This is a genomic window from Flavobacterium humi, assembly GCF_004745595.1.
Classification (GTDB): Bacteria; Bacteroidota; Bacteroidia; order Flavobacteriales; family Flavobacteriaceae; genus Flavobacterium; species Flavobacterium humi.
Genome location: NZ_SRLH01000003.1, coordinates 1 through 230,686, shown reverse-complemented (window position 1 = coordinate 230,686; position 230,686 = coordinate 1). Strand labels below are relative to the sequence as shown.

General features: G+C 41.0%; 202 protein-coding genes and 1 tRNA gene (1 of these 203 cut by a window edge). 129 read left to right on the top strand and 74 right to left on the bottom strand.

The window, feature by feature from the left end:
- The 9 genes from E4635_RS06390 to E4635_RS06350 all read left to right on the top strand — a co-directional run.
- Nucleotides 1–385 carry the final stretch of a DUF4382 domain-containing protein gene (locus E4635_RS06390; protein ID WP_246020711.1) on the top strand. It extends 428 nt beyond the left edge of the window, so the window shows 385 of its 813 coding nt (coding positions 429–813); its start codon lies beyond the left edge, outside the window; the stop codon is at nt 383–385.
- A 366-nt stretch (nt 386–751) separates the two neighbouring features.
- Entirely contained in the window at nt 752–1,756 is a 1,005-nt protein-coding gene (locus E4635_RS06385) for an AAA family ATPase (RefSeq protein WP_135525797.1), read from the top strand.
- Nucleotides 1,757–1,840: 84 nt separating this feature from the next.
- Nucleotides 1,841–2,707, top strand: coding sequence for a DUF58 domain-containing protein (locus E4635_RS06380; protein WP_135525796.1), 867 nt, complete (start codon nt 1,841–1,843; stop codon nt 2,705–2,707).
- A gap of 28 nt (nt 2,708–2,735) precedes the next feature.
- Complete coding sequence (locus E4635_RS06375; RefSeq protein WP_135525795.1) at nt 2,736–4,328, top strand: hypothetical protein; 1,593 nt, start codon at nt 2,736–2,738, stop codon at nt 4,326–4,328.
- Between the two features lies 1 nt (nt 4,329).
- Nucleotides 4,330–5,331: a VWA domain-containing protein gene (locus E4635_RS06370; protein WP_135525794.1), complete on the top strand. Its 1,002-nt coding sequence runs from the start codon at nt 4,330–4,332 to the stop codon at nt 5,329–5,331.
- 6 nt (nt 5,332–5,337) lie between these two features.
- On the top strand, nt 5,338–6,384 hold the full coding sequence (locus E4635_RS06365) for a VWA domain-containing protein (RefSeq protein WP_135525793.1): 1,047 nt from the start codon (nt 5,338–5,340) through the stop codon (nt 6,382–6,384).
- A 3-nt stretch (nt 6,385–6,387) separates the two neighbouring features.
- Nucleotides 6,388–7,101 (top strand): tetratricopeptide repeat protein, encoded by a 714-nt coding sequence (locus E4635_RS06360; RefSeq protein ID WP_135525792.1) that lies wholly within the window; start codon nt 6,388–6,390, stop codon nt 7,099–7,101.
- A gap of 18 nt (nt 7,102–7,119) precedes the next feature.
- Nucleotides 7,120–8,901 (top strand): BatD family protein, encoded by a 1,782-nt coding sequence (locus E4635_RS06355; protein ID WP_169630212.1) that lies wholly within the window; start codon nt 7,120–7,122, stop codon nt 8,899–8,901.
- Between the two features lie 22 nt (nt 8,902–8,923).
- The gene (locus E4635_RS06350; RefSeq protein WP_135525790.1) at nt 8,924–9,667 is read left to right on the top strand and encodes a tetratricopeptide repeat protein; all 744 of its coding nucleotides are present in this window, start codon (nt 8,924–8,926) and stop codon (nt 9,665–9,667) included.
- Nucleotides 9,668–9,674: 7 nt separating this feature from the next.
- On the opposite strand, the gene E4635_RS06345 is transcribed toward E4635_RS06350, so the two are convergent.
- Complete coding sequence (locus E4635_RS06345) at nt 9,675–10,226, bottom strand: CvpA family protein (RefSeq protein WP_135525789.1); 552 nt, start codon at nt 10,224–10,226, stop codon at nt 9,675–9,677.
- A 149-nt stretch (nt 10,227–10,375) separates the two neighbouring features.
- On the opposite strand from E4635_RS06345, the gene E4635_RS06340 reads away from it, so the two are divergent.
- The 3 genes from E4635_RS06340 to E4635_RS06330 all read left to right on the top strand — a co-directional run bounded on the left by E4635_RS06340 (nt 10,376) and on the right by E4635_RS06330 (nt 12,354).
- Nucleotides 10,376–10,732: a hypothetical protein gene (locus tag E4635_RS06340; protein WP_135525788.1), complete on the top strand. Its 357-nt coding sequence runs from the start codon at nt 10,376–10,378 to the stop codon at nt 10,730–10,732.
- Between the two features lie 45 nt (nt 10,733–10,777).
- The gene (gene pheS / locus E4635_RS06335) at nt 10,778–11,797 is read left to right on the top strand and encodes a phenylalanine--tRNA ligase subunit alpha (protein WP_135525787.1); all 1,020 of its coding nucleotides are present in this window, start codon (nt 10,778–10,780) and stop codon (nt 11,795–11,797) included.
- Between the two features lie 149 nt (nt 11,798–11,946).
- Nucleotides 11,947–12,354, top strand: a complete 408-nt coding sequence (locus tag E4635_RS06330; RefSeq protein ID WP_135525786.1) for a hypothetical protein — start codon at nt 11,947–11,949, stop codon at nt 12,352–12,354.
- Between the two features lie 94 nt (nt 12,355–12,448).
- Here the strand turns inward: E4635_RS06330 and E4635_RS06325 are convergent, their stop codons facing one another.
- Entirely contained in the window at nt 12,449–13,444 is a 996-nt protein-coding gene (locus tag E4635_RS06325) for an NAD(P)H-dependent glycerol-3-phosphate dehydrogenase (RefSeq protein WP_135525785.1), read from the bottom strand.
- Nucleotides 13,445–13,686: 242 nt separating this feature from the next.
- On the opposite strand from E4635_RS06325, the gene E4635_RS06320 reads away from it, so the two are divergent.
- The gene (locus E4635_RS06320; RefSeq protein WP_135525784.1) at nt 13,687–14,571 is read left to right on the top strand and encodes a nicotinic acid mononucleotide adenyltransferase; all 885 of its coding nucleotides are present in this window, start codon (nt 13,687–13,689) and stop codon (nt 14,569–14,571) included.
- 123 nt (nt 14,572–14,694) lie between these two features.
- Here E4635_RS06320 and nadD read toward each other — a convergent pair whose 3' ends face one another.
- From nadD to E4635_RS06295, 5 genes are all read right to left on the bottom strand, one after another.
- The gene (gene nadD / locus E4635_RS06315; protein WP_135525783.1) at nt 14,695–15,276 is read right to left on the bottom strand and encodes a nicotinate (nicotinamide) nucleotide adenylyltransferase; all 582 of its coding nucleotides are present in this window, start codon (nt 15,274–15,276) and stop codon (nt 14,695–14,697) included.
- Nucleotides 15,277–15,311: 35 nt separating this feature from the next.
- Nucleotides 15,312–15,881: a guanylate kinase gene (gene gmk / locus E4635_RS06310; protein ID WP_135525782.1), complete on the bottom strand. Its 570-nt coding sequence runs from the start codon at nt 15,879–15,881 to the stop codon at nt 15,312–15,314.
- Between the two features lie 50 nt (nt 15,882–15,931).
- The gene (locus E4635_RS06305; RefSeq protein WP_135525781.1) at nt 15,932–16,792 is read right to left on the bottom strand and encodes a YicC/YloC family endoribonuclease; all 861 of its coding nucleotides are present in this window, start codon (nt 16,790–16,792) and stop codon (nt 15,932–15,934) included.
- Between the two features lie 92 nt (nt 16,793–16,884).
- A complete protein-coding gene (locus E4635_RS06300) occupies nt 16,885–17,796 on the bottom strand; it encodes a DMT family transporter (RefSeq protein ID WP_135525780.1) in 912 nt (303 codons plus the stop codon).
- Nucleotides 17,796–18,146 (bottom strand): arsenate reductase family protein, encoded by a 351-nt coding sequence (locus tag E4635_RS06295; RefSeq protein WP_135525779.1) that lies wholly within the window; start codon nt 18,144–18,146, stop codon nt 17,796–17,798. Before E4635_RS06295 ends, E4635_RS06300 begins: the two co-directional genes overlap by 1 nt.
- A gap of 77 nt (nt 18,147–18,223) precedes the next feature.
- On the opposite strand from E4635_RS06295, the gene E4635_RS06290 reads away from it, so the two are divergent.
- Both E4635_RS06290 and E4635_RS06285 read left to right on the top strand, forming a co-directional pair.
- Nucleotides 18,224–18,679 (top strand): DinB family protein, encoded by a 456-nt coding sequence (locus E4635_RS06290; protein ID WP_135525778.1) that lies wholly within the window; start codon nt 18,224–18,226, stop codon nt 18,677–18,679.
- A gap of 84 nt (nt 18,680–18,763) precedes the next feature.
- Nucleotides 18,764–19,912 (top strand): cystathionine gamma-synthase, encoded by a 1,149-nt coding sequence (locus tag E4635_RS06285; protein WP_135525777.1) that lies wholly within the window; start codon nt 18,764–18,766, stop codon nt 19,910–19,912.
- Between the two features lie 58 nt (nt 19,913–19,970).
- On the opposite strand, the gene E4635_RS06280 is transcribed toward E4635_RS06285, so the two are convergent.
- Nucleotides 19,971–20,783 (bottom strand): THC0290_0291 family protein, encoded by an 813-nt coding sequence (locus tag E4635_RS06280; protein ID WP_135525776.1) that lies wholly within the window; start codon nt 20,781–20,783, stop codon nt 19,971–19,973.
- A gap of 205 nt (nt 20,784–20,988) precedes the next feature.
- Between E4635_RS06280 and gdhA the strand changes: the two genes are divergently transcribed.
- The 6 genes from gdhA to E4635_RS06250 all read left to right on the top strand — a co-directional run bounded on the left by gdhA (nt 20,989) and on the right by E4635_RS06250 (nt 30,019).
- Nucleotides 20,989–22,332, top strand: a complete 1,344-nt coding sequence (gdhA, locus tag E4635_RS06275) for an NADP-specific glutamate dehydrogenase (protein ID WP_135525775.1) — start codon at nt 20,989–20,991, stop codon at nt 22,330–22,332.
- Nucleotides 22,333–22,454: 122 nt separating this feature from the next.
- Nucleotides 22,455–24,734, top strand: a complete 2,280-nt coding sequence (porZ, locus tag E4635_RS06270; protein ID WP_135525774.1) for a type IX secretion system anionic LPS delivery protein PorZ — start codon at nt 22,455–22,457, stop codon at nt 24,732–24,734.
- Nucleotides 24,734–25,447 carry a DNA repair protein RecO gene (recO, locus tag E4635_RS06265; protein WP_135525773.1) on the top strand — a complete coding sequence of 238 codons (714 nt, stop codon included), beginning with the start codon at nt 24,734–24,736 and terminating at the stop codon, nt 25,445–25,447. Before porZ ends, recO begins: the two co-directional genes overlap by 1 nt.
- A 102-nt stretch (nt 25,448–25,549) precedes the next feature.
- On the top strand, nt 25,550–28,951 hold the full coding sequence (ileS, locus tag E4635_RS06260) for an isoleucine--tRNA ligase (RefSeq protein ID WP_135525772.1): 3,402 nt from the start codon (nt 25,550–25,552) through the stop codon (nt 28,949–28,951).
- Nucleotides 28,952–28,957: 6 nt separating this feature from the next.
- A complete protein-coding gene (locus E4635_RS06255; RefSeq protein ID WP_135525771.1) occupies nt 28,958–29,338 on the top strand; it encodes a TraR/DksA family transcriptional regulator in 381 nt (126 codons plus the stop codon).
- 84 nt (nt 29,339–29,422) lie between these two features.
- A complete protein-coding gene (locus tag E4635_RS06250) occupies nt 29,423–30,019 on the top strand; it encodes a lipoprotein signal peptidase (protein WP_135525770.1) in 597 nt (198 codons plus the stop codon).
- Nucleotides 30,020–30,071: 52 nt separating this feature from the next.
- Here E4635_RS06250 and E4635_RS06245 read toward each other — a convergent pair whose 3' ends face one another.
- Genes E4635_RS06245 through E4635_RS06235 form a run of 3 tightly spaced genes read right to left on the bottom strand, consistent with a single transcriptional unit; the run spans nt 30,072 to nt 31,860 of the window.
- A complete protein-coding gene (locus tag E4635_RS06245; protein WP_135525769.1) occupies nt 30,072–30,302 on the bottom strand; it encodes a hypothetical protein in 231 nt (76 codons plus the stop codon).
- A gap of 27 nt (nt 30,303–30,329) precedes the next feature.
- Complete coding sequence (locus tag E4635_RS06240; RefSeq protein WP_135525768.1) at nt 30,330–30,893, bottom strand: 5-formyltetrahydrofolate cyclo-ligase; 564 nt, start codon at nt 30,891–30,893, stop codon at nt 30,330–30,332.
- The gene (locus tag E4635_RS06235; RefSeq protein WP_246020709.1) at nt 30,886–31,860 is read right to left on the bottom strand and encodes a succinylglutamate desuccinylase/aspartoacylase family protein; all 975 of its coding nucleotides are present in this window, start codon (nt 31,858–31,860) and stop codon (nt 30,886–30,888) included. The genes E4635_RS06240 and E4635_RS06235 overlap by 8 nt, the downstream gene beginning before the upstream one ends.
- A 126-nt stretch (nt 31,861–31,986) precedes the next feature.
- Here E4635_RS06235 and uvrC point away from each other — a divergent pair, with 126 nt between their 5' ends.
- The 13 genes from uvrC (at nt 31,987) to E4635_RS06170 (ending at nt 49,847) form a co-directional block, all read left to right on the top strand.
- Entirely contained in the window at nt 31,987–33,792 is a 1,806-nt protein-coding gene (gene uvrC, locus E4635_RS06230) for an excinuclease ABC subunit UvrC (RefSeq protein ID WP_135525767.1), read from the top strand.
- Nucleotide 33,793: 1 nt separating this feature from the next.
- The gene (locus E4635_RS06225; RefSeq protein ID WP_135525766.1) at nt 33,794–35,998 is read left to right on the top strand and encodes a patatin-like phospholipase family protein; all 2,205 of its coding nucleotides are present in this window, start codon (nt 33,794–33,796) and stop codon (nt 35,996–35,998) included.
- Between the two features lie 101 nt (nt 35,999–36,099).
- On the top strand, nt 36,100–37,581 hold the full coding sequence (locus E4635_RS06220; RefSeq protein ID WP_135525765.1) for an amino acid permease: 1,482 nt from the start codon (nt 36,100–36,102) through the stop codon (nt 37,579–37,581).
- Nucleotides 37,582–37,828: 247 nt separating this feature from the next.
- Complete coding sequence (locus E4635_RS06215) at nt 37,829–38,986, top strand: homogentisate 1,2-dioxygenase (RefSeq protein WP_135525764.1); 1,158 nt, start codon at nt 37,829–37,831, stop codon at nt 38,984–38,986.
- A 72-nt stretch (nt 38,987–39,058) separates the two neighbouring features.
- Complete coding sequence (locus E4635_RS06210) at nt 39,059–39,436, top strand: four helix bundle protein (protein WP_135525763.1); 378 nt, start codon at nt 39,059–39,061, stop codon at nt 39,434–39,436.
- Between the two features lie 22 nt (nt 39,437–39,458).
- Nucleotides 39,459–40,622: a 4-hydroxyphenylpyruvate dioxygenase gene (hppD, locus tag E4635_RS06205; protein ID WP_135525762.1), complete on the top strand. Its 1,164-nt coding sequence runs from the start codon at nt 39,459–39,461 to the stop codon at nt 40,620–40,622.
- A gap of 295 nt (nt 40,623–40,917) precedes the next feature.
- Entirely contained in the window at nt 40,918–41,691 is a 774-nt protein-coding gene (locus E4635_RS06200; RefSeq protein ID WP_135525761.1) for a DUF3108 domain-containing protein, read from the top strand.
- Nucleotides 41,692–41,694: 3 nt separating this feature from the next.
- A complete protein-coding gene (locus E4635_RS06195; protein WP_169630211.1) occupies nt 41,695–42,618 on the top strand; it encodes a tryptophan 2,3-dioxygenase family protein in 924 nt (307 codons plus the stop codon).
- Nucleotides 42,619–42,636: 18 nt separating this feature from the next.
- On the top strand, nt 42,637–43,860 hold the full coding sequence (locus E4635_RS06190) for a M23 family metallopeptidase (RefSeq protein ID WP_135525759.1): 1,224 nt from the start codon (nt 42,637–42,639) through the stop codon (nt 43,858–43,860).
- Between the two features lie 169 nt (nt 43,861–44,029).
- Nucleotides 44,030–45,673, top strand: coding sequence for a glucose-6-phosphate isomerase (gene pgi / locus E4635_RS06185; RefSeq protein WP_135525758.1), 1,644 nt, complete (start codon nt 44,030–44,032; stop codon nt 45,671–45,673).
- Between the two features lie 169 nt (nt 45,674–45,842).
- Nucleotides 45,843–48,716 (top strand): TonB-dependent receptor, encoded by a 2,874-nt coding sequence (locus E4635_RS06180; protein ID WP_169630210.1) that lies wholly within the window; start codon nt 45,843–45,845, stop codon nt 48,714–48,716.
- Between the two features lie 89 nt (nt 48,717–48,805).
- Nucleotides 48,806–49,228, top strand: coding sequence for a hypothetical protein (locus E4635_RS06175; protein ID WP_135525757.1), 423 nt, complete (start codon nt 48,806–48,808; stop codon nt 49,226–49,228).
- Between the two features lie 88 nt (nt 49,229–49,316).
- Nucleotides 49,317–49,847, top strand: a complete 531-nt coding sequence (locus tag E4635_RS06170) for a septal ring lytic transglycosylase RlpA family protein (protein WP_135525756.1) — start codon at nt 49,317–49,319, stop codon at nt 49,845–49,847.
- Here the strand turns inward: E4635_RS06170 and E4635_RS06165 are convergent.
- Nucleotides 49,834–50,301: a CYTH domain-containing protein gene (locus tag E4635_RS06165; protein WP_135525755.1), complete on the bottom strand. Its 468-nt coding sequence runs from the start codon at nt 50,299–50,301 to the stop codon at nt 49,834–49,836. The two genes, E4635_RS06170 and E4635_RS06165, sit on opposite strands and share 14 nt — an antisense overlap.
- Nucleotides 50,302–50,339: 38 nt before the next feature.
- Between E4635_RS06165 and dinB the strand changes: the two genes are divergently transcribed.
- Nucleotides 50,340–51,422, top strand: a complete 1,083-nt coding sequence (gene dinB / locus E4635_RS06160; RefSeq protein WP_135525754.1) for a DNA polymerase IV — start codon at nt 50,340–50,342, stop codon at nt 51,420–51,422.
- An 86-nt stretch (nt 51,423–51,508) separates the two neighbouring features.
- On the opposite strand, the gene pyk is transcribed toward dinB, so the two are convergent.
- From pyk to E4635_RS06135, 5 genes are all read right to left on the bottom strand, one after another.
- Complete coding sequence (gene pyk / locus E4635_RS06155) at nt 51,509–52,939, bottom strand: pyruvate kinase (protein ID WP_135525753.1); 1,431 nt, start codon at nt 52,937–52,939, stop codon at nt 51,509–51,511.
- 2 nt (nt 52,940–52,941) lie between these two features.
- A complete protein-coding gene (locus tag E4635_RS06150) occupies nt 52,942–53,421 on the bottom strand; it encodes an IPExxxVDY family protein (protein ID WP_135525752.1) in 480 nt (159 codons plus the stop codon).
- Between the two features lie 116 nt (nt 53,422–53,537).
- Entirely contained in the window at nt 53,538–54,278 is a 741-nt protein-coding gene (gene rnc / locus E4635_RS06145; protein ID WP_135525751.1) for a ribonuclease III, read from the bottom strand.
- 12 nt (nt 54,279–54,290) lie between these two features.
- A complete protein-coding gene (fabF, locus tag E4635_RS06140; protein WP_135525750.1) occupies nt 54,291–55,541 on the bottom strand; it encodes a beta-ketoacyl-ACP synthase II in 1,251 nt (416 codons plus the stop codon).
- A 196-nt stretch (nt 55,542–55,737) separates the two neighbouring features.
- Entirely contained in the window at nt 55,738–55,974 is a 237-nt protein-coding gene (locus E4635_RS06135) for an acyl carrier protein (protein WP_007137004.1), read from the bottom strand.
- A 174-nt stretch (nt 55,975–56,148) separates the two neighbouring features.
- On the opposite strand from E4635_RS06135, the gene purN reads away from it, so the two are divergent.
- The 4 genes from purN to E4635_RS06115 all read left to right on the top strand — a co-directional run bounded on the left by purN (nt 56,149) and on the right by E4635_RS06115 (nt 60,160).
- Nucleotides 56,149–56,712, top strand: a complete 564-nt coding sequence (purN, locus tag E4635_RS06130) for a phosphoribosylglycinamide formyltransferase (protein WP_135525749.1) — start codon at nt 56,149–56,151, stop codon at nt 56,710–56,712.
- Nucleotides 56,713–56,719: 7 nt separating this feature from the next.
- Nucleotides 56,720–57,202 (top strand): ribonuclease HI, encoded by a 483-nt coding sequence (gene rnhA / locus E4635_RS06125; protein ID WP_135525748.1) that lies wholly within the window; start codon nt 56,720–56,722, stop codon nt 57,200–57,202.
- Nucleotides 57,203–57,275: 73 nt separating this feature from the next.
- Nucleotides 57,276–58,202, top strand: coding sequence for a PfkB family carbohydrate kinase (locus E4635_RS06120; RefSeq protein WP_135525747.1), 927 nt, complete (start codon nt 57,276–57,278; stop codon nt 58,200–58,202).
- A gap of 59 nt (nt 58,203–58,261) precedes the next feature.
- Nucleotides 58,262–60,160: an amidophosphoribosyltransferase gene (locus tag E4635_RS06115; protein ID WP_135525746.1), complete on the top strand. Its 1,899-nt coding sequence runs from the start codon at nt 58,262–58,264 to the stop codon at nt 60,158–60,160.
- A gap of 506 nt (nt 60,161–60,666) precedes the next feature.
- Here the strand turns inward: E4635_RS06115 and E4635_RS06110 are convergent.
- The gene (locus tag E4635_RS06110; RefSeq protein ID WP_135525745.1) at nt 60,667–61,272 is read right to left on the bottom strand and encodes a superoxide dismutase; all 606 of its coding nucleotides are present in this window, start codon (nt 61,270–61,272) and stop codon (nt 60,667–60,669) included.
- 116 nt (nt 61,273–61,388) lie between these two features.
- On the opposite strand from E4635_RS06110, the gene E4635_RS06105 reads away from it, so the two are divergent.
- The 6 genes from E4635_RS06105 to E4635_RS06080 all read left to right on the top strand — a co-directional run bounded on the left by E4635_RS06105 (nt 61,389) and on the right by E4635_RS06080 (nt 72,138).
- Complete coding sequence (locus tag E4635_RS06105; RefSeq protein WP_135525744.1) at nt 61,389–64,559, top strand: UvrD-helicase domain-containing protein; 3,171 nt, start codon at nt 61,389–61,391, stop codon at nt 64,557–64,559.
- A gap of 32 nt (nt 64,560–64,591) precedes the next feature.
- Complete coding sequence (gene kbl, locus E4635_RS06100) at nt 64,592–65,791, top strand: glycine C-acetyltransferase (RefSeq protein WP_135525743.1); 1,200 nt, start codon at nt 64,592–64,594, stop codon at nt 65,789–65,791.
- Between the two features lie 105 nt (nt 65,792–65,896).
- Nucleotides 65,897–67,315, top strand: coding sequence for an OmpA family protein (locus E4635_RS06095; RefSeq protein WP_135525742.1), 1,419 nt, complete (start codon nt 65,897–65,899; stop codon nt 67,313–67,315).
- Between the two features lie 63 nt (nt 67,316–67,378).
- Nucleotides 67,379–70,147 carry a PD-(D/E)XK nuclease family protein gene (locus tag E4635_RS06090; RefSeq protein ID WP_135525741.1) on the top strand — a complete coding sequence of 923 codons (2,769 nt, stop codon included), beginning with the start codon at nt 67,379–67,381 and terminating at the stop codon, nt 70,145–70,147.
- A 118-nt stretch (nt 70,148–70,265) separates the two neighbouring features.
- Nucleotides 70,266–71,660 carry an FAD-binding oxidoreductase gene (locus E4635_RS06085; RefSeq protein ID WP_211518737.1) on the top strand — a complete coding sequence of 465 codons (1,395 nt, stop codon included), beginning with the start codon at nt 70,266–70,268 and terminating at the stop codon, nt 71,658–71,660.
- 34 nt (nt 71,661–71,694) lie between these two features.
- On the top strand, nt 71,695–72,138 hold the full coding sequence (locus tag E4635_RS06080; protein WP_135525739.1) for a hypothetical protein: 444 nt from the start codon (nt 71,695–71,697) through the stop codon (nt 72,136–72,138).
- Nucleotides 72,139–72,140: 2 nt separating this feature from the next.
- Here E4635_RS06080 and E4635_RS06075 read toward each other — a convergent pair whose 3' ends face one another.
- From E4635_RS06075 to E4635_RS06055, 5 genes are all read right to left on the bottom strand, one after another.
- Entirely contained in the window at nt 72,141–72,923 is a 783-nt protein-coding gene (locus E4635_RS06075; RefSeq protein WP_135525738.1) for an alpha/beta fold hydrolase, read from the bottom strand.
- A 103-nt stretch (nt 72,924–73,026) separates the two neighbouring features.
- Nucleotides 73,027–73,815: an alpha/beta fold hydrolase gene (locus E4635_RS06070; protein ID WP_135525737.1), complete on the bottom strand. Its 789-nt coding sequence runs from the start codon at nt 73,813–73,815 to the stop codon at nt 73,027–73,029.
- An 11-nt stretch (nt 73,816–73,826) separates the two neighbouring features.
- A complete protein-coding gene (locus E4635_RS06065) occupies nt 73,827–74,891 on the bottom strand; it encodes a DUF2891 domain-containing protein (RefSeq protein WP_135525736.1) in 1,065 nt (354 codons plus the stop codon).
- Between the two features lie 116 nt (nt 74,892–75,007).
- Nucleotides 75,008–75,907, bottom strand: coding sequence for an alpha/beta fold hydrolase (locus E4635_RS06060; RefSeq protein WP_135525735.1), 900 nt, complete (start codon nt 75,905–75,907; stop codon nt 75,008–75,010).
- 7 nt (nt 75,908–75,914) lie between these two features.
- Nucleotides 75,915–77,207: an aminopeptidase P family protein gene (locus E4635_RS06055; RefSeq protein WP_135525734.1), complete on the bottom strand. Its 1,293-nt coding sequence runs from the start codon at nt 77,205–77,207 to the stop codon at nt 75,915–75,917.
- Nucleotides 77,208–77,327: 120 nt separating this feature from the next.
- Between E4635_RS06055 and E4635_RS06050 the strand changes: the two genes are divergently transcribed.
- The 8 genes from E4635_RS06050 to E4635_RS06015 all read left to right on the top strand — a co-directional run bounded on the left by E4635_RS06050 (nt 77,328) and on the right by E4635_RS06015 (nt 87,523).
- The gene (locus tag E4635_RS06050) at nt 77,328–77,948 is read left to right on the top strand and encodes a hypothetical protein (RefSeq protein WP_135525733.1); all 621 of its coding nucleotides are present in this window, start codon (nt 77,328–77,330) and stop codon (nt 77,946–77,948) included.
- On the top strand, nt 77,948–79,141 hold the full coding sequence (locus E4635_RS06045) for a hypothetical protein (RefSeq protein WP_135525732.1): 1,194 nt from the start codon (nt 77,948–77,950) through the stop codon (nt 79,139–79,141). The genes E4635_RS06050 and E4635_RS06045 overlap by 1 nt, the downstream gene beginning before the upstream one ends.
- A gap of 91 nt (nt 79,142–79,232) precedes the next feature.
- Nucleotides 79,233–80,105, top strand: coding sequence for a hypothetical protein (locus E4635_RS06040; protein WP_135525731.1), 873 nt, complete (start codon nt 79,233–79,235; stop codon nt 80,103–80,105).
- A gap of 170 nt (nt 80,106–80,275) precedes the next feature.
- On the top strand, nt 80,276–81,100 hold the full coding sequence (locus E4635_RS06035) for a succinate dehydrogenase cytochrome b subunit (protein ID WP_135525730.1): 825 nt from the start codon (nt 80,276–80,278) through the stop codon (nt 81,098–81,100).
- Between the two features lie 4 nt (nt 81,101–81,104).
- Nucleotides 81,105–83,114 carry a fumarate reductase/succinate dehydrogenase flavoprotein subunit gene (locus E4635_RS06030; protein WP_135525729.1) on the top strand — a complete coding sequence of 670 codons (2,010 nt, stop codon included), beginning with the start codon at nt 81,105–81,107 and terminating at the stop codon, nt 83,112–83,114.
- An 8-nt stretch (nt 83,115–83,122) separates the two neighbouring features.
- On the top strand, nt 83,123–83,884 hold the full coding sequence (locus E4635_RS06025) for a succinate dehydrogenase/fumarate reductase iron-sulfur subunit (RefSeq protein WP_135525728.1): 762 nt from the start codon (nt 83,123–83,125) through the stop codon (nt 83,882–83,884).
- Between the two features lie 86 nt (nt 83,885–83,970).
- Nucleotides 83,971–86,757, top strand: a complete 2,787-nt coding sequence (locus tag E4635_RS06020; RefSeq protein WP_135525727.1) for a GH92 family glycosyl hydrolase — start codon at nt 83,971–83,973, stop codon at nt 86,755–86,757.
- A gap of 1 nt (nt 86,758) precedes the next feature.
- Nucleotides 86,759–87,523: an amidohydrolase gene (locus tag E4635_RS06015; protein WP_135525726.1), complete on the top strand. Its 765-nt coding sequence runs from the start codon at nt 86,759–86,761 to the stop codon at nt 87,521–87,523.
- On the opposite strand, the gene E4635_RS06010 is transcribed toward E4635_RS06015, so the two are convergent.
- Both E4635_RS06010 and E4635_RS06005 read right to left on the bottom strand, forming a co-directional pair.
- Nucleotides 87,520–89,124, bottom strand: a complete 1,605-nt coding sequence (locus E4635_RS06010; protein WP_135525725.1) for an Ig-like domain-containing protein — start codon at nt 89,122–89,124, stop codon at nt 87,520–87,522. The genes E4635_RS06015 and E4635_RS06010 overlap by 4 nt on opposite strands.
- 82 nt (nt 89,125–89,206) lie before the next feature.
- Complete coding sequence (locus tag E4635_RS06005) at nt 89,207–89,767, bottom strand: ComF family protein (RefSeq protein WP_317133522.1); 561 nt, start codon at nt 89,765–89,767, stop codon at nt 89,207–89,209.
- 197 nt (nt 89,768–89,964) lie between these two features.
- On the opposite strand from E4635_RS06005, the gene E4635_RS06000 reads away from it, so the two are divergent.
- The gene (locus tag E4635_RS06000; protein ID WP_135525723.1) at nt 89,965–90,825 is read left to right on the top strand and encodes a hypothetical protein; all 861 of its coding nucleotides are present in this window, start codon (nt 89,965–89,967) and stop codon (nt 90,823–90,825) included.
- 60 nt (nt 90,826–90,885) lie between these two features.
- The gene (locus E4635_RS05995; RefSeq protein ID WP_135525722.1) at nt 90,886–92,427 is read left to right on the top strand and encodes a glycine--tRNA ligase; all 1,542 of its coding nucleotides are present in this window, start codon (nt 90,886–90,888) and stop codon (nt 92,425–92,427) included.
- Nucleotides 92,428–92,488: 61 nt separating this feature from the next.
- Here E4635_RS05995 and E4635_RS05990 read toward each other — a convergent pair whose 3' ends face one another.
- Nucleotides 92,489–93,079, bottom strand: coding sequence for a riboflavin synthase (locus E4635_RS05990; protein WP_135525721.1), 591 nt, complete (start codon nt 93,077–93,079; stop codon nt 92,489–92,491).
- Between the two features lie 57 nt (nt 93,080–93,136).
- On the opposite strand from E4635_RS05990, the gene pdxA reads away from it, so the two are divergent.
- The 6 genes from pdxA (at nt 93,137) to accC (ending at nt 98,119) form a co-directional block, all read left to right on the top strand.
- Entirely contained in the window at nt 93,137–94,186 is a 1,050-nt protein-coding gene (pdxA, locus tag E4635_RS05985; RefSeq protein WP_135525720.1) for a 4-hydroxythreonine-4-phosphate dehydrogenase PdxA, read from the top strand.
- A gap of 84 nt (nt 94,187–94,270) precedes the next feature.
- Nucleotides 94,271–94,807 (top strand): YceD family protein, encoded by a 537-nt coding sequence (locus E4635_RS05980; protein ID WP_135525719.1) that lies wholly within the window; start codon nt 94,271–94,273, stop codon nt 94,805–94,807.
- Between the two features lie 9 nt (nt 94,808–94,816).
- A complete protein-coding gene (gene rpmF / locus E4635_RS05975) occupies nt 94,817–95,011 on the top strand; it encodes a 50S ribosomal protein L32 (protein ID WP_135525718.1) in 195 nt (64 codons plus the stop codon).
- Between the two features lie 163 nt (nt 95,012–95,174).
- Nucleotides 95,175–96,170 (top strand): beta-ketoacyl-ACP synthase III, encoded by a 996-nt coding sequence (locus E4635_RS05970; RefSeq protein WP_135525717.1) that lies wholly within the window; start codon nt 95,175–95,177, stop codon nt 96,168–96,170.
- 25 nt (nt 96,171–96,195) lie between these two features.
- A complete protein-coding gene (accB, locus tag E4635_RS05965) occupies nt 96,196–96,678 on the top strand; it encodes an acetyl-CoA carboxylase biotin carboxyl carrier protein (RefSeq protein ID WP_135525716.1) in 483 nt (160 codons plus the stop codon).
- A 91-nt stretch (nt 96,679–96,769) separates the two neighbouring features.
- Nucleotides 96,770–98,119 (top strand): acetyl-CoA carboxylase biotin carboxylase subunit, encoded by a 1,350-nt coding sequence (gene accC, locus E4635_RS05960; protein ID WP_135525715.1) that lies wholly within the window; start codon nt 96,770–96,772, stop codon nt 98,117–98,119.
- A gap of 112 nt (nt 98,120–98,231) precedes the next feature.
- Here accC and E4635_RS05955 read toward each other — a convergent pair whose 3' ends face one another.
- Both E4635_RS05955 and E4635_RS05950 read right to left on the bottom strand, forming a co-directional pair.
- Entirely contained in the window at nt 98,232–99,416 is a 1,185-nt protein-coding gene (locus E4635_RS05955) for a C1 family peptidase (RefSeq protein ID WP_135525714.1), read from the bottom strand.
- 133 nt (nt 99,417–99,549) lie between these two features.
- Complete coding sequence (locus E4635_RS05950) at nt 99,550–101,454, bottom strand: S9 family peptidase (RefSeq protein WP_135525713.1); 1,905 nt, start codon at nt 101,452–101,454, stop codon at nt 99,550–99,552.
- Nucleotides 101,455–101,873: 419 nt separating this feature from the next.
- On the opposite strand from E4635_RS05950, the gene E4635_RS05945 reads away from it, so the two are divergent.
- Entirely contained in the window at nt 101,874–103,451 is a 1,578-nt protein-coding gene (locus E4635_RS05945; RefSeq protein ID WP_135525712.1) for a T9SS type A sorting domain-containing protein, read from the top strand.
- Between the two features lie 79 nt (nt 103,452–103,530).
- Here E4635_RS05945 and E4635_RS05940 read toward each other — a convergent pair whose 3' ends face one another.
- A complete protein-coding gene (locus tag E4635_RS05940; RefSeq protein WP_135525711.1) occupies nt 103,531–107,229 on the bottom strand; it encodes a GEVED domain-containing protein in 3,699 nt (1,232 codons plus the stop codon).
- A gap of 338 nt (nt 107,230–107,567) precedes the next feature.
- The gene (gene tyrS / locus E4635_RS05935) at nt 107,568–108,872 is read right to left on the bottom strand and encodes a tyrosine--tRNA ligase (RefSeq protein WP_135525710.1); all 1,305 of its coding nucleotides are present in this window, start codon (nt 108,870–108,872) and stop codon (nt 107,568–107,570) included.
- Nucleotides 108,873–108,999: 127 nt separating this feature from the next.
- Here tyrS and E4635_RS05930 point away from each other — a divergent pair, with 127 nt between their 5' ends.
- Nucleotides 109,000–109,983: an NAD-dependent epimerase/dehydratase family protein gene (locus E4635_RS05930; protein ID WP_135525709.1), complete on the top strand. Its 984-nt coding sequence runs from the start codon at nt 109,000–109,002 to the stop codon at nt 109,981–109,983.
- On the opposite strand, the gene E4635_RS05925 is transcribed toward E4635_RS05930, so the two are convergent.
- The 3 genes from E4635_RS05925 to E4635_RS05915 are packed head-to-tail and all read right to left on the bottom strand — an operon-like array spanning nt 109,980 to nt 112,504.
- Nucleotides 109,980–110,432, bottom strand: a complete 453-nt coding sequence (locus E4635_RS05925; protein ID WP_135525708.1) for a DUF4296 domain-containing protein — start codon at nt 110,430–110,432, stop codon at nt 109,980–109,982. The genes E4635_RS05930 and E4635_RS05925 overlap by 4 nt on opposite strands.
- A 3-nt stretch (nt 110,433–110,435) precedes the next feature.
- Complete coding sequence (locus E4635_RS05920; RefSeq protein ID WP_135525707.1) at nt 110,436–111,776, bottom strand: dihydroorotase; 1,341 nt, start codon at nt 111,774–111,776, stop codon at nt 110,436–110,438.
- 2 nt (nt 111,777–111,778) lie between these two features.
- A complete protein-coding gene (locus E4635_RS05915) occupies nt 111,779–112,504 on the bottom strand; it encodes a polyprenol monophosphomannose synthase (RefSeq protein ID WP_135526016.1) in 726 nt (241 codons plus the stop codon).
- 98 nt (nt 112,505–112,602) lie between these two features.
- On the opposite strand from E4635_RS05915, the gene E4635_RS05910 reads away from it, so the two are divergent.
- From E4635_RS05910 to E4635_RS05900, 3 genes are all read left to right on the top strand, one after another.
- Nucleotides 112,603–113,268, top strand: a complete 666-nt coding sequence (locus E4635_RS05910) for a DUF4271 domain-containing protein (protein ID WP_135525706.1) — start codon at nt 112,603–112,605, stop codon at nt 113,266–113,268.
- Between the two features lie 21 nt (nt 113,269–113,289).
- On the top strand, nt 113,290–114,039 hold the full coding sequence (locus tag E4635_RS05905; protein ID WP_135525705.1) for a uroporphyrinogen-III synthase: 750 nt from the start codon (nt 113,290–113,292) through the stop codon (nt 114,037–114,039).
- 71 nt (nt 114,040–114,110) lie between these two features.
- Nucleotides 114,111–114,875, top strand: coding sequence for an enoyl-CoA hydratase/isomerase family protein (locus tag E4635_RS05900; RefSeq protein WP_135525704.1), 765 nt, complete (start codon nt 114,111–114,113; stop codon nt 114,873–114,875).
- Nucleotides 114,876–114,878: 3 nt separating this feature from the next.
- Here E4635_RS05900 and arfB read toward each other — a convergent pair whose 3' ends face one another.
- Genes arfB through E4635_RS05880 form a run of 4 tightly spaced genes read right to left on the bottom strand, consistent with a single transcriptional unit; the run spans nt 114,879 to nt 118,168 of the window.
- Nucleotides 114,879–115,283, bottom strand: a complete 405-nt coding sequence (gene arfB / locus E4635_RS05895; protein WP_135525703.1) for an alternative ribosome rescue aminoacyl-tRNA hydrolase ArfB — start codon at nt 115,281–115,283, stop codon at nt 114,879–114,881.
- A gap of 1 nt (nt 115,284) precedes the next feature.
- Nucleotides 115,285–116,877, bottom strand: coding sequence for a DUF4301 family protein (locus E4635_RS05890; protein ID WP_135525702.1), 1,593 nt, complete (start codon nt 116,875–116,877; stop codon nt 115,285–115,287).
- Nucleotides 116,844–117,461, bottom strand: a complete 618-nt coding sequence (pnuC, locus tag E4635_RS05885; protein ID WP_135525701.1) for a nicotinamide riboside transporter PnuC — start codon at nt 117,459–117,461, stop codon at nt 116,844–116,846. The genes E4635_RS05890 and pnuC overlap by 34 nt, the downstream gene beginning before the upstream one ends.
- The gene (locus E4635_RS05880; RefSeq protein WP_135525700.1) at nt 117,461–118,168 is read right to left on the bottom strand and encodes a geranylgeranylglyceryl/heptaprenylglyceryl phosphate synthase; all 708 of its coding nucleotides are present in this window, start codon (nt 118,166–118,168) and stop codon (nt 117,461–117,463) included. Before E4635_RS05880 ends, pnuC begins: the two co-directional genes overlap by 1 nt.
- A gap of 99 nt (nt 118,169–118,267) precedes the next feature.
- On the opposite strand from E4635_RS05880, the gene E4635_RS05875 reads away from it, so the two are divergent.
- Nucleotides 118,268–118,864, top strand: coding sequence for a Crp/Fnr family transcriptional regulator (locus E4635_RS05875; protein WP_135525699.1), 597 nt, complete (start codon nt 118,268–118,270; stop codon nt 118,862–118,864).
- Nucleotides 118,865–118,938: 74 nt separating this feature from the next.
- Nucleotides 118,939–119,226 carry a hypothetical protein gene (locus E4635_RS05870; protein ID WP_135525698.1) on the top strand — a complete coding sequence of 96 codons (288 nt, stop codon included), beginning with the start codon at nt 118,939–118,941 and terminating at the stop codon, nt 119,224–119,226.
- On the opposite strand, the gene E4635_RS05865 is transcribed toward E4635_RS05870, so the two are convergent.
- Complete coding sequence (locus tag E4635_RS05865; RefSeq protein ID WP_135525697.1) at nt 119,223–119,900, bottom strand: 4'-phosphopantetheinyl transferase family protein; 678 nt, start codon at nt 119,898–119,900, stop codon at nt 119,223–119,225. The genes E4635_RS05870 and E4635_RS05865 overlap by 4 nt on opposite strands.
- A 125-nt stretch (nt 119,901–120,025) precedes the next feature.
- Between E4635_RS05865 and ahcY the strand changes: the two genes are divergently transcribed.
- Nucleotides 120,026–121,342 (top strand): adenosylhomocysteinase, encoded by a 1,317-nt coding sequence (ahcY, locus tag E4635_RS05860; protein WP_135525696.1) that lies wholly within the window; start codon nt 120,026–120,028, stop codon nt 121,340–121,342.
- Nucleotides 121,343–121,396: 54 nt separating this feature from the next.
- Here the strand turns inward: ahcY and E4635_RS05855 are convergent, their stop codons facing one another.
- From E4635_RS05855 to E4635_RS05825, 7 genes are all read right to left on the bottom strand, one after another.
- Complete coding sequence (locus E4635_RS05855; RefSeq protein ID WP_135525695.1) at nt 121,397–122,377, bottom strand: LuxE/PaaK family acyltransferase; 981 nt, start codon at nt 122,375–122,377, stop codon at nt 121,397–121,399.
- Between the two features lie 65 nt (nt 122,378–122,442).
- Nucleotides 122,443–122,835, bottom strand: coding sequence for a T9SS type A sorting domain-containing protein (locus tag E4635_RS05850; protein WP_135525694.1), 393 nt, complete (start codon nt 122,833–122,835; stop codon nt 122,443–122,445).
- A 288-nt stretch (nt 122,836–123,123) separates the two neighbouring features.
- On the bottom strand, nt 123,124–123,933 hold the full coding sequence (locus E4635_RS05845; RefSeq protein WP_135525693.1) for a T9SS type A sorting domain-containing protein: 810 nt from the start codon (nt 123,931–123,933) through the stop codon (nt 123,124–123,126).
- A gap of 86 nt (nt 123,934–124,019) precedes the next feature.
- Nucleotides 124,020–124,994: a T9SS type A sorting domain-containing protein gene (locus E4635_RS05840; protein WP_135525692.1), complete on the bottom strand. Its 975-nt coding sequence runs from the start codon at nt 124,992–124,994 to the stop codon at nt 124,020–124,022.
- Nucleotides 124,995–125,102: 108 nt separating this feature from the next.
- Nucleotides 125,103–125,444: a T9SS type A sorting domain-containing protein gene (locus E4635_RS05835; RefSeq protein WP_135525691.1), complete on the bottom strand. Its 342-nt coding sequence runs from the start codon at nt 125,442–125,444 to the stop codon at nt 125,103–125,105.
- A 107-nt stretch (nt 125,445–125,551) separates the two neighbouring features.
- Nucleotides 125,552–126,733: a hypothetical protein gene (locus E4635_RS05830; protein WP_135525690.1), complete on the bottom strand. Its 1,182-nt coding sequence runs from the start codon at nt 126,731–126,733 to the stop codon at nt 125,552–125,554.
- Between the two features lie 190 nt (nt 126,734–126,923).
- Entirely contained in the window at nt 126,924–129,716 is a 2,793-nt protein-coding gene (locus E4635_RS05825) for a TonB-dependent receptor (RefSeq protein ID WP_135525689.1), read from the bottom strand.
- 181 nt (nt 129,717–129,897) lie between these two features.
- On the opposite strand from E4635_RS05825, the gene E4635_RS05820 reads away from it, so the two are divergent.
- Together E4635_RS05820 and E4635_RS05815 are read left to right on the top strand one after the other, a co-directional pair.
- Nucleotides 129,898–130,581, top strand: coding sequence for a response regulator transcription factor (locus E4635_RS05820; protein ID WP_135525688.1), 684 nt, complete (start codon nt 129,898–129,900; stop codon nt 130,579–130,581).
- Nucleotides 130,582–131,643, top strand: a complete 1,062-nt coding sequence (locus E4635_RS05815) for a sensor histidine kinase (RefSeq protein WP_135525687.1) — start codon at nt 130,582–130,584, stop codon at nt 131,641–131,643.
- Here E4635_RS05815 and E4635_RS05810 read toward each other — a convergent pair.
- Complete coding sequence (locus E4635_RS05810; protein ID WP_135525686.1) at nt 131,606–132,667, bottom strand: glycosyltransferase; 1,062 nt, start codon at nt 132,665–132,667, stop codon at nt 131,606–131,608. The genes E4635_RS05815 and E4635_RS05810 overlap by 38 nt on opposite strands.
- Nucleotides 132,668–132,757: 90 nt before the next feature.
- On the opposite strand from E4635_RS05810, the gene trmB reads away from it, so the two are divergent.
- The 7 genes from trmB to E4635_RS05775 all read left to right on the top strand — a co-directional run bounded on the left by trmB (nt 132,758) and on the right by E4635_RS05775 (nt 139,914).
- Nucleotides 132,758–133,432, top strand: coding sequence for a tRNA (guanosine(46)-N7)-methyltransferase TrmB (gene trmB / locus E4635_RS05805; RefSeq protein ID WP_135525685.1), 675 nt, complete (start codon nt 132,758–132,760; stop codon nt 133,430–133,432).
- Nucleotides 133,433–133,439: 7 nt separating this feature from the next.
- The gene (locus E4635_RS05800; protein WP_135525684.1) at nt 133,440–134,081 is read left to right on the top strand and encodes a lysine transporter LysE; all 642 of its coding nucleotides are present in this window, start codon (nt 133,440–133,442) and stop codon (nt 134,079–134,081) included.
- A gap of 2 nt (nt 134,082–134,083) precedes the next feature.
- Nucleotides 134,084–134,413: an MGMT family protein gene (locus E4635_RS05795; RefSeq protein ID WP_135525683.1), complete on the top strand. Its 330-nt coding sequence runs from the start codon at nt 134,084–134,086 to the stop codon at nt 134,411–134,413.
- A gap of 177 nt (nt 134,414–134,590) precedes the next feature.
- A complete protein-coding gene (locus E4635_RS05790; RefSeq protein ID WP_135525682.1) occupies nt 134,591–135,721 on the top strand; it encodes an Mrp/NBP35 family ATP-binding protein in 1,131 nt (376 codons plus the stop codon).
- 1 nt (nt 135,722) lies between these two features.
- Nucleotides 135,723–135,962 carry a NifU family protein gene (locus E4635_RS05785; RefSeq protein WP_135525681.1) on the top strand — a complete coding sequence of 80 codons (240 nt, stop codon included), beginning with the start codon at nt 135,723–135,725 and terminating at the stop codon, nt 135,960–135,962.
- Nucleotides 135,963–136,112: 150 nt separating this feature from the next.
- Nucleotides 136,113–137,165 (top strand): NAD(P)/FAD-dependent oxidoreductase, encoded by a 1,053-nt coding sequence (locus E4635_RS05780; RefSeq protein ID WP_135525680.1) that lies wholly within the window; start codon nt 136,113–136,115, stop codon nt 137,163–137,165.
- A 274-nt stretch (nt 137,166–137,439) separates the two neighbouring features.
- Nucleotides 137,440–139,914, top strand: a complete 2,475-nt coding sequence (locus E4635_RS05775) for a T9SS type A sorting domain-containing protein (protein ID WP_135525679.1) — start codon at nt 137,440–137,442, stop codon at nt 139,912–139,914.
- A 71-nt stretch (nt 139,915–139,985) separates the two neighbouring features.
- Here the strand turns inward: E4635_RS05775 and E4635_RS05770 are convergent, their stop codons facing one another.
- Entirely contained in the window at nt 139,986–140,852 is an 867-nt protein-coding gene (locus E4635_RS05770; RefSeq protein WP_135525678.1) for a DMT family transporter, read from the bottom strand.
- Nucleotides 140,853–140,956: 104 nt separating this feature from the next.
- On the opposite strand from E4635_RS05770, the gene E4635_RS05765 reads away from it, so the two are divergent.
- A complete protein-coding gene (locus E4635_RS05765; protein ID WP_135525677.1) occupies nt 140,957–141,493 on the top strand; it encodes a heavy-metal-associated domain-containing protein in 537 nt (178 codons plus the stop codon).
- Nucleotides 141,494–141,549: 56 nt separating this feature from the next.
- On the opposite strand, the gene gldD is transcribed toward E4635_RS05765, so the two are convergent.
- From gldD to mutY, 3 genes are read right to left on the bottom strand one after another with little or no spacing between them, the layout of a single operon-like run.
- On the bottom strand, nt 141,550–142,113 hold the full coding sequence (gene gldD, locus E4635_RS05760; protein ID WP_135526015.1) for a gliding motility lipoprotein GldD: 564 nt from the start codon (nt 142,111–142,113) through the stop codon (nt 141,550–141,552).
- 9 nt (nt 142,114–142,122) lie between these two features.
- Entirely contained in the window at nt 142,123–142,545 is a 423-nt protein-coding gene (locus E4635_RS05755; protein ID WP_135525676.1) for a single-stranded DNA-binding protein, read from the bottom strand.
- Between the two features lie 40 nt (nt 142,546–142,585).
- Nucleotides 142,586–143,617 (bottom strand): A/G-specific adenine glycosylase, encoded by a 1,032-nt coding sequence (gene mutY / locus E4635_RS05750; protein WP_135525675.1) that lies wholly within the window; start codon nt 143,615–143,617, stop codon nt 142,586–142,588.
- Nucleotides 143,618–143,747: 130 nt separating this feature from the next.
- Here mutY and E4635_RS05745 point away from each other — a divergent pair, with 130 nt between their 5' ends.
- Nucleotides 143,748–144,038 (top strand): HU family DNA-binding protein, encoded by a 291-nt coding sequence (locus tag E4635_RS05745; protein ID WP_135525674.1) that lies wholly within the window; start codon nt 143,748–143,750, stop codon nt 144,036–144,038.
- A 332-nt stretch (nt 144,039–144,370) separates the two neighbouring features.
- Nucleotides 144,371–145,915: an Rne/Rng family ribonuclease gene (locus E4635_RS05740; protein WP_135525673.1), complete on the top strand. Its 1,545-nt coding sequence runs from the start codon at nt 144,371–144,373 to the stop codon at nt 145,913–145,915.
- 42 nt (nt 145,916–145,957) lie between these two features.
- Here the strand turns inward: E4635_RS05740 and E4635_RS05735 are convergent, their stop codons facing one another.
- The 6 genes from E4635_RS05735 to E4635_RS05710 form a co-directional block, all read right to left on the bottom strand.
- Complete coding sequence (locus E4635_RS05735) at nt 145,958–146,482, bottom strand: helix-turn-helix domain-containing protein (RefSeq protein ID WP_135525672.1); 525 nt, start codon at nt 146,480–146,482, stop codon at nt 145,958–145,960.
- 269 nt (nt 146,483–146,751) lie between these two features.
- Complete coding sequence (locus E4635_RS05730; protein ID WP_135525671.1) at nt 146,752–149,322, bottom strand: LamG-like jellyroll fold domain-containing protein; 2,571 nt, start codon at nt 149,320–149,322, stop codon at nt 146,752–146,754.
- Between the two features lie 94 nt (nt 149,323–149,416).
- Nucleotides 149,417–150,169: a LytR/AlgR family response regulator transcription factor gene (locus tag E4635_RS05725; protein ID WP_135525670.1), complete on the bottom strand. Its 753-nt coding sequence runs from the start codon at nt 150,167–150,169 to the stop codon at nt 149,417–149,419.
- Between the two features lie 3 nt (nt 150,170–150,172).
- Complete coding sequence (locus E4635_RS05720) at nt 150,173–153,046, bottom strand: sensor histidine kinase (protein WP_135525669.1); 2,874 nt, start codon at nt 153,044–153,046, stop codon at nt 150,173–150,175.
- A gap of 207 nt (nt 153,047–153,253) precedes the next feature.
- A complete protein-coding gene (pbpC, locus tag E4635_RS05715) occupies nt 153,254–155,629 on the bottom strand; it encodes a penicillin-binding protein 1C (RefSeq protein WP_135525668.1) in 2,376 nt (791 codons plus the stop codon).
- Nucleotides 155,630–155,688: 59 nt separating this feature from the next.
- Nucleotides 155,689–161,343, bottom strand: coding sequence for an alpha-2-macroglobulin family protein (locus E4635_RS05710; protein WP_135525667.1), 5,655 nt, complete (start codon nt 161,341–161,343; stop codon nt 155,689–155,691).
- 335 nt (nt 161,344–161,678) lie between these two features.
- Here E4635_RS05710 and E4635_RS05705 point away from each other — a divergent pair, with 335 nt between their 5' ends.
- The 14 genes from E4635_RS05705 (at nt 161,679) to E4635_RS05640 (ending at nt 174,652) form a co-directional block, all read left to right on the top strand.
- Nucleotides 161,679–162,044: an NADH-quinone oxidoreductase subunit A gene (locus E4635_RS05705; RefSeq protein WP_135525666.1), complete on the top strand. Its 366-nt coding sequence runs from the start codon at nt 161,679–161,681 to the stop codon at nt 162,042–162,044.
- Between the two features lie 50 nt (nt 162,045–162,094).
- Nucleotides 162,095–162,643: an NADH-quinone oxidoreductase subunit B gene (locus tag E4635_RS05700; RefSeq protein ID WP_135525665.1), complete on the top strand. Its 549-nt coding sequence runs from the start codon at nt 162,095–162,097 to the stop codon at nt 162,641–162,643.
- A 4-nt stretch (nt 162,644–162,647) separates the two neighbouring features.
- On the top strand, nt 162,648–163,169 hold the full coding sequence (locus E4635_RS05695; protein WP_135525664.1) for an NADH-quinone oxidoreductase subunit C: 522 nt from the start codon (nt 162,648–162,650) through the stop codon (nt 163,167–163,169).
- A gap of 61 nt (nt 163,170–163,230) precedes the next feature.
- Nucleotides 163,231–164,469, top strand: a complete 1,239-nt coding sequence (locus E4635_RS05690; protein WP_135525663.1) for an NADH-quinone oxidoreductase subunit D — start codon at nt 163,231–163,233, stop codon at nt 164,467–164,469.
- A gap of 5 nt (nt 164,470–164,474) precedes the next feature.
- Entirely contained in the window at nt 164,475–165,005 is a 531-nt protein-coding gene (locus E4635_RS05685) for a complex I 24 kDa subunit family protein (protein ID WP_135525662.1), read from the top strand.
- A 1-nt stretch (nt 165,006) separates the two neighbouring features.
- A complete protein-coding gene (nuoF, locus tag E4635_RS05680) occupies nt 165,007–166,374 on the top strand; it encodes an NADH-quinone oxidoreductase subunit NuoF (protein WP_135525661.1) in 1,368 nt (455 codons plus the stop codon).
- Nucleotides 166,375–166,428: 54 nt separating this feature from the next.
- Nucleotides 166,429–167,478, top strand: a complete 1,050-nt coding sequence (locus tag E4635_RS05675) for a 2Fe-2S iron-sulfur cluster-binding protein (RefSeq protein WP_135525660.1) — start codon at nt 166,429–166,431, stop codon at nt 167,476–167,478.
- A complete protein-coding gene (gene nuoH, locus E4635_RS05670; RefSeq protein ID WP_135525659.1) occupies nt 167,471–168,502 on the top strand; it encodes an NADH-quinone oxidoreductase subunit NuoH in 1,032 nt (343 codons plus the stop codon). Before E4635_RS05675 ends, nuoH begins: the two co-directional genes overlap by 8 nt.
- Before the next feature lie 6 nt (nt 168,503–168,508).
- Nucleotides 168,509–169,060, top strand: coding sequence for an NADH-quinone oxidoreductase subunit NuoI (gene nuoI / locus E4635_RS05665; RefSeq protein ID WP_135525658.1), 552 nt, complete (start codon nt 168,509–168,511; stop codon nt 169,058–169,060).
- Entirely contained in the window at nt 169,060–169,572 is a 513-nt protein-coding gene (locus tag E4635_RS05660) for an NADH-quinone oxidoreductase subunit J family protein (protein ID WP_135525657.1), read from the top strand. Before nuoI ends, E4635_RS05660 begins: the two co-directional genes overlap by 1 nt.
- On the top strand, nt 169,573–169,893 hold the full coding sequence (gene nuoK, locus E4635_RS05655; RefSeq protein WP_135525656.1) for an NADH-quinone oxidoreductase subunit NuoK: 321 nt from the start codon (nt 169,573–169,575) through the stop codon (nt 169,891–169,893).
- Between the two features lie 6 nt (nt 169,894–169,899).
- Entirely contained in the window at nt 169,900–171,780 is a 1,881-nt protein-coding gene (nuoL, locus tag E4635_RS05650) for an NADH-quinone oxidoreductase subunit L (RefSeq protein ID WP_135525655.1), read from the top strand.
- Nucleotides 171,781–171,793: 13 nt separating this feature from the next.
- Nucleotides 171,794–173,233 (top strand): complex I subunit 4 family protein, encoded by a 1,440-nt coding sequence (locus tag E4635_RS05645; RefSeq protein ID WP_135525654.1) that lies wholly within the window; start codon nt 171,794–171,796, stop codon nt 173,231–173,233.
- A 48-nt stretch (nt 173,234–173,281) separates the two neighbouring features.
- Nucleotides 173,282–174,652, top strand: coding sequence for an NADH-quinone oxidoreductase subunit N (locus E4635_RS05640; protein WP_135525653.1), 1,371 nt, complete (start codon nt 173,282–173,284; stop codon nt 174,650–174,652).
- A 123-nt stretch (nt 174,653–174,775) separates the two neighbouring features.
- Here the strand turns inward: E4635_RS05640 and E4635_RS05635 are convergent, their stop codons facing one another.
- From E4635_RS05635 to rplU, 3 genes are all read right to left on the bottom strand, one after another.
- On the bottom strand, nt 174,776–175,228 hold the full coding sequence (locus tag E4635_RS05635) for a 6-pyruvoyl trahydropterin synthase family protein (protein WP_135525652.1): 453 nt from the start codon (nt 175,226–175,228) through the stop codon (nt 174,776–174,778).
- Nucleotides 175,229–175,347: 119 nt separating this feature from the next.
- Nucleotides 175,348–175,608 carry a 50S ribosomal protein L27 gene (gene rpmA / locus E4635_RS05630; RefSeq protein WP_135525651.1) on the bottom strand — a complete coding sequence of 87 codons (261 nt, stop codon included), beginning with the start codon at nt 175,606–175,608 and terminating at the stop codon, nt 175,348–175,350.
- Between the two features lie 25 nt (nt 175,609–175,633).
- The gene (gene rplU / locus E4635_RS05625; protein ID WP_135525650.1) at nt 175,634–176,071 is read right to left on the bottom strand and encodes a 50S ribosomal protein L21; all 438 of its coding nucleotides are present in this window, start codon (nt 176,069–176,071) and stop codon (nt 175,634–175,636) included.
- Between the two features lie 187 nt (nt 176,072–176,258).
- On the opposite strand from rplU, the gene E4635_RS05620 reads away from it, so the two are divergent.
- Nucleotides 176,259–177,584 (top strand): M16 family metallopeptidase, encoded by a 1,326-nt coding sequence (locus tag E4635_RS05620; protein WP_135525649.1) that lies wholly within the window; start codon nt 176,259–176,261, stop codon nt 177,582–177,584.
- Nucleotides 177,585–177,597: 13 nt separating this feature from the next.
- Nucleotides 177,598–179,652 (top strand): M16 family metallopeptidase, encoded by a 2,055-nt coding sequence (locus E4635_RS05615; RefSeq protein ID WP_135525648.1) that lies wholly within the window; start codon nt 177,598–177,600, stop codon nt 179,650–179,652.
- Between the two features lie 47 nt (nt 179,653–179,699).
- Here E4635_RS05615 and E4635_RS05610 read toward each other — a convergent pair whose 3' ends face one another.
- From E4635_RS05610 to E4635_RS05580, 7 genes are all read right to left on the bottom strand, one after another.
- Complete coding sequence (locus E4635_RS05610; RefSeq protein ID WP_135525647.1) at nt 179,700–180,137, bottom strand: retropepsin-like aspartic protease; 438 nt, start codon at nt 180,135–180,137, stop codon at nt 179,700–179,702.
- Complete coding sequence (locus E4635_RS05605) at nt 180,103–182,727, bottom strand: CHAT domain-containing protein (RefSeq protein ID WP_246020706.1); 2,625 nt, start codon at nt 182,725–182,727, stop codon at nt 180,103–180,105. Before E4635_RS05605 ends, E4635_RS05610 begins: the two co-directional genes overlap by 35 nt.
- A gap of 64 nt (nt 182,728–182,791) precedes the next feature.
- Nucleotides 182,792–185,077 carry a T9SS type A sorting domain-containing protein gene (locus tag E4635_RS05600; RefSeq protein WP_135525646.1) on the bottom strand — a complete coding sequence of 762 codons (2,286 nt, stop codon included), beginning with the start codon at nt 185,075–185,077 and terminating at the stop codon, nt 182,792–182,794.
- Between the two features lie 17 nt (nt 185,078–185,094).
- Complete coding sequence (locus E4635_RS05595; protein ID WP_135525645.1) at nt 185,095–187,044, bottom strand: PKD domain-containing protein; 1,950 nt, start codon at nt 187,042–187,044, stop codon at nt 185,095–185,097.
- A gap of 92 nt (nt 187,045–187,136) precedes the next feature.
- A complete protein-coding gene (locus E4635_RS05590; RefSeq protein WP_135525644.1) occupies nt 187,137–188,132 on the bottom strand; it encodes a hypothetical protein in 996 nt (331 codons plus the stop codon).
- A 105-nt stretch (nt 188,133–188,237) separates the two neighbouring features.
- Entirely contained in the window at nt 188,238–189,095 is an 858-nt protein-coding gene (locus E4635_RS05585; protein WP_246020705.1) for a hypothetical protein, read from the bottom strand.
- A gap of 147 nt (nt 189,096–189,242) precedes the next feature.
- On the bottom strand, nt 189,243–189,845 hold the full coding sequence (locus E4635_RS05580) for a hypothetical protein (protein ID WP_135525643.1): 603 nt from the start codon (nt 189,843–189,845) through the stop codon (nt 189,243–189,245).
- Between the two features lie 113 nt (nt 189,846–189,958).
- On the opposite strand from E4635_RS05580, the gene E4635_RS05575 reads away from it, so the two are divergent.
- The 6 genes from E4635_RS05575 (at nt 189,959) to E4635_RS05550 (ending at nt 194,490) form a co-directional block, all read left to right on the top strand.
- Complete coding sequence (locus tag E4635_RS05575; protein ID WP_135525642.1) at nt 189,959–190,540, top strand: RNA polymerase sigma factor; 582 nt, start codon at nt 189,959–189,961, stop codon at nt 190,538–190,540.
- A gap of 4 nt (nt 190,541–190,544) precedes the next feature.
- Nucleotides 190,545–191,270, top strand: coding sequence for a tetratricopeptide repeat protein (locus E4635_RS05570; protein ID WP_135525641.1), 726 nt, complete (start codon nt 190,545–190,547; stop codon nt 191,268–191,270).
- 92 nt (nt 191,271–191,362) lie between these two features.
- Nucleotides 191,363–192,130 carry a TatD family hydrolase gene (locus E4635_RS05565; RefSeq protein ID WP_135525640.1) on the top strand — a complete coding sequence of 256 codons (768 nt, stop codon included), beginning with the start codon at nt 191,363–191,365 and terminating at the stop codon, nt 192,128–192,130.
- A 60-nt stretch (nt 192,131–192,190) separates the two neighbouring features.
- Complete coding sequence (locus tag E4635_RS05560; RefSeq protein ID WP_135525639.1) at nt 192,191–193,327, top strand: 1-acyl-sn-glycerol-3-phosphate acyltransferase; 1,137 nt, start codon at nt 192,191–192,193, stop codon at nt 193,325–193,327.
- Nucleotides 193,314–194,342 (top strand): asparaginase, encoded by a 1,029-nt coding sequence (locus E4635_RS05555; protein WP_135525638.1) that lies wholly within the window; start codon nt 193,314–193,316, stop codon nt 194,340–194,342. Before E4635_RS05560 ends, E4635_RS05555 begins: the two co-directional genes overlap by 14 nt.
- 61 nt (nt 194,343–194,403) lie before the next feature.
- Nucleotides 194,404–194,490 (top strand) — tRNA-Ser (locus E4635_RS05550).
- Nucleotides 194,491–194,608: 118 nt separating this feature from the next.
- Here the strand turns inward: E4635_RS05550 and E4635_RS05545 are convergent.
- Both E4635_RS05545 and E4635_RS05540 read right to left on the bottom strand, forming a co-directional pair.
- Nucleotides 194,609–196,255 (bottom strand): serine hydrolase domain-containing protein, encoded by a 1,647-nt coding sequence (locus E4635_RS05545; protein ID WP_135525637.1) that lies wholly within the window; start codon nt 196,253–196,255, stop codon nt 194,609–194,611.
- Nucleotides 196,256–196,521: 266 nt separating this feature from the next.
- On the bottom strand, nt 196,522–196,911 hold the full coding sequence (locus E4635_RS05540) for an SPOR domain-containing protein (RefSeq protein WP_135525636.1): 390 nt from the start codon (nt 196,909–196,911) through the stop codon (nt 196,522–196,524).
- A 216-nt stretch (nt 196,912–197,127) separates the two neighbouring features.
- On the opposite strand from E4635_RS05540, the gene E4635_RS05535 reads away from it, so the two are divergent.
- The 9 genes from E4635_RS05535 to E4635_RS05495 all read left to right on the top strand — a co-directional run bounded on the left by E4635_RS05535 (nt 197,128) and on the right by E4635_RS05495 (nt 209,425).
- A complete protein-coding gene (locus E4635_RS05535) occupies nt 197,128–198,456 on the top strand; it encodes a c-type cytochrome (protein ID WP_135525635.1) in 1,329 nt (442 codons plus the stop codon).
- Between the two features lie 33 nt (nt 198,457–198,489).
- On the top strand, nt 198,490–201,549 hold the full coding sequence (locus E4635_RS05530; protein WP_135525634.1) for a TAT-variant-translocated molybdopterin oxidoreductase: 3,060 nt from the start codon (nt 198,490–198,492) through the stop codon (nt 201,547–201,549).
- 27 nt (nt 201,550–201,576) lie between these two features.
- Complete coding sequence (nrfD, locus tag E4635_RS05525; protein ID WP_135525633.1) at nt 201,577–202,983, top strand: NrfD/PsrC family molybdoenzyme membrane anchor subunit; 1,407 nt, start codon at nt 201,577–201,579, stop codon at nt 202,981–202,983.
- A 6-nt stretch (nt 202,984–202,989) separates the two neighbouring features.
- Nucleotides 202,990–203,514 (top strand): DUF3341 domain-containing protein, encoded by a 525-nt coding sequence (locus tag E4635_RS05520; protein ID WP_135525632.1) that lies wholly within the window; start codon nt 202,990–202,992, stop codon nt 203,512–203,514.
- A gap of 8 nt (nt 203,515–203,522) precedes the next feature.
- Nucleotides 203,523–204,068, top strand: coding sequence for a c-type cytochrome (locus E4635_RS05515; RefSeq protein WP_135525631.1), 546 nt, complete (start codon nt 203,523–203,525; stop codon nt 204,066–204,068).
- 25 nt (nt 204,069–204,093) lie between these two features.
- Complete coding sequence (locus E4635_RS05510; RefSeq protein WP_135525630.1) at nt 204,094–205,614, top strand: quinol:cytochrome C oxidoreductase; 1,521 nt, start codon at nt 204,094–204,096, stop codon at nt 205,612–205,614.
- Nucleotides 205,615–205,633: 19 nt separating this feature from the next.
- Nucleotides 205,634–206,806, top strand: coding sequence for a cytochrome c oxidase subunit II (locus E4635_RS05505; protein ID WP_135525629.1), 1,173 nt, complete (start codon nt 205,634–205,636; stop codon nt 206,804–206,806).
- 35 nt (nt 206,807–206,841) lie between these two features.
- On the top strand, nt 206,842–208,647 hold the full coding sequence (locus E4635_RS05500; protein ID WP_135525628.1) for a cytochrome c oxidase subunit I: 1,806 nt from the start codon (nt 206,842–206,844) through the stop codon (nt 208,645–208,647).
- An 88-nt stretch (nt 208,648–208,735) separates the two neighbouring features.
- A complete protein-coding gene (locus tag E4635_RS05495; protein WP_135525627.1) occupies nt 208,736–209,425 on the top strand; it encodes a porin family protein in 690 nt (229 codons plus the stop codon).
- Here the strand turns inward: E4635_RS05495 and E4635_RS05490 are convergent.
- Nucleotides 209,420–210,025, bottom strand: a complete 606-nt coding sequence (locus E4635_RS05490) for a hypothetical protein (protein ID WP_135525626.1) — start codon at nt 210,023–210,025, stop codon at nt 209,420–209,422. The genes E4635_RS05495 and E4635_RS05490 overlap by 6 nt on opposite strands.
- Before the next feature lie 139 nt (nt 210,026–210,164).
- The gene (locus E4635_RS05485) at nt 210,165–210,959 is read right to left on the bottom strand and encodes a hypothetical protein (protein WP_135525625.1); all 795 of its coding nucleotides are present in this window, start codon (nt 210,957–210,959) and stop codon (nt 210,165–210,167) included.
- 246 nt (nt 210,960–211,205) lie between these two features.
- Here E4635_RS05485 and deoC point away from each other — a divergent pair, with 246 nt between their 5' ends.
- The 12 genes from deoC to E4635_RS05425 all read left to right on the top strand — a co-directional run bounded on the left by deoC (nt 211,206) and on the right by E4635_RS05425 (nt 221,800).
- On the top strand, nt 211,206–211,949 hold the full coding sequence (gene deoC, locus E4635_RS05480; RefSeq protein WP_135525624.1) for a deoxyribose-phosphate aldolase: 744 nt from the start codon (nt 211,206–211,208) through the stop codon (nt 211,947–211,949).
- A 10-nt stretch (nt 211,950–211,959) separates the two neighbouring features.
- On the top strand, nt 211,960–214,077 hold the full coding sequence (locus E4635_RS05475) for a gliding motility protein RemB (RefSeq protein ID WP_135525623.1): 2,118 nt from the start codon (nt 211,960–211,962) through the stop codon (nt 214,075–214,077).
- Between the two features lie 16 nt (nt 214,078–214,093).
- On the top strand, nt 214,094–215,530 hold the full coding sequence (locus E4635_RS05470; RefSeq protein ID WP_135525622.1) for an MBOAT family O-acyltransferase: 1,437 nt from the start codon (nt 214,094–214,096) through the stop codon (nt 215,528–215,530).
- 3 nt (nt 215,531–215,533) lie between these two features.
- Complete coding sequence (locus E4635_RS05465) at nt 215,534–216,571, top strand: hypothetical protein (protein ID WP_135525621.1); 1,038 nt, start codon at nt 215,534–215,536, stop codon at nt 216,569–216,571.
- 84 nt (nt 216,572–216,655) lie between these two features.
- Nucleotides 216,656–217,558, top strand: a complete 903-nt coding sequence (cyoE, locus tag E4635_RS05460) for a heme o synthase (protein WP_135525620.1) — start codon at nt 216,656–216,658, stop codon at nt 217,556–217,558.
- A gap of 4 nt (nt 217,559–217,562) precedes the next feature.
- Nucleotides 217,563–218,150 (top strand): cytochrome c oxidase subunit 3, encoded by a 588-nt coding sequence (locus E4635_RS05455; protein WP_135525619.1) that lies wholly within the window; start codon nt 217,563–217,565, stop codon nt 218,148–218,150.
- A gap of 40 nt (nt 218,151–218,190) precedes the next feature.
- Nucleotides 218,191–219,174, top strand: a complete 984-nt coding sequence (locus tag E4635_RS05450; protein WP_135525618.1) for a cytochrome c oxidase subunit 3 — start codon at nt 218,191–218,193, stop codon at nt 219,172–219,174.
- 27 nt (nt 219,175–219,201) lie between these two features.
- Nucleotides 219,202–219,558 (top strand): cytochrome C oxidase subunit IV family protein, encoded by a 357-nt coding sequence (locus E4635_RS05445; protein ID WP_135525617.1) that lies wholly within the window; start codon nt 219,202–219,204, stop codon nt 219,556–219,558.
- Nucleotides 219,559–219,634: 76 nt separating this feature from the next.
- The gene (locus E4635_RS05440) at nt 219,635–220,309 is read left to right on the top strand and encodes a hypothetical protein (RefSeq protein WP_135525616.1); all 675 of its coding nucleotides are present in this window, start codon (nt 219,635–219,637) and stop codon (nt 220,307–220,309) included.
- Nucleotides 220,310–220,312: 3 nt separating this feature from the next.
- Nucleotides 220,313–220,996 (top strand): SCO family protein, encoded by a 684-nt coding sequence (locus E4635_RS05435; protein WP_135525615.1) that lies wholly within the window; start codon nt 220,313–220,315, stop codon nt 220,994–220,996.
- Entirely contained in the window at nt 220,996–221,538 is a 543-nt protein-coding gene (locus tag E4635_RS05430) for a DUF420 domain-containing protein (RefSeq protein ID WP_135525614.1), read from the top strand. Before E4635_RS05435 ends, E4635_RS05430 begins: the two co-directional genes overlap by 1 nt.
- Nucleotides 221,528–221,800, top strand: a complete 273-nt coding sequence (locus E4635_RS05425) for a hypothetical protein (protein WP_135525613.1) — start codon at nt 221,528–221,530, stop codon at nt 221,798–221,800. The genes E4635_RS05430 and E4635_RS05425 overlap by 11 nt, the downstream gene beginning before the upstream one ends.
- Nucleotides 221,801–221,811: 11 nt before the next feature.
- Here E4635_RS05425 and E4635_RS05420 read toward each other — a convergent pair whose 3' ends face one another.
- On the bottom strand, nt 221,812–223,206 hold the full coding sequence (locus E4635_RS05420; RefSeq protein WP_135525612.1) for a DUF4403 family protein: 1,395 nt from the start codon (nt 223,204–223,206) through the stop codon (nt 221,812–221,814).
- A gap of 171 nt (nt 223,207–223,377) precedes the next feature.
- Here E4635_RS05420 and E4635_RS05415 point away from each other — a divergent pair, with 171 nt between their 5' ends.
- The 4 genes from E4635_RS05415 to tsaB all read left to right on the top strand — a co-directional run bounded on the left by E4635_RS05415 (nt 223,378) and on the right by tsaB (nt 227,374).
- On the top strand, nt 223,378–224,733 hold the full coding sequence (locus E4635_RS05415) for a TolC family protein (protein WP_135525611.1): 1,356 nt from the start codon (nt 223,378–223,380) through the stop codon (nt 224,731–224,733).
- A complete protein-coding gene (locus E4635_RS05410) occupies nt 224,734–225,261 on the top strand; it encodes a hypothetical protein (RefSeq protein WP_135525610.1) in 528 nt (175 codons plus the stop codon). It abuts the gene before it with no gap.
- A 10-nt stretch (nt 225,262–225,271) separates the two neighbouring features.
- Nucleotides 225,272–226,603 carry an efflux RND transporter periplasmic adaptor subunit gene (locus E4635_RS05405; RefSeq protein WP_135525609.1) on the top strand — a complete coding sequence of 444 codons (1,332 nt, stop codon included), beginning with the start codon at nt 225,272–225,274 and terminating at the stop codon, nt 226,601–226,603.
- 102 nt (nt 226,604–226,705) lie between these two features.
- Nucleotides 226,706–227,374 carry a tRNA (adenosine(37)-N6)-threonylcarbamoyltransferase complex dimerization subunit type 1 TsaB gene (gene tsaB, locus E4635_RS05400; protein WP_135525608.1) on the top strand — a complete coding sequence of 223 codons (669 nt, stop codon included), beginning with the start codon at nt 226,706–226,708 and terminating at the stop codon, nt 227,372–227,374.
- On the opposite strand, the gene E4635_RS05395 is transcribed toward tsaB, so the two are convergent.
- The 3 genes from E4635_RS05395 to E4635_RS05385 form a co-directional block, all read right to left on the bottom strand.
- Nucleotides 227,375–227,731, bottom strand: a complete 357-nt coding sequence (locus E4635_RS05395) for a YtxH domain-containing protein (protein ID WP_135525607.1) — start codon at nt 227,729–227,731, stop codon at nt 227,375–227,377.
- Between the two features lie 105 nt (nt 227,732–227,836).
- A complete protein-coding gene (locus tag E4635_RS05390; RefSeq protein WP_135525606.1) occupies nt 227,837–228,037 on the bottom strand; it encodes a dodecin family protein in 201 nt (66 codons plus the stop codon).
- A gap of 64 nt (nt 228,038–228,101) precedes the next feature.
- Complete coding sequence (locus E4635_RS05385) at nt 228,102–228,998, bottom strand: NifU family protein (RefSeq protein ID WP_135525605.1); 897 nt, start codon at nt 228,996–228,998, stop codon at nt 228,102–228,104.
- Nucleotides 228,999–229,100: 102 nt separating this feature from the next.
- On the opposite strand from E4635_RS05385, the gene E4635_RS05380 reads away from it, so the two are divergent.
- The coding region (locus tag E4635_RS05380; protein ID WP_211518735.1) for a choice-of-anchor L domain-containing protein at nt 229,101–230,686 on the top strand (1,586 nt) is incomplete at its 3' end.

The window sequence follows — 230,686 nt, the reverse complement described above, 5'->3', positions numbered from 1 at the left end:
AACATTGCAGCCAGATACAGCGTATGATTTTATGTTGGATTTTGATGTTGAAAAATCAATTGTCGTCCAGGCAGGCGGATCGGGCAATTATAATTTAAATCCGGTTATCAGAGTGGTAACAACCGCAAATACCGGATCTATAAAAGGAACGGTCGTTACGGTTCCTGCAAATCTCCAGGTCCTGGCTTCTGTTGATGTAAACGGAACTGTCGTTTCGGCTTATGCCAATGCCGAAGGCAAATTCCAATTAAACGCGATCCCGGCCGGGACATATACCGTGACGCTTACTCCGGATATAGCCTCGGAATTACCCATGGTTACTGTAGAAAATGTCGTCGTCGTTAACGGGCAGGCCACAGATATCGGCAGCCATACTATTGAATAATTTGAAGTTAGTTATATTCCACTTTACCAACCAATGAAGATTTTCGATTTGGTTGGTATTTTTTTTATACTATAATCAAAGAAAAAATACTCCAAAGATTCGTCAGAAACAATTCCAGCCCTTTTCGAAACCTGTTTTATCCTAAATTGCTAAATTCAGGAGACCGTTGCCCAAGCCTTGAAATTCAGGGATTAAAACAAAAGGATTATGAGTTCTTAAAAATAGCAAAACGATTTCACAAACTATCCTTAAAAATAATGCATTACGAGAATTTTTAACGCATTATTAACATCGATAAACTAATTTAATTTTCAATTTGCGTCATATTAATTAAGATGTTAATTTCACGGCTTTAAAAAAAGAATAATGGAAGAAAATACAACGACTTTAGATATTAGGGCAATTAATGAGAAAATTGAAAGGGAAAGCGCTTTTATCGATCTTCTCACAATGGAAATGAACAAAGTGATTGTGGGGCAGAAACACATGATCGAACGATTGCTGATCGGGCTTTTGGGGCAAGGGCATATCTTACTCGAAGGAGTTCCGGGACTGGCAAAAACCCTGGCGATAAATACTTTGGCCCAGGCGGTTCACGGAAGTTTTAGCCGTATCCAGTTTACTCCGGACCTGTTGCCTGCCGATGTAGTCGGAACCATGATCTATAATATCAAACAAAATGAATTTTCTATCAAAAAAGGGCCTGTTTTTGCAAATTTCGTCCTTGCCGATGAGATAAACCGTGCACCTGCCAAAGTACAATCGGCACTTTTGGAAGCCATGCAGGAGAAACAAGTGACCATTGGCGATACTTCTTTCAAGCTTGATAAGCCGTTCCTGGTATTAGCTACTCAAAACCCGGTGGAACAAGAAGGTACTTACCCGCTTCCGGAAGCACAGGTTGACCGTTTCATGCTGAAAACCGTTATCGATTACCCTAAAATGGAGGATGAAAGAACTATCGTCCGCCAGAACCTTAACGGAGGATTCGAAAAAGTGAACGCAGTGGTTTCCATTGACCAGATCCTACGGGCACAACAGTCTGTACGTGAGGTTTACATGGATGAAAAAATCGAAAAATATATTTTGGATATTATTTTCGCAACCCGTTACCCTGAAAAATACAAACTGGAAAACCTTAAGCCACTTATCAGTTTCGGGGCTTCACCACGTGGAAGCATCAACCTGGCAAATGCCGCAAAATGTTACGCTTTCATCAAACGCCGCGGTTACGTAATCCCGGAAGATGTACGTGCGGTAGTACACGACGTGCTGCGCCACCGTATCGGGATCACTTACGAAGCCGAAGCCGAAAATATCACTTCGGTTGAAATCATCAACAAGATTGTAAACGAAATAGAAGTACCTTAAAAATTTAGTTTACGGTTTGTAGTCAGAGTTTACAGAGCCATACTCTTTTACTGCGACTGAAAACTGCGACTGAAAACTAAAGTCATGGATACCAAGGAATTACTTAAAAAAGTCCGAAAAATAGAAATCAAGACCCGAAGATTGAGCGATCATATTTTCTCGGGGGAATACCACACGTCTTTCAAAGGCCGCGGGATGACATTTTCCGAAGTCCGCCAATACCAGTACGGAGACGATGTCCGGGCTATCGACTGGAATGTGACGGCACGCTATAACGAGCCTTATATCAAGGTGTTCGAAGAGGAACGGGAATTGACGATGATGCTCATGGTCGATATTTCCGGTTCGGAAAGTTTCGGGACCAAAAGCCAGACCAAAAGCGAAATTGTTACCGAAATTGCAGCAACAATGGCTTTTTCGGCAACACAGAACAACGACAAGATCGGATTGATTTTATTTTCAGATGAAATAGAATTATACATTCCACCGAAAAAAGGGAAATCGCACGTGTTGAGGATTATCAGGGAGTTGATCGAATTTTCACCCAAAAGCAATAAAACCAATATCTCACAAGCTTTAAAATTTTTATCGGGGACACAAAAGAAAAAAGCGATCGTATTCATGATCTCTGATTTCATTGCAGACGACGATTATGAAAAAACCTTAAAAATAGCCGGAAAAAAACACGATATTACCGGAGTGCGTGTCTATGATGCGAGGGAAGAAAAAATGCCAAATGTAGGGCTGGTTCCCATGCAGGATGCCGAAACAGGAGAAACGCAATGGGTGAATACCAATTCGAAAAGTGTCCGCTTGGCTTATGAGAAATATTACAGCAGCAAAGTGGATTATTTTAAGGATATTTTTTCCAAATGCGGCTCAGGTACCGTAAGTACAAGGGTTGATGAAAGCTATGTCAAAAAATTATTGGGTTATTTTAAATCAAGATAATGATTTAAGAAAAAAGAGTTACAATCAAATGAATTTAAAGTTTTATTTCCTGTTGCTGATTGCTTCTGCTGGCCTGGCGCAAACAAAGCCATTGGAAACCTCTGTAGATACTACAAAAAATAAAATAGGCGCACAATTTACCCTGACACTCAAGGCAAAGGTAAACGCGTCCTCCAAAGTGCTTTTCCCAAATGCTAAAAATTTCGGCAGTCTTGAAGTGATCGAATCGTATCCTGTGGATACCGTCAAAGAAAATTCGCGTTATGAACTGATCAAGAAATACGGATTGACCCAATTTGATTCCGGAAAGTACGTTATTCCGAGAATCCCGGTCCTGATAGACAGGATACCCGTGTTTTCGGATAGTATTGCCGTTGAGGTTTCCAATGTAAAAGTAGATACGTTAAAGCAAAAAATGTACGACATCAAACCCATCATCCAGGTGAGGAAACCTATGGGCGACTGGTGGAAATACCTTTTGGGGCTTTTAGGGCTTATCGGACTTGGCTTCCTGGCGTATTTCCTATGGAAAAAATACAGAAAAGAACCGGAAAAAGCAATCGTATACAATTCACCGATTGAAAAAGCAACCAGTTTACTTCAACTATTGGAGAAAAAGGAATTGCTGCAAAAAGGGGAAGTCAAGGAATATTATTCGGAACTGACCGATATTACAAGAGATTACATTGAAGAAGCTATCGAAGTCCCGGCCAAAGAAAGTACGACTTCGGAACTGATTGTAGCCCTTCGGGCGGCTTCTGCCAAAAAGAAAATGAAACTTTCCAAAGAAACGCTGGAAGGTTTGGAAAAAGTATTAAAACAAGCGGACCTTGTAAAATTCGCAAAATCCAAACCACTGGATTTCGAGATTGAAGAAGACCGCAGGAAAATCGAAAATACCATTTCGGTACTCGACAAATCGATTCCGGTAGTAATCGATGAAACCAGCAAGAAATGGGAATTGCTGCAGCAGGAAATCAAACTTAAAAAGGAAAAGCGGAATAAAAAACTGGCTATCGGTGGGATTGTTTTAGGTTCTATAGTGCTTCTCCTGGGTTTCATTGTGGCCACCAAAGGAGTAGATTATGTTAAAAACGGTTTTGTAGGGCATTCCACAAAAGAACTCTTAAACGGGCAATGGATACGCAGCGATTACGGAAATCCGTCAGTCACTATTGAAACTCCGGAAGTCCTCAAAAGGCTTGATGCCAAAAAAACAGCACCAAAAGATGCCATGGCCTTAATCAAAGACATGCAAATGTTTGGTTACGGAAGTTTAATAGAGCGATTTAATATCGTCGTTTCTACGATCCAGTTTAAAAAAGAAACGGATGCCGATCTGACACAGGCCTTAAACGGAACCATCCAGACATTGGAATCGCAAGGTTGCCAGAATATCTTGGCCAAGCAGGAAGAATTCAATACAGAGAAGGGAATTAAAGGAGTCAAAGGGTACGGAACCCTTACTTTTGAAAAGCAAAAAATGTATTACGAGATCTTGCTGTTCAGCCAATCGGGCGGGTTGCAGCAAATCATGGTCATGCATAGGGAAGGCGATGAAAATGCACAGAAAATATCCGAACGCATGTTAAATTCAGTCGAATTACAAATTACGAATTAAAATGACCAATATCACTTTTTTAAATCCGGAGCTTTTTTGGTTGTTTTTGCTGCTGCCATTTGCGGTTGCCTGGTATTTTTTCAAAAGAAAAGAAGAAAAACCGACCTTGAAGATAAGTTCGCTGCAAGGGTTTAAAACATCACAATCTATCCTGCCGAAACTCAAACCGTTGCTGTTTGGTTTACGATTATTGGCTTTGGGCGCGTTAATCGTGGCTATGGCAAGGCCGAGGACTGTTGATGTAAGCAACAAGACAAGTTCGACAAACGGGATTGATATCGTAATTGCTTCAGACGTTTCCGGCAGTATGATGGCCAAAGATTTAAAACCTAACAGGATGGAAGCCTTGAAAAGAGTGGCTTCTGATTTTGTCGAAGCCCGCGTCAACGATAGGATCGGTGTAGTGGTGTATGCCGCCGAAGCCTATACCAAAACACCCGTGACCAGTGACAAAGCGGTGGTGTTGGAAGCTATAAAAAGCATCAGATACGATAATGTACTGCAAGACGGGACCGGAATTGGGATGGGGCTCGCCACAGCGGTTAACCGTTTGAAAGACAGCAAGGCAAAGAGTAAAATAATCATCCTGATGACCGATGGTGTGAACAATGCCGGTTTCCTGGAACCGATTATGGCATCGGAAATTGCCGCCGAATATGGCATCAAAGTATATACGATCGGAATAGGGACAAACGGAAATGCCCTTTTTCCTTATGCACAAGCGCCAAACGGCGGGTTTTTGTACCGAATGATGCCGGTGGAAATCGATCAGGAGCTGATGAAGCAGATTGCGAAAAAAACAGGAGGGAAATATTTTAGGGCCCAGGATAATTCAGGCTTGGAAAGTATTTATAACGAAATCAATAAATTGGAAAAAACAAAAGTGGAAGAGTTGAAATATGTCAATTACGATGAAAAGTTCAGGCCTTTGGTCTGGCTTGCAGGAATATTGCTGCTAATCGAGATTGTTTTGAGGAATACCATTTTTAGAAGTTTTATTTAAGAGAAAATGTACGAGTTAGACGAATCAAAATATTTGTATTTATTGTTACTGCTGCCTACCCTGGCGGTGCTTTTCCTGTATATCGAATTCTGGAAAAGGAAAAAACAGCGCGAGTTCGGGGATTTGGAACTGGTCAAAAAGTTAAGCCCGGAGAAATCAAACTTCAAACCGGCCTTAAAATTTGGGCTTTTGCTGTTTGGATTGTCCATGATGATCATCGGTTTAGTCAATCCGAAAATCGGGACCAAGGTAGAAAAAGTAAAAAGAGAAGGAATCGATATTGTTTTTGCCATTGATGTCTCCAAAAGTATGCTGGCAGAAGATATCGCGCCCAACCGACTGGAAAAAAGCAAACAAGTCGTGTCCCAGATTATCAATAACTTAGGCAGCGACAGGATAGGGATCATCGCCTATGCCGGGAGCGCATTTCCTGTTTTGCCCATCACAACCGATTACAATGTGGCCAAAATGTTCCTGCAAAGCATGAATACGGGAATGGTTTCCTCGCAAGGGAGCAACCTGGATGAAGCCATAAAATTATCGGGGAAATATTTTGAAGGAAGCCCGAACACCAGCAAACTGATGATTATGATTTCCGATGGGGAAGACCACTCGGAAGGTGCCGAAAATGCTGCAGAAGAAGCCCGTAAAATAGGAATGAAGATCATCACGATCGGTATCGGGACAACAGCCGGTGGGCCTATTCCAAACAAGAAAAACGGCGTTATAGAGAGTTTCCACCGCGATAAAAGCACCGGCGAAGTGGTTGTGACCAAATTGCGCCCCGAAGCCCTGGAAGCCATCGCCAAAGCGGCCAAAGGAGGTTACATCAACGGCAATAATACCAAAGAAGTGGTTAGTTTTATCAAAAAATCACTTAATAATATTCAAAAAACGGAATTTGAAGCCACAGAAATGGCTAACTTCCAATCGCAATTCCAATGGTTTTTAGGAATTGGTTTCTTTGTAATACTGCTGGATCTCTTTTTATTGGAAAGAAAAACGAAATGGGTACAAAAATTGAATTTGTTTAACGAGAAAAAGCAAAAATAAGATATGAAAAAGACCATATTGCTATTGGCTTTATTGATTTCTGCAGCAGCATTTTCTCAAAAAAAAGATTTTGACCTGCCGCAGGGAAATGAAGAATACGCTAAAAAACAGTACGCTGAAGCGGAAGCGAATTACAGGATTTCCAAAGCAAATAATGCCAAAAGGCCGGCAGCTGCCTATAATTTAGGGAATGCCATTTATAAGCAAAACCAGTCCAGTGAAGCCAAATATGCGTATGCAAAAGCTATTGAAACCGCCAAAGGCAAAAAACAAAAGCATGCGGCATTCCATAATATCGGGAATGTGTTCATGAATGAAAAAGAATACGGAAAGGCTGTCGAAGCCTATAAAAACGCCCTTCGAAATGATCCTACCGATGAGCAGACGCGCTATAATTATGCTTTAGCCAAAAAGAAACTCAAAGAAAATCCTCCAAAAGACGACAAGAAAAAAGACGACAAGAAGGATAAAAACAAAGACAAGGATAAAAAAGAAGACAAAAAGGACGATAAAAAAGAAGGTGACGACAAAAAAGACAAAGGGAAACCGAAAGAAGACCAGCAAAACCCTAAGCCACAGCCCAAACAAGGCGGAGCGTCACAGGAAAGAATGAAAACATTACTCGATGCCGTAAACAATGAGGAAAAGAAAATCCAGGATAAGGTAAATGGTAAAAAAGTAAAAGGAAAACCGGTTGACAACGAAAAGGACTGGTAATAAATGCAGGATTATAAAATGAAGAAAATACTTTTAATAGTAGCATTAATAGCAAATCTGTCACTATTTGCACAGGTGGAATTTGAAGCCAAAGTGAGTAAAACCGCTTTAGGGATCAACGAACGCCTACGCATTGATTTTATCATGAATGAAGACGGGGATAACTTCAACCCTCCTTCTTTTGAAGGTTTCAAAGTAGTGGGCGGCCCCGGGCAATCTGTAAATTACCTATGGGTCAATGGAAGGAAATCCTTCAACAAAACCTACAGTTATGTCCTGATGCCCCTAAAAAAAGGAGTAATTCTCATTAAACAATCGTCTATTGAAATCAATGGGCAAACCTATAAAACATCTCCCATAAAAATTACCGTGGGAAATGCCGTTGCAGAAGAAAGGGATCCTTACGGCAATCCTTACAACAACCAGCAGCAGCAACCAACATATGCAGGGAAAGACGGAGTGCACCTGGTGGCTGAAATCTCGAATTCGAACCCTTACCTGAACGAACCTATTACGGTCGTGTATAAAATTTACGTAAGCAACCGTTCGGCAGTGGGCGGCTGGCGTGAGGTAGAAAGCCCGAAATATTCTAATTTCTGGAGCCAGAATATAGACGTAAAGCAATTGCAGGTGCAACAGGGCAAATACCAAGGAGAAGATTACCGTTTTGCCGTTTTACGGAAAACAGTTTTATATCCGCAGAAATCCGGAAAGCTCGAAATCGAACCCCTTACCCTCGATGTGGAAGTCGAAGTTCCTTCCAATAAAGTCGATTTCTTCGGCAGGCCGTTAATGACCGTTGCCAATAAAAGGGTTTCGGCCGGAGCCAAAATCATCAACGTAAAACCTTTGCCGGAAGCCGGGAAACCGGAGGATTTTACCGGAGCAGTGGGCAGTTTCAATTTTAATGTCGTTCCCTCGAAAACCAAACTCAAAAATGGGGAATCACTCGATTTAAAAGTCGTGGTGTCCGGAAAAGGAAACCTGAAATTATTCACGTTGCCAAAACCGGTATTGCCAAGCTCGCTGGAAATGTATGATCCCGTTCATAAAGAAAGTGTGGAGACACCATTATCGGGAATGACCGGGAATATTTCGGACACTTACACGGTTATCCCGCAGTTTAAAGGGAATTACCCGATACAGCCATTGGTTTTTTCGTATTTCGATTTAACGACCAAAACATACAAAACGATTTCTTCCAAAGAGATTACCATAGAAGTCCTGGACGGTCCAATCGCTGCCAATAACAATGCTACGCCTGGGAATAATCCGGATAAAACCAAAGTGGCTTCCAACGCGACCTTCGGATTCATAAAGCTTAAAACGGTTTTGGCTGATATCAATCAAACCGATTTCCTGGGCTCGGGGTTGTTTTATAGTTTGCTTTTCCTTCCGTTTTTGCTGATTCCGGTCATTATGGCGATCCGCAAGAAAAAAGAAGCAATTGATGGCGATGTGGTTGGGAACAGGATTAAATTGTCGAATAAATTGGCCAAGAAATATTTATCGGAGGCACAAAAACAGCTCAACAACAAAGAGCCGTTTTACATTGCCCTGGAAAAGGCGCTGCATAATTTCCTAAAAGCCAAGTTGCATATTGAAACATCGGAAATGAGTAAGGACAAAATCAGGGAATACCTGTTGGCTAAAAACGCAAACCCGGAAACAGTGAGCCAATTTATCGCCTTGACGGAAAGCTGTGAGTTTGCCCGTTACGCTCCTTCCACAAGTACCAGTATCCAGAATGATTACGATTTGGCGGTTACGATTATTTCCGAATTGGAAAAACAAATCTAGCGACTGATAATTTTTACCTAAAATGAAAAACATCCTTTATATATTTTTATTGTCGACCCAGGTTTTCTGGGCACAATCCGCCTTTGAAAAAGGGAATGATCTCTATCAGAAAGGGCAATATGAAAAAGCGGCCGAATCCTATGAAACCATTATCAAATCAGGGCAGCAGTCTGCGGAATTGTACTTTAATTTAGGGAATTGCTATTATAAGATGCATAAAGTAGCCCCTTCGGTTTTCAATTTTGAAAAAGCATTGCTGCTCAATCCAAACGATTCGGAAATACAGAACAACCTGGCCTTTGCCCAAAAAATGGCCATCGATGACATTACGGAAGTGCCAACGGTTGGTTTTGCCAAAATCATACAGGACTTCACATCCGGATTCCATTACGATACCTGGGCCTGGGTAGCGGTTGCCTTATCGGTCTTGTTCCTGTTGTGTTTTGTCGGGTATTATTTTTCCAGTAAAACCGGTTTGAAAAGAATATTTTTTACCAGTATGCTTTTCGTGTTGCTGTTTGCGATTGTTAGTGTTTTTGCGGGTTTCCTCCAAAAGAACCATCACGAAAATGACCGCCCGGCTGTTGTTTTCGCAGAAGTGGCCTCGGTTAAAAGCGAACCCAATTCTGCCGCACCGGAAGCTTTTGCCCTGCACGCAGGAACCAAGGTATATGTGTTGGAAAGTTTGAACAATTACAAAAAAATCCGGTTATTGGACCAAAAAGAAGGCTGGATTGAGAAAAGCGCCATCAAGGAATTGAAATAAAGAATAATTAGTCGTTTTTTTCAGAGGCTTCATTTTCGGAAGTTTCATCAGCAATGGCTTTGGCTTTCAAGTCTTCAAACCAATCTGTCAAAACGGGCAACAGGAATTCTGAGGTTTTGATGCAAGGGTTGAAAAGAATGGCATTTTCCTGCGTTTCTTTGGACAAAATCATATTGTTTACGTTTACTTTTTGGAACAAACTCAACATAATCCCTATAAATAAAGCGGTTTTAAGAAGCCCGAAAAAACTACCGGCCAATGCATTTGCCCAACCCAGGAAAGCAAAACTGGCTATTCCTGTAAAAACCTTGGCCAGCAGGTGTATGGCAATGACAACCAACAATAATGTAAGGATAAAAGCCGTAACCTGGACAGTTTTAGGAGACCAATGAACATTCTTTGCTAAAAAATCACTGGCAATATAGGAGAATTTAATAGCGAAATAAATGCCGGCGATAAATGAAACCAAAGACGCCAATTCCACAAACAAGCCATTTTTAAGTCCTTTATAACATCCGAAAGCCAATAACGTGCCTAAAACAAAATCAATAAATTCCATAACATAAGAAAATAGAGTAAAGAACAAAGATAAAAGAATCTTTAAATTTTCGTTTACAATTCTATCTTTGCATAAATTAGTGGATTGTTGATTGCCAAAGGAATCAAATGTTTCCTTTTCTCCACTTTTTTCCTTTAAACCTATAAAAAATGTCAAGAGATATACAACTTAAAGAACGCTGGGAACAGCTTGTCACGATACTTTCCGATCAATTCTCGCAAGGGGAAGACCTGGATTTGGATGCGATCATTTATTTGATCGGAGTGCAGGAACTGGGGAAATTCCATCAGAAATATAAAAAAGATGAAAAACTAAACCTTATGCATATCGCCATTTGCAGGCTGCTCGAGCCTTATGGTTATTACGAATTCGAGTTTTTTGACAACGACGGCTGGCCACATTACAAAGTCCGGGAAGAACTACCGCCGCTGAAAGCAGGAGAGCAATCAGTGCTGATGAAAGAAGCGATTGTGAACTATTTTCTGGAAAAAAAGCTGATTGGCTAAAATCTTCCAACTTTTCCGTAAATTTGTACCTTTATAGTACCCATGATGACTGACAAGATTAAAGAATATATAGAAGAAGCGAAGGCTTTTACGACTCAGAATAAAGAAAAACTGGAAGAATTCCGTATCAAATTCCTGGGAAGCAAGGGTTTGGTTAAGGATATCTTTGCCGAATTCAAAAACGTGCCCAACGATCAGAAAAAAGAGTTCGGGCAGGTAATCAACTTGTTGAAAACCATTGCGGAAGAGAAAGTCAAGGCCATCCAGGACGAACTGGAAAGCAAAGAAGAGGTAAAAGGCATCTACGGTGACTTGTCCCGTCCTGCCGAGCCTTTCAAGATCGGTTCGCGCCATCCGATTTCCTTGGTAAAAAACCAAGTAATCGATATTTTCTCGAATATAGGGTTCAATGTTTCCGAAGGGCCGGAAATTGAAGACGATTGGCATAATTTTACCGCGCTGAACTTACCGGAATACCATCCGGCAAGGGACATGCAGGATACTTTTTTCATCCAGACCAATCCGGATATCCTGTTGCGCACGCACACTTCTTCGGTTCAGGTGCGTTACATGGAAAACAACAAACCGCCCATCCGTACCATTTCACCGGGAAGGGTTTTTAGGAACGAAGCGGTTTCTTCGCGCTCCCACTGTATTTTCCATCAGGTGGAAGGCCTCTACATTGACAAGGATGTTTCCTTCGCCGATTTGAAGCAAACCCTGCTGTATTTTACCAAAGAGATGTTCGGGAAATCCAAGATCCGCCTGCGTCCGTCCTATTTCCCTTTTACAGAACCAAGTGCCGAAGTCGATATCTATTGGGGCTTAAAAACCGAAACCGATTACCGTATCACCAAAGGAACCGGCTGGCTGGAGATCATGGGTTGCGGTATGGTCGATCCTAACGTTTTGAAAAACTGTGATATCAACCCGGAAGAATACAACGGTTTCGCCTTTGGAATGGGAATCGAGCGTATGGCCATGCTATTGTACCAAATTGGGGATATCCGCATGTTCTACGAAAATGACGTGCGTTTCCTGGAACAGTTCAAATCGAGCATCTAGTTTTTAGGAGCTATTTCCTGCTGTACACTCTATCTTTTCCTGGCTAAAGAAGCCAGAAAAAGGATGCCGTTTCCATCAGGGCTATAAATGCCTGCAGTATTTCAACAATCAAATAAACAAAAGACCGTCATGTGTGGCCTGACCGTTATATGAAAAAAGATATTATCATCCCTCAAGTGGAAAACGTATTCCTGGCCGCTGTGCAGGAATGGAACGATGACTTTATGGATAAAGTCTGGAATGTTTACCTGGTTAATGACAGTGACTTCATTTTAGACAGTGTAATGGTCGTTTCCAAAGCGTTTGGCACCATTGATGGCGAAATGAAGAAAACGTCGCTCCTGCGCCATGCTTTTGCGCAAATAGTACCTGTTACCGTCGTCAAGGTCGAAATGATCGAAAAAAGCGTCCTGGAACTCAACAATGAGTTTATGGTGACCTATTTTATCGGGAACACTTTATACGACAAGAAATTTACGTTTGTCAAAGGCAGCATCAGCGAACAAGCTGTGGAAGAAGTACCGATCCTGTTTGTGGACGGGGTTATTGTGCGGTAGACAGACAAGAATCAAGAGACAAGAATCAAGAGCCAAGAAAAAAGACAATCGTATAAGTCTTGTTTCTTGGCTCTTTCTTCTTTTATCTAAATCATCAATCCAGCTTCTCAGTCAGTTTACGGAAGACTTCCTTGGCTTCTTTCCCTTCGTATAAAATAGCATACACTGCATTGATGATAGGCGTTTTGGCGCCATATTCCTGGTTGAGCTTGTAGGCGCTTTTTGTGGCATAATACCCTTCGGCGACCATACTCATTTCCATTTGCGCTGATTTTACCGTATAACCTTTACCGATCATGTTCCCAAACATCCTGTTGCGTGAAAAGACGGAATATCCGGTGACCAGCAAATCGCCCAAATACGCTGAGTTGTTGATGTTCCGTTTCATTTTATGCACTTTTCGGATGAATTTTTTCATTTCCCGGATTCCATTGCTCATCAATACGGACTGGAAATTATCTCCATAACCTAAACCATGCGCGATTCCTGCAGCAATGGCATAAATGTTCTTGAGCATGGCGGCATATTCGGTACCGATAATATCATCCGAGATTTTGGCTTTAATGTAGTTTCCGGACAGGCATTTGGCCACGATTTTGGCTTTGGAGGCATCACCGCAGGCAATGGTCAGGTATGACAAACGTTCCAACGCTACTTCTTCTGCGTGGCAAGGGCCGGTAATAACCCCGATATTATCATAAGGGATGTCATACATTTTATGGAAATGTTCCCCAACAATAAGGCTGCTTTCCGGGACAATACCTTTAATAGCCGAAAAAATCACTTTGCCTTCCAGCGATTCGGTCATTTTTTCCAGTTCGGCACTTAAAAAAGCGGAAGGAATCGCAAATATGATATAATCCGCGTAAGCGACAGCTTCATTGATGTCGGTTGTTAAGCGGAGTTTGTTCAGGTCAAATTCTACCGAACTCAGGTAATTCGGATTGTGTTTATGCGCCTTGATATGATTTACAGCGTCCTGGTTACGCATGTACCACGCTATTTCGCCGAGGTTTACACACAGCATTTTGCTGATGGCCGTTGCCCAGCTTCCGCCGCCTATTACTGCAAATTTTGGTTTTGTAATCATTGTTTCATTTTTTAGCCCCGATAGCAATGGAAATCCTTTTGTTTTTTGGTACAAAACAAAAGATTGCAATGGATAGCGGGAAATAGCTCCGGAAAATAGTGGAAGCCATTTCCAGATAAATTATTAGTCAAAAGTAATCAAAAATGTTAAAAGGCGAAAAATCTAACGACCTTAAAATCCAATAGCCGGATTTTTTGGCACGCATATTGAACAGACTTATTCAAACCTAAAATAAACGAATCATGAAAACGATAAAAATACTTTTAGCAGCGGTGGTTTTGCCCTTTTTATTTTCTTCCTGCGTGACCGATGTGTATGTGGAAGAACCGTATGACGACGGATCTGTTTCTTTGCCGGAACTCATGGAAGGCTATGATTTATGGTATGTTGACTATGACAGGACTATAGGGAATGGCGACGTGCCGTTTTTATCCAGGGCTTTTACCATTTCTTTCCTTAACGGAAGTTTGTATGCCAACAACAATTTAGTGGGAATAGGAACAACCGGCGGCGGTTTCGGGATTAAAGTGGGCTCGTATGGTTATTTCCCTACGACCATTCGGTTTTTCCACGATATTTATGGTGTATACGATCTTGAAGTGTACCAAACATCGGCCAATCAGGTTAAATTATACAGCCGAAGCCAGAACACGACTTATTTTCTTGTAGGGTACCAAAGGAATACTTTTGATTACGATCGTGTTTTTTATGACAACATCCATTATTTCCTTCAGGAGTATAAAGCCTGGGAAAAAGTGTATACGAGCCATGCAGGAGCTTTGAATGATTTTGACAACGAACATTTTATTCAGTTTATGGCTGGAGGAAGCGATGATACGTTCCGTTCTTCCCAAGATGCTCCCGGCACAAACGTAAATAATATCTATTGGGATTTTACCGGACAGTACGGGATTTTCAACACTGGAAGCCCTTATCAGAAAATTTTAACATTAAATTATGATTTCTGGGGCAATGAATCGTTTACACTCAGCGTTATAAATGACAATCGGATTAGATTGTATCATAATGCCTCCGGAACTACTTATGAGCTAGTAGGAAGAGGATTTATACAATATTTGAGACAATCCGTGCAACGTAGTAAAACTACAACTAAAAAAGTGAGTTAGTTATATAAAAATAGTTAAGTTAAATTACGTTTTGTTTTTTGGTGTTTAGAATAAAGGCGTTCAGGAATTTCCTGAACGCCTTTATATTTTGGGGTGTAGTAAAAGTTTTTAAGTACCCAACCCTTATTTTTTGTAAAACAAATTATGGTCTATATAATGCCATACTTTTTCAGGCAAAAGCGGGACCACGTTTTTCTTATTCTTGATGCTTTCCCGGATAAAAGTGGAGGAAATCTCTATAACCGGAGCCCCAATCCGATGGATTTTAGGATGATTGATAAACTGGGCATCGATTTCTCCTGATGCCAAACGGGGATACACATAAATACTGTGGTTTTGGAGGATTACTTCATAGTTTTTCCATTTGTGGAGCGAATTCAGGTTGTCTTCGCCCATAATCAGGGAGAAAGTATGCTGTGGGTATTTTTCCTGTAGGTGAGCCAAAGTGTTTACCGTATAGTTGGGCTGCGGCAGCTTGAATTCTACATCGGAAGGCTGTAATTTGGGAAAATCCTTAGTGGCCAGATGGACCATTTCCAAGCGGTGGTAATCATCCAGGAGCGTGTTTTTTTGCTTGTGCGGATTGTGCGGCGTGACAACCATCCAAACCTGGTCCAGGTCCGAATGTTCGGCCAAGTGGTTCGCAATGATCATATGCCCGGTATGTATGGGATTAAAAGTCCCGAAATACAATCCTATCTTCATGGTTTTTATGATTTAGGGGGAAAAATGAAGTTGTTTTACTTCAAAAAATCTTTTACCAATTCGTACGCATCTACTTTGGCTACGTCCAGATCATAATTTTTGATGATTTTGTCAAATTGTGGTGCTGTTGCCAGTTCTACAGATGCTTTGGCAATACGCATATTGATTTTGTCGTCGCTTTCGGTGGAACGTTTCTTCAGGCGGATTTTCAATTCGTCGATGCTTGGCGGTTTTACGAATACGGCAAGGGTTTCCTGCTGGAATTTTGATTTGATGCGCAACCCGCCGGCCACATCGATATCAAAAATGACATTCTTGCCTTTGGCCCAGATGCGTTCTACTTCGCTTTTGAGCGTACCATAGAAATTATCACGGTACACTTCTTCCCATTCTACAAAATCCTCTGCCTTGATGTGTTTTTTGAATTCTTCAAGGGAAATGAAATAATAATCCTTCCCATGTACTTCCTCTCCTCTGGGAGCCCGTGTTGTGGCCGAAATTGAAAATTCCAGGTTTAATTCTTCCTGTGCCAGCAAATGCCTGACTATTGTTGTTTTGCCCGAACCTGACGGTGCTGAAAATACGAGTAATTTCCCTTCTTTCATTGTAGTTGTGTTTTTGCCTCAAGCCGATGGCTTGTAGCTGTATGCTTTAATTAAAGTACATTGAGTACCTGTTCTTTTATTTTTTCCAGTTCGTCTTTCATCAGTACGACCAGTTTCTGCATTTCGGCATGGTTGGATTTGGAACCCATAGTATTGATTTCCCTGCCCATTTCCTGGGTAATGAAACCTAATTTCCTTCCGTTGGCTTCGGTGCCTTTGATGGTTTCCAGGAAATAATCCAGGTGGTTGCCTAAACGAACTTTTTCTTCGGTAATGTCCAGTTTTTCTAAATAATAGATCAATTCCTGCTCAAAACGATTGGTGTCTACATTTACTTTCAATTCATCGATAGCTGTCTGCAGTCTTTCCTTGATATTCTGCACACGTTCCGGATCCAGTACCAATGCCTGGTTCATGTAGGAACGGATATTATCGATGCGTAATTTGAATTCCTTTTCCAGGGATAGGCCTTCAGAGACACGGAAATCATTAATGTTGGCCAGGGCTTCATCAATTACAGACTGGATTTGCTTCCATTCGTTTTCGTCAATTTCGTCACGCTCTGTTTTTAAGGCATCAGGCATGCGGACTGCCATTTTCATTAATTCGGTATTGTCGGCATCCGGCAAAATATCACGCATTTGCTTAATATACGCTTTTACGATGGGCGCGTTGACTTTGGTCGATGTTTCTTCTCCGGTCACTTCAATGTACAAGGAGAAATCTACTTTCCCACGCTCCAGGCTCTGGGCAATCTGGTTGCGAAGGCTTAATTCCATTTCGCGGTATACAGAAGGCATCCTGGTGTTCAGGTCCAGTCCTTTGCTGTTCAATGATTTTAATTCGACCGTTATTTTTTTGGTAGGCAATTGCAGTGACGCTTTGCCAAAACCTGTCATGGATTGTATCATATTGAAAATTGTAATGGCTACAAATGTAAGAAAAACTATTGAGTGTTCAGTATCCGATCCTACCTGTAACAAACTCTAAAAGATACGGTTGGTTAGGATTGCTGTGAATTCTTTTTTTGGGTAACCAGGTAAACTCCGGTAAAAATCAGTATAGCCGAACCGATTTTTACCATATTCAATTCATCTTTTCCTAATCCGATGGCGAAAACCGAAGCAAACAACGGCTGCAGGTAAATGAAAACCGCTACTGTGGTCGGCTTGAGTTCTTTCATCGAAAGCAAATTCAATAAATAGGTCAGGAAAGTGGAAAAAACCACCACAAAACCTATTTTCCAGAAAATATCCACCGGCACAGCTGTCCAGTGTACCGCCTGGAATTCGTTCCAGCCAAAAGGAAGCACCATCAAAAAACCGAAGAAGTAGATCCATTTTACAAACGAAAGCGCATTGTATTTATCCATCAGTTTTTTTACGATGATCAGGTAAAAACCATAGGAAACGGCATTTACGAAAACCAGTAAATTTCCCAGGCCGGCTTTTGGGGCATTGAGCATCGGTTTTCCGTAAAGGATCAAAAAGGCGGTTCCGGCCAGCCCTAAAACAATCCCGATGACTTTGCGTTTTTCCATCCGTTCCCGGATCAGGACAGCCGATAAAATCAGGACGATCATCGGTGTGGTCACCATAATGATGGCCCCCATGATTGGAGAAGTATAACTCAGCCCCTTGAAAAAAGTAAGCATGTTAAAAGCAACGCCAAAAAAGGAAGCGGCAATAATCCGTGGGAAATCAGCCTTGTCGATCTTTTCGGTTTTTTCCGGCTGGAGCCAAAGCATCAGGGTGGCAATCAGCCAAAACAACAAAGTAGTCCCGCCCACACGCAACAGGATAAACCCGAAGGCATCAATATAGGCTGGCATGACGTCTTTGGCAATGGTAAAGGTCACGCCGTAAATAAGGGAGACCAGTGTGGCGGCAATAAGGGCCAGGTTTCTTTTTGACATTAGCCCAGTACTTTAATCACTTCCAGGATATTTTTTTGGCTGTTGCCAATGTAGATTTTGCCGTCAATGATAAAAACAGGGCGGCTCAGGAACGTATAATGTTCTAAAAGGTATTTTTTATAATCGGCTTCGGTCAGGTTTTTATTTTTCAGGTCCATGGATTTGTACAATTGCGCCTTCTTGCTGAAAAGCGCTTCGTAACTTCCGGAAAGCTGGTGCATTTCTTCTACATCGGCTTCAGAAAGCGGGTTCTGGCGAATGTCAATAAATGTCAGGCGGTCTGCATTGGGCAACGATTTGATTATTTTCCGGCAGGTGTCGCAGGAAGAAAGGTAGTATATTCTGTCCATAATATTTATTTTGTTTCTGCATGCAAAGAAAATCCATTTCACAGTTAAAATTACTATTTTTATAAAAAAATAAACATATGTCAAACACTTTTGAAATCAGTAACTCGAGCAGGAATATACTTTTGAATTTTTTGGAAAACCATACTTTGGAAGAACTAAATAAAGTACCGGATGGTTTTTCCAACAACCTGATTTGGAACATTGCCCATAGTATAGTTGTCCAGCAAATGCTTGTGTATAAATTATCCGGTTTAAGCATGATGGTTCCGGATGAAATGGTAGATAAGTACAAAAGAGGCACCCGGCCTGAAGCCTTTGTGACACAAGTTGAAATAGACGAAATCAAGAAATTTCTTTTTTCGACCCTCGAACAATCAAAAGAAGATTTTGCCAATGATATTTTTGATCAATTTATGCCGTTTACCACATCAACGGGTTTTCATGTTAAAAGTGCCCATTTTGCTATGGAATTTTCCAACTACCATGAAGCTACACATATTGGGGTCATGATGCAGATTAAAAAATTCCTGTAACCGAACCGGGCCGGCCAAAAAATCGTTAAACTTCTCCATTCACGGAATAATAAAATCTAAATTTGTATTTTAAAAACATAAAAAATGAAATTCAATACTAAAGTTATACACGGCGGGCAACATCACGATCCGAGTACAGGAGCTGTAATGCCGCCGGTTTACCAGACTTCTACTTTTGTGCAGACCAGCCCTGGACAGCCGCTTAATCCCGATTACGAATACAGCCGTGCAGCCAATCCGACAAGAACGGCATTGGAAAACGCACTGGCCAGTATCGAAAACGGTACGCGCGGATTGGCTTTTTCTTCAGGATTAGCAGCAACGGACTGTGTCCTGCGTTCTTTTAAGGCCGGAGATGAAGTTATTGCCATGGATGATTTATATGGCGGTACCTATAGGATGTTTACCCGGATTTATAAAGATTCCGGAATCAAATTCCATTTCGTAGACATGAATGACCTTGCCAAATTTGAATCATTGATCAACGCCAATACGAAGATGGTTTGGGTGGAAACGCCAACGAACCCTTTGATGAAATTAGCCGATATCGCCGAAATAGCCAAAATCACTAAAAAACACAACGTGCTTTTCGCGGTAGATAATACTTTTGCTACTCCTTATTTGCAAAAACCTTTGGATTTAGGTGCCGATATCGTAATGCATTCGGCCACGAAATACCTTGGCGGGCATTCTGATGTGATTGCCGGCGCTTTGATCGTAAAAGATGCAGCATTGGGCGATCAACTGCATTTCCAGCAATTTGCAACTGGAGCAACCCTTGGCCCGCAGGATTCCTTTTTGGTATTAAGAGGGATCAAGACATTGCACCTTCGCGTACAAAGACATTGTGAGAATGGTGTGAAAATAGCAGAATTTTTGATGAACCACCCAAAAGTGGAAAGAGTATATTATCCTGGCCTGGCCTCGCATCCGTTTCATGAAATTGCCAAAAAGCAAATGATTGGCGGTTTTGGAGGAATGGTAACCTTTACTTTCAAATCAGGAAAAAAAGAAGATGCCATTGCCTTTTTGGAAAAAGTGAAGGTGTTCACCCTGGCAGAATCATTGGGCGGGGTTGAATCATTGGCCAACCATCCGGCTTTAATGACACATGCGTCCATACCGGAAGACAAACGCAAGGAAATTGGGATTACAGACGACTTGGTCAGATTGAGCGTTGGTGTGGAAGATGCAGAAGACCTGATTGAAGATTTAAAACAGGCTTTGGCCTAATAAATAAAAAACCCGTCAAGTGTAAACAAGACGGGTTTTTTTATGTTTTTATGATATTTTAATTCAAATAGTAGATGTAACCGAAATTCAACCATACCAACCAATCATTGGCTTTGTTTTCAGTATATACATCCGGATTAGGATTCAAACCGTCAACCCAGTTGGAATTGAAATATTGGAATCTCAAGTCTATCATTAAATCCGATAAAGGGGTTAGTTTGTAACGTGTCCCTACACTTGAAACGACAGATAAAGTACTTCCTCTTTCATTAGAAAAACCATGAGCCTGTCCGTCAGAAGGTTCCCAGTATTTCGGGAAGATATTTGGTTGTGTCAATCGGCCGTCACCAAAACTGGTTTCTACTTCCGGTTTGAAAAAACTGTATTGGGCACCTAAACTCACAAAAGGAGCAAAACTTCCGGTGCTTGCAGTAAAATTCCTGATGCTCAAAGGATACCATTCCAACTGCATACCGATATTGGTTACAGCTGTACTTCCGTGCATTGCTTTTAATTGCTGTGCCGGAATGGAAGTGGCTAATTTTTCAGGGGTTACCCATTCTCCGAAATGGTTTAATTTCGTTTTAGTATAAGATAACTCTGTCCTTAATTTGAAATGGTCGTTAAAATAGTTCTCCGGAGTATAACAGTTACAGTCTGCACGGTAGGAAAAATTCAGATAGTGTACCAACCCGATTCCTATTCCTGTGTTTCCTGCATTAGTATCAAAATCATGACGCACTCCATAATCGGACTGGAAGGCAACCGGACCGGCAATTACACCTATTTCGTGAGAAAAACCAAACTGGGCCTGGGCTGAGTTGAGGAGTCCTAATGAGAATAAAACGATTAAGCTAAGTATTCTGGGCATGGGTATAGATTTAGTTCATTATCCGACAAATATATAAAAACAACAAACACATCAAAAATAAATCATAAAAAAAACAAAAGATTTATCAATTTCAACACATTAAGAATCTTTTAAGCTTAAAAATTTGTTGACTATATTTTTATAAAATGTATATTTGTGCCTCAAAACGAAAACGTTTTCATAAAGCGTTCATAATCTATAAATCATGTCACAAAGTATTGATGCTTTTATTGAAGCAGTAGGTAAAAGAAACCCAAATGAGCCTGAGTTTATGCAGGCAGTTAAAGAAGTTGCTGAAACAGTAATTCCTTTTATTGAAAAAAACGCAAAGTACCAAGGCAAAATGCTTTTGGAAAGAATGGTCGAAGCAGAGCGTGTTATCATGTTCCGAGTTGTTTGGGTAGATGATTCAGGCGCTACTCAGGTTAACAGAGGGTACCGTATCCAGATGAATTCAGCCATTGGGCCATACAAGGGAGGAATCCGTTTCCATCCATCAGTAAATTTAAGCATTCTTAAATTCCTAGCTTTCGAGCAAACGTTCAAAAACAGTTTGACTACTTTACCAATGGGTGGAGGAAAAGGTGGAGCTGATTTCGATCCTAAAGGAAAATCGGATAACGAAATCATGAAGTTCTGTCAGGCCTTCATGACTGAATTGTCTAAACACATCGGAGCTGATACTGACGTACCGGCCGGAGATATAGGTGTTGGAGGTAGAGAAGTAGGTTACATGTTTGGACAGTACAAACGTTTAAGAAACGAATTTACAGGAGTCCTTACTGGAAAAGGAATCACTTTCGGAGGATCGTTAATCCGTCCGGAGGCTACCGGTTACGGAGATGTGTATTTCGCGGACAGCATGCTAAAAACCAAAGGACAAAGCTTCAGCGGTAAGATCGTTGTGGTTTCAGGTTCTGGAAACGTAGCGCAATATGCTGCTGAAAAAGCGACTCAATTAGGAGGAAAAGTAGTTACCATGTCAGATTCTGCAGGATATATCTACGATGAGGCTGGTATCGATGCTGAAAAATTGGCTTACGTAATGGAAATCAAAAACGTAAACTACGGTCGTATCAGTGATTATTTGAACAAATACCCAAATGCTAAATATGTAGCGGGAAAACGTCCTTGGGAAGTGAAATGCGACATCGCCCTGCCTTGTGCTACTCAAAACGAGTTGAACGAGGATGAAGCGAAAGTATTGGTAGCAAACGGATGTATCTGTGTGGCTGAAGGAGCTAATATGCCTTCTACACCAGAGGCCGTTACTGTTTTCCAAAACGCAAAAATCTTATTCGCTCCAGGAAAAGCTTCCAATGCAGGAGGTGTGGCAACTTCAGGTCTTGAAATGTCTCAAAACTCATTGCGTTTAAGCTGGTCAACCGAAGAAGTTGATGAGCGCCTAAAAGGAATCATGAAAAATATCCATGAGGCTTGTGTACAATACGGTTCAGACGGTAATGGCTATGTAGATTACGTAAAAGGTGCAAACATCGCCGGTTTCGTAAAAGTAGCTGATGCTATGTTAGGACAAGGAGTTGTATAAACCCTTTCATCATAAAAACAGAAAGCGCTTCAGTAATGAGGCGCTTTTTTTTATGGAAATATATTAAAACTTAAATAAAATCGTTTTTATCCTATATTTGTACGTGAATCTAATTTTTTCAGATGAAAAACGTTTTCTTACACTCTATAGTATTATTGATAACCTTCTTTGGCTATTCGCAGGAAAAGCAAATGTGGGAAGGCTACTTTTCGTATAATACCATAAAAGATATTTCGCAGAGTTCCACGCATCTCTACGCTGCTGCGGAAAACGCATATTTCAAAAAAAACAGCGCCACCAACGAGGTTTCCAAAACGACTACCATTGAAGGGCTTTCGGGAGAAAACATCTCTCAGGTCTACCACAGCGAAGCCTTCAAAAAAACACTTATAGGCCATGAAAACGGCTTGCTCATCGTAGTCAATGATACTGATGGGACAATGTTGAACGTGGTGGATATCGTCAACAAACCATCAGTACCACAGAACAAAAAAAGGATCAACCATTTTATGGAGCACAACGGGAAAGTCTATATCGCTACCGATTTCGGTATTTGCGTATATGATTTGGCCATTTCCGAATTTGGAGACACTTATTTTATCGGTGCGGGCGGTGCCAATGTCGAAATCCTGCAAACTACCCTTTTTAACGGATTCATCTATGCCGTGGCCAGCGGTTATGGCCTTTTGAAAGCATCTGTCACCAATCCGAACTTAATTGATTATAACCAATGGACTATGGTGTATGCCGCCAATTGGGGAAGTGTCCAGGCAGTCGGCACAGAACTTATCGCCATAGGTTTCGGGGCAGCGATGTTTAAATTCGTGGGAGACACGCCACAATATGTAACAACATTCAGCCAGATCCCAACCGATGTAAGATACAGCGAAGGACGCCTGATTATAACCACTCAGGATTTTGTGCATATTTATAACGGGCAGTTGGTTAAAATTTTGCAGATCAACAACATAACGGGAATCACAGCAAAACTCACCTGTGCTACGATGATGGGTGATACCATTTATATTGGGACACAGGAAAACGGCTTGTTTTCTACCACTCTGTCCAATCCTACGGTTTTTGTAGACAATACCCCGAACGGGCCAGTCAAAAATAAAATCTTTGCCATTCAATCGGCTTCGAATATCCTTTGGACTGTGTATGGTGATTATTCCAGGAATTACAACCCGTATCCTCTGGATTCCTACGCCATCAGTAAAATGGATGCCGATAAAAACTGGAAATTATTCCCGTATTCCGATTTGCTCAATGCAAAATCCCTCACTCGTATAGCGGTTAATCCCGCCAATCAAAAACAAGTGTATTTCAGTTCGTATTATTCGGGGCTGCTGAAGTTTGACAACGATGCCGCCGCAAAATTATACAACAGGTCCAATAGCACATTACAGACCATTCCTAACCTGGCACAGGATGATATACGGGTCAATGGTTCGGCTTTTGATAAAAACGGCAATCTTTGGGTAACGAATTCCCTGGTAGCCACAGGGCTCCATGTCTTACGATCAAACGAACAATGGCAAAGTTTTGCCCTTTCGGGCGTGCAAGAGCCGCTTACCAATAGTTACGGAAGGATAGTCATCGATAAAAACAGTACAAAATGGATAGCTACCAATCATGAAGGAGTGGTCGGGTTCAACGAAAACCATAACAACAGGTCGCTAAGTATTAAAGAAGGACAGGACGAAGGAAACCTTCCCGACAACGATGTGCGTTCGATAGCGGTAGACAATAAAAACAAGCTTTGGATTGGGACAACGCACGGTTTGAGGGTCTTGCCAAGCGTCGATTCTTTTCTGACAAACAACGAGCTGAATTCGAATGCTATTATTATTTTGGAAGACGGTTTGGCGCAAGAACTTCTTTACCAGCAATTTATAACCGATATCGTAGTGGATGGTTCCGACAACAAATGGATCGGTACAGCCGGTTCGGGCGTGTTTTTTATCTCTTCCGACGGCCAAAAGACATTCAATATTTTTACCAAGGAAAATTCACCGTTGCCCAGCAACGTCATCACCGATATTGAGATAAACAGCCAGACCGGAGAGGTTTTCATCGCTACCGAAAGCGGTATGGTTTCCTATAAAGGGACGTCTACCAAAGGAGCGGAAAACCTCGAGAACATCATCGCTTTCCCGAATCCCGTGAGGCCTGAATTTAACGGGAGCGTCGCCATTACAGGGTTGATGAATAAATGCAATGTCAAGATCACCGATATTGAAGGGAATCTTGTTTATGAGGAAATTTCCGCCGGAGGGACAGTAATGTGGGATACCAAAGTTTTTGGCAAAAGCAAAGTAGCGTCCGGTGTCTATATGATTTTTGTCTCTTCTGAAGACGGCCTGCTTTCTAAAGTCAAAAAAGTGATGATTGTCCGATAATGCTTGTCAAGACCAAAGCCATTGTTCTAAGTGCACTGAAATACCAGGAAAAAAGCCTGATCGTAAAATGTTTTACCCAATCGGACGGGCTGAAATCGTATTTTGTGCCGAATGCCTTCTCCGGGAAAAAATCAAATCAGAAGATCGCTTATTTTCAGCCGTTAACCCTTTTGGATATTGAGGCGAGCCATAAGAACAAAGGCACTTTGGAACATTTCAGGGAAATAAGGTTGGCGGCTCCTTTCCATTCCATCAATACCGATATTTTCAAAAGCACCATCGTTATTTTCCTGTCGGAAGTCCTGCACCACAGCATCCGGGAAGAGGAAAAAAACGAGACCTTGTTTTCGTTTTTGGAAACGGCACTGCTTTGGCTGGACACACACGACGAAATGGCAAATTTCCATTTGATCTTATTGCTCGAAATCACGAAGTTCCTCGGGTTTTACCCTGATACTTCTGAAGCGGACTTGCCTTTTTTCGAAACAAATGAAGGCGTATTTTCCTCTTCCCAGGGATTGAGCTGCCTCACCGGGCATGAGACCTTTCTGTTCAAGAAACTCATTGGTTTGAAATTCGATTCCGACCAAAAGGTTTTTGCCGGTACCGAGCGCCAATTATTGCTCAAAATACTGCTGGATTACTATTCCGTTCATCTTGACGGGTTTAAAAAACCGAAATCATTGGAAGTCCTCAAGGAGGTTTTTTCGTAAACAGCAGAAAAATCATCGGTTTGCTATGTATTTTGTCATAGTATTAACACAGAATTATTCAAAAATTAGTACTTTCGCGAATTGATTTTAGAAAACGATAAAATGAGTACGAAATTCACTGAATATAAAGGACTTGATTTGCCAACCGTGGCCTCTGAAGTGCTTGATTTCTGGAAAAAACAAAACATCTTTGAGCAAAGTGTAACTTCCCGTGAAGGGAACCAACCGTATGTGTTTTTTGAAGGGCCTCCTTCAGCAAACGGATTGCCTGGCATTCACCACGTAATGGCACGTGCGATTAAAGATATTTTTTGTCGTTACAAAACTCAAAAAGGGTTCCAGGTAAAGCGTAAAGCCGGCTGGGATACCCATGGTTTGCCTGTGGAATTAGGCACCGAAAAAGAATTGGGCATCACCAAGGAAGACATCGGGAAAACCATTTCTATTGATGAATACAACGAAGCCTGCAAGAAAACGGTCATGCGTTATACAGACGTATGGAACGACCTTACCGAGAAAATGGGGTATTGGGTTGATATGGAAGACCCGTATGTGACCTACAAATCCAAATACATGGAATCCGTTTGGTGGCTTTTGAAACAAATCTATGATAAAGGTTTGCTTTACAAAGGCTATACGATCCAGCCGTATTCTCCAAAAGCAGGGACAGGTTTGTCTTCGCACGAAGTGAACCAGCCTGGAAGCTACCGTGATGTAACAGATACGACCATTGTGGCACAGTTTAAAACACTTCCTGAAACCTTGCCTTCATTTTTGCAAGGTTTTGGAGATATCCACATGTTAGCCTGGACAACAACTCCCTGGACGCTTCCGTCAAATACAGCTTTGACCGTTGGCCCGAAGATTGAGTATGTTTTAGTTAAAACCTTCAATCAGTATACTTTTAAGCCGATGAATGTTATCCTGGCTAAAAATTTGGTTGGAAAACAATTCGGGAAAGGTTTCTTTGCCAGTGAAGACGAGGCGGATTTTGACAATTTCAACGCAGGCGATAAAAATATTCCATTCAAGATTTTAGCGGAATGTAAAGGAAAAGATTTAGTCGGGATCCGATACGAGCAGTTATTGCCATATGCCTTGCCATACCAGAATCCGGAAGATGCCTTTAGGGTAATTTCGGGGGATTTCGTTACTACGGAAGACGGTACCGGTATTGTGCACACTGCACCTACTTTTGGTGCCGATGATGCTAAAGTAGCCAAAGAAGCCGTGCCGGAAGTCCCACCGATGTTGGTTCTGGACGAAAACGGAAATCCTGTGCCGCTGGTTGACCTGCAAGGTAAATTCACCTCGCATATGGGAGAACTGGCCGGGAAATATGTCAAAAACGAATATTACAATGCTGGAGAAGCACCTGAAAAATCGGTAGATGTTGAAATCGCGATTCGTTTAAAAGAAGAAAACAAGGCATTCAAAGTAGAAAAATACGTTCACAGTTACCCACACAGCTGGAGAACCGACGAGCCTTTATTATATTATCCTTTGGATTCCTGGTTCATTAAAATGACCGATGTCAAAGAAAGGATGTTTGACCTGAACGAGACCATCAACTGGAAACCGAAAGCAACCGGAGAAGGCCGTTTCGGAAACTGGCTGAAAAACGCAAACGACTGGAACCTTTCAAGATCAAGGTATTGGGGGATTCCATTGCCGATATGGAGAACGGAAGACGGGACAGAAGAAATACTAATCGGTTCGGTGGAAGAATTATACAACGAAATCGAAAAAGCAATCCAAGCCGGCGTAGAATCCGTAAATCCATTTAAAGGTTTCGAGATTGGCAATATGAGCGAATCGAACTATGACCTGGTCGATCTGCATAAAAACGTGGTCGACGGCATCACATTGGTTTCTGCCAGCGGAAAACCGATGAAGCGCGAAAGCGACCTTATAGATGTCTGGTTTGATTCAGGATCGATGCCATATGCACAATGGCATTATCCGTTTGAGAATAAAGATAAAATCGATGGCAATAAAGATTTCCCGGCCGATTTCATCGCAGAAGGAGTAGACCAGACAAGAGGCTGGTTTTATACGCTGCATGCTATCGGAACGTTGGTTTTCGATAAAGTGGCCTATAAAAACGTAGTGTCAAACGGATTGGTTTTGGATAAAAACGGCCAAAAAATGTCCAAACGTTTAGGGAATGCGGTTGACCCGTTTACGACCCTGGCGGAATACGGACCGGATGCCACGCGTTGGTACATGATTGCCAATGCGAACCCTTGGGATAACTTGAAGTTTGATATTGAAGGAGTTGCGGAAGTAAGGCGAAAATTCTTCGGAACCTTGTATAATACCTATTCGTTCTTTGCGTTATATGCAAACATTGACGGGTTCAAATATGCCGAAGCGGAAATTCCCCTGGAAGACAGGCCGGAAATCGACCGCTGGATATTATCGGAACTGCACACGCTCATTAAATTAGTGGATGAGGCCTATGATGATTACGAGCCAACGAAAGCAGCCCGTATGATTTCTGATTTTGTCCAGGAGAATTTAAGCAACTGGTACGTGCGTTTGTGCCGCCGCCGTTTTTGGAAAGGCGAGTATGCACAGGATAAAATCGCGGCCTACCAGACGTTGTATACCTGTTTGATAACCGTGGCAAAATTAAGCGCCCCGATTGCTCCGTTCTTTATGGACAGGCTTTACAGGGATTTGACGCAGGCTACTGAAGGAGAAAGGTTTGAAAGCGTGCATTTGGCAGAATTCCCTAAAAACGTTGAAAACTTTGTTGATAAATCGCTGGAAAGCAAAATGGCCAAGGCGCAGACGGTTTCTTCATTGGTTTTATCGCTCCGTAAAAAGGAAATGATAAAAGTAAGGCAACCGTTGCAAAAGGTAATGATTCCAATACTTGATGAGAATCAACGTGCTGAAATTGAGGCGGTTTCCGACCTTATTAAAGCCGAGGTAAATGTCAAGGAAATTGAACTGTTAGACGATGCTTCTGGGGTGTTGGTGAAACAGATCAAACCGAATTTTAAAACCCTCGGGCCTCGTTTTGGAAAAGATATGGGATTGATTTCCAAAGAGATACAAAATTTTTCTGCGGAACAGATAAATAAATTAGACAGAGAAGGAAGCTTAGGCATTGTTATATCAGGAAAAAGTATAACTTTATCATTAGAAGATGTGGAAATCTCTTCGCAAGATATTGAAGGTTGGTTAGTAGCAAATTCCGGCGGAATTACAGTTGCCCTGGACATCACTATTTCAGAGGAACTCAAAAATGAAGGTATTGCCCGCGAGCTTGTGAACCGAATCCAAAATATCCGTAAAGATTCAGGTTTTGAAGTAACTGATAAAATTAAGGTGGCTATTCAAAAAGAGGATACCCTAAACCAAGCCGTCTTAAACAATCAGGATTATATAAAAGCTGAAACTTTAACTGAAGAACTCGTTCTTCAGGAAAATGTCAATAACGGTACGGTTATTGAGTTTGATGATGTAAAAACAATGATTTTAATTTCAAAATAAGAAATTATGGTAGAAGAACAAATAAGATTCTCAGATGCAGATTTGGCTGAATTCAAAGAATTGATCTTGAAAAAACTAGACAAAGCGAAAAACGATTTAGATTTAATAAGAAGCGCTTACCTAAACGACCTGAATAACGGAACCGATGATACATCGCCAACATTCAAGGCATTCGAAGAAGGAAGCGAAACTATGTCTAAAGAGGCTAACTCACAGCTTGCTATCCGTCAGGAGAAATTCATCCGCGATTTGAAGAATGCATTGGTGCGTATTGAAAACAAAACCTACGGCATTTGCAAAGTAACCGGAAAACTGATCAACAAGGAAAGGTTGAAACTGGTTCCGCACGCGACTATGAGTATTGAAGCGAAAAACCTGCAGCGATAAACTTTCATTAAATAACTAAACGCTCCTTTTTAGGGGCGTTTTTTATGTAAGAATGTTTATTTTTGTGACATCAAATTTTAAAAAATGAATTTAAAAAAAGCCTATTTCATCGTTTTCCTGGTTTTATTGGTAGACCAGGTTTCAAAAATATATGTAAAAACACATTTCCTGCTGCATGAAGAAGTAAAAGTGTTCAATTGGTTTAAAATATTGTTTATTGAAAACGAAGGAATGGCATGGGGTGTGGAATTGCCTGGCATTTACGGCAAACTGATCCTTACCACTTTCAGGATTATTGCCGTTGGGTGTATTGGGTATTGGCTGCACAGTTCCTATAAGAATAAAGCGTCCAACATTCTTTTGGTCGCTATTGCATTGATCCTGGCCGGAGCTTTCGGGAATATCATTGATTCGGTTTTTTACGGAAGGATTTTTAATGACAGTACCTACGAAGTGGCCACATTATTTAGCGATAAGCCTTACGGATCCTGGTTTTACGGAAAAGTAGTCGATATGTTTTATTTCCCGATCATCCAGGACGCACAATTTCCGGATTGGCTGCCTATTTGGGGTGGGAAGCATTTCACGTTCTTTAATGCCATCTTCAATGTGGCAGATGTAGCCATATCAACAGGAGTTGGGATACTGATTGTATTCAATAAAAAAGCATTTTCGAAATAATTAAGGAAACGCAACTATATAAAAAAACCACGCCGGAAAGCGTGGTTTTTTATTACTCGATAATGATAATCTTGTCTTTTTTGCGATGCCCCGGCGCATGGTCCCTGGCACTTCTGTCTCCGTGCCTTTTCTTGGCCTGGCCTGGAGGAATCCTTTTCTCTTTCACGATAACGGTCCTGTGCCTGTGCGGATGATGTTCGTGCACGACACAACTTGTCAATCCTAAGGAAGCCACTAAAAAAGTAACAAGAAAAATGATAAAATGGGGTTTTGAATTTTTCATTGGTATTAAATTTAAGCGAATATAAAATTAAAATTCATAAATCCTATCGGGAGTGACACAAAAATCCAACCGGACGTCCCAATCGAAAATACCGTCTATAGTATTTTCAGGGCCAAAATATGAAAGGCCGACCTTAATCACATCTTCCCTGCATCCGGAGAAAAAAAGATCATAAAAACCCTTGCCATAGCCTACCCGGTGCCCTTGCCTGTCAAAGGCCAAAAGCGGTACGAAAACAACATCGATTTTTGTAGGAGGGACTTCTATGCCATCTACGGGTTCCGGAATATTGTATTGGTTTTTCCTGATTTTGGTAGAATCGGTTAGGAGGAAATGTGTCATGTGCCGGGTTTGGAAATCAGATTTGGAAATAACCGTTTCCTTATCTTTTCCGGACAGTAAATGCAGGATGTATTCGGTATTCACTTCTTTCTGTTCTTCTATGGGAAGGAAAATATGGAAGTAGTTTTTCTCCCAAATATCCAATGACAGGACTTTATTGGCTATGGCCAGGCTCATTTGTTCGGTCTCATCGAATGTGAGTTTTTGCCTTCGGGCCTTATATTCCAGTCTTAATTCTTTCTTATTCATGGGCCAAAACAGTTGAAATATGATAAATGGCATCACCCTGATACACAATCGGGGCATCGTTTACATTGATGACATAGCCGGAATTGGGCGCTTTTACTTTATGCTCGATTTTGCCATATGGATCTGAAATGGTGGCCAATATGCTTCCTTTTTCCACAAAATGGCCTACCAGCGTATGGCCGTGGAACATGCCGGAATATTTGGCCCTGACCCAGCTTGATTTTTCGATGTAAATCGTTTTGGTTTCAGGTGCGGCTGCTTTTTTGCGGTTGTTGAGCATTCCAAAATGCTGTAATACGCGTTTGACCCCTTCTACACCTTGCTTGGTAATATCTTCGTTGATGTCGATGGATTTTCCGCCTTCAAACAACAGCATCTTCACACCTAATTTGTCGCAGGAATTCCGGAACGAGCCGTTGATGTTTTTCGAATATAAGGCAAAAGGCGCGTGGAATACATCGGCAAGTGCTTTGAGTTCAGGGTTGTCCGGGACAATGCGGACCTGTGCCACATTAAAGCGGCTGGCGCCTCCGGCATGGAAATCTATGGCATAATCCACATGCGGGATGATTTCCTTGAGTAGGAAATAGGCAAACCTACTGGCCAGGGATCCTGTTTTGCTTCCCGGGAATACGCGGTTTAGGTCCCTTCCGTCGGGAAATTCCCTGGTTTGGTTGACGAACCCGAAAATATTGATAACCGGGATACATATAATGGTACCGGTTTTGGGTTTATTGATTTTCTGTACAATCAGCTGGCGGACAATTTCAACACCGTTAATCTCATCACCGTGCAACCCGGCCGAAAGCAGGATTGTTGGCCCCGGGATTTTGGAACGTTCCACAATAATTGGGATTTTCAGTTTGGTCATGGTGTGGAGTTTGGCAATTTCCATGTTGATGGTCTTGCTTTCCCCGGGTAAAACGGTTTCCTTGAGGATCGTTAAAATATCATTTTTGTAGGTCATAACAGCGTAAAAGGCTAAAGTAAAAAAATATCGGTTATAACGGGTCATCAAAATGTATTTACAGAAATGCTTTGTGGCACGGGTTTAATTATTTCGTAAATTTGGAACATAACATTCCAGACTTCCATGACCATTTCTGCCTTAGAACTCCAAATCCAATCCTTGCCGGACAATCCGGGCGTGTACCAGTATTATGACAAAGAAGGGAAAATCCTGTATGTGGGCAAGGCCATCAACCTCAGGAAAAGGGTAGGTTCTTATTTTAATAAAATCCATGATAACGCCAAGACCAATGTCCTGGTCAAGAAGATCGTTTCCATAAAACACATTGTCGTTCCCACCGAAACCGATGCGCTCCTGCTGGAGAACAACCTGATCAAGACGCTGCAGCCGCGTTATAACGTACTGTTGCGCGATGACAAGACCTATCCGTGGATTTGCATCAAGAACGAACGCTTCCCAAGGATATTCTCTACCCGCAAAATGATCAAGGACGGTTCGGAATATTTCGGGCCTTATACCAGCTTTAAAACGGTGCATACTATCCTGGATTTGATCAAGGAACTGTATCCGTTGCGTACCTGCAATTATGATTTGAGCAAGGCCAATATTGATTCGGGCAAATTCAAAGTATGCCTGGAATACCATATCGGGAATTGCAAAGGTCCTTGCGAAGGGCTCGAATCTCTGGAAGACTACCAAAAGCAAGTCCAGGCGATCCGGGAAATCCTCAAGGGGAATTTTAAGGAAAGCCTTAAAGATTTCAAAAAGCAGATGACCGTACTGGCCACAGAGATGAAGTTCGAACAGGCCCAGCAAATCAAGGAAAAAATAGAAGTGCTAGAAAATTATCAGTCCAGGTCAACAATCCTCAACCCTAAAATATCGAATATTGATGTGTTTTCGATTATATCGGATGAAAGTGCCGCTTTTGTCAACTTCCTGCAAATATCCCACGGGTCGATTATCCGTTCCCATACCATGGAAATCAAGAAGAAACTTGATGAAACCGATAAAGAACTGTTGGAACTTGCTATTGTGGAGCTTCGGGAGCGTTTCAATCTTTTGTCCAAAGAAATAATAGTGCCTTTTGAGGTGGAAGTAGGGGCTAACCTGAAAATCACAATTCCGCAATTGGGCGATAAAAAGCAAATCCTGGAACTTTCCCAGCGCAATGCGAAATTTTACAGGATGGACCAGCTCAAGCAACTGCAGATTGTGGATCCGGACCGCCATACGAACCGGATTATGGCCCAGATGCAGAAGGATTTGCGCCTTTCGGTCGAGCCGAGGCATATTGAGTGCTTCGATAACTCGAATATCCAGGGTACAAACCCCGTGGCTGCCTGTGTGGTTTTTAAGGATGGGAAACCGAGCAAAAAGGATTACCGCCATTTCAACATCAAAACCGTAGACGGGCCTAATGATTTTGCCTCTATGGAAGAAGTGGTGTACAGAAGGTACAAACGCCTTTTGGACGAAAACCAGCCCTTGCCACAACTCATAATCATTGACGGAGGAAAAGGGCAGCTGTCATCGGCCTTAAAAAGCATGGATGATTTGGGGCTGCGCGGAAAAATAGCCATTGTAGGGATTGCCAAACGGCTGGAGGAACTGTTCTATCCGGGGGATTCGGCGCCGCTGTACCTGGACAAAAAATCGGAAACGCTAAAAGTAATCCAGCAGCTGCGTAATGAAGCACACCGTTTCGGGATTACCTTCCATCGGGACAAACGCAGCAAATCGGCCCTGAATTCTTCCATTGAAAGCATTCCGGGAATTGGCGAAAAAACCATGGAAACATTAATAAAACATTTCAAAAGCGTTAAAAGATTGAAATTAGCTTCGGAAAATGAAATTTCTGCTGTGGTCGGGCTTTCAAAAGCCAAAAAAATTTACGAATTTTACAAGGCAATAAACCAATCTAAATAAAATGAAAAAAACCGTACTGTTTTTTTTATGTTTCATTTTTTTTACGGCTTCCTTTTCCCAGAATACCGAGCATAAACCCAAAATCGGATTGGTTTTAAGCGGAGGCGGTGCGAAAGGACTGGCCCATATAGGCGTGCTCAAGGAAATTGAAAAGGCAGGCATAAAGATCGATTATATCGGCGGGACCAGTATGGGGGCCATAATTGGCGGGTTGTACGCTTCAGGATATACGGCCAAAGAGCTGGATTCTATTTTCAGGGGGACAAATTTTGACGAATTGCTGCAGGATTTTGTGCCCAGGAACAATAAGACATTTTACGAAAAACACAATGATGAGATATATGCCCTGACGCTGCCTTTTCAAAACCTCAGGATTTCGGTACCCAGAGGGATTTCAAAAGGGATGTATAACTATAACCTAATCAGCAGGCTGACGAACAACGTCCGGTACATCCGGGATTTCAACGAACTTAAGATTCCTTTTTTGTGTATTGCCACCAATGTGGAAACGGGTGAGGAAGTGGTGTTCAATAAAGGATCTTTGCCTTTGGCACTTTTGGCCAGCAGCGCTTTCCCGTCGTTGTTTTCCCCGGTGGAGATCAATGGCAAATATTATATAGATGGCGGGGTTACCAATAACTATCCTGTGGAAGAAGTCCGGAAAATGGGAGCAGATATCATTATCGGGGTCGATGTCCAGGATGATTTGAAAACCAGCAGCCAGATTAAAGGAGCCGCGGGAGTTTTGGTACAAATCTCAAACTTCCAGATGCTTCAGAAAATGAAGGAAAAGAAACTCAAAACCGATATTTACATCAAACCGAACATTGACGGATTTACCGTAATTTCATTCGAGCAGGGCGAAGCCATTATAAACAAAGGGGTGGAAGCGGCAAAATTGGTTAAAGGCAGGCTGGATTCCTTAGGGACTAATTATAAAGCCGTGCCCACACATTCAAAACTGGCCGATAGTCTTAATATTAAAGATATTGAGGTTGTAGGTTTGAAGGATTATACGAAATCGTATGTGCTGGGAAAACTAAGGTTCAACCCCAAAAGGAAAACCAGTTATATCGATTTGCATAGCGGGATCAACAACCTGAATGCTACTCAAAATTTCAGTTCCATCAATTACAAACTGGCCAAGGAGAACGAAAACCAAGACAACCTGATCCTGGAAGTCCGTGAAAACCCGGTAAAAACTTTTATCAAGCTAGGGCTGCATTATGATGACCTGTTCAAATCCGGAGGGCTGATCAATATCACGAAAAAGAAATTACTGATCAAGAATGACGTGGCTTCTTTCGATTTTATCCTTGGGGACAATATCCGATATAACTTCGATTATTATATTGACAATGGTTTTCATTGGAGTTTCGGTTTCAAATCCAAATTCCAGCAGTTCAACAAAACCTCTAAAACAGATTTCAACGGCGGGATGACGCTTTCGAACCTGGGATTGAATTCCATCAATGTGGATTACCTCGATTTGTCGAACCAGGCGTACCTGCAGACCATTTTTGCCCAAAAATTCCTGATCGGTGCCGGTGTGGAACATAAATTCATGAAAATTTCCTCTAATTCCATCCAAAACACCACGACGTATTTTGATAACAGCCATTACCTTTCGGTTGTAGGGTTCCTGAAATACGATTCCTTCGATAATAAATATTTCCCGAAGAAAGGCTGGTATTTTTTAGGGGATTTCCAATCGTTCCTCTCTTCGACAGATTACAATAACAATTTTTCGAAATTCTCAACCTTTAAAGGAGATATGGCCATAGTGCACACTTTTTTTAAGAAAATTGCCGTAAAACTGCAATCTGAAGGAGGTTTTAATGTGGAGAAAAACACGAACAGCGTTTTTGATTTCGTTTTGGGAGGCTACGGTTTCAACAAGATAAACAATATCCGTCATTTTTACGGATATGATTTCCTGGAACTTTCGGGGAGTTCTTACATCAAAGGGAGCATGACCCTGGATTATGAGTTCGTTAGGAAAAGCCACTTGAATTTTACGGCGAATTATGCCAATATCGGTAGGGAAATATTCCAGACCAACGCCTGGATTTCGCACCCTAAATATTCGGGATATGGCTTGGGCTACGGCATCGAAACCTTTATCGGGCCAATTGAACTGAAGCACAGCTGGTCGCCGGAAACTAAAAAACACTACACTTGGTTTACCGTCGGTTTTTGGTTTTAAAACAATTTTTTATTAAATAAAAAGCAGAAAAACAATTTTTTTGTGTGAATGTTTTTAAAAAAGCCTATTTTTGGGACACTAAAAACCAAACAATATATTTTATGTCTATTTGGAAGAAAAAATCATTGACACTGTTACTGGCAGAAGCATCGGAATCTGAGAAAGGATTAAAAAGAACTTTAACGGCCTGGTCACTAGTAGCTTTAGGGATAGGAGCGATCATCGGAGCCGGATTATTTGTAAGAACGGCTACCGCAGCTGCACAGAATGCAGGGCCATCGGTAACCATTGGGTTCATCGTAGCGGCTATAGGCTGTGCATTGGCAGGGCTTTGTTACGCCGAACTTTCTTCTTCCATTCCAATTTCAGGAAGTGCTTATACTTATACCTATGCGACAATGGGGGAACTTTTGGCATGGATTATTGGCTGGGATTTGATTTTGGAGTATGCAGTAGGAGCCGCAACCGTAGGGATTGCCTGGAGCGAATACCTCAATAACCTGCTGGTCAATGTATTTCATACGAGCCCCATTCCTTTCGAATGGTCTCATTCACCTTTTCAGACTTCTGCAGACGGAGTGAGCGGTATCATTAATTTGCCTGCGTTGTTTATTGTTGCAGCGATTAGTTTGCTTCTGATAAAAGGAACACAGGAATCCGCTTTCGTAAACGGTATCATTGTAGTAGTTAAAGTGGCTATTGTAGTGATGATTATCGCTTTCGGATGGAATTTTATCAATCCTGCGAACCATACGCCATATATTCCTGAAACTTCTGTTTTTGTGGATGAACATGGTGTCGGGCATAAGTTCGGCGGTATCATGGGGATTCTCGGAGCGGCCGGAACCGTATTTTTTGCCTTTATCGGATTTGATGCAGTAAGTACGGCAGCACAGGAAACCAAAAACCCAAAACGCGATATGCCGATAGGGATTTTAGGATCATTAGCAGTATGTACAGTATTGTATATTCTTTTTGCGCATGTATTGACAGGCCTTGAAAATGTTGAGTTTTTCAGAACCGGTGGTAAAGAAGCTTCGGTTGCCAACGCAATCACATCGGCAATGGGAACAGATTATGCATGGCTGGCCCAATTTGTAACGGTGGCTATCCTTGCTGGTTTCTCTTCTGTAATCCTGGTAATGTTGCTGGGACAGTCAAGAGTATTTTATTCTATGGGTAAAGACGGTTTGTTGCCAAAAGCCTTTGGTGACTTGCATTCAAAATATAAAACACCTTACAAAGCGAATCTTGTTATCCTGGTTATTGTGGGATTATTTGCCGCTTTCGTGCCGGGTGACATTGTTGGTGATATGACCAGTATCGGAACTCTATTCGCATTCATCCTGGTTTGTATTTCTGTAATCGTATTGAGAAAAACCAATCCTGAAATGAAACGTGAATTCAAAACACCTTTCGTTCCATTGGTACCAATCCTTGGTGTAGGGGTTTGCCTTGCCATGATTTACGGATTAGGCTGGACAAACTGGTTAAGGCTGATCGGATGGTTGGTAATCGGACTGGCTATTTATTTCTTATACGGAAAGAAAAACAGCGTCCTGAACAACCCGGATAAAGAATAACGATATACTAAATTATAAAAAACCCAAAAAGAACCTCTTTTTGGGTTTTTTTATTGCATTCATTTTCAATAAAATTCCGATATTTGTTTTATGGTAAAGTCATGGACAGGTTTATTGCCGCATCTTAAATTCCTCATCAAGAGAAATCCTGAATGAGTTGTTACTTAGCGGATTAGTTAATTGACAGATTGGTTAATTAACACATTCGCCTATTCGCTAATGTATTAATCTTCTTAATTGGAAAAAAATGCCACTATATCATAAACTGGGGAATTTCCCCCAAAAAAGACATACGCAATTCGAAAAGCCAAACGGTGGTTTGTACTACGAACAGCTTTTTGGAACAGAAGGTTTCCACGGGCATTCTTCGTTATTGTATCATGTCCACAGGCCTACACAGGTAAAAGAAATCCTCAAATCCTATTCGGTCGAGCCTAAAATCGCGATTGGGAAAAACATAAAATCATTATTGTTCAAAGGTTTCGAACTAAAGCCTGAAGATGATTTCCTGGACAGCCGCAAAGCCATGCTGGTTAACCGGGATTGTACCATTGGACTGGCCGCACCGAAAAAATCGCTTCGGGAGTATTTCTACAAAAATGCCGATGCAGACGAGATGATCTTCATCCATAAAGGAAAAGGCAAACTGCGCACCATGATGGGGAACATCCCTTTCGAATATGGCGATTACCTGATTATTCCGCGTGGGATGATCTATCAGATTGATTTTGAGACTTCGGAAAACCGTTTGTTCTATGTAGAGTCATTTACCCCTTTTTATACGCCGAAACGCTATAAAAACGAATCAGGCCAGCATTTGGAACATTCCCCGTTTTGCGAACGTGATTTTATTTTGCCAAGCGAATTGGAAACACACGACGAAAAAGGTGAATTCCTGATCAAGATCAAAAAAGAAGGCATGATGCATGAAGTACTCTATGCCACGCATCCTTTTGATGTTGTGGGCTGGGACGGCTATAATTTCCCGTATGGTTTCAGCATCCATAATTTTGAACCGATAACCGGGCGTGTCCACCAACCGCCACCGGTGCATCAAACCTTTGAAACCGCGACTTTCGTAGTGTGCTCTTTCTGCCCTCGTTTGTACGATTACCATCCAAAGGCCATTCCGGCGCCTTATAACCACAGCAATATAGACAGTGATGAAGTGCTGTATTATGTTGATGGTGATTTTATGAGCCGTAACAATATCGAACAAGGACATATCACATTGCATCCTAAAGGAATCCCACACGGTCCCGCACCAGGCGCCATGGAGAGAAGCATCGGGCATACCGAAACGCAGGAATTGGCCGTAATGGTCGATACCTTCCGTCCGCTAATGGTTACAGAAGAAGCCATGGGATTGGACGATGGGAAATATTATAAATCCTGGGTGGAATAATTTTTGAATTAGCGTGTATGCGAATGAAATAATTAGCTCATCTTAGATAAATATGATTAACTAAAAAACAGAATGAATTTTACTAATAGTGAGAGGTATAAAACAAATCCAATTTTAAGAGAAACTTTCGAATTTTCGATTTTAATTGTAAAATATTCCGAACTATTAGACGAGTATAAAAAGTATGTAATTTCAAAACAAATAATTCGCTCAGGAATATCAATAGGTGCTAATGTTAAAGAAGCCCAAAATGCTGAAAGTAAAGCAGACTTCATTCATAAACTTAAAATTGCTTTAAAAGAGGCTGATGAAACTGAGTATTGGTTATTTCTTTGTGAAAATTTGGAATCATATCCAAACCCGAAAGAATTAATCGAAAAATTGAATGGAATTATAAAATTATTAAACAAGATAATTAGTACATCCAAAAGCAATTCGCTTATCCGCTAATTATCAAATTAACTAATTAATTATGAGTAACGAAATAAAATCAGTTGAATACGGACTGGAAAAAATATTTGAAGGAGCACAGGATTTCTTACCTTTATTAGGGACAGATTATGTGGAATTTTATGTGGGTAACGCAAAACAAGCTGCCCATTTTTATAAAACAGCATTTGGATTTCAGTCTTTGGCGTATGCCGGATTGGAAACCGGAGTGAAAGACAAAGCTTCTTATGTATTAAAGCAAGATAAAATACGTATCGTATTAACAACGGCTTTAAATAGTAATTCTCCGATTGGAGAACATGTGAAAAAACATGGTGATGGTGTAAAAGTAATCGCCCTTTGGGTAGAAGACGCCCGTTCGGCTTTTGAAGAAACTACAAAACGCGGTGCTAAACCTTACTTTGAACCGGTTGTAGAAAAAGACGAAAATGGAGAAGTAGTACGTGCGGGTATTTATGGTGCTTATGGTGAAACGGTTTTTGTTTTCGTAGAAAGGAAAAATTATAACGGGATCTTCATGCCAGGGTACCAAGAGTGGAAATCTGACTATAATCCGGCTCCTGTCGGATTGAAATATGTTGACCATATGGTTGGGAATACAGGTTGGAACAGGATGAATGAGGCGGTTAAATGGTTTGAAGATGTCATGGGGTTTGTAAACTTCCTTTCGTTTGATGACAAACAGATCACTACGGAATACTCTGCATTGATGTCTAAAGTAATGAGTAACGGAAACGGAAGGATTAAATTCCCAATCAACGAACCGGCCGAGGGAAAAAAACGTTCTCAAATTGAAGAATATTTAGATTTTTACGAAGGCGAAGGAGTACAGCACATCGCTATTGCCACAGACGATATTATCTCAACAGTGGCAGAAATGAGAGCTCGTGGAATCGAATTTTTAAGCACACCGCCACAAGCCTATTACGATGCCATACCGGAGAGATTAAAAGACCATATGGCGAAATTTAAAGAAGATATCAATGAACTTCAAAAATTAGGTATCATGATTGATGCGGATGAAGAAGGCTATTTATTGCAAATCTTCACCAAACCGGTAGAAGACAGGCCAACATTGTTTTTTGAGATCATCCAGAGGATGGGAGCCAAAGGTTTTGGTGCCGGAAACTTCAAAGCTTTGTTCGAATCTATTGAAAGAGAGCAAGCTAAACGAGGAACTTTGTAATAAAAAGACATTTTTCTTAACAATTCACTAACATCTGCCTTTAAAACGATGCTATTTTTGATAAAAAAATGTTAAAGTTGATTTTTCGTTGAATTAAATGAATTTATAGCCTACCTTTGCAGAGCAATTAAGAGGGGTGGTTCCCTCAAATTGTATAAATTTTCATAATTTATAGTTTTTTGGTTGGTTAATAGCATAAAAACTCAGTCATTTTTTGGCTGGGTTTTTTTGTTTTTAGTATTTTTGGAATGAATATTGTATTCTTCTTTCACCAAGGATATAAAAACAACACAAAATGAAAAGGAATCTACTATTATTCGTCCTACTTATCTCTGTTATTGCCAAAGGGCAGGACAGCGCCTTCGAAACTGGTGAATGGTTCAAATTCAGGATCCACTATGGTTTGGTTACTGCAGGTTATGCCACACTGGAGCTAAAGGAATCCACTAAAAACAATAAAAAAGTCCATTATGCGGTAGGTTACGGTTACACGACCGGTATGACCAAAATGTTTTTCAAAGTAGAAGACCATTACCAGAGTTTTTTCGATAAAACTACTACAAAACCCTATCAGTTCCTACGCAAAATCGATGAAGGCGGCTATACGAAGAACCAGGAAGGCATATTCAACCAAGATAAAAATACCGTCTTCGTCAAAGATTACAAGAACAATACCGAAAAAACATTCAATGTCACAGAAGACATCCAGGATATCGTTTCCTCGTTTTACTACCTAAGGAACCATCCCAACATCGATAAAATGAAGGTTGGGGAAGCCATTATGATCGATATGTTTTTCGATGATGAAATTGTGAAATTTAAGCTAAAATTCATTGGAAGGGAAACAATAAAAACTACTTTTGGGAAAGTAAAAACCATGATTTTCAGGCCACTGGTACAGTCCGGCCGCGTTTTTAAAGAAGAAGAAAGTTTAACTGTCTGGATTTCAGACGATGATAATAAAATACCTTTACGGATCAAAGCCAGTTTGGCTGTTGGTTCGCTTAAGGCTGATTTAGAATCCTTCAAAGGGCTCAGACATCCTTTTATGGTAATACCTGATAAATAAATTATGAGTAAATTTTCAAATATCGTCCAGGAAATTGACGATAAATACAAAGCATTAAATCAAAAAACCGAAGCGCATCTTGAAGGCCTTTTATGGTCCAAACCTATTACCTACTGGGATTACATCCAGACGGACGCCCTTTTGAGCCTTCAGGTACAGCGAACCGTCTTGCCCGATGAGAATGTGTTTATCATGTACCATCAGATCAATGAATTGTTGTTTAAAATGATTTTGTGGGAAATAAAGCAATTGTCTTACACGGAAAAACCATCCACAGCATTTTTTACCGAAAGATTGATGCGCATCAGCCGTTATTTCGATATGCTGACCACTTCGTTTACTATTATGGGAGACGGAATGGAAGTGGACCAGTACATGAAATTCCGCCATACCTTAACACCTGCGAGCGGTTTCCAAAGCGCGCAGTACCGTATGATCGAATTTTGTTCCACAGACCTGATCAACCTGATCGATCATCGTTTCAGGGCTACCATAGACAGGAATACGCCTTACGAACATGCTTTTGAGCATTTATACTGGCAGGCTGCCGGAAAAGATTATACCACCGGGGAAAAATCGTATTTCCTGAAGGAATTCGAAAAAAGATATAAAAAGGAATTTTTGGATTGTATGGAAGAATACAACACCATCAACCTTTGGAGGAAATTCAAGGAAATCCCGGAAGGCGACCAGAAAAACCCGGAACTAATTGCTGCCATGCGCCATTACGACCATACGGTAAACATAACTTGGGTCATGGGCCACTTAAATGCCGCACGGAAATATATCGATAACGGAAAAGGTGATGGGGAAGCCACCGGAGGAAGCGATTGGAAAAAATACATGCATCCAAAGTACCAAAGAAGAATATTTTTTCCCGAACTTTGGTCTGAGCAAGAGTTAGCGACTTGGGGTGAAGGTGAATAATCAAAAAAAACAGATCATTTGAAAAAATTTATAACGCTTTTTGTCATTGCGCTAGTAATTATTTCATGCAAAAAAGACAATGAGAAATCCGTTCTGCCTTTAAAAAAGCCGGAACCGATCGTCTATGATTTTGGTTTCCGCCTCAATGATTTTTCGGTTATCAATGATACGATCCGGAAAGACGATACTTTCGGGAGTATTATCGAAAAGCAAAACCTGAACGGGAAACAGGTGTATGATATTATTGCCAAAGTAAAAGATTCCTTCAACGTGAGGCTCGTACGGATAGGAAAACCGTATACGATGCTGCTTTCAAAGGACAAAACGAAAAAGCTCCAATATTTTATCTACCAGCCGGACCAGCTTAATTATTATGTGGTCGATTTCAGGGATTCCATTGCGAAAGTCAATAAGAAAAAGAAACCGATTACTTTCAAAAGAAGGACCATTTCGGGACAATTGGACGGTTCATTATCTGAAACACTCAAAAACGAAGGAGTTGCCGCGTCCTTGTCCAGCGAATTGATCAACGTATACAAATGGTCTATCGATTTTTTCAAATCCAAAAAAGGAGACAGGTTTGCCGTTACTTTTACCGAAAGGTTTATAAACGATACTATTTACGATGGCATTGACAGCCTGCATGCCGCCTTTTTCGAATACAAAGGCAAGAAAATCTATGCCTTCCCGTTCAAGCAGAATCCTTCCGATAGGAAAATGGATTATTATGACGAAGAAGGGAAAGCACTGAAAAACTTCTTTCTTAAAGCACCTCTTAAATCCATCAATATTACCTCCAGGTTTTCCAAAAGCAGGTTCCATCCTGTACAATTGCGCTGGAAAGCCCATAGCGGAACCGATTACGCCGCTCCTACGGGAACACCTATCATGTCAACGGCAAGCGGTGTTGTGGAACAGGCCGGATACACGGCAGGGAATGGGAATTTCGTAAAAGTGAAGCATGACAGGACTTATTCGACACAATACCTGCACATGTCCCGTATTTTGGTACGCCGCGGGCAACATGTCACACAAGGCCAGGTTATCGGGAAAGTGGGTAGTACCGGTTTGGCAACGGGGCCACATGTATGTTATCGTTTCTGGAAAAACGGCAAGCAAGTAGATGCCCTGAAACTCAAATTGCCCAATTCCGCCCCTATGGATAGTAAAAATAAGCCAAGGTTCATTGACTACATGACTCCATTGAAAAGAGAGTTGGACAGCGTTGCGGCGTTGCAATAATTTTCGCAGTTTTGCACCCCGTTTTATTGGAACCATTGCAATCCCGAAAACAAGTGCTGCAGGAGGGAATTTCGGCTTTCTGCCTGCCGGGAAAGAAATTTAAAACTAAAATTGTAATTTCGCATTTAATTCGGGAATAAAAGAATCAAAATACACGAAGCATCAAAAAATGGCATTACCGTCTATAAATCCTACAGGGACACAGGCCTGGAAAAAACTTTCAGAACATTTTAAGGAAATACAAGATGTTTCCATGCAGGAAATGTTCCGGGAAGATGGTTTGCGTGCCCACGAATTCCATATCCAGTGGGAATCTTTTGTAGTGGATTATTCCAAAAACAGGATCAACCGGAAAACCATCGATCTGTTACTCGATTTAGCAGAAGAGGTTAAGCTCAAGGAAGCGGTTTCCGATTATTTTTCGGGAGAAAAAATCAACCGTACCGAAGACAGGGCGGTACTCCATACGGCTTTACGGGCCAATCCAAACGATACGGTCCTGGTAGACGGACAAAATATCGTCCCTGAAATCTTTGAAATCAAGAACAGGATCAAGGCCTTTACCGATCAGGTTCTTTCCGGAACGATACAAGGTTTTACAGGCAAGGCATTTACCGACATTGTCAATATTGGGATTGGCGGTTCCGACTTGGGGCCGGCGATGGCTGTTGAAGCGCTTCAATTCTATAAAAACCACCTGAACATCCATTTTATTTCAAATATCGATGGGGACCATGTGGCGGAAACCCTTTCCAGGTTAAATCCGGAGACCACATTGTTTGTGGTGGTATCCAAAGCTTTCACCACACAGGAAACCCTTTCCAACGCTCAAACGGCCCGAAAATGGTTTCTTGCCGGTGCAAAAGAGCAGGATATTGCCAAACATTTTGTGGCGGTATCTACTAATATAGAAAAAGCTACAGCTTTCGGGATAACCGAAAAAAACATCTTCCCGATCTGGAATTGGGTAGGCGGACGGTTTTCGCTGTGGAGTGCTGTAGGGCTGACTATTAGCTTGGCTGTAGGTTTCGATAATTTCGATAGATTGCTGTCTGGGGCCAATCAGATGGATAAGCATTTTAAAAACACTCCTTTCCGGCAAAATATACCTGTAATCCTGGGGCTTTTAAGTGTTTGGTACACCAATTTTTTCAACGCCGGAAGCGAAGCGATCATCCCGTATACGCAATACCTGAAAAAACTGACGCCTTACCTGCAGCAGGCTGTAATGGAAAGCAACGGCAAGAACATTGACCGAAACGGTAATCTTGTCAATTACCAAACAGGAACGGTGATCTGGGGAGAGCCGGGAACCAATGCCCAGCATGCTTTCTTTCAATTGATACACCAGGGGACAAAACTTATTCCTGCTGATTTTATTGGGTTTGTACAATCCCTTCACGGCGATAAGGAACACCATAACCAATTGATGTCCAACTTTTTTGCCCAGACCGAAGCCTTACTCAACGGCAAGACAGCGGCAGCGGTAAAAACCGAATTCGGACAACAGGGCATTATAGGCGAAAAAGCGGATTTCCTATTGCCTTTTAAAGTTTTTCAAGGAAACAAGCCTACCAATACGATTCTGATCCAATCACTGACCCCTGAAACTTTGGGCTCCCTGATTGCTATTTACGAGCATAAGATTTTTGTCCAGGGCATCATTTGGAATATCCCAAGTTACGATCAATGGGGTGTCGAATTAGGAAAGCAACTGGCAAGCTCAATTTTGGAAGAAATTAACATTTCAGGCGTAAAATCCCACGATTCTTCTACCGAATTTTTATTGAATTATTTTCTGAAAAATGCATAATTCCTGAAAAACGCCGTATTAATTCAATAAAAAATCAACATTTATTAAGAATATTCAATTTTTTAGAGTTTTTGGTTGATATTATGCAAGCATATTATTAACATTAAGTTAACATTAGTGATAATTATTTGTGTCAATTTTGCACAAACAAAAAATTAAACATCACACAATGAGAAACATGAAAAATTGGTTTTTAGTGACTTTCTTTTTCCTTGCCCTTTCCTCAGGATTCGCTCAAGGGAAAATTACAGGTATGATTTTCGACGACAAAGGAGCCTTACCTGGCGCCAATGTAGTTATTGAAGGGACATCTGTAGGGACAACATCAGATTTTGATGGAAGTTTTACATTAAACACAACAGCTGCCAATGGTAAAGTTGTTATTTCATTTTTAGGTTTTAAAACGGCTAAAGTTGAATTTTCAGTAGCCAGCGGCAAAACAGTTGATTTAGGTACAATCGTTTTGAAAAGCGATGATAATGTATTGGGCGAAGTTGTAGTAACTTCTACCGTTATCGACATTGCCAAAGACAGAAAAACTCCGGTAGCTTCTTCAACTATCAAAGCTACAGAAATCAGAGAAAAATTAGGATCTCAGGAGTTTCCTGAAATCTTAGCGAATACACCTTCGGTATATGTAACCAAGCAAGGAGGAGGTTTTGGAGATTCAAGAATCAATATCCGTGGTTTTTCACAGGCTAACGTTGCAGTTATGATTAACGGGGTTCCGGTAAACGATATGGAAAACGGAGCAGTTTTCTGGAGTAACTGGGCCGGTTTGTCAGATGTGACTTCTGCCATGCAGGTACAAAGAGGTTTGGGTTCTTCCAAATTGGCTATTTCATCTGTGGGAGGAACAATCAATGTGATTACAAGAACATCAGATATCAAGCAAGGTGGTTCTATTTCAGCAACTATGGGTAATGACGATTTTATCAAAACAGTTGCTTCTTATTCTACCGGTAAAATGAAAAACGGATTCTCTGCTTCTGTTTTATTGAGTAACACAGCTGGAGATGGTTATGTTAACGGAACGAAATTCCAAGGACAAAATTATTTCATTGGGTTAGGATACCAATTCAATGAAAAACATGATTTGCAATTTACTTTTACAGGAGCGCCTCAATGGCATAATCAGAGATCTTTTGCAAATCACTTAGGTACTTATCTTAAGTTCGGTCAAGGTGGTGAACCAAATATAAAATATAACTCTGATTGGGGTTATTTAAATGGGGAAGAATTTTCATGGGCAAGAAACTACTACCACAAACCGGTAGCTTCGTTAAACTATGATTTTAAAATTAACGATAGAATGAAATTGTCTTCTGTAGTTTACGGTTCATGGGGCCGTGGAGGAGGAACTGCCAGTGGAGGTAAAAGCCCTTTTTCATATAAAACTGCAAGCGGAACTGTTCCGTTTAATGATTTTGTTGATTTTAACAGCGGTACTTATAATTCGGCGACAGGTCAGACAGTTGCCCCTTTTATTACGGGTCCTCAAGTGGCGCCTAATGCAAACGGAGAATATGTTACGAGCAGATCAGTTGGTTTTACAAGAGTTGCCAATGTGAACTCACATGATTGGTATGGAGCGGTAATCAATTTGAATACTAAATTGACAGACAAATTAACACTTGATTTCGGTATTGATGCCAGAACATATACTGGATACCATTTTAGAGTGGTAAGTGACAGATTGGGTGCTGATGCATACAATGCGAATTTAGCAACAGGAACAGGAGGCTCTTATGTGGCAAATGACATTAACAATCCGGTACAGACATTTTATCAGTCGTACGATGCTACTCCAAGCTTCAACCCTTTCTCAAATGTAAAAGACCTTGAAAAAATAGAGTTCAATAATAACGGTTTGGTAAGATGGTACGGTGCTTTCTCTCAGTTGGAATATTCGACAGAAAAATTATCCGCATTCATTCAGGGCGCAATTTCCCAACAAGGATTCAAAAAAGAAGATGCTTATACTTATTTGTTAAGCGATCCTTTACATGAAACAGGTTATGAGAATATCTTAGGAGGAAATGTCAAAGGAGGCGCAAATTATAACATCAACGAACAGCACAATGTTTTTGCTAATGCAGGATATTATTCAAAACAACCTTTCTTTAATGCAGTTTATCCAAACAGAAGATCCATTGTTAACGGAAATCTAGTTAATGAAAAGATTTTAGGCTTCGAAGCCGGTTATGGTTTCCGTTCTGCTAAATTCAATGCTTCGGTTAATGGATACTATACGAACTGGAAGGACAGGTACCAACGTGCCAATGATGCTGCAGCTGATAATGTTGGTGGATATTATGATTTTACAGGAATTACTGAAATCCATTCAGGTGTAGAGGTAGAATTAAATGCGAAACCATTACCCAAATTAGGATTGAACGCGATGGTTTCTGTAGGTGATTGGAAATACAGCGGAAACAGTAAAAGTAACAGATACGATATCAATAACCAGTCTTTAGACGGTGGGACATCTCCAACATTATATTTGAATAACATAAAAGTAGGTGATGTTGCGCAAACTACAGCTTCTATCGGTGCGAACTATGAAGTGGTTAGAAATCTAAAAGTAGATGCTAATTACAGATATTCTGATAAATTGTACGCTTCTATTTCTCCAGATAAATTTGGTACAGAAGTGAATAAAGGAACATTAGAATTGCCAAGTTATGGTTTAATGGATGCTGGAATTTCATTCAAAATCAACACAACCAAAGACAGCAAGGATTATTTCACTATGAGATTCAATGTTAACAACGTTTTGAACGAAGTTTATATGTCTGAATCCAGAACCAATCAGTTTATTGCTACTGAAAATGAATTCAATACAGGAACAGGTGATGGAAAAGGTGTATTGATTAACGGTGCAATTGTTGCAAACACCAACTTAAAAGGTACTGGTAATGGCCAATATCCTACCTATCAGGATTATTTAAACAGAGGTACTTATGATGGTATTGATGTAAGAAACCAGGTATTCTTCGGATTTGGAAGAACATGGAATTTCACATTCTCATACAATTTCTAATCATACGATTTTGATACAATTCAAAGCCACACTTACTAAGTGTGGTTTTGTTTTTTTACTTATATTTGTTTAAACTAAAACAAACAAAAATGTACGATTTTATTCAAAAATTCCACTCCGGTTGGGCATACCTGGTGTTGTTGTTCCTGGTTATTGCTGTAGCCAACAGCGCGATAGGCTTCACTTCCAAAAAAGAATTTACCGCTAAAGACAGGACAATGGCCCTGCTTGGATTGATTGCCACACATTTGCAGCTCGTGATTGGTTTGCTGGTATATTTTGTATCACCGCTTGGTTCTTCCGCTTTTGGGGAAATGAAAAACGCGGCTTTGCGTTTAACATCACTGGAGCATCCGCTGATCAATATTATTGCAATCGTATTGATCACCATCGGTTGGTCAAAACATAAAAGGACACAGGAAAGCACCGCAAAATTCAGGTCTATAGCTGTATTTTACGGATTGGGCCTGCTGCTGATTTTAAGCAGAATCCCATGGGCACTATGGTTTTAAAGTAAGTTAAAAAGTCCTAAAATTATAGGGCTTTTTTGTTTTGGGTATGGTATTTGTAAATAAGTGAGTAATGTTAAATAAAGCAATCATGAGAGATAGATTTCTATTGGTAGTTACCACCACTATAGCCATTGTCTTAATTTCTACTTTTTCATTTAAGAAATTCAGCAGGACCTCTTTCGCGCTTCATAACTATGCACTTCAGGATACGGTCAAGGTAGACTCAACCGCCATACTGGACAGCCTGATTATTGAAAGCGAGGGCCTTTACAATTATAAACTGTTCAAGTCAAATGCACATGCTTCGTATTACGCCAAAAAATTCCATGGCAAAAGAACAGCAAGCGGGGAGCGGTTTGACAATAACAAGTTTACGGCAGCACACCGGAAATTTGCTTTCGGTACAAAACTCCGCGTGACGAACCTGCGTAACGGGAAGTCTGCTATTGTGACAGTAAATGACAGAGGGCCGTATGTACGGGGACGGGAAATTGATTTGTCCCGAAAAGCCTATATGTACCTGGCCGTCAATAAAGGTGGAGGGGAAATGAGGGTTAAAATCGAAGTGGCCCAGTTAAAACCCGAACCGCCTTTGCCTTCGCCTCTTACCAGTCCTTAAAAGGATGGTTGCTTAAGTAGGCATTGTAATACCGGTTATCGCCGGTGACTTCCTGCCCCAGCCAATTTGGTTTTTCAAAGGTTTCGGTTTCTGAATGCAATTCGATTTCAGCCATGACAAGCCCTTGGTTGTCGCCAAAGAAAACATCAACTTCATAGGTGTGAAGGCCAAAAGGGATTTCGTATCTCGTTTTGTCGATTACACCTTTTTCGCATAGTGCCAGTAATTTTTCGGCTTCCGCCAAAGCAATTTCGGTTTCCCATTCCAATCGGGTAGTACCGGATGCGTTCCCTTTCCCTTTGATGGTCAGGAAACCCTTTTCCCCCTTGATCCTGATGCGCACGGTACGTTCCGGGTCCGAATTGAGGTACCCTTGCACAATCCTGTTTTTGGCTGCAGCCAAAGTGATAAAAGCATCACTGGATACTAAAAATTTGCGTTCAATTTCAATCATAAAATAAAAGTTAGGCTAAAGATATATAAATTTGTGTGATGAGTGATCTAACGCCACAGAGAAAAATTATCCATGTTGATATGGATGCTTTTTACGCTTCGGTCGAGCAGATGGACAACCCTGAATTGAAGGGAAAACCATTGGCTGTCGGCGGAAGTGAATCACGTGGTGTGGTTTCGGCAGCAAGCTACGAAGCCCGGAAATTTGGGGTACGCAGTGCCATGAGTGGCTTGCAGGCGAAACGGTTGTGCCCGGAACTTATTTTTGTCAGGCCACGGTTTGAGCGTTATACCGAAATTTCCAAAAAAATACGCAAAATCTTCCGTGACTATACAGATCTGGTTGAGCCTTTGTCGCTCGATGAGGCCTATTTGGATGTTACCCAAAACAAGAAAGGGAATCCCAGTGCCACGCTGATCGCACAGGAAATCCGTAAACGCATTTTTGATGAAGTAGGCCTTACGGCTTCCGCAGGGATTTCGGTTAACAAATTTGTGGCCAAGATAGCATCGGATTACAATAAGCCCAACGGGCAGAAGACCATCAATCCGGAAGAAGTCGAGGCTTTTCTGGAAGGCCTGGATGTCAAGAAATTTTACGGGATCGGCAAAGTAACCACCGAAAGGATGTATTATTTGGGGATTTACACCGGAGCCGACCTGAAATCAAAATCAATCGAATTCCTGGACGAGCATTTCGGGAAAAGCGGAAGGCATTATTATTATTTGGTCCGCGGCATTTCAAACAGCGCCGTTAAACCCAACCGAACCACTAAATCCGTTGCGGCAGAACATACTTTTTATACCAACCTGACTTCGGAAATTTTCATGGAGGAAAAACTCGAGCGCATTGCCGGTGAATTGTCCCGAAGGCTGCAGAAACACAAGATTTCGGGCAAAACGATAACCTTAAAAATCAAGTATTCCGATTTTACACAGCAAACAAGGAGCAAGACATTGCCCTATTTCATATCGGACAAAGGACTCCTTTTTGAAACGGCCAAAGAATTGCTTTATCAGGAGCGGATGAAAGATTCCGTGCGGTTGTTGGGGATTTCGCTCAACAACCTCAATACGGAAATCAAAAAATCGGTAGTGGTCCAGCTGCGTTTTGAGTTTTAGTATGCCTGTACTGGGATTTTCGGATTGCCACTTCAATAAAAAACCCGGCATTTTAGGCCGGGCTTTATTTTTTTATGAAAAGCTACTTATTCGATTTCCGAGATACGCAGCGTATTGACCATTCCTTTATTGGCCACCGGCATCGCAGCCAGGTTTACCAGCATATCGCCTTTTTGGACAAAGCCCTTGTTTTGGGCAATCAGGTTGATGTCATCAATTGTATCGTCTGTACTGACGAATTTATCATATAGAAAGGCATTGACACCCCACAGCAGGTTTAATTGCGTTAAAATGCGCTTATTTGAGGTGAAAACCAGGATATGCGCATGTGGCCGCCAAGCCGAAACCTGAAAAGCGGTATAGCCGCTGTTGGTTAGTGTAGTGATGGCTTTCGCCTGGATGTCATTGGCCATGACCGCACCATGGTAACAGATGTTCTTGGTGATGTAACGGTTGGTTTTGATTTGTGGCTGGTTCTGAGGGACCTGGATTAATGGCGAATCTTCAACAGCTTCGATAATCTGGGTCATTTTTTCAATTACCTGGACCGGATAATTACCCACCGAAGTTTCCCCGGAAAGCATAACCGCATCGGCACCATCCATTACAGAGTTCGCCACATCGTTTACTTCGGCCCTGGTTGGTGTCAAGCTGGTAATCATGGTTTCCATCATTTGGGTAGCCACAATAACAGGGATACGGGCGGTTTTGGCACGGTGGATTAATTTCTTCTGGATAAGCGGTACTTCATGCGCCGGGATTTCAACACCCAAATCGCCGCGGGCCACCATCAAACCATCACAAAAAGCGACGATCTTGTCAATATTGGCTACAGCTTCGGGTTTTTCTATCTTGGCTACAATAGGGATTTTATGGTCGGAATTGGTATTGATCAAATCCCTTAACTCTTCAAGATCTTTAGGAGTCCTTACAAAAGAAAGGGCAATCCAGTCCACATTGTTTTCAATAGCGAACAAGGCATCCTTGATGTCTTTTTGGGTTAGTGCCGGCAAAGATACTTTGGTATTCGGCAGGTTGACTCCTTTTTTTGATTTCAGCGGCCCACCCTGTATTACACGGCAAACGACTTCTGTTTCTTTATTGGTTTCTACGGCTTCAAAAATCAGTTTCCCATCATCGAGAAGGATTCTTTCACCAGGATTGACGTCTTTTGGGAACGCTTTGTAATTCATATAGACCCTTTGTGAAGTTCCCGGTACATCTTCGGCGGTCTGGAAAGTGATCAGGTCCCCGTCGTGTACGACTACATCTTCTTTCATTACGCCTACACGCAGTTTAGGGCCTTGCAAATCAGCAAGGATTGCTGTAGTGTAACCGTTTTCGTCGTTTAGTTCGCGGATGATCTTGATTCTTTCCGAAACATCGGTGTAATCAGCGTGGGAGAAATTGATCCGGAAGACATTCACCCCGGCTTCAATCATATCTTTGATAACTTCTTTTGTGCTGCAGGCCGGGCCTAGCGTAGCGACAATTTTGGTCTTTTTTCTTGTAGGCATTTTTAAAAAATTAAATTGTTTTTTGATTTGATTTCATTGGCATCCACTTCATATACTGTGCTGATGGAATCAATCTTGTTGAGTTTACTGATAATATCTTTTATTTTAATCTGTTTGTCGTGTTCTATCTTTAGGAAATAATCCACTTTTTTTAATTCGGAAACCAAGGCAATCTGCGTCATGAGCGGGCTGCTGTCGAACAGGTTTGCAGCGTTTGTCTGTACGGGCAATTCGATTTCCTGCTTGTTCTGGATCAAATTCCAAAGCATCATTTTTTCTTCGTCATCAAACGTAAATCTTGAAAAGGAAGCTTTTTTTTTGTTGATTTCGATAGGGATCTCGCATTGGTTCTTACTGAGCGAAATGGTTAAATTCTGGTTTATCTTGAACGCCAGGCGGTAATCTTCGAGAGTGGTATGGATTGCAACCAAATTGTAATCTACCTGGTCAAAATCCTCAAGTTGTATTTTATGAATCGCCATAGTATATTCAAAATAAATGTAAATATACTATTTTCTATTGTTTATTAACTACTTTAGGAAGTTAGGTTTATGCTAAATAATTGCCGGAATTTTTATTCGATTTTGCCTTTTGGACATTATTTGCTGTCAATTTCCGCCTGAAAAACAAAATAGGCTCTTTTGGAGGCGATTTCTTCGGCTTTCTTTTTGGAAGTGGCCCTGGCTTTGGCTACGATTTTGCCGTCAATACTTAATTTAACGCCAAAATATTTCAGGTTCCCCGCATCTTCATCATCGTAAATATCATAATGGAATGTTTTTTTCTCTTTTTGGCACCATTCTATGAGCAAGCTTTTGTAGCTGATGACTTTGCCTTCCAGTTTGTCTATGTCTACATACGGCTTGATTACTTTTTTGTGGATGAATTTCTCGCAGAAAGTAAATCCGCGATCCAGGTAAATGGCACCGACAAAAGCCTCAAATAAATTTCCATGGATATTTTCCCCGAAATTATGCAGCGAGACCTTGCTCTCCAGGAACTGGATCAGGTTGAGGTCTTTCCCTAATTCGTTCAGGTGTTCCCGGCTCACGATCTTGGACCGCATTTTGGTCAGGTATCCTTCGTCCCCGGTAGGCACTTTGTTGAACAGGTGCGCCGCAATTACCGACCCCAACATGGCATCACCCAGAAATTCCAGCCTTTCATAATTTAAAGGGTTGCCATGTTCGTCGATGGTATTCATGGACCTGTGGGTAAAAGCCCTGCGGTAATGAAAAAGATTCATAGGCTTGAATCCCAGGATTTGCTCAATTTTTGCAAAAAAAATCCCGTCTTCTGGAGAACGGGAATTTGAAAATATTTTTCTAATAATACTCATAAACAGAGCTTATTAATCTATTTTTTTGAATAATACACAAGCGTTGTGCCCGCCAAACCCGAAAGTGTTGCTCATCGCTACTTTTACATCTCTTTTTTGAGCTACGTTAAGCGTTAAGTTCAATTCAGGATTGATATTTTCATCTACAACCGTATGATTGATAGTAGGAGGAACGATTCCGTGTTTGATTGACAGTACCGAAGCAATGGCTTCAATGGCACCGGCAGCTCCCAAAAGGTGTCCGGTCATCGATTTTGTGGAATTGATATTGATATTTTTGGCATGCTCCCCAAAAACATGGCTGATGGCTTTCAATTCGGCAACATCCCCAAGCGGCGTTGAAGTTCCGTGCGTATTGATGTGGTCAACCTCTTCAGGTCTCATTCCTGCGTCTCTTAGCGTGTTTTCCATTACTGCAATCACACCGATTCCTTCCGGATGAGGTGCAGTCAGGTGGTACGCATCGGAAGACATTCCGCCTCCGCCCAATTCGCAATAGATATTTGCCCCACGTGCTTTGGCATGCTCGTATTCTTCCAATACCAAAGCTCCGGCTCCTTCGCCCAAAACAAATCCGTCGCGTGTAGCGTCAAAAGGCCTTGAAGCTGTTTCCGGGCTTTCGTTTCTGGTTGACAAAGCCTGCATGGAGTTAAAACCGCCCATACCGGCAATGGTTACAGCTGCTTCGGAACCACCAGAGATGATAACATCGCACATTCCCAAACGGATATAGTTGAAAGCATCGATCAAAGCATTCGCAGAAGAAGCACAGGCAGATACCGTAGTATAATTTGGACCCATAAAACCATTTCTCATCGAAATATGGGCAGGTGCAATATCAGCAATCATTTTTGGGATGAAAAAAGGGTTGAAACGAGGTGTCCCATCTCCTTTTGCATAACTTAAGACTTCTTCCTGGAAAGTTTCCAAACCGCCAATTCCGGCACCCCAGATAACACCGACTCTCTGTTTGTTAACGTTGTCGTTGGTAATTCCTGCGTCCTTTATGGCTTCTTCACTTGCAGCAACGGCGTACTGTGCGAATTTATCCATGCGTCGGGCCTCTTTTTTGTCTATATAGTCCTCTACATTGAAGTTTTTTACTTCGCAGGCAAATTTAGTCTTGTGTTTTTCGGTATCATAATACGTAATTGGAGCAGCACCGCTTTTTCCGCTTATTAATGCGTTCCAATATTCCTGAATATTGTTCCCGATAGGTGTTAAGGCGCCTAATCCTGTTACTACTACTCGCTTTAGTTGCATAGTTTAGTTGGTTTTGTTTAATATAAAAAAACCCACAGCACTTTTAATAATTACTAAAAGAAACAATGGGGTATTACATAAATTTTTTATGATTGTAATACAATCAATGTTTGTACAAATCTACAAAAGATTTTGAAAAAGACATTAAAAAATAATAACATCTGTAAGGTGTTTCACTTACAGATGTTCAGTAATATTATTTTTTAGCTTCTTCGATGTAAGAAATAGCTTGACCTACAGTAGCAATGTTTTCAGCCTGGTCGTCTGGAATTTGGATGTCAAATTCTTTTTCGAACTCCATAATTAGCTCAACAGTGTCTAATGAATCAGCTCCTAAATCGTTAGTGAAGCTTGCTTCTGTTACAACTTCGTTTTCGTCAACACCTAATTTGTCTACGATAATCGCTTTTACTCTTGATGCAATGTCTGACATAATCTTTAATTTTAATTTTTATTAGTTGGCAAAAATAAAAAACTTTATTTTAATACAACTTTTTTAGTTAATAAATCTTACCACGAATTTAAAAAATTAATTTCACAAAGACGGTCAATTTTAATTATTTATCATTTATTATCCTTTTTTTTGCATAATAAAATCAAAGGATAAATGAAAAAGATTGTAATATTTGCTTCCGGTTCGGGATCCAATGCCGAAAAAATCATATTACATTTTAAAAACAACAGTCAAGGAAACGTGGTCGCAGTGTTGTCTAACAATCTGCATGCCAAAGTTTTGGAAAAGGCGGAAAATAATGACGTACCTACGGTAATTTTTGATAAAACTGCCCTTTCAGACGGAACGGTTTTAAGTAAAATCAACGAAATCCAGCCTGATTTGATTGTCCTGGCCGGTTTCCTTTTGAAATTCCCCGAATCGATTATTGCGGCCTATCCCAATAAAATTGTAAACATCCATCCGGCACTGTTGCCAAAATACGGTGGCAAAGGAATGTATGGGATGCATGTCCACAAGGCTGTTTTGGAGAATAAAGAAACAGAAACCGGAATCTCCATTCATTATGTAAATGAACATTATGACGAAGGAGGGATCGTTTTCCAGGCCACAGCCAATATCGAAAAATGCCAAACACCCGAAGAAATAGCTGAAATAGTTCACCAGCTCGAGCACTTGCATTATCCTTCCGTTATTGAAAAACTCATCACCAAATAATTCCCGGATGCTGAATTCAAACCACGAAGTACATATCTATACTGATGGAGCTGCTAAAGGGAATCCCGGCCCTGGAGGTTACGGGGTTGTCATGGAGCTTGTCGGGTCGCCTTATAAAAAAGAATTTTACGAAGGATTCCGCCATACTACTAATAATAGGATGGAATTGCTGGCCGTAATTGTCGGTCTGGAGAAGCTGAAAAACCCCAATACGAAGGTTTTAGTAGTTTCCGATTCGAAATATGTAGTGGATTCGGTAGAAAAGAAATGGGTTTTCGGATGGGAAAAGAAAGGCTTTGCCGGAAAGAAAAACCCGGACCTCTGGGCGCGTTTCTTAAAGATATACCGCAGGCACCAGGTAGATTTCAAATGGATAAAAGGCCATAACAACCATCCTCAGAATGAACGTTGCGATGCTTTGGCGGTCATGGCTTCCGCCCAGGAAAAGCTGTCCGTAGATGCTTTTTACGAAAATAACCAGGACGATTAAATTCCCATAAAAATCGGTTAGTAATTCCGAAAACTAAATCGTACATTTGCACCTTTAATTTTCAATTCATTTTATGAACAAATTATTAATTGTTGGAACGGTTGCTTTTGATGCAATCGAGACACCTTTTGGAAAAACCGATAAAATATTAGGAGGCGCAGGAACGTATATTGGTCTTTCAGCTTCAAATTTTAATTTGCAGTCCGCCATTGTTTCCGTTGTTGGGGAAGATTTCCCGCAGGAATACATCAATCTGCTAAAAGACAGAAACATAGATATTTCAGGTCTTGAAGTGGTAAAAGGAGGAAAAACGTTCTTTTGGAGCGGAAAATACCATAATGATTTAAATTCGAGGGATACATTGGCAACAGAACTGAATGTACTGGCCGATTTCCAGCCGAAAGTACCTCAGGATTTCAAAAATGCCGATGTTGTCATGCTTGGGAATTTGCACCCTATCGTGCAGAGCAGTGTCCTGGACCAAATGGAAACCACACCGAAATTAGTGGTGTTGGATACTATGAATTTCTGGATGGACTGTGCTTTGGAAGATCTTCTGAACGTTATCAAACGTGTGGATGTCATTACAATCAATGATGAGGAGGCGCGCCAGCTTTCGGGAGAATACTCTTTAGTGAAAGCAGCAGCAAAAATCCAGGAAATGGGGCCAAAATACGTAGTGATCAAAAAAGGAGAGCACGGCGCATTATTGTTCCATGACAAACAGGTTTTCTTCGCACCGGCATTGCCGTTGGAGGAGGTTTTCGATCCGACCGGAGCAGGAGATACCTTCGCGGGAGGTTTTGCAGGATTTATCACGCAGAGCGAAAACATTTCATTTGAAAACATGAAGAGCGCGATTATCCACGGTTCGAACCTGGCTTCTTTCTGTGTGGAAAAGTTCGGGACAGAAAGAATGATTGCCCTTACAAAAGAAGAAGTGCATGCGAGATTGAAACAATTCAAATCGCTAACACAATTCGACATAGCATTATCATAATACGAAGCCCTGGACAATGTTTGGGGCTTTTTTTATTTACTTAACTACAACACAACAACATGAGTGACGCATTAAAACACGAATGTGGCATTGCCCTTTTAAGATTGAAAAAACCATTGGAGTTTTACAAGGAAAAGTACGGAACAGCTTTTTACGGAGTTGAAAAAATGTACCTCCTTTTGGAAAAACAACACAACAGAGGCCAGGATGGAGCAGGATTGGCCAGCATAAAACTTGATGTAGAAGCAGGCCAAAGGTATATCAGCCGTATCCGTTCCAATCAGGCACAGCCGATCCAGGATATTTTCGGGCAGATTAACCAGCGCATTGCTGATGAACTCGAAGCACACGAAGAATACCGCAATAATGTGGCCCTTCAAAAAGCCAATATCCCGTATGTTGGGGAATTGTTCCTGGGCCATGTCCGTTATGGGACTTTTGGGAAAAACAGCATTGAGAACGTCCATCCTTTCTTGCGCCAGAACAACTGGATGCACCGCAACCTGATTGTGGCTGGTAACTTCAATATGACCAATGTCAAAGAGCTTTTTGAAGATTTGGTCCGATTGGGGCAACACCCGAAACAAATGGCGGATACAGTTACCGTAATGGAAAAAATAGGCCATTTCCTGGATGATGAAGTAACTGATTTGTACCAGGAGTGTAAGAATGAAGGATTGTCCAAGCGTGAAGCTTCTCCGGTCATTGCCGAAAAGCTGGATGTAGCCCGTATTTTAAAACGAGCTTCCAAAAACTGGGATGGTGGTTATGCCATGGCAGGGCTTTTAGGGCATGGAGATGCTTTTGTAACCCGTGATCCGGCAGGAATCCGTCCGGCATATTATTACCAGGATGATGAAATCGTAGTAGTAGCTTCGGAAAGACCGGTAATACAAACGGTTTTCAATGTTCCTTTTGAAAGTATCCAGGAAATTACACCAGGCCATGCGCTTGTCATTAAGAAAGACGGAAGGGTTTTGGACGAAAAAATAAGAGAAGCGCTGCCACTTAAGGCATGTTCTTTTGAAAGGATTTATTTTTCAAGAGGAAGCGATGCGGAAATTTACCAAGAGCGTAAAGACCTTGGAAAATTAATCCTTCCGGCGGTTCTGGAAACCATCAATAACGATACGGACAATACGGTTTTTTCGTATATCCCGAATACGGCCGAAACTTCGTTTTACGGAATGGTCGAAGCAGCCCAGGATTTTCTCAACCAAAGGAAAATCGCCGACATTTTAGCCAATAAGGAAGCCTTAAGTACGGAAAAACTTCAAGAGATACTTTCAGTGAAGCTTCGTACGGAAAAAGTGGCCATAAAAGACGTAAAATTAAGGACTTTCATTACCGAAGACAGTAGCCGTGACGATTTGGTCGCGCATGTATACGATGTAACCTATGGTGTGATAAAGCCTACCGATAATTTAGTCATTATTGATGATAGTATTGTCCGTGGAACGACATTGAAGAAAAGCATTATCAAGATGATGGACAGGCTTCATCCTAAAAAAATCGTTATTGTTTCATCAGCACCGCAAATACGTTATCCGGACTGTTACGGAATCGATATGGCCAAACTGGAAGGTTTGGTTGCCTTCAGGGCTGCATTGGCACTTCTTAAAGAAAGAAACCTGTACCACATTGTTGACGAAGTTTACGTAAAATGCAAAGCACAGGAAAACCTAAGCGACAGCGAAGTGGTCAATTATGTCAACGAAATCTATGCGCCGTTTACCGATCAGGAAATTTCAGATAAAATTGCAGAAATGCTAACGTCTTCATCGGTAAAAGCGGAAGTGAAGATTATTTTCCAAACCGTTGAAAATTTGCACAAGGCCTGTCCTAAAAATTTAGGCGATTGGTACTTTACGGGGAATTATCCTACAGACGGCGGAAACCGTGTAGTGAACAGGGCTTTCATGAATTTTTACGAAGGAAAAGATGCCCGCGCCTATTAAATTTCGGTAATTATGCTTTTCAACGATTATTTGTACAATTCACCGATTTTATTTGGCAACAGCTTAACCGCAATATACATTTGCTTCACCATTACATAAGTAGGTTAAGTTTATGGTAGATTTGGGGCAAAAAAGGTAGAACTAAACTTCTACCTTTTTTATTTTATACCACTTCCTGAAAACCCAAATAAAGAGTACTCTTACAAAAAAAAATTTCTACGGCTTTTTTTAACTAAATTCAGTTAAATGCCCTTCTAACTAAATTTAGTGAGACGCTCAAAATAATATGCCACATATCGACTTTATTGGTTTTTCACCGATTTTATTTGGCAACAAAACAACCACCGTATATCTTTGACTCACCATTACATAAGTAGGTTAAGTTTATGGTAGATTTGGGGCAAAAAAGGTGAAAGCAATTTCACCTTTTTTATTGAAATTAAATTAAATAATACGAAAAAGCCGGAAAGATATCTTTCCGGCTTTTTCAATATACTGAAGGGCGTTTATTTCGCTGCTGCGTAACGTCTGGCTACTTCATCCCAGTTAATTACATTGAAGAATGCTTCAATATAATCCGGTCTGCGGTTTTGGTAGTTTAGGTAATAAGCGTGTTCCCACACGTCCATTCCCAGGATTGGTGTCCCGCCGCAGCCTACTCCAGGCATCAATGTGTTGTCCTGGTTAGGAGTTCCGCAAACTTCCAGTTTCCCGTCTTTTACGCAAAGCCATGCCCAACCGGATCCGAATTGTGTTGCTCCAGCCTTAGAGAATTGCGCTTTGAATTCTTCAAAATTCCCAAAAGCTGCGTCAATAGCAGAAGCCAATTCGCCAGTTGGCAAACCGCCTCCGTTTGGAGACATTACGGTCCAGAAAAGATTATGGTTGAAAAAACCGCCGCCATTGTTACGGACTGCGCCTTTTGTCAAATCGAGGTTCTTTAGGATTTCTTCAATGCTTTTCCCTTCCAAATCTGTTCCGGCAATGGCTGCGTTTAGGTTTGTGGTATAAGCATTATGATGTTTGGAATGGTGGATTTCCATTGTCCTTGCATCAATATGTGGTTCTAATGCATCGTATGCATAGGGTAATTTCGGTAGTTCGAATGCCATGATATAAAATTTTAAATGATTAGTATTTAATTCAAATCAAAATTAAACATTTAACTTTGGAAAAGGAAATAGTATTTTTTTATTTCACTATAAAGTAAAACTCTAATCGCTTTTATTTGAAAACTCCTGCTTTCTCCATATACAATGCTTCAGCCGGCTCAGGGAAAACGTATACCTTGGTCAAGGAATACCTTAAAATCATCTTAACCTCCAGGAAAGATGACGCTTACCGGAATATCCTGGCCATTACCTTTACCAATAAGGCTGTGCATGAAATGAAAAGCAGGATTATAGGCAGCCTGTTTGATTTTACCAAAGAAAACCCTTCCGGGAAGTCCGTCGGCCTGATGCAGGACATTAGCCGTGAAACCGACCTGGACCTCATTCAGATTACTGCCAAAGCCAAAGCGATTATCAAAAACATCATCCATAATTATGCGGCTTTTGATATTTCGACCATAGACAAATTCACGCACAAAGTAATCCGCTCTTTTGCTTTTGACCTGAATTTGCCGGTTACTTTCGATGTTTCGCTCGATACTGAAAACCTGTTGCAGGAAGCGGTTGATGCGATTGTCGCCCAGGCTGGTGAAGATCCGGTCCTGACCAAACTGCTGATTGATTTTGCCATGGAGAAAACCGATGATGACAAATCATGGGATGTTTCCAATGAAATCATGAATACCGGCCGGCTGATCCTCAATGAAAATTACAGGGAAGAAGTCCGGCTGCTGCAAAACAAAACCATTCCAGAGTTTATTCACCTAAAGAAGAAACTGGATGCCTTATGCGATCAGTTGCAAGAGCAGAGCATTGACCTGGCCAAAAGATCGCTTTCAATGATGGAGCAAAACGGGATTGAGCACAATTCCTTTTATTCCAGTTATGTGCCGAAGCATTTTTTAAAACTGGTTTCAGGCGAAATGACCAAGCACACCGGGCATTATAAATACCTTGAAGCATCGGAAGGCAAACGCTATGCGGCCAAAACACCGCAGGATCAGAAAAATGCAGTCGATACTATTGCAGAAGCATTGCTTGAAAACCTCAGGCAAATAAACGCCATTGCCGAAAAATACCTTTTTTACAAAGCTTTCCTGAAAAATATCACGCCTCTTTCGCTGCTCAATACCGTCAGCAACCAATTGGCTAAAATCCAGGAAGAACAGAATATATTGTCTATTTCCGAATTCAACCGGCTAATCAACGAACAGATTCAAAACCAGCCGGCGCCTTTCATTTATGAACGCCTGGGCGAAAAATACAAGCATTTTTTTATCGATGAGTTCCAGGATACTTCCGAAATGCAATGGCAAAACCTGATTCCGTTAATTGACAATGCCTTGTCCAGTGAAGATTTACAGGGAATACAGGGCTCGCTGATGATTGTTGGCGATCCCAAACAGTCCATTTACAGATGGCGCGGCGGGAAAGCGGAGCAGTTCATCCATTTGGCCAAAACCGGCAACCCTTTCAGCAATAAGGACAAGGAAGTTTTTGACCTGGGCTCCAATTACCGGAGCTATGATCAGATCATTGATTTCAACAATGATTTTTTTGCGTTTGTGGCACAAAAATTTTCAAATGAAGATTACAAGGATTTGTACGAAAACCAGAGTTTCCAGCATTCAAATGAAAAAAAAGGAGGCTATGTGAATATTTCCTTTGTTCCAAAACCGGAAAACGATGCGGCATATGAAGATGAGGAAGAGAACACTTCCCAGGAAGACATGTACCTTAAAGCTACTTTGAGAACGATTGAAAAAGTGAGGAAAGAAGGGTTTTCATACGGCGAAATAGTACTCTTGACCCGAAACAATAAATACGGCATTTTGCTGGCTAATTATTTGACAGAAAATGAAATACCGGTTATTTCTTCTGAAAGCTTGCTCATCAATGCTTCGTCGGAAGTAAAATTCATCCTGAACCTGCTGGCTTACCTCAATGACAAAAAAGATATAGAATCCCTGGCAAATGCCTTGTATTATTTGGCCAGGAACATGGCAAACGAAGTGGTGGTCCATGATTTCATCTTTACCGGGATCCAATTCAAAAAAGAAGAGGAGCTGGCACAATGGCTGCTTCATTTCGGGTTGGACCTTCCGTTTCAAAACATCCGCAAAAAATCATTGTATGAAATCGTGGAATTCCTGGTCTCAAAATGCATCCTGCCTAAAAACAATACCGCTTATGTCCAGTATTTCTTGGATATTGTCCTGGAACGGGATGTCAAATACCAGTTGAGTATCCCTGATTTCCTGGAGTATTGGGATAAAAGCGGTTACAAACTGAGTGTACCTTCTTCTGAAAATTCGGATTCGATCCGCATCATGACGATCCATAAATCGAAAGGGCTGGAATTCCCGGTGGTGATTTTTTCCTTTGCGGAAGAAAATTACAGTGCCAACAAAAGAGAGAAAATGTGGCTGGATTCTGAAACCGATGATTTGGATTTCAGTAAATTCCTCATTGACAAATCCAGCAAAGTGAATGATTTTGGCGAAAATGCAGCTGCCGTCTATAGTCAGAAATCCCAGGAAGACCTACTGGATAATAGTAATGTCTTATATGTTGCACTTACCCGGGCAGAGGAGCAATTGTATATCATTTCAGGGATGAATATCGGAAAAAAAGGAGACCTGCCTAATAATTTGTCTTCGCTTTTTATCGAATTCCTGCAAGATCGTGCTGGCTTTGATCCTGCGGTCCTCTCGTATGATTTTGGCCGTCCGGAAAAAATATCCGAGAAGAAAAACGTACAGCAGGAACCGGTCAAAATCAAATCGGTTGCTTCGGTGATTCGTCCGGAGGCGATCAAGATTGCACAAAGAGAGGCGCTTATGTGGGGAACCCATCAATTAAGCGCGATAGAATTCGGGAATGTCCTGCACGAAGTGCTCTCTTATGTCAATACACGACATGATATTTCCCTGGCGGTTAAAAAAGCATTGGAAAACGGATTGATTACCGAAAATCAAAAACAAGAAGTAGAAAAAACGATTGCTGAAATTGTTTCCCATCCGGATTTGAAAGATTTTTTTGACGAAAACGCAGCGATTTTCAACGAGCAGAATATCCTCAAAAAAGGAACCAGGACCATCAAGCCGGACAGGGTGGCAGTTTTGGGGAACAACGCGTACTTGCTGGATTACAAAACAGGAACCCATCAGCCAAAATACGCGAAACAACTCGATGAATATGAAGCTGCCTTACAGGAAATGGGCTTCAGTGTCCTGAAAAAAACATTAATATATATAGGGGAAAATTTAGAAATAGTACATTTGTAAACCTAATTAGTAAAAATCAAATACATATAAAAATGTACGGAAAGATTCAACAACACTTACAAAACGAACTGCAGGCAATTGAAGATAACGGGATTTTCAAAAAAGAAAGAATCATTACCTCGCCGCAGGGAGCGGAAATCACTATTTCTACCGGGGAAACCGTTTTAAATTTCTGCGCTAACAATTACCTGGGATTGTCTTCCCATCCGGAAGTGGTCCAGGCGGCGAAAGATGCTTTGGATTCGCATGGTTTCGGAATGTCATCCGTACGTTTCATCTGCGGGACACAAGACATCCACAAAACCCTGGAAAGGAAAATTGCAGATTTTTACGGAACCGAAGATACTATTTTATATGCTGCTGCTTTTGATGCTAACGGAGGGGTTTTTGAACCTTTGTTGGGAGAGGAAGATTGTATTATTTCGGATAGCCTGAACCACGCGTCCATTATTGACGGTGTCCGTTTGTGCAAGGCAGCCCGTTACCGTTACGAGAATTCCAACATGGAAGACCTCGAACAACAATTAATCAAGGCCAATGCCGAAGGAAGACGTTTTAAGCTAATCGTAACTGACGGTGTTTTCTCTATGGACGGATTGGTGGCGCCATTAGATAAAATCTGCGACCTTGCAGATAAATACGATGCTATGGTTATGGTGGACGAATGCCATGCTGCCGGATTCATCGGAGCGACCGGAAAAGGGACAATGGAAGCCAAAAAAGTTTTAGGGCGCGTTGATATCATTACCGGGACATTAGGAAAAGCACTAGGAGGTGCTATGGGAGGTTATACCACTGCCAAAAAAGAGGTAATCGAGATTTTACGCCAGCGTTCCCGCCCGTATTTGTTCTCGAATTCATTGGCTCCATCTATCGTGGGTGCTTCAATTAAAGTTTTCGAATTGCTCGAGAAAGATACTACTTTAAGAGACAAGCTGGAATGGAACACCAACTACTTCAAGGAAGGCATGAAAAAGGCCGGGCTGGACATTATAGATGGTGATTCTGCAATTGTTCCCGTAATGCTGTACGATGCCAAATTATCTCAGGTCATGGCCGATAAATTACTGCAAAAAGGCATCTATGTTATTGGCTTCTTCTATCCTGTGGTGCCAAAAGACAAAGCAAGGATCAGGGTGCAATTATCTGCGGCTCATACAAAAGAACATTTAGATAAAGCTATTCAGGCTTTTACAGAAGTTGGAATAGAACTTAATGTGATAAAAAAATAATTTTTTTTTGTTTTTTATTGGTTTTTTTTAACAATTCATTTTGTAATTAATTATTTACGACTTACTTTTGTCACAATAACGTATTGTAATCAAATAAAATTAAGTATGAAACATCTTAACAAACTTTTTGTTTCCATGTTGATGATTGCTGGGTTAAGTGCTACTGCACAAGACAGCAACAACCCATGGGCAATATCTTTCGGAGCGAATGCAGTAGACAATAGAACTAGTGCTAGTCCGAGAGATTTTAATTTAAAAGATCACTTTTCACAATTTTTTGACGTAAAAGATCATTGGAACATCCTTCCTTCGGTTTCTTACTTAACTGTTTCAAGAAATGTTGGTGGTAATTTCTCTGTTGGAATTACAGGATCTGTTAACAAAATCACTAAATGGGTTGACTGGGTTCCAGGACAATCAGCTAACACTACTACAGTTTCTAATCCTGGGGATTTAATGTATTACTCAGCAGATGGAAACATCAGATATAGCTTAAAAAACCTTATCGGTTCTAAATGGTTTGACCCTGCTGTTAACGTAGGTGGAGGTTACACTTGGTTAGAGGATAAATCTGCCGGAACAGCTAACATTGGTGGTAGTTTGACTTTTTGGTTTACTGAGCAAGTTGGTTTATCTTTAAGCTCTACTTACAAAAAAGCATTTACAGACAGAAACGGATTCGGTGAGTTCGAAGTTCCTTCTCTTTTCCAACACATGGCTGGTTTAACTTTCCAATTCGGAGGTAAAGATACAGATGGTGACGGAATCTATGACAAAGACGATGCTTGTCCAGATGTAGCTGGTTTACCTGCATTCCAAGGTTGTCCTGATACTGACGGTGACGGAATCGCTGATAAAGACGATGCTTGTCCGGATGCTGCTGGTACAAAAGAATTGAACGGTTGTCCTGATACTGACGGTGACGGAATCGCTGATAAAGACGATGCTTGTCCGGATGTTGCTGGTTTACCTGCATTAAACGGATGTCCAGATGCTGACGGTGACGGTCTTGCTGATAACAAAGACAAATGTCCTACTGTTGCTGGTCCAAGAGAAAACGGAGGTTGCCCATGGCCAGATACTGACGGAGATAGCGTTTTAGATAAAGACGATAAATGTCCAGATGTAAAAGGTACTGTTGCTAACAATGGTTGTCCTGAAGTAAGCGAAGATGTAATCAAAAGATTAAATGACTACGCTAAAACTATCTTGTTCAACTCTGCTAAAGCTACTTTCCAACAACAAACTTACCCAGTATTACAATCAATTGTTGCGATCTTAAAAGAGTACCCAACTTCTAACTTCTCAATTGAAGGTCATACAGATAGCGACGGTAAAGATGCTGCTAACCAAAAATTATCTGAAGACAGAGCTGCTGCTGTTAAAAACTATTTGATCGAAAATGGTATTGACTCTGCAAGATTATCTTCAGCTGGTTTCGGAGAATCTAAACCAATTGCTACCAACAAAACTAAAGCTGGTAAAGCTCAAAACAGAAGAGTAGAAGTGAAATTAGTTAAATAATTTCTTTCTAAAATATATTTCTAAAACGTCCCGGATTCGGGACGTTTTTTTTATTTTTATAGAATGTCAAACCAGTCTTTTCTTGAAATCTTAACTAGGCAATTGCTTTCGGATCCCGCTTTGAGCCTTTCCGAAATGACGATTGTCTTACCCAATAAAAGAGCTAAAATTTTTCTTTTGGAATCGTTCAAATCCAATTTGGACCGATTTACCTTTGCTCCGGAAATAATAAGTATTGAAGATTTTATACAGGAAATAGCCCAGGTCCGATCTATAGATTCGATTGAATTGCTTTTCGAATTTTATGACCTCTATTTGTCGGTTACCCCAAAAGAAAAACAACAATCGTTCGAGCTGTTTTCCAATTGGGCGAAAACCCTGCTTCAGGATTTTAATGAAATTGACCGCTACCTTCTTAAACCCGGCCACGTGTTTTCGTATCTTCAGGATATTGAAGTTATAAAGCGATGGGGTATAACGATGGAAGACCGAACAACGTTAATAGACAATTACCTGGAATTTTGGAAACTGCTCCCGTTGTATTACGAAAACCTTTATAGCCATTTGAAAAATAAAGGGATCGGTTACCAAGGGTTGATTTATCGTGAAGCGGTTAGCAAACTGGACGAATTTTCAGCTTCAATGCCTAAAAAACGATTTGTTTTTGCCGGATTCAATGCCTTGAACCAGGCGGAGGAAAAAATCATCCAATACCTGATATCAGTTGACAAAGCTTCTGTTTATTGGGACGCAGATGCCGCTTTCCTGAATGATCCTTCGCATGACACTGGTCTTTTCCTGAGAAGGTTTAAAAGCAGCTGGCCCCATTACAAAGCGCATCCGTTTGAATGGATTGTCAATGATTTTTCGGCTGAAAAAAATATTCGGGTAATTGGGACTGCAAAATCCATCGGCCAGGCCAAAATTGCAGCCAGCCTTATTGAAGATTTGATTTCCGATGCGTCTTTTTCCTCATTGGATAAAGTGGCCATAGTCCTGGGCGACGAAAACATGTTAATCCCGGTGTTGCATTCTTTGCCCCAAAGCGTAGGAAGCCTGAATATTACTATGGGCTATTCGAGTAAGAACAATCCAATCCAGGTGCTGATTGCCAAACTCTTTAAAATGCACGCCAACGCATTGAACAGAAGCGAATCAAGTTATGTCTTTTACTATAAGGATATTCTGGATGTGTTGACCAATCCTATTGTCGAATCGTATGTGTTTGCCTCTGGTTTGGTCGAAACCATCAAAAAGAACAATTACACCTTCATTACACATCAAAAGGTATTATCACTACAAGAAAGGCAGAACGACCTGTTCCGGCTGATATTCCAGAAATGGCATAGGAAACCTATAGAGATCCTGGAAAGTATTTCGGAAATCTTATTGATGGTAAAGGCCAACCTCAATTCGGATTCTGAAGACGACAAAGTGGTCAAAACCTTTTTGTATTCGATTTATAAAGTCATCAATAAACTCATCACGTATTGTTCCAAAAACGAGCATGTCGATTCTGTACAGACGCTGCAGGCCATTTACAAACAGGTGATCGATGTGGCTGAAGTTTCGTTTGAAGGAGAACCGTTGTCCGGGCTGCAGATTATGGGTGTGCTTGAGAGCCGTGTCCTGGATTTTGAAACGGTCATCATCACTTCATTGAACGAAGGGAAATTCCCGGCCGGAAAAACAGTAAATTCGTTTATACCGTATGATGTGAAACGTGAGCTGGGCCTTCCGACGTATAAAGAAAAGGATGCCATTTATACCTATCATTTTTACCATTTGCTGCAGCGCGCCAAAAATATCTTCCTGCTTTACAATACGGAAAGCGAAGGGTTGGATGGCGGGGAAAAAAGCCGTTTCATCACACAACTGGAAGTCGAAAAACAACCCAAACATACGCTCACACATACCATTATACAGCCAACGGTGCCTACGATTGCTTACGAACCTATGAGTATTTCGAAGTCGGAAGCGGTGGTAAGCCGTTTGAAAGAAATTGCAACGGGAAAAGGATTTTCTCCTTCCGCACTGACTTCCTACGTACGAAACCCGGTACAGTTTTATTTCCAGCGGGTATTGTCTATCCGGGAATCGGAAGAAGTGGAAGAGAATATCGCCTTAAACACTTTGGGGACCATCATCCATGAAACATTGGAAGAATTGTACAAACCAGTGATCGGGAAGTTCCTGTCCGTAGCCGACCTAGATAATATGTTGCTTGTTGCCGATGAGGAAGTACTGAAGCAGTTTAAGGAAATATACAAAGAAGGCGAAGTCAAAAAAGGAAAGAACCTGTTGGCTTTTGAAGTGGCCAAACGAAATGTCTTCAACTTTCTCAATGAGGAGAAAAAAAACATTGAAAACGGAGATGCGGTGCAAGTCCTTGCCCTTGAGGTAGATCTGGAGGAAAATATTGACGATTCCAGGCTTCCTTACGCGGTAAAAATAGCCGGGAAAGTAGACAGGATAGAAATCCGGAACGGCAAGATCCGGATTATCGATTACAAAACCGGAAAAGTAGACAAGAACAGCGTGCAGCTCAAGGAATGGGACGGATTGACACTTGAGATCAAAAACGACAAGATCATCCAGCTGCTGTGTTATGCTTTTATGTTCGGGAAAGAGGCCGGTGAGAGGGAAATGGAAGCTGGAATTATTTCCTTTAAGAATATGAAGGGTGGTTTCCTGCCTTTTGCAGTCAAAGAAGGCAAAGAAACCTTCACCGCTATTAACCCCGGGATATTGGAGCTTTTCAAAACGGAAATCATTTTGTTGATTACTGAAATTTTAGACCCGGGGATTCCTTTTGAGGAAAAACTCCAGTAAAAAAGAACAAGCCAAAAAAATTAAAACTGATTTGATAGTATACATGAAAAAGAAGTATTTTTTATACATTGTTATTGCTGGAATTTTGCTGTTCTTTTCCATACCCGCATTTCATCTTTTGAAAACGTATTGGAATGAGGATGAAATAAGAACGGTTGTTCCCAAAGGATATACAAATGATGCCAGCGGATTGAACTTGACCAAAGTTGATTCTATCATTGATGTTCCGCATTCGAAGGAAGCGATTGAGGAACAATTGAAGGAATTGCTAGCCTTTTCAAAAATGAAGCAAATTCCTCTTTCCATAGCAGGGGCAAAGCACAGCATGGGAGGACATACCATGTATCCGGACGGTATTGTTGTAAACATGCGGCCATACAACCACATGAAACTGGATGGTGATGTACTGACTGTGGGTTCTGGAGCTTTGTGGGAAGAAGTCATCAATTATCTGGATAAATATAAAAAATCGGTGGCCATCATGCAGGCTTTCAGTTCATTTTCTGTTGGAGGTTCAATGAGTGTCAACGGGCATGGATGGCAAAAGAACGCGCCTCCCATGTCTTCGAGTGTGTTGTCTTTTACTTTAATGAAAGCCGATGGAGAGATCGTAACGTGCAGCAGAACCGAAAACAAAGAATTATTCAGCCTGGTTATTGGAGGTTATGGCCTGTTTGGGATTATTTTAGATGTAAAACTGAAGGTTGTTGATAATGAGAACCTGAACTTTAACCGTTTTAAATTTGAATCCACAAAATACCTGAGCTATTTTAGGAGATATGCCCGTGATGATGAGAAAGCCAAGCTGGTTTTTGGAAGATTGAACATCTCGGAAAAGGATTTTCTGGAGTATGCCACCCTAAATGTCTTTACTTCTTCGAAGACACCGTTATCCGATGCGCAAAAACCGGAGCACAGCCAGAAATCGAACGAAATCAAAAGGATTATCTTCAGAAGTACGGTAAACAGTGAATATGGCAAACGGCTTCGTTGGGATTTGGAAACCGAATTAAGCAAATTTTCTTCAGACGAAAATTTTTCAAGGAATGAAGTCCTGAATGACAATGTGGCTTTAATTGAAAATAAAGACAGTACTTCGACTGATATCTTGCAGGAATATTTTATTCCCGAAAGGAATTTCAATGAATATATCCAGGCATTGAAGAAAGACCTCAGAAATACCCAAATAGACTTGCTGAATATTACTATCAGGGATGTGTACCAAGACCATGACAGTTATATGAATTATGCCAGGGAAAATGTTTTCGGGTTTGTATTTCTGTTTAACCAAAAAAAGAACCCTGAGGATGAAGAAGCCATGAAGAAGCTGACCCAAAAACTCGTACAGACCGCAATAAGAATGGAAGGAACCTACTATTTGCCCTACCGTTTGCATGTTGAAAAAGAAGCCATGCGGAAGGCATATCCGCAAAGTGATGCTTTTTTCCAACTGAAACTGAAATACGACCCGGATCAAATATTCAAGAATAAATTCTACGATTACTACAAATAAACGAACGACTGTTTTAAAAACGAATACGATGCATATGAAAGCAATTTTATCAGGATTTTTGTTCCTTATGTTGACCGGTTTTGCGGTCCTTGAAAATAATGTGGAAGGATTGACGGTCACCTTCAGGAAAATTTCGGAAGATTATATTATTTTAGAATCGATACCGAATTCTATGAGGCCTTCTTATGTGTATTCCAACATGATTGAAGCTAATGAAAATATGATGTTTGTTAAAATGAAGCTGATTTTTAAGAATGAGGGAACCAAAGACTGTGTCTTTAATATGGACGATGTTTATATTTCAACGCCGCAAGACAGTTTGTACCGTTTCCACAGTTTTCAGGGGAAATATGATTCTCAAACCGTCATTAAGCCACAAAAACAAATCAAGCGGATTTTATATTTTGAATTTCCGAATGATGTGACGCCGAAAGAATTGTTTATTGAAAACCGAAGATTCCCAATCCGGGTCGAATAATCTTAACAAGTCCTGAAGAAATCCAGTAGTACCGGGCCCAATTCTTCCTTGTTTTCGATAGCGGTCATATGGCCGTCCGGAAAGGATGCGAATTGTACAGATGTGCCTTCGAGCTGTTTTTTGTTTTCGGTATAATTGAGTACAGGATCTTTTTCGCCCAAAACCAATAAGATAGGAAAATCGGCAAGATGCAGCAGTTTTTCACGGTCTTTACGGATTTTCATCCCTTCGAGTGCCGCGACGATTCCTTGGAGTGGCGTTTTCAAGGCTTCGATTTTTACGGCTTCTATGGCTTGGGAGAGTTTTTCCCGATTGCCTTCACTGAATAAATTCGCAATAGACATCCGGATGAAAGCGGTGTAGTCTTTTTTGACTGCAATTACGGCCCTGTCCCGGTTTGCCTTGCGTTCATCGCTGTCTTGGTAAGAAGTGGAGTTTAACAGCACCATGCCCTTGATGTAATCCGGATACAATTCGGCGAAAGCCAAGCTCACATAACCACCCATGGAATGCCCGGTAAAAATAGCCTTCTTGATGTGCAGGTGGTCTAAAACGGCATGGACGGCATCGGCCATATCTTCCATCGTGTGAATGTAACCGAGGCATCCGGTCTGGCCGTGCCCCAATAAATCTATAGTAATAACATGGTATTCCCTGGCAAAGGTTTCCTGGTAATAATCCCACATGGTTGCATTTTCCAGAAAACCGTGCAGTAAGATCAGAGCTGTTCCTTTCCCGGTTTCAGAATAGGCAATTTGGATGTTTTTATAGAGAAGCTGTTTCAAAATAGGATGGTAAGGGTTGCAATAATTTGCAAAAATAAGGTTTTATTTTGGTTTCCATAGGTAAAATGGAGGTGTGGCGGCAAAGGGAACCGCGAGATTATATCTAATGTTGACTATTTACCGGTGCAAGCAATTTTTGGATAAAGGCGGCAGATGCTTCCAAAACAACCTCTGGCGCTTCCTTGTGGGGCGTGTGCTGTATGGCGGGGATAATGAATGCTGATGCATCTCCTTTGGTTTGTGCCGTTATTTTAGCTACTTGCTCCAAGGTACCGTATTCATCGTTTTCTCCTTGCATGATTAGTGATTGGCATTGGATGAAAGGCAGGAAATTTTCAATGTTCCAGCTTTTGAAGGTATTGCTTGTCCAAGTGGATGCCCAGGCCCAAAACATAGCCTCTGTTTTGTCACCATGGTATTTTTCCAATTTGGTTTTCAGGTCTGTGGTCTGGTAGAGCTGGATGGCTTCCCTAATACCGTTGAGGGTAACATCTTCTACTAAAACATGCGCTCCTTCGGTTAGGATGCCTGTTATTTTTGCCGGATATTTTGCTGCGGCGATCAGTGCTATGGAACCACCGTCACTGTGCCCGAAAAGGATGGCTTTTTCAATGGCCCAATAGTCCAGTAGTTCAGCCAGGATATCAGCTTCCCTTTCTATGTAATAATTATCGCGCCCGGCTTGTGTGAACGGACAGGACTTCCCGTACCCCTGCCGGTCGTAGACAAGGACATTGCAGGAGCTCATTTCGCCCAGTTTTTGCGGAAAATCCCGCCATAGCTCTATACAGCCTAAGGAGTCATGCAGGAAAATGATGGTGGGCCTGCCTGGATAATGGTTTGTTCTTGTAACGGCAATATCAACCAGTGAAAAATTGGTGTTAGTTTGCATAACGAAAGGCATCAATTGTTTTCGGTTAAAGCATAAATGGCAAAAGAAGCCAGCCAATGCCCGCCACCGTAACCGCTTTCAAATATGACAGGTAGTGATTTTTCGATAAATAGATTGGCAGTTTTCTCGAAACGGAGCTTTAACGGATGGCTTTTAGGCAAAGCCGAAGCAATACTTTTCATATTCCAGGCTCTACTGAAAGAGAGACCGTCCAGGTGTACAATCTGATAATCGCTGCGGTCACTTACTACCGGGAGTGTACAGATTTGCTTGATCCCAGCTTCTGTAAAATAGGGGTTGATCCATTTTAAGAATTCTTCTTTAGACAAAACACGTTTCATAATATCTGCTTCCTGTAAGCTCGGTGAAAAGAAATCGGTCCCGTCTGGTTCTAAATAAGCGGGGATGGCCGAGTTGGGGTAATAAAAATCGCGGGCTTTTTGGGCTATTAGTTGCACCATGAACATTTCGTTTGTGGCTTTTGCCCAATCATAAGCAAAGCAAAGCCCGAAAGCCGTATTAGGATGGACGCCGGTGCGGTTGGGATAAGTTTGTTTAGTCAGGTAGAGTTTCCAGAGGGAAACAATCTTAGTAGTCAAGGGGAGCAGTGAAGTGTGCCATTTTCGGCCCTGCTCTGTATTCCAGGTGTATAATTCTTGGTCCAGTTTTAATAACCAGGCCCAACCATAGGTTCTTTCGTAGGTTTCAGATGCTGTGTATTTTCCAAAATAAGCAGCTTCGGCTTCCATTTTGTCTTTTTGAAAGGAATGGTCGAGCACGGTAATAATAGAATCTTTATTTTTAAGGTTTGGGAATTCTTTTAAGAGTTTGACCAGCATCCAATGCCCGTGTACGCTGCTATGCCAATCCAGGCAGCCGTAGAAAGCAGGATGCAGTTCGCTTGGCAATAAAGTAGCATCTGTTTTGGAATCGGAAAGATGCGAGGTTTTGTTAGGGAATTCAGTGTTGATGCAATGCAATGCCAGCCGGCTTAACTTGATTGCCGTTTCTTCGGTTAGTTTTTGCTGTGAAAACAAAGAGCAGGAAACAAAGAGGGACAGGATAAGGATTCTCATTGTGGTTGGATTACTGTTAGTACACAAATTTAGCCAAGAATTTTTTGAAATTGCTTTTCTTGCACAATAAAAAAGGCCTACACTGCTGCAGACCTTTATTATGGGACGGATAGGGTTTAATCTTTCAGGAACCCTTCGATTTCTCCAAAATAGTTGTATTCGGCGTCAAGCCATCCGTAATGTTTGCATTTTTCGAGCAAAACCAACCGGGCATTGGGAAATGTGTGCAGTGCCAATTCTCCTATTTCATTGCTGATGATATCCTGTTTCCCCTGGATAATCAGGACCGGCCTTTTGAAGGATTTCAATTCCTCTTTGCAATCGAATTGCATCTTTTGCAAATCATTCCACACCAAACTGTTGATGGTCATGTTGGATTGCGTCAGCCTTTCGGCAATAATAGGGATGAATTTCCGGTCAAAAACATACGCCGGAGCCATAGCACGGCCTCTTCCCAAGCGGGCTTTATGGCTGGTGTCGCCATTTTCGATCTTGTTATTCCAATAGCGTAAGGAGTCTTTTTCGGCTTTGCTTAAATGGGAATCGATAAGATTGGGGCCGTTGAGCAGTTTCAGGTCGACACCTCCGGAAGAAGATAAGATCAATTTATCAATATGTTCCGGATGCAATGTCGCATAATAAGAAGCCAGCATACCTCCAAACGAGTGGCCCAGGACAGACCATTTGTCAATCTTAAGGTGCTTGCGCAATACTTCGATATCCGCAACCATTTTTTTCATATTGATTGTGGAACTATCCAAAACCGACAATGCTGATTTACCTGTTCCTCTCTGATCGTAAATAATCGTCAGGTGGTTTTTGGCCAATTTCCTGGCCATAGCTTCAAATCCGTTACTGTTCATCCCGGGGCCACCATTGATGATGAGTATGGGAGTACCGGAGCCAAATGTCCTGAAATAGGTTTGGCTGGCATCTGCATTGACGGCATACCCTTCAGTTTGAGCAAAGGAATAAGTGGCAAACAGGAAGAAAAATAAGGCGTAGTATCTTTTCATGATTCTTTTACGAATTCATCAGGCTTTCAATCTCTTCCACTTCGATAGGGATATTGCGCATCAGGTTAAAAGCTGGGCCGGAAGACTGGATAACTACATCATCTTCAATACGGATCCCAAAACCTTCAGCAGGAATATAAATCCCTGGCTCTACGGTAAAGACCATGTTGGGCTGCATCGGTTCGTGCAACAAGCCGTAATCGTGCGTGTCAAGCCCCATATGGTGCGACGTGCCGTGCATGAAATATTTTTTGTAGGCTGGCCAGTCCGGGTTTTCGTTTTGGACATCGGCTTTGTCAATTAAGCCCAGGCCTAGCAATTCGGAGGTCATGATTTTGCCCACTTCGATATGGTATTGTTTCCAAAGGGTGCCCGGAGCCAGCATTTTTGTGGCTTCGTTCTTAACGTTCAAAACGGCATTGTATACTGCTTTTTGCCTGTCTGAAAATTTTCCGGAAACGGGAATTGTACGGGTCATGTCGCTGGAATAGTTGGCGTATTCGGCACCAACATCCAAAAGAAGTAAATCACCGGCTTTGCACTGCTGGTTATTTTCGATATAGTGCAGGACGTTCGCATTGTTGCCCGAAGCGATAATTGGCGTATACGCAAATCCTTTGGAACGGTTGCGCAGGAATTCATGGGCGAATTCAGCTTCGATTTCGTATTCCATGACATTCGGTTTCACAAAATCAAGGACACGGCGGAATCCTTTTTCGGTAATCGTACAGGCTTCCTGGATCAAATCAATCTCTTCGCTTTCCTTAATAGAACGGATGCGTTGTAAAATTGGATTGGATTTCTCGACTTTATGGGCAGGATAGTTTTCTTTCCACCATTTGATGAAACGGGCCTCGCGTGTTTCCGTTTCGATAGTCGCACGGTAATGTTCGTTTGTATTGATGTAGATGGTTTCGGAATAGGCCATGATTTCCTTCAGTGTTTTATGGAAATCCTGCAGCCAGATAACGGTTTTTACCCCAGATACGGCAAAAGCACGGTCTTTGGTGAGTTTTTCGCCTTCCCAAACCGCAATATGCTCGTTGGTTTCTTTTAAGAAAAGAATCTCTTTTAAATGCTCATAAGGGGCATCCGGGAAAAGCAACAGGATGCTTTCTTCCTGATCCACGCCGCTTAGGTAAAAAATATCCCTGTGCTGCGCAAAAGGCAAGGTGCTGTCGGCAGAAACAGGATAAATATCGTTGGAATTGAAGATGGCCACACTGTTGGGTTTCATTTGAGCCGTAAATTTCGCACGGTTTTTAATGAATAAATTCCGGTCTATCTGATGGTATTTCATAGTAAGTAAATTTAAGAAGCTCAAATTTAGAAAGATAAAAGCTAATAGTTGTTAAATGATAGGTAAAAAACAGATTGTTATATTGATTTTTTTATCTTTAGCCATTCAACCCCTTTGCAGATGAAGAAGTTAGCGTTGTTATTTGTACACTTGTTTCCACTGGTTTGTTTTTCCCAAACGAAACTGATTTCCCATAAAAGCCACAGCGGAAGCGCTTCCGATTTCAGGATCGCCATGAAAGAAGGCCTTTTTGATATTGGCGATTCCAATTTGGGCGATGTGCCATACCGCACCGTTGTAAATGCAAGCCTGGATACGGTTGTGTATGTTTCCAAAGGAAAATCGGTCATGATTACCAGCGAGTATTGCAAGCGTGTCATGAAAAGGGCAAAGGAAGACGGGACTGGGGAAAGTACTTTATGGAAAGCCGGAAGGGATACGGTTTTTGACCATCCGCTTTTTTCCAAAAACCATTCGCTGGACAGTATCAAAATGGTTTTGAAGAGCGAGTACCATTTTGAAAATGATATGGATAAGGTTGTTTTTATCGGTTTTGACAACAAAATAAAGAAATATAAAAAGGAAAACAGGAAGCGTAAAAAATCGGGGTTTTTTGCTTTTGATGCCGGTTCGGGTTTTCCTCCAAAATTTATTTTTATCGTTGCCCTGTCCTTTATTTCGGGCCTTGTGGTGTATTTTACCCGGAAAGCCAATAGCCTTGAAAAAGCACTTGCACAATAATGAAAGACCATCTCGAAAAAACGGGAGCCCTTTTTTTTGTTTTGGGGATGATTTTTCTTCCGTTGCATTTTTACGGCAGTGATTTTCAGTTCCGGCTGGCACATTTCGTGTTTTCGCGGCCCGCTGGGCTAATGCAACGCCTTTTTACCGGTAACACATATGCCGTAGGTTTTTCTTCAGATACATTTTCGGTTGCGGCTTTGCTGGTTTTGCTTTTGATGACAGCCTTCGTGGGGGTTTTTGTTTTGCGATGGTTGAAAGCAAATCCGGTAAAATACATTTCGGCCTCTAGGCTTACGGCGGTTTATTATTTGTCTTTTGTTCTATTGAAATACGGTTTTGACAAAGTTTTCAAGGCACAATTTTACCTGCCCGAACCAAATATCCTATACACACCATTGGGTGATTTGACTAAAGATATCCTGTTCTGGAGCACTATGGGGACTTCGAGGTCCTATTCTGTAATGACGGGAAGTATTGAGGTGGCAATTGCCGTGCTGCTTTTGATCCGGAAGACCAGGGTTTTGGGATTGCTGATGGCTGTATGCACTTTGGTCAATATTGTGATGGTTAATTTCGGCTTTGGGATTTCTGTAAAAATGTTTTCCTGTTTCCTGCTGCTGATGGCGTTGTTTGTCCTGGCTCCGTTTGTAAGAAAGCTGTATGATTTTTTTATTTCCAGGAAACTAGTGCAGTTGCCACAGGAAGCGCTGCCGGGTTTTTTGCCCCATGGCTATGAAACAGGCCTAAAAACATTCCTCATCGGATTGCTGTTTTTGCAAGTGCTATATCCTTACCTGGCTTCCGGGAATACAAACGATGATCTTTCGGAAAAGATTTTCCTGCATGGTGCTTATACCGTAAAAGAGATGACGGTCAATAAGAAAGTTTTACGGCCTTCGGAATTTCCGGTACGGAAACTATTCGTCCACCGCAACAGTTATTTTATTTTGCAAAAAACAGATGGCCATATGGTCGATTATTTTATGAAAAATGACCTACTGAAACACCGTTTGGAATTGTATGATTACAGCAAAAGAAAAGTACAGGTGCAATATACATACCGGCCGGCAGACAGTCTTCTGGAACTGGATTTCAATGACGGCAAGGCGTGGAAGGTTATCGCGAAAGGCATCAACTGGAGGAGAATGCCTGTTTTGCAGGATGGATTCCACCTGATTGTAGAGGAGTAAAATAAAACGACTTTTATTTCCGTTGTTACCGAGTGCGTTAGTGCAGAATAATAGTTTGTATATATTTGTCGAAACCTAAAATTCGTAAGCTATGAAAATTAAAATCCAGGTATTGTTATGGGTGCTGGTTATGGTTTCTTTTTCCTGTTCGGATAAAGATGATATTGTCGAAGAAGGCCCGCAATTAATCGTTAAGTTTAAATTCGATCCTGCCCAGGCAAGATTGGACAATGTTGGCCAGCCGTCAGCCGTTCCCGCCGGAAATGCAGCACAGACGCCTGTTTTTAATTCCATAAGTTCCCATTACCTGGAGTTTGCCCCAAATGCCAATACGATGCTTGGTGCAGGGGCTGTTTTGTACCACGCACCGGAAACCGGAGCGGGCGGGTCAAACGCGATCGATTTCAGCAAGGCCAAAATTGTGGGTGAAAATGAAGCCTTTCTTTCCATTCCTTTAAAAGATATTGCGGCAGGAAGTTATGAATGGGTGCGATGTTCGCTTTCCTATCAGAATTATGATGTAAATATTTGGAATTCAGGCGCTAATTATGTTGGGACGCTGGCTAGTTTTGTAGGTTTCAGAACGTACATCGGGACACATACTATAGCGAATTATCCTTTTGTAGTAAACGGGAACCGCGATCAGGGCTATTGGGCTTTTGGATTGAAAGGTTTTGCGTATTCTTCTTCAGGCCAGGCGCCGGCAGGCGCTACTACGGTTCCGAACCCTATTGCCGCCACTTCGCCGATTCCGGCCGGATCATGTGTGGTGACCGGTAAATTTGCCAGCAATTTGATCATTACCGGAAATGAAACTACCGATGTTACCGTTACTTTATCATTATCGATCAACAATAGTTTTGAATGGCATGAAGTGACAGCCGATGGCAAATACGAACCGTCTGCAGGTGAGAATGTTGTGGATATGGGCTTAAGAGGGCTTATCCCGAGCTACGTGAGATAGGTTCCAAAGGTTGGAAAAACAATTTTAAAGTGGGTTTGACAGCCCTGGAACAGGAATGGGCCAGGCTCACTTTAAATTCATTATAAATTACTTCTAAAAGGTTGCGGGGACACTCAAATTGCCTTATTTTTGTTTGAATTTTTTAAAAACTATACAATCAAACAAATATTATGGCAAAATCTGCACTTTTAAAGTCGTCTATTGGTAAAAAATACTGGATGGCTCTTACAGGTTTATTTTTATGCTTGTTCTTAGCTGGTCACTTAGCTGGAAATCTTCAGTTAATTTTTGGCGATGCATTAAAATTCAATCAGTATGCATTGTTTATGACTTCTAATCCGGCAGTAAAATTACTATCTTACCTTACTTACCTTTCAATCATATTCCATGCTGTCGATGGGATTTTATTGACCATTCAAAACAAAAAAGCACGCCCTATAGCCTACGCTATGAACAATCCGCAAAAGAACAGCAGTTCCGCTTCAAGGAATATGGCTGTGCTGGGAACGGTAATTTTGGTTTTTATCGTAACGCATATGGTTAATTTTTGGGCCAAAATGCATTTTGACGAAAAAATGCCGTTGCAGACTGTCCGAATTGAAGTACAGCCGGGAATGGCACAGGAGTTTTACATCACAACTGCCGGAGGTTATATGCCAAAAGACGGTGTAGAATTGAAAAATAAGACAGATCTTATCGATATTAACGCCCATGTAAAAGTAGGCGAGGCTTATAAGGATTTGCATAAAATCACGTTCGCGTTTTTCAAAGACGAGAAATACGGATTGATCTTTACGATATTATACGTATTGGCAATGGGAGTTTTAGCATTCCATTTATTGCACGGATTCCAAAGTGCTTTCCAATCATTGGGTGTGAACAATAAATTCACGCCGGCCCTAAAAACGTTCGGAAAATTATTTGCCATCATTGTTCCTTTGTTGTTTGCAATTATTCCGGTTTGTATCCATTTTAATTTTATTCTAAAGCATTAATTATATGAAGTTAGATTCAAAAATTCCAGAAGGTTCTATTTCAGAGAAATGGACTAACCATAAAAATCACCTAAAATTAGTTGCCCCGAACAACAGGCCTAAAATTGATGTTATCGTTGTAGGTACAGGTTTGGCAGGAGCCGCCGCCGCCGCGTCGCTTGGCGAGATGGGTTATAATGTGAAGGCATTCTGTTTTCAGGATTCTCCACGCCGTGCGCACTCGATTGCAGCACAAGGAGGTATCAATGCAGCTAAGAATTACCAAAATGACGGTGACAGTATCTACAGGTTGTTTTATGACACTATTAAAGGAGGAGATTACAGAGCCCGTGAAGCGAACGTACACCGTTTAGCTGAGGTTTCAGGAAATATTATCGACCAGTGCGTGGCGCAGGGAGTTCCTTTTGCCCGTGATTACGGCGGATTGCTTGACAACCGTTCGTTTGGTGGGACGCAGGTACAACGTACATTTTATGCGGCAGGACAGACAGGACAGCAATTGTTGCTGGGCGCTTATTCGGCCATATCAAGACAGATCGGTTTAGGCCGTGTCCAGATGTTCAACCGCCACGAAATGCTTGACCTGGTTAAAGTAGACGGAAAAGCCCGTGGGATTATTGCCCGTAACTTAATTACCGGAGAGATTGAAAGACATTCGGCGCATGCTGTAATTATCGCATCAGGAGGATACGGAAACGTTTATTTCCTTTCTACCAATGCGATGGGAAGCAACGTGACCGCCGGTTGGAAGATCCACAAGCAGGGAGCTGCATTTGCCAATCCTTGTTATGTTCAGATCCACCCAACTTGTATTCCTGTTCATGGAATCAACCAATCCAAACTGACCCTGATGTCCGAATCATTACGAAATTCAGGACGTATCTGGGTTCCGAAGAAAAAAGAAGATGCGGAAGCGATCAGGGCTGGAAAATTAAAACCGACGCAAATTGCGGAAGATGACAGGGATTATTACTTAGAAAGAAAATATCCGGCATTTGGAAATTTAGTACCTCGTGATGTGGCTTCGAGAGCAGCAAAAGAAGTTTGCGATGCAGGCCATGGAATTGAAGGGAATGCTACTAATGAAGGAGTTTATTTAGATTTCTCTACTGAAATCCAAACTAAAGGGAAGCAATCGGCATATGCCAAAGGGAACCACAATCCTACAGCAGAAGAAATTACCGCTTTAGGGAAACAATGGCTGGAGGAAAAATATGGTAACTTGTTTACCATGTACCAAAAAATTACCGACGAGAATCCATATGAGACACCAATGAAAATTTACCCGGCGGTCCACTATACCATGGGTGGTGTTTGGGTAGATTATAACCTGCAGTCTACCATTCCGGGCTGTTTCGTAGCCGGAGAGGCCAATTTCTCTGACCACGGGGCGAACCGTTTGGGAGCTTCTGCCTTGATGCAAGGTCTTGCAGATGGTTATTTCGTATTGCCTTACACCGTTTCGGATTATCTGGCAGATGAAATCAGGACCGGTAAAATTTCTACAGACCTGCCTGAATTTGCAGAAGCTGAGAACAGGGTTAAAGAGCTGATTAATAAGTTCCTGGGTAATAACGGTACAAAATCCGTAGATCATTTCCATAAGGAATTGGGCCACATCATGTGGAATAAAGTAGGTATGGGGCGTAACGAGCAAGGATTGAAAGAAGCAATTGAAGAAATCGCATTATTGAAAAAAGAATTCCACAGTGATGTTTATGTTCCGGGAAGTGCAGACGAATTGAATCCTGAATTGGAAAAAGCACTTCGTGTGGCAGATTTCATCGAATTAGGACAATTGATGGCAATGGATGCCTTACAACGTAAAGAATCTTGCGGAGGCCACTTCCGTGAAGAATACCAGGATTCTGAAGGGGAAACGCTTCGTGATGATGAGAATTTCAAATTCGTTGGCGCCTGGGAATACAAAGGCGACGACATCAGTAAAGAAGAGCTTCACAAAGAAGAATTGAAATACGAGTTTATTAAAATCGCAGCTAGAAATTACAAATAATCAGCATTATGTCTTCAGCAAAAAATATCAATATAAACCTTAAAATCTGGCGTCAGAAAAACGCCAAATCGAAAGGGAGCATGGAAACTTATAAATTAGATAATGTTTCTACTGCGAGTTCGTTTTTGGAAATGTTAGACCAATTGAACGAACAATTAATCAATGAAAAAACCGAGCCGATCGCTTTCGACCATGACTGTCGTGAAGGAATCTGCGGAATGTGTTCCCTTTACATCAACGGAAGGGCGCACGGTCCGGATACCGGTATTACCACATGTCAGTTGCACATGAGGATGTTTAAGGACGGGGATACTATTTTTGTTGAACCATGGAGAAGCAAGGCGTTCCCGGTAATCAAGGATTTGGTGGTAGACAGAAGTTCTTTCGACAGGATCCAGCAGGCAGGAGGTTTCGTTTCGGTAAACACTTCGGGAAATACCATAGATGCGAATGCTACGCCAATCAATAAGAACGATGCGGACAAATCGTTTGAAGCAGCAGCCTGTATCGGTTGCGGGGCTTGTGTGGCCACTTGCAAGAATGGTTCTGCGATGTTGTTTGTTGGGGCAAAAGTATCGCAATATGCTTTATTGCCGCAAGGAAAAGTAGAAGCGGCTACCCGTGTCCTGAACATGGTCCGTCAAATGGATGAAGAAGGATTTGGTAACTGTACCAATACAGGAGCTTGTGAAATCGAATGCCCAAAAGGGATTTCTTTAGAAAACATTGCCCGTATGAACAGGGAATACCTAAAAGCAAGCATGAAATAAAAGCATGGCTTAAATTATATAAAAACGCATTCATTAATTTGAATGCGTTTTTTTTATCTTTGGTTGCAACTAACTAAACTACAACAATGAAAACCAGGTTCTCTTTATTACTACTCTTTTTTACGTCCTTGCTAGTAGGCCAGAATTACAGTCAATATGTCAATCCTATGATTGGGACAGGAGGCCACGGCCACACATATCCGGGTGCTACCGTGCCCTTCGGGATGGTGCAATTGTCGCCCGATACCCGCATAGACGGAAGTTGGGACGGTTGTTCGGGTTATCATTACGATGATTCGGTGATTTATGGTTTTTCACATACGCATTTAAACGGGACCGGATGTACCGATTACGGAGATATTATGCTCATGCCAACAATGGGCGAGCCTACTTTTGATCCCAAAGAATATTCTTCCGCATTCTCCCATAACAACGAGAAATCTTCTGCCGGTTTCTATTCCGTGACTTTGGACAAGCATGCTATCGATGTCAGTCTGACGTCTTCGGCCCGCGTAGGTTTCCATCAATATAGTTTCACCAGAAGCGGCCAGGCTAATATTATCCTGGATTTGAACCATAGGGACAAATTATTGTACGGCGAGGTTAGGGTTATCGATGCCAAAACCATTGAAATCCTGCGCAGGAGCGAAGCTTGGGCTAAAGACCAATATGTTTTTGCCCGTATCGAATTTAATACTCCGATGAAAATCACAAAAGTAAAATCGAATGGAGACCCAAAAGAAGGAACGTATTCCGGTACAGAACTGAAAATCAGTTTTTCCAAAGAAGTGAAAAAAGGCGAAAAAATCCTTGTAAAGGTATCGCTTTCCCCGACAGGTTATGATGGTGCAGCTTTAAACATGTCCGAAATCAAGGGTTGGGATTTCAATACGGTAAAACAAAAAGCAGCGCAGCTTTGGAATACCGAATTGTCAAAAATCGAAATCACTTCGGCTGAAAAAGACAAATTGACCATCTTTTATACGGCTTTATACCACACGATGTCACAGCCTAATATTGCCCAGGATATCGACGGGAAATACCGCGGAAGGGACAACAAGATCCATCAGGCACAAGGGTTTGACTATTATTCCGTATTCTCGCTTTGGGACACGTTCCGCGGAGCACACCCTTTGTATACGCTGATCGAAAAGAAAAGGACTGCTGATTTCATCAATACGTTCCTTAAGCAATACGAGCAGGGCGGAAGGCTTCCGGTTTGGGAATTGGCTTCCAACGAAACAGATTGCATGATCGGATACCATTCTGTTTCCGTAATGGCCGATGCTATGGCGAAAGGCATTCCGGGTTTTGATTACGAGAAAGCATTCGAAGCTGCAAAACACAGTGCAATGCTCGATCATTTGGGTTTGGCTGCCTACAAAAAGAATGGTTTCATTGCCATGGATGACGAGCACGAAAGTGTTTCCAAAACTGTCGAATATGCTTATGATGACTGGTGTATCGCGCAAATGGCACTCATTCTGAACAAAAAGGACGATTACAATTATTTTATGAAACGTTCCCAAAACTGGAAAAATATTTTTGATTGGGATACCAAATTTATGCGCCCGAAGAAAAACGGTGGCTGGGACAAACCTTTTGATGCCCGGGAAATCAACAATAATTTTACCGAAGGGAATTCCTGGCAATACTCTTTTTTCGTGCCTCAGGACATTCCGGGTATGATTGAAGCCTATGGAGGAGTAACAGAATTTGAAGCCAAACTCGACGAAATGTTTAATGGTGAATCCAAAACAACGGGTCGCGAACAAGCGGACGTAACCGGTTTAATTGGCCAATACGCTCATGGGAACGAGCCAAGCCATCATATGGTTTATTTGTATGACTATATTAATAATCCTGGGAAAACGAGAGAAAAAGTGCATTACATCCTAAATAAATTCTATAAAAATGCTCCAGACGGTTTGATTGGCAATGAAGATTGCGGGCAAATGAGCGCCTGGTATGTATTGAGTAGTATGGGTATTTATAATGTGACTCCTGGTCAAAATCAGTGGGCAACGGTAAAGCCTTTTTTTGAGAACATAAAAGTTGATTTTGGGAATGGGAAGTATGGAGAAATAAACAAAACAATCAATGCCAGTTTCTTAAGGGATTTTGGAATTAATAAGGATAAGGAAGCGGTCAAATTCATTCAGAAAGAAAATTATCTTTCAGTTCCGGTTATTAAGGCGGAAAGTAAATCTTTTAAGGATAAATTAAGTGTTTCGTTTGATTCGCATCTTAAAAAAGTAGAATACTTTTATAATACAAATGGCTCAGGATTTAATAAGTTTAATAAAGAATTGATTTTGACCGAGTCGGCTACAATCGAATTCTACTCAAGAGATGCTTTTGGGAATCAAAGCGATACGATTTCTGCCCGATTTTTCAAAAAACCAAACAATTACACGATCACTATCCAATCGAAATACAACCCGCAATACCATGCCGGTGGTGCAGAAGGCCTTATTGACGGTATTTTTGGTTCCGAAAACTGGCGAAAAGGAGATTGGCAGGGTTACCAAAGCCAGGATTTTGAATGTGTGATCAATTTGCAGAAGGAACAAAAAGTTTCCCAACTTTCGGCTAATTTCCTTCAGGACAGCCGTGCCTGGATTGTCATGCCGAAAAAAGTCGAATTCTACACTTCGCCCGACAATGTTACTTTCACCCTGGTCAAAACCATTGAAAATACGCTCGATCCCAAAGAAACAGAAACGAAGATTATTGATTTTAAAACAACCCTTACCCCGGTGGCGGCACATTATATTAAAGTGAAAGCCTATAATTTCGGTAAATTGCCGGAGTGGCATCAGGGCGCGGGAGGGGATGCCTATATATTTATTGACGAAATAACTGTAAAATAACATGAAAATAGCCTTAGTCCAATCACCTTTGGTGTGGGAAACACCGGAAGCAAACCGGAACTATTTTGAAGAAAAGATCCACGGGATGGCTTCCACTGCAGACCTGGTTGTATTGCCGGAAATGTTTGCCACAGGATTTACCATGAATCCTGATGCAGTAGCTGAAACGATGCAGGGAGAAACGGTTTCTTGGATGGTCGCTTTGGCGAAAGCCCAAAACTGTGCCATTACCGGAAGCCTGGTCATTAAGGATGAAGGGCATTTTTACAACCGGCTGCTTTTTGTCTTTCCTTCGGGTGATATAAAAACCTATGACAAAAGGCATTTGTTTTCCCTGGCCGGGGAAGACAAAGTATATGCTTCGGGGAAGGAAAAATTGCTCATCGAGTATAAAGGATTTACGATCTGCCCGCTTATCTGTTATGATTTGCGCTTCCCGGTTTTTTCCCGGAATACGGAAGGGTACGATGTACTGATTTACGTTGCCAACTGGCCAAAACCACGTATGCTCGCCTGGGATTCTTTACTCAAGGCACGTGCCATCGAAAATATGTGCTACACTATTGGAGTCAACAGAGTAGGGAAAGACGACAATAACCTGGACTACATAGGCCATTCGCAAGTTGTAGATTTCCTTGGGAATTACCTGTTGGAACCACAAGAAGACGAAGCTGTTTTTATGGTAGAACTAGACTGGCAAGCCATGTTGGATACCAGGGCAAAACTCAATTTCCTGAACGATAGAGATGCATTTACGCTAGGTTAGTTGCTAAGGTCAACATCCTGATTGACATCCCAATTTGCCCTGACATCAATTTCCGACGGGTAATGGATGACTTCTTCCGGCTGCTGTCTTTTGAGGTAATTCCCGGAATCGCGTTTCCCGTTCTTGTTTTCATCGTAAATAACCCGCAATGAATATTTCTGAGGTTCCAACAGCAGGAATTCGACTGTGGAGGTTTCGGAAGAGGCAGAAGCCAAAACCTTGCCTTTGGCATCCGTCAGCTCAACAATGACAGGATAGGATTTTACTTTTTGCAGATTTAGCTTCAGGTTTCCGTAATCGGCCGGGTTTTTGGTGGAAAACGAAAAAGACAAGCTGTCGTTTTTTTGGCCCAGGTAATCTTCTACAGCATTTGGCAGCAACGAAAAAGTATATTTTTCATCAGGATCTTTGTCAAATAAAACTTCCAGATTCTGATTAAATGCGTCATAATTGGTTTTGAAAGCGACAGCCGAAGAATCTTTTTTAAACAACTTCATTTTTGCAACGTCCCATTTTTCAAGGGGAGTTGCCGATGTGATGGCGAAATGGTCGTTCAGCCTCAAAATGGCATTTTGTTTAAGGGAAAGCCTTAACGTATCCTGTTTCTGGTTTCCTAACCGGACTGAAAATCCTTTTTGGTACTTCCCGTTTTGGACCATAAGTTGCAATGAATCGTTTTTTATAGGCTGGAACCAAACCTGGACCGAATCTTTACCGGCATATTTGGTCAGGATTGTCCTTACAGGGTTATTGCGCTGTTTTACGTCTATTTTTAATTCTTTTGCATCACCTTCATAACCTGCAATTATACGGTTTGCCGAGGCCTGTACAGGTTTTTTGCTGTCAAATTCCGGCGTTTCCTTAAACAGTTCCAGTTCAAAAATAGCCTTGTCCGGAACCGTAATCGTTTTGTCGTAGAAAGCGATTTTGTCTCTTTTGGGATCAAATTTATAATTGTCCGGTTTTTCTTTTAACGCAATCAGGCGGTATTGCCCAGCTTTTACATTATCGATCTTAAATGTTTTTAAACTGTCTGAAGTACTCGTGATATAACGCGGCGTTTCTTTGTAAATAATCGAATCATTGAAATTGGAGTCTACTTCATAAAGCATTACATTGACAAAGGATTCGGTTTCTTTTTCGTAAGAATCCTTGATGGTTCCTTCCACAGAAAGGGAATCGACAAACGCGCCGGTGGAAAACACATATTTCAGCTGCTTGAGTACATTTCCTTCGTTATTGTCTGTGATGCTTTGCCCGAAATTGAAGCTATATGTGGTGTTGGCCCGCAAGGTATCGTTGATTTTTATGATCAGGTTTTTGCTGGCTATCCCTTGAGGCAATACCGTCACAGGGATTTTCATCGGTGGGGAAACGATCAGGTTTTTTTGCAGGTCTTTGACCTTGACATATTCATCAAAGGTTATCTTGATTGTTTTTTTGTCAAAGTTTGTTGAAAAATTCGCAGGAGAACTGGATATGATTTTAGGAGGGGTAGTATCTTTATCGCCACCGGTAATCGTGCCTCTTTTAGCACAGCTCGCCACCAGTAGCAGCAAACAGAAAACAAAGCCGAAACCTGGTATTTTGATTTTTCTCATGAATATTGATTTAACCGCTACAAAATAACAACTATATTTAGTGGAAACGAAATCTTTTTTATTGTGAATGCCGGCTCTGCAATTAAGATTGTGACATGGCCATCGTAACGATGCTTATTTTCGATCCCGGGATTTGCAAAAGAGCTTTGCCACAGGCTTCCAATGTTGCTCCGGTTGTAAGGACATCATCAACCAGCAGGAAATGCTTATCATGGTGGATTTCCGAAAACTGGATCCCAAACGTATTTTCCGACACCGAATTCCTGTTGGCCAGGTTTTTTTTGGACTGCGTTGCCGCATATTCCTTGCGGATCAGGATAAAAGGATCGTATTTTTTGCCCAAACCACTGGAGATTGCTTTGCTAAAAGTGGTGACCTGGTTGTAACCTCTTTCCTTCAGCCTTTTTTTATGCAAAGGGACCGGGACGATGTAATCCACATCTTTTAATGTCAGGTTTGCCTTTAAATCCTCGGCGTACCAATTCCCTAGCAATGTACCAATTTCCTGATGGTTTTTGTATTTAAGATTATGGATCAGCTGCTGGACGATTCCTTTTTTATGATAATACAGCATGGCAGACGAATGCGCTACGGGAATCCGGCCGTAAAACCTTTTAAACCCTTCATTTTCAATATCAAGCAAATGATTTGTTAAGGGTAAATGATGCCTGCAGGCAACACAAATTGACGTTTCATTTTCCAAAAGAATTTCAGAGCAACCGGAACAAATTTCAGGAAAAAATAGTTTTATCAGTTTTTTTAGCATTTCATCGATTTTTTTTTTGAGGAATTGTTTAAAAATATAAATTTATAAAAATTAAAATTTATCTCCCAAAAAGAATGACCTTAAGAACATCATTAAAGATGATAAAACTTTCCGCAGTTGTGTTTGCTTCTGTGGGAATTGTCTTTGCGTCAAAATATTATCAGGGAAAAAGCCAGAATAAAAAGCTACAGCAGGAAATCCAGCTGGAAAAAATTACGCATTCGAACGAACTTACCGAAATCCTATCGCGTTACGATGCCACTCTTAATGAAAACAAGGAATTGCTTAGGCAGCAGAATGCTCCGCAGCAAACTGTCCCGGCAAATATAAAACCTGTGGCTACAGTGGTTGCGCCGACTCCAAAAACACAGGAGATACGACAGGAAATCCATCCCAATGCCAAAAAAATAGATTCGCTTAAGAACCAGTTAAAGGAGCAGTCTGACCAAAATAAATCATTGGCAACAGAATTAGGCGAGCTATCCAGTAAATACCGCGAACTGAAAAAACGGAACGACAGTAATGAAAGCGCCCTTGCCCTGTCAAAAAACCTGACGGCCATCAATGTGTATGCCAACGGTATTAAAATCGTATCCAATAATATCATTGAGACCAAAAGATTCAGCGCCATTGAGCAAATAAAAGTCTGTTTTACCCTTCTTGAAAACAAGGCGGCCATCAAGGGCAATAAGGATATTTACATCCAAATCGTGAACCCGGATAATAAAGTGGTTTCCAAAAACGGTGATTTTGTCGAAGAAGACTCCCGTTTGCTTAGCTACAGCGCTAAAACCAATATTTATTACGACAACGAGGAGCTGGATGTGTGTGTTTTTGTAGATCCGAACAAAAACGATATCCAAAAAGGAGATTATGAAATAAATATCTTCTCGGGCATAAATTTAATAGGAAGTACTGTTTTTTCTTTAAAGTAATCCTTTTTTTGCTTTTTTTCTTCTAAAATTTTAATTCTCTTTTCCTATTTTTGCACCACTATGGCAAAACAAGAAGATTTATTTAAGAATGTAGTTTCGCATGCGAAAGAATATGGTTTTATATTCCAGTCGAGTGAAATTTACGACGGATTGGGTGCAGTATACGATTATGCTCAAAACGGCGTGGAGTTAAAGAAAAATATTAGGGAATATTGGTGGAAATCAATGGTACAGATGCACGAGAATATCGTAGGGATCGATGCTGCGATTTTCATGCATCCGACGACCTGGAAAGCTTCGGGGCACGTAGATGCGTTCAATGACCCGCTGATTGACAACAAAGATTCCAAAAAAAGATACCGGGCCGATGTTTTGGTGGAAGATTATGCAGAAAAAATCAACCTGAAAGCCAAAAAAGAAATCGAGAAGGCCAAAGAGCGTTTCGGCGATGCCTTTAACGAACAGGAATTCATAACAACCAATGCCCGTGTTGTAGAATATTTAGCCAAAGAAAAAGAGATCCGTGAAAGATTAGGGCGTTCTTTAGGTTCTGGTGACCTGGAAGATGTAAAAGCCTTAATCGAGGAATTGGAAATTGCAGACCCGGAAACAGGTTCCAGGAACTGGACCGAAGTCCGTCAGTTTAACCTGATGTTCGGGACTAAATTGGGTGCTTCTGCCGATACTGCCATGGATTTGTACCTGCGTCCTGAAACGGCACAGGGTATTTTCGTGAATTTCCTCAACGTCCAGAAATCCGGCCGTATGAAAATCCCTTTTGGGATCGCTCAAACCGGAAAGGCTTTCCGTAACGAGATTGTAGCGCGCCAGTTTATTTTCCGAATGCGTGAATTCGAACAGATGGAAATGCAGTTTTTCGTGAAGCCGGGAGAAGAAATGAAATATTACGAGTATTGGAAAACAACCCGTTTGAATTGGCACTTATCCCTCGGATTGGGCAAAGAGAACTATCGTTTCCATGACCATGAAAAATTAGCGCATTACGCGAATGCGGCTGCGGATATCGAATTCAACTTCCCGTTCGGATTTAAGGAACTAGAAGGAATCCATTCCCGCACCGACTTCGACCTGAAAGCCCACGAAGAGTTTTCGGGTAAAAAAATGCAGTATTTCGATACCGAGGAAAATAAAAATTACACGCCATACGTAGTGGAAACCTCAGTTGGTTTGGACAGGATGTTTTTGGCGGTTTTCTCCAATTCCTTGAAAGAAGAGACTTTGGAAGACGGATCAACGAGAACCGTATTGCAACTGCCTTCTGTTTTGGCCCCGACCAAAGCGGCCGTTTTGCCATTGGTTAAAAAAGACGGCTTGCCGGATGTGGCCAAAGGTATTATTGAAGAACTGAAATGGGATTTCAATGTGGCATACGATGAAAAGGATGCTGTAGGACGTCGTTACAGAAGACAGGATGCCTTAGGAACGCCTTTCTGTATTACCGTTGACCATCAAACGTTGGAAGACCAGACGGTAACCATCCGTCACAGGGATTCTATGAAGCAGGACAGGGTGAAGATTTCCGAATTGAGAGGAATTATCAATGACGAAGTTTCCATGCGAAACTGGCTGATGAAAATGTAACTTATTTACAATATATAAAAACCCCGGAAAAATTTTCCGGGGTTTTTTTGTTTTTAGGATGTTACAAATGCAGTTCGTGCAATCGTTTTACATATTTTCCGATGACATCGAATTCCAGGTTGATTTTGGTCCCGACCCTGAAATTTTTAAAATTAGTATGCTCGTAAGTATACGGTATGATAGCTACGCTAAACTCATTCGCTTTTGAATTGACAACCGTTAAACTCACTCCATTTACAGTGATTGAGCCTTTTTCAATGGTGATGTTGTTTAGGGTTTTGTCGTATTCGAACGTAAAATACCAGCTTCCGTCGGCCTCTTCGATACTCTTACAAATAGCCGTTTGGTCCACATGTCCCTGTACGATATGCCCGTCCAGGCGGTCTCCTAATTTCATGGCGCGCTCCAGGTTGACAACGTCGTTTACGTTCCAGTGCCCTAAATTGGTCTTGTCGATGGTTTCCTTAATAGCCGTAACCGTGTAAGAGTCTTCCTTGATATTAACTACCGTCAGGCAAATTCCGTTATGTGAAACGCTTTGGTCTATTTTAAGTTCGTTAGTGATATTCGATTGAACGGTGACGTGGATGTTTTCACCTTCTTTTTCCAGTGCTTTGATATTGCCTAGAGTTTCTATGATTCCTGTAAACATTACTGATTTTATTTTAGTAAATTTGCATTCAAAATTAGCAATAAATACATTGAACTGATGACAAAAAGACCAGAAAATATAATTGTAGGCATTTCTATTGGGGATTTAAACGGGATTGGGAGTGAAGTTATCCTGAAATCATTTGAAGATACCCGAATGTTGGAATTATGTACGCCAGTTATTTTTGCTAATGTGAAAATCCTGTCTTTCCTGAAAAAAAGCCTCGAACTAAATGCCCAGTTGCATGGAATCGATAAGCTGGACCAGGCAATAATAGGTAAAATCAATGTGCTTAACGTTTGGCGGGAAGGGGTAAATATCGAATACGGCAAAGTAGATGAAAACGTTGGGAAATACGCAATAAAGTCTTTTATGACTGCGACCCAGGCCTTGAAAGAAGGCAATATCGATGTTTTGGTGACCGCGCCCATCAATAAGGCCAACATCCAGTCGGAAGAATTTTCTTTTCCGGGGCATACGGATTACCTGAACCAGGAACTTGACGGGAATGCCCTTATGCTTATGATCCAGGATAGTTTGCGAGTAGGCCTTTTGACAGATCATGTGCCTTTAAATGAAGTGGCAAAACATCTGACAGAAGAATTGATCCGGACCAAAATAAAAACGATAAAACAATCTTTAATCCAGGATTTTGGGATCAGGAAGCCGAAAATTGCCGTATTGGGATTAAACCCGCATTCGGGCGATAATGGCGTGATTGGTGATGAAGAAGACAAATTGATCAAACCTGCCCTGAAAAAAATATTTGAGGAAGGGACCCTGGTTTTCGGGCCGTTTTCTGCCGATGGTTTCTTTGGCAGCCATCAATATGAGAAATACGACGCGGTGATTGCAACCTACCATGATCAAGGGCTTATTCCTTTTAAGACATTGTCTTTTGGGAAAGGAGTCAATTATACTGCCGGATTGGATAAGGTAAGGACTTCTCCGGACCATGGAACAGCTTATGAAATTGCCGGGAAAGGTTTGGCGGACCATAATTCTTTTTTGGAAGCGATTTATGCGGCAATCGACATTTTTAAAGCCCGGAACGAGTACAAGGAACTGACCGAAAAACCGCTGAAAACAAAAGAAAAGCAGTTATAAACAAAAAAATGTTTATAACGCTTTTAATTTTATAAATAATTTATATCTTTGCACTCCCGAATAAAGGGACAAATTGTTGTTAAGATGAAAGTTACAAATGAATTTTTAATCCCTTTCATAGGATTGAAGCTTGGGAAACATCAGTTTGAATTTCAAATAAATAAAGCGTTCTTTGATCACTTTGAGTATGACGAATTTGAAAGCGCCGACATCAAAGTAAATATAGTATTAGAAAAGAAAAGCACTATGCTTGAACTCAGTTTTAAGCATAAAGGGACAATTCATGTGCCTTGCGACCTGACCAATGAGGAGTTTGACTTGCCTGTAAAAGGGAAATTGAACCTTATCGTGCGGTTTGGTGAAACCTTCAACGATGATAATGAGGAGTTGCTCATATTGCCGTTTTCGGAACATCAGATTGACGTGTCGCAATACATTTATGAAATGATCGTCTTGTCTATACCACTAAAAAAAGTTCATCCGGGGATTAAGGACGGTACATTGCAAACCGATGCATTGTCCAAACTGAATGAAATCAATGTCAAAGAACCTATTGAAGTAAAAGAAGAGAATACAGACCCGCGTTGGGACGAATTAAAAAAACTATTAACGGATAAATAATTTTGTAAAATGGCACATCCTAAGAGAAAGACCTCGAAAACAAGAAGAGACAAAAGAAGAACTCATTATAAAGCAACTGTTGCTCAAATCGCAACTTGTCCTGTAACAGGAGAAGCACATTTATACCACAGAGCTTACTGGCATGAAGGTAAAATGTACTACAGAGGTCAAGTAGTAATTGATAAGCAAGTAGCTGTTGCTTAATACATTTTTGTAAAAAGTATTTAACTCTCACCCAACTGTGAGAGTTTTTTTGTTGGGAATAACTGAAAAATAAAATCCGAAGTTAATTGTCTTTGTTTTAAAGATTTTTTGTAACTTCAACGTCTTTTAAAACGTATGTTTTAGAACGCATTATTTGAACTTTATGAATACAATTACTGCCGCAATCACTGCCGTTGGCGCATATGTTCCAGAGTTTGTTCTTTCTAATCAGGTATTAGAAACCATGATCGATACTAACGATGAATGGATAACAACACGTACGGGAATCAAAGAAAGAAGAATTTTAAAAGAAAAAGGGAAAGGGACCTCTTACCTTGCTATCAAAGCCGCTCAGAATTTAATTGAAAAATCAGGGATAAACCCTGCGGATATCGATTTGATCCTATTGGCAACGGCAACTCCGGATATGCCTGTGGCATCAACAGGGGTTTTCGTGGCAACACAAATTGGTGCGGTAAACGCATTTGCCTACGATTTGCAGGCGGCCTGTTCCAGCTTTTTATTCGGGATGTCTACAGCTGCCGCTTATGTGCAATCCGGACGTTATAAAAAAGTACTGTTGATCGGTGCCGATAAAATGTCATCGATTATTGACTATACAGACAGAGCGACCTGCATTATCTTTGGAGATGGTGCGGGCGCTGTTCTTTTTGAGCCTAACACAGAAGGTTTAGGTTTGCAGGACGAAATCCTCCGCAGCGACGGAATTGGGCGCGAATACCTAAAAATCGATGCCGGCGGTTCCATATTGCCTGCCTCAAAAGAAACAGTGGAAAACGGATTGCATACCGTATTCCAGGACGGGAAAACGGTATTTAAATATGCGGTTTCCGGTATGGCTGATGTGAGCGAAAAAATCATGGAGCGCAATAACCTGACGCATGATGATGTTAACTGGTTAGTGGCGCACCAGGCCAATAAAAGGATTATTGATGCTACGGCACAAAGAATGAATTTGGATGAATCGAAAGTCTTATTGAATATTCAAAGGTACGGAAACACGACTTCGGCAACTTTGCCTCTTTTGTTAAGTGATTTTGAAGACCAGCTCAAGAAAGGAGATAATCTTATATTTGCATCATTTGGAGGAGGATTCACATGGGGATCCATCTATCTGAAATGGGCATACAACAAATAATAAACTATAACTAAAACAAATCATCATGGATTTAAAAGAAATTCAAAATCTAATCAAATTTGTAGCAAACACGGGTGTTGCTGAGGTAAAGTTAGAAACGGGAGATGTTAAAATTACCATCAGAACAACTTTAGAAGGTACTACTGAAACAACATATGTTCAGCAGTTGCCAGCTCAGAATGTTTTACAGCAAGCAGTTCCTCAACAAATCGCTCCTGCAGCAGTTGCACCGGTTGCAGCAACGCCGGCAGCTGAGGACAATTCAAAATATATTACAGTAAAATCACCAATTATCGGTACATTCTACAGAAAACCGGCTCCGGACAAACCAATGTTCGTGGAAGTGGGAAGTTCTATCGGAAAAGGAGATGTTTTGTGCGTTATCGAAGCCATGAAATTATTCAATGAGATTGAATCTGAAGTATCCGGTAGAATCGTAAAAATATTAGTGGATGATTCTTCTCCGGTTGAATTTGACCAGCCTTTATTCTTGGTAGATCCATCATAAGAAATTTTAAAAATTAAATTTTGAATGATGGGTTACTGTCATCATTTGGAATAATTTAAAGTTTAGAATTCAAAATTTAAAATTTCAAAAGATGTTTAAAAAAATACTAATAGCAAACAGGGGAGAAATTGCACTTCGTGTGATCAGAACCTGTAGAGAAATGGGAATTAAGACCGTTGCGGTTTATTCTACAGCGGATGCGGACAGCCTTCACGTAAAATTTGCGGACGAAGCCGTTTGTATCGGCCCTCCTCCAAGTAACCTGTCTTACTTGAAAATGTCTAATATTATTGCTGCTGCAGAAATTACAAATGCAGATGCAATCCATCCTGGATATGGTTTCTTGTCTGAAAATGCCAAATTTTCAAAAATCTGCCAGGAACATAATATCAAGTTTATCGGTGCTTCTCCTGAAATGATTGATCGTATGGGAGACAAGGCTTCCGCCAAAGCGACTATGAAAGCTGCTGGAGTTCCTTGTGTACCGGGATCTGACGGTTTGTTGGAGTCTTACGAACAAACGGAAAAACTAGCCAAAGAATTTGGTTATCCGGTAATGCTTAAAGCAACAGCCGGTGGTGGAGGAAAAGGAATGCGTGCCGTATGGAAAGAAGAAGAGCTTTTGAAAGCATGGGAAAGTGCACGTCAGGAAGCTGCCGCCTCTTTTGGGAATGACGGGATGTACATGGAAAAATTGATCGAAGAGCCACGCCATATCGAAATTCAGGTAGTTGGGGATTCTTACGGGAAAGCATGTCACCTTTCCGAAAGAGACTGTTCGGTACAAAGACGCCACCAAAAATTAACAGAAGAAACACCTTCGCCATTCATGACCGATGAATTGCGTCATAAAATGGGAGAAGCTGCTGTAAAAGCGGCAGAATTCATTAAATACGAAGGAGCTGGAACAGTTGAGTTCTTGGTAGACAAGCACCGTAACTTCTACTTCATGGAAATGAATACCCGTATCCAGGTAGAACACCCGATTACAGAGCAGGTTATTGATTATGATTTGATTCGCGAGCAGATATTGGTAGCTGCAGGTGTGCCGATTTCAGGTAAAAACTATTTACCGCAATTGCACTCTATAGAATGCCGTATCAATGCGGAAGACCCTTATAATGACTTCCGTCCTTCTCCGGGGAAAATAACGGTTTTACATGCGCCGGGAGGCCACGGAGTGCGTTTGGATACCCACGTTTACGCAGGGTATACCATTCCGCCAAATTATGACTCCATGATCGCAAAACTGATCACTACCGCTCAAACGCGTGAGGAAGCCATCAGTAAAATGAAACGCGCCCTGGATGAGTTCGTGATCGAAGGAATCAAAACAACCATTCCTTTCCACAGACAATTAATGGATGAGGCGGATTATGTTGCCGGAAATTATACTACGAAATTTATGGAATCTTTCGTTATGAAAGAACCTCGAGGATAAATAGTAAATTAAAAATCCCAACCGAAAGGTTGGGATTTTTTTATGCCTTTCCTATCTCCAAAAAAAAACCAGCTAAACAATAGCTGGTTTTAATTTTCCTTCTTGTAAAGGATTATACTTTCAGTTTGGAAGCGATGGCTGCCGGAACTGCTTTCTTGTGCAATAATATAGCTGTTGCTTTGTATTTCGCGAATTCTTTAGACATGTAAAGGTATCCTTTATAATCGTTTGTTGCGCCCCAGGAGTTTTTAACGATATAGTATTCCTTACCGTTTTGGTCTTTGGAAATACCTACGATATGCATTCCGTGGTCATCAGTAGTAGTATAGTTGTCAAATGCTTTTTGGCGCATTTCTTCAGTAACTACCGCTTCTTTTTTAGGACCGTTGAATAAATCCGCTTTTTCTTCTGCTGTCATGTCTTCCGGTTTCTTTTCCGGTACAAAAGCCACACCGTTTTTCCATGAGAAGCTTTTTTCGCTTACATCACCTGCCCAAGCCACAGTATAGCCTGTTTTAAGTGCATTGTCTATGATGTCTGTCAATTCGTTCATTTTTACATTATAGACCTGATCGTAAGACCAGTTGTCCGGAACCATCAATACAAATTTTGAATAGTATGGATATTCCTGCAACGATGAGATTTCAACATAATCATCAGCATTAATGCCTACCACTTCTTTTGCAAAAGATTCAGGCGTGTATTTTTTTCCGTTGTAATCGAAAGATTTAGGTGTTTGACCCAAATAAGAATCGATGATGGCAGCGTATGCTTTTTCCCAGTTTGGTGTCAATTCTCCGTTAGGATTGGTTACAACCGCTTTTAGGAAGGCTTCTGTCAAAGCTCCCATTTCGGCAAATTTGTTTTTGTCGGTACCATAGTTCAACCCTGTGTAAACAGATTGCGGAACAGCCCCGTATTTTTTGTACATATTGATAACATCATGGAAAGCACCACCGTCTCCAAGTGTTGTCGCTCCGTGCATGCGTACATAGTTCCTTCCTTTTTCCACATAAGCATTACGGGCAGAGAAAATCTGGGAAAGTTCCACCGGTTTTTTGCCCATACGGATCATTTCCGATTCCAAAAATGAATTGGCAGAATAACTCCAACAGGTTCCTGAAGATCCCTGGTTTTTTATAGAAGTGTTTTCGACATTAACCACATCGGTAAATTGAAAAGCCGCTTTACTGTTTTCGCTGGCATTTATTTTTAAAGAGTTTACTAGATTGTCCTGAGCGAATCCGGTTGCTCCCACAAGCAGCGATGCGATTACAAATGACTTAATTGTGTACATAATACTGTTTTTAATTTGAATAGAGTGTAAAATTATAAATTGTAGTGTGTGAATTTTTTTTTTAACACCAATTTATGCTTTCGTTAAGAAATAAAAAACCCGCGCCGGAGTTGTCGGTGCGGGTTTTGGGTATTTATAATGTTTCTTTTAACCATTTGTAAAATTCTCGTTGCCAAACCTGCGCATTCTGCGGTTTAAGCACCCAGTGGTTTTCATCCGGGAAATATAATAGCCTGCTTTTGATGCCTCGCAACTGAGCCGCCTGGAAAGCTTCCTGGGATTGGCCAATCGGCACCCTGAAATCTATGCCGCCCTGGATGATCAAGATTGGCGTGTTCCATTTGTCTACGAAATTGATCGGGTTGAATTTTGTGTAGGATAATTGTGCTTTCTGGTTGTCTTTTTCCCAATAAGCACCACCAAAATCCCAGTTGTTGAAGAATACTTCTTCAGTTGTACCAAACATACTTTGTGTATTGAAAACACCGTCGTGCGCAATAAAGGTTTTGAACCTGTTGTTGTGAATCCCGGCCAGGTAAAATACCGAGTAGCCGCCGTAGCTGGCACCAACACAACCCAAACGGTTTTTGTCTACATAGCTTTCTTTGGCCACATCATCAATAGCGGAAAGGTAATCGTCCATAACCTGGCCACCCCAATCACCGCTGATTTTTTCATTCCATTCCACTCCATGCCCTTGCATACCGCGACGGTTTGGTGCTACTATAATATAGCCCTGCGATGCCATTAAAGAGAAATTCCAACGGAAAGAATAGCTTTGTGTCAAAGGAGACTGAGGGCCTCCCTGGCAGAATAAAAGCGTAGGGTATTTTTTAGAAGCATTAAAATTAGGAGGAAGGATCACCCACACGGTCATTTTTTTGCCATCAGTAGTGGTCACGAGCCTTTTTACAAATTTTGGCAAAGCCAGTTTGTCGTAGGTTGCTTTGTTTACGGTAGTAAGCTGTTTCCAGGTTTTTTTGGTCACATCATAAGAGAAAATTTCCGCGGCATGGTTCATGTCGGTTCTGGTTACAATGGCATTTGTTCCTGAAAAGCCAATGATATCGGCTACGTCAAAATCTCCATCTGTAATTTGTTTTACCTGCACGGCAATTTTGGTCAGGCCTGGGAAATTCACTTCGAACAATTGTTTCGTTCCGCCTACAGGAGCCACGAAATATACTTTTTTGCCGTCAGGGCTCCAGAAGAAATTGTCAACTGTCCCGTCCCAACCGGCAGTCAGGTTGATGTTTATGCCTTTGAAATGAACAATGATATCGTTTTTATCCGCTTCATAACCGTCGCGTTTCATTTGCAACCAGGTCAAATCCCCGGAAGGAGAAAAAGCAGGATTTGTGTCGTAGCCTACATTGCCTTCGGTCCTGTTTGTGGTTTTTCCTGTAGCCAGGTTGTATTCGTAAATATCTGTATTGGTCGAAATGGCATATTGCGTGCCGGCTTTTTTCTTGCAAACGTATAAAATACTTTTTCCGTCAGGAGACCAGATGTAATCTTCATCGCCACCGAAAGGTTTTTGCGGTGAATCGAAATTTTCCCCGGCCAGGATATCGATGCCAGTTGCTCCTTCTTTGTTTTCCTTATAAAAAACATGGTTGAACTTTCCTTCGTTCCAGGTATCCCAATGCCTGTAATCCAATCCGTTATAAATCTGCGCGGTTGTTTTGTCCAGTTCGGGATAAAAATCTTTTCCAAGGACTTTATCAATTTTCACTTCTTCATTGTACACGGTATATTTTCCGCCTGGAGAAATGTTTTTGTCTTTTAAGATTTCTTTCGTGTCTTTTATTTCGGTGGCTGGGCCTCCAATAACCGGTACGGAATAGGTTTTAGAACTGGATTTGTTTTCCTCTACAGAAGGAGTCGAAACTTTATAGATTACGTTCTTTCCGTCTTTGGAAATACCAAGAGGAGTTACTCTTCCCAGCTTCCATAGTAGTTCCGGAGACAATACGTCTTGTGCAACCAAGGTGTGCATACTCATCATTGTTAAGGTTAAAAGCAATAATTTCTTCATAATTTTTTTGAATTTGTCAAGGCCTAAAAGTACTAATTTTTTCAAAAACAAAGAAGGAGGAAGGTTTGATAATTTGAGTATCAGTGTTCCGGCAAATGAGATGTTCCGAAAGTGTTTTTTGATAGTAGAAAATTAACAAAAGGTAAGGAAAAACCGTATTTCATAAGTCTTTACTGGTTATAGGTTTGTTGTCAGATTACTTATCCCCCACAGAAAATAACAACCAAAACATAGGCCTCAGATCCTTAGGATATTGCGGGCAATTCCGTTATGAAGCACATTTTACACCTGCAAGAAAAGCAAAAGGTCTTTCCGGATTTCCCGGACGGCTTATTGGTAAAGGTTGAGTTGTCCGAAAAAAATACAGCAGCTGGCGAAAAGCCTAGAAGCCGGCGCAAATTCACATTTAAATCATACAAATGAAAAAAACAATAGTAGCATTCAGTATATTATTTTTTGCCCTTTTTACCATTACGGCAAAAGGACAAACCCCGTCTTTGCAGAATATTTCCGTAAACGGAGCGGCCGTTTCAAATTGCGGGACGATCGCTTTTGGGTCAAACAGTTCGGTGAACTTGTCCCTGACATTGAAAATAACCAAATCGTCATCGACAAATGTAGGTGCAGCCATTTTGAAACTGTACATAAAAAAAACCGCAAGCAGCACGCCGCAATTTATCAATGGGATCATGGTAGACAACAGCGCTTTTAGCCAGGGAACTTCTTGGGAAGGGTCTTTCAGTCAAACCTTGCAAGCTTCGGACATTAATGTTTCCGGAAGTACTTTTTATGGTGTTTATGAAGTTTCCACCAATGTGCACCCAAACACTTGTACGTATGCTTTGACCAAAAATCCGTCTCCAACCTTTAATCTAGTTCCAGCCACCCAGGTTGTTTATTGCGAAAATTTGTCCGGTTATACCTTTACAGTTGATAATGTATATGCCACTCCTGGGACTATGACGTATCAATGGAATGTGGGCAATGGATGGAAATACAATAATTCTGGAATAGCCATAACCGGGCCGTTTACCACTACAACCAACAGCATACAAATCAGGCCTATAGATTTTACGGTGTTGCCGTCTAGCATTCAGGTAACTCCGGTTTTGAACGGGGTTTCGCAACCGACTAAAACCTGCCAGATCAGCAGGAGTAATTTTGCTGCAACGCAAGCCACTATTTCGGGCAGGAATTCCATTTGCGGAGCTTCAGAAGTATATACTATTGAGAATTTAAGCACTCCATACTATGTAAATACCGTAACCTGGTCAAGTTCGAATCCTGCTATAGCCACAGTAAGTTCGGCTACAGGTTCATCCATAACCGTTACCAAGGTTTCTGACGGAGCCTGTAACCTGATTGCCAGAATCACCAATGCCTGCGGCCAATCGTTAAACGTTGTGAAACCTCTTAGAGTAGGAGGAGGATTGCCGAGTTTTGATATCGAATTAACGTCGAACAGTAATTATGCTTACGCCGAATTTGTAACTGCCAATGGTGTGCCACTTAACCAACAAGGTATTACTGCTACGACCTGGACCAACATCGGCTCGACAAATGGAGGTATGGGTTCTGGAAGCGGATTTGAAGGTTCTGGAAGAGGTCCGAATTTTAACTGGACTGTGACTTTTTTAATTACGGCAACCAATGATTGCGGAACGACATCGATTACAAGGACCATTACCTGCGCGCCGCCACCATACAACCCTTGTGACAGGCAAGCTTCTTTATCGGTTAGCAAGGATGAACAAGGACATCTTCAATCAAGGATAATATTGGATCCACCTTGTAGCAACAAATCTTCCGATGTTCCGGAAAAGGAAAAAACGGCTGCCGATGAGATTATCGCAACAGAGATTTATGATCTGAGCGGGCTCCGCATCAAAGCATTCAAAACCGGTTCCTACGATATCTCCGACCTGAAAAAAGGAATATATATTGTGAAAGTGGCAACAGCCAAGGATTCCTATACTGCAAAAATAGCTGTCGACTAAAACAAAAACCATTGCCATGATGCAAGAAAAAAGGCTGTCCCTATATGAGACAGCCTTTTTGGTTTTAAATTCAAAAAGATTATTTTTTGATGAAACGTTTGGTGATTACGCCATTGTTGTCAGAAACTTCTAAAATATAGTTTCCGGATTCCATTTTGGCAACATCAATCGATCCGTTTACGATTTTTCCGCTCAATACAGTTTGCCCTATTAAATTAAACACTCTGAATGCCGCATTTTCAGAAACCTCAGTGATGTTTAAGATTCCTTCAGTAGGATTCGGGTATAATTTGATGGAAGACAGGTTGTTTTCAACAGCATCCGGTCTTGCAGTAGTGGAAATGTTTACAGTATAATCTTCTACTTGTCCGTAAGTGAATGCTTCACAAGCCGTTGGAATTCCGTTGTATTTCATCGAAACCCTCATTCTTGTAGCTCCTAAAGTTGCCGCAGCAGGAATCGTGATCGATCCGCTTACCGGAGTTGTAGTAGAAGCGGCAGCGCTCCAGGCTAGTTCGCCGGAATCTGTAAAGTCACCATCCTGGTTGTAGTCGATGAAAACCGCATAGGCTTCAGGATAAGTAGAACCCGTCCAGGTTGGCGTAACGGTAATGGTATAGGTTGCCCCGCGTCCTGCATTGGTAGACTGAGCAGTGAAATTCTCATATCCAGCTGTTCCTGTAGAAGTGTTGTTAATTGTATTGAACACTACTTTACCGATTCTTTCATCATTTGTATTACTTGCCTGAGAAGCACAATACGTTGGTAAGCCTCCACCTTGTAAGTTTACAGTGTAATCTTCCACTTGTCCGTAAGAGAATGTTTCACAAGCTGTTGGGATTCCGTTGTATTTCATGGAAACCCTCATTCTTGTAGGTCCTGTCGTAGCAGAAGAAGATACGGTAAATGTACCTGTTGCAGGAGTGGTAGTCGAAGCGGCTTTAGACCATACCAATTCGCCGGAATCCGTAAAATCACCATCTTGGTTGTAGTCGATGAAAACCGCATACGCTTCTGGATAAGAAGAACCTGTCCAGGTAGGCGTTACTGTAATAGTAGTGGAAGCCCCTTTGGTAAGATTAGTAGAGATAGACGTAAAATCCGTATAACCTGTTCCTCCAGTAGAAGCATTGTTGATGGTTCCGATTTGAACTCTTCCGATCAACTCATCTGCCACGTTGTTTCCTTGAGAAGCACAATAGGTTATCGTTATAGGAGATGTTGTTACGTTTACAGTGTTACTTGCTGTAGAACTGTTTCCTGCTGCATCCCTTGCAATTACATAGAAAGAATACGCTGTAGAAGCAGTTAATCCTGTTACTGTGTAAGAAGTCGTGGCCACATTTGCTTTAAAAACACCTCCTTGGTACACATCATAACCTGTTACTCCAACATTATCAGTAGAAGCTGTCCAAGATAAATTAGTAGAAGAAGAAGTTGTTCCTGAAGCCGCCAATGAAGTTGGAGCAGATGGAGGGGTAGTGTCAATAATAGGTGCAGAAGTTGTTACGTTTACAGTATTACTGGCTGTAGAACTGTTTCCGGCAGCGTCTCTTGCAATTACATAGAAAGAATACGCTGTAGAAGCAGTCAATCCTGTTACGGCGTAAGAAGTTGTGGCTACATTTGCCTTGAATACACCATCTTGATACACATCATATCCGGTTACTCCTACGTTGTCGGTAGAAGCGGTCCATGATAAGTTAGTGGTAGTCTGCGTAGTACCTGAAGCCGCTAAAGATGTAGGGGCAGAAGGTGGCGTGTTGTCTATAGTACCGGTAGTAATGGTAAAGTTCGCATTCGAAATATCGAAGAAAATATGCCCGCTTCCTTTTACCATAATCCTGTTGGTAGTTCCAGGTGTGTTTGGAATAGTTACAGCTTGCGTTCCGTCGTTCGGAGTGCCCGCTAACAATGTTACAGGGAATGTGTTTCCACCATCCGTAGATAATAAAATGTCAACATTGGCACAGTTTACACCATTGGCAGTAGTACCTGCAACGTTCCATGTTATGTTTTGAGATGATCCGCCAACATAAGAAACAGCTGTGTTTGGTGCGCTAACTGAGAAAGGACCCGCCGTAGCATTTACAGTAACCACCATGTCGTCAAAAGCAGTTTGGCCAACTTTTATAGGAGCTACAGAACTGTAAGGAGAATTGTCTCTTACCGTTAACCTGAAGTTCAAAGTCCTGGCAACAGAACTCAAAGCTTCTACATTGATTCCGTCATTTCCTGTTCCGGCTGTTGTCTGGCCGCCGGCAAGAACAGTCTGCAAAATTGGAAAATATCGGGTTGGAGAAGCAGTTGGGCTCCAAGATCTCCAGTTTGGCCCACTAGTTTTACCTACGCTTGCCACACTGTTTGCTCCCGTTTGTGAACCTCCGTCGTCATTTTGCTCCCAAACATATGTCAAGGCGTCTCCAGTATTAGCATCGGTTGCAGAACCGGTAAGCATAAAAGGAGTGCTTTTAGGAATTGTATAATCTGCTCCGGCACTTACAACTGGAGTAGCATTGGTCCCAGCCAAAGAAGTTGTCACAGGACAAGATTTGGTCGCTAAATTAGCCTGGATCTGTGCGATAGTTGTTTCGTGGTAAATATCAATGGAATGAGGAGCGATATCTTGGGAAGTGATACCTGCATAACCCATAATAGTTACACCGGAACCTACTTCTTTGCTTACGCCCGAACCTTCATTACTATTTGAAAAAGTATGATTTCCTCCTAACTGATGCCCTACTTCATGGACTACATAATCAATATCGAAATTGTCTCCCTGAGGAATTCCGTCAGCCGGAGATGTGATACCGGAACCTTTTTGGCCGTTTACGCAAACACATCCGATACAACCTGCATTACCTCCGCCTCCTGAAGCACCGAACATATGGCCGATGTCATAATTGGCTTCACCAATATTATTGGTCAGAGTAGTTTGCAATTGTGCGTTCCATTGGCTCAATGTAGTAGAATACGGATCTGTCGATGCATTATAATAAATAACCGCTGTGGTATTGGCAATAAGGTTTAAGTGTAATGCAAGGTCTTTTTCGTATACCCCGTTGCAACGCGTCAATGTAGCGTTGAAAGCTGCCAAAACTTTACCCTGGTCAGTTGCATTTCCTGCTGTAGACGCTCCAAAATAAGCGGCATACTCCCCGTTGCAGGATTGTGCTAATCTCATGGTTTTCAATTGTCCAGTACTTGATTTGTTAGCTCCCGGAAGTTGGGCATTAATATCAGTTACCATGTTGTGGTCATCGGTAGAACACGTCCAAGGCAGTTTCCCTTTGTCACGGTGTGAACGGAATACGGCATATGTTTTATGATCCTGGGAATACGGCTCGATGAATTCATTTTCCTTATCGGTCCTGAAAACCATCGTCTGGATTCCTTCCTGGGAAATACTCAACTTTAATGTAGCATATTTATCTGTGATTCCTTTTCCCGAATACGCCCTGATCTGCGGGAATTGCGCTTGTAGGGCAGGTTCGAAATTCGAAGCTTCGGACATTTCGAATTGTTCCAAACCGCCGTCTGCGTTTGGTAGGGTAATAATCATTTTGGAAGCCCTGTTCTGTGTAGAAAAAAGAGCCTGTCTCAAAGGATCTATATTCAAATCGAACAGTTTGAACTCTTTCGGGAAAGAAGCCCTTGCAACTCCTTTGTCCGTTACCATTTTACTTGCCTGGTCTTGATGCATTGACCAGAACTTGTCCGTTTGCGCCTGCAGGTAACTACAGGCCAGAATGGATAAGCCTAGGAAAAGTTTTTTCATAAAAAATTGGTTTTTAGTTGTTTATCGATTGCGAATATATTTCTTTTTTTCTGATAAATAAATACGGTATTTCCGTAAAAGATATGAAATCTGTAATTATAAGGCTAAATTTTAAGAATAATTACGGTTTAAGCGTTAATATTGTTAATTTTAATCAATAATCAGTAGTGTTTCCGGACGGCGTATAAAACAGGCCATAAGTTGACCTTATCTTACCCTTAAAAATAAAATGGTTTTTTTCCGACAGATCAGGAAAGTATTTGGGGAAAAGTGAGGATATAAAAAAAAGCCCCGTTGTTTGGGGCTTTCTGTTGCGGATGTTTTTTTAAGAGTATCGCTTACTCGTTAAGTATGTTGATAACGAAATATTTCCTTTTCCCGAATTGGATCAGGATGTATTTCCCAAAGAAAATATCTTCGGTTTTCAATAGGCTTTCCACCTGTATTTTTTGTTTGTTTACCGATACCGCATTCGCAGCCAGCGCTTTTCTGGATTCTCCGCGCGAAGGGAATATTTGGGTCATGTCTGATAAGCCCATAACCGCATCGAGCCCTTCTGCCAGATCGCTTTTCTTTAGGACAGGCTGGGGGAATTCGGAAAAAATATCAAGGAAAAACGATTCTCCTTCAGCTTCCATATCTTCAAGCGTAAAGTTTGAAAATACAAATTCCGATTTTTTAATAGCATCTTCCAATACTGCCTTTCCATGGACAAAAATCGTAACTTCTTCGGCCAATCGCTTTTGAAGGATCCTTAAATGCGCTGCCTGTTTGTGTTCTGCAATCAGTCCATCGATGGTTTCCTTATCTAAAAACGTAAAAATCTTGATGTATTTTTCTGCATCTTCATCGCTGGTATTGAGCCAGAACTGGTAAAACTGGTATCCTGAAGTCTTATCGGCATCCAGCCAGACATTTCCACCTTCGGATTTACCGAATTTAGAGCCATCCGCTTTTGTGATCAAAGGAGTTGTCAGGGCATAAGCTTTTGCCGCGTCACTGTTCATACGTCGCACTAATTCCGTTCCGGTAGTAATGTTGCCCCATTGGTCCGAACCTCCCATCTGAAGTACACAGTTGTAGTTTTTATGCAAATGGTAAAAATCGTACCCTTGTATAAGCTGGTATGTAAATTCGGTAAACGACATGCCTTCGCCCACTTCGCCGTTGAGTCGTTTTTTTACCGAATCCTTCGCCATCATATAATTAACGGTGATTCGTTTTCCTACTTCACGGGCAAAATCAATAAAGGAGAATTCTTTCATCCAATCATAATTGTTAACCATGACCGGAGCATTTTTTTCAGTAGAATTGAAATCAAGGAAACGGGAAAGCACGCGTTTGATCCCGGCAACGTTTTTGGCCAGGGTTTCTTCGTTGAGCAGGTTTCTTTCGTCCGATTTCCCGGAAGGGTCGCCAATCATCCCGGTAGCTCCTCCAACCAGGGCAATAGGCTGGTGGCCGAAATTTTTCAGGTGGACCAAAAGAATAATCTGAACCATGCTCCCGATGTGCAAGGAATCGGCCGTAGGGTCAAATCCTATATATGCCGTCGTTGCCTCTTTTAGCAATTGCTCTTCTGTTCCCGGCATGCTGTCGTGGTACAAGCCTCTCCATTTTAATTCTTCGACTAAATTCTTCATTTTTTGTAAAATAATTTGCGCAAAGATAAAATTTAAAATTGATTTGGTCATTTCGGAATTTTAAGAATCTTTGAACTTTGTTTTCAAGGAACTTTGGAACTCAGCAACTTTAAATTATATTTGAAACATGGTATTAGTTACAGGAGCAACAGGTTTGGTGGGTTCGCATCTGGTTTTGCACTTAATCGGGCAAGGGCAGCAGGTGAAGGCATTATTCAGGAACGAAGAAGGAAAACTGCGGGTAAAATCGGTTTTCGAACAATACGGCAAAGCGGATTTGTTCAAAGAAATCCTGTGGTGCCAGGCAGATATAATCGCCATTCCTTCGCTCGAAGCAGCTTTTGCAGCCGTAGATGTTGTGTATCATTGCGCGGCTTTGGTTTCTTTTGATCCGAAAGACGAGGAAAAATTACGGAAAACAAATATTGAAGGCACGGCCAATATCGTTAACTACTGCATCGATAAAAAAGTCAGGAAAATATGTTTTGTGAGTTCTATTGCCGCATTGGGTGATTTGGGTCCGCATGAGGACAAAATTACCGAAGAAACGGAATGGAACCCCGAGAAAATTCACAGCTACTATGCCATTTCCAAATATGGTGCCGAGATGGAAGTCTGGCGTGCACAACAGGAAGGGCTGGAGGTTGTGGTTGTAAATCCCGGCGTGATCCTTGCTCCGTCTTTTTGGAAGGAAGGCAGCGGTGAGATTTACCAGAAAGTCAAAAAAGGGCTGGTGTTTTATACCAAAGGAACCACTGGTTTTGTATCGGTAAATGATGTTGTGGTGCTCATGGACTTACTAATGAAAGGGGAAGTAAGCGGCGAGCGGTTTGTCTTGGTTTCCGAAAATAAAACCTACCGGGAATTGGTTTCCCTTATGGCAGAAGTTTTAAAAGTAAAAAAACCGGGAATCTATGCCAATTGGTTCCTGACTGGTTTGGCCTGGCGGGCCGATTGGCTTTTGGCTTTTCTCTTTGGTAAAAAAAGGATGTTGACAAGGGATTTAGCCTATTCGCTGCATTCCACCGATAGGTATTCTAACGAAAAAATAAGCACACTGCTTGGGTTTCAATTTCAGGATATTGAGGCATTTATCCGAAAGAACGGCTAATTAACCGGTTTGCGGCTCCGTAATTTCTGAAATATCTTTTTGCTCGAATCGGCGGTTTTGGCATTCGTTTCCTCAACTTTGCCGGCTTTGGACTTTTCTTCTTTTTGTACGATAGCGTCTATTTCGGCTTTCTTTTTTTCCAGGCGGGCGGTTACTTTTTCGAACAGGGCTTTGTATTCTTCGATGTTGAAAGCCAGGTACCGGTTGTTTTCGGCAAACTGGGCACTGTCGATTTTATATTTCTGATAAATATACGTTTTGGTATTGACCTTGTTTTCTTCTAATTTTTCAGGACTGTAACTCTTGAGCGCCTGCAGCAAAGCCAGGTCATACAGGATATTTTCCATAACGGCCGGCTCAATGGGTTTTTCGGGTTTAGGGGCTTCGTTTTTACTGGAACAGCCCAGGCCCATAATCAATACCGAAAGCAATACAAGGATCTTTTTCATGTGTTATCTGTTAAATTCCAGTCTTTTAGCGGGACGGGCGCCGGTGTTTTTAAAATGTTGGTAAACAAGCTCGCCATTTACAAAGGTGTGGGTTATCCGGGATGTAAAAGTAACATCTTCAAAAGGGGACCAGCCGCATTTGTATAGAATATTCTGTTTGTTTACGCGCCACGGCATTCCAGGATTGACAATGGCCAAATCCGCGTAAAAACCTTTTTTGATAAATCCCCTGCGGTCAATTTTAAAGATTTTGGCCGGGTTATGAGCCATTTTCTCCACGATTTTCTCCACTGAAATCTTCCCTTGGTGGAAGGCCTGGAACATCGCAACCACAGCATGTTGTACCAAAGGTCCTCCGGATGGTGCTGAGGTATAAGGATTTTTCTTTTCTTCTAATGTATGTGGGGCATGATCGGTAGCAATCACATCTATCCTGTCGTCAAGGAGCGCTTTCCATAAACCGTCTTTGTCTTTTTGGGTCTTTACGGCCGGATTCCATTTGATCAGCGTGCCTTTTGTGGCATAATCTTCATTGGTAAACCAAAGATGATGTACGCAGACCTCGGCGGTTATCTGTTTGTCTTCCAAAGGGATCTTATTGGTAAAAAGTTCGGTCTCTTTTGCTGTCGAAACGTGGAAAATATGCAGCCTGGCTCCGGTTTTCTTGGCCAGGGCAATCGCTTTTGAGGACGAAAGGTAACAGGCTTCCTCGCTTCTGATCAAATGATGGAACTCCATTGGGATGTTGTCTCCGTATTCCGCTTTGTATTTTTCCAGGTTGCTTTTTATCGTGGCTTCATCTTCACAATGCACGGCAATAAGCATTTTGGTGCTTGAAAAAATCTTTTCCAGGACCGCTTCGTTGTCTACCAGCATGTTTCCGGTAGACGATCCCAGGAAAATTTTGATCCCGGCTACGTTTTTTGGGTTGGTTTTCAGTACTTCTTCCAGGTTGTCGTTGGTAGCGCCCATCATAAACGAGTAGTTCGCAAAGGAAGTCTCGGCAGCAATCTGGTACTTTTGTTCCAATAATTCCTGGGTTACGGCATTTGGGACGGTGTTGGGCTGTTCAATAAACGAAGTGATCCCGCCGGCCACGGCTGCTCTCGATTCTGAGGCAATGTCCCCTTTGTGGGTGAGGCCTGGTTCGCGAAAATGAACCTGATCGTCAATAGCGCCAGGAATCAGATAGTTCCCTTCGGCATCGATGATTTTGCAATCGGATGATTTCGGGCTTATGTTTTGGGCAATTTCAGCAATAAATTCATTTTCAATAAGAACATCGCCTTCAAAAATAGTTCCTTCGTTGACAATTTTGGCATTCTTAATTAAAATGGTTTTCATAGTTATAGTCGGTTGAATATTTTTCTTACTCGGAGCATGATAACACCAAAAATAGCTTCTTTTATAATGGCATTGCTCATTTTAGATTCGCCTTTGGTCCTGTCGGTAAAAATGATGGGCACTTCGGTTATCTTGAAATTATTTATAAAAGTACGGTACTTCATCTCTATTTGGAACGCGTATCCGGTAAATTTTATTTTGTCCAGCTGGATGGTTTCCAGGACTTCCCTTCTGTAGCAGATGAATCCGGCCGTCGCATCATGGATTTTCATCCCAGTAATCATTTTGACGTATATGGACGCGAAATAGGACATCAAGACCCTGTTGAGAGGCCAGTTGACCACATTGACTCCTGTCAGATACCGCGAACCGATGGCAATTCCGGCGCCTTCATTATGGCAGGCGGCGTAAAGTTTTTCCAGGTCTTGCGGGTTGTGTGAGAAATCGGCATCCATTTCAAAGATGTAATCGTAATGGTGCTGCATGGCCCATTTGAAACCATGTACATAGGCAGTTCCCAATCCTGCTTTTCCTTTTCTTTTCTCTAAAAAAAGAGCATCCGGGAATTCTGCTTGCAGTTCCAGGACTTTATCGGACGTCCCGTCGGGTGAATTGTCGTCAACGATCAGGATGTGAAATTTTTTAGGCAACGAAAAAACGGCCCGAATAATGGTTTCGACGTTTTCGATTTCGTTATACGTTGGGATAATGACAATTCCGTCTTGCATAATATGGATTTCTGATGCAAAAGTAAGCTTTTTCACAAATGAGTTTCTTAAATTATTTATAATTAAATATTGCTTTAAAAAATTTGTAATTTTGCACCATGGGAAAAATAGAACTAATTCCGCGGATTGTAGAAAACAGAGATTGGGTAACGATCCTGTTTCTTTTGGCTTTGCTTTTAGTTGCTATTACAAAAACAGCATTCGAGAATCGTTTCAGCGATTTTGTAAATTTGATCATCAATAACAAATACCTGAAGATTTACAAAGACAGCAGCAACCTGATGAGCTGGTTTACCATTTTGTTGTTTGTGGTGCAATTGATCTCGCTGTCGTTTTTTGTGCTGATGGTTTTGAGCTATCTTGGATATACCACAAAAACGAATTGGATATCCTATATACAGATCCTTACTTTTTTAAGTTTTTTTGTCCTTTCTAAGTTTTTAGTGGAAAAGATTATCGCCACTTCATTCAATATAGAAAGTTTCATCGAACAGTTTAATTTGTTCAAAGTCAGCTACAGGACCTATATCGGGCTGTTGCTTTTGCCTGTAAACATAGTGCTTTTTTATACGGATTTGATGAATACTTACCTTATTATGGGAGTTTTGGCTATATTATTGGTAATTAATTCTATAACATATTTGGTTTCATTAAAAAATTATCAAAAATTACTATTAAGTAAGTTGTTTTATTTTATTTTATATATTTGCGCTCTTGAAATTGCGCCCTATTATTTTATGTATTATGTTATTACAAAACGGTAGTGCAGTAAGAAAATGTTTAATATGAAAGTGAAAACAATTTTAGTATCTCAGCCTGAGCCAAAAGTTGAGAACTCCCCCTATTTTGATCTGCAAAATAAGCACAAGGTTAAAGTTGATTTCAGACCATTTATACATGTTGAGGGAGTATCGGCAAAAGATGTCCGTGCTCAAAAAATCGATCTGAATAATTACTCTGCTATTATTTTGACCAGTAAAAATTCGGTAGATCATTTCTTTAGGGTAGCCGAAGAAATGCGATACAAAATCCCGGAGGACCTGAGGTATTTTTGCCAGTCTGAAGCGGTGGCGTTTTATCTTCAGAAGTATGTGGTGTACAGAAAAAGGAAGATTTATGTTGGCCAGAAGGATTTTGTCGACATGTCTACACTTTTCAAAAAATACAAAGACGAGAAATTCCTCCTGCCTTCATCTGACCAGCTCAATGCGGATATTCCTCAGACACTCAATAACCTGAAACTGGATTGGACACCAGGAACGTTCTATAAAACGGTCATGAGCGATTTGTCTGACCTGAAAGATGTGTATTACGATGTGCTGGCTTTTTTCAGCCCGACAGGAATAAAATCATTGTTTAAGAACTTCCCGGATTTCGAACAGAACAATACCCGCATTGCCGTGTTTGGAAGCACAACGCAAAAAGAAGCATTAGAGCATGGTTTAAGGGTTGATATCCTGGCTCCTACGCCGGAAACCCCATCCATGACAATGGCATTGGAAAAATACGTTGCCGAAGCCAACAAAGGAAAATAAATACAGAACCACGTTTTTAACGTGGTTTTTTTATGCTTTTTTCGTAATTTTACAGTACTAAAAATAGTCTCATGGACACCTTACAAAAAGAATTTGTAGAAACGGTTATCGATGCTAGAATCGCGACCATTACTTTCGGTCATCCGGCCGGGAATTCGTTCCCAAGTACCCAATTGAAAAACCTCACTTCGCAAATCAATGACCTGAACGATAACGATGAGGTTTCCGTTATTGTCCTAAAAAGTGCCGGAGAAGGTGCGTTTTGCGCCGGAGCTTCGTTTGACGAACTGCTTTCTGTTTCCAACCTTGCAGAAGGGAAGGAGTTTTTTAGCGGTTTTGCCAATGTGATCAATGCTATGCGTACTTCCAAAAAAATCATTGTGGGACGCGTGCAGGGAAGAGCCGTCGGAGGCGGAGTAGGACTGGCTTCTGCCTGTGATTATGTCTTCGCTACGGAATATGCTGCTGTAAAATTATCAGAACTTGCCATAGGTATCGGCCCTTTTGTGATTGAACCTGCCGTTTCTAAAAAAATAGGAAAAACGGCCATGTTCCAATTGTCGCTTGCCGCCCATGAATGGAAAGAAGCGCATTGGGCTTTTGAAAACGGCTTGTATTCGGAGATTTTCAATTCGATATCGGATATGGATTCTGCGCTGTCCGTATTCGTCCATAAATTAACAAACTATAATCCTGAGGCACTGTATGAAATGAAAAAAGTACTTTGGGAAAACACAGCCCACTGGGATACCCTTTTGTACGAACGTGCTGCTATTTCCGGAAAATTGGTACTGTCCGATTTCACGAAGCAGGCTTTGAACCAGTTTAAGAAATAACGGCTAGTCAAAATCTGGCTTTCGCCTGTTTTTCTTTACTTCAGAAAGTGTTTTCTTGTCTTTTATCCTTTTGCGGATGACTGCTTTGGGGATTTTCGTGGCTTTTCTTTCTTTGGGCTTTACAAGGGCTTTCCGGATGATTTCCAGGAACCTCCGGGTAACGATATCTTTGTTTTTAAGCTGGCTCCTGTCTTCATCACAATTTAAAATCAGTATGTTGTCCGAAGTCAGCCTTGCCGCTAATTTCAGGAAGATCATTTCTTTTTCTTCGGCAGTAAGCGCCTGGGAATCGTTTACACGGAAGGAAAGCACGACTTTGCTCGACACTTTATTGACATTCTGCCCGCCGGCACCGCTGCTTCTTACCGCTTTGAATGATAATTCCGTAAGGATTTTTTCCGCGTCCATTTTATTGTGGCTGATGATTGGGTTTCAATAGGTCGTTAACGGTCTTCACAGGGTTGAAGGTAACCAAAGGTACTTCGATAAAAATGGTGATCCAGTTTGCCATGGCGCCATTCCATAACCCGGGCAGTTCGTATGCCTTGTATTGGGTGCCGTTCTTGCTTTTTTCGACAATGAACCCGCTGTCCGGATCTACAAAATCCTGAAGGTTGAATTTTTCTCCTTTGTGGTTTTTCAGCCCGCAAACAATATCCACCGGATTGAAATGCGTCGCCGATTTGAAAATATGCCATTGGCGCTCGTTCTGCAGGTCTATTTGAGAGCTTTCTACAATTTGCAGGGAAATATTCCCGTTTTTCTCCCGAATCCAGAACGGTCCGCCTCCCGGCTCATTTTCGTTTTTCACCATTCCGCAAACACGTATGGGCTTATCTAGCAGGGATTTGAGGTGCTTGATACGGCTTTCTTTTTTGTATTCTGCAAAATTCGCTGTGGTTTTGATGTGGAGGTCATTTTCAATAAAATGCTGTATTTTCAGGATATCTTCTTTTTTAATATCAGGATTGTTAAGCTGTTTCAGGTTGTCGAATACTTTTTTCTGAAGCGTAATCAAATAACCGCCCAGGACTTTTTTATAAAGCGAAATAGCGTCGATATCGTTATGGCTGACATTGTCTATGTTTTTTATAAAAACGATATCGGAAAGGCTCTGGTTTAAATTATTGATTAGCGCTCCGTGTCCGCCCGGCCTTAAAATCAATTGCCCCGAGTCATTGCGTAAAGGGTTGTTGCCCGAGTTTACGGCAATAGTGTTAGTGCTGCTGTGTTGTTTGGAAAAAGAAGGATGGATGGAAAAACCTGATTTTTTTTCAAAATCGGATTGGGTTTCCCGGATAATCCCCTCAAAAGCCGCCTGGTGTTCTGAAGAAATCGTAAAATGTATTTTTGCCACGCCATTCGATGCCGAATAGTGTACCGCTTCCTTCAGGTGTTCTTCAATAGGAGTCAGGATTTGTCCTGAATAATTGTGGAAAGGCAGGATTCCTTTAGGTTTATTGCAAAAATCAAACTCATCGGCATCCAATAAGGTCTTGATGAAGAAATAGTTTTTTTTGTCTTTTTCCCACGATTGGAAATCTGCATATTTTTCGTTTAACCGTTTGTCGATGCTTTTGAAGAACGGGAATTTGTCCATTCCGATCAAAAAAACAGAAAGCAAAGAGTTTTGCGTCCGGTTGATATAAGCGTTTATCGATTCTGAATCGGGTTTGAATTCTTTCAGGAATTCACTCAAAAATTGGAACATCCTACTGGCTGCCCCGGAAGCCGGAACGAATTTCTCCAACTGGAATTTTTCTTTTTTCCTCTCGAAAATCTCAGCAAAATAAAGGGTTTCGGTTTCAGACAAGGAAAAAATGCCATCGTTGATTATGGCGGGTTTCTCTAAAACGATTTTTGAAATCCCGGACTGGAAAATGAAAAGTTCGTTTGAGATTTTTTCCAATGGAATCCCTTCGGCATGGATCTGTTCAAAATCTGCCTCTGTAAACCCGTATGTTTTTGCTAAACCGCTTTTTGTTGTAATGCTTTCCTCCATTCTAAATAAGCCGAAACGGCCAGGATTGTAAAAATTAAATATTGAATGCTCGTAAACGAATACCCTTTCACAAAATACATTGGCACCGAAATAATATCCCCTATGATCCATAAGATCCAGTTTTCTATTTTCCGTCTTGCCATCAGCCACATGCCCGCAAAGAAAATCCCTGTGACAATGGTATCTACGTAGGATGTCCAGTGTGTAAATTTATTAAAAAATGTATAAACTAATGCTACAAAGGAAACGGTTGCGGCAAAAATGAAGAGGGACCATTTTTTTTCCGAAAGGGTCATCTTCGAGATCGGGAATTCTTCCACATCATCTTTTTTCCTTGTCCAATGGTACCAGCCATAAATGCTCATGATAACGTAATAGGCGTTAATCATCATATCGCCAAGCAGCGACCATTTCCAGAGCAGGTACGTGTAAATTGCAGTGTTGATGATTCCGGTTGGAAAAACCAGGATGTTGTTTTTTTTGGCATACCAAACGCTTAACAGCCCAAAAAGGATTGCCGATACCTCCAGTGCGATTTCGTAAGTTGGGTAGTTTTTATATTGGGAAAAAAGGTATTCAAACATTAGCTGAAGAAATTTATGTCGTTTTCAAAAGCAGTCCCGATAACCACCAGGTCTGCACCGGCCTGATATGCGGCATCAATGGCTTCTTTGGTACGGATGCCACCACCTACGATCAAAGGGACACGGGTGTTTTGTGCGGTTTTTGCTATCATTTCCAACGGGACAGGTTGTTTGGCGCCGCTGCCGGCTTCCAGGTACAGCAGGTCATTGCCTATATATTCGCCGGCTTGTGCCGTTTGCAGGACATAATCGGAATTGTTTCGGTCTAAAGGTTCTGTTTTGCTTACCCGCTCCACTGCAGTCTTCGTGCCGCTTTCTATAAGGATATAACCGGTAGAAATGACTTCCAGGTTGGTTTTTTTAAGGAAAGGGACAGCATTTACCTGATGCTCTATCAGATAATCGGGATTCCTGCCCGATAACAATGTCAGGAACAAAATGGCATCGGCTTCTTTTGAAATCTGGGAAGGGTTTCCCGGGAAAAGGACGATAGGCAGCGTGGTTTCCTGTTTTAGGGTAATAATCAGCCCGTCAATGATGCCGGCATTTACAATGCTTCCGCCCACAAAAATGTGCGTGGCCGGGGATTCGTTGATTTTACGGGCCAGCGCAGGTACGGATCCCATTTCGATTTTATCAGGGTCGAGAAGGATGGCCAGCAGTTTGCGGCTGTTTTTTTTCGCCTCTAAAATTTCAGTATAAAACATTGTTTTTCAATTTGCTTAATTGATTCGGTAAAAGTAGCCCTTTTTTAAAATCAATAAAATTATAATGGTATTTTTGTAGGGATCTTTAGAAAACCACCGATGATAACGGAAAAGTTATTGGAATCTTACCAGGCTGCCAGGAAAAAATACAATAAGGGAGAAACCATTTTTGAAGAAGGCAATTTTCCGGCACATTATTACCAGATTGTTTCAGGTGAGGTAAAAATGTGCAACTTTAATGACGACGGAAAAGAATTCGTGCAGGGATTTTTCCACGATGGCCAAAGTTTTGGCGAGCCGCCGTTGTTCCTGGAACGGGTATATCCGGCCAATGCCATTGCAGTAACCGATTGTGAAATACTGTTGGTGCCAAAAACAGCGTTTTTAAGCCTTATCCGGGAGAATGCACAGGTTTCCCTGGCAATTATCGAAAACCTGGCGCAAAGGCTTCACTATAAATCGGTGATGGCTGCCGAAATCTCTTCACAGGAACCGGAACACCGATTGCTCAAACTGATGGATTATTCGATAACATTTTTTAAAATCGAAAAAGGAAAAGACGGCCACAGGATCGACCTGACCCGCCAGCAAATGGCAGACCTGACCGGTTTGCGGGTAGAAACCGTCATCAGGGCAATAAAATCGATGGAAAAAAAGGGTGAGATCCAAATCATCGGAAGGAAAGTATACCGATAATCCAGGCTTTATGATTTCGGTCATAAACAGGAGCCTTCCACCAGGCATAACTTTGTGTAATAAAATCACAAATTATGACACTGTATCAAAAAACATTCGAAGATTTCAAAAAAGGGTATTTAGGATTTGCAACATTGGCTATCATCGGGCAAAGTTGTTTGGGTTCGGCTGCAGCAATGTATGTGCTTAAAAACGGTACTTCCCTGTTTCAGATGATTCAATTAACACTGGTAGTGTTGGCCTGTATGTTTGTCAATGGCGCTATTTTATCGCAGCAAAAGCCCAAACTGGTTTTTAATCTCATCCTGGCCAGTGTGGTAACGAGCCTTCTCGAAATCTTTTTGAATACAATAATTCTCTAAGCGTCAAGCAACATTTCGTTTTCCAGGGTACACACTATCATATAATTTTCTGCTATTCCAGTGTCCTGGCCTGGTTCTGTTAACAGGCTTTCAAAATGGATCGCAAAAGATTCCACGGTATCGTTAAAGCGGAGTTCGGCTGTGCAGTTTTTGTCGGATAACTGGAAAGGGCTTTCAAAAATATGGTCGATAAAACTAATGCCGGGTTCGTTTTTAAGTTTGAATACAGATTCCTTGATGCCCCAGATAATCGTTGCTTTTTTCATCCGGTCGCTTTCAGGCAATCCGGACAAATGGGAAGTATCCATAAAACGAGGCGAAAGGCGGAGTACTTTTTCCTTAACCAGCTCCAGGTCAATCCCAATGTTCTGGCTGCTCAGGGCAATAGCCGAAAAAGCATGCGAATGGGATATGGAAATGTGCTTGCCGTCTTTTAGGAAAGGCTTTCCGCTTTGGTCGTACACCAGGTCAAAATCGGTATAGCCGCAATGGGCCAATAATTTCCGGACACTCAAAAAACCACGTTGGTGGAGTTCTGATTTCATGGTGTTGAGCCGGATCAGGTTCACGTCGTTTAGTTGTACTTCATCAAACAAATCTTCAAAAGATTCGGTTATTTCCCATAGAAAAATAGACGTTGATGGGTTGATATTGATAACTTTATGTAAAGGCATTTAGTATTTTGTTGTTTTTCAAAAGATTATAAAGATAAACAAATCACAAAAAAAGCAGATCATTCTATAAATAAAAAGTAATTCCGTAATTTTGGCAAAATTTTGATAATACAAATATACAATAGATGAGTACAACGACATTACCATTTGTGGCTTATAAAGTGAAAGATATTTCGCTTGCAGCCTGGGGAAGAAAAGAAATTGAATTGGCAGAAGCCGAAATGCCGGGATTAATGGCGCTTCGTGCTGAATATAAAAACGAGCAGCCTCTTAAAGGTGCGCGTATCGCCGGATGTTTGCACATGACCATCCAGACTGCGGTTTTAATCGAGACTTTAATTGCCCTTGGCGCTGAAGTTACCTGGTCTTCCTGTAACATTTTCTCTACGCAGGATCAGGCTGCTGCTGCTATCGCTGCCGCAGGAATCCAGGTATACGCTTGGAAAGGCCTTGATGAAGAATCTTTCGACTGGTGTATTGAACAGACTTTATTCTTTGGAGAAGACAGAAAGCCGTTGAACATGATTTTGGATGATGGTGGGGATTTAACGAACATGGTTTTTGACCGTTACCCTGAATTGATCCCTGGAATCAAAGGTTTGTCAGAAGAAACAACTACAGGAGTGCACCGTTTGTACGAAAGAATGAAAAACGGGACATTGTTCATGCCGGCAATCAACGTAAACGATTCTGTGACCAAATCCAAATTCGATAACAAATACGGTTGTAAAGAATCAGCTGTAGATGCTATCCGTCGTGCTACAGACATCATGTTGGCTGGAAAAAGAGTAGTAGTTTGCGGTTATGGTGATGTGGGTAAAGGAACTGCAGCTTCTTTCCGTGGCGCCGGTTCTATCGTAACGGTTACCGAAATCGATCCGATCTGTGCTTTACAGGCCGCTATGGACGGTTTTGAAGTGAAAAAACTGAACACTGTTGTTGGCAATGCCGATATTATCATTACCACTACAGGAAACAAAGATATCGTGATGGGAAGTCATTTCGAACAAATGAAAGACAAAACGATCGTATGTAACATCGGGCACTTCGATAACGAAATTGACATGGCCTGGTTAAACAAAAACCACGGTGCTTCAAAAATCGAGATCAAACCTCAGGTAGATAAATATACTATTGCCGGGAAAGATGTTATCATTTTGGCTGAAGGGCGTTTGGTAAATTTAGGCTGTGCTACAGGACATCCAAGTTTTGTGATGAGTAATTCTTTCACCAACCAGACTTTGGCGCAAATCGAATTGTGGAAAAACAGCGCTTCGTACAAAAACGAAGTGTATATGTTGCCGAAACACCTGGATGAAAAAGTTGCCGCGCTTCACCTGGCTAAATTAGGTGTGGAATTGGAAACCCTAAATGCGGAACAAGCAGCTTATATTGGAGTAGAAGTACAAGGGCCATTCAAACCGGAATACTACAGATACTAATAAAGTTTCTTATATGACAGAAAGACCCTTGCTGAAAAGTGAGGGTTTTTTATTTTAAAGCACCATCAGGTTGCATCCCCGGATATCCGAATTGTCAAATCGGCCCAATACTTCAAAGGAATTGTTTGCGGTCTTTTTGCCCAAATCCTGGGTGGCAATAAAAGAGCAGGAATTGATGTTGGCCAGGTCGATGACATTGATGCCGCCGGTTTTTCCTTCATTAACATAAGTCAAGGCATCTTCCGTATCGCGGATCAGGACCTGCATCCAGTTAGGGCACTCGAATATGCCGTCGCCTAAGGAATACGCTTGTGAAAGCAATTCGGTCATGCCGTATTCGGAATGGATTTCGGACACGCCAAAACCTTTGCAAAGGGTTTGGTGGAGTTCTTCCCGTATCATTTCCTTCCGTTTGCCTTTCATGCCTCCTGTTTCCATAATGATGGTGTTCTTGAGGTTGAATTCCCGGTTTTCGATCAAATCCAGCAAGGCGTACGTCACGCCAATTAAAATGACGTTTTGCCCGGCGTTGTCCAACGAAACCAACTTGGTGGTCAACTCGTCATAATTGTTCAGGTAGAAGCCGCTATCGGGCTTATTGGAGCGTTTAATCAGGTCTTCGGCCATATAAATCAGGGAAGAACCTTCGCGTTCCAAATAGGAAGGGAGCAAGGCTAAAATGACATAATCTTCTATGTTGCCGTAAAATTGGGAAAACCCCAAGCGGAAACTTTCTTCATAAAAAGACAAATCGGTTACCATATGCCTGCTGGTGCTCATTCCGGTGGTGCCGCTGCTGGTGAAGGTAATCTGTACCGCTTCGGGCGAGCTCAGGACATCATGGCTTTTGAAAAACTGAATGGGCAAAAACGGAATCTGGGACAAGGTTTTCACGTTTGTCTTGTCCTTTTTTAAGAATTCGCAAAATTGCCGGTATACCGCATTGTTGTCGTATTGGTAACGAAATACCTTGAGCGTGGTTTTTTCAAACTCTTTTTTGGAAGCGATGTGGAATATATCGGAAGTGGAAAACATTCCCCAAAATTAAGTAAATAAAAAAGTCCGGCAAAATACCGGACCCCAAGTTTTAACTGTTGGGATTAATTAATGACAAAATCCTTTGTTTCTGTTTTGTTCCCTTCGGTAACTTTTATTTTGTACGTTCCCTTTTCCATTTTGGACAGGTAAATTGGCGAGCCCACTGTTGAAATGGAATATACTTTTTCTCCTGTTGCATTATAGAAATGGACTTTTTTCCTTACATACATATCGGATATGATATAAATGTGTTTGCCGCTTTTCTGCGAATCACAAGTAACGATTTTCAATCCTGAAATACTGTTGCTTTTTGTTTTTTTGACAGCAACCGCAGCAACCGGGTCTTCCGTTTTTACGATGGCTTCTGCATTTTGAATGTTTCCTTTAACGGAGTCTGTCGAGATATTGGCTAAAGCACTGAAATTTACTAGCAAGAATAAATAAATTATTTTCATATGTTCTGATTATTAACTGTTTAAATTCTTGACGAAAGTAATACGGGATATTGAAACAAAATAATTTAATCGATAACGAAAGGATATTTTCGATAAAATGCATAACTGATTGAAAATAAACTTTTTACAGTGATTAGCTTTCTCACTGTTTTTAGTGATGCCCTTCGCATTGTTTTTAGTGATGCGGGAGGCGAAGGTTTTTCCATACGAAAGGAGCAACCCGGCATTTACCGCCATAAAAAAAGCCCCAACGTGAATTGGGGCATTTCCGGATTAGTGAGAAATGAATTATTGAATCACTATTTTTCTTGCAGCTGTTTTTCCTTCTTCAGTTACTTTTACCATATAAACACCGCTTGAAAGTGCCGATACGTTAACTGGAGCGTTGGTAACGGTTGTAGAAAGTACCATTTTACCCAAAACATTGTAAATATCCACTTGTTTTGCTTCGAAATTGTCCGAAGTTACAAATAAGCTGGATTTAGCCGGGTTAGGGTAAATTTTAAGGCCGCTTATTTCATTGTTTTTGGTAATATTTAATGCGGTGGTACCTGTTAATTTGATGTCATCGATCCTGAATCCAATATTAGAAACCGGATTTTCAAATTTTATCCTTAGGTTGGCAGTTGAGGGGATTGTTCCCGTGGCTGTGACCATTGTCCATACAGATGTTCCTGCTCCTGAAGTTCTTGTGTATGTTAACGGAGTCCAGTTTGTGCCATCAGCGCTTACCTGGACAGTCAATTCATTACTGGCGGCATTTGTGCCTTTTTGATGCCCGAAAGACAAAACCAGGTTAATGTACCCAAGTGTATTGATGCCTTCGATGGTCAGGTTCTTTGCTGGTGATGTACCGCCGAAAAATACACATCCGCTGCCTGAAGCGCCAGGGTATGTATTTCCTGGTGTGTCTGAAGGAGTAGATGTTCTTGCATCGGCATTTCCTGAAAAAAGAATCGGAGCACCATTTTGAAAAGTGTGGGCGCTTACCAAAGGATTAGAGCCAGGAGGTGTGCCCACATTTTCAGAGAAGATAGTCGTTTGTGCATAACCGGTAGTTAAGACCAGCGTCAAGAAAGAAAAGTAAATTTTTTTCATTTTTAATTGTATTTAAGGAGCGCGAAGCTACAAAAAAACCCCAATATAAATTGGGGTCTTTTCTTAGTAATGTAGTGAGAAATGAATTATTCAATCACTATTTTTCTTGTAGCTGTTTTTCCTTCTTCAGTTACTTTTACCATATAAACACCGCTTGAAAGTGTTGATACGTTAACTGGAGCGTTTGTAACAGTTGTAGAAAGTACCATTTTACCTAAAACATTGTAAATTTCAACTTGTTTTGCTTCGAAATTGTCTGAAGTTACAAATAAGCTGGATTTAGCCGGGTTAGGGTATACTTTTAATCCTGAGATGTTGTTTTCAGCAACGCCAAGTGGAACTGGAGTTACTTGTGCCCAAGTTGTACCTACTCTTATTTCGTCAATTACAACACTTGCAGTTTCAGTTGCAGAATCCTGTCTAAGGAATACTCTTTGGATTTGAGTTCTGTCTGTAGTTCCTGTCGTAGTTGTTAAAGTTGAAGCTGGAGCGGATACTGCACCAAGATTCGTTGGGTTTATCCATATAGATGAAGCCTTTGTTGCTCCTAAATCATAAGCAATAACAACAAGATAGTTTGTATTTAAAGCGTATTCAGTTGGAAGGTATTGCGTGTCTCCAGTTGCTGTAGCTTTATTGATTCCAAATTGAAAACCTGCTCCTAATGGTTTAATCCAAACAGTAGAAGCGAAATTTGTTGACGTATCAGCCAATCCGTATGAATAACCTCCGTTAGGATCTGTAACACCTGTAACGCTGACAACTTTTATGATAAATGAAGAATAAACAATTCCGGAAGTTTGAGCGGTAAAAGCTTGTTGCGGGTCGATTCCACCTCCGTCAAATTTAACAGAATTCCCTAAAGACGCCTGTAATCCAGTATAAGATAAGTTACCTGCCTCAACTAAAACTTCATCTCCAGTATTGACATTAACCCATCCGCCCTGAGCTCCAAGGTTGGAAGCGGCAGTGTAATTAAATGGTTCGTAATATGGCAAAGTGGCCTGTCCGAAAGACAATGAGGTAGCCAATAAAGCTCCTATAAAGTAAATTTTTTTCATTTTGATTTTTTTTGTTAAAATGGACAACAAAGATAATAAGTAATTCCTTTAAATTAAAAGGAATCAATGTAAATTAATTATTAAATGTTAATAGTTTAAAAAGAATAATTACCTGATAATCAATTTTCTGGTGGCACGAAGCTCGCCTTCTTTGATTTTGATAATATAAACGCCCGGCAAAAGGGAAGAAACATTTAGCTCTTTGGTCACGATTGTGGTTTGCATGATGCGTTTTCCCAATACGTCGAAAATCTCAATATCTTTAGGGGCTGTGCTTTTTGAAGTGATATAAACATGATCGTTACTGGTAGGGTTCGGATAAATGTTTAGGTTTTCAAAAGGTTGTTCCTGGTTTCTTGAATTCAATGTGGTATCCCTATTCTCTTGAGCGGTAGCGCCCAAGGAAAATAACAAAAGGAATAAAGTAATATAAATGTAATTTTTCTTCATTGATTCAAATAATAAAGTAAAGATATAAAATTATTTCAAATACTGTACCAAAAAAAATGCTCAAAAAATTAATTTTGAGCATTTTATAAAATGTTATTGGAATCTGCTTATTGCAATAAGCTTGTTCCGCCTACTGTAGACCAGTTTCCTGTTGTTAATGTAGCACCTGTCGCTGCTGCATTTGTTGAGAATTGCCCAGCAGGGAAAGTCACCACGATACTGCCTGTTGCTCCGGAGATATCGTGTGATGTAGCACTTATCTTAACGTTTGTTAATTTGATTTTTGAACCATTTACCTGATTGGTGTTGGTTGTAGCGTCCTGGATTTTTACAGCAGCACCTTCATAAGTAGTAGCACCTTCTGTATAATTTCCATAACCTGAGATCACTACATTGCTGAAATCACCGTTTCCTTCTTTTTTGAATTGGAAAGCATCGATTTCGATAGCACCAGCTACTTCAGGAGTACAACCAGCTGCTCTTTTTAGAGTTACGTTAGTTACTTTAGGGAAGAAAGCATTGTTGTTGTTTGAACACTCAATTTCCATTCCGAAGTTTCCTTTGGTAACCTGGTATCCGTACCAGTTTGAATTGTTTTGGCCTTGCCATCCATCTTGCCAGTCGAAAGCGTCATCAAAATTTCCGTAAGAAATAGCATTGGTCATGCTCACAGTTCCTCCGAAGAATTCATATCCGTCATCTGCTCCTTTGTAAGCTACCAAGTGGTCAAGAGTTGTACCTGAACCTACTGAGTAAAAAGTGAATGCATTGTTTTCTTTTGTTCCGTCAGCTAATTTTGCTCCGGCATATTCTACTCTAACATAGTTTAAAGAACCACCGTTATGTGCTGCATTTGTTCCGCCGTAAGACATAGCGTTTCCATCCTCTGAAGTAGAAGTTGTCACACCGCCAATAGCTTTGATTGGAGCATCCCCGTACATGATGATTCCACCCCAAGAACCTGGAACTTGTGATTTCTCTGTGAAAACCACTGGCTGAGAAGCGGTTCCGTTAATAATTAATTTTCCACCGTTTTTAACAACTAAAGCGTTGTCACCAGTCGTTTTGTCGCAAGTGATTGTTGAACCGGCATCAAATGTAAGAGTTACACCAGATTCGATTTTTACAATTCCTTTTAATGTATAAGTTCCTAAAGGATACGTTTTGTTGGCCGTGATTGGGCCTGTTATTTCTCCTGTCACTGTATTCGCTGTGGTTTCATCATCACTGCTTGTACAACTTGTAAAGATTGAAGCTAAAATTGCCAATCCGAAAACGATTTTTTTCATAAGTTTTGTTGTTAATTTTTTGTACTACAAATGTATATGGGCTTGTTTTTTTGTTAGTTATCTAAATATTATAAAAGTGTTATTTTAAACCAATGAAAAAGTAAATTTATCGTTAAGCCTCAGTGGTTTAGGTGTAATGAAAAAAAGCTGCCACCGGCAGCTTTTTTTATATCAATAGGCAAAATGCGTATTAAAAAGTATATCCTAAATTCAAAGAGAACCCAACTCCTTTTTTGTAGCTGTTTACCACATTGGAAGATTCCGAGATAGGAGCGTTTCCATTGGTTCCCAACTCAAGGTTTCTTTCCGGGTTTAAAATGTTGTCGGCAGAGAATTTCAAATCAAAATGGTCTGAAAGTTTGCTGCTCCATACAAAATCCAATTGTTGGAAAGGCAATTCATTGATGTGGTCCAAACCTCCTGTCCCCACAGCATAAATCCTTTTGCCGAAAACAGAATACACGAAAGTTACGGTGTTGCTCCAGTTTTTGTTCAGGTTGAATTGGTATTTCAAATCGGAATTGATCAGCCATTTTGAAGCTCCCTGCAAATCTCTTGATCTGTGGGTTTCTACCGAATATGTTGTGCTGCCGTCCGGTTTTGTGATCTGTTGCGGAACTTCCACTTTGGTTTGCATAAGCGAAGTGTTGAACCCTAACGATAAATCCGATAGATTTTTACTTAATCTTTCAAAATCAAAGATGAATTCCAATTCTGCACCGTAAAGAGTGGCGTTGTCTGAATTTAAATAGGTAATGATTGTACTTGTGGTTGCATTGGACTCAAAAGTTCTTTCGATCGGTTTTTTGATTTTCTTTCCAAAGAAACCTACGGCAAGCATTTCCTTATTGCTTGGGAACAATTCGTATTTTAAGTCAACATTGTAATTGTCGCTGTTTACCACATAAGGATTACCTTTGATGGAAGAACCGTCGGCATTGATATATTCAATCGGATAAGCTTCCATGATGACCGGTTTTGTATAGGTCTGGCTCGCCGCAAAACGGATGTTCGCGTTTTCAGACAATCCGTATTTTACGTTTAACGATGGCAAAACATATAGTTTTTGCTTGTTGATGACCTTAAATTTCTGATCAAACGACCCTTGCTCCCTGTATTTTGTCTCGCGCTCTGCATTTTCGGCTCTCACACCACCGTTAACTTCCCATTTGTCAGCAAATTTGAACAATACGTTTGCATAACCGGCATTGGTAATCTCCTTTAGCTTCGCTTTGTAAGTAGCATTAGAACTTTCCCTGAAACTGAAAGCATTTTGGCTTAAATAATCATTTAACTGAGCATCCAGGCTATTGATGGCAACCGTAAAGTTATTCGGGGCGAAATTATTGATAGGCGAAATGAAACGGTAAGAAGACTGCATTAAGGAAGCACTTCCGTTGTAACCGATATTCAAGGCGTTTTGTTTGTCACCACCAAATTTCAAGCTGTATTCTGCCATTCCTGACAAATACATATCGCTGTCAATATCAAGGTATTGCTTGATGAAGTTGTTCCCGGCGATCGAAGTGATGATGTTGTCACCGTCTTTCGTTCCTGAGAAAAATTTTCTGTCCGGTTGTTGGTAAGATGTTTTGGCAAACGAACCTCCGGCTTTGATCGTATGGTTCTTGTCAGATGTCAGGCTGTATTCCCCAAGCAATTGTGAGTTGAAATAATCCGATTGGTCCAATTGGTTGGTCCTGATGATCGATTTATTGTTGTTAGCCGATAAGTCAGCATAACCAAACTGGTCTTTTATCATGCTCTCAGTTGTTCTCAAATAGAAGTTGTTCCAGGTAAAGCTGGTTCTTTTTGAAGTATAATTCAGGCCAAGAAGCGTTGATAAGGAAGTCTTGTATTTGTATTCCGTGTTGATGAAATCATTTTTGTACACATACCCGGAAGGGTTGTTGCTGAAATTTCGTTCCACACCTTTTTTAACAGAAAAATTGTTGTCAAAGTTCAACGAAAGCAAGTACGAAAACTTATTGTCGTTTTTTAGCTGGAATTTCTCAACATGCAATAAGCCGATGCTTGTGTTCAAAGGGCTTTTTGTTTCCGTTACATCGAAACCACTTTTAAAAGATTCCAATGACTGCTCAGGAGTTAGTGTGTAACTGGAAGGTTTTCCACCCAATAATCCAGGCAATGCTCTGTCTTTTCCGGTTAAACCGAAGAAACCTTTGGTGTTGTCCGCGTCTTTGGAAATATTGAAATCAACCAAATTGTTGTCAGTAGTATAACCAACGCCTATAGTAAGTTTTGTGATGCTTTTTTGTCCTTTTGAAGTTGAAATATTAAAAGTCCCACCTGCAAAATCACCATAAATATTAGGGTTGAATGTTTTGTAAACTTCAATCACACTCACGATATCCGTTGGGAATAAATCCAAAGGGATAATTTTCTTGAAAGGATTGTTGGAAGGAACCGCAAGCCCGTTTACCAATAAGTTGTTGTATCGGTCTTCTAATCCTCGTACAAACAAACCTCTTGAACCTACTTTTGTGATACCTGTTATTTTAGTCAATCCTTCTTCTACATCGCTCACACCTTTTCTGGCCATTTCCTGGGCTCCTATACTTTGTTTGATCTCAACGGCTTTTTTCTGTTCCAATAATAAAGCAGTCTCTTTTTCACGGCTAACTGTAGCTTTAACTACTACATCTTCCATGGTAACGCTTCCCGAACCAATGGTTTCGTTTATGGTTTTTTTCTCGCCGGCTTTGATGGAAAACGGAACCGATTTCGATTCGTATCCAAGAAAACTGAAAACGATTTCATAATTTCCCTCAGGAATTTCGATGGCATATGTACCATTCATATCTGTGGTTGCACCAAAAGCCGTACCTTTGATGGTAACATTTGCAAAAGGAAGGGGTTCTCCTTTTAGATCTTTATCAGAAACAACACCCGTCACAGTTCCGTTTTGCGAAAATGACAGTAATGTGGTGAATAAGAATAGAAATGTTAATTTGAATTTCATTGTTGTTGTGTTTTAATTTGGTGCAAAGGAAATTCCGAAATGTAAAGTTGATGTTACTCAGAAGTTACGATTTGGTTTTCATTATGTTATGTAAATGTTATCAGATTAAATTTGTGTAACTACAATATTTTCTTTCAAAATATGACTACTTTTACGTCACAAAAAACAGATATTACCTTATATGAAAAAGAAAGAGATCAAGATCTTATTAGTGGATGATGAAGCCGATATTTTAGAAATCGTCGGATATAATTTGACTCAGGAAGGATATCAGGTATTTACTGCCGAAAACGGAAAAGAAGCAGTACAGAAAGCCAAAAAGCACATTCCCAATCTTATTATCATGGATGTGATGATGCCCGAAATGGATGGGATGGAAGCCTGCGAGATTATCAGGAAAACACCCGAATTAAGCAATACCATCATTACATTCCTGACCGCCAGAAGCGAAGATTATTCCCTGGTTGCCGGATTTGATGCCGGAGCCGATGATTATATTACAAAACCGATAAAGCCGAAAGTTTTGGTCAGCAAGGTCAAAGCGTTGCTACGCAGGTTAAAAGACGATGAAGCCGTAACCGAAAACCTGAACGTTGGGGATATCCTGATCAACAGGGAAGAATACAAAATCGTCAAAGACGGCATCGAGATCATTTTGCCTAGGAAGGAATTCGAATTGTTTTACTTATTGGCTTCAAAACCGGGAAAAGTATTCAAAAGAGAAGAAATCCTGGACAAGGTTTGGGGCAACGAAGTTGTTGTAGGCGGACGTACCATTGATGTGCATATCCGGAAATTAAGGGAAAAAATAGGCGAAGACCTGTTTAAAACCATCAAAGGGGTTGGTTATAAATTTGAATTGTAAATGAGTATAAACTTTAGGAAAACATATAAGTTTGCTGTAAAATCCTCTTTGTATATTACTCTTTTTGCGACTGGATTCGTATCGATACTGACGTATTTTTTCTTTTATTTCTCCTGGTTGTTTTCGGGGATATTCGCAGTTTCCATCCTAGTTTTTTCTTTTTTCATGCTTCAATACCGGGTTGAAAGGTTTATTTACAGAAGGGTAAAGAAAATCTACGATGACATTTCTTTCCTGGATTCCACTACCTTCAGGAACCAGGCCATCACTACCGATATGGCTACGCTGACCAGGCAGGTTAAGAAATTCGCCACCGACAAAAAACTGGAAATCGAAATGCTGAAAGACCGTGAAGAATACCGCCGCGAGTTTTTAGGCAATGTTTCGCACGAACTCAAAACACCGCTGTTTACCGTTCAGGGTTATATCTCGACCTTGCTCGAAGGTGGCGCTATGAAAGACAAAAACCTTCGCAAAAAATACCTCGAACGTGCCGAGAAAGGGGTAGAACGCCTGGTCTATATTGTAGAAGACCTGGATATGATTGCCAAACTTGAAATGGGCGACGAGAGCCTTGAAATGATCGAATTCGATATCATTGAGCTCACCCAAAACGTTATGGACCTTCTCGAGATGCAGGCCAACAAAAAAGACATCACCCTTAATTTCGATTCCAAATATTACCGGCCGATAATGGTTTTCGGGGATTATGAAAAAATACAGCAGGTGGTCATGAACCTGGTGGTAAACTCCATCAAATACGGGAAACAGGGTGGTTCAACCGAAATCGGGGTTGAAGATTTAACCAACAACAAAGTGATCATCAGGGTAACAGACAACGGTGAAGGAATCGAAAAACAGAATATTTCCCGCCTTTTTGAACGTTTTTACCGCGTTGACAAAAGCGGTGCCCGTACCGAAGGAGGTTCAGGCCTTGGGCTTTCCATTGTAAAGCATATAATAGAAGCCCATGACGAGAAAATATATGTGGAAAGTACCTACGGTGTCGGTTCCGAATTTTCCTTTACTTTAGAAAAAGTTGAAACAACTCCTTCCAGGTAACTGTCGTTTTCAAATCCTTCAAGCCTCTGTACAGGTCGATTTCCAATAATTTGTCCGATTTGAATGTGTCCTGTTTGCAATACGGCACCAAACCTTCCTTCTTTAGTTTTTTGGCCAAATATTCCTGTTCGTATTGTCCTGGCGTAGGAATGAAAAACGCCTTCTTGCCCAACTGCGCCAAATCCATTATGGTGGTGTAACCGGAGCGGCACAGCACGCTTTCACTTTCGTTAAAAGCCGTTTCAAGCTGCTGCGAATTCATATAATTGTAAAAAGTGATGTGGTCCCGCACGGCAACCGTCTGTTCGGGTTCGATCTTTCCTTTTACAAAAACAATCCGGCCTTTGTAGTGTTGCAATTCCTCGTCCAGTTTTTCTTCGAGCATCGTACGCTGAGGTTCCGGGCCCGAAAGGATGACCATCAGGTCGTATTTTTTATCCAGTGGTTTTTTGTGCAGGCGGCTGAGCGGGCCAATGTATTTTATATGCCCGTGCGGTTTGTCCAAATGCCCCAAATCTCCGGTAAGGTTGGGTGCGGTATCTACATCGGGAACCCAGCATTCGTCAAATTTATTGATGATGCACTGATGCATTTTGCTGGTAAGCCAGGTAGTGTTCCCGGTCATCACGTTCAATTGATGCGTGATAAATACAGAAGGGATTTTTTTATTGCGTACGCCCAAACGATTGTCGGAAATGACACCGTCTATAGCATATTCCTTGATGATTTTCTTGACCAGTTTCTTTTCGCTAAGGATGGCATCGATCATTTTCGGGCTGTTGGCCAGGAGTTTCATCTTAAAGAACTTGCCATTTTTAGGGTATTCGATATTGTAAGAAGGCAATTCAACAGATTGCAGATGGGGAAATTCCTTCCGCAGTAAATCGAGCGCCACTCCATCGGAAGCAATGACCGGTATGAAATTGTGGGATTCCAAAGCTTTAATAATCGGGATGCATCGTGTGGCATGTCCCAAACCCCAGTTTAAAGGGGCAATCAATATGGTTTTGTTCTTATTTTCCAAAGGAAGTAAATAAATTAGACTAAATGTAAAGATAAATCTATTTTGGGTGTGGTATATTTCCTTAATTTTACCAAAAATTTAAGTTTAGTTGTGGGAAGTAAAAATAAGTTAAAGAGGTTTAAGGAAAACGAAACGTTCGGGAATGTTTTCCAGCCAACCCGTGAGGAAGTGGTTTCAGGCTCGTTTGCCTTAAAAGGAAAATGGAACCAGGATTTTTTTAAGAACGACAATCCTGTTGTCCTGGAATTGGGCTGCGGTAAAGGCGAATATTCAGTTGGCCTGGCAGAAAACTACCCGGATAAGAATTTCATCGGTATCGATATAAAAGGAGCCCGTTTCTGGAGAGGAGCAAAATCGGCTACGGAACAAGGCCTGCACAATGTGGCTTTTGTGCGTACGCAAATAGAACTGATTGATCATATTTTTGATGAAAACGAAGTAGACGAAATCTGGATTACATTCCCGGATCCGCAAATCAAATACAAAAGGACAAAGCACAGGATGACCAATTCGGAGTTTTTGCAATTGTATAAAAAAATTCTAAAGCCGGACGGCGTGATGAACCTGAAAACCGATTCGGAATTCATGCACGGGTATACGTTGGGATTGCTGCACGGCGAAGGGCACGAAGTCCTGTATGCCAACCACAATGTCTACAAAAACGAAGGAGCTCCGAAAGAAGTGACTGGTATTCAGACGTTTTATGAAAAACAATATTTGGAAATTAACAAAGCAATTACGTATATTCGATTTAAAATAAAATAAACCATTCATGGGCTTCATTTTGCCGCTTTTTTTAGGTTTTATCACAGCAACCATTGGGATTTTCCCGCCTGGTTTGATCAATATGACCGCGGCTAAAATTAGTGTCCAGGACGGAAAGACCAGGGCCATGCTCTTTACTTCGGGCGCTTTGGTCGTTATTTTTTTCCAGACATTGCTTGCGCTTGTTTTTGCGCGCTATATCGATGCCCACCAGGAAGTTGTGATTTTGCTGCGGGAAATTGGTTTCGGGATTTTTTCGGTACTGACGCTGTATTTCTTTTTTTTAGCCAAAGGCCCTAAAAAGCAAGTCAAGGAAGAAATCAAGATCAAGAGCAAAAAAAGCCGTTTTTTCCTCGGAATGCTCATATCGGCCATTAATTTTTTCCCGATACCCTACTATGTTTTTGTTAGTGTGGGCTTGGCTTCGTTCGGTTATTTTTCCTTCCATTCCGCGGCCATTTATACGTTTGTGATTGGAGTGGTTTTTGGATCGTTTGCGGTGTTTTACGCCTATATCGCCTTTTTTAAGAAAATCGAATCCAAGACAGATTTCATCATCCGGAACATGAATACCATTATCGGTTCAATTACCGGATTGGTTTCGGCCCTGACACTATACAATATCATCAAGTATTACTTCAAATTCTAAGGATGGAAAAAGCCGACGATAATTTTTTTGAAAGAGTTTACGAAATAGCACGGCAAATCCCCGAAGGCAGGGTTACCTCCTATGGCGCTATCGCTAAAGCGCTCGGGACTGCCCGTTCAGCCAGGATGGTAGGCTGGGCGATGAATGCGGCCCATTCCAAAGACGACATTCCCGCACACAGGGTTGTGAACCGGATAGGGATGCTCACCGGGAAACATCATTTTGACGGGACCAACCTCATGCAGCAACTCCTGGAAAGCGAAGGAGTCGCAGTCAAAAACAATCAGGTCGTTGATTTCGAAAAGCATTTCTGGCAACCGGCGATACAGTAAAAAAGGCTTTTTCCTATATTTTCAAGTTCCCAAAAAACACCAGCAAGCCTTCGTATAAATTTTATTTATACCACTATCAACTTTGGCTCTAAGTTGCTTTGTGACTTTGCAACTTCTTCACTATCTTTGCAATCTAAAATCAGTTTAAATAAACATAGCTGAAAATAGAACCCAGACATGAAATTAGATAGAAAAGAAATCCTGAAGGCGCTGGAAACCATTTCCATAGCCGGAGAAGGAAAAAATATGGTCGAAAGTGGCGCGGTAGCCAATGTTATCACTTTCGGAGATGAAGTTGTTGTCGATTTGGTACTGCATACCCCGGCAATGCACATCAAGAAAAGAGCCGAAGACGATATCAGGAAAGTCATACATGATACTTTTTCGCCGGAGGCCAAAGTAAAAGTAAACATCAAGGTAGAAACCCCGGAAAAGAATGAGATAAAAGGTAAGGAAATTCCAGGGATCAAAAATATCATTGCCGTAGCTTCAGGAAAAGGCGGCGTGGGCAAATCAACCGTAACAGCAAACTTGGCGGTTACTTTAGCCAGGATGGGATTCAAGGTAGGAGTGCTTGACGCCGATATTTACGGGCCAAGTATGCCAATCATGTTCGATGTCGAAAATGAAAAACCCATTTCGATTGAAGTAGACGGCAAATCCAAAATGAAACCCATCGAAAGTTTCGAAGTGAAATTATTATCCATAGGATTTTTCACGGCACCAAGCCAAGCGGTTATCTGGCGCGGGCCTATGGCTTCAAAAGCATTAAACCAAATGATTTTTGATGCAGCCTGGGGCGAATTGGACTTCATGCTCATCGACCTGCCGCCGGGAACGGGGGACATCCACCTTTCCATCATGCAATCCTTGCCGATCACAGGAGCGGTTGTGGTAAGTACGCCGCAGGCTGTGGCTTTGGCAGATGCCAAAAAAGGAGTGTCTATGTTCCTCTCAGACAGTATCAATGTCCCGGTTTTGGGTATCATAGAAAACATGGCTTACTTCACACCGGAAGAATTGCCGGAAAACAAATATTATATCTTCGGGAAAGAAGGCGCAAAAAACCTGGCTGAAGACCTTCAGGTACCCTTCCTTGGAGAAGTGCCAATTGTACAAAGCATCCGAGAAGCCGGTGATTACGGTCGCCCGGCCGCATTGCAAACGGCATCGGTTGTCGAAACCGTTTTCGAAGAAATAACCAGAAACGTAGTGCAGGAAACCGTAAACAGGAATGAGAACCTGCCGGCCACCGAAGCTATTAAAATTACAACCATGGCAGGCTGTTCTGCTGTAAAAGGAAAATAAAATGACAAAAGAAGAATTAACACTAACTATTGAAAAAGCGCTGGAAGAAATCAGGCCTTTTTTGAATTCTGACGGTGGAGATATTACTTTGGTTTCAATTGAAGATGAAAAGCACGTTAAAGTCCGCCTGGAAGGGGCCTGCAATTCCTGCAGCGTAAGTGGCATGACCATGCGTGCAGGAGTGGAAACCACAATCAAAAAATATGCGCCACAAATAGAAACAGTGGTTAATGTAATGTAAATAACCAGGGCGTGACCCGGTCCCGTTTTTCTGGAACGGGACCGGGTCGGGTCTTCGGCTATATCTTTTTTTCTCCCGGAACCCCCGGAAGAAAAAAAGGATGCCGCCTCAACCCCTCACGCGAAAACCTTGCTGTCCAGCACCTAAATAATGATTGAAACAGATATACTTATAATCGGAGCAGGCCCTACCGGGCTTTTTACTGTATTTGAAGCAGGGCTCTTAAAACTCAAATGCCATATTATCGACGGCCTTCCGCAACCTGGCGGGCAATTAACGGAATTGTATCCTAAAAAACCTATTTTCGATATACCGGGCTATCCTTCGGTACTGGCCGGTGACCTGGTAGACAACCTGATGGAGCAGATCAAGCAGTTCCAGCCGGGTTTCACCTTAAACGAAGTAGCCGATACCATCCGCAAATTAGACGATGGTACTTTTATCGTTACCACAAATAAAGGAACGGAACATCATACCAAAGCAGTTGCCATCGCAGGAGGTTTGGGGAGTTTCGAACCCAGAAAACCAATTATAGAAGACATCGAATTCTACGAAGATAAAGGAGTAGAGTATTTTGTAAAGGATCCGGAATTGTTCCGCGACAAAAAAATAGTAATCGCCGGAGGTGGTGATTCTGCCCTGGATTGGAGCATCTTTTTGGCAGATGTGGCTTCGGAAGTAACACTAATCCACCGCCGGAACGAATTCCGTGGCGCTTTGGATTCTGTCGAAAAAGTACAGGAACTCAAACATGCCGGGAAAATCCACCTGATTACGCCCGCAGAAGTGGTTGGGCTCAACGGTGCCGAGCACCTGGAATCCATCGATATTGAAGAAAACGGTGCGCACAGGAATATCAAAACAGATTATTTTATCCCGCTTTTCGGTTTAACGCCAAAGCTGGGGCCAATTGCACACTGGGGACTGGAAATTGAAAAAAATGCGATCAAGGTAAACAATGCCCTGGATTACCAAACCAATATTGAAGGCATTTATGCCATTGGGGATGTCAATACCTATCCCGGAAAGTTGAAACTGATCCTTTGCGGTTTCCATGAGGCGACTTTAATGTGCCAGAGTGTTTACAATAAACTGAACCCAGGCAAAAAGTACGTGCTAAAATACACAACCGTTTCCGGTATTGACGGTTTCGACGGAACCCGGAAAGAAGCGGAAAAGCAGGTTGTCAAAGCAATAGAGTAACGGTACATAATACGGCTTAAAAGCAGCTTCGCAGATTTAATTGTCTGCGAAGCTGCTTTTTTTCTTTCCTTTTGCCGGTTCTTTTGGTTTTAGTTTAGGAGCAAGATCTTCTTCAGGCTCAATAACAACCGATTCATCTCCCGGATAATAGATTCGGCGGGTATTTCTGCAAAGGCATCGATTATGATTTATTCTTTGAATTCTTTCAATTTAAAATAGTAGCTTGCGGGCCAATTAGAACATTAATCTTCGAAATAAAAAATATATTGGGTTTATGAAAAAAAAATTACTTCTGTTTGTTGTTGTTTTAGCGTCTATTAGTTCTTTTGCTCAGTGCAATTACAGTTTCCTGCTGAAAGATTCTTTTGGTGATGGCTGGAATGGTGCCCGCATGAGTGTAAGGCAAAACGGAGTTACCGTGGCCACTCTGGGAGCTACTTTTACGAATGGTACACAGGTTACGATTCAGGTTCCTTTGCAGGACAATGTTGCTTTTGAACTGTTTTGGGAAACCGGAGGTTCTTTTCCGGGGGAAGTGGGGATTTCTGTAATAAATCCTTTTACCCAAACCCTTTATACAAAGCCTTCAAATTCGGGTACACCAAATACGGTATTGTTTTCTGCTATGGCTAATTGCCAGCAGCCTGTTGTCATATGTACGCCTCCCACTACACTTGGCGTAAATACCGTTGGGACATCAACTGCCAATATAACCTGGGTAAATCCTTCAGATGCAACACAATGGGAAGTAATGGTGTTTCCTGCCGGTTCGCCTTTCCCTACGCAGGCAGGGGTTTTTACTTCAACAAATTCATTCGCTGCCACAGGACTAAATTGTTCAACAAACTATTCTGTTTTTGTAAGGGCCGTTTGCCAGGAATCCAATCCTAGTAATTGGGTTGGGCCAATGGCGTTTCAAACATTAACGTGTATTCCACAAGCCGCTTCCGTATGTACAGGTGCCAATTCTTTATGTAGTGTGATCGGTACCATATTCCCAAATACAGTAGGCTCTCCTACCCAAGGTGCAATGGGTTGTTTGGGCACAACAAAGAATGCTACGTGGTTCAGTTTTTCAGCCAATACTACGGGTACGGTTAATTTGCAAATTACTGAAAATTCAAATTTTGACATCAACGCTAACCCAATCGGAATGGGGCAGGATGCGGATTTTATCCTGTACGGTCCTTATGCTTCTCCGCTAACATCCTGTACTACGCAGCTGACAGCAGACAAAATTGTAGCATGCAGTTACTCCGCAGCAGCAGTTGAGAATGCTTCTTTTACTATTAATCAGACGGGAGGTTATTATTATCTGATGGTAACCAACTTTGGCAATGCACCAGGATTTATTAAAATTAGCCAGACAGGCGGAACGGCATTATTGGATTGCCAAGGTTTCCGATTGAATGCTTTTCTGGATAGTAATGCTAATGGAATAAACGATTTAGGTGATGTTGCTTTTCCGCATGGGCAATTTGTGTATGAGAAAAACAATGATGGGACTATTCATAATATAGCGTCTTCAAACGGGTATTTTAATATAGTTGATGCCAACCCGGCAAATACTTATGATTTCGGGTATCAGATACATTCGGATTACAGTCCTTATTTTACCCTTGCAGCAAGTTCCTTTAATGATGTTTCCACAACAGCTGCAGGAATGACCAACATTAATTTTCCTATTACAGCCCCAACGGCTTATACGGATGTTGCTCTAAATGTTCTTGAAATGGGAGCACCTCGCCCGGGATTTTCGTATAAAAACAAAATCCTCTACACCAATAACGGGAACCAGGTAATTTCTAGCGGATCTTTACTATTTGTAAAAAATCCGTTGGTTGCAATTACAGCTATTTCGCAATCGGGAACTGTGGCCACGCCGACCGGTTTCAGTTATGCGTTTGCAAATTTGCAGCCTTTTGAAACCAGAGCTATTGATGTTACGATGACGGTTCCAACTATTCCGACGGTGCACTTGGGTGATATCCTGACAAATTCAGCGTCTGTTTCTATTTCCTCTACCGATGAAATGCCGGCGAATAACAATGCGTCCATAACACAGGTAATTATTGGGTCGTACGATCCTAATGACATACACGAATCGCACGGAGAAGAAATCCTTTATTCGAGTTTTACTTCGAATGATTATTTATACTATACCATACGATTTGAGAATACGGGATCAGCATCTGCCATCAATGTTAAAGTAAATAACATTTTGGATACTAAACTTGACGAAAATTCTATCAAAATAGTTGGCTCAAGTGCTAATTTAATCATGGATCGTGTAGGGCGTAATATCAACTGGGATTTTAAAAATATCATGTTAGCTGCAGGAGGTAAAGGTTATATCGTGTATCAAATCAAGCCGAAACCAGGTTATGCCTCTGGGGATATTATTCCAAATAATGCTTCGATTTATTTTGATTCCAACCCTGCTATCACAACCAATACATTCAATACGGAGTTTGTGTCACAACTTGGTGTTGAGGAATTTGAAAATACTTCCTTCCTTTTTTATCCTAACCCTGCAAAAGATTTCGTAACGGTTTCGCTAAAAAACGGGCAGGATAGTATCTCTAATATAACAGTTTATGATCTTTTTGGAAAGGTTGTTTTAGACAAGAAACCTTCATCAGCAATGCTGGGAACTATAGATTTATCCCATGTTCCTAAAGGAATGTATTTGATTGAAGTTACCACCCAATCAAATTTAAAAGTGATTAAGAAATTAATTGTAGAATAATAGAAAAGCTCCAGGTAATGGAGCTTTTTTTTTAACTATTTTAGTATTGTAAGAACCTGCAGCCTCAAAACCTATTTCTTACTCGCCATATAAACCCCAACCAGAATAATAAAGGCGCCCAGGAACTGCAATGTGTTTAGTATTTCCCCATCCAACAATCCCCAACTCATCGCAACCAAAGGAATAAAATAAGTGACCGAAGAAGCAAATAATGGAGAAGTAATCTGAATCAGCTTATAATAAATAAGGTTGGCAACACCTGTTCCTATGACTCCTAAAACCACAATAAAGAAAGTCGCGTGGATTACTTCAGGTTTAGTAGCTATACTGCCATAATCACAGCAAAATAAAATCACAAGAGCCGGGATGAATAAAACTACAAAATTGGCGGTAATGATTGCCAGTGGTGTTACATCAGAAAGGTATTTCTTAATCAGGTTAACATTCGTCGCATAACAAAACGTTCCAAGAACCACTAAGATGGCGTAAAAATAATGGGTTTCGCCATGAGAAGTATTTCCATAAAAAACCAGTAAGAAACAACCGCTTAATCCTAGGATTACCCCAATAATCTGGTTTCTTTTAAATGTTAATCCAAAGGCTAAAATGCCTAAAAGCATCGTGTATAAAGGGGTTAAGGAATTTAAGATCCCGCTTACCGAACTGCTGATTCCAGTTTGGGCATAGGCAAACAAATAGACAGGAAGGAAAATGCCAAAAAGTGCTGTTACAATAATATAGCGCCATTTTTGGGCCGGAATTTGGGCTAGGCTTCTAAATCCGATAAGAAGTAAAAAAATCGCCGCAAATACGATTCTGAGCGAACCCAATTGATAAGGATTCAATGCAACTAACCCTCTTTTCATAAGAATAAAAGAGCTTCCCCAAATCAGGGACAGCATTATAAATAAAAACCATTTGTTGTTTTTGGATAGCATGATTCGTTTTTTTGAATTCCCAAAATTCTGTTATTTTTATGAATATTCGAATGTTTTTTATATATTTTTGTCACTATTAATTGTACAACTAAATACATCATAATATGAAAAGTATCAAACTAACTTTAGCGGTTTTGGTTACAGTAGGGACATTGTTCGTAAGCTGTAAAAAAGAAACAAGTGAGGGCCAAACTACAGCAACGGCAACGGCAACAAAAGAAATAGCGAATGCCCAAACGACCAGTTTTACCATTGATGGGATGACCTGCGCGGTAGGCTGTGCCAAAACGATTGAAACAAAATTAGCCGGTTTGGAAGGCGTGCAGAAAGCCACCGTTGATTTTGATAAAAAAACGGCAACGATTGAATACGATGCTACAGTGCAAACCCCGGAAAAATTGGTAGAAACCGTTGAAGCTGTGGCAGACGGTAAAACATACAAAGTATCCAACGTGAAATCATCAGGCGATAAGGCGATGCTTTTCCAGGAAAAACCTAAAAAGAAAGCCAAAAAAGCCAATACTTCTGAAGCTTCGACAACGACAACTCCAGTTGCGCAAAAAGAAGGAGAGAAAAAGGCAGGATGCTGCGCTGGTAAAAAAGCCTGTTCTGCAGACAAGAAAGAAGCTGGCGTGTTATAATACGTAGCGTATCTGTTATAAAAAAGCCGGCAATTTGCCGGCTTTTTTATTGTTTTTTATTTCCATTTTAAGGATTCCATCAGGACACGCAGGTCGTTTTTGACATATTCGGCAGCAGGCAGGACCGAATCAAAGTTGGGCTTGGCATAAAAATAAACCGAACCCACCAGGAAATGTTTGGTGCTGTCTGTTAAGTAAAACTGTGATTGCGAAGCGGCATTCCCACCTACTTCATAAAACATGCCGTACGCTTTTTGGGCCTTGTTGATGTAAGGCTGTTCGAAAATCCCGTCTGCCTTGATTACGTGTTCGTAGGTAAGTTTTTGAGCGTCGCGGAGCAATAGGTCGATATTGCTTTTTACGGGCTTGTAATTAAGGTATACCGTAGCTTTGAGTTTCGGGTATTCGATCTTGAAATTGCAATTGTCTTCCGCCACAACTTTCCCAAGGGTGTTATAATCGAAACTATATCCGCATTTCCCGTCAAATTGCGCATAATTCGGTTCCGGGTAATTGAGGCTCAGGTAACTTTTCGGTTTGGGCAGCACATCATCCTTGCAGCTAACGGTGGCAACGGAAATGGCCATAAACAAGAATGGGATATAATATTTTTTTGACATCATAAAAAATTAAAAGGGCAAATCATTTTCGATTTCGTTGTCAAAAGTAGTGTTTTTTGGCGTTTCCGGCTGAGATTTCAAGCTTTCGGAATCTTTTTTGGTATTCAGGAAAGTGAATTCGGTAGCTTGTATTTCCGTAGTGTATTTTGTAGTGCCGTCTTCGGCTTGCCACTGGCGTGATTTGATCCGGCCTTCCACATATATCTTATCGCCTTTGGATAAATATTTTTCGCAGATTTCAGCCGCTTTGTTCCGTACCACAACATTGTGCCATTCGGTAGAAGTGATTTTTTCGTTTGTCGATTTATTGATATACACTTCATTTGTTGCCAAGGGGAACCGCCCTATGCAGTTTCCGCCTTCAAAATAATGCATTTTAATATCTTCACCCAGATGGCCTATAAGTATAACTTTATTTAACGTTCCGTTCATTGTGGTTTTATTTGTGATTATCAAAGATAAGGCATTTTCTTTAAAACTTATTATTCGCTATAAAATTGTGCAGTACGATAGGGAAGGGCAACTTATTCAGTTCCTCATAATCGAGCCCGCCTTCAAAAACCGTATCCTGTTGCATGCGCCAAAAGGTAATATGCAAATGCTGATGGGATAATTTATGGGTAACTGTTTCAGATTCCAGTAAAGTAATGTGTGAAGCCCCGCTGATTTTCTTTTCGATGGATTCCAAAACCTTTTCTCCTGATACAGGGGTTTCCGTTTCAATGACCGGGAATTCGTATAAATTGTGCCAAATCCCTTTTGAAGTCCGCTGGTTTACCGTTGTTTTGTTTTCGTTGTCCAGGATAAACAAATAATGGAAGAACCGGTCCTTTATTTTCATTTTTTTGATTTTTACGGGAAGTTCGGCTACTTTTTTTAAGGATAAAGCCTGGCAACTCTCGTTTAAAGGACAAAGGCTGCAATCCGGGTTTTTAGGGACGCATTGCAAGGCTCCAAATTCCATAATGGCCTGGTTGAATAAGGCCGGATTTTCGGTATCCAGGACTTCCTGCGCCAGGAGTGTAAATTCTTTTTTGGCTTTTGGCGAGGCAATATCGGTGCTGACATTAAAATATCGGGACAAAACACGGTACACATTTCCATCTACAACGGGCACGGCTTCATTATAGGAGAAAGAAGCGATGGCTGCCGCGGTGTATTCTCCTACACCTTTTAATTGCAGCAAAGATTTGTAATCCGGAGGAAAAATCCCGTTAAGGTTTCCGGCAATATGTTTTGCAGTAGCATGCAGGTTGCGAGCACGGGAATAGTAACCCAATCCCTGCCAGAGTTTAAGGACTTGCTCTTCGCTGGCGTGGGCCAAATCAAAAACGGTTGGGAAAGCCTCTGTAAAAGCCAAATAATAGGGCAATCCCTGCGCCACTCGCGTTTGCTGGAGCATGATTTCCGAGAGCCAAATCGGGTACGGATTGGCCGTTTTTCGCCATGGCAAATCACGTTTGTTTTCTAAATACCACGTTGTTAATATTTTACTAAAATTCATTGTTAAGAATTGGTTAGCAAAAATAAATGTTTATGTGATTAAATTTTAATCGATTATGCTTGAATTTTTGTTTATTTAATTTATATATTTGCAAACTCAAAAAATTATTTAAACTTAATTACGAATAAAAATGACAAAAGCAGATATCGTAGCTAAAATCGCAGAAAAATTAGGACTTGAAAAAGGAGATGTACAGGCTACAGTGGAGTCTTTTATGGACGAAGTGAAAAACTCATTAGAAACGGGTGATAATGTTTACTTAAGAGGTTTTGGAAGTTTCATCATCAAAACCAGAGCAGAAAAAACAGGAAGAAATATTTCCAAGAATACAACAATCAAAATTCCTGCTCACAATATTCCTGCATTTAAACCTGCTAAGGTATTCGTAGAAGGAGTTAAAACGAATAATGACGCAAAATAATTTATTAATAATCAATAAAACTACAAATTATGCCAAGTGGTAAAAAAAGAAAAAGACATAAGGTAGCGACTCACAAACGTAAAAAGAGAGCGAGAGCTAACCGTCACAAAAAGAAAAAGTAGTTTAAAACTACTTTTTTCTTTTTAAACGTTCATTGAAATTGAAACATTCCGGGGGTTATGTAAGAATATCGATTTAAGATTTAAGAGTTTTCTGCCATCTGCGCTATCTGAATTCTGAAATAACGGCAAATCGGTTTGTTTCGTCGGGTAAAATACCTGTAAAATGTTTAATCCATCTGTTCGTTTCGGCGAATGGATAAAAATTTACACATGAATAAAGAATTAATCATTAGATCTGGTTCTGAAGCTGTAGATTTTGCCTTATTAAAAGATGGAAAACTAATTGAATTACACAAGGAAGAAGAAACAAGCAACTTTCAGGTGGGTGATATTTTTATCGCCAAGATCAGAAAACCTGTTGCTGGCCTGAATGCAGCTTTTGTAAATGTCGGCTTCGAAAAAGACGCCTTTTTGCATTACCATGATTTAGGGCCTAACCTGGCTTCCCAACTGAAATTCATAAAACTTGTAAGCGCAGGTAAAATAAAAGATTTCTCCCTTAAAAGTTTCCCTTTTGAAAAAGAGATTGACAAAGACGGTGTGATTACCGATGTAATCAGCGCCAACCAGTCAATTTTGGTACAAGTGGTCAAAGAACCGATATCGACCAAAGGCCCGAGGATAAGCTCAGAGCTTTCCCTGGCAGGAAGATTTATCGTTTTAGTCCCTTTTTCCGACAGGGTTTCTATTTCTCAGAAAATAGATTCAAAAGAAGAAAAAGACAGATTGAAACGCCTTGTGCAATCTATCAAACCAAAAGGATTCGGGGTTATTGTCCGTACAGTAGCCGAAGGCAAAAAAGTCGCAGAAATAGACAAAGACTTGCAAAATTTGATGGACAAATGGACATTAATGTGCAAACGAATTCCAACAGCGCATCATCCGTCAAAAGTGCTGGGAGAGCTCAACAGGGCGTCCTCGATATTACGGGATGTCTTCAATGACACTTTCAGCGGAATAGTAATTGATGATGTGGAACTGTTCCACGAAACAAAGGAGTACATCCAACAGATTGCTCCAAGTAAAGAATCTATGGTGAAGCTTTATCAGTCTAAAGACACGCCGCTTTTTGAGAAATACAGTATTGAAAGACAGATTAAGACTTCTTTTGGTAAAACCGTCTCCATGAGCAAAGGTGCCTATTTAATTATAGAACATACCGAAGCCATGCACGTTATCGATGTTAACAGCGGAAACCGCTCCAATAAAGCGACCAATCAGGAAGATACCGCTCTGGAAGTAAACATGATCGCTGCCGCAGAAGTGGCACGTCAATTACGTTTACGCGATATGGGCGGAATCATTGTCGTCGATTTTATCGATATGTCGAATCCGGATAACCGGAAAGTGCTGTATGATTTCTTGAAAGAAGAAATGAGCGACGATAAAGCCAAACACAAAATATTGCCTCCAAGTAAATTCGGACTGGTACAAATTACCAGGCAAAGGGTTCGTCCGGAGGTCAATATCAAAACACGGGAAGAAGATCCTAACAATGAAAACGGCGAAATTGAAGCGCCTATTCTAATCATTGATAAAATCGCTTCCGATCTAGAACGCATTGTAAAGCTGCAAAACAAAGTGATACTTAACGTACACCCGTTCATCGCAGCCTACCTTACAAAAGGTTTTCCATCAATACGCTCAAAATGGTTTTTTGAGTATAAAAAATGGGTGAAAATCATACCTCGTGACGCTTACACGTATTTAGAATATAAGTTTTTCGATAAAAACGGAAATTCTATAAAAGACTAACAAAGACGCCAATCAACTCTGATTGGCGTTTTTTTTTTGGAATTATTTTAGCCGTTTTAGCTTTTTTCCTATGCTATGCTGCAATAATTCAAAGCTTTCTTTTTTGAGCTGCAGTTCGGTCAACTGATGTAAATTATAAGTATTCAAGTTATGGGTAGCCCGCATCCGGATAAATTCAGCCAAAGATTCCACTGGATGTTTTTCTTCCTGCTTTTCCAAAAAGGAAGCTACCTGTAATGCCGCAAAAGATTCGTTCCTGATATCTTCGGTGACCTTGATCTTTTGAGCCACACGGTGCAGCTTGAGGGTTACGTTGCGATAATCCTGTTCTAATTTCAGATAGGTTTTTTCGGCTTCGGCTTTTTCGAGTTGTTTGCGCTCTTTTGAATGTCCTTTATCTTCTTGCAAATATTGCAGCAACGCGGTTAATTTAGTGGTGGCATCTAGCGGTAAGTTCCTTTTCCCGGATACAAACATGGAGTATTGGCCCCTTGATATACCTAATAGCATACCAGCTTCTTCCTGAGATAAGCCAAAGGTGTTTTTTAACGTTATATTTTGTTTCATTTTTTTAAAAAATAATAATTTGCAACAGTTTTTGTTGCAAATTATAAAAAAAAATTATTTTGAAACAAAAAAATATAAAGCCGTACTGTATTTATTTTCTCAAAATCTCAATTTTCTCCTAATCCCATAACCGGATTCATCAATTACCGTGATGTAATGAAAGCCTTCCGTGAAAGTTTTTGGTCGATCCCTTCTACACATTGTCAAAAAAAAATCATTACTCGGTTAAAGCAATGATTTTCTTTACGTAAAGAGTAAGCGGTAAAATATTATTTTTTTATCAATCTTTTTATTACGGTTTCATTTTGGCTATTGGTTACCTTTATTAAATATAATCCCGATTTCAGATTAGAAACATCGATTTTATTTTCAATCGAAATAAATATTAATTTTCCTTCTAATGAATATACTTCTATTGATTTTATTTCTTTGTTAGATTCTATGTTTACTAGAGAAGAGGTTGGATTTGGGTAAATCGAAAAATCCGGAAAAGAATCGAAGGATTGCAGCCCTAAAACAGTAGATCCAAACTCAAAAGCACCCATATCTACAGTTGAATTGAATACACGTTGATTATTTAACAAATCAGTAGTTCCAATGGCATTTGCATTATTGCCGGTATCAATCGCTGGTGAGCCGGGATTTAAAGTGTAATCGCCACTGGCAGCATTAGTAAATAAAGGATTAGAACCACTAGTGTTTAACGAAGTACCGCTTAGGGTAACCCCGGTAAAATTAGTTTCGTCAATTGAGTTTGTAATCGTAATAGGGTTTACTATGTCATCAATGAGCCCGGAAATTGGCCTTGCAACAGTTCCTCCGGCAGCTTTGTTATTCCATAAGATACAGTTGGAGATAGTTGCAGTATGGTTTGCACTAACGCTATTTCGTTTGCCTATTACTAATGTAGCTCTATTGAAATTATTTATACCGCTAAATGTGCCGGTATCCAGATTATCGGCAAAAGTGCAGTTACTAATATTTGTTGCTATCGTAGAACTTGTCCCATAAGCACGTAACCATAACGAACTCCCTGAATATCCAAGTGCCGCTGCGTTATCTTTTACCTGGTTTTTTTTGAATAAGGAATTAGAAACTGTATACGTTGCTGATGCATTATTGTTTGTGTAGGAATAAATGGCACCGCCGCCTAAGGCTAAGTTTTCGCTAAATTCACAATTGCTGATAATTAATTCTGAAGAGGTATTATTAAACACGGCAAGCAATGCGCCTCCATACTCTGCTGTATTTTTAATCAATTTACAATTGTTTAAAGTCATTTTTGTAACCGTACTGCTTTTGGTAATGCCGGCTCCGGTTTTAAATGGCGCTGCAGCACCATTGGCATGACCTCCGGTTATTGTTAGACGGTCAAGTAACAAATTGTTGCCTTGTATGTTAATTACAGTATAACTGTTGTCATTTCGGGTTGTGTTAACATGAGATAATATGTTGTCATCATTCCCTAATAGATCTCCCGAGAGAATCGTTTCATGAGTTCCAAATATACGTTGTGACAGCTGTGTTTCATTGCCGGCAAATCCTCCATATAATTTCAAATTAAGATCTGAAACTGTAAATGCTATTGTCCTATCAGACGCGTGTGGTTTGTATAGGCCTCCGGCAATCCAGATTTCTTCATTGTCTTGTGCCACGGCAAGGGCATTTTCGAGAGTAGTATAAGCATGTGCCCATGATATGCCATTGTTGTTTCCTGAAGCAGCACTATTTACATAAATACGTCCAAGTGTTCTGGTTGTAGTGAAATTTACCGGCAATGACCATCCTGTTGTATTGTTTGCACAATGCTGTTTTACATATACTTTATAATTTGTAAAAATATCCAATCCAGATAAGTTTGTTGTCCCGGAAGTTATTCCGTAAATAATTACAGCGTTAGAAAATGCTTCTGAATTTTTATGATAAGCAATGTCATACGTGCTATTTCCGGGAATGGTTATGGTTGCCGATGTATGAGTAATGGCAGCAACTGATACAATCGAAGATGGAGGTGTAAAGCAAAAATTATTATAATTTGAAATACCTGCTATTTCTGCGGCAGTTAAATTCCTGTTGTATATCAATATATCGTCTATAATGTCAAAATACCTATTATTAGTAGCAAGAGAATTAGATCGGTTGTTGCCAATGCTTATAGTGCCGGTTGTGTCATGGGAAAGACTTAAGTAAACATTTCCTGCCTGGCCTGTATTAGTTGCCCCTCCGCTACCCATATCGACCCCATCTATATATAACCTGCCTGAGTTTGTTGCAGTATCTGTCAGGCCAGAAGGCGAGGTCGAAAGACTATTGAAAATCGTAAACGCAACATGATGCCAATTCCCATCACTAACAACCGTTGTTCCTAATACTCCACCACCTCTATAACCTAAACTGGCATTATTGTACAAAACACTCAATGCAAAACCAATTTTTCCATTTTGCAGGTAAATATAATAACCTGCCCAATTAGCATTTGCAAAAGTAGCCCTGTTACTGTCGTCAAAAATAATTCTTGCATCAGCATCATTTGTTGTGGTGTTAATCCAAAAACTTATAGTTGCCTGATTTCCCAGATTGAATGCATCGTTAGGGAAATTAATATCAGGTCTTGTTAATCGATCGCCGTTTAAACGCACCGCACTGGTTGGAGCAGTATCAAAGCGATTGTTTATTTCGGTAAGTGCGGTTCCTGTTTGTGTGAGATTAATTCCATTTGCGCCATCTATTAAAAGGCTTCCGTTATCAAAGCCATATTGAGCAACTAAACCGTTGGTAGGGAATTGTGCGGAACTCAATTGGTAAATAAATAGAACTAGGAAAAATAATTTTGTTTTCATGATTTTAGGATTAGAAGAATAGGGTAAATTTCTTCATAAAAAAAAGCCGTAATAAAACGACTTTCTGAAACTGGGTTTTGACTTGCTGAAGGCTTTATCCTATATTTTGAATGATAATCAGGAATTCTTCTTTTTTATCATTGGCAATAGAAACAGTTTTGTTGTTATCCATGACAATGTAACCGCCATCTTTTTTGATATATTCTTTAATGTATTTTAAATTTACAAGATAAGAACGATGAGGCTTGTAAAAGTTAGGTTGGATTTCCAATACTGTAACAAAGTGGCGCAAAGGTTTGCAAACAAGGATTTCTGTTTCTTTTATGGTAGTTACTTTGGTATACATTCCATCGGCTTCAAACAGGATGATGTCGTCAAAATTTACAAATTTAAAACCATCAGAGAAGGGCAGGCCTATTTTATTGAAATTGGTTGTTTTCAGACTTTTCTGCAATTCTTCCAATTTTAGGCCTATATTGGATTTTCCAATTTGATGTATTGCTTTTTCGGTGGCTTCCTTGACGGTTTCCGCACGCAAAGGTTTCAGCAAATAATCGATAGCGGAAAGTTGGAAAGCGTTTATTGCAAATTCACTATATGCTGTAGTAAAGATAATTTCAAAAGTAACGTCTTCCTTGTTCATGAAATTGAGAATTTCCAAACCGGAATGCTCCGGCATTTCAATATCCAGGAAAACGATTTGCGGCTGGCGCTCTTTTATCAATGCCACTCCCGAAAGCAAGTCTTCAGCCTCCATGATACTGCTGATTTTAGGGCAGTTTTCCGCTATTAAAATGCGAAGCAGGCTCCTCGCTTTCCTTTCATCATCAATTATTATTGCCTCCATTGTTTAGTGCATTAAAGGGATTAATAAAGTTACTTTTGTACCAATGGCTTCTTCGGAATCATTGGCTAAATCGTCTATGGTTACGCCTATTTTCCGTTCACGGCCAAAATTCAATAAATCCAATCTGTGCCGGGTGGCTTCCGTGGCAAACGAACGGTGTTTCATGTTCCTCAATTGCGCTGCCTTTTTTCTTCCTATCCCATCATCTGCAATGATGCAACGGAGTATTTTCTCATCGTTCAGTAATTCGAAATCAATGGTCAAGTTCCTGTTTTCTTTTTTGTGAAGCAAGCCATGCTTTATGGCATTCTCTACATAAGGCTGGATAAGCATTGTTGGGATCCTGATATCTTCATTGCCTTTTGGACAGGTGATTTTATAACGGAATTTATCTTCGAACCTGAGTTCTTCTAATTGAAGATACGTTTCCAAACATTCTATTTCTTCCCTTACTGAAATATATCCTTTTGAACTGTGGTCTAAATAGGCCCGTATCAAATCAGCAAATTTTGCCAAATAGGAGCTAGCCAGGTTCTTTTGGTTTAAAATAATATATTCCTGGATAGAATTCAGGGCGTTGAAAATGAAATGGGGATTCATCTGGGATTTTAAATTCTCTAATTTGAGCGTTGCCAATTCGTTTTCAAAATTGGCTCTCTTTATGGCTAATTCCTTTTCTTTTTCTTTGATTTTCAGTTTATTTCTGTAAAATAAGATTGTTAATCCGAACGAAATAAGAATCAGGCCAGATATAAACCACCAGGTTTTCCAATAAGGCTGGTGAATCTTGAAGCTGGTTTTTGCGGTAACATACCCGCTTTTACTGTTGCTTCTGGCACGTATCTCAAAAACATAATCCCTGGAAGGAAGACTGTTAAAATTCACGAAGTCTACATTCTTGTCCAAGGGGACCCAATCTTGATTTAATCCAAGGAGCCTGTACTCAAATCGTAATTCGTCTTTTGGATAGAACCCGTTGGTATGGAAGGTAAATTTGATTCTGTTTTTGTTATATGGGAGAGAATAATTTTCCTGTACGAGAGTATCTTTCTCATTTATCGTAATAGATTTTATGTATATATCCTTCAGACGGTATTCTTTTGGCGGTAATGTCTTGTCAATTTCGAGAATGTCTTCCTGAGTGGCAAAAAGGATGGTTTTCGGATTGGTGATGATGCTTTTAACAGTAACGGCCGGATTGACATTGTTTATGGAGGAAGACCGGAATGTATTTGTGTTTGTATTGAGCAGCTGGACTCCTTTGTCAGTAACAATCCATAATCCATTGCCGTCACTTTTTATTTCCTGGATAATATTCGATTTTAATCCGCGGGTGCTGTCAAAATTCTGTACAAACCGATTGTCTTTATACCCTAAAATGCCATTGTTGAAAGTGGCTATCCAAAGAATGCCATTGTCAGTTTGGCAAATATCTTTTGCAATGATGGGATGGCCTTTGTATTGCAAGGACCTGGAATTGCCGTTAGGACCATAAGCAACCAAGTCATCTACATACGAGATGTAAATTTGCCTGGATTTTTTGTCGTAATAGGCCCTATAAGCCCTGCGGGTATTTAAGTTCCGGAAAACACTGATGTTGTTTTGTTCGTATTTTAAAATCAATGCCCGGTCAAAACTGCAATAAATAATCTGATTCGAACCCGCTATGCTATGCAGGTCTTTAGCATTGAGAAAAAGATCTGTCTCGCTGGTTTTTTTGGTAGCGGTGTTGTAAGTGTAAGAGCTGTTTTCGGTGCTTATAAGAAGTGTATTTTCCTTTTTTAGATACAATAGCCTGGATATTTTCCTTTTTTTAGTCAGATAGATTTTCTCTTTTTTACCAGTTAACAAATCAACAATAAACAGATTTCCTTTTGTCGTTCCCACAGCAATCTTTGCCACATCTATTTTTTCAATTGATGAAATGATATCATTGGCAACAATTTTCATGTAGGCTTTAACCTGTAGCGTCGGTATGATAAATATGCCATTGTTTAAAGTGGAAATCCATAATGATTCATTGCTGTCCCATATAAGCCGTGTAATAAAATCATCTTTTAAGAAAATACCATCCAATTGGAACCGATTGTTTTTTTCTACTGTTTTTATAAGGCCGTTTGAAGTGCAAAACCATAAAAATGGGCCTTGGCTCGATACAGCTATTATTTTGTTGTTTTTTAATTTTTCGGGAAAGAAAACTTCAGAAAGATGGCTGTTGGCTATTTTAAAAAACCGATTTTGGTTTAAAACATTATCATACGAAATTAAAAATAGATTTCCTTTATATTCAAAAAACTTAGGGAAAACAGTGTTCTTAAAACCGGTTATTTTGTTGTTTACTGCCAAACGAATCGTGCTGCCTTCAATGGAAAAAATTTCATCATCAATAGTAAAGTAGGTGGCTCCTTTAAATTGGAACGGAGAACGGACAATATGCGAACCGGTAACAGCCTGTTTCAATAGATTTTCTCTCTTTTTGGTTTTTAAGTCTACTGCTAAAACTAAGGAAGTGCTAAAAATAATCAGTTTGTCTTTGGAAAAAACAAATTCTGCAAGTTCTCCTTTAAGTTCATTTTTTAAATCTAAAAAAAGTTCCAGTTTGTTATTTTTAAGAAAGAAGAACTGCCCCGAAATATTATTGCACCATAATTGTTTCCATGGGTCAGGTTTCAAACCAAAAACAGAGAGCCCTCTTTTGTCTTTATGCGTATATGGCAGGTACTCTTTCCCATCAAAACGATATAGGCCTTTGTCGGCAGCCAGCCAGATAAACCCTTTGTTGTCCTCAGCAATATCATAAAATTCCACATCAGGTAATCCTTCGTTTTCGGTCAGTTTTACAGTAATTGGATCCTGTGCAAAAAGTAAGTTTACCATTGCAAAAAGAAAAAAGATATATAAGTAGTTATTTTTCAAGTAATCAAAAATAGTCTTTTGCTTCCAAAAAAATAAAATCTCTTTCCGAAATCCGGTTTTGACTTTCCAGACAATCACCAGGCAGTAATAAAGCTTCTGTAAAATAAATCAAAAAGCAATGTATTCTAATAAACAAAAATAGGAGCCGCTACAAAACCGGCCTTGCAATCATTCCCTCAAAATCTCAATTTTTTTCCTAATCTCATAACCGGATTCATCGATTACCGTGATGTAATGAAAACCTTCCGTAGGTGTAATGGGCATTTCGTGAAAGGTTTTGGTCGATCCTTTATACACATTGTCAACATACCAGAATACTTCAGTTTCCCGCTGTGAATGGGCTACTTTTAAGATGACAGGCTGTGTTTCACTGTTGAAATTTTTGGTCAGGTAAATCTTGCTGTTCGTTTTCGGGTAAATAAAATCCATGGAAGCAGTTTGTGTCCCCTGGCAATCGCTTCGGAAAGGGGGCAAAGGCAAATAGTCAATATGCTGGTTTTTATAGTACCATTCCATAACCGGGGGCAATACGAACCATTTTCGGGTCACAATGTCTTCCACGTTTTCACAGCTGCTATTTACCCTGTATTTTCCGGTTTTGTCCAAATGCACGGTTTTGTGGTACGGGCAAATGGAAGTGGTTTTTCCTTTAAGCGGAACATATTGTTTTATTTTCGGGCAGTCTTCTTGCGCCAGGTGCCCGCTCAGCTTGCATATTTCTACTGCTGCCAAATCCTGCAATGGAGCATCAAACCATTTTTTCCGGGGCAATAAATTAAACACATCAAATAAGATAGGTGCCGCACTGGTTACTCCGGTGAGCGTTGGCCTTCCTTCCCCGGAGGCATTGCCCACCCAGACACCTACCACATACCTGGAATTGGTACCGATGGCCCAGGCATCACGATTGCCAAAGCTGGTGCCGGTTTTCCAGGCTATTTTCAGGGAACTGTCATAAAACTTCCAGGCTTCGTCCCCTTCGGGGCGGTTTACCTCTTCCATGGCATTGTATGTTTGCCAGATAGCACCGGCGCCCAAAATGGTTTTCTGTTTGCTTTCGTGTCCGAAATCCGGAAGGATCGACTCATCGTAATTCAGTTCGGCATATTCCCCGCTGCGGTATTTTCCATTGCTTTTGTTGAAATAATTTACGGTTGAAGACATTCCGGCATACGTGCGGCACAAATCCCACAAATTGCTTTCGGCACCACCTAAAATCAATGACAAGCCGTAATGATCCGGTGTTTTGGAAATATCCCTGAGTTTGAATTTCTGCAGTTCTTCATAAAATTTGTTTACGCCATATTCCTGGAGCATCAAAACCGCCGGGATATTCAACGAACGCGAGAGCGCCCTATGAGCAGGGACGGCACCGTCAAAAGTCAAATTGAAATTCTGTGGCGTATACCCGGAAATCTGTGTTGGGATATCGGCGACCAAAGTATTGGGCAGGATTTCCCCGTTATCGAGCATAGCTGCATACAGCAAAGGCTTCAAAATACTGCCTGTGCTTCTGGGAGCGCCAATAATATCTACATCTTTCTGATGGTTTTCATCCGATGGGGAATTCCCGACATAACTGATCACATTCCTGTTCTGCACATCAATGACTAAAATCGCCAGGTTGTTTACATCATTTTGTTTGTATTGGCTGTAATAGTATTTCGCGATTTGGTTAACCCTATTCTGCAAGGCAATATCGATTGTTGTTTTCAACCGTGTGCCTTCCTGGTTCCTGGCCACCCGCTGTAACAGGTGCGGAGCCGTCTGGGGCAAATCATAAGGTTTTTGCGGCAGGGGTTCATCAATAGCCAAAGCATAGGTTTGTGCGTCAATGATTCCTTCGTTTTTTAATTTCAGTAAAAGGGTATTGCGTTTTTTGAGCAATCGTTGCTGGTTTTTCCCAGGATAAATCAAACTCGGTGCATTGGGCAAAACGGCAAGGGTAGCGCTTTCCGCCCAGGATAACTGATGCGATTGCACGCCAAAATAACGCCACGAAGCCATTTCCAGCCCCACCACATTACTCCCGAAAGGAGCATGCGCCGCATACAATTCCAGGATGGTTTCTTTAGAATGCCTGAATTCCAATCGTGTGGCCAGGATGAGTTCGATGATTTTTTCAAAATAGGTCCGTTTTTTGCCTTTTCGGGACAAACGGATAACTTGCTGGGTCAGGGTACTTCCACCACGGACTATTTTCCCGGCCTTGCTGTTCTGCCGCATGGCATTGTACATTGCTATAGGATTAAACCCCGGATGGTACCTGAAATGCTCGTCTTCAAAATAAACGATGCATTTTTTGAATTTGTAAGGCACACTGTCCTGCGCCGGGAAACGCCATTGTCCGTCACGGGCTATTTTTGCGCCCAGCAATTCCCCTTCCTTACTTTCAATAACAGTCGAGTAGGGTTCCTGGAATAATGTCCGGGGTAATGAAAAATAATAAGCGGCCAGTACTACAAACAGGAAGGCTGATTTCTTTTTGTTGTTTTGTATCCAATGGAAGATGCGCTGTAGCAACGCTTTGATTTTCGCTTTCAAGGTTTTGGTTGTTTAAACCCTTTCATCCCTAATCCCGGAACGAAAGGGTTTTAATTATTCTATTTTACCACTTCTATCCATTGCCCTTTTGTCCTGGCCAGGAAACTATGGTCATACATGGCTTCGCACTGCAATCCCGGCAGGTAATAATTCCCGAGGTAGGAAGCGTTAAGCAAGATGCGGAACGTTTTGGTCTGGCCTGCGCCCAATGGGAAGTAGAAATTGGTCCTGTCATCCCGAATGTCGATATAATCGGCAACATTATTGGTCGCTTCGCCAAAATCGGTAAAGCGGGTGTTTACAATTTCAAAACCGGAAGGCAGGATTTGCGAAAGGGCTACATTTTCCACCCGTTCGTTTTTCTCGTTTTTAATAGTGACTTCCGCAATAAATTCAGTTCCCTGATTGATTTTGGACACTTTAATAGCCTGTCCTTTCCTGTTTTTGAAAACAATAGTGGCAGAAAGGTTGTTTTGTACGGGCTGTTCTTGCCCCACAGGTAAAATCCCGGAATGCAGCACACGGACATACAACGTATTGTTTTTATTGTTTTTGATGGTGATGCTGTTCGCGCCCGGTTTTACAACCAGGTTTCTTTCTGTCAGGGATTTGTTGGTATTGACCAGGATATTCTTCCCGCTATTGCTAAATTGCACATTCACGCCTTTTCCGCCATTGAACTGGGCAAATTTGGACATCGAATACAAGCAGTAAGCTGTGGTTTGTGTACTCATCCATTGATCCGATGACATATCTTTCGCTAATGCATTGGCCATTGCAAAGGCTTTCTGTTTTTGCCCCAGCAATAATAACGTTTCCAGAGCCATGGCACGGTTTCGGTCCGCGGAGCCATAATAGTAATAACCGTAATGGCTGCTTTCTTCATCAATTTTGCTTTTCAGGAATAAGGACATCCCGGCCTGTTTTTGGCCCGCCAATACATAGGCAGCTGCCAATCTCAATTTGCTTTCGTTTGAAATGCCGCCGGTTTCCCGCAGCCTGTTCATAGAGGACAAATCCGGTGCGCCTGCCAGTGCCAAAGTATAAAGACGGTAAGCCTGTGCAAAATCGTTGCCGTATTTGGCTTCAAAACGCCATTTCTTGGCCTCTTTTTGTTGGTAGGCAATCCATTTGGATTTGAAATTGATAGGCAGGACGTAGCCTTTTTTCTCTGCTTCGATTAAGAAATGCCCGGCATACGAGCTTCCCCAATCATCGGCGGTGCCTTCTCCCTGCCAGTAAGACATTCCGCCATTGGCTAACTGAAACCCGCCCAATCTTGTAATGCCGGCCGTTACGTTTTTCTGGATCAAAGACTTGCGGTTGGCGTCAATATCGGCAATGTCATTCAAATACAATTGTGGGAAAACCGATGAAGTGGTTTGTTCTACACAGCCATGCGGATACTGGATCAGGTATTGCAGCCTTCCGTTGAAATTAATCGATGGCATGGACGAAACTTCAATCCGGGCCTTATTGCTTCCGGCAACGCCAAAGGTTTTCCAGGAAATCGCCTTGGAGCTGTTCGGATCCAAAATAATGTCAGAATAGGTAGTGGTGACAGGATTTGGATTGGTCATGTCAATTTCCACGTCATAAGCGGATCTTTCCTTGCCGGAAGTAGCGATGACTTCGATTTTTCCAATGCCGGTGGCAGCACCGACTTCCAGGTTGAAGTAGGCCATTTTTTCGTCCGGGCTTGTAAAGGCGAGGTTTTGGACCGGTTTTCCTATAATTTTCAATCCTGCGCTGGCCTTGATTTGTACCGAAACATTTTTCACATGGTTTTCCATAGCGAATACAGTAACAGGAACCGTTACTTTTTCGGAAGGGGAAATTTTCCTCGGCAACGAAGCAAGGACCATCAAAGGGCTGCGGACAGGAGTGGCTTTTTCGGCACTTCCGTAAGCGCTGGTATTGGCATCGCCCGCCACAATCATCGTCCGTACCGAACCAATATATTTCGGTAATTTCAACTGATGGGTTTTGGTTTGTCCTTTTTCAAGTTTGAAAGGCCCAAGATAAATCACGACCGGTTTGAAACGATTGGCTTTCTTCGCCTTCCCGCCACCTAAATCCTGGTCTCCTCCGATACTGAAAATCTGGTTTACTTTTCCGCCATAGGCACCGATAACATCATCGTAAACATCCCATGTTTTTACCCCTAAAGCTTCCCGTACGTAGAAACTCTCCCAGGCATTCGGGGTTTTGAAACGGGTCAGGTCCAATAGGCCTTCATCGACAACAGCAATGGTATAGGTCATCGCCTTGCCTGATTTTTCGCTTACATTCACATTAAAAGCCTGTTCGGGTTTTAATACGTCCGGCATGGCCAGTTTAGGTTCCAGGATGGTATTCTTGTCGACCACTTCAATAGGAAGGATCCCGTACATCCGTATTGGCGAATCGTTTTTAGTGGAAGCATGCGGTTGCAATAGCGTAATGTTGAAATACACGTTCGGAGCCATCGCAGCGGTGATCGGAATGCTAACCTTTGTTTCTCCTTTGGTGGTTTTTGCCCAGAGGGACTGTACTACTTTCGCACCGTTTTCAATGGAGATCAAAGCACGGCCGCCTTCGCTGGAAGGGAATGATACCTGCGCTTTTTCGCCTACCGCATATTCTTTTTTATCGGTAGAGAAAACCAGCATATTGGCTGTTGAAGCATCTGTATTTCGGGTTTTTCCAGACCAGACCGGCCAGTCGATGTTAACTGTTTGCGCAGTGGCATGACCATCGTTAGGGTCAGTAACACGGATCATATAACGCCCCCATTCTTCATCGGAAAGTGCAAAACGGACGCTTGCTTTTCCGTTGGCATCGGTATTTACCCTAAAGGTTTTGTAAGAAGTCGTTGCGTCGGAAGAGTTGTAATTGGACACATTATCATTGGAAGCGTCCCACCACCAGCGCCATTCCACTTTGAAGACTTTCACTTCCAGGTTTTTTACCGGCTTCGGGCGGCCGTTTTCATCGACAGTCACAATATCAAAGGTATTGTTGGTCCTGGTTTCGAGCATTCCGTATTTAGTAAGTGCCGGTAATTTTAATCCGACATAGGTTTTATATGGCGAATACGTCGTGGCAATGACATCGGTACTGAAATCACCGCCTTCTTCATAAACTTTTGTGATAAAAGCGGCTTTGAGCATGCCCGGGGCTTGTCCTTGCAATTTTGGGTCAATCACTACGGATGCTTTTCCTGTGCCGTCTACTTTTCCTGAAAACACATTTATTTCTTCGGTACCGAACTGGCGCACCAAATCATCAAAAACATAATTAGGGTAGTTCTTGAAGGTGGTCACCTGTTGTGAAAATTTGGCCTGCATCTCTACCTTTAAATCTTTGGCCACAGCCCCATGAAGCCAATTGACCTGCAAATTGCCGGTATTTGGGTACGAAGCCGAAAGCATGGCATTCTTGAAGACATTCTTGATTTTTAAACGGTTGGGTTTAATGGTTTCGATTTTGATGCTTTTGTAAAATTTGGCACCACCGACACTAACCATTGCTTCCCAGTTTCCGGTCGGGTCATCAGGATTTGTTGGGACGATAAAACTGTAATGGTTCAGTTCATTCGATTTCTGGACGGTTTGATAGGTTATTTTGCCGTTAGGGTCTGAAAGCCTGAATTTGATCGGGTGGCTTTTCGGTAATTTGTTGGCAGCGTCATTGAAAATAAACGACAAATAAAGGTTATCGCCTGGGCGCCATACTCCGCGTTCCCCATAAATAAAGCCTTTGAGCCCTTTTTGCAATGCTTCGCCGGAAACATCGAAATTACTCACGGAAAGTGAATTCCCGTCATCAAGCCTTACATAGGTAGATTGCGTCCCGAGTGTTACAATGGCAAAATAAGCAAATTTATCGAGCTGGAATTCGGCAATTCCTTCACTGTTGGTGGCTTGGGTAGCGAGTTTTTGCTGTTGGAAATTATACAATTCCACCCGTGCATTGGAAACAGGTTCTGTGGTCACGATATTATTGACGGCAAACAAGTATGATTTGTTTTCGCCGCGTTTGGCAATAACACCCAAATCGGAGGCCAGGATGTTGGTCCCGATGGTCGTATTGTAATAATAGGAAGAGGTACAGGCGTCCTGGCTTTCGCGCCAGTCATAATCCTCATAATAGTAATCGTCATAGCTGTTCCCGCTGTAGTTTACATCGTTTTCGTCTGTTTCTTCCTCTTCGGTTTGCTCGTCTGAAGCTTCCGGATTGTCGCATTTGTATAACGAATATTTTTTCTTGAATGAAAATTCAACCCGGTAAATGGCACCCGGTTCCGGAGTAATTATTTTGGATAAGTCCAGGGCAAAAGTATTCCATTGGGCAAAATTGACCAGTTTGTTTTCTTTCAGGTTGATGGTGCTTTTGGCGATGGGCTGCGCTACTTTCTTTAAATTCTGAGCCCCGTTCAATTCGTTATATTGTAAAAACTGAAGGATGTTGTTTTTGTATATCTTATAGATTTTAACATCTACCGCGCTTAAATTTACAGCTTCGAAATTGAGCTTCAAATTATTGGAACTCGGTAATATGGTCCCATTTTTAGTGAACTTCACATTGGGTTTTATCTGGTCGAATGAAATGGAAGTGGTAAAATTCTGCTTCATTTTATAGCCGTTTTCGCTTTCGATTCCCTGGAAAACCTCGACAAGGACATTGCCTCCTGTAATAGGTTCTGAAACCGTTTCTTCTTCCGGTTCTTCATAACTGGCTTCTTCAACAACGGCAGCGGCAGAGTCTATGGCAACGGCGGTCGTATCTACAGCGGCGGCCTGTGCCACTTCAATGGCTTCTTTGGCTACGGTTTCGCTTGGCGGGGCTTCGTTGCTGAAAAATACCTTAAGGACATTGCCTTGCGTGGCGAATTTCAGGTTTTTTGCATTTTGGATGGAAACCAATCCCTTGAAATCCTGGCCTTTTTGCAGCGCATCGGAAAAATTGATCCATAACGTCTGGTTTTCACCTTCCGGGATTGTAACATCGACTACCTTGAAATTATCTTTACCGACAATCGTATATTCCATTTCGCCTTTTTGATCGATATCGTAATCGGTACCGTCATAAGCGATTTCAATTTTTGAATCTTCATCGAAACGCTGTATGCTGTCTATTATGAATTTGAATTCAGTGGCAGTACTCTGGGATTTGATGAATTTTACGGCAAGGTTTTTTCCTTTTTGTTGTGCGGAAACCAGTTTTGAAGCGGTTTCGAAATCAATATTGTCGGCGGTTTTCAAAGTCCCGTTCAGGTATTGGTAATCTTTACTGTAGGATTGTATGTCCTGGGTGGTTACCAGGAAATCCTGTTTTAACGTTTTTACCGTAAAATTAAATTCGGAAAGCTCCTTTTTGACCGTCATTACCTTATCAAGCTTTAACGTAACCTGGTATTCGGTATCCGGGTCCAGCTTTTTTTCAGGGACAAAAGCAATGGTGTTGCTGGAGAGTGCGACAACTTTTCCGCTAACGCTTGGTGAAATGTCGAACAAATCACTGTCCAGGACATCGTTGGCTTTCCATTCTTTTTTATCAAAGGCAAAAACCACCCGGATGTCGGACTGGGCCGGGACTATGCCTCCCGTAAAATTGGTAATTATACCCTTAAACAACGAAAAATCTGAATTGAATTCGGCAGCTGATTTCCTGCCACAAGCCTGAAAAATAAGAACAGCAATACATACGCAAACAAAATTTTTCGTTTTCATTTGATTAAAAAATTTAAGAGTAAATAAATGGTTAAAAGTTCTTTAAAACTACATCAAAACTAATACCAAATTGGTAAAATTTTTCTGCTTTTTACAGATAAATTACAGCGGTTCGAAAAATAAATTTAATTGTCATTTTTCTAAGAGTTTTTGTGTTAATTTTTGCTTTTTTATCAATAAAACTTCGCAAAACGATATTATTATATAAAACCTTATTTAGAAATAATAAAAATAACTCTTTTAAAGGCGTTTTTTTGGTTGAAAATGTCATTTTTAATTGTGATTTAATTCCAGCCATGTATCTTTGTAAGTGATAAAAACTAATTTTTTGCAGCATGCATACAAATCAATTTGATTATATACCTATTTTAATGCAAATGGGGCTTGCGGTCGGGTTTGTGGCGGCGACCATATTTGGTTCCAGCCTTTTAGGTCCTAAAAGATCGTCGGTAAACAAGGATAAGAATTTTGAAAGCGGGATCGAATCCATCGGTAATGCCAGGATTCCGTTCTCTGTAAAATATTTCCTTGTGGCTATCCTGTTTGTGCTTTTTGACGTCGAAGTTATTTTCCTATATCCTTGGGCAATCAATTTTAAAGACCTTGGCGTAGAAGGAATGATCAAAATGGTGATTTTCATGTCGTTATTATTGGTTGGATTTTTCTATATCATCAAAAAGAAAGCCCTTGAATGGGAATAATAATCGGTTTTAAGTAGTGATTTTTCATAACTTAATAAGTAAAAAGTAAAATGAGCGATTCAAATATAAAAATAGTAGAAGCTCCCGAAGGGTTGTCAGGTGAGGGTTTTTTCGCAACAAAACTAAATGATGTTGTAGGCCTTGCCCGAGCCAATTCCATGTGGCCGTTACCTTTTGCAACCTCTTGCTGCGGTATCGAATTCATGGCAACCATGGCGTCGCATTACGATTTGGCGCGTTTCGGGTCCGAACGTGTGAGTTTTTCTCCCCGTCAGGCGGATATGCTGATGGTTATGGGTACCATTTCCAAAAAAATGGCGCCTATCCTTCGCCAGGTTTACGAACAAATGGCGGAACCGCGTTGGGTTATTGCCGTAGGAGCCTGTGCTTCTTCGGGCGGAATATTTGATACCTATTCTGTTTTGCAGGGAATAGACAAAGTGATCCCGGTTGATGTATATGTGCCGGGCTGCCCTCCTAGGCCGGAACAGATTGTGGATGGCGTGATGCGTTTGCAGGAATTGGTTAAATCCGAATCTGTCCGCCGCCGAAGCTCCCCGGAATATCAAGAACTATTAGCATCTTATAACATTAAATAAGAACATGGCTTTAGAAAACACCCAAATTCAAGATAAATTAACGGAAACCTTTGGAGAAAGCGTAATGCATTTCCGCCAGGAAAGAGATATCTTCACTTTCGAAGTTTCATCTGATACAATAACACCCGTAATCCTGTTCCTGAAAAACGAGGAAACCTTAAATTTTCATTTTTTGACTGATTTGTGCGGGATCCATTATCCTGACAGCGATGTGAACGAGCAGTTTGCAGTGGTCTACCATTTGCATAACTGGGTAGAAAACAAACGTATCCGGATAAAAAGTTTTATACACGGGGAAAACCCTGAAATAAAATCAGTTTCAAATATCTTCCTGACCGCCAATTGGATGGAACGTGAAACGTATGATTTCTTCGGGATCAATTTCATCGGGCACCCGCAATTGAAAAGAATCCTCAACATGGACGAAATGATTTCTTTCCCGATGCGGAAGGAATTCCCAATGGAAGATTCCGGAAGGACAGATAAAGACGACAGGTTTTTTGGAAGAACACCATCAAACTGCTAATAATAAAATGCGCCCTGAAATACGGGATTCATTATAAAAATAAATAATTCAACATTATAAAATGTCAGAACTATTATTACCGCCAGAGCATCGCTATGCTAAAATAATTAAGGAGAAACTAAACGAAGACGGGAGCGAGCTCTCGATCCTGAATTTAGGACCAACCCACCCGGCCACCCACGGTATTTTCCAGAATATCCTGCTGATGGACGGAGAGCGCATTTTGGATGCCGAGCCAACCATTGGGTACATTCACAGGGCTTTTGAAAAAATCGCGGAAAACCGTCCTTTTTACCAGATTACCCCATTAACGGACAGGATGAATTACTGTTCTTCGCCAATCAATAATATGGCGTGGTGGATGACTTTGGAAAAATTATTGAATATTGAAGTGCCGAAAAGGGCGCAATATTTAAGGGTTATCGTCATGGAATTGGCCCGTATTACTGACCATATCATCTGTAACTCGATCCTTGGTGTTGATACCGGGGCATATACCGGGTTTTTATATGTATTCCAATTCAGGGAGAAAATCTACGAAATATACGAAGAGATCTGCGGAGCCCGTTTGACAACCAATATGGGGCGTTTGGGCGGTTTCGAAAGAGACTGGTCTGCAGAAGCGTTCCGTAAATTAGACGTTTTCCTGGAAGAATTCCCGCCAGCCTGGAAGGAATTCGAGAATCTTTTCGAACGAAACAGGATCTTTATTGACAGGACTGTCAATGTAGGGGCTATTTCGGCTGAAAGCGCCATGGCTTACGGATTTACCGGGCCAAACTTACGCGCTGCGGGTGTTGATTATGATGTCCGAGTAGCGGAGCCGTATTCTTCTTATGAAGATTTTGAATTCATTATCCCTGTTGGGAAATCAGGTGACACTTACGATCGTTTCTGTGTGCGTAATGCAGAAGTTTGGGAAAGTTTGAGCATCATACGCCAGGCCTTGGCAAAAATGCCCGAAGGAAACGATTACCACGCTGAAGTCCCGGATTATTACCTTCCTCCAAAAGAAGATGTATACAATAATATGGAAGCCCTTATCTACCATTTCAAAATTGTCATGGGAGAAGTTCCTGTTCCTGTTGCCGAAATTTACCACGCTGTGGAAGGTGGAAACGGGGAATTAGGTTTTTACTTAATTACAGACGGAAGCCGTACTCCGTACAGGTTGCATTTCCGCCGCCCTTGTTTTATATACTATCAAGCGTATCCGGAAATGATCAAAGGAGCATTATTATCGGATGCCATCGTAATATTATCAAGTCTTAATGTAATTGCCGGCGAATTGGACGCTTAATAATTATGGAAAAAACACAGATCAAACAAAACATAAATATCACGGAAGCCTTAATGGTTCGTATCGACGAATTGTGCAGCCATTATCCGGATGATAAAAGAAAATCGGCTTTATTGCCTGTTTTGCATGAAGTTCAAGATGCCCATGACAATTGGCTGAGTATCGAATTACAAGACAAAGTTGCCGAAATTTTACGCATCAAACCTGTTGAAGTTTACGAGGTAGTAACATTTTACACCATGTTCAACCAAAGGCCGATTGGAAAATACATGTTCGAATTTTGCCATACTTCGCCTTGTTGTTTGAACGGGACCGAAAACCTAATGGATTACACCTGTACTAAATTAGGGGTGAAAGTAGGAGAGCCTACCGCTGACGGCATGTTCGAAGTCCGTGGGGTGGAATGCCTTGGTGCTTGCGGTTATGCGCCGATGATGCAATTGGGCGATTTCTACCAGGAACACCTGACAGAAGCAAAAATCGATCAGTTGATCGCAGACTGTAGAGACAATAAAATAATATTACACGATAAATAAGATGTCAAAGAAAATATTATTAGACAAAATAAACGTACCGGGTATCAAAACCTACGAAGTATACCGTCGTGAAGGTGGGTATGCCTCTGTAGAGAAAGCCCTGAAAACATTAACGCCAGACGAAGTGGTCGAAGAAGTGAAGACTTCAGGGATCCGTGGCCGTGGAGGAGCAGGTTTCCCTGCCGGTATGAAATGGAGTTTTATCGATAAGAAATCAGGAAAACCACGCCATTTGGTTTGCAATGCCGATGAGTCGGAACCGGGGACTTTCAAAGACCGGTACCTGATGGAATTCATTCCCCATTTGTTAATTGAAGGGATGATTACCTCCAGTTATGCTTTGGGTGCGAACTTGTCCTATATCTACATCCGTGGAGAGTACATGTGGGTATACAAAATCCTGGAAAGAGCCATCGCCGAGGCAAAAGCTGCCGGTTGGTTGGGTAAAAATATATTAGGGACCGGTTACGATTTGGATTTGTATGTTCAAATCGGAGGCGGGGCTTATATTTGTGGTGAAGAGACCGCTTTAATAGAATCACTCGAAGGCAAAAGAGGAAATCCGCGAATCAAACCGCCATTTCCAGCTGTTTCGGGGCTTTGGGGCAACCCAACGGTAGTGAATAACGTGGAAACGATTTCTGCCGTGCCGTGGATTGTCAACAATTCGGGGGCCGAGTATGCAAAAATCGGCATCGAGCGTTCTACCGGGACCAAATTGATTTCAGCTTCTGGAAATATCAAAAATCCTGGCGTTTATGAAATTGAAATGGGAATCAGTGTATACGAATTTATGAATTCTGACGAATACCTGGGAGGAATGAGCACAGACAGGCCTTTAAAAGCCTTGGTGCCAGGAGGTTCTTCCGTGCCTATTTTACCGGCGCATCTAATATACAAAACCGCAGCTGGTGCTGATCGTCTGATGACGTATGAGTCCTTGTCCGATGGCGGGTTTGCTACAGGTTCCATGCTGGGTTCAGGAGGTTTTATCGTATACGACGACACCGCTTGTATCGTAAGGAATACCTGGAATTTTGCCCGTTTTTACCATCACGAATCCTGCGGGCAATGTACTCCATGCCGTGAAGGGACAGGCTGGCTTGAAAAAATCCTGCACCGTATCGAAACCGGTACAGGCCGTGAGGAAGACATTGAATTGTTATGGAGCATCCAAAGCAAAATCGAAGGAAATACGATCTGCCCTCTGGGAGATGCGGCATCCTGGCCGGTAGCGGCGGCAATCCGTCATTTTAGGGAAGAATTCGAATACCATGTCCGTTTCCCGGAAAAAATAAAAAACAGAGACCACTTCGTAGCGGAACCTTTTGAGAAAGTGAAGCACTTAGTGACAAAACAAACAGTATAAATTTAGTCGAAAGTGGTGTGGCGCAAGTCATAGAAACTTTAAACAAAAAGAGTTATGAAAGTAACAATAGACGGTCAAAGTATAGAAGTAGAACCAGGAACAACCATCCTGCAGGCTGCGCGTATGATTGGTGGGGAATTAGTTCCGCCAGCCATGTGTTATTACTCAAAATTGAAAGGAAGCGGCGGAAAATGCCGTTGTTGTTTGGTTGAAGTTTCCAAAGGAAGCGAAGCCGATCCGAGGCCTATGCCAAAATTAATGGCATCCTGTGTAACAGGCTGTATGGATGGAATGGAAGTAAACAGCAAATCCTCTCCAAGAGTGGAAGAAGCGAGAAAATCCGTTACGGAATTCCTGCTGATCAACCACCCGCTGGATTGCCCGGTTTGTGACCAGGCCGGTGAATGCGACCTGCAAAACCTAAGCTTCGAACACGGAAACCCAAAATCCCGTTTCATTGAAGAGAAAAGGACTTTTGAGCCGGAAGATATCGGCCCGAATATCCAACTGCACATGAACCGCTGCATTTTATGCCAAAGATGCGTTCAGGTAGCGGACCAATTGACAGATAACCGTGTACACGGTGTGATGGATCGCGGGGACCATGCGAATATTTCTACTTGTATATCCAAAGCCATTGACAATGAATTTTCAGGGAACATGATCGATGTTTGCCCGGTTGGTGCTTTAACCGATAAGACTTTCCGTTTCAAATCAAGGGTTTGGTTCAACAAGCCGTATAATGCCCACAGGGATTGCGATAAATGCTGCGGAAAAACAACCGTTTGGATGTTCGGTGGAGAGATACAACGTGTTACCGGCCGTAAGGATGTGTACCATGAAGTGGAAGAATTCATTTGTAACGGATGCCGTTTTGACCATAAAAACGTAGAGGACTGGACTATTGAAGGGCCTCGTGAATTTGAGAAGGATTCTGTAATCAACCAAAACAATTACACCCAGAAATTAGAAAAAGTAGAAATCGCTACCGAAAAATTAATTTTGGAAGGAAGGGATAAAGACCATAAGAAAATCAGTATGGCCGAGATAGATTACAATGAAAAAATTGATGGCAACCTTATAGATTCAAAGAAAAATGGATAGTACATTTATTATAGAAAAAAGCGTTGTTATCGTAAGCGTATTTGCCATAACCATGATTTTTGCCATGTATTCCACTTGGGCAGAACGTAAAGTGGCTGCATTCCTTCAGGACAGGGTTGGCCCGAACCGTGCGGGTTGGGGTGGATTATTACAGCCTCTTGCCGATGGTCTGAAATTATTCTCAAAAGAAGAATTCTTCCCTAATACCCCTAATAAATTTTTATTCATCATAGGCCCGGGAATTGCCATGAGTACGGCTTTAATGACAAGTGCCGTAATTCCGTGGGGAGACAAACTGCACCTTTTCGGAAAGGATATCCTTTTGCAGGCTACTGATATTGATGTTGCATTATTGTACATCTTCGGAGTCATTTCGGTAGGTGTGTACGGAATCATGATCGGGGGATGGGCATCGAATAACAAATTCTCGTTAATGGGAGCGGTACGTGCGGCTTCGCAAATGGTATCGTATGAAGTGGCCATGGGATTATCCATGATTGCCCTGTTGATGATGACCGGAACATTAAGTTTAAAAGAAATTTCCGCCCAACAGTCCGGAATGAACTGGAACGTGTTTTACCAGCCGGTTTCGTTTTTGATTTTCCTAATCTGCGCTTTCGCGGAAACCAACAGGACTCCTTTTGACTTGGCGGAGTGCGAATCGGAACTTATTGGAGGGTACCATACCGAATATTCTTCCATGAAAATGGGATTCTACCTTTTTGCCGAATATGCCAATATGTTTATTTCTTCGGCTATTTTGTCTATTTTGTTCTTTGGAGGGTATAATTATCCTGGCATGGAATGGATGGTGGAAAATGCCGGTGTGAATACGGCAAATGTTATAGGAATGCTGGCTTTGTTTACCAAAATATGCGGATTCATATTTTTCTACATGTGGGTACGTTGGACCATACCGCGTTTCCGATACGATCAATTGATGCATTTGGGATGGAGGATTTTAATTCCGTTAGCAATCATAAATATCATGGTAACAGGAGTTTGTATTTTAGCATTTAAATAAAAGAACATGTCAACGACTATACAAAATATATCATTATCAGGCAGGAAAAAAGAAGTTTCCCACAAGGAGATGTCTTTCTTGGAAAGCCTGTATTTAGTAGCAATTGTCAAGGGTTTATGGATTACCATCAGGCACTTCTTCAGAAAAAAAGTAACCATTCATTACCCGGAACAGGTTCGCCAGATGAGCCCTGTTTACCGTGGCCAGCACATGCTAAAGCGTGATGAGCAAGGGCGTGAGAACTGTACGGCCTGCGGATTGTGCGCCCTTTCCTGTCCTGCGGAAGCCATTACGATGAAAGCCGCCGAAAGGAAAGCAGATGAAAAACACCTGTACCGTGAAGAGAAATATGCGGAAATCTACGAAATAAACATGTTGCGTTGTATTTTCTGCGGATTGTGTGAAGAAGCCTGCCCGAAAGACGCTATTTACCTAACCACTTCAAAAGTCCTGGTACCTTCCAATTACGAAAGGGAGGATTTCATTTTCGGGAAAGATAAATTAGTTATGCCACTGGAAATGGCTATGAAAAACGCTCAACTTAAAAACGCTAACTGATGTCAACATTACTCATTATATTTTACTTCCTGTCGGCAATTACCATTGCAACAGCGTTTTTGACTATCATTAGTAAAAACCCGATTCACAGTGCTATTTACCTGGTTATTTGTTTTTTCTCGGTAGCCGGGCATTATCTTTTGTTCAATGCGCAGTTCCTGGCGATTGTCCATATTATTGTCTATTCCGGGGCTATTATGGTCCTGTTCCTGTTTACAATCATGTTGATGAACCTGAACAAGGAAGGCGAACCGCATAAAAAATGGGCTACCAAACTGGCTGCAGTGATTTCCTTCGGGTTGATTTGTTTCGTGATGCTGGCGGTCTTTATCAAGGCGATGCCGGTTATTGCAGCTTACAAACAAACAGGCCAGGATTTCCAGTCTATCAAAGTATTGGGGAAAGTATTGCTAAACGAATATATGGTGCCGTTCGAATTTGCTTCCGTGTTATTGCTGGTAGCCATGATAGGAACGGTGTTATTGTCTAAAAAAGAAAAATCAGTTCAATAAATGGATAATATTTTACAAGAAATAGGGATGGAAAATTACATTTATCTAAGTGTAATTCTTTTCTGTATTGGGGTTTTTGGAGTTTTATACAGAAGAAATGCCATCATCATGTTTATGTCAATCGAAATCATGCTTAATGCGGTAAACCTGCTTTTTGTAGCTTTTTCAACATACCACCAGGATGCGCAGGGACAGGTATTCGTATTTTTCTCTATGGCTGTGGCTGCTGCCGAAGTTGCTGTAGGATTGGCTATATTAGTATCGATTTTCAGGAATTTGAATTCTATTGATATCGATAATTTAAAAAATTTAAAAGGATAAATACTAATGGAAAAAAAATTAGCTTTAGTATTATTGTTAGCTCCGTTCTGCGGATTTTTATTCAATGTTTTTTTAGGGAAAAAGGCCGGGAAATCCATTTCCGGAATTATAGGGACTTTATCTGTCCTGATTTCCTTCTTTGCAACCACTTATTTCTTTGCGTTGCTTCAATCGACAGGGCAACCTGTACAGGTTGATTTATTCCAATGGATTTCTTTGGAAAAATTCAATATTGACTTTTCGTTTCTATTAGATCAGTTGTCTATCCTGTGGTTGCTTTTTGTAACCGGGATCGGGACATTGATCCATATGTATTCCATCAGCTATATGCACGATGATGAGAATATGCATAAGTTTTTTGCCTATTTGAACCTGTTTGTGTTTTTCATGATCACTTTGGTTATGGGAAGCAACCTGCTTATTATGTTCATCGGTTGGGAAGGCGTAGGGCTTTGTTCTTACCTTTTGATCGGTTTCTGGTATAAAAACCAGGAGTATAACGATGCTGCAAAAAAAGCATTCATCATGAACAGGATCGGAGATTTAGGTTTGCTGATCGGTTTGTTTATCTTAGGATACTTATTCCATACTTTGGATTATGCAACACTTAAGACGTCCATTTTGAGCAATAGTGCTGTTTTGTCCAACCCATTGCTTTCTATCGCGGCTTTGTGCCTGTTTATAGGTGCCTGCGGTAAATCTGCGCAAATTCCATTGTATACCTGGTTGCCGGATGCGATGGCCGGACCTACACCGGTTTCTGCATTGATCCACGCGGCTACGATGGTTACGGCAGGTATTTTCATGGTAACAAGAATGCATTTCCTATTTGACCTGACACCTTATGTACAAGATATTATCGCGATAGTTGGAACCATTACTGCCGTAGTGGCTGCCTCTATCGGATTGGTTCAGACCGATATCAAAAAAGTATTGGCTTATTCTACCGTTTCCCAATTAGGGCTGATGTTTTTGGCTTTGGGTCTTGGCGCTTATGAAGTGGCTGTGTTCCACGTAATCACGCACGCTTTCTTCAAGGCCTGCCTGTTCCTGGGATCCGGTTCTGTCATCCATGCTTTGCACGGGGAGCAGGATATGCGAAGAATGGGCGGATTGCGAAAAGCCATGCCGGTTACTTTCTGGACCATGATGATTTCAACATTAGCCATTGCTGGGATTTTCCCTTTTGCAGGGTTCTGGTCCAAAGATGAAATCTTAATGACGGCTTTCCACGGAAACATTGTACTCTGGGTTATTGGCTCCATCGCTTCTATCATGACGGCTTTTTATATGTTCCGATTGATGTACCTTACGTTTTTCCAGGAATTCAGGGGAACGGAAGAGCAGAAACACCATTTGCACGAAAGCCCTTCCTTAATTACAATCCCATTGATTATACTTGCCTTTTTGGCGGCTATCGGAGGATTGATAAGCTTGCCGGGGAACAGCTGGTTGAATCATTACCTGGAGCCTTTCTTCAATAAGGCCCACGAAGCGCATCATTTGGGTGCTACCGAATATACATTGATGGCTATTGCCACCGCCGGAGCTTTATTAGGTATCGGAATCGCTTACTCTAAATATATCAAACAAAATCAATTGCCTGCCGAAGATTCGGAAATAAAAGGAATTGCCAAAGTATTGTACAACAAGTATTATGTTGACGAAGCATATGAGGCCCTTTTTGTGAATCCGTTATACAAAGTGTCCCATTTCTTCAGGAAATATGTGGAAGAGGCGGTTTCAGGATTTGTTTTCGGATTGGGAAAACTGACAAACGAAATCGGGAACCAGGGGAAATCAGTACAGAACGGAAGTATCGGATTGTATCTTTTCGCCTTTGTAATTGGAGTTTCTTCGATTTTAATTTATTTATTTTTAGTTTAATAATCATACATCAATGAACGTATCATTTATACTCATTCTCTTATTATTCGGCGCTATCGCAACTTATTTTGCCGGTGATCAATTAGCTAAAAAAGTAGCCTTGGTTTTTAGTTTGGCTTCAGTGGCGGGTTCGATATACATATTCAATCAGCATATGGCCGGAATTGATACCAATTTTCGCGAGAATTGGATTTCCAACCCTAATTTGTTTATCGCCTTAAAAGTTGACGGATTGTCTGTTGCTATGCTGCTGCTGACAACTGCCTTGACCTCTATCATCTTGTTTTCATCTTTTGGGAACCAATACAACAACAGCAAAAATTTCTATGCTTTGGTGATGTTTATGTCGTTTGCCATGGTGGGGACATTTTTAAGTGCCGATGCTTTCCTGTATTACATATTCTGGGAATTATCATTAATCCCTATTTATTTTATAGCCTTGCTATGGGGCAACGGTGATGCGGAAGAACGCAAAAAAGCCATCATCAAATTCTTTATTTATACATTGGCCGGTTCGTTGTTTATGCTGGTGGCATTCATTTACCTGTTCCAAAAGGCGGGAAGCTTGCTTATTGGTGACTTGTATGCCATCCATTTGTCGGGCCAGGAGCAATTCTGGATTTTCCTGGCTTTGTTTTTAGCGTATGCGATTAAAATCCCGATCGTTCCTTTCCATTCCTGGCAGGCAAATACCTATCAGAAAGCTCCGGCTGCCGGCACGATGCTGCTTTCGGGGATAATGCTGAAAATGGGATTGTATAGCGTTATCCGTTGGCAATTGCCTATTGCACCTGTCGCAGCCAAAATGTACATGGATGTTTTCATCGGATTGAGTGTTGCAGGGGTTATTTATGGTTCTGTTGTGGCTTTAAAGCAAAAGAATATTAAAAAATTATTGGCGTATTCGTCTTTGGCGCACGTAGGATTGATTGCTGCGGGAGCTTATACTTTAACACTTGACGGATTGCGCGGTGCCGTTTTACAGATGATTGCCCACGGTTTTGTGGTAGTAGGCCTGTTTTTTGCAGCCGAAGTCATCGAAAGACGTTTCAATACGCAGGAAATTTCAGAAATGGGAGGTATCAGGATCCAGGATAATAAGTTCGCATCGATGTTTATGATCGTTATGCTGGCTTCGGTGGCATTGCCTTCCACATTCAACTTTATCGGGGAATTCACATTGTTGTATAGTTTGTACAATGCCAACATCTGGTTCGCAATATTGGCCGGAACGACTATTATCCTGGGCGCTGTTTATATGCTCAAAATGTTCCAACATGTCATGTTGGGTGAGGCTGGTGCCAAAGTTTTTAAAGCGGTTACCACCCAGGAAACCATCGTTTTCGTTGTGATCATTGCGGTGTTGCTTTTCTTTGGATTGTACCCAAAACCGATAAACGATTTAATAACGCCTGCTTTACAGGAGATTGTTACTAAAATTAATAGACAATAATAGTTAGAATTTGATTTTCAATCAGGATTCAAAATATACATATCACAAATGAATACATTAATAGCAATATCAGGATTAGGGATTTTAAGTTTGATTGCGGAAATATTTAATGCCAGAAAAGCCATCGTGCCAATGACCATAATTGGGCTTTTGGCTATTTTGGGACTTACCGCTTCCGAATTTGGTCTTGATAAAGGTTACTATAACAATATGGTTGTTGTAGATAAATTCTCTTCTGCATTTTCATGCCTGTTTATCATTATTACTATTTTCCTGGTGGCCATGAGCCATGATTTTTATAAAAACCAAAGCACTAAAATTTCCGATTTTGTCGCGATAAAAGTGTTCTTGCTGGCTGGAGCGGTTGCTATGGTTTCTTTTGGAAACTTGTCTATGTTTTTCTTAGGGATTGAAGTATTGTCTATCGCGCTTTACATCCTTGCGGCCAGTAACAGGCTGAACCTGAAAAGCAACGAGGCAGGAATGAAATACTTCTTAATGGGGTCTTTTGCCTCAGGGATTATCCTTTTCGGGATTTGCCTGGTTTACGGAGCAACCGGAAGTTTTGACCTGAAGGCTATTTACCAGGTTATCCATTACTCGAATTTCCCACAATGGTATTTCATCGGGATTGTATTATTGCTGATTGGGATGTTGTTTAAGATCGCTACTGTGCCATTTCATTTTTGGGCGCCGGACGTATACGAAGGTTCTCCTGCGCTGACTACGGCTACGATGAGCAGTTTGGCTAAAATTGTGGCTATGGCGGCTTTGTTCAGGTTAGTGGTGAAGCTTTTGCCTGTGCAATCGTATTCTTTCCAGGTTATTATTGTTTGTGTGGCCATTGCTTCGATGCTGGTAGGGAATATTATGGCTTTGCGCCAGAATAATGTCAAACGTATGTTTGCTTTTTCAGGGATTTCCCATGCGGGCTTTATGGTAATGACGCTTTTATGCCTTAATAATGCGGCAAGTGTGTTGTTGTATTACGCTGCGGCATATGCTGTGGCTGGTATCGCCTTTTTTGCAGTGGTGATTTATGTAACCCGCGAAAAACAGAACGAAACGATTGATAGTTTTAACGGTTTTGGGAAAACACATCCGTTATTGGCCGGAATACTTACGGCTTCTTTATTGTCTATGGCCGGAATTCCTATCCTGGCCGGTTTCTTTGCCAAATTCTTTTTGCTGAACCAATTGATTCAAACCGGATGGATCGTTCTGGTAATTGTAGCGGTTATCGCTTCAATAATAAGTGTAGGCTATTATTTTAAAATCATTTTAGCTCTGTATACTAAAGATAGCGAACAAAACCTGCCTGCTGTTCCATTGGCGTATCAGATTGTTGCTGTTTTGGCTTTGTTGCTTAATATCCTTATCGGATTATTCCCGGGCTATGTCCTGAACCTTTTAGGATAAAAGAACTAATTTCACAAATTAAGATATATGGGGAGCTCGTTTTGGGCTCCTTTTTTATTTATAAGATTTATGGAAATAAAAAAAGGACAGTTTTTGCTGTCCTTTCTATGTTTTAGGTATACTTTATTCGTTATCCGATGCAAACCATTCTGCGAAAGAGGTTTCGGTTTCCTGGAGCCTTAAGCTGTGGAGTTTTATCGAATCCGGGAGCCTTCGTTTTATTTTTGCGGCAAAATCAATGACCATGTTCTCGCTCGTCGGCTGGTAATCAACCAAAATGACATGATGCCCGCGGGTTTTCAGTTCGTTGGCCAGTTCGATATGAGGCGTTGTGGCATTAAATACTGTAGCGTGGTCAAATATATCTACAATATCTTCCTTAACGATTTTTTTTAAATCTGAGAAATCGATCACCATGCCATATTTTACATTATCCCGGTCTGTAATTGGCGAACCGATCACGGTTACGGAAAGTTTGTAACTGTGGCCATGGACATTTTTGCATTTCCCGTCATAGCCGTAAAGCGCATGGCCGGTTTCAAAATTAAACTGTTTGGTAATTCGTATCTTGCTCATAAAAATCAGATTGTATGCAAAGGTATTAAATAAATTGTTAAGAGGCAGCCGTAATAGCCGGAGCAAAAAAAAACGCTCAATTGCTGAGCGTTTTTAATATTGTATAAGTTCTTATAGACTTAAGCTTCAAATGGAACTACAGAAACATAAGATTTGTTTTCACCTTTTTTCTGGAATTTCACAACACCGGCAACTTTTGCATGTAAAGTATGATCTTTACCCATGTAAACGTTTTCTCCAGGGTTATGTTTAGAACCTCTTTGTCTTACAATGATATTTCCAGCAATTGCAGCTTGACCACCATAAATCTTAACACCTAAGCGTTTCGATTCTGATTCTCTACCATTCTTCGAACTACCGACACCTTTCTTGTGAGCCATGACGTTTTGGTTTTAAATGTTACTATTATTCTTGTGTATCTTCTTTTTTAGCTTTTACAGCCTTCTTTTTAGGAGCTTCTACAGCTTCTTCAGTGGCTACAGCTTCTTTTTTAGGAGCAGCTTCTTTCTTAGGAGCAGCTTTTTTAGCACCGGTAGTTGAAATACCTTCTACTAAAATCTGAGTAAGATATTGTCTGTGACCGTTTCTTTTCTTGTAACCTTTTCTTCTTTTCTTTTTGAAAACGATTACTTTGTCTCCTTTTAAGTGTTGTAACACTTTTGCTTCTACTGAAGCACCTTCTATAGCTGGGGCGCCTAAAGTGATTGTGCCATTGTCGTCTACCAAAAGAACTTTGTCAAAAGAAACTTTTGAACCTTCTTCGTTAGCCAAACGGTGAACATAAACCTTTAAGTCTTTGCTTACTTTAAATTGTTGCCCTGCTATCTCTACGATTGCGTACATAACAATAATGTTTATTAATTTTAAGGTTGCAAATATACAATTATTTCTCTATTGCACAACTCTTCCGTTAAAAATTATTTATAAAAGACTTACAATCAAAATGATTGATAAAAAAAATGACTTGGTTTTGTAACAAAAAAACGAATAGGCAGACTCATCATGTTATATTTATTAACTAATCACTTTTATGAAAAAATCATTGATGACTTTAAGTGCTGCTTTACTGCTTGGAGGTATTGCCTCAGCTCAGAAAGTAGCGTTTGAAGAATACAACCTAGACAACGGTTTGCATGTAATCTTACATCAGGACAAATCGGCACCAGTTGTGGTAACTTCTGTAATGTACCACGTTGGGGCAAAAGACGAACAGCCAAACAGAACCGGTTTTGCGCATTTTTTCGAGCACCTTTTATTTGAAGGGACAGACAACATCGCCCGTGGGGAGTGGTTCAAGATCGTAACGGCAAATGGCGGGAACAATAATGCGAATACTTCTGACGACAGGACGTATTACTATGAGGTTTTCCCTTCCAACAACCTGCAGCTGGCTTTATGGATGGAATCTGAAAGATTGATGCACCCGGTAATCAACCAAATTGGCGTTGATACCCAAAATGAAGTTGTTAAGGAAGAGAAAAGACTTCGTATAGACAATCAACCTTACGGAAATATCTTAAAGGCGGTGAAGCAAAACCTATTCAAAGTACACCCTTACCGTTGGACTACCATCGGGGAAATGGAACATTTGGATGCGGCCAAACTGGAGGAATTCCAGGCGTTCAACAAAAAATTCTACATTCCTAACAATGCAGTTTTAGTAGTAGCCGGTGATTTTGATCCTGCTCAGGCTAAAGAATGGGTTAAAAATTATTTCGGGCCTATCCAGAAAGGGACGCCTGTTGTAAAACAAAAATTCGAAGAGGCTCCAATTACCCAAGCCATTAAGGCAACCTGGGAAGATCCGAACATCCAGATTCCGATGATGGTTTGTACGTACAGGACTCCTTCTATGAAAACACGTGACGCTAAAGTATTGGATATGATTTCTTCTATTTTATCTGACGGAAAAAGTTCAAGATTGTACAAAAAAGTGGTAGACGACAAAAAAATGGCTTTGCAGATCGGGGCTTTCAACTATACTCAGGAAGATTACGGAATGTACATCCTTTACGGTTTGCCAATGGGATCCAATACTACCGAAAGCTTATTGAAAGAAGTAGATGAGGAAATCGTGAAATTGCAAACGGAATTGATCTCCGAGAAAGATTACCAAAAACTGCAAAACAATTTCGAGAGCCAATATGTAAACAGCAATGCAAGTATCGAAGGAATCGCTGAAAACCTGGCGTCATCCTATTTGTTGCATGGCGATGTAAACCTGATCAATACTGAAATTGATATTTACCGTTCCATCACAAGGGAAGAAATCAGAGAAGTGGCAAAAAAATATTTAAACCCAAACCAACGTTTGATTTTAGATTATGTTCCTGCCAAAGACAAAGCACAAAACTAAGTTGAGAATTACTATGAAAAAATATATTTATATAGCTGCGGGTTTGTTGTTGACAATGACTATGCAGGCACAAGACAGAAAACAGCCTAAACCGGGGCCATCTCCTACCATCAACGTAGGGAAACCGTCTTCATTCGTGTTGAAAAACGGCCTTAAGGTATTGGTAGTCGAAAACCATAAATTGCCAAGGGTTTCCTTCAACCTGACCATCGATAATGCACCGTATACTGAAGGTGACAAAAAAGGGGTGGCACAATTGACCGGTTCGTTAATTGGGAATGGGACCAAGAAAATGTCCAAAGACGCTTTCAACGAAGAAGTGGATTTCTTAGGGGCAGATATCAATTTCGCTTCAAACGGGGCATTTGCCAGCGGTTTATCGAAATATTCCGGAAGAATCCTGGAGTTAATGGCTGACGGCGCTTTGAATTCAGTATTCACACAAGAAGAGCTGGATAAGGAAAAAGCCAAGTTAATCGAAGGCCTGAAATCAAATGAAAAAAGCGTAACTTCTGTAGCGGAGCGTGTGGAAGATGTCCTGGCTTTCGGTAAAAACCATCCGTCAGGGGAATATGTAAGCGAAGCGACAATCAATAATGTAACGTTGAACGATGTCCTTTTAAATTACAACACCTATTTCGTTCCGGGTAACGCTTACCTGGTAATTGTAGGAGATGTTACCTTGAAAGATGTTCAGAAAATGGTCGAAAAACAATTTGGCCCTTGGAAAAAAGCAACGGCTCCGGCATTGACATACACAGATCCAAGCAATGTGCAGTACTCACAAATCAACTTTGTGGATATGCCAAACGCGGTACAATCTGAAATTGCCTTGGTCAATACAGTTAAACTGAAAATGACCGATAAGGAATATTTCGCAGGGATCCTGGCCAACCAAATCCTTGGTGGAGGAGGAGAAGGGCGCTTGTTTATGAACTTACGTGAAAAACACGGATGGACTTACGGTGCTTATTCTTCATTAGGATCAGGGAAATATGTAGAAAAATTCCGTTCTGAGGCTTCAGTAAGAAACGTAGTTACCGATAGTGCCGTGGTTCAGTTCTTTAACGAAATCAAAAGGATTAAAACCGAATTGGTTTCTGAAGAAGACCTAAAAGTGGCTAAAGCGAAATACATCGGAAACTTTGTAATGCAGATCCAAAAACCGGCTACCATTGCCCGTTATGCCTTAAACACAGAAACACAAGGGTTGCCTTTGGATTTCTACGAAAATTACATCAAGAACATCAATGCGGTAACCGCAGAAGATATCAAGGCTGCAGCCAACAAATTCTTTATGTCGGATAACACCCGCGTAATCATCGTTGGAAAAGGATCGGATGTTTTGCCTGGTTTGGAAAAAATGAGCGCTAAGGAAAAATTGCCTATTTTCTATTTTGACAAATATGGTAACCCGGTTGAAAAACCGAAAATGAGCGTTGCGATTCCTGCCGGTGTAACAGCCAAAACGGTTTTTGACAATTACATTAAAGCTATTGGTGGGGAAAAAGCGGTTAAAGCGGTTAAATCTGTGGTAACGGTTTCTTCAGGAACAGTTCAGGGAGCACCTCTGGAATTAACGACTAAAATGACTTCGGACAGCAAAATGTTCATGGAAATGAAAATGATGGGTCAGTCTATGATGAAAAGGGTAATCGGCGCTAAATCAGGTTACATGATCCAGCAAGGGCAAAGAAAAGACTTCACTGCTGAAGAATTGAAAGAACAAAAAGAAGGAGCGGTTCCATTTGAAGAATTGACTTTGGCAGCCAACCCGAATGTGAAGCTTCAAGCTATCGAAAACATGAACGGTAATGATGTATATGCGATCAAAAACGACAAGACAACCTATTACTATGATGTTAAAACGGGATTGAAAACCGCTGAAGCCAAAACGGCTGAAAGAGGTGGACAGCAAATGACGCAAACTACTTATTACAGTAATTACAAAGAAGTAAAAGGAGTAAAAATCCCTTATGAGATTGACATGAACGTAGGTGTTGAAATCAAATTGCTTACTTCCGATGTAAAAATCAACGAAGGAGTATCGGATGCTGATTTCCAGTAATCGGAAAACATACTAAACAAAAACGCCTTGGGAAACCAGGGCGTTTTTTATTTTAGGTAAAAGCAGTGGTTGTAATAATCGATGATTGATTTTCCGTTTTGCAGGACATCCGCGCCAATAATGCCATGGATCGGTTTTGTTTTGAATTCCTTCAGTGCCTGGTTTACATGGGACAGGTCAAAAATAACCAAGGTAATATCAGTATGTTTCCACCGGCCGATTTTCACGGTATTTTCTTTGGAGACCAATGTCCTCATGCCAATAGCTCCGGCACCGGCGGCTTTGGTTTTTGAGGCTGAAGTCTGTAGGTTGAAATAATCGACGCTTTCGAAACCGATACAGCTGTTGCTGGCTCCGGTATCCAGTATGAAATCGCCTTTTATACCATTGATTTTTGCTTTGATCAGCAAATGCTGGGTTTTTAGAACCTTGAATTTTATTTTTTTGTATTTATGTTTTTTGAGGACTTTTTCTAATTCTTCCATGTTTTATTTTTTTGAACAGTAAAAATAACGCTAAACCGATTAGTACGGCCAAACCGGCATACCTAAAATAATGGTTTGAGGTTTTAGGTTCTAAAGTACCATAATAAACCATGGCGCCCCAATAATAAGGCGATTTTTTTGCGTTTGAAATGGAAGGATCCTGCAGGTAATCTGATTTTGCCTTATGATTGGCTTCAGGATAGGAATGGTGTTTTTCTACATTCCGATAAAAATAATCCATAAACACAGCGGTCGAATAATCATTTACCTTCCATAAGGAAAACAGTAAATTCCGTGCGCCTCCAAATTGGAAACCCCTGGCCACGCTCATGGCACCTTCCGCTTTGTATAGTTTGCCGATGCCCGTTTCGCAGGCACTCAGGACCACTAAATCCGGATGGATGTCCAGGTGGTACAATTCCGAATATAAGATTTCCTGGTCATAAAACCGGATGCTGGCCGGTGTGAAAATATCTCCAGCAGCAGCGTGGGTGGAAAGATGCAGCATAGAATAATGAGCGGCATTGGCTTTAAAATTGGCAAATGTTGCTTGGCTTTTTTCCAGGTAACGGCCTTTGAAGCGTTTTTTTACATCCCGCATTTCCGCTTTAGAAAAAGGAAGTTCCGCCGCTGAATTTTCAAAAACAGGGAAAACACCCAAAACACTTTCTTCGGTATTGGCAAAAGGCCTGGAATTCAAATAAAACGAAACGGAATTGTTATAAGAAACCGTAAAATCATCCAAAAGGTAATGCCACCGCGAAAAATCATGGCCTGTACTTTGCCTGGTTATCAACGTTTCAAAAGGCAGGAAGCTCAAAATACCGTCAGGAATGAGAATAAGGTTCCTGTTCTTGCCCTTGGGTGGAAACCGAAAGCTGGCATAAAGGCTATTCGACAAGCGGTTAAATCCTTTGGGATCATTTAAAATCGCGTTCGAATCATTGAAATAAGACAAAAAAAGATGTACTCTCGACCGCAGGCCATTTTCCAGGTTCATTTGACTCCAATTGATATTGCCATTTTCCAATGTAAAAGAATAGAGGTTTTTCGTTCCCCAGAAAAAGGCCATCATTTGGGCATTTTCATCCTTTAATTTCTCGAATAACGCCGGAAACTCAATGTCCTTATGGAAGGGATTGTTGTTTTTTACCTGTTTTGATTTGAGCAAAAGCATCAGCTCGTTCTGTTTTTTTATGGCTTGGTTTATTTTTGAAATATCAGCCAGTTCCAGTTTCTGCTGTTCTTTCAGGATACTGTTGGAACAATTTTGAAGTTGTTCGGCAAGCTGTTTTTCTTCTTTGGAAATCACCCGGCTGGCAGAGACTGCTTCTTTGAGCACGCTGGATTTGGTTTGTTCCTGCAATTGAAAAGCCTTTTCGATATAGACAATTTTCTTTTCTTTTTGGTATAACAAATAATAGAGGGAAAGGCATTTTTCGGTCCGGTTCCGTTTCCTGATTTGTGCAATGATTTTTGAGTTTTCATATACCAGTAAAGATTGGAACAAGGCTTCGATATGAAAGGAAAGCGTATAACAGGCCAGCGCTTGTTCCGGTTGCCCCTGTACAGAAAACAATTCGCCCTGCAAGTCCAAAGCATCCATCAGGACGGTTTCAGTGTATAGGTCGTTTTGGTTGGGAAGTAATTTCTTCCGTGCGGCATATCCCGGGATCAGCGTTTTGAAAACCGCAGTAATAGATTGGCCCGCTTTCGCATATTTTCCCTGTTCGAAAAGGAGCTGCGCTTCGTCATAATAGAAACGTGCGGTAATTCTGGGTTCCGGGTTTTTGCTTTCCAAAAATCCTTTTTTGGACATTTCGAAATACAAACCGGCCTTGCTGAAATCCCGCTCCCGGCTATATAGGAACGCCAGGTTCCTGCTGGCATTTGAAACAGTCCCGGCTTCGGTTTTATTGTCTTTTAACAGGCTGATGCAAGTTTGCAGCGTAACTTTGGCTTGACCGGAATGGCCTGAAATCATATAATTTGCGCCAAGGTTATTTAATAAGATCCCTTTTTGGACAACGGTGAGTTTTTCGGTTTGAATGGTTTTTTCGAGCAGTGTTATGGCCAGGTCGTTTTTCCCGGAACTTTGGTACACATTTGATAAATTCAAAATGGCGGCCCATTTCTGCGGTTGGTCTTTTTCTAGGTTCGCTATGAAAAAATATTGCTTTATCGTATTTTCCGCATTGTCATAATCGCCAATGACCGTGTAAAGATTCCCCAAAGGTTTGAGGCAATATTCGGTAATGTCGTACCCTTTGAGCTTGTTTTTTTGGAACAAATGCCAGGCGCTTTCATAACTGGTTATGGCTTCGGTTGCCTGTCCGAACTGATTTTCAAAATAGGCTTTGTTGCATTTTAAAATAACGAAAGCCAGGATTTCGGGTTTTGTTTTGGGGTGGAATGCTTTTTCGGCTTCGGATAACCGACGCAGGCTTTCCGGATTTGGACCGGCCACGAAAACATCCACAGCATTGTAGATTTTGCCTTCCATCCCTGATGGGTTTTGCCCAAAAACCATTGGGGCGGCACACAAAAAGAGCCATAACAGCTTTCGGGACATTTGTTCCCAAAAAACCATGGCCGCTAAAGATTTTGCAATCTTTGCATCGAACCGCTTTTTTTTCCCGCCTTTTGCCAATATGTTATTCTTTAATGATTTTTATGGTTTCCGATGCGTTCCCGGATTGTAAGCTAACAAAATAAACCGCTCCGGGAAGATGCGATACATCAAGCAGCACTTTGTCCGAATTTGTTTTTTCCGATAGTATACACTGTCCTAAAACAGAATATAGGGCAACTGATGAAATAGTTTCTTTTGCACTCAGGCTTAAGCGGTCCTTCACCGGATTAGGGAAATAGCTCAACCCGGAAATTTGATATTCATTCGTAGAAAGCGTGCAAGGCGTCAGGATGGTAATCGTTGTTGTATTGCTCAAAGCTCCGGAAGAAGAAGTATGGCAGCCTTCACCATCATATAAAGTACAGGAATAAACATCGCCGTTATTCGCCGGGATTACGGTTAGCACAGGCCCTGAAGCGCCAGTATTCCCTCCTTGTATCGGATGGCCGTTCAAAGACCATTGGTAATACGGGAAAGCGCTTTGTATGTTTGTTCCCGTTGCAGTCAGGGTAATGCTGTCACCTGCACAGATTGTAGTATTGGAGGCCGAAACGGAAATGGATAAAACAGTTGGCACCGAAACCGCCAGTACAGCCGAAACAGAAGCATAAGGAGAAGCAACACAAGCGGCATTACTGGTGAGTTCACAACTTAAAACATCATTGTCGCTTAAAGCGGAAGTGGTAAAAACCGCCGCATTCGTCCCTACGGGCAATCCGTTTATTTTCCATTGGTAGGAAGGAGATGTCCCGCCGTCTATAGCCGTTACGCTAAATGTGACGGATCTTCCTCCGCAAATCGGTTGGTTTTGTGCGGTTGAATTGAAAACCAAAGCCGGGGCAGTCACATTTTTATTGATTTCGAAAACGGTTTGCTCTGAAATCCCGTTTATCCCGGAACAGACCGGAGTGATTTCGACCCGGTATTTATCCGAACAATGAACCTGCGTAAAAGGATAGGAAATGGTATTGGCCGGATAACTAAATGTACTGTAAGGCGACCAGCTGTTTGTACTATAATTGTAAAGCCGTGTTTTGAAATCTATTCCGGGTTCGGCAAGCCAGCTCACGTCTATCTTGTCATTGACGATATCAGGAGTTACAACTATATCGGCTGCTTTTTTATTGTCGCAGGCTGTTGTGTTGCAGGCTTCAAAACAAATCGAACTTGCCAGCGATGCATTGATGCTCACTATCGATTCCGGCGCCCAGGTATTGCTTCCGCTGACAGTAGCATTCATGATAAAACCCGAAGTGTGCACGCAGCCGAAATTATGGCCTATTTCGTGCGATAATATGCATCGGATCAAATTGGTATTCGATACATAATTCTTTACAACAGCTATGCCGGCACCGTTGGCACTGCTTGAAGTGCTGCAAATGGAATAAGCACCAAGGCCAACCGTGGTCCCGCTGCCTCCCTGGTTCTGCCAGTGTATTTTCATGTCATAGTGATTGATGAACATCCGGTACGCATTGGTTCCGAAACTATTGTAATTGTCATAAATTTCAAGGGTTGGGGGCCAATAATTGCAGGTCGGGCAAGTGACGATAAAATGCTCGTTAACCTTAAACTGCACATCGTCAGACACACCATTGAGAATGGTATAATTGGCCTGTGTAAGATTCAGGACTTCCAAAGTCCGGTTTATGGCATCGTTGATGGAAGCATAAGTGCTGTACATGGTGTAATCTACGGAAAAAGCAAGTTCAACGGTTTTGCAACCGCCAATCCTGGAGGTCTCGGGCCAAGGTTTTTCTTTCGTTTGCGGATTAGGTGTTGTAAAGCCGCAACCCAAATCATCTGGGGTAATGGCATTTTTCGCTTCATAAAAAAGGTAAGTGCTGCTGTTTGCTGCAGGATCGTATTTCCGTAACGGCTCAATGTAAAATTCCCCAACTGGGTTTTTGATATATATTGTATAGGAATTTTCAAAAATGGAAAAGACAAACTGGTTGTTTTCGGAGATGCCTTTATTCCTGAAATATTTCCCGTCAAACCCGGTTTCGGTTATTTTTTTTCGTTCGATGCCCCGTTCATTTTGTATGGATAGGATATGGTTGTCTGAAAGGAGTTTGTTTTCTTCGAGGGTGAAAGTGTAACTTTGGCCATAATCGATACTGATTTGTTCTCCGGAGCCAATCTTTCGCAGCTGGTCGTGTATCGTTAGGACTTTATAGTTTTTGAAATGATCCGATAATCCCGGAACAGACCTCTCTGCAGAAGAGAAGGAAAGCCTGTTCTGTGCTTTTGCATTTACAAGAGCACCAATAAACACCAATAGGAAAAAGAAGTGTCTTTTTTTCATACACCGATAGTATTAGTTTAAAATTTCCAAATCGCATAAAATTGCCAGTAATTAAAATCCTTCTTGAACGGCAGGATATAGCGCACGCCCACACTTGGCCCAATTCGGGAAAACCCGCCCGTAAGGTCGAGCAACATCCCGGAACGGAATTGAGAAAGAGATTCCTCGAAGTTTTCTTCCCTACTGCTTTCCTTCAGGAGGAAATTAGGGTTGGGACCTTCAAAAAGCTGTAGTTTAGTGGACAAGTCCTGTTTTTGGGAAATATTTATCCCGGCCAAAACACCGCCGCCTATGCCGACATAATTATTGATGTTATACCGCACCAAAAGCGGGATTTCCATCGTAACATTGTCAAAGGAAGATTTTGTTATGGTGCGGCGCAGTTGTTGTACGCCATTGGTACCGGTTACAATTTCATCATGGGTAATGGTTTTGGAATCATATTTGTGCAAACTGTTTTGCCACTCGGCCTGCCAATACCAGCGGTAGGATTTGAAAGGGGAAACGGTTACGGCAGCAAAATAACTCCTGGAATTTTCCAGCGCCGGAAAAAGATTGTAACCTGTTTTGGCTCCTATGCTAATCCCCGGTTTAAATCGTGTCACGGCATAATTGGTAATGACCGGTTCGTTTTTGTCAAAAAAGATGGATGTTCTGCTCCTAGTGGTTTGTTTATGGAAATCCTTGGCCAGTTTCAGGGTGTATTTTACGAATCCTTTGGTACTGTCTTTTTCGGTAACGTTTTTTTGGTTGCTGCCGGGAAGGTAAATGTTCTTGAAGGTAAAATGAATCTGCTTCTGTTTGATGATCGTGTCGAGGCAGCTGTAGGTAACTTCTTCGCCTTTAGGGCAAATGGGGCATTTTGGGTAAGAATCTACAATCTGGAGTGTTTTTTTATCGAACATATCCGGAATGTCCGATTCCAAACGGATGGTCCTTGCCGGGCCTTCGCCATTGTTTTGAAAACGGATTTTGAAATTCAGTTTTTTGAGCCTCACCAGCCTGTAATTCATAAAAAGGCCGTTGCTCGACATTTTATTGGGATCATGTGAGGTCACGATTTCCATCTCGAGGGTTTTCTTTTTGTGGTTTTTATAATTCCTGTCCGGGACATACACGCCGCGCATTTTTACAGTGGCACTGGTATCCTTGATCATTTCAGGGGTGGTCTTGAAGGTAAAAAAGGCATTCCGGGTTTCGCTGGGATCCATATTGTCAAACTCCAGGATGTGTACGTCCCTAAATGCTGATTTACATTCCAAAAGTGTCATTTCCAGGTTTTCATCTTCCCTGAAAGAAGTGTTTTTATAATAGGCTTCGTTTGAAGCCGCGGCTATGAACCGGTTTGTATTGTTGAGTTCGTCGGCACAGGCAAAACCATCTTCCGTTACTTTGCGTTCGTTAAAATGGGTCCTGTAGTCCAGCAGTTCGAAATTATCATTTTTAAATTCCCTGTCATTATAAAAAAGGTATAGTTTTCCGTTTGCCACATAATTCAGGCTGTTCTTATAACTAACCACAACGACCATTTCTTCTTCAGGGATAGGTTCCCGGTTGTTGAATATCTTATATCCGACAGAATCTGCCAGGGAAGCAATTTCAGTATAAGCCGGGTCGGTTATTTCTTGTATGGCAACCGTTTTCGGACGTGTCTTCGGAGGTTTCCCGTTGTCGTAATTGTTGGTTACGGTCAAATTTACCTTGTATTCCCCGGGTTTTTTGTATTTGTGCTTGGGATTTGGGTCTTTGCTGTAATTCCCGTCGCCCATTTCCCATAAATAGGAATAATTGGCTTTGGGCGCACCGGCGATCTGGATAAGGGGAGGAGTTTCGGGTTTGAAAGAAACCTGGTTTCCGTTTTTGTCATAACCAATTGTTGCTCTTCTTGTAATGGTATCTTTGACTTTCGTTTGCGAAAACAAGAAAAAAGACGACAGGAAAAAAATAAGTATGTATAATTTTTTCATGATCTTTTGGTTTTTAACGTTTGGTTTAGTGTTATAAAAATATAGAAAAGTGGCGAATTTGTCACCACTTTCCTATGTTTTTTATTTTTGTATTATTGAATGGCATTGATGGCCGCCACGAGCTGGGCTTCTGTCCCAAGGGTTGTTTCGGCCAGGGTAAAGGAGTAGACGGCATTTGCTGTGGTAGTAACCCCTTTTATTCCATATCGGAATTGCCCGTTTTCTTCTGTGACAAAAATGATGTGGCACGCTAATCCTATCGGAATCTGGCCATAATGTTCGCTGAATAAACCTGCTGCGGTATACGTGTCCATTTTTGCTAAGGCGTTTTGGCCTTCTCCGTCGTAAGAAAGGTAAATGGCGCTGTTGTCAAAGTCATATCCTTCGGGAGCATCTACAAGAATGGTAGTTTTAGGCCTTGGATCGCTGTAAAATTTATCTACATTGGTCCATCCGAAGTTTCCGAAACTTACATAATAATTAGAGCCGCCGCCAGTTCCGCCTTGGCCTACATCTACACCACCTCCGCCTGCCGGATTAGCATTGTTAGCCCTCCACTCCAGGTTTCCATTGTCATCGATAAAACCATTGAAAAGTTGCATGCCCAAATCTGCTCCGCCGGTTAAATTCGTTGGGACTTCCAACAGGATATTGCAAGTGGTAGCCAGCTGCTGGCCGTTTTTAGTAGCATTGACATAAAATTCCCCGCCGGAAATCAGCAATTCCAGATTGCCATTGCCCATTCTTCCCGAAGTTGGCTTGTTGGTTGCAAGCATGCTGCCTTTGTCAAAAACTTCAATAAAGGCGATGTCCACATTTCCCGTTACAGGATTCCCGTTAAGGGTAAGGCAGTTTCCGTTGATTGTGATTTTTACGCCTTTAGAAGAGGTAAAAGTCGCGCTTCCGTTTTCGGCTACCATGGTAAAATGCTGGGTACGGTTGTTCAATGCTTCTTCACTTAACGCTTTATACTCTTGAGATGAAGGTGGCATATCTGAAACCTGGTTTCCGTTGTCATCGCTGCTGCATGCTGTCATTGTCATTATTCCGATGAATAAAAGTCCTGTCATTTTGAAATTTGTTTTCATGATTTCTAATTTTTTGTGATTAATAGTTGTGTATAGTGTTATATCAACAGTATACGGTAATTGTTACCCTTGTTTTTGAATTATTTCAGAAGTAACCTGTTGGTATTATTGAATTGCATTTATAGCGGCAATCATCTGGGCTTCTGTTCCTAAATTTGTTTCGGCCAGGGTAAAAGCATATACGGCGTTTGCGGTTGTGGTTACTGCTTTTATCCCATACCTCCATTGGCCGTTGCTTTCGGTGGCAAAAATGATATGGCATTGCAGGCCGATAGGGATTTGCCCATAATGTTCACTAAATTGTTGGGTTGCCGGATTATAGGTGTCGAATTTTGCCAACTGGTTTTGGCCTTCACCATCTACAGACAAATAAATAGAGCTATTGGTGTTGTCATACCCTGAAGGGACTGTAGCCAAAATTTGGGTTTTAGGCCTTGGATCATTGTAAAAACGGTCAATGTTTGTCCATCCGAAGTTTCCAAAAGTCACCGTATAGCTGCTTTGGTTGAATCCGACCGCTCCACCGTGATCGGCAGGTCCGGCAGCGGGTTTTACCCAGGCAAGATTATCGGGATCGGTGTTGTCTCCTGCCCAGAAGGCCATCCCGGCATCGAGCGGGTCTGTAAGGTTAGCAGGTACTTGCAGCTGGATCATAGAATTGATGCCCAGTTGCTGCCCTCCCTGAGTAGCATTGATGTAAAATTCACCGCCTGAAATCAAAATGCTTTTGTCTCCATTTGGCATTACACCCATAGTAGGTTTATTTGTTGCCAGCATCGTCCCTTTGTCAAAAAGCTCAATAAACTTGATGTCGATTGCACCTGTTACAGGATTTCCGTTTTTTGTAAGATCGTTTCCGTTTAGTGAAATCTGGACCCCATGCGCTGAGGTCAAATTGATGGTTCCCGAACCGGCTGTTGCCGTAAATGTTTGTGTTTGGTTTTGTAATGCTTCAGTTCTCAAATTATTCCAGTCCCCGGCATTCGGGATATATTCAGATTCTTGAAAACTATCGTCTTTATTTCAACTCACCAAAGTGATTATTCCGAAGAATAAAAGTCCTGTTATGCTAAAATTTGTTTTCATGATTTTTGCTTTTATGTTGTTATTTTATTGAAAAACGATATCGATGTATGGAATTCCGTAGTTGGGAACCGGCCCGCCCGTGCCATAAAAATTCGAGGCAGTAATGGTTAAAGCTCCTGAAGTTACTGGATAAGGTACCGGCCCGGTGTTAAAGCGTAAAATTCGCCCAATGGTATTTCCAATGTTGCCAAGGTAATTACTCGCTATCCTCTTGATCGTATAGCTGTCCCCGGCAACAAGATTTGTAGGGGTGATGGGTTGGTAGTCGGTCGCAGCCGAATTGAATATGTGGTTTCCTGAATATACTAGTGTACTGGTTGTGTTGTTGTAGATTTCAATAGTGTAGGGAACACTACCGGCGAAAAGGGCAGCATTCCCCTGATAGCCTACCGTGCAAACCGTTTTGTTAGTATTGACCGTAAAAGTATATTCGTGCGTTACCAGATCCATTGTAGTGTAATTGGTATAAAGAGCGTTACTGGCTAATGTTGTTGTGTAAAGCTGTTGGAAATCCGTGCCAACGATATTGCATCCTGTCGGAGGTGCCGGAGCTGGAGAAGGTGTGCATCCAATGATTGCTGTCCCTAAGAACAATGCCATTCCTATTATTTTGAAATTTGCTTTCATGCTTTCTAATTTTTAAGGTTAGTAATTTTTGTATTTACCGATATATCAATTAGAGATTCAATTTGTTACCTATTCTTTTTATTTTTTTAACTTTAGCCAATTAATAGTTTTCCATGACGGGCAAAAATCTACATTCAGACCAAATATATATTGACGGTTTACTGCAAAACAATTCGGATGTGATACAAACCATTTACAAACGGTTTGTCCCCAAAATCAAAAACCACATCAGGAACAACAGCGGCAATGACGACGATGCCCAGGATATTGTCCAGGAAGTCCTGATCGTCATTTACAACCAGGCCAGGACAAATGGTTTGCAGCTGACATGCCCTTTCGATGCTTATTTTTTCCTGCTATGCAAAAGGCGATGGCTTAATGAGCTAAAAAAACGTTCCCACAAAGAGGTAACAATTCCGGAACATCTTGTATCTATAGATGAACCTGTTCAGGGAATGGTTTCGCGCACTGAAATTTTTGATGAAAAACAGTCCTTGTTCGATGAAATGTTCCAGAAATTGGGAGAGAAGTGCCGCGAGCTGCTCCAATTGAGTTTTGTAACTAAAACAATGGAAGAAGTGGCCGAAAAACTCAATGTTAGCTACGGTTACGTGAGAAAGAAAAAATCACTCTGTACAGGTCAGTTAACAGAAATGATCCGGCAATCGGACAGATACAAATCTTTTAAAAACTAGCGTCATGAACGAAGAATTATATATCGGTTTTGAAAATTATCTCAACAACGAGATGCTGCCTGAAGAAAAGCTTGATTTTGAACAAAGGCTTCAAAATGATCCTGAGTTCAGGGAATATTTTCGTTTGTATGCCGAAACGACCCGTTTTTTAGACACTTCATTTTCACCCGAAACGGCCGCTTTTAAGGAAAACCTGAAAGCCATTTCCAGGGAACACTTTGGCGAAAGCCTAAAAAAACAGCCTAAAGTCATTTCCTTCAGGCCGTGGCAATATGCAGTCGCCGCGTCCATTACGATCCTGTTTGGAACTTGGTTTATGATGCAAAGCAACGATCCGGAATACAACGATTTCAACCAGCACGAGAAAGCCTATTTTACAGAAAGGGGTTCGGAAGACAAGAGCCTGAAAGACGCCCAGGATTTTTTCAATAGCAAAGAATACCAAAAAGCCGTTGTTTCTTTTGAGAAAGTGGCGGTTCTGGATACGCCCGAACTGCAGTATTTTTATGCGATTGCTTTAATTGAAACCAATGATTTTAGCAAAGCGGCGGTTGTCCTGAATTCCATCCGGCAAGGAAATTCCATTTACAAGGATAAAGCAACCTGGTACCTGGCACTATCGGAATTAAAACAGCATAAAACCCAAGAATGCCGGTCATTGCTGAAACAAATCCCTCCGGATGCTGAAGATTTTGACAAGGCCCAGGAATTGCTGGAAGACCTCGATTAATGCCTGGTTTTGTATAATTTGATTCATTTCCGTGTGAAACCCGGTGCAATAATTGTATTTTTGCAGTCCTAAATATTGCAGTACAATCAAAGATGAACCTGACCGATACACATACGCATTTATATTCTGAAGAATTCCAGGAAGACCGGGATGAAATAATCCAAAAAGCCATTTCCCTCGGTGTTACCAAATTTTTCATTCCTTCCATCGATTCCAGTTACACCTCAAAAATGTATGAACTCGAAGCCCGTTACCCGGAAAATATTTTCCTGATGATGGGTCTGCATCCCTGCTATGTCAAAGAAAATTACGAAGAAGAACTGGCACATGTCGAGGCGGAATTGTCCAAAAGGAAATTTGCGGCGATCGGTGAAATCGGCATAGACCTGTATTGGGACAAAACAACTTTAGGCATTCAGAAAGTGGCTTTCCAACGCCAGATCCAATGGGCCAAAAAATACAAATTGCCCATAAATATCCATTGCCGTGAGGCTTTCGATGAAATTTTTGAAGTCCTGGAACTCGAGAAATCAGACGATTTATTCGGGATTTTTCATTGCTTTTCCGGAACGTATGCACAAGCGCTTCAGGCCATCTCCTATAATATGAAGTTGGGGATAGGTGGGGTAGTGACTTTCAAAAACGGAAAAATCGACCAATTCCTGCATCAGATTGATATCCGGCACATTGTCCTGGAAACCGACGCTCCTTATTTGGCACCGGCCCCTTTCCGCGGCAAACGGAATGAAAGCGGTTACGTTACGCTTGTAGCCCAAAAACTGGCCGAAATCTATGCTATGCCTCTTGAAGAAGTCGCACGGATCACAACCGAAAATGCCAGGGCGGTATTTGCAATGTAAGGGTTTCTTAACCTAAGATTAAAAAAAAATTCGTTCATTTGTAAGAATAAATTCTCTGAAATGTCAAAATTCGATGCTATTCGGCCCTATTATGATGCCGAAGTAAATCAGGCTTTGCAAAACGCAATTAATCACCCCATCATGAAGGCGATGATGAATTTTACGTTCCCGGACGTGGAAGATGAGGTTTGGAAAACGCAGTTGGGGAAAACTCATTCAATCAGGGATTTTCAATGTAATTTTATATACGAAGCCATTCAGAAGGTGCTCAAGAAAAGCTCTGACGGCCTGAGTACTTCAGGATTCGAAAAGCTGGAACAAAATACCTCTTACCTTTTTATTTCGAACCATAGGGATATTATCCTGGATACGTCATTGCTCAATATTGCACTTTTTGACCACGGGTTGGTGATGACGGCTTCGGCAATAGGGGATAACCTGGTGAAGAAGGATTTCCTGAAATCACTCTCCAGGCTCAATAGGAATTTTGTAGTGCAAAGAGGCTTGCCGCCCCGAGAATTGCTGCAAAGCTCGCAACTGATGTCCGAATATATAGAGCAACTGTTATTGCGCGAAAACCGTTCGGTCTGGATAGCACAGCGTGAAGGAAGGACCAAAGATGGCAATGACGCTACACATTCCGGCGTTTTAAAAATGCTGGCGATGGCTTCCGGGAACAGGAACGCGATTGATTATTTCAAAGAAATCAAGATTGTCCCTATTTCGATTTCCTACGAATACGACCCGACCGACGCGCTTAAAATGCCGCAACTCATGGCTGAAGCCAATCAGGAAACCTACATAAAAGGTTCCAGTGAAGATTTCAATAATATCATCAGCGGGATCATCGGGCAGAAAAAACGCATCCATATCCATGTAGGGGACATCCTGGACAAGGAGCTGGACGAAATCAAAGAAGAAAACACCAATCCAAATAAACAGATACAGGCTTTAACCCAGATTATCGACGAATCCATCCTGAAATCATATAAACTGTGGCCGACCAACTTTATCGCTTACGATGTTTTGCATAAGACCGAACGATTCTCCGACCGTTATACAGAACAGGAAAAATCCCTTTTTGCCCGGCGCCTCGAAATGCGCATAGACGGTAAAAATGACCAGATGAAAGAAAGTTTCCTCGCCATGTATGCCAATCCTGTTGTTAATAAAATGAAATACAATGACGCAGTCTAAACCGAATATTCTCCTTATTTATACCGGAGGAACCATTGGTATGGTCAAAGATTTTGAAACCGGAGTCCTGAAAGCCTTCAACTTCAGTAAACTGCTCAAGAACATACCGGAATTGAAGTTGCTGGATTGCAATATAGCCACCGTTTCTTTCGAAAACCCTATTGATTCTTCGAATATGAATATCCGGGAATGGGTAAAAATGGCTATGATCATCAAAGAAAACTACAACCAATACGACGGATTTGTGGTATTGCACGGATCCGATACAATGTCTTATTCCGCTTCGGCGATGGGCTTCATGCTCGAAAATCTAGACAAACCCGTAGTGTTTACCGGTTCTCAATTGCCTATCGGAGATTTAAGGACAGATGCCAAGGAAAACCTCATTACGGCCATTCAGGTAGCTTCCCTGCAACACAAAGGCAAGCCGGTCATTACTGAAGTCTGTCTTTATTTCGAATACAAATTATACAGGGGGAACCGGACAACAAAAATAAGTGCCGAGCATTTTAATGCATTTGCCTCTCCCAATTTCCCTTGTCTGGCCGAATCGGGTGTGCACCTGAAAGTAAGTGAAGATATTTTGCTCAAACCTTCGTCAAAAAAACTCAACGTACATACGGAGTTTGACGATAATGTCGCCATTGTCAAGATTTTCCCAGGGATGAATGCCAATGTGGTCAAGACTATTCTGGACATGTCAAATCTAAAAGGAATCGTGCTGGAAACCTATGGTTCCGGTAACGCATCTACCGAAAACTGGTTTGTTGAAGCGTTGGAAAAAGCAGTCAATAAAGGGATTTATATCATAAATGTGACACAATGTTCCGGTGGAAGCGTTAATATGGGGCAATATGAGACGAGTTCGCAGCTTAAGAAAATAGGCGTTATTTCCGGGAAAGACATTACTACTGAGGCGGCTATCACCAAGTTAATGTACCTGTTAGGGCAAAATGTGGCCCACAATGTCTTCAAAACGATATTCGAAACTTCACTCCGTGGTGAAATGAATTGAAATTAATTTTAAAAATAGTTTTTATCTGAACTAATTTATTCTTTTATTTGCAAAAATATTCAGAGGGGTGTCCGAGTGGTTGAAGGAGCAAGCCTGGAAAGTTTGTATATGGGTAACTGTATCGTGGGTTCGAATCCCATCCCCTCTGCAAAAAGCCTAGTTATTTGTTAATCAGATAATTAGGCTTTTTTATTTTGGAGTTGTGTCAAATTGATATGAAAAGTGGCTTGAGAGTTGATTAAGGCCGCTGTTAGCAGAAGTTATTTTTATTTAGATATTGCTGGTATCAAATATTCTTGCATAATTTTTTCAATTTGTTTTTCTCCGTATGGTGTATTGTATGCTTTCGAAGTAATTACAATTACAATGGGTTGGTCTTTGAACATAAAAATTCTATTTCCTCCATTTCCACTTGAATAATAAACTTCATAATCTTTGCCATTTATTTTATATATTTTATTCCAAAACAAATAACCATAATATTCATCTTCTGAAATGTTCATCTGATGCGATAAACTTTTAGTTACCCATTCCTGTGATACTATTTGTTTGCCATTCCAAATGCCCTGATTTTTATACAATTGCCCATATTTTGCATAGTCCAACGAACTTAATTGTAAACTTCCTGCTGTATTAGGGACATTTTGTGGTGTGAATTGCCATTTATATTTTTTAATCCCTAATGGTTTAAATAATTTTTCAAGTGAATATTTCTCTAATCCATTCGGAACAGATTTATGAATAATGTCACCCAAAACGATGCAACCTGCTGTAAAATAATCCCACTGTTTATTTATCTGTTTTGTTTTGTCAATTGGTAAATCTAACGTGAAGCGAACCCAATTTTTAGTTGGATACATATTTTCTTCGTTTCCAAGCGATTCAGAATTTATATCGGAACCCTCAAAAGTAGCACTCATTGTAAGTAAACTTTTTAAGGTAATACTATCTTTTGATACAGAATAATTTTGGAAGGATTTTAAATCATAAAACTCTTTTAAAGTTTGCGTTTCACTTTTAATGTATTTGTCCTTTATTGCAATGCCTAAAAGAGTTGATGCAAATGATTTTCCTACAGAGCGTGTATCGTGAAGCGAATTTCTATTTGCTCCATTGAAATATTCCTCAATCAATATTTTTCTGTCTTTTAGTACTACAATACTTGTAACATCTTTATAGATTTTCTTTTCGATTTTTCGATTTAACTCTTCAATTTTAGCAATGTCAATTTTCGCTGTAGAAATCTGCCAATCTTTAATTGGTTTAATTTGTTGAACTTTTACTAATTTTTCGTCAATTTTTATTTCAGGTACAATAATTTTTAGTTGTCCTTCGGCAATTATGTTTCCTGTTAAGACTTCGCTTAGTTTTAAATATGGTCTAATTTCAATTTTAAGAAAATGTTCTCCTTCCGAAAGTGCCTCTTGACCGCCATTACCAAAAAATCTATTCCAAAGAAATGTACCCCAAGAATCTTCATTAATTGAACTTATTAATGGAATTCTAAAAATTGTTTTCTGATTTTTGTTTTCTATACTTCCTGCTCCAACATTTAGATTTTCAACATAAACTTTTTTGTTGTCAACTACAAATGTAAATTGATAATTTCCATTTTTCGTCAATTCTTCGGCAGTTGATTGTGGCGATAATAAATGAAGATAATTTGTTAAAGAGTTGCCCAAAAAGACTCGAATAGTAAGGTCTGTTTTTTCTTTGAGTTCAAATGTTTGTAAAAAGTCTGTTTGTTTAAAATTTTCAACTGCAATGGTTTGTGACATAAATGCAATCTTGCCAATGTTTGATTTATGAATTGGATAAATAATACTATCCGGTTTTACAAATTCGTTTTTTTGCGCTGATACATTTAAGTAAGTCAAAAGACTTAAAGCTAAAGTTATGATTTTTGATTTCATTGATTTTGATTTTGATTGATGATTTCATTTTTTTGCGTTTTTGTGAACAAAAATGGCAGTTAAACGTAAATATAGGAACATCAGTAAGATATTTGTAATAATTTTATGAAGATTTAAAAAACTAAGGCAGCAATAAAACGAAAGTTTTGGCTTTTTTATTTCTTCAAAATTCATAATAAAGCTTATTTCCGTGCATAAAAAAGCCAGTCAAAATGACTGGCTTTTGTGTTGCTATGTGTCATTAAAAAATGACTAATCGTAAAAAACTATTTGTTCGGTTTTATTAAAAATGCGTTCGGGTATTTCTTTTTGAGTGCCAAAAGCTTTTTTTCCGCTTCAATCCGGGTTTTGAAATTCCCAATCCATACTTTATATATTGGGGTATGGAAAACAATTGTGGCATCGACATTCTTATTGGCTTTCCTAAATTCCGTAAGCGCTTTCTTACTTGTTTCGCTATCGCCTGTAAATATTTGGATTTTATACCGGTCATTAACAGTAATTGAGGAATTAATCTTACGTTTTTCATTTAAAAGCTGTTCGAACCTCGGATCTTGTTTTACGATTGCTTTTCCATCCTGCGAAAAACATTGGGAAGCAATAAATAGGGACAAAATCAAACAGGGAAAACCTTTCGGCAGACTTAAAATTCTCATAATGAATATATTTTTTAGCAAAAGTACATTTTAACTGATTAAACAAATCAAAAATATTATTTAGAATAAATATAAATTAATAATTAAGATATATTTAAGGTTTTGAGAATAGTTCATAAGTCGTATTTTTGTCGGAGTTTTTTAAATGGCATACTGTATTTGCTGCAAAAAGAGTAACAAAAACAATGCCGAATTTAGATGATAATCATTTAATATATGAAAAAAGTGGGAAACCATAAATCGATTTCAAGGATAATAACGCTAAGCCTGGCGTTTGTAATATCCGTTTCTTTAAGTTCTTTTGCGCAAGACACAGCAGCGGCACCCGCTGCGACAGCTGTAGCGGCAGCTCCGGCAGCAGGTGGGAATCCTGTTCTGGGTAAAGCGCTTTTTAATGCCAATTGTGCCGCTTGTCATAAGCTGGACTCTAAAATGACTGGACCTGCACTTCGTGGTGTGGTGGAAAGACATGATAAAGCCTGGTTACACAAGTGGATTAAGGACAGTAAGGCACTTATCGCTTCAGGGGATGCGGATGCTGTTAAAGTTTTCAATGAAAACAATAAGATAGCGATGACTGCTTTCCCGCAATTGTCTGATGCGGATATTGATAACATTTTAGCGTTCACTTCCGAGCCAAAACCTGCTGCTGAAAAAATACCGCAGGCTGGTGCTGAAGGTGCTTCAAAAGAAGGTGGTTTGTCGAATAACCTAATATTAGGGTTGTTGGCAGGTATTTTAGCTGTTTTGGTAGCGATGTTGTTTATGGTAAACAACGTGCTGAACAAAATCGCCAAATCAAATGGGGTTGAGGTTGCTGAAAAACCAAAATCACTGCCAATCTGGAAAGCTTTCGCAAGAAATCAATTCCTGGTATTGGTATCGGTAATCCTATTAATGCTTGCAAGTGCTTATTTTATCTACGGATATTTGATGCAGGTAGGTGTTGACCAGAATTATGCGCCGATCCAGCCAATTCATTACTCGCACAAAATCCACGCCGGAGACAACGGTATCGAATGTAAATACTGCCACTCATCTGCAAGGGTAAGTAAAAACGCAGGTATACCTTCCTTAAATGTGTGTATGAACTGTCATAAAAACATTTCTGAATTCCAAGGGGATAAAGATTCAACGTATGTTGATTATACTAAGGAGTACTACACTGCTGAGATTCAAAAATTATACGATGCGGTTGGATGGGATAAGACAGCTCAAAAATACACTGGAAAACAAAAACCGGTTAAATGGGTCAGAATCCATAATTTACCTGATTTCGTATACTTCAACCACTCACAGCACGTATCTGTAGCGGGTGTTGAATGTCAAACATGCCACGGTCCTGTACAGACTTTCGAAGTAATGAAACAATTCTCTCCATTAACTATGGGATGGTGTGTGAACTGTCACCGTCAGACTGATGTTAAGATTGAAGGAAATGATTACTACAAAAAGATTCACGAAGAGCTTTCTAAAAAATACGGTGTAGACAAATTGACTGCAGCGCAAATGGGAGGTTTGGAATGTGGTAAATGTCACTATTAATAGAATACTAAGAAGCTAATTTTTATATACAATATGTCATCAAACAAAAAATACTGGAAAAGTGTTGAGGAGCTAAACGAAAATAGCTCTATTGTTGAGACGCTTAGAAATAACGAATTTGTTGAAGAAATTCCAACAGATGAATTTTTAGGTGATGCGGCTACTTTGGCTACGTCTTCTACAACACGTCGTGATTTTCTTAAGTACGTTGGATTTAGTACAGCAGCTGCTACTTTGGCAGCCTGCGAAGGTCCAGTGCATAAGTCGATTCCTTATGTAGTTCAACCGGAAGAAATTATTCCTGGTGTAGCAGATTATTATGCTACTACTGTGGCTGATGGTTTTGATTTTGCTAATATCTTGGTCAAAACACGCGAAGGTCGTCCTATTAAAATTGAAAATAATAAAATTGCTGGTGCAAATTTCACAGCAAATGCCCGTGTTCACGCGTCTGTGTTGTCATTATACGACAGTACCCGTCTGAAAACTTCTAAAATCGCCAATGACAAGCATGAACTTGCTGTTGCGACTTGGGAAAAGGCAAATGCTAAGATCAAAGCCAGTGTTGCAGACGCAAAAGCAAAAGGAGGGAAAGTAGTTTTGCTTACCAATACTTCTGCCAGCCCGTCAACAGATAAACTGATCGGTCAATTTTTAGCTTCAAACCCAAATGCAAAACATGTGGTGTATGATGCGGTTTCTTCATCAGAAGCTTTGGATGCATTCCAAATGGTATATGGTGAAAGAGCGTTGGCAGATTATGATTTCTCAAAAGCAAACACAATTGTTTCCATTGGTGCGGATTTCCTAGGAGATTGGCAAGGTGGTGGTTTTGATGCAGGATATACGCAGGGAAGGATTCCGCATAACGGAAAAATGTCCCGCCACTTCCAATTCGAAGCTAACATGACAATGTCTGGTGCTGCTGCTGACAAACGTGTGCCAATGACTGTAACCGGTCAAAAATTAGCCCTGGTAAAAATCTACAATATCATCACCGGGTCATCTGTAGGCGTTTCAAAAACGGACAATGACGATGCGGTAACCAAAGCTGCCCAGCAATTGAAAGCTGCCGGAAGCAAAGGAGTTTTGGTATGTGGAATCGAAGATAAAAACGCACAATTGTTAGTTTTGGCTATCAACCGTGTTTTGGGTAGCGAAGCTTTCAATGCTACTAATTCACGTCAGATCCGTAAAGGAAATAACGCTGATGTGAAACAACTTTTGGCAGATATGAAATCAGGGGCTGTCCATACTTTGATTATGAACGGTGTCAACCCTGTTTACTCTTTGCCTAACGGAAAGGAATTTGCTGAAGCTTTGAAGAAAGTTAAGCTTTCCGCTTCTTTTACTATGAAAGAAGATGAAACAGCTTCGATTTCTACTGTTGCTGTTGCTGTTCCTCACTATTTGGAATCCTGGAATGATGTAAGCATTGTAAAAGGCAGTTATGCTATTACACAGCCTACAATCCGTCCTTTATTTGATACTGTCCAGTTTCAGGATGCTTTGTTATCCTGGACCGGAAGCACTCAATCGTACTACGATTATATCCGTACTTCATGGGTAGGTACAAAATCATGGAACCAATTGGTTCATGATGGTGTGGCTGTCAATGAATCTATTTCTGCTGGCGCCGGTGCCGGTGCAGACTTCAACGCGGCTGCGGCTGCTTTGGCGAAAGCTACTCCTGCTGCAAGCGGAATGGAACTGATCCTTTATACCAAAACCGGTTTAGGAGACGGACAACAGGCAAACAACCCTTGGTTACAGGAATTCCCAGACCCAATTACCCGTGCTTCATGGGATAACTACGTAACCGTTTCCAAAGCGGATGCTGAAAAACTAGGTTTGGAAAACTGGAATGTTGCCAATGGTGGTCTTAATGGAAGTTACGCGACTTTAACTGTCAATGGTGTGAAATTGGAAAAAGTTCCGGTTATCATCCAGCCAGGACAAGCTAAAGGTACTGCAGGTATCGCATTAGGTTACGGACGTATGGCTTCCATGAAAGAAGAAATGCAGGTAGGGGTTAATGCATATACTTTGTATAACAACTTCAGTAACGTTCAAAGCGTAACAATTGCTAAAGAAGGCGGAGAGCACGAATTTGCATGTGTTCAATTGCAAAAAACATTAATGGGCCGTGGCGATATCATTAAAGAAACGTCCCTTGAAATATTCAACACCAAAGATTCAAAAGAATGGAATGTTATTCCTGTTGTATCTTTAGACCATAAAGAAGTTGCTGCTACTACGGTTGATTTGTGGGAATCATTTGACCGTACGGTTGGACACCACTTCAACCTTTCTATCGACTTGAACGCCTGTACAGGTTGTGGGGCCTGCGTTATTGCTTGCCACGCTGAAAACAATGTACCGGTAGTTGGAAAAGCGGAAGTAAGACGTAGCCGTGATATGCACTGGTTGCGTATTGACAGGTATTATTCTTCTGCCGATACTTTCGAAGGAGATGATAAAACCAAAGAAAATATCTCCGGATTGGTGGATTCCCTTTCTACATTGCGTGGAATGGAAAATCCTTCAGACAATCCTCAAGTAGCATTCCAGCCGGTAATGTGCCAGCACTGTAACCACGCACCTTGTGAGACTGTTTGTCCTGTTGCTGCAACATCACATAGCCGTCAAGGCCAGAACCATATGGCGTACAACCGTTGTGTGGGTACTCGTTACTGTGCAAACAACTGTCCTTATAAAGTACGTCGTTTCAACTGGTTCTTATACAACAAAAACGAAGAGTTTGACTTCCATATGAATGATGATTTAGGACGTATGGTATTGAATCCTGATGTAAACGTTCGTTCTAGAGGGGTTATGGAAAAATGTTCTATGTGTATCCAAATGACACAGGCCACTATCCTTACTGCCAAAAAAGAAGGAAGGTTGGTAAAAGACGGTGAATTCCAGACAGCTTGTTCAAATGCATGTTCTTCCGGAGCAATGGTTTTCGGTGATGTTAATGATAAAGAAAGCAAAGTAGCCGAATTAGCTGAAGATAAAAGAATGTACCACTTGTTAGAGCACGTAGGAACTAAGCCGAACGTATTCTACCACGTAAAAGTTAGAAATTAATATTAATAAGAAATAAGATAAAGGATTATGTCGTCTCATTACGAAGCACCCATTAGAAAACCTTTAGTTATTGGTGATAAAAGCTATCACGATGTAACAGTTGACGTAGCTAAACCTGTTGAAGGTAAAGCCAATAAACAATGGTGGACAGTTTTTTATATCGCTTTAGCCGCATTTTTGTGGGGAATAAGCTGTATGGTATATACTATTTCCACAGGTATTGGAACATGGGGATTAAATAAAACAGTAGGCTGGGCCTGGGATATCACTAACTTCGTTTGGTGGGTAGGTATTGGTCACGCGGGAACCCTAATCTCGGCAGTATTATTGTTATTCCGTCAAAAATGGAGAATGGCCATTAACCGTTCTGCGGAGGCGATGACAATTTTCTCTGTAGTTCAGGCAGGTTTATTCCCGATTATCCACATGGGTCGCCCATGGTTAGGATACTGGGTATTGCCAATCCCTAACCAATTCGGATCATTATGGGTGAACTTTAACTCTCCATTACTTTGGGACGTATTTGCAATCTCAACGTACCTTTCCGTATCATTGGTTTTCTGGTGGACTGGTTTGTTGCCTGACTTTGCCATGTTAAGAGATAGAGCGGTAACGCCGTTTACCAAAAGAATTTATACTATTTTGAGCTTCGGATGGAGCGGAAGAGCAAAAGACTGGCAACGATTTGAAGAGGTTTCTCTTGTATTGGCCGGTTTGGCAACTCCACTTGTACTTTCGGTACACACGATCGTATCCATGGACTTTGCAACTTCTGTAATCCCTGGATGGCATACGACAATTTTCCCTCCTTACTTCGTTGCAGGAGCGGTTTTCTCAGGATTCGCGATGGTAAATACATTGCTAATCATCATGAGAAAAGTGTCTAACCTGGAAGCTTACATTACTATCCAGCATATCGAATTGATGAATATCGTAATTATGATTACGGGTTCTATCGTAGGATGTGCTTATATCACTGAGCTTTTCGTAGCATGGTATTCAGGAGTTGAGTATGAGCAATATGCTTTCCTTAACAGAGCAACCGGTCCTTACTGGTGGGCTTACTGGGCGATGATGACATGTAACGTTTTCTCTCCGCAATTCATGTGGTTCAAGAAACTAAGAACAAGTATCATGTTCTCATTCGTTATCTCTATTGTAGTAAACATAGGTATGTGGTTTGAGCGTTTTGTAATTATCGTAACTTCGTTACACCGTGATTACCTACCGTCTTCATGGACAATGTTCCAGCCGACATTTGTTGATATAGGTATCTTTATTGGTACTATTGGATTCTTCTTTGTATTGTTTTTATTGTATGCAAGAACATTCCCTGTAATCGCTCAGGCGGAGGTAAAAACAATCTTGAAATCATCAGGAGAGAATTACAAAAGAGAAAGAGAAAAAGAAGGTCATAATCACGATAATCACTAATAAGTCATGAGTAATAAAGTAATACATGCACTATATAATGATGACGATGTTTTGATGGATGCTGTAAAGCAGACTCGAAAAGCACATCACCATATTGAAGAAATTTATACTCCGTTCCCGGTTCACGGACTAGATAAGGCCATGGGATTAGCGCCTACAAGAATAGCCATTTGTGCGTTTTTGTATGGATTGACAGGTCTGTCTTTCGGAACATGGTTGATGAACAATATCATGATTCACGATTGGCCACAGGATATCGGAGGTAAGCCAAGTTTTAGCTATATCCAGAACATGCCTTCTTTTGTGCCGATTATGTTTGAGGAAACCGTGTTTTTTGCGGCACACTTAATGGTAATCACTTTTTATATGAGAAGTAAATTATGGCCGTTTAAAGTTGCTGAGAATCCGGATGTAAGAACAACCGATGATCACTTTTTAATGGAAGTGGCAGTAAACAATAATGAAAGTGAACTAACTTCATTTCTTGAAAGCACTGGTGCTGTTGAAGTTAAAGTAATTGAAAAGCATTAATCAGAACTATGAAAAAAGTATATACACTAGCAGTTTTAATGGGGTTGTCTTCATTACTGTTTTCATGTCAAGATACCAAAAAACCGAATTATCAGTTTTTTCCAAACATGTATGAATCAACAGGATATGAAACATATTCTGAATCTGCAGCTTTTAAAAATGGAAAAGAAGGCCAATTGCCGGCTCCGGGATCAATAAAAAGAGGTTTTGTCCCTTACGAATACCCAAACACGGATGCGGGTTACGAAGCGGCAAAACTAAACTTGAAATCACCTTTGGATTCTTTGTCTGTTAACATGGAAAAAGGGAAAGAGTTGTTCAATATTTATTGCGCGATCTGTCATGGTGAAAAAGGTGATGGTAAAGGGAAATTGGCAGTGAGAGAGAAATTTCTTGGGGTGCCTAATTATGCAGACAGACAAATTACGGAAGGAAGTATTTTTCACGTAATTACCTATGGAAAAAATGCTATGGGTTCTCATGCTAATCAATTATCGCAAAAAGAAAGATGGCAGGTAGCAGGTTATGTTTTAAAACTTAGATCTGAATTATAATTGTAAAACACTCTATTTATAAGTTATGTATACATTTTCAAGCAAATTAAAAAACTTATCTCTTATCCTAATGGTTTTAGGAGCATTGGGTATTGGAGTTGGTTTTTTCACTGCACCAAAAAATACTAAAGATGTAGAAGCAATTCTGGCGGCTGATAGCCATGGCGGACACCACGCTGAAGCTGCTCACGAAGCTGCACCGGCACATGCTGCCGAAGCTGCTCATGAAGCAACGCCTGCTGCACATCAGGAAGCAACACCTGCATCTGACTCAACAGAAGAGCATGTTGCGGAAGTGAGTAAAGATTCAAATGCAGTTGCCGCTGCAAATGTGGATTCAACCGTTGCCAAAACGGAAGAGCACGTTGCGGAAGAATTGGCAAAGCCTTCCCACGAAGCAGAAGCTAAAGGACATGAAGTTGCTGAAGCCGATGAGCATGCTGAGCATTTGACGCATGTTTTGCACCAGTTGCAAAATAAGCCTTGGGCTGCATTTTATGTTGCCGCTTTATTCTTTATGTTAATTTCATTAGGTGTATTGGCTTTTTATGCAATCCAACACGCTGCACAAGCAGGTTGGTCTCCTGTACTTTTCAGGGTAATGGAGGCTATTACTGCCTATTTGGTTCCTGGAGCCATAATAGTATATGTTGTATTGGTATTGTCAGGCTTGCATTTGAACCACTTATTTGTTTGGATGGACCCGGCTGTTGTGGCTGAAGACAAACTGCTTCAAGGAAAACAAGGGTATTTGAACGTACCGTTCTTCCTAATCAGGGCAGCTATATTTATGGGAGGTTGGATCGCTTACCGTCACTTTTCAAGAAAGAACGGTTTGGCTTTGGACCAAACGAACGATCTTAGCTATTACAAGAAAAACTTTAAGTTATCAGCAGGATTCCTGGCATTCTTCCTGGTTTCCGAATCTATGATGTCTTGGGATTGGATTATGTCGGTTGACCCTCACTGGTTCAGTACTTTATTCGGATGGTATGTATTTGCAAGTTTTGTTGTAAGTGCCGTTACCGTTATCGCATTGGTTACTTTGTATTTGAAATCAAGAGGATACCTGGAATATGTAAACAACAGTCATTTCCACGATTTGGCTAAATTCATGTTTGGTTTCTCCGTTTTCTGGACGTATTTATGGTTCTCTCAATTTATGTTGATCTGGTATGCCAATATCCCGGAGGAGGTTGTGTATTTCAAATTTAGGATCGAGCACTATAATTTGCCTTTCTTCGGAATGGTAGTTATGAATTTCGTATTCCCTATCCTTATCCTTATCAACACTGATTTCAAGCGTGTGCCTTGGATTATCAGCATGGCAGGTCTGGTTATTTTAGCAGGACATTATTTAGATTTCCATAACATGATCTACCCGGCAACAGTTGGTGACCAGTGGTTCATTGGACTTTCAGAAATCAGTTCAATAGCATTCTTTGCAGGATTGTTCATATTTGTTGTATTTACAGCACTTACAAAAGCTCCGTTATTGCCGAAAGGGAATCCGCTTGTTGAAGAAAGTAAGCATTTTCATTATTAATATTTAAATACAAAAACAGATGACAAGTTTGTTGGTTATTATAGTTTTAGTCCTATTATCAGTTGCTATTTGGCAAATGACTAAAATCTTCGACTTAACACAAGTTGGCAATAAAAAGGATAATTCTCAAGTTGCTACTGATAATGATAATAATATTCAAGGATATTTGATGTTCGGCTTTCTTGCGTTCCTTTATATCTTTACTATTTTCGGATTGTTGAAATGGGGCCACCTTGTTTTAAGCAACCCGGCTTCTGAACACGGATCGGATTACGACAATTTGATGATGATTTCATTTGCGATCATATTCTTTGTACAGGCTATCACTCAGGCATTGCTTCATTATTTCGCATACAAATACAGAGGCAAACAAGGCAATACGGCTTTATATTTTGCCGATAATGATAAATTGGAATTCATTTGGACCATTATCCCGGTTATCGTTCTTGCAGGTTTGATCCTTTACGGATTGTATACCTGGACAAATATTATGTTTGTTGATGAAGACGAAGATGTTATGGTTGTGGAGTTATATGCGAAACAGTTCAACTGGGAAGCACGTTACTCTGGTGCCGATAATGTTCTTGGTAAAGCCAACGTTCGTTTGATCGAAGGAGTGAACACTATGGGTGTTGACATGACTGATCCTAATGCGCAGGACGATATCTCGACTACGGAATTACACCTTCCTAAAGGAAAAAAAATATTATTTAAATTGCGTTCCCAGGATGTATTGCACTCTGCTTACATGCCTCACTTTAGAGCACAGATGAACTGTGTGCCAGGTATGGTAACCCAGTTTGCATTCAAACCGATTTATACTACAGACGAAATGCGTCAGGATGAAAAAATGGTTGAAAAAGTGTCAACTATCAATAAAATCCGTGCTAAGAAAACGGCTGAATTGGCAGCTCAGGGAAAACCAGGTTTGGATCCTTATACTTTTGATTACCTTTTATTGTGTAATAAAATCTGCGGTGCTTCGCACTACAACATGCAAATGAAAATTGTTGTGGATACTCCTCAGGATTTTCAAAATTGGTTAAAAGGGAAGGGAACTATCGCTAAAGCAGTCAATGATGATAAGGCAGCAAAAGCTGCTCAAAACGCTCCTGTTTCTGTTCCGGCTCCGGCTAAAAAACCGGATACTACTGTGGTGGCTACTGCAGAAGCAACAGTTGTAAGTAAATAATATAATCAGAATTAAAAAAATTAAAATATAAAACTATGGCAGCAGCATCACATGACCACGATCACGCACACGATCAAGATCACGCACACCACCATAAAGATACTTTTATAACAAAATATATTTTCAGTATTGATCATAAAATGATTGCAAAACAATACTTGATTTCAGGTATTATTATGGGAATCATCGGGGTTGTAATGTCAATTCTTTTCAGAATGCAAATTGCCTGGCCAGAGCAATCATTTGGAATCTTCAAATTCCTTTTGGGTGAAAAATTGGCTCCGGGCGGTGTAATGCGTAATGATATATACCTGGCTTTGGTTACCATTCACGGTACGATTATGGTATTCTTCGTATTGACAGCCGGTTTGAGCGGTACCTTCAGTAACTTGCTTATTCCGCTTCAGATTGGTGCCAGGGATATGGCTTCCGGGTTTATGAATATGATTTCATACTGGTTGTTCTTTATCTCAAGTGTTGTCATGCTTTCTTCTTTATTTGTTGAGTCAGGACCGGCTTCTGCAGGATGGACTATTTATCCTCCGTTGAGTGCTTTGCCACAGGCTATTCCAGGTTCAGGAACAGGAATGACATTATGGTTGGTTTCTATGGCTATATTCATCGCTTCTTCATTGATGGGATCCTTGAATTATGTGGTAACGGTAATCAATTTAAGAACTAAAGGGATGTCAATGACAAGATTACCGCTAACGGTTTGGGCTTTCTTTATTACTGCTGTTATCGGTATTGTTTCTTTCCCGGTATTATTGTCTGCAGCCTTATTGTTAATCATGGATAGAAGTTTCGGTACATCGTTCTTCTTGTCAGATATCTTTATTTCAGGCGAAGTATTACACTATCAAGGAGGTTCTCCGGTATTGTTCGAGCATTTGTTCTGGTTCTTGGGACACCCTGAAGTATACATCGTATTGTTGCCTGCATTAGGGATCACATCTGAAATCATCGCAACCAATTCACGTAAACCAATTTTCGGTTACCGTGCGATGATCGCTTCTATTCTAGCTATCGCATTCTTGTCTACCATTGTTTGGGGCCACCATATGTTTATCTCGGGGATGAATCCTTTCTTAGGATCGGTATTTACCTTCACAACATTATTGATTGCTATTCCATCGGCAGTAAAAGCATTTAACTATATCACTACTTTATGGAAAGGTAACCTGCAGTTGAACCCTGCGATGCTTTTCTCTATCGGATTGGTTTCAACTTTCATCTCAGGAGGTTTGACAGGGATTATCCTTGGAGACAGTACACTGGATATCAACGTTCACGATACATATTTCGTTGTAGCGCACTTCCACTTGGTAATGGGTATTTCAGCTCTTTACGGATTCTTTGCAGGGGTATACCACTGGTTCCCTAAAATGTTCGGAAGAATGATGAATAAAAACTTAGGATACATCCACTTCTGGGTAACGGCAATATGTGCTTACGGGGTTTTCTATCCAATGCACTTTATCGGAATGGCTGGTTTGCCACGTCGTTACTACACGAATTCAAACTTCCCATTATTTGATGATTTGGCTGATGTGAATGTTTTGATCACAACTTTTGCCATCATCGGGGCGATCTTCCAATTGGTGTTTATGTGGAACTTCTTTACCAGTATCTTCTACGGTAAAAAAGCAGTACAAAACCCATGGAGATCCAATACTCTTGAATGGACTGCACCGGTGGAGCACATCCACGGTAACTGGCCAGGAGAATTGCCTACAGTACACAGATGGCCTTACGATTACAGTAAGCCAGGGCATGATGAGGATTTTGTGCCGCAAACTACACCTATGAAAGAAGGAGAAGAAGAACTTCACCATTCATAAAAAAATATCAAAATATTAAATGCCTTTCTTAACGGAAGGCATTTTTCATTATAAGTATTTTGTTAACTTTAAGCCTTAAATCCAAATCATGAGAAACCTTCTTAAAATTGTTTTTTTACTTTCGTTTGTTAATGTATTCGCACAACAGGAGATCCCTGATTTTGATGCGGTCGATTCATTGTACAGGGAAGACCAGTTTTATTTTGGCGTTACGTATAATATTTTAAGCACCAAGCCCAAGGATGTTTCTCAAAATTCTTTTTCCACAGGATTGAATGCAGGTTTTTTAAGGGATTTCCCTCTTAACAAAAAAAGGACTTTTGCCATAGCGCCGGGAATAGGGTTTTCATTCAAAAATTACAAGCAGAACCTGGTTATCCAGGAATTAGATGGCGTCATGCAGTATTCAACTATTCCGGCAGGAGAGCCCTTTGATAAAAACAAATTGGCCATGTATTTTGTTGAAGCGCCTATAGAGATCCGCTGGAGGACTTCTACCTTTGAATCTCATAAATTCTGGCGTATTTATACAGGATTCAAGATGAGTTACCTGCTTATGAGCCAATCCCGTTACAAAGCCAGCGGCATTGATTATAAGGTGAGCAACAACCGCGATATAGCAAAGTTCCAATATGGGACATATGTGGCGGCCGGATGGAACCAATGGAATTTCTACGCCTATTACGGATTCGATGATATGTTTAAAAACGGGACTCTAAATGGTGATCCGATCAAAATGCATACGCTTAATTTCGGCTTGATGTTCTATATTTTATAGCCAAAAAAACAACAGGAACAATTGCGGAAGAAGTCCTGTTAAATACCCCAGGATCAGTTCATTTGCAGTATGGGCTTTCATCAGCAACCGGGAGGAAGCTACCAATCCGTTGCAAAATAACAACAATGCAATAAATACGACTTCTTTGGACTGGAAATGCAGGCAACAGCTGATGGAAAAAACAGTCAGCGAGGCCATACCTAACATATGCAAGCTGGCTTTCTTATGGAAAAAGACCAGTAACAAAGCCACTCCGCTGCTTATCATGCTGCCTAAATAAAAGTAAAACAACTCCGGAATTGCATCAAGGGTCGTGCTTTTTAAAATGAGCATCCCCAAAAGGAGGATATGGAGTATCAATGGGATTTTACGTTGGGAAACGGAAGGCACCATGATGGAATCTATCTTCTGGAGCATCAACAACAGATAAAAACAAGCTAAAGGAATCAATACCGTAACCACAAGAATTTGCATGATGTACAGGTAAATGACTTCATACACAAAATATCTGGGTGTCAGGATAAAATACACAAGTGATGCAAATACTGCCGTAAAAATTGGATGGAAGAAGTACGAAAAAAAAGGAAGTATTCTTTTCAAAACGAAATGGATTATACTAACAAATATAGAGATTTGACTTCAAGTACCCTCATAATTGGCTTTTAATTTCTTTCTTGCGGAGTGAATTTCGTAAAAGCAAAACGACAACATTATAGTTGTCGTTTTCTATTCTAAAGCATCAATTGATTTGATACGTATCTAAAAATTCCTTTTGGTTTTGGTCTCCGGAACTTGGTATTGGCAATTGGACCTGAACAGGGAGAGAAGCCAGCTGGTAATGCATGTCCGTGTTCGTGTGGACCACGCCAATGTTTTTGGCATAATACTGCGTCGAAACAATTACATCCTGGGCCGGCAAGATAGTCACAGGAATCGAAATCGGGACACCTTGCGGCTGGTAAATCGTGGATATTTTTACATTTAAGATCGTATTTACCGATTTTACATCCGTATATACATCGTTGTTAGGTGAAGTAAAACTAGCCAAGGATCCAACAGCTTTGGAAGTAAAAGTATATTCTATGGTCAGGGGATATCCTTGCACATTTTGCTGAAACGAGCCGGACACGGTTCCCAATACTTCATTTGGCGAAGCACTTTCCTTAAAGGCCGTAAAATCGGAAATGGAAATTGTCAACGGGAACTGGTCTGTAAAATTCAGCCCAATTGTACCGGAAACCAATAGTTTGTCCTCAGATTTCCTAACGCCGTTTTTATTGAGCGAATTGGAATAAAAACCAACAGGCTGCATCTTGGTTTTGAATCTTTTGTAGGCAACAGAATTGATTAATGTATCTCCCGAAATATAAAGCGAATCTCTTCCTACCGGCGTGCCTTCTACATCATAAACCCAAAAATTGCCTGTGCCGGAAGGGTAATAATTCGTGGCCGAAGGTATGTCTTCGCTAGTATTGTCGGAAGAGCAGGATAGGAACAAGAAGCCCAATAACAGTAATGCATAGTTTGTTTTCATGGTGTGTGTTGTCAGGAAATTTAGTGTTGCGAATATACTAAAAATAATAAATCGTCATTTTTTTTGTTAAAATGATAATAAAAATTAAAGCAAAAGATATTGGAATAAAAAAATGCAAATATTATTAGGAATTGTTTTTCGTTCGCAAAACAGAGAGTAATGAAATAATTAATCCAAAAAAACCACCCATTTCGGCCGGATTTTTCTATTTTTATAGCCTTATTGCTTATTTAAGAAATGCAAATTATGAATATCAGACAGTATCTCGATTCTACCTATCTAAAAACGGCTTCCCAGGCGAATATATCTGAAAAGGAAAATAAAGCAGTGGTAAAAGCATTTATCCAGGAAGCCATTGAGGAAGAATTCAAATTGATTATGATTCGCCCCGAAGAGGTAAAATTGGCTAAAAAAATGATAACCGAGGCTGATTCCAAAGTACTCATCGGGACCGTAATTGATTTTCCCAACGGCACTTCGGAAATTGAAGATAAAGTAAGGGAAGCTCTTCAGGTTATTGAAGACCAAGCGGATGAGCTGGATTTTGTAATTAACTACGAAGCCTTCAAAAGAGGTGAAATAAGCGAAATCAAAAAGGAAATTATTGCTTGTGTCCAATTAGGGCTGGCGCATAAAAAAGTTGTCAAATTCATTATTGAAGTAGCGGCGCTCAGCCACCAGCAGATTATCCAGATCTCGGCGTTGATCAAGAATACCGTCATTGCGAACTTTAAGGAGGAGAATTACCAGAATGTTTTCGTGAAGTCATCCACGGGGTTTTATAAAACGGAAGGCGGCCTGCCAAACGGTGCTACAATCCCAACCATTATCCTGATGCTGGAAAATTCCAATCCGCTTCCAGTTAAGGCTGCCGGCGGTGTAAGGACTCTGGAGGAAGCCCTGGCTATGATCCGTCTTGGCGTAAAAAGAATAGGGACATCAGCAGCCAAAGCCATCGCCCACGGTAAAGTGTCGGGTGATAATTATTAAAAAAACCAAAATGAAGAAATATTTTTCAGCCCTTATCGTTCTGCTTTTTGCCCAATTGGCAATGGCTCAAGTAAGCAACCAGGAAAAACCTCCTGTTTTTGAAGCGTGCCGCAATACCCTAAACCAGGAACTTGAAAATTGTTTTTACAATCAGCTCCAGGATTTTGTGTACCATAATTTCCAATTGCCCGAAGCCGCCAAAAAAGATAATTTCAAAGGGAAGATCATTACGCTGTTCGAAGTAGACACTACCGGGACCTTCAAGGTTTTATATGTGGATGCCATAGATGCTTCGCTTATAGAAGAGACCAAAAGAGTTTTCGCTGCGTTGCCAATAATTGCGCCGGCAACCTATAACGGCAGGCCTACTTATGCCAAATATACGCTGACCATCGCCATCCCTTTGCAAAGCGCTGCCGAATTGGCCGAACTCAAGAAACAGGAAGAAACCCAGGTTGCGAATTCTACAAAAGGGCTGGCCAATGCCGAAAATCCTGAATTCGAATCGGTTTCCAAAAACTATAAAAAGTTTGCCAACCCGCAATATACCAGTAACCTTGGAATTCCTTTTTCCCATAATTTCTACACACAGTTCGATGATGAAATGAACCAGATAGGGGCAAACAGCCATACAGCTTCGAAACCTTTTACCTATGCAGAAGTGAGCAAATATTACAATTTGGAACAGGCTCATGAGAAAATAAAGATAAAAAAAGAAGGTTGGTGGGGAAGGAAGCTGTTCAACGAAAACCTTGTAGCCATTCAAGGTGAGGATTATTGGTTTACCATGAACCCGATCTTTGATTTGAGGGTTGGGAAAAGCAATCCTGGTTCGGAAGATTACACGTATGTGAATACGCGCGGTTTGCAAATCCAGGGAGGATTGGGCAAACAGTTGAATTTTACCACAACAGTCTATGAAAGCCAGGGCTTTTTCGCGGATTATTTCAACAGGTATGCCCAGTCGATCAAACCCGGCGGCGGAAACCCTGCTGTTATTCCCGGGATCGGAATAGCCAAGGATTTCAAAGAAACCCAATTTGATTTCCCTTCTGCCGATGCGAATATTACCTACACACCGAGCAAACATATCAACATACAGTTGGGCTACAGTCGCAATTTCATTGGAGACGGTTACCGATCTTTACTGGAAGCGGACGGAGCCAGTCCTTATCCTTTTTTTAAGATAAACACCACGTTCTGGAAGATAAAATATACCAATACCTATATGTGGCTCAAGGATGTCCGCCCGGAAGTGACGGTAGACAAAACATTTGCTACCAAATATATGGCCAACCATTATTTGAGTTACAATGCCACCAAAAGATGGAATATCGGTTTCTTCGAATCCGTGGTCTGGGCCAATGACAATGACCGTGGATTTGATGTGAATTTTGTCAACCCGATTATCTTTTACCGTTCGGTGGAATTCTCTTCTTCTTCCCGTAGCGGAAATGCCGTTTTAGGTTTGACTTCCAAATACAAATGGAACAATTTCATTAATTTATACGGGCAATTTCTTCTTGATGAATTTTCAATAGGAGATATCAAAGCCGGGGAAAAAAGCTGGAAAAATAAATTCGGGTACCAGCTTGGCGCAAAATATTTCAGGGCTTTTGGCGTACCGGACTTATACCTCCAGGCCGAATACAACCATGTCCGGCCGTATGTGTATGCGCACAGCAACGCCCTTACCAATTACGGGCACAACAACCAGAGCATGGGGCATATTTGGGGATCTAATTTTAAGGAGCTGACAGTTATTGCCCGCTATACCCGGAACCGTTTGTTCGCTGATGCCAAATTAAGCGTAGGGATTAGAGGGTTTGATTATGATACGGCTGCCGACGGATTGAATTACGGGTCGAATATTTATAAGGATTATGAAGAAGACAGGGCGTTCGACAAAGGCGTTGTAGTAGGCCAGGGCAATAAAGCCAATATCCTTATTGCCGATATTCAGGCTGGTTATTTGCTCAACCCAAGCGCCAACCTGAAACTTTTTGCCAACCTGATTTACAGGAACTTTTCGCCAAAAATGGATACTGCAACGGTATTCAAGGAAAACACGACTTGGTTTTCGGTAGGTTTGAGGGCAGATGTCTTCAATTGGTATTATGATTTTTAAAAATCAGCAGTAAAGTATGCTTTTTAATTCCATCAGCTTTGCTGTTTTCCTGCCCATCGTTTTTGTGCTGTATTGGTTTGCAACGAAAGGGAATCAGAAAATACAAAATGTGCTGCTGTTGGTGGCCAGTTATTATTTTTACGCTTGCTGGGATTGGAGGTTTCTTTTCCTTTTGGTTTTTTCCACATTGTTGGATTATTTTACCGGACTGAAAATGGCCGAAGCCAAAACCCGCAGGGTAAAATCTTTTTGGTTTTGGTTGAGTATTGTAGTCAACCTGGGTTTTTTAGGCGTTTTCAAATACTATAATTTTTTTGCGGGCTCTTTAGCCGAAGGGTTGTCGCTTCTTGGTTTCGAGGCTGATTTCCGAACACTTCAGGTTATACTTCCCGTAGGGATTTCATTCTATACTTTCCACGGATTATCCTATGTGATCGATATTTATAAAGAAAAAATCAAACCTGAAAAAAGTTTTATAGACTATTCCGTATTTGTCAGTTTTTTTCCTTTGCTTGTGGCCGGCCCCATAGAAAGGGCGACTCATTTACTGCCGCAAATACAGCAAAGGCGGGATTTTAATTATGCCAAGGCAAAAGACGGGCTCCGGCAGATTTTATGGGGATTGTTCAAGAAAATAGTCATTGCCGATAATTGTGCGGAAGTGGCGAACCTGATCTTCAACAATCATGAGGATTATTCGGGAAGCGCATTGGTAATTGGTGCTATTTTGTTTGCATTCCAGATTTATGGGGATTTTTCAGGGTATTCGGATATTGCGTTAGGCACCGCCAGGCTTTTTGGTATCGATTTGCTGAAGAATTTCGCTTTCCCGTATTTTTCAAGGGACATTGCCGAGTTTTGGAGGCGTTGGCATATTTCGCTCTCTTCCTGGTTCCGGGATTACCTGTATATTCCTTTGGGTGGCAGTAAAGGTGGCGCCTGGAGCAAGGTCCGGAATGTTTTTATCATATTCCTGGTGAGCGGGTTCTGGCATGGGGCCAATTGGACTTTTGTGGCTTGGGGATTCGTAAATGCATTGTTCATCATGCCGTCCATCTTGTTTAATACGAACAGGGACAATGTTGATATCGTGGCGCAAGGGAGGATTTTCCCAACAATACAAGAATTCCTGGCGGTTTGCACTACTTTTTGCATGACTGTTTTTTGCTGGATTTTTTTCCGTTCTGAAGATGTAAGCCATGCTTTGAGTTACATTGGAAGAATATTTTCAAAATCACTTTTTACGGTTCCCAATGTAGTACTAGGACACAAATTATGGTTTTTAGTGCCGTTCCTGATTATTGAATGGTTCGGGCGCGAAAGCGAATATGCAATTTCAAAAATAGAGCTGAAATTCCCGGTTTTTGTGCGATGGGGATTTTATTATACGGTAATTGTCGCGGTATTGTATTTTGCAGGTTCCAAGCAACAGTTTATTTATTTTCAATTTTAGGGTATGAAACAATTCTTACGGAGGCTTTTTTTGTTTGTGACGATCCCTTCTGTTTTGCTGTTGGGCGGATACCTGTATTTTGACCCGTTTAAGGTAATCTATACCTATGATCATTATGACCGGACTCCGGTAATTTCGAGCCGTGACTATATTTCTACCGAACAATACCTCAAAAACAAAGACAAATACCATTATAATTCTTTTATTTTCGGAAGTTCCAGGACAATTGCCTTTAAAACAGATACCTGGAAACAATACCTGGATAAAGATGCCGTGCCGTATAAATTTGACGCTTCCGCAGAATCTATCGCGGGGATTGCTTCCAAATTGAAGTACCTGGACAAGGAAAATGCCCCGATTAAGAATGCCTTGATTATTTTATGCAGGGACTGGAGTTTTACGGCTCAAAAAAACCGAACCGAGCATTTGTTCAAAAAACATCCTGCCGTTTCCGGGAAGTCCTGGTTGGATTTTCATTTTGCGTTTTTGAAAGCGTATCTGAACCCGAGGTTTTTATGGGTGTATTATAATTACCAATGGACAGGCCAATACAAAGACTGGATGGTGTATGTGATTGCTGAAGATGCCTTTACGGTAGATCCCGTTACAAACGAAATGACAGAAACCGGCCTTGACCGGAAAATCGAAAAAAATCCCAAACAATATGTAAAGGATTTGGGTGGCGTTTTCTATGACCGGCCCGAAAAAGCAAAAGAAGATTCCATAAGCCGGATAGACAGCGATTACTTAAAGATGCTCCTGGAGATGAAATCCATCCTGGAAAAACACAAAACAAAATACAAAATCGTTGCCGGGCCGTTGTATGAGCAAGTCAAATGGAACAGGAATGATAAAGCTATTCTGGTTAAAATCTTTGGGAATCATTTTTATGATTACACCGGAAAAAACAAGTTTACGGGCAACGAAGAAAATTATTATGAGAACAGCCATTACAGGCCTGTTGTAGGAACGGTTATTTTTGAGGAGATTTTTAGGGAAGAAAATAAAGAGGCTTCCCGTTTGGTTGGGTTGCCAAAGTAAAATATCAAAAAAATATAGATTCAAGATTTCCATATTCTGCATGGTAATTTATATCTTTGCACCAGTTTTTAAAAAAAATCTGCCTTGAGCGCTACGAATTCATCATATTCATTAAAATCCGTTTTTACTGATTTCAAAGAAATTACTAAAGCTGGCCTTGCCATTAGTGTGGTTTTTTCTTCAATAGCGGGTTATTTGCTCGGCGTTCCCGAATTCTCTACCGAAAACATATATGTGCTTATTATGCTGGCTGTTGGTGGCTATTGCATGGTTGGCGCTTCCAATGCCTACAACCAGATTATCGAAAAAGACCTGGATGCCTTGATGGACAGGACCAAAAACCGTCCAATCCCATCTGGAAGGATGAGCGTAAACACAGCATTCATTATTGCTACAGCTTTAACATTGGCCGGATTGGTGATTTTATATTGGATCAACCCCAAAACAGCTATGTTTGGTGCCATTTCGATATTTTTATACACCTGCGTTTACACACCTCTTAAAACAGTGACACCTTTGTCTGTTTTTGTAGGTGCTTTCCCGGGTGCCATCCCTTTTATGCTGGGCTGGGTTGCGGCGACCAATAATTTCGGCATCGAGGCCGGAACATTATTTTTGATTCAGTTTTTCTGGCAATTCCCTCATTTTTGGGCTATTGGCTGGTTTTTGTTTGAAGATTACAAAAAAGGCGGTTTTTACATGCTGCCAACCGGTAAGCGTGATAAGGGAACAGCCATGCAGGTCATTTTATATACGTTATGGCTGGGAGTGGCTTCGGTACTGCCGAGTTTCGGATACACGGGGCAATTGTACCTGACTACGGTTTCGGCTGTAATAGTCGGCCTGTTAGGTTTCTGGATGCTTTTTTATGCTGTGAAACTCTACAAAAACCAAAATGATAAATCGGCAAGAGCGCTTATGTTAGTGAGTGTTTCGTACATTTCGCTACTGCAGATAGTATATATTTTAGATAAATTTTTACGATAAGGATATGGAAATGACAATGTCGGTGCAAGAGCATAACCAAAGAAAAGCAAGGTCTTATAAACTGATTTTGCTGTTTGCGATGCTGAGTATGTTTATGATGTTTGCGGGTTTGACAAGTGCCTACCTGGTAAGTTCTTCGCGAAAAGACTGGATCCACACGATGATAGTGCCGCCGGCTTTTACCATAAGCACGATTTTGATCGTTTTGTGCAGCATTACGATCCATTTGGCTAAAAAAGCAATCCAAAAAGACAACCGAAAGGATACCACAATGTACCTTCTGGCTACTTTAGTGCTTGGTATTGCTTTTGTGTTTTTTCAATTTAAGGGGTTCAGCCAAGTGGTTCAGATGGGGTATTATTTTACGGGAAGCGGAAGTTCGGTAACGTCTTCTTTCCTATATGTACTGACTATTTTGCACCTGGCGCACCTTTTTGCAGGGATGATTTCACTATTAATCATAATTTATAATCATTTTAAACAAAAATACAATTCCACACAATCCACTGGTATTGAGCTTGGTGCGATGTTTTGGCATTTTTTAGATTTTCTTTGGGTATATTTGTTTTTGTTTTTATATTTCGTGAAATAATAAAAAAACGTAAATTTGACAACTTTTTAAATACAATTCTATGGCAACGACAGTTACTACTAGTACTGATGGTAAAACTTGGGGAGGCGGAAATGAGCCGATGGGTGTAAGCTACGGAAAAATGATGATGTGGTTTTTCATCGTTTCCGATGCTTTAACTTTTTCCGGATTCCTTGCGGCTTACGGTTTTTCAAGATTTAAATTTATTGAAACCTGGCCCGTAGCGGACGAGGTTTTTACACACTTCCCGTTTATGCATGGTGTTTCAGCGCCAATGTATTATGTGGCATTGATGACTTTTATCCTTATCTTTTCTTCTGTGACGATGGTGTTGGCAGTTGATGCGGGTCATCAGATGAATAAGAATAAAGTGATACTTTATATGTTTCTGACTATTATCGGAGGTTTGATTTTCGTGGGCTCTCAGGCTTGGGAGTGGAAAAATTTCATCAAAGGGGAATATGGGGCAATCGAAACCAAAGGAGGTTCCATCCTGCAATTCGTGAAAAACGATGCGAACCACAGTAGGGTCGCTTTGGCGGATTTCGCAGCAAACATCCCTACGGAAAGAGTTCAGGATACCAGAAGTAAAGGGATTTGGTTCTTTGATGAACCTGCAATTCCTACGTACACTGTTGAACAGATAACTGAAGGGTTTAAAGCACATCCTGACGTTTTGGTACGTACAGAGGTAATTGATCCTACTACAAAACACAAAACGATCCTTACGCGTGAAGAATCACTTAAAAGAATGGAGACTGCTCATTATGTAGTGGAAGGAGCTAACCTGACCAGAAATGAGTACGGAAGCAAATTATTTGCAGATTTCTTCTTCTTTATTACAGGATTCCACGGATTCCACGTATTTTCAGGAGTATTGATCAACATACTTATTTTCTTCAATGTTCTTTTAGGGACTTATGAAAGAAGAGGTTCTTACGAAATGGTGGAAAAAGTTGGATTGTACTGGCACTTCGTTGATTTAGTTTGGGTGTTTGTATTTACATTCTTCTACCTAGTTTAATTTTTAATCCAAAAAAGAAAGAGTATCATGTCACACGATCACGCACACGAATCAAATGTAGGTAGAATCTGGAAAGTATTTTTCGTCCTTTCCGCTATCACTATTGTAGAAGTTTTTTTAGGGATTACTAAACCTCACGGACTGCATTTTACTAATGTTTTAGGAATGAATCTGTTGAATTGGATTTTCATCATATTGACAATTGCCAAAGCTTACGGGATTATGTGGGCTTTCATGCACTTGGAAGGTGAAAAGGCAGCATTACGTTGGTCTATTGTTGGGCCATTGGTTTTCCTGATTATATATTTAATATTCATTTTGCTAGTTGAAGCTGATTATATTTTTGGAGTGTTTAAGAATTCTACCATTAAATGGAATTTTTAACAACATATTAATTCAAAAAAAAGCTCCCTTATGCGGAGCTTTTTTTATTTTTGTACTCACAAAATAAATTTTTCAGATGAAAAATAAACTGGTCCTCATAAGTCTCCTTGCACTGCCGATTGTTATTTATTTAATTTTTGCCTCTGCTACCCATAATTCACTTTTCTTACCGACTATTTCAAAGAACAACAAAGAACTGCCTAAATGGTCCAGCCTTGACGGAAAGCCGGTTTTCCTCAAAAATAAGATTACTGTTTTAGGATTTGTCGGAAATGATGTCAAGAACAGCGAAGGCAATATTTTCAACCTGAACCAGAAGATATACGACAACTATGTTGGTTTCAAAGATTTTCAGATGGTAATGATTGCCGCAGACGGTAAACAGGACGAAGTGAAAGCGTTGGTGGAGAAATTATCCAATTTTACCGAAAACATGACGGCCTGGAAATTTGTTTTTGCAAAGCCTGAAGAGATCCAGCAGTATTATGATTCTTTTAGGTTAAAAGGGAAGTTAGATGCAAACCTCAATACTTCTGAAGTGATTATTATTGATAAAGACAGGAACCACCGTGGGCGCAAAGGCAAAAATAAAGCCGGGGTGCAGGAATATAAGGAGAGCTATAATACGGTTTCGGCGGCGGACCTGCATAACGAAATGTCAGACGATGTCAAGATCATGCTTCGCGAATACCGTTTGGCCCTGAAAAGAAACAACAAACGCAAAGATTTCCATTTGCATGAAAGTAAATAAAAGATGAAAAATAAATCATACATAGGAACGGCTTTTATCATCCTTGTTTTCGGGATTTACAGCATTCCCAAAATCGTGGACAGGATCAAGAACAATGATGTTGTCAAGTCCGACCGGCTCAATAAAGTGGCCGAAGGCGAACCGGTGAAAAGCGATTTGTTTACGGTACATCAGGCGCCTCAGTTTTCCCTGACAGACCAGGACAACAAAACCATCACAAACCAATCATATGCCGGGAAAGTCTATGTGGTGGAATTTTTCTTTTCTACCTGCCCAAGTATCTGCCCGATCATGAACAGGAATATGAAAACCATCCAGGAAAGTTTCGGTGCTAACACGAATTTCGGTATTGCATCTATCAGTATTAACCCTGAAAACGATACGCCGCAGGTTTTGAAGAAGCATTCGGAAGATATTGGTGCCAAAGGAGCCAACTGGCATTTCCTCACCGGAGACCGCACGAAAATATTTGACCTGGCGAACAAAGGTTATAATTTATATGCAGGAGAAAACAGCAAAGTCAATGGAGGTTTTGAGCATTCGGGCCTATTTGCCCTGATCGATAAAAAAGGGAATATCCGTTGCAGGAAAGACCAGTTCGGGAACCCGATTGTCTATTATGACGGGTTAAAAGAAGAAGGAGTAAAACAAATCAAGCAGGACATCACTAAATTATTGGCAGAATAATGGAAAATAACAGTACAGAGAAAAAATACAATGTTTGGATTACCATTCTATCAATTGCTATTCCTTTGGTAGTAGCGTTGTTGTTTGGAGTGAATTTAAGGAAATTGGGCTATGATGTAAAGCCATTGTCGTTTTTGCCTCCTATTTACGCTACCATCAATGGTATAACGGCAGTCGTTTTGGTATGGGCTGTAATTGCCATTAAAAACGGAAAAAGGAAACTCCACGAAAACCTGATGAAAACGGCTATTGCGCTTTCGGTGGCTTTTTTAGCGATGTATGTGGCGTACCATATGACATCCATTGAAACAAAATTCGGAGGAACGGGAATTATCCGGCCTATTTATTTTTTCATCCTGATTACCCATATCCTGCTGTCTATTGTCATTATACCTTTGGTATTGGTCACTTATGTGCGTGCGCTTTCGCAGCGTTTTGACAGGCATAAGAAGATCGCGAAAATCACCTTCCCGATCTGGTTGTATGTGGCTGTAACAGGCGTAATTGTGTACCTGATGATCTCACCTTATTATGTTAAATAAAGAAAAAAATAAAGCAAAGAACAAAGAGATAAGACGTTTTACGGTAAGCGTCTATTTTCTACTTTCCATTTTCTTTTCTCTTCAAAGTTATAGTCAATGTGCCATGTGCCGTGCTTCTTTGGAAAGTTCAGGCGATACTGGCCAGGCACAGGCGGTCAATGACGGAATCGTATACCTGATGGTAATTCCGTACATCCTGGTAGCCCTGATAGGTTTTGCGATTTATAAAATGTTCCAAAAAAAGAAAAACAGTTCTCATTAAGAGATCCTGGTTTACATCCCATTCACATTGACCTTTACGTTTCCGGTAATGCTTAAAAAAGCGATGATGGCATTATTGGTCAGCTGTACTTTCTCAAAAGCAATATCATTCAATTGCCCGTTTACAAAAACACCCTGTGTCGGGGAATAATTCTTAAGATACTTTAAGATGTTCTGCTTTCCTTCTTCCAGGTTGGGTTGGATGGAATAGCGGCAGTTTTCACGGATTTTATTTAAAATCATGCCACTCGCCAGCCAGTTCGCGGTTTTCATTAGCCGGCTTTTGGTTTCCAGGGCATAATCCAGGTCGTCAAAAAAGAGTTCTTTGGTTTGAGGATTATATTGTGGGAAGCCAGCCAGGTAAATTCGGCCGTTTACACTTCCAAGCATATCCAGCGCAATAATCATTTTGCCTCTTTTATGCCAGATTTCCACATTTTGGATAATCACTTTCCGCTTTCCGGAACCGAATTCTTTTCCTTTAAAATTGGCGGTCATCACTTTTGAAGCATCTTGATAGGTTGAAACGGCTGTAATATTTGCCGCAACCCGGTCCGGTAAATTGGAAATGGGCTTCAGGAGGATTTTTTCCTTGGAGAAACTCGATTTCGGTTTTTGCCCGATGCTGGATTCGATAAGGCATTTTAGTCCCACGCTCAATTCTACCGCATTTTTCTTGAGTTCGGCATCCGTAGCATACAATTCCTGCGGTGTTACTTTCAGCCAGGTTTGATAGGTAGGGCTTAATTCGACCGGGTCACTTACTTTTTTCATCATATCGAGCATATTCGATTTGAAATCAAGGGTTTTGTCCAGCGACTCGTCTATTTTACGCTCAATTTTGGACCGGAACATTTTAATAGTCGGATTTATGAGGTACGTAATGGCGATTTGCTTTCCGGCGATGGTTATTGTTGGGCTTTCTTTCCAATCGATAGTACCTAATTCCGTTACCGAACTGACCTTCCAATTGTTCATTTTGACATCGCTCATTAAAGTCAGCGTCCCGTTCAGGTTAAACTCGCGGGTATCGTACAGGTTCATTCCCAAGGCAGAAGTTCCGTATTTTACTTTGGCCCAGACCTTGAGCGGCAATGTGATTTTTAGTTTTTTGTCTTCTTCCGAAATCAATATGGGGTCGTTCTTCCATATTTTCATTTCGGTTTTATCGTCTTCCAGGTTATGGTCTTCGTAAATTAATCCGTTGAGTGCCTTGTTGGTTTGGTTTTCGATGTCCTTAAGGGTCAGGCTGACAGGAAAACTGATATAAGAAGGAGTTACGGTATAGGTAAGCGGCAGTGCTTCATCCGGTTCCGGCTTCATGAGTTCGATTTTTTGAGTGGAGGAACAACCATTGTTCAATGCTGCCAAAGTCATTAAAACCGCGGCACAGAATATATTTTTCATGAGATGGTTTATAGTTTTCAAGACAAATGTAAAATTATTTTCCAAAAAATTGCAGGAGGAATCTGTAACAAATTACAAGTGTATCGGACTTATTGAGGAAAAAGGATACGATTTAAATGACAAGAAAGATTTAAATTGGCCTTAAACCGACCAAAAATTTCCATTTTTAATATGAAACAAAATACAAAAGGTTTATTGTTATTAGCAGTAACATTTATTTTTTCGACATTTTCCTTCGGCCAGGCCAAGAAATGGACATTGGAAGAATGTGTTGCCTATGCAATCGAACATAATATAACCATAAGGCAATCCCAATTGGACAAGCAGCTTTCGGATATTTCCAAAAAAGATGCGATCGGACGGTTCCTTCCATCTGTAAACGGGCAGGCTTCGCATTCCTGGAGCACAGGTTTGAGCAATGACCCGCTAACCGGTGTCAAGCAAAACCAGACCACTGAATCTTCTAATTTCGGAGCGTCTGCCAGTGTTGATATTTACAAAGGGTTGCAAAACCAGAACGAATTGAGGAAGGCCAAACTTTCGATCATCGCTTCCCAATACCAACTCACAAAAATACAGGAAGATGTTTCCCTGAATGTGGTGAATGCTTATTTGCAGATCCTTTTCAATAAAGAAAACCTGAAAGTACAACAGGAACAATTGGCTTTCGATAACCAGCAATTGGAAAAATCAAACGAACTGGTTGAAGCGGGAGTCATCCCTAAAGGAGACCTGCTCGACGTAAAAGCGACGGTTGCAACAGATAACCAGCGATTGATTGCGGCGGAAAATGCATTGTTGATTTCAAAATTAAGCCTTGCACAGTTATTGCAGCTTGAAAATTTTGAAGAGTTTGATATAGTGGAAGCCGATACCACTTCGGAAGAAAGTACAATCCTGATGGAAGATCCCAAGGTCATCCTGGGCAAAGCTAAAGAAACCAGGACCGAATTGAAATTGGCCCAGACCAATGTCCAGATTTCGGAAAAAGACGTGAAAATTGCAAAAGGCGCTTACCAACCGAGTTTATCCGCTTCTTATAATATAGGAACCAGTATATTGCATCGTAATACATTGTTTGACAGTAGTTTGATTCCTTCTTTTTCAGATCAGTTCAAAGACAACTTGGGGCAGAATTTCGGATTGTCGTTAACCGTCCCGGTTTTCAACGGGTTTTCGGCTAGGAATAATGTCCTGCGTTCCAAAATTGCACTGGAACGGTCTAAAATTGCATTGGAACAACAGGAACTCGATTTGGAAAGAACCGTTTTTACCGCTTATACCGATACAAAAGGCGCACTAAAAACACATGAGGCGGCAGTAGCGACACTTGAAGCCAGGGAAGGGGCTTTTCAGTATGCGAAAGAACGCTACGAAGTAGGCCTGATGAATGTTTTTGATTTTAACCAGGCACAAACGCTGTATGTAAATGCGCAATCAGAAGTATTGCGTACCAAATACGATTATATTTTCAGGACAAAAATATTAGAATTCTATTTTGGGATTCCCATTATTAAAAAGAATTAAATGAAAATAAAATTGCTGTTTGCGTTGTTGGTTCTTTGTAATTTTTCGTACGCTCAAACCAATCTGAGAAATAAGGTGAGGACTTCCGGCCAGAATTTCTATGGAAAATTGACCTCGGATGAATTTATGGAATTTAAGTTTTTCGTATCTTCTGAAACAGATAGGGAGGTTTCTGACAGTACCAATTACATCATTAATTACAAACAACCTGTCGGGGATTGTTTTTATGATCAATATAGAATGGACGATTGCGATCATTTATGGTATGAAGAAAATATATACAGTTTGCTGCCATTTGATGAATCTGTCCTGAATTTGTATTTTCAGCATAAGGAAATCAAAAACAAAAATGCAAAAGAATGCCTTACTCACTATGATACGGATAATTACCTGTATTCACATTTCTTTGAGAAGAGTGATTTGTGTTGGGGCTTGATAATAGTAAACAATAAAGGGGAATTTCGGGTTTTAATGGGAGAATATCTAAAAAAAGATGTTCTTCAATTGATGAAACAATTAAAAATATAATAAATCGGCCATGACAAAGAGAACAAAATATGTCTTATCAGGAGTAACAGTAGCAATAATAGGGCTGTTAGTATTATCCAAAGCGGGAGTTTTTGGGGAGAAGAAAAAAGGGACGGAAGTTGAAATTGCCAAAATCGAGCAGCGGACCATCGTGGAGACCGTTTCGGGGACAGGTAAGATACAACCTGAAATCGAAGTTAAAATTTCCTCTGAAGTTTCGGGAGAAATCATAGCCTTACCCGTAAAAGAAGGCCAAACCGTAAAAAAAGGAGACCTGTTGGTACGCGTTAACCCGGAGTTGTATACCTCAGGTTTGAATCGTTCCCAGGCCGGATTGTCTAACACCAAAGCCGGTTTGAGCCAGGCGGATGCGCAATTTAAAGAGGCGAAAGCGAATTACGAGCGTAATAAAAGATTATTTGACAAAGGAATCATCTCAAGAGCGGAATGGGATAAGTCTGTTGCTGCTTTTGAAGGAGCGCAGGCCGGAAAACAAGCGGCTCATTATAATGTGGAAAGTGCTGCCGCGACAGTAAACGAATCCAGGGAAAACCTTGGTAAAACAGCAATTTACGCTCCTGTTGACGGAACCATTTCAAGGTTGGATGTAGAGTTGGGCGAGCGTGTTTTAGGAACACAGCAAATGGCCGGGACCGAAATGATGCGTGTGGCGAACCTTAATAATATGGAGGTTGAAGTGGATGTAAACGAGAACGATATCGTAAAAATAGAAATAGGGGATTCTGCAAAAGTGGAAGTAGATGCCTACCTGAAAAAGGAATTCAAAGGGATCGTGACCAGTATTTCCAATTCCGCAAGTACGGCTCTATCTGCAGACCAGGTAACGAATTTTAAAGTCAAAGTAAGGATATTGAAAGAATCATATGCTGATTTGACAGCGGGAAAACCTGCTAATTTCTCTCCTTTCCGCCCGGGAATGACTGCCACGGTGGATATCATTACGACCCGCAAGGAAAATGTTGTAACGGCTCCGATCAGTGCGGTTGTAATGCGTACCGATACAACTTCTGCCCGCAAAATTGTTGCCGAGCAAACCAATGATGATTCGGAAGGACAAGAAGTAACAAAAGCAAAAAATGAAAAAAGATTTGAATGTGTTTTCGTAAAATCGGGGAATAAGGTAAAATTGAGGATCATTACCACCGGAATCCAGGATGATACTTATATAGAGGTTCTTTCTGGATTGAAAAGCGGAGAAACCATAGTTACAGGCCCATATACGGTTGTTACAAAAGAATTGAATCCCGGAGACGAGGTTTATGTAAAAACCAAAGAAGAAATGGCGGCCGAAAAGAAAAAAGAGAAAGAAGCCAAAAGCTAATGGGACATAACCACAAGTAAAAGCTCTATTCCTGATTTGGGATGGGGCTTTTCTTTTTTAAGAATCATCTTTGTACATTTGCGGTATTGAAACCATATATACATGACTTATATCTTATCGATAGAAACAGCTACCAGGAATTGTTCCGTTGCATTGTCCCAAAACGGGGAAACCATTGCCTGTAGGGAAATCTCCGAGGACGGGTATTCGCATGCGGAAAAACTGCATGTTTTTATCGAGGAAATCGTAAAGGAAAATAACATCCGCTTCCAGGATTTGTCCGCTATTGCAGTAAGCCAGGGACCTGGTTCTTATACCGGTTTACGTATTGGTGTTTCGGCTGCGAAAGGATTGTGCTATTCGTTAGGAATCCCTTTGATTGCCATCGATACTTTAGAAACATTGGCCAAACAGCTCACTGTCACGGAAGGAGTCATTATTCCGATGCTGGATGCCAGAAGGATGGAATGTTATACAGCGGTATTTAATTCGAAACACGAAAAGATACGGGCTGTAGCGTCGGAAATCATTGATGAGCATTCGTTTTCGGACATTTCAGGGATCATCCACTTTATAGGAGACGGCGCGTCAAAATGCAAAAGCGTCCTAACGGATCCTAAATTTGCGTTCCATGATGCTATTGTGTTTCCTTCGGCAAAAGACATGGGTGTTTTGGCCTATGAAAAGCATAAAAAAAGCGACACTGTAGATGTCGCCTATTTTGAGCCTTTTTACCTGAAGGATTTTATGATGACCGGTCCTTCAAAATAATTAGTTGGCCGGTTCGTCCGGAGTTTTCTCTTCGGTAGTATCGTTTGCGAAGTTGTTTATTTTCTCCTCGGCAGTATCTACGGCATTATGGGCCGCTTCTTCCGCTTTATCAACAGCGAAGCCTGTTTTTTCCTTGATTGTATCTACAACATTGTCGATGGCTTCGGTAGCCTGAGGGACAAATTCTTTTACCTTTTCACCGGCGTGTTCTGCAAAATCCTCCACTTTGTCAATTATCGGAGCGGCGGTTTCTTTTGCTTTAGCAATGGTATCGTCTGCAAAATCACTTACTTTATCCGTGATTTCCTCTACTTTTTTAGAACCGAATAAGTTCTTGAAAAAATTTCCTATTCCCATGATGTTTTATTTTTGGTTAATACTAGTAATATTACGAAAAAAAATCTTACGAAAAACAAAAAAGCACTTCCCGGATTGAAACACCGGTTTGTGCTTTAGTATATCTTATTCGATTTCGAATGTTAGTTTCAGGTTCACACGATATTCAGTGATTGAGCCGTTGGTTACCTGGGCACTTTGGTCCTGGACATATACAGAGCGGATGTGCTTTACGGATTTGGATGCTTTCTCCACTGCTTTTTGCGCGGCATCTTCCCAGCTCGTTGGAGAGCTCGATAAAACTTCAATGACTTTTAATACTGACATAACTTATTGTTTTTAAAGTTTATAGCTAATAAAATTAACAAAATAAAACTTAAAAAACAAAGGTTTAGGCATTCAATGCTTCTACTTTGATATCCTGGTCGTGGAGCATTTCCTTCAACATATTCTCGATTCCGTTTTTGAGTGTGAATGTTGACGACGGACATCCGCTGCAGGCGCCTTGCAATATTACTTTTACTTTTTTGTCATTTTCCGAAAATGAATCGAAAAGGATATTTCCACCATCGGCAGCAACAGCCGGCTTGATATATTCTTCTATAATGTTGATGATTTTCTGCGAAGTGACATCCAGGTTGTCAAAGTTGGCAATCTGCTGTTTTTCCTGCTTGTCCGAAGCCACTACTTTGGTCTCATCCACAACAATATTTCCGTTTTCGATAAACTCCCGGATAAAAGTGCGCAATTCCTGCGTGATTTCCTGCCATTCGCTTACGGCATATTTTGTGATCGAAATATAATTCTCATCAATGAAAACTTCTTTTACAAAAGGGAATTTGAATAATTCTTTAGCCAAAGGAGATGCTGTTGTTTCATCAATGTTTTTGCATTCCACGATGGTTTTGGTCAGGAGTTTGCTTGCCACAAATTTCATTACAGAAGGATTTGGCGTGCTTTCCGCATATACGGTTACGGGTGTTTTTTTTGGGACTTCAGTTGCTTTTACCACTTCTCCGCCGCTGTTTACATACGTTTCCATCTGATCTGCCAAAGCATGTTTTACGTCGTCCCATTCCACAATGCTGAATTTTTCGATGGCAATGAAATTCCCTGATATATAGACTGTTTTTACAAATGGAAGGTAAAATAATTGTTGTGCCAAAGGTGAATTGGCGCATTCGTCTATGTTTTTATATTCAAAACTTTGGTTAGGGCATATAAAATAAGAGAATTCGAATTTTAAAATATTAGGATTTTGTGTATTTTTTATAGTAACAAGCTTCATTTTATCGATTTTTTACAAAATTAACAAACAAAATTTACATGAAAGTGTATATTTGAAGATTTAAAGATTTATTTAACTTTTGTTATTAATAAAAATTTGCCAATGAAAAAACTTTACCTATTAACCTTCCTGCTCTTTGGACTGACCACCCAAGCCCAGTTAATTCTGGAAAATGTATTTGTTGATCCTGGAGGAACGCTGCCACCGGTATACGTTCCGAATAAATCACCTGCACAGATTGTTACCCAGGATTTGGTGGGCATGGGAGTTACACCTTTCAATATCAAATTTAGAGGTGATGCCGCAGCTGCATTGGTACCTTCAAAGCAAGTGGATAAATTCTCCACCAACTTTAACTTGACAAGTCTTGGCTTTTTGCCAAATTATGATGCCAATGGCATTAGGATTTTCGATAATTCCCCTAAAGGCATGTTGATGACAACCGGAGAATCTTCCGTTGCCCTTGGGCCCAATAATAATGGGTCAAAATCGATAGATGTCCCTGAATCCGCTACTGGAGATCCTGATTTAAGGAAGATTACAACCAATGATGTCGAGCACGCTTCTATAGTGGAGTTCGATTTTATGGCAACAGGTCCCGTACTGAATTTTGATTTTATTTTTGCCTCGGAAGAATATCCTGAATATTCATTGAGCCCGAATGTTAATGATGTTTTTGGGTTTTTCTTAAGCGGCCCTGGTATCGTACCTGATGTCATTGCTCCCGACGTTACGCCTAGTTTTACTAACAATGCAAAAAATATTGCCCTTATACCCGGGACTACAACACCTGTATCTATTTTTAACGTAAATCATGGTTTGAATAATACCGGAGCTTGTACCAATTGTCTTTATTATGTTAATAATGGACAAGGAACTTCACCGGCAGCAAATACAAGCATCCAGTATGATGGTTTCACTACTGTGCTAAGAGCTACCGCTGATTTGCAATGTGGGCAGATATACCATATTAAGCTAGCTGTTGGAAATGTAGGAGATAATTTGTTTGATTCGGCGGTTTTTCTGAAAAACTTTCAAATAGCCCCAATGAAGCTGACAGATGCTCTTGGAAATCAGATAAACAATGTTGTTATTGGTTGTTGGGATGATGAAGTTACAATCAATTCCGGTATTCCAGCCGGTACAAATACCTTTACATGGACTCATGATACTGTTTTGATGCCGGGAGTTACTACTCCTTCTATTACTGTCACCGAGAATGGTGTATACGAATTAACTGTATACAGCGCAACGGGATGTCTAATTGGCAAGGACGATATCACTGTTAACAGGACTCCTTTTCCGCTCCGCGAGCCGTTACCGAAAACGATATGCGTTACAGGAACGGGGCCCTACTCTTTTAATATCGACCAGACAGCTTATATGCTAAATGGATTAAGCGCATCAGATTATACAATTACTTATTATACTTCGCTTTCAAATGCTGAAAATGGAATATCTCCAATTCCTATCGGTAGCTTAACATCTTATTTGAGTGCAGGAGCAGGAGAATTGATTTGGGTGAAAATAGAAGATTTGTTTGTAAACGGATGTATCGGTTATAGAAGCTTCCCATTAAATGCTGTTTCGACTCCTTCGGGCACGTTTTCTTATACTGGCAGTCCTTACTGTTCTGATGTGACAACGCCTCAGCTTCCGACTTTATCGGGATTGACTTCCGGGGGTAC

Excerpts from the sequence above, each read along its gene's own strand:
- E4635_RS06385 (WP_135525797.1), top strand. The coding sequence starts at position 752 with ATGGAAGAAAATACAACGACTTTAGATATTAGGGCAATTAATGAGAAA.
- E4635_RS06380 (WP_135525796.1), top strand. The coding sequence starts at position 1,841 with ATGGATACCAAGGAATTACTTAAAAAAGTCCGAAAAATAGAAATCAAG.
- E4635_RS06375 (WP_135525795.1), top strand. The coding sequence starts at position 2,736 with ATGAATTTAAAGTTTTATTTCCTGTTGCTGATTGCTTCTGCTGGCCTG.
- E4635_RS06370 (WP_135525794.1), top strand. The coding sequence starts at position 4,330 with ATGACCAATATCACTTTTTTAAATCCGGAGCTTTTTTGGTTGTTTTTG.
- E4635_RS06365 (WP_135525793.1), top strand. The coding sequence starts at position 5,338 with ATGTACGAGTTAGACGAATCAAAATATTTGTATTTATTGTTACTGCTG.
- E4635_RS06360 (WP_135525792.1), top strand. The coding sequence starts at position 6,388 with ATGAAAAAGACCATATTGCTATTGGCTTTATTGATTTCTGCAGCAGCA.
- E4635_RS06355 (WP_169630212.1), top strand. The coding sequence starts at position 7,120 with ATGAAGAAAATACTTTTAATAGTAGCATTAATAGCAAATCTGTCACTA.
- E4635_RS06350 (WP_135525790.1), top strand. The coding sequence starts at position 8,924 with ATGAAAAACATCCTTTATATATTTTTATTGTCGACCCAGGTTTTCTGG.
- E4635_RS06345 (WP_135525789.1), bottom strand. The coding sequence starts at position 10,226 with ATGGAATTTATTGATTTTGTTTTAGGCACGTTATTGGCTTTCGGATGT.
- E4635_RS06340 (WP_135525788.1), top strand. The coding sequence starts at position 10,376 with ATGTCAAGAGATATACAACTTAAAGAACGCTGGGAACAGCTTGTCACG.
- pheS (WP_135525787.1), top strand. The coding sequence starts at position 10,778 with ATGACTGACAAGATTAAAGAATATATAGAAGAAGCGAAGGCTTTTACG.
- E4635_RS06330 (WP_135525786.1), top strand. The coding sequence starts at position 11,947 with ATGAAAAAAGATATTATCATCCCTCAAGTGGAAAACGTATTCCTGGCC.
- E4635_RS06325 (WP_135525785.1), bottom strand. The coding sequence starts at position 13,444 with ATGATTACAAAACCAAAATTTGCAGTAATAGGCGGCGGAAGCTGGGCA.
- E4635_RS06320 (WP_135525784.1), top strand. The coding sequence starts at position 13,687 with ATGAAAACGATAAAAATACTTTTAGCAGCGGTGGTTTTGCCCTTTTTA.
- nadD (WP_135525783.1), bottom strand. The coding sequence starts at position 15,276 with ATGAAGATAGGATTGTATTTCGGGACTTTTAATCCCATACATACCGGG.
- gmk (WP_135525782.1), bottom strand. The coding sequence starts at position 15,881 with ATGAAAGAAGGGAAATTACTCGTATTTTCAGCACCGTCAGGTTCGGGC.
- E4635_RS06305 (WP_135525781.1), bottom strand. The coding sequence starts at position 16,792 with ATGATACAATCCATGACAGGTTTTGGCAAAGCGTCACTGCAATTGCCT.
- E4635_RS06300 (WP_135525780.1), bottom strand. The coding sequence starts at position 17,796 with ATGTCAAAAAGAAACCTGGCCCTTATTGCCGCCACACTGGTCTCCCTT.
- E4635_RS06295 (WP_135525779.1), bottom strand. The coding sequence starts at position 18,146 with ATGGACAGAATATACTACCTTTCTTCCTGCGACACCTGCCGGAAAATA.
- E4635_RS06290 (WP_135525778.1), top strand. The coding sequence starts at position 18,224 with ATGTCAAACACTTTTGAAATCAGTAACTCGAGCAGGAATATACTTTTG.
- E4635_RS06285 (WP_135525777.1), top strand. The coding sequence starts at position 18,764 with ATGAAATTCAATACTAAAGTTATACACGGCGGGCAACATCACGATCCG.
- E4635_RS06280 (WP_135525776.1), bottom strand. The coding sequence starts at position 20,783 with ATGCCCAGAATACTTAGCTTAATCGTTTTATTCTCATTAGGACTCCTC.
- gdhA (WP_135525775.1), top strand. The coding sequence starts at position 20,989 with ATGTCACAAAGTATTGATGCTTTTATTGAAGCAGTAGGTAAAAGAAAC.
- porZ (WP_135525774.1), top strand. The coding sequence starts at position 22,455 with ATGAAAAACGTTTTCTTACACTCTATAGTATTATTGATAACCTTCTTT.
- recO (WP_135525773.1), top strand. The coding sequence starts at position 24,734 with ATGCTTGTCAAGACCAAAGCCATTGTTCTAAGTGCACTGAAATACCAG.
- ileS (WP_135525772.1), top strand. The coding sequence starts at position 25,550 with ATGAGTACGAAATTCACTGAATATAAAGGACTTGATTTGCCAACCGTG.
- E4635_RS06255 (WP_135525771.1), top strand. The coding sequence starts at position 28,958 with ATGGTAGAAGAACAAATAAGATTCTCAGATGCAGATTTGGCTGAATTC.
- E4635_RS06250 (WP_135525770.1), top strand. The coding sequence starts at position 29,423 with ATGAATTTAAAAAAAGCCTATTTCATCGTTTTCCTGGTTTTATTGGTA.
- E4635_RS06245 (WP_135525769.1), bottom strand. The coding sequence starts at position 30,302 with ATGAAAAATTCAAAACCCCATTTTATCATTTTTCTTGTTACTTTTTTA.
- E4635_RS06240 (WP_135525768.1), bottom strand. The coding sequence starts at position 30,893 with ATGAATAAGAAAGAATTAAGACTGGAATATAAGGCCCGAAGGCAAAAA.
- E4635_RS06235 (WP_246020709.1), bottom strand. The coding sequence starts at position 31,860 with ATGACCTACAAAAATGATATTTTAACGATCCTCAAGGAAACCGTTTTA.
- uvrC (WP_135525767.1), top strand. The coding sequence starts at position 31,987 with ATGACCATTTCTGCCTTAGAACTCCAAATCCAATCCTTGCCGGACAAT.
- E4635_RS06225 (WP_135525766.1), top strand. The coding sequence starts at position 33,794 with ATGAAAAAAACCGTACTGTTTTTTTTATGTTTCATTTTTTTTACGGCT.
- E4635_RS06220 (WP_135525765.1), top strand. The coding sequence starts at position 36,100 with ATGTCTATTTGGAAGAAAAAATCATTGACACTGTTACTGGCAGAAGCA.
- E4635_RS06215 (WP_135525764.1), top strand. The coding sequence starts at position 37,829 with ATGCCACTATATCATAAACTGGGGAATTTCCCCCAAAAAAGACATACG.
- E4635_RS06210 (WP_135525763.1), top strand. The coding sequence starts at position 39,059 with ATGAATTTTACTAATAGTGAGAGGTATAAAACAAATCCAATTTTAAGA.
- hppD (WP_135525762.1), top strand. The coding sequence starts at position 39,459 with ATGAGTAACGAAATAAAATCAGTTGAATACGGACTGGAAAAAATATTT.
- E4635_RS06200 (WP_135525761.1), top strand. The coding sequence starts at position 40,918 with ATGAAAAGGAATCTACTATTATTCGTCCTACTTATCTCTGTTATTGCC.
- E4635_RS06195 (WP_169630211.1), top strand. The coding sequence starts at position 41,695 with ATGAGTAAATTTTCAAATATCGTCCAGGAAATTGACGATAAATACAAA.
- pgi (WP_135525758.1), top strand. The coding sequence starts at position 44,030 with ATGGCATTACCGTCTATAAATCCTACAGGGACACAGGCCTGGAAAAAA.
- E4635_RS06180 (WP_169630210.1), top strand. The coding sequence starts at position 45,843 with ATGAGAAACATGAAAAATTGGTTTTTAGTGACTTTCTTTTTCCTTGCC.
- E4635_RS06175 (WP_135525757.1), top strand. The coding sequence starts at position 48,806 with ATGTACGATTTTATTCAAAAATTCCACTCCGGTTGGGCATACCTGGTG.
- E4635_RS06170 (WP_135525756.1), top strand. The coding sequence starts at position 49,317 with ATGAGAGATAGATTTCTATTGGTAGTTACCACCACTATAGCCATTGTC.
- E4635_RS06165 (WP_135525755.1), bottom strand. The coding sequence starts at position 50,301 with ATGATTGAAATTGAACGCAAATTTTTAGTATCCAGTGATGCTTTTATC.
- dinB (WP_135525754.1), top strand. The coding sequence starts at position 50,340 with ATGAGTGATCTAACGCCACAGAGAAAAATTATCCATGTTGATATGGAT.
- pyk (WP_135525753.1), bottom strand. The coding sequence starts at position 52,939 with ATGCCTACAAGAAAAAAGACCAAAATTGTCGCTACGCTAGGCCCGGCC.
- E4635_RS06150 (WP_135525752.1), bottom strand. The coding sequence starts at position 53,421 with ATGGCGATTCATAAAATACAACTTGAGGATTTTGACCAGGTAGATTAC.
- rnc (WP_135525751.1), bottom strand. The coding sequence starts at position 54,278 with ATGAGTATTATTAGAAAAATATTTTCAAATTCCCGTTCTCCAGAAGAC.
- fabF (WP_135525750.1), bottom strand. The coding sequence starts at position 55,541 with ATGCAACTAAAGCGAGTAGTAGTAACAGGATTAGGCGCCTTAACACCT.
- E4635_RS06135 (WP_007137004.1), bottom strand. The coding sequence starts at position 55,974 with ATGTCAGACATTGCATCAAGAGTAAAAGCGATTATCGTAGACAAATTA.
- purN (WP_135525749.1), top strand. The coding sequence starts at position 56,149 with ATGAAAAAGATTGTAATATTTGCTTCCGGTTCGGGATCCAATGCCGAA.
- rnhA (WP_135525748.1), top strand. The coding sequence starts at position 56,720 with ATGCTGAATTCAAACCACGAAGTACATATCTATACTGATGGAGCTGCT.
- E4635_RS06120 (WP_135525747.1), top strand. The coding sequence starts at position 57,276 with ATGAACAAATTATTAATTGTTGGAACGGTTGCTTTTGATGCAATCGAG.
- E4635_RS06115 (WP_135525746.1), top strand. The coding sequence starts at position 58,262 with ATGAGTGACGCATTAAAACACGAATGTGGCATTGCCCTTTTAAGATTG.
- E4635_RS06110 (WP_135525745.1), bottom strand. The coding sequence starts at position 61,272 with ATGGCATTCGAACTACCGAAATTACCCTATGCATACGATGCATTAGAA.
- kbl (WP_135525743.1), top strand. The coding sequence starts at position 64,592 with ATGTACGGAAAGATTCAACAACACTTACAAAACGAACTGCAGGCAATT.
- E4635_RS06095 (WP_135525742.1), top strand. The coding sequence starts at position 65,897 with ATGAAACATCTTAACAAACTTTTTGTTTCCATGTTGATGATTGCTGGG.
- E4635_RS06090 (WP_135525741.1), top strand. The coding sequence starts at position 67,379 with ATGTCAAACCAGTCTTTTCTTGAAATCTTAACTAGGCAATTGCTTTCG.
- E4635_RS06080 (WP_135525739.1), top strand. The coding sequence starts at position 71,695 with ATGAAAGCAATTTTATCAGGATTTTTGTTCCTTATGTTGACCGGTTTT.
- E4635_RS06070 (WP_135525737.1), bottom strand. The coding sequence starts at position 73,815 with ATGCAAACTAACACCAATTTTTCACTGGTTGATATTGCCGTTACAAGA.
- E4635_RS06065 (WP_135525736.1), bottom strand. The coding sequence starts at position 74,891 with ATGAGAATCCTTATCCTGTCCCTCTTTGTTTCCTGCTCTTTGTTTTCA.
- E4635_RS06060 (WP_135525735.1), bottom strand. The coding sequence starts at position 75,907 with ATGAAAAGATACTACGCCTTATTTTTCTTCCTGTTTGCCACTTATTCC.
- E4635_RS06055 (WP_135525734.1), bottom strand. The coding sequence starts at position 77,207 with ATGAAATACCATCAGATAGACCGGAATTTATTCATTAAAAACCGTGCG.
- E4635_RS06050 (WP_135525733.1), top strand. The coding sequence starts at position 77,328 with ATGAAGAAGTTAGCGTTGTTATTTGTACACTTGTTTCCACTGGTTTGT.
- E4635_RS06045 (WP_135525732.1), top strand. The coding sequence starts at position 77,948 with ATGAAAGACCATCTCGAAAAAACGGGAGCCCTTTTTTTTGTTTTGGGG.
- E4635_RS06040 (WP_135525731.1), top strand. The coding sequence starts at position 79,233 with ATGAAAATTAAAATCCAGGTATTGTTATGGGTGCTGGTTATGGTTTCT.
- E4635_RS06035 (WP_135525730.1), top strand. The coding sequence starts at position 80,276 with ATGGCAAAATCTGCACTTTTAAAGTCGTCTATTGGTAAAAAATACTGG.
- E4635_RS06030 (WP_135525729.1), top strand. The coding sequence starts at position 81,105 with ATGAAGTTAGATTCAAAAATTCCAGAAGGTTCTATTTCAGAGAAATGG.
- E4635_RS06025 (WP_135525728.1), top strand. The coding sequence starts at position 83,123 with ATGTCTTCAGCAAAAAATATCAATATAAACCTTAAAATCTGGCGTCAG.
- E4635_RS06020 (WP_135525727.1), top strand. The coding sequence starts at position 83,971 with ATGAAAACCAGGTTCTCTTTATTACTACTCTTTTTTACGTCCTTGCTA.
- E4635_RS06015 (WP_135525726.1), top strand. The coding sequence starts at position 86,759 with ATGAAAATAGCCTTAGTCCAATCACCTTTGGTGTGGGAAACACCGGAA.
- E4635_RS06010 (WP_135525725.1), bottom strand. The coding sequence starts at position 89,124 with ATGAGAAAAATCAAAATACCAGGTTTCGGCTTTGTTTTCTGTTTGCTG.
- E4635_RS06000 (WP_135525723.1), top strand. The coding sequence starts at position 89,965 with ATGACCTTAAGAACATCATTAAAGATGATAAAACTTTCCGCAGTTGTG.
- E4635_RS05995 (WP_135525722.1), top strand. The coding sequence starts at position 90,886 with ATGGCAAAACAAGAAGATTTATTTAAGAATGTAGTTTCGCATGCGAAA.
- E4635_RS05990 (WP_135525721.1), bottom strand. The coding sequence starts at position 93,079 with ATGTTTACAGGAATCATAGAAACTCTAGGCAATATCAAAGCACTGGAA.
- pdxA (WP_135525720.1), top strand. The coding sequence starts at position 93,137 with ATGACAAAAAGACCAGAAAATATAATTGTAGGCATTTCTATTGGGGAT.
- E4635_RS05980 (WP_135525719.1), top strand. The coding sequence starts at position 94,271 with ATGAAAGTTACAAATGAATTTTTAATCCCTTTCATAGGATTGAAGCTT.
- rpmF (WP_135525718.1), top strand. The coding sequence starts at position 94,817 with ATGGCACATCCTAAGAGAAAGACCTCGAAAACAAGAAGAGACAAAAGA.
- E4635_RS05970 (WP_135525717.1), top strand. The coding sequence starts at position 95,175 with ATGAATACAATTACTGCCGCAATCACTGCCGTTGGCGCATATGTTCCA.
- accB (WP_135525716.1), top strand. The coding sequence starts at position 96,196 with ATGGATTTAAAAGAAATTCAAAATCTAATCAAATTTGTAGCAAACACG.
- accC (WP_135525715.1), top strand. The coding sequence starts at position 96,770 with ATGTTTAAAAAAATACTAATAGCAAACAGGGGAGAAATTGCACTTCGT.
- E4635_RS05955 (WP_135525714.1), bottom strand. The coding sequence starts at position 99,416 with ATGTACACAATTAAGTCATTTGTAATCGCATCGCTGCTTGTGGGAGCA.
- E4635_RS05950 (WP_135525713.1), bottom strand. The coding sequence starts at position 101,454 with ATGAAGAAATTATTGCTTTTAACCTTAACAATGATGAGTATGCACACC.
- E4635_RS05945 (WP_135525712.1), top strand. The coding sequence starts at position 101,874 with ATGAAAAAAACAATAGTAGCATTCAGTATATTATTTTTTGCCCTTTTT.
- E4635_RS05940 (WP_135525711.1), bottom strand. The coding sequence starts at position 107,229 with ATGAAAAAACTTTTCCTAGGCTTATCCATTCTGGCCTGTAGTTACCTG.
- tyrS (WP_135525710.1), bottom strand. The coding sequence starts at position 108,872 with ATGAAGAATTTAGTCGAAGAATTAAAATGGAGAGGCTTGTACCACGAC.
- E4635_RS05930 (WP_135525709.1), top strand. The coding sequence starts at position 109,000 with ATGGTATTAGTTACAGGAGCAACAGGTTTGGTGGGTTCGCATCTGGTT.
- E4635_RS05925 (WP_135525708.1), bottom strand. The coding sequence starts at position 110,432 with ATGAAAAAGATCCTTGTATTGCTTTCGGTATTGATTATGGGCCTGGGC.
- E4635_RS05920 (WP_135525707.1), bottom strand. The coding sequence starts at position 111,776 with ATGAAAACCATTTTAATTAAGAATGCCAAAATTGTCAACGAAGGAACT.
- E4635_RS05915 (WP_135526016.1), bottom strand. The coding sequence starts at position 112,504 with ATGCAAGACGGAATTGTCATTATCCCAACGTATAACGAAATCGAAAAC.
- E4635_RS05910 (WP_135525706.1), top strand. The coding sequence starts at position 112,603 with ATGGGAAAAATAGAACTAATTCCGCGGATTGTAGAAAACAGAGATTGG.
- E4635_RS05905 (WP_135525705.1), top strand. The coding sequence starts at position 113,290 with ATGAAAGTGAAAACAATTTTAGTATCTCAGCCTGAGCCAAAAGTTGAG.
- E4635_RS05900 (WP_135525704.1), top strand. The coding sequence starts at position 114,111 with ATGGACACCTTACAAAAAGAATTTGTAGAAACGGTTATCGATGCTAGA.
- arfB (WP_135525703.1), bottom strand. The coding sequence starts at position 115,283 with ATGGACGCGGAAAAAATCCTTACGGAATTATCATTCAAAGCGGTAAGA.
- E4635_RS05890 (WP_135525702.1), bottom strand. The coding sequence starts at position 116,877 with ATGGAGGAAAGCATTACAACAAAAAGCGGTTTAGCAAAAACATACGGG.
- pnuC (WP_135525701.1), bottom strand. The coding sequence starts at position 117,461 with ATGTTTGAATACCTTTTTTCCCAATATAAAAACTACCCAACTTACGAA.
- E4635_RS05880 (WP_135525700.1), bottom strand. The coding sequence starts at position 118,168 with ATGTTTTATACTGAAATTTTAGAGGCGAAAAAAAACAGCCGCAAACTG.
- E4635_RS05875 (WP_135525699.1), top strand. The coding sequence starts at position 118,268 with ATGATAACGGAAAAGTTATTGGAATCTTACCAGGCTGCCAGGAAAAAA.
- E4635_RS05870 (WP_135525698.1), top strand. The coding sequence starts at position 118,939 with ATGACACTGTATCAAAAAACATTCGAAGATTTCAAAAAAGGGTATTTA.
- E4635_RS05865 (WP_135525697.1), bottom strand. The coding sequence starts at position 119,900 with ATGCCTTTACATAAAGTTATCAATATCAACCCATCAACGTCTATTTTT.
- ahcY (WP_135525696.1), top strand. The coding sequence starts at position 120,026 with ATGAGTACAACGACATTACCATTTGTGGCTTATAAAGTGAAAGATATT.
- E4635_RS05855 (WP_135525695.1), bottom strand. The coding sequence starts at position 122,377 with ATGTTTTCCACTTCCGATATATTCCACATCGCTTCCAAAAAAGAGTTT.
- E4635_RS05850 (WP_135525694.1), bottom strand. The coding sequence starts at position 122,835 with ATGAAAATAATTTATTTATTCTTGCTAGTAAATTTCAGTGCTTTAGCC.
- E4635_RS05845 (WP_135525693.1), bottom strand. The coding sequence starts at position 123,933 with ATGAAAAAAATTTACTTTTCTTTCTTGACGCTGGTCTTAACTACCGGT.
- E4635_RS05840 (WP_135525692.1), bottom strand. The coding sequence starts at position 124,994 with ATGAAAAAAATTTACTTTATAGGAGCTTTATTGGCTACCTCATTGTCT.
- E4635_RS05835 (WP_135525691.1), bottom strand. The coding sequence starts at position 125,444 with ATGAAGAAAAATTACATTTATATTACTTTATTCCTTTTGTTATTTTCC.
- E4635_RS05830 (WP_135525690.1), bottom strand. The coding sequence starts at position 126,733 with ATGAAAAAAATCGTTTTCGGATTGGCAATTTTAGCTTCAATCTTTACA.
- E4635_RS05825 (WP_135525689.1), bottom strand. The coding sequence starts at position 129,716 with ATGAAATTCAAATTAACATTTCTATTCTTATTCACCACATTACTGTCA.
- E4635_RS05820 (WP_135525688.1), top strand. The coding sequence starts at position 129,898 with ATGAAAAAGAAAGAGATCAAGATCTTATTAGTGGATGATGAAGCCGAT.
- E4635_RS05815 (WP_135525687.1), top strand. The coding sequence starts at position 130,582 with ATGAGTATAAACTTTAGGAAAACATATAAGTTTGCTGTAAAATCCTCT.
- E4635_RS05800 (WP_135525684.1), top strand. The coding sequence starts at position 133,440 with ATGGGCTTCATTTTGCCGCTTTTTTTAGGTTTTATCACAGCAACCATT.
- E4635_RS05795 (WP_135525683.1), top strand. The coding sequence starts at position 134,084 with ATGGAAAAAGCCGACGATAATTTTTTTGAAAGAGTTTACGAAATAGCA.
- E4635_RS05790 (WP_135525682.1), top strand. The coding sequence starts at position 134,591 with ATGAAATTAGATAGAAAAGAAATCCTGAAGGCGCTGGAAACCATTTCC.
- E4635_RS05785 (WP_135525681.1), top strand. The coding sequence starts at position 135,723 with ATGACAAAAGAAGAATTAACACTAACTATTGAAAAAGCGCTGGAAGAA.
- E4635_RS05780 (WP_135525680.1), top strand. The coding sequence starts at position 136,113 with ATGATTGAAACAGATATACTTATAATCGGAGCAGGCCCTACCGGGCTT.
- E4635_RS05775 (WP_135525679.1), top strand. The coding sequence starts at position 137,440 with ATGAAAAAAAAATTACTTCTGTTTGTTGTTGTTTTAGCGTCTATTAGT.
- E4635_RS05770 (WP_135525678.1), bottom strand. The coding sequence starts at position 140,852 with ATGCTATCCAAAAACAACAAATGGTTTTTATTTATAATGCTGTCCCTG.
- E4635_RS05765 (WP_135525677.1), top strand. The coding sequence starts at position 140,957 with ATGAAAAGTATCAAACTAACTTTAGCGGTTTTGGTTACAGTAGGGACA.
- gldD (WP_135526015.1), bottom strand. The coding sequence starts at position 142,113 with ATGTCAAAAAAATATTATATCCCATTCTTGTTTATGGCCATTTCCGTT.
- E4635_RS05755 (WP_135525676.1), bottom strand. The coding sequence starts at position 142,545 with ATGAACGGAACGTTAAATAAAGTTATACTTATAGGCCATCTGGGTGAA.
- mutY (WP_135525675.1), bottom strand. The coding sequence starts at position 143,617 with ATGAATTTTAGTAAAATATTAACAACGTGGTATTTAGAAAACAAACGT.
- E4635_RS05745 (WP_135525674.1), top strand. The coding sequence starts at position 143,748 with ATGACAAAAGCAGATATCGTAGCTAAAATCGCAGAAAAATTAGGACTT.
- E4635_RS05740 (WP_135525673.1), top strand. The coding sequence starts at position 144,371 with ATGAATAAAGAATTAATCATTAGATCTGGTTCTGAAGCTGTAGATTTT.
- E4635_RS05735 (WP_135525672.1), bottom strand. The coding sequence starts at position 146,482 with ATGAAACAAAATATAACGTTAAAAAACACCTTTGGCTTATCTCAGGAA.
- E4635_RS05730 (WP_135525671.1), bottom strand. The coding sequence starts at position 149,322 with ATGAAAACAAAATTATTTTTCCTAGTTCTATTTATTTACCAATTGAGT.
- E4635_RS05725 (WP_135525670.1), bottom strand. The coding sequence starts at position 150,169 with ATGGAGGCAATAATAATTGATGATGAAAGGAAAGCGAGGAGCCTGCTT.
- E4635_RS05720 (WP_135525669.1), bottom strand. The coding sequence starts at position 153,046 with ATGGTAAACTTACTTTTTGCACAGGATCCAATTACTGTAAAACTGACC.
- E4635_RS05710 (WP_135525667.1), bottom strand. The coding sequence starts at position 161,343 with ATGAAAACGAAAAATTTTGTTTGCGTATGTATTGCTGTTCTTATTTTT.
- E4635_RS05705 (WP_135525666.1), top strand. The coding sequence starts at position 161,679 with ATGCATACAAATCAATTTGATTATATACCTATTTTAATGCAAATGGGG.
- E4635_RS05700 (WP_135525665.1), top strand. The coding sequence starts at position 162,095 with ATGAGCGATTCAAATATAAAAATAGTAGAAGCTCCCGAAGGGTTGTCA.
- E4635_RS05695 (WP_135525664.1), top strand. The coding sequence starts at position 162,648 with ATGGCTTTAGAAAACACCCAAATTCAAGATAAATTAACGGAAACCTTT.
- E4635_RS05690 (WP_135525663.1), top strand. The coding sequence starts at position 163,231 with ATGTCAGAACTATTATTACCGCCAGAGCATCGCTATGCTAAAATAATT.
- E4635_RS05685 (WP_135525662.1), top strand. The coding sequence starts at position 164,475 with ATGGAAAAAACACAGATCAAACAAAACATAAATATCACGGAAGCCTTA.
- nuoF (WP_135525661.1), top strand. The coding sequence starts at position 165,007 with ATGTCAAAGAAAATATTATTAGACAAAATAAACGTACCGGGTATCAAA.
- E4635_RS05675 (WP_135525660.1), top strand. The coding sequence starts at position 166,429 with ATGAAAGTAACAATAGACGGTCAAAGTATAGAAGTAGAACCAGGAACA.
- nuoH (WP_135525659.1), top strand. The coding sequence starts at position 167,471 with ATGGATAGTACATTTATTATAGAAAAAAGCGTTGTTATCGTAAGCGTA.
- nuoI (WP_135525658.1), top strand. The coding sequence starts at position 168,509 with ATGTCAACGACTATACAAAATATATCATTATCAGGCAGGAAAAAAGAA.
- E4635_RS05660 (WP_135525657.1), top strand. The coding sequence starts at position 169,060 with ATGTCAACATTACTCATTATATTTTACTTCCTGTCGGCAATTACCATT.
- nuoK (WP_135525656.1), top strand. The coding sequence starts at position 169,573 with ATGGATAATATTTTACAAGAAATAGGGATGGAAAATTACATTTATCTA.
- nuoL (WP_135525655.1), top strand. The coding sequence starts at position 169,900 with ATGGAAAAAAAATTAGCTTTAGTATTATTGTTAGCTCCGTTCTGCGGA.
- E4635_RS05645 (WP_135525654.1), top strand. The coding sequence starts at position 171,794 with ATGAACGTATCATTTATACTCATTCTCTTATTATTCGGCGCTATCGCA.
- E4635_RS05640 (WP_135525653.1), top strand. The coding sequence starts at position 173,282 with ATGAATACATTAATAGCAATATCAGGATTAGGGATTTTAAGTTTGATT.
- E4635_RS05635 (WP_135525652.1), bottom strand. The coding sequence starts at position 175,228 with ATGAGCAAGATACGAATTACCAAACAGTTTAATTTTGAAACCGGCCAT.
- rpmA (WP_135525651.1), bottom strand. The coding sequence starts at position 175,608 with ATGGCTCACAAGAAAGGTGTCGGTAGTTCGAAGAATGGTAGAGAATCA.
- rplU (WP_135525650.1), bottom strand. The coding sequence starts at position 176,071 with ATGTACGCAATCGTAGAGATAGCAGGGCAACAATTTAAAGTAAGCAAA.
- E4635_RS05620 (WP_135525649.1), top strand. The coding sequence starts at position 176,259 with ATGAAAAAATCATTGATGACTTTAAGTGCTGCTTTACTGCTTGGAGGT.
- E4635_RS05615 (WP_135525648.1), top strand. The coding sequence starts at position 177,598 with ATGAAAAAATATATTTATATAGCTGCGGGTTTGTTGTTGACAATGACT.
- E4635_RS05610 (WP_135525647.1), bottom strand. The coding sequence starts at position 180,137 with ATGGAAGAATTAGAAAAAGTCCTCAAAAAACATAAATACAAAAAAATA.
- E4635_RS05605 (WP_246020706.1), bottom strand. The coding sequence starts at position 182,727 with ATGGTTTTTTGGGAACAAATGTCCCGAAAGCTGTTATGGCTCTTTTTG.
- E4635_RS05600 (WP_135525646.1), bottom strand. The coding sequence starts at position 185,077 with ATGAAAAAAAGACACTTCTTTTTCCTATTGGTGTTTATTGGTGCTCTT.
- E4635_RS05595 (WP_135525645.1), bottom strand. The coding sequence starts at position 187,044 with ATGAAAAAATTATACATACTTATTTTTTTCCTGTCGTCTTTTTTCTTG.
- E4635_RS05590 (WP_135525644.1), bottom strand. The coding sequence starts at position 188,132 with ATGAAAACAAATTTCAAAATGACAGGACTTTTATTCATCGGAATAATG.
- E4635_RS05580 (WP_135525643.1), bottom strand. The coding sequence starts at position 189,845 with ATGAAAGCAAATTTCAAAATAATAGGAATGGCATTGTTCTTAGGGACA.
- E4635_RS05575 (WP_135525642.1), top strand. The coding sequence starts at position 189,959 with ATGACGGGCAAAAATCTACATTCAGACCAAATATATATTGACGGTTTA.
- E4635_RS05570 (WP_135525641.1), top strand. The coding sequence starts at position 190,545 with ATGAACGAAGAATTATATATCGGTTTTGAAAATTATCTCAACAACGAG.
- E4635_RS05565 (WP_135525640.1), top strand. The coding sequence starts at position 191,363 with ATGAACCTGACCGATACACATACGCATTTATATTCTGAAGAATTCCAG.
- E4635_RS05560 (WP_135525639.1), top strand. The coding sequence starts at position 192,191 with ATGTCAAAATTCGATGCTATTCGGCCCTATTATGATGCCGAAGTAAAT.
- E4635_RS05555 (WP_135525638.1), top strand. The coding sequence starts at position 193,314 with ATGACGCAGTCTAAACCGAATATTCTCCTTATTTATACCGGAGGAACC.
- E4635_RS05545 (WP_135525637.1), bottom strand. The coding sequence starts at position 196,255 with ATGAAATCAAAAATCATAACTTTAGCTTTAAGTCTTTTGACTTACTTA.
- E4635_RS05540 (WP_135525636.1), bottom strand. The coding sequence starts at position 196,911 with ATGAGAATTTTAAGTCTGCCGAAAGGTTTTCCCTGTTTGATTTTGTCC.
- E4635_RS05535 (WP_135525635.1), top strand. The coding sequence starts at position 197,128 with ATGAAAAAAGTGGGAAACCATAAATCGATTTCAAGGATAATAACGCTA.
- E4635_RS05530 (WP_135525634.1), top strand. The coding sequence starts at position 198,490 with ATGTCATCAAACAAAAAATACTGGAAAAGTGTTGAGGAGCTAAACGAA.
- nrfD (WP_135525633.1), top strand. The coding sequence starts at position 201,577 with ATGTCGTCTCATTACGAAGCACCCATTAGAAAACCTTTAGTTATTGGT.
- E4635_RS05520 (WP_135525632.1), top strand. The coding sequence starts at position 202,990 with ATGAGTAATAAAGTAATACATGCACTATATAATGATGACGATGTTTTG.
- E4635_RS05515 (WP_135525631.1), top strand. The coding sequence starts at position 203,523 with ATGAAAAAAGTATATACACTAGCAGTTTTAATGGGGTTGTCTTCATTA.
- E4635_RS05510 (WP_135525630.1), top strand. The coding sequence starts at position 204,094 with ATGTATACATTTTCAAGCAAATTAAAAAACTTATCTCTTATCCTAATG.
- E4635_RS05505 (WP_135525629.1), top strand. The coding sequence starts at position 205,634 with ATGACAAGTTTGTTGGTTATTATAGTTTTAGTCCTATTATCAGTTGCT.
- E4635_RS05500 (WP_135525628.1), top strand. The coding sequence starts at position 206,842 with ATGGCAGCAGCATCACATGACCACGATCACGCACACGATCAAGATCAC.
- E4635_RS05495 (WP_135525627.1), top strand. The coding sequence starts at position 208,736 with ATGAGAAACCTTCTTAAAATTGTTTTTTTACTTTCGTTTGTTAATGTA.
- E4635_RS05485 (WP_135525625.1), bottom strand. The coding sequence starts at position 210,959 with ATGAAAACAAACTATGCATTACTGTTATTGGGCTTCTTGTTCCTATCC.
- deoC (WP_135525624.1), top strand. The coding sequence starts at position 211,206 with ATGAATATCAGACAGTATCTCGATTCTACCTATCTAAAAACGGCTTCC.
- E4635_RS05475 (WP_135525623.1), top strand. The coding sequence starts at position 211,960 with ATGAAGAAATATTTTTCAGCCCTTATCGTTCTGCTTTTTGCCCAATTG.
- E4635_RS05470 (WP_135525622.1), top strand. The coding sequence starts at position 214,094 with ATGCTTTTTAATTCCATCAGCTTTGCTGTTTTCCTGCCCATCGTTTTT.
- E4635_RS05465 (WP_135525621.1), top strand. The coding sequence starts at position 215,534 with ATGAAACAATTCTTACGGAGGCTTTTTTTGTTTGTGACGATCCCTTCT.
- E4635_RS05455 (WP_135525619.1), top strand. The coding sequence starts at position 217,563 with ATGGAAATGACAATGTCGGTGCAAGAGCATAACCAAAGAAAAGCAAGG.
- E4635_RS05450 (WP_135525618.1), top strand. The coding sequence starts at position 218,191 with ATGGCAACGACAGTTACTACTAGTACTGATGGTAAAACTTGGGGAGGC.
- E4635_RS05445 (WP_135525617.1), top strand. The coding sequence starts at position 219,202 with ATGTCACACGATCACGCACACGAATCAAATGTAGGTAGAATCTGGAAA.
- E4635_RS05440 (WP_135525616.1), top strand. The coding sequence starts at position 219,635 with ATGAAAAATAAACTGGTCCTCATAAGTCTCCTTGCACTGCCGATTGTT.
- E4635_RS05435 (WP_135525615.1), top strand. The coding sequence starts at position 220,313 with ATGAAAAATAAATCATACATAGGAACGGCTTTTATCATCCTTGTTTTC.
- E4635_RS05430 (WP_135525614.1), top strand. The coding sequence starts at position 220,996 with ATGGAAAATAACAGTACAGAGAAAAAATACAATGTTTGGATTACCATT.
- E4635_RS05425 (WP_135525613.1), top strand. The coding sequence starts at position 221,528 with ATGTTAAATAAAGAAAAAAATAAAGCAAAGAACAAAGAGATAAGACGT.
- E4635_RS05420 (WP_135525612.1), bottom strand. The coding sequence starts at position 223,206 with ATGAAAAATATATTCTGTGCCGCGGTTTTAATGACTTTGGCAGCATTG.
- E4635_RS05415 (WP_135525611.1), top strand. The coding sequence starts at position 223,378 with ATGAAACAAAATACAAAAGGTTTATTGTTATTAGCAGTAACATTTATT.
- E4635_RS05410 (WP_135525610.1), top strand. The coding sequence starts at position 224,734 with ATGAAAATAAAATTGCTGTTTGCGTTGTTGGTTCTTTGTAATTTTTCG.
- E4635_RS05405 (WP_135525609.1), top strand. The coding sequence starts at position 225,272 with ATGACAAAGAGAACAAAATATGTCTTATCAGGAGTAACAGTAGCAATA.
- tsaB (WP_135525608.1), top strand. The coding sequence starts at position 226,706 with ATGACTTATATCTTATCGATAGAAACAGCTACCAGGAATTGTTCCGTT.
- E4635_RS05395 (WP_135525607.1), bottom strand. The coding sequence starts at position 227,731 with ATGGGAATAGGAAATTTTTTCAAGAACTTATTCGGTTCTAAAAAAGTA.
- E4635_RS05390 (WP_135525606.1), bottom strand. The coding sequence starts at position 228,037 with ATGTCAGTATTAAAAGTCATTGAAGTTTTATCGAGCTCTCCAACGAGC.
- E4635_RS05385 (WP_135525605.1), bottom strand. The coding sequence starts at position 228,998 with ATGAAGCTTGTTACTATAAAAAATACACAAAATCCTAATATTTTAAAA.